Consider the following 173994-nt stretch of genomic DNA (forward strand, 5'->3'; position numbering starts at 1 on the left):
AACCAGCTCGGCGTCACCCGCGGCACGCTCCAACTCGCGTGACCGGCCGGTCACCGCGCCTTCTTCTTGGACTCGACCTCGAAGTAGTGGCCCACGTTCGCGAGGAGCAGCGCCACCATGTCGAGCTCGTTCGCGACCTCGCCGCCGAGCCACAGCCCGCCCATTTCGTCGGTGCTGCTCTCCCCGTTGAGCACCCGCTTCGGCGGGTCGTTCGGGTTCCGCGGGTTCGCCGCGGAGTTGTCGAACTTCCACACGGCCTTGAGCTTGGTCCCCTTCGGCAGGACCATCGGCTGCTTGTACAGGTAGGTGTCCTGCCAGTTGAAGTCCCAGTCGGCGATCCTGAGCAGCTTCACGTCCTTTCCGTTGGGCAACTCGGCCGTGAGCCGCACCTCCTTGCCGATTAGGTGCATGTGCGCCCACACGCTCGACACCTTCAGCGGCACCGGCAGCACGAACGTGTCGGAGCAGACGTAGTTGGGGTCGCCGGGCTTGATGTCGATGTCGAGCGCCCCGAGGAGCACGCCGAACATGTGCTTGGTCGGCTTCTCCTTGGTGAGGTACAGCCCCACCTCGGTGAGGTCGTCCTCGGGCTTGCCGGTCGGGTGGTAGTGCATCTGGAGGACCAGGTCCGCCCCCTTCTTGATGGTGATCGCGCTGCCGGGCTCGAAGAACCGCGGCGTGACCCCCGGGACGAACCCCGGCGTGAACCCGCCCGGGACGAACCCCGGGCCGCCGAAGCCGGCGTAGCCGCCGGTGGCGGGGTCGACCTTCTTGCGGGCCGCGCCGCTCCCGTCGAGCAGGCCGACGGCGTGGTGCGCCACCTTCAGGTTCCCCGGCCGCACCTCGACGCCCTTCACGTAGATCTCGGTCTTGATGTCGAGCGGGAAGACGAAGTGCATGTACACGTCCCGGCCCTCGGCCGGGACCGTGAACGCCTTGGGCATCTTCAGGACGATGTCGGGCTTGCCGAGCTGCCAGCCGTCCTTGAACGCGGGCAGTTTCGGCGCCTCCTTCGGGTCGCCCTCCGGCGCGCCGGCCGCGGCCCACGCCTTCAGCGTCGCGATCTGCGCCGCGGTCAGCGTGCGGCTGTCGAGGAACTCGCCGTGCCCGGCCTCGGGCTTCCAGGGCGGCATGGTGCGGTCGCCCGTGACGTCGGCAATGAGCTCGGCCCGCTTCTTCGCCTCGGCGTAGGTCGTGAGGGGGAACGGGCCGATCGCGCCCGGCCGGTGGCAGGTGACGCAGTTCTTGTACAGGATCGGGGCGACGTGCCGGGAAAAGGTCGGCGCGTCGGCGGCGTGAGCGCTCAGCAGCGCCACGAGTAGTGGGGTCACGGGTGCCTCGGGGTCAGGGACTATTTGTCGAACGGGATGTGGCACCCGACCGCGGCGGGCCAGGGCCGGGGGACTGCTTTCCCCGCCACTGCGGCGTCGAGCGCGGCGCGGAGGTCGTGGCTGGTCGGAACCTCGCGGCGCTTGCCGCCGGCCCTCGGGTAGCGGTCGTCGATGCGGCCGCGGTACAGAACCTCGCCGCGGGCGGACAGCACAACGGCCTCGGGGGTCACCGCGGCCCCGAGCCGCCTCGCGAGCGCCAGGTCGGAGTCGAGGACGGCCGGGCACTCGAAGCCGTACTCCCCGGCGTGCGCCCGCGCCTCCTTGGCGGAAAGGTCGGCGAGCGGGTACGCGACGGCGAACGCCACGCCCTTCCGACCGTACTCCTTGGCGATGCGTGCGACCTCGGGGGCGTAGGCGTTCGCGATCGGGCAGTCGCGGCCGATGAAGAGTACGCACGCCGCCGCGCCGGGTGCCGCGGCGGGCCAGGCGAACCTGCCCCCGTCGAGGGTCTCGCACGTGAACCCGCCCGCGGGGCGCGGGGGCGGGGCGGTTTCCGCGGACCACGCACCCGCGAACGCGGTCAGGCACGAGATCGTCACCACCGCCGCACGCATCGGTCGCCCTCCGGGTTCGCCAAGATTACCCCAATCCGGCCGCGGCAGTTTCAACCTTCTGGTGGTCCCCGGGGCACTTGCCGCCCCCCGACCGCCTGCTTAAACGATGGGGGTGACGACCCGCACGCCAGGGCGAGCGGTCCCATCCACGCCGAGGCGGTTCGGCCGTGCGGAGCCGGAGTTCCCATGATCGTCGTCAAAGACCTGACCAAGTTCTACGGCGAGTACCCGGCCGTCCGCGACGTCTCGTTCCACGTCGACAAGGGCCAGGTCGTCGGGTTCCTCGGGCCGAACGGGGCCGGCAAGTCGACCACGATGCGGATCCTCGCCGGGTTCCTCACCGCCACGTCCGGCCGGGCCACGATCGACGGCAAGGACGTGTTCTGGGACCCGATCGCGGCCCGCCGGCGGATCGGGTACATGCCCGAGAACTGCCCCATCTACGCCGACATGCGGGTGGACGAGTACCTGTGGTTCCGCGGCGGGCTCAAGGGGCTGGGCCGGAGCGAACGCAAGACCCGGGTCGGGTACGTCCTGGAGCGGTGCTGGCTCACGGACGTGCGGCGGCAGATCGTCGGCACGCTCTCGAAGGGCTACCGTCAGCGGGTCGGCCTCGCCGACGCGCTGCTCGCCGACCCGCCCGTGCTGATCCTCGACGAGCCGACCGCCGGGCTCGACCCCACGCAGATCCGCGAGACCCGCAAGCTGATCCGCGAACTCGGGGACCGGCACACGATGCTGCTCTCCACGCACATCCTCTCGGAGGTCGAGGCGACCTGCGACTCGGTGATCGTGATCTACCAGGGGCGGGTGGTCGAGGACGGGTCGCTCGCCGCGGTCCGCCAGCGGAACCGGAACCAGTCGCTCGAAGACATCTTCGTGAAGCTCACGGGCCGGGAGGGGATCTAGCCCCGCCCCCGCCCCCGGTCCCCGACACCCGTTCGCTGAAAACCCGACATGCACGCAACCACGAGCCTGTTCCGCCGCGAGTTCGCCGCCTACTTCACCGGCCCGGCCGGGTACGCGGCGATGTTCGGGTTCCTCGTGCTCACCGGGCTCCTGTTCAACTTGAACCTGAGCCTCCTGACGCACGAGGGGCCGGTCGGCGTCGAGTACCCGATGCAGGTGATGTTCGGCGGGGCCGAGTCGCCCGTGGTCGCGCTGGTCGCCGGGGTGCTGTTCTGGGGCCTGTTCCCGGCCGTCACCGGGATGCTCACGATGCGCCTCCTCGCGGAGGAGCGCGGCACCGGGAGCATCGAGCTGCTCCTGACGGCCCCGATCCGGGACTGGCAGGTGGTCGCCGCGAAGTTCGTCGCGTGCTTCGGGTTCTACCTGGTGCTGTGGCTGCCAACACTCCTCTACCTGCCCGTTCTGGCCGACCTGCGCGCCGAGTGGCGGCCCGCGTTCACCGTCTGGTCCGTCGCCATGTGCGTCGGGCTGCCGATGCTCGTCGCCGGGACGATCGCCTTTCTCCGCGACGGCCCCGGCTGGCTGGTCTACGGCGTGGGGCTCGCGGGGTTGGCGGCCGCGGGGGTCGGCGGGTACATGCACTACACGCGCGACGCGAACCACGTCCTGACGCTGACGGCCGGCATCGACCCGAACCCGGTCTGGACCTCGTACCTCGGCATCGCGCTCGCCGGCGCGATGTTCCTGGCCCTGGGCCTGTTCGTGTCGAGTCTGGTGAAGAGCCAGCTCGAAGCGTGGATGGTGTCGCTGCTCCTCGGGCTCGTCTTCGTCCTCCCGGGCCTGTTGCGGTGGGTGCTGGAGCCGGGGAGCGCGGGGTACGAGGCGATGTACTTCGTGAGCGTGCCCGAGCACTTCCGCCGGACGTTCACCCGCGGGCAACTCGACACCCGGCCGCTGGTCCTCTACGCGACCGTGACGCTGTTCTGCCTGTTCCTCACCGTCCGGAGCCTGGAGGCCCGGCGGCTCCGGTGACCGCCCGCGGCCGGCCGACCCGAACCATCACTCACCGCTTCACGACCATGGCAGACACGCGACACCAACTCACCCTGGGCATCCGGTTCCGGTTCCTCCTCCGCGTCGCGGGCGCAACGGGGGTGCTCGCCGTCGTGACGGGTGCCGCGCTCTTCGCGTCGGCGTTCCCCAGCCCGGCACAGTGGTCCGCCGACCAGTTGCGGGCCGCGGCCGGCGGGCACCACGGGGCGTTCGCGAGGGCGGCCGCGTGGACCTTCGCGGTCGGCCTGATCGCGGTCGCCGCGGCGCTCGCCGTCGAAGGCCTCGCGGGGCTCGCGTCGGTCGCGGGCCGGCGCTCGGCCGCCAGCACCTCCGCGACGGTCGGCGCGCTCGCGGCCCTGGCGCTGCTCGGCTTCGTGAATGCGTACTCGTTCACCCACCACGCGCGGTTCGACTTCACCCGGTCCCGCCAGTTCACCCTCCCGCCCGACCTGGCCGCGAGCCTGCGGGGCCTGCGGCCCGAGTCGCCGACGACCATCGTGGTGCTCCAGAAGCACCGCATCTTCGGCAGCCTCTCGGACGACCGTGACTCGTTCACCCGCGGGGCCGAGGAGAAGGTGGCCGAGAAGGTGAAGGACCTCGTGGACCTGTTCCGCGAGTTCGGCCCGCGGTTCAACGTCGAGGTGCTCGACACCGAGGCGTTCGGCTACCGCACCCGGGTGGCCGAGTTGACCGCGGCCGCACCCGAGTTGAAGGCCGCGATCGACTCCGCGCCCGAGAACAGCATCCTGTTCCACGCCAACAAGCGGGTGCAGCGGCTCGCGTTCAACGAGTTCCTGCAGCTCGACAAGACCGCCAGCGACGCCGCGAACGGCGGCCGCGGGAACCTCGTGCTGCTCCCGCAAGGGGTCGACAACTTCGCCCGCCGCGTCCTCGCGGTCCAGGAGCGGCGGCCGAAGGTCGCCGTGTGCGTCGTCCACGAGTGGCTGACGACGGCCGACACCGCGGGGCGGTCCGAGTACTCCCTCGCCGGCCTTAAGAAGTCGCTCACCGACAGCGGCTTCGAGGTCACCGACATCATCCTCAAGAAGAACTGGGAGAGCGGCCAAGAGCCCGACCCCGCGGCGTACACGATCCAGGAGAGCAAGCTGGAGCGGCTGGAGGCCGAACTCGACTCGGCCCGCGACCAGTACCGCGCCGCCCAGAACGACGTGAAGATCGTCGCGTCGCTCCGGAAGGCGTTCGACGACGTTCAGAGCGAACCGTTCCGCGAGCGCGGCGACTTCTACGTCAACCTGAGTCGCGCCGCCCAGATCCGCGGGTGGACCGAGGTGGTGCAGGCCTACCGCGCCTGGCTCGGCGAGGAGGGCCGGCCGATCAGCGAGGCGAACGAACACGAGCTGCGCCCCGTGCTGCTCGGGGGCATCACCCGGCAGGCCGCACGGGCCGAGCGAGACGCCAGGGACGCCGACAAGGCGCGGGCCGAGGCCGAGGAGCAGGTCCGGGCGGCGCACCAGGACGAGCGCACCGTTCAGGACCGCCGCATCGCCGACGTGAAGGCGAAGTTCTCGGCCCTACTCGCGGACGTTGACCTGCTCGTCATCCCGCGGCACACGGTCGTGAACGCCGTGATCGAGCGGCGGCTCCCGCCGGCGCTCCACACGCTCGGGATGGACCAACTCGCGGTCATCAAGGACTTCATGAAGGCCGGGAAGCCGGTCCTCGCCTGTCTCGGCTCGCTCTCGGTGGCGAACGGCCCGGCCCCCGACGGCACCGACGACCTCGAACGGCTCGTCGCCGAGCGCGGCATCGAGTTGGGCCGCGACACGGTCCTGTTCGACGCCGAGACCAAGGGGTTCGCGGCGATCAAGGCGGGCCGGCAACTCGGCGGCGGCCCGGCCGACATCCCGCCGCTCGTCGTGGTCGAGGCGGGGCCGGACGCGCAGACCGCCAGGCCCAACCCCGTCGGGGCGGCGCTGCGGCTCACGGGCCGCGCGGTCGACCAGAGGCTCGAACACCGCCTCGGCGCGCCGCGGCCCGTGTACCTTGCCCCGGGCTGGCAGGACCGGCTCCCGTACGCGGCCGAGTTCGTGTTCACCGCGCCCGACGCGTGGAACGAGGAGCGGCCGTTCATCCGCGGCGACGCCCGGGGCCGCCCGACGTACACGCCGCGGTATGAGCCGACGCTCGACACCGACCCGAAGTGGGGCACCCGCCAGGCCGAGCGGAAGGGGCCGTTCCCGGTCGGCGTCGCCATCGAGAGCCGCGTGCCGGCCGCGTGGTTCGACGACAGGTACGACACCGGGAGCGCCGCGGCCGGGGTGCTCCTGCCGCTCGACGGGGTGCTCGCCGCCGGGCTCACGGCCGCGGCGACGAAGCTCGAGCGGCCGACGCAGCGGCTGGTCGTGTTCGGCAGCGGGCACCTCTTCACCGGGGCGAAGCTGGAGCCGGCGCAGGAGAAGCTCCTCGTCCACTCCGTCAACTGGCTCACGGGCCGCACGGACCGGCTGCCGCGCGCCGATCAGCCGCCGTGGGAGTTCCCGCGCGTCGCGATGACGGACCGCGAGTTCCACCTGTGGCGGTATGGCACAGCGATCGGCCTCCCGCTGGTCGCCGCGTACCTCGGCCTGATGGCCACCATGCTCCGGCGGATGCGCTGACGGGTTACTTTCGGGACCGCACTGGGTGACCTGCCATGAACTGGAAATCGACCGTCGCGCTCCTGATCCTCGCGGGCGCCGCCGGGGCCTGGTTCTTCAAGGGCGACGCTTGGCTCCCGCGGCTCGGCACCGAGTCGGCGCGCCCCGGCCGGGCGTCGCCCGCCGCGCGTGCGCTCGACGCCCTCGCCCCGGACGACATCACCTCGGTCCGCGTCGCGTTCGCGTCGGGCGATCCCCTGGAGGTGCGGCGGGCCGGCGCCCGCGCGGCGTGGACGATGCCCGGGAACTGGCCGCCGCGTGTCCCGGAGGTCGAGGAGTTGGTCCGGACGCTCGGGACGCTCCGGGCGCGGTTCCACCCCGAGCCGCTCGGCGAGAATCCGGACCTGAAGCCGTACGGACTGGCGCCGGACCAGAAGCCGGTCGCCGTGACGGTCGAGTTTCAGAAGCCGGGCGCGGCCGGGACGGGTACGCTGAACCTCGTGTTCGGCGAGCCGCCGGCCACGGCCGGCGAGACCGCGTTCACCCGACCGGGGTACTTGCGCGTTGCCACTACCGACGAGAACGGCAAGGAGCACCTGGAGGTCGTGAAACTCGGGCCGGACGTGGTGCCCGTTGTGCGGCGCTCGGCCGATGCGTACCGCCGCCGGCAGTTGTTCCCGAGCACCGAGCGCGTCAAGCTCGTTACCTCGACGCCGCCAGCGAACCCGCTCGCTCCGCCCTCGGCGGACGCGCCGATCACGGTGACGCTCCCCGGCGAAGCGACCGAGAGCGTGACCGTTACGCAGACGGTGCCGGGCGTCCTCGGCTTCGACTTCTCGGCGCTCGGCACCTTCACGCTCGCGCGTTCGGGGGCGTTGCCCGAGCCCGGCGTGTCGGTGAAGGGCGGCGAGGCCGCGCTCCGGCCCGACCGCCTCGCGGACGTCTGGCGCCTCGTCTCGCCCGCCGCGGACAACGTCGAGCCGGAGCGCCTGCGGGCCGTGCTCGCCGCCGTCGCCGACCTGTGGGTCGAGGAGTTCGTTCACCCGGCCCCGGACGAGGCGAAGCTCGGCTTCGGAACCGCCCCGCGGTCGGTGACCGTGAAGCCCCGCGGCGGCGAGCCCGTGACCGTCCGGTTCGGGGCGGTCGCGAAGACGGTCGAGCGCGACGAGACCGTGACCGTCCCCGGCGGACCGCCCGGCGCGCCGCCGCGGCAGGTCACGCAGAAGGTGAAGACGGAGCACCGGTACGCCCGCGTCGATGGCAACCCGCAAGTGTTCACCGTCGCGGCCGACAAGCTGGGCGACGTCTTCGCCGCACCGGCCGGCATGGCCGATCCCCGCGTCGCTCGCTTCGATTCGGCCGAGGTGCAGCGGGTGGTCGTCACGCGGCCGGGGCAACCGCCGCTCACGCTGACCCGGAAGAAGGCCGACCCCAAGGCGGCCAGGCCCGAGGACCGCTCCGACCACTGGCTCATTGCGGCGCGGCCGAACGACCTGCCGGCCGATTCGACCGCGGTGAACGAGCTGATCGAACAGTTGTCGCGGCTCCGGGCCGACGGCCCCGACCGGCGCACCCACGGCGCCGTTCCCGAGGGCCGGTACGCGGCCACGGTGACGGCCCGCGAGGCACGGGCGGACGGCGAGCCCGACGCGCCGGAGCGGCAGTACGAGTTGCGGTTCGGCGCGCCCGACGCGCGGCGGTTGCTCCCGGTGTCGCTCGCCGGGCGGCCGGCCGTCACCCTCATCGACAACAAACTCGGCCCGGACGACCCGAGTTCCTGGATCGGGGCGCTCCTGTTCCCCGAGACGGTGGCGGGGCTGCTGGAGCGGCCGACCGTTGCGTTCCGCGACCGCAAGTTGTTCGACACGACCGGTGCCTCGCTCCTCGCGGTGGCGGTCACAAACGGCTTCACGCTGAAGCGCGACGCGCTTGGGTGGAAGCTCGTCGCGCCCGTCGCGTCCGAGGCGGACCCGGGGAAAGCGGTGCAACTCGCCCAGACCCTCACCGAGTTGCGGGCGACGGAGTACCTCGCCGAGAGCCCCACGGCCGAGCAACTCGCGGCGTTCGGGCTGGCGACGCCGACCCACACCATCGCTCTGAGTTTCGACACCGCCCGGAGCTACACGCTCGAAGTCGGCGGGCCGCGGCCCGGCAAGCCCGAGGTGTTCGCGCGGCTCGACGGCGGTGCGGTGTTCGGGCTGCCCGCGGCCGCCACAGGGCCGATCGCCACCGGCGCGATCGGCCTCCTCCCCCTCAAGGTCTGGGCGGCGGGGCCGGACCAGATCGCGTCGGTTCAGATCACGCGCCAGGGCGACTCTGCCGCGAACAGCTTCACGCTCACCCGCACGGGGGCGGAGTGGAAGCTCACCGGGCCGTTCACCGCTCCGGTTCCGCAGGAGGCCGCGCAACAACTCGTCGCGACGCTCGGAACCCTCACGGCCGAGAGGTACCAGTCGCTCGCCGCGACGAACCCGGCCGAGTTCGGCTTCGACAAGCCGCTGGTGTCGGTCAAGGTGTCGTACACCGAGAAGAAGGCCGGGGCCGCCGAAGAGGTGCCGGTGACGCACACGGTGCAGGTCGGGGGCACGACCCCGGACGGCGCGGGCCGGTACGCGCGGCTCGACGGTCCGAACGCCCCCGTGTTTGTCGTTCCCGCCGGGTTCGTTGCGGCGGCCCAGACCCCGCCCCTCGAACTCCCCAACAAGTTGCTCCTGGCGCTCGACCCCGGTCGGATCGCGAGCGTCCGCGTCGCGGCCGGCAAGCCCGAGGAGGCCGTCACGCTCACCAGGGACGCGGCCGGGAAGTGGGCCGCCGAGGGCGCGACGTTCGGGATCGACCCGGGGAGGCTGGCCGAGTTGACCGGGGCCGCCGCACGGCCGCGCGTGACCCGCCTCGCGGCGTACGGCGACGCGATCAAGTGGGCCGAGTTCGGCCTGGAGACGCCCGACACCCGCGTCACCGTGACGACCGCCGGCGAGAAGCCGGAGACGCACACGATCGCCCTCGGCAACCCGGACCCGTCCGGCGCGCGGTTCGCACGCATCGACGACACGCCGGCCGTCGCCGTGGTCCCGGCCGCGGTCGCCGAGACCCTCACCCGCAAGCGGTTCGACTACGCCGACCGCACCCTGCTGAAGTTCGACCCGACGACGCTCGTGGCCGTCACGCGGACCAGGGACAAGGAGGAACTCGAACTCGCCCCGAGCGCCGCCGCGGGGTGGGACGTCGTGAAGCCCGCGAAGCAGAAGGCCGACGCGCCGTTCGTCGACGAACTGGCCGAGGCGCTCGGGCGGCTCCGGGCCGAGCGCGTCGCGGCCTTCGGCAAGAAGGACGAGGTGTTCAAACAGTTCGGGCTGGAACCGGCCGCCGCGGTTCTCGCGCTGACCGTCGGCGACAAGGCCGAACAGAAGGTGCTCCGGATCGGGAACCCGGTGGACGCCTCGAAGCCCGACGGGGAGCGGTACGCCGCGGTCGAGTCGCCGGCCCCGGAGGCCCTCGTCGGCGTGCTCCCCGCGGCGCTCGCGAACAAGCTGCTCGCGCCGGCGCGGGCGTTCCGCGACCGCACGCTGGCGAACTTCGTGGACGCCGACCGGGTGGTCCTCGAGCGCGGCGACCGGAAGGTCACGTTCGCCAAGACCGGGGCGGTGTGGAAGGTCGTCGAGCCGGTCGCCGCCGATGCCGAGGCGGCCGCCTTGGCGGACCTGGTCACCGACCTGGGCGGGCTCCGCGCCGAGGCGTGGGTCGGCGACCGGGCCAAGGACGTGAAGCAGTTCGGCCTCGACAAGCCCGAGGCGAGCTGGACGGTATCGTTCGGCGACAGACCCGTCCTGGCGCTTCAAGTCGGGAAGCCGCAGGCCGACGGCCGCGTGCCCGTCGCGGTGGAGGGGAAGGATCTGATCGGCGTCGTGTCCCCCGCGATGGGAGCGCGCCTGCTCGCGGAGTACCGGCAGCGCCGGGTGTGGGCCGTGGACGCCGCACAGGCCGAGCGCGTCGAGGTCGCACTCGGCGACTCCCGGTTCGCGTTCGAGAAGGCCGGTCCGCTCTGGAGCGACCCCGCGAAGCCGGGCGAGGCGATCGACTTCCGGGTCGTGAACGAACTGGTCGGCACCCTCGGCGCGCTGCGGGCCGAGCGGTACGCCGCCGACAAGGACGCCGACCCGACGCTGTACGGGTTGGAGAAGCCCGAGGTCACGGTCACCGTGGTGCCGCGGGGCGCCGCGAGGGCCACCCTCGAAATCGGGGGCGCGGTCGGCGGCACCGACGGCAAGCAGCGGTACGCCCGCGTCGCCGGGCCGGGCCGCACCGTGGTGTTCGTCCTGTCGGCCGCCGACACCGCCCGGTTGACCCGCGACCGCGGTGCGTACACGATGAAGAAGTAGTGCCGCCGTTCCGCCACCCGGGGGTCGCAATGCCCGTTCTGTTTCTGACCGAGGCCGAGGTCGCGACCGTCCTCACGATGGACCTGGCCCTCGACGCGGTCGGGGCGGCGTTCCGCAAGCTCGCGCTCGACGAGGCGGTGAACGTCCCCCGGCAGCGGTGCCAGACCGACCTCGCGATGCTCCACGTCCTCCCGGCCGCGGCGAAGACGCTCGGCGTGCTCGGGTTCAAGGCGTACACCACGACCAAGGCCGGGGCCAAGTTCCACGTCACGCTCTACGACGGGAGGACCGGCGCGATGACCGCCATCGTCGAGGGCGACCTGATCGGCCAGTTCCGCACCGGCGCGGCCTCCGGCGTCGCCACGAAGAAGCTCGCGCGCCCGGGGGCCTCGACCGTCGGGTGCCTCGGCACCGGGAAACAGGCCCGCACGCAGGTGCTCGCCGTCTGCAAGGCGATCCCCGCGGCGCGCGTCGCGGTCTACGGGCGCGACCCGGCGCGGCGGGCCGAGTTCGCCGCCACACTGGCCCGCGAAACCGGGGTCGAGGTCGTGCCGGTCGAGGCCGCCGATGGCGCGGTCCGCGGGATGGACGTCGTCATCACCGCCACGGCGTCCCGCGACCCGGTCCTGCGCGGCGAGTGGGTCGAGCCGGGCCAGCACCTCAACCTGATCGGCTCGAACTTCTTGACCAAGGCCGAGGCCGACGCAGAGGTGTTCCGGAAGGCCGCCGTTGTGACGGTGGACAGCAAGGAGCAAGCGAAGATCGAAGCCGGCGACTTCGTCGCGGCCCTCAACGAGGGCGTCCTCCGCTGGTCCGACGTCCGCGAGGTCGCGGCGGTGCTCATCGGCCGCTCCCCGGGCCGCACCTCACCCGACGACGTGACCGTCTTCAAGTCGCTCGGGCTCGGCGTCGAGGACATCGCGCTCGCCGCACGGGTCGTCGATCTCGCCCGTCAGCAGGGGCTGGGCCGCGAGGTTCTGTGAGCCGATGTGCTCATTCGTGTAAGCGTGATTGGTTCCGGACGATCCGGGTACCCCACCTCCGGAACCATTTCATATGTACGGAAGAAATATCTTTTGAGCAAACTAAACCGTTGTTAGGTTGTTATTTGCAATGAATTCATGCGATACATGAGCACCGGAAAGACCGGACAAATACTCTCCGAGACGAATTTGGCTACAATTCCTGCGGAATGTGAACAGATTTATACGTAGATAGGAGTTATCGGTTGAGGTAGATCTGCGCTCTGGTGGGGCAGACATTCTTGTCTGCCTCGTGAGGCGTCTGGAGGCAGGCAAGAATGCCTGCCCCACCAGACAGAACTCAACCCAGGCGGTTCGGTATCACTCCCCCACGGCCTTGCCGTCGAGGCGCTTGTCGGCGACCCCGGTTCGCACGCCGGTCTTCGGGTCGATCGCGATGGAGTGGGCGTCGCCCTGGCGCGCCTCGACCACGGTGTGACCCATTTTCTTGAGCGCCGCGACCAGTTCGGGGTGCTGCTTCGCGCCCTCGAACCGGACCACGTCCGGGAGCCACTGGTGGTGCGTCCGCGGGGCGGCGACGGCGTCCTGAAGTGGCATGTCGAAGTCGATCACGTTGACCAGCACGCACAGGACCGTGTTCGTGATCGTCCGCCCGCCGGGGCTGCCGGTCACCAGCACCGCCTTGCCGTCCTTCAACACGACGACCGGCGTCTGCGAACTCAGCATCCGCTTGCCGGGCTCGATCCGGTTCGGCTTCGTGCCGATCTGGCCGGTCGAGGTCGTCCAGCCCGGCCGCGGGTTGAAGTCGGTCATCTCGTTGTTGAGGATGTAGCCCGCACCCGGGACGACGACGCGGTTCCCGTAGCTGTTCTCCAGCGTGTAGGTGTTGCTCACCGCCATCCCGTCCTTGTCGATCACCGAGAAGTGCGTGGTCGAGTCCGACTCCTTGTCGATGACCATGTCGGGGGCGACCGTGAGGCTCGGCGTGGCGCGCTTCGGGTCGATCAGGCCGGCGACCTTCTTCGCGTAGTCGCGGTCGCGGAACGTCGGCGGGATCTTCACGAAGTCCGGGTCGCCGAGGGAGCGGGCGCGGTCGGCGTAGGTGAACTTCATCGCCTCGATGATGACGTGGTTCGCCTCGGGGCTCCAGCGGCCGAGCTTCTTGAGGTCGTAGGTCTCCAGGACGCCGAACATCTGCGCCAGGCACAGGCCGCCGGCGCTCGGGGGCGGCGGGCCGTACACGTCGAACCCGCGGTAGGTGGTGCGGACCGGCTCGCGGTCGTGGGCCTTGTACGTCGCGAGGTCGGCCTTCGTGATGAGCCCGCCGTTGGCCTTCATCTCTTTCACCAGCAGGTCGGCCGGGTCGCCGGTGTAGAAGGCGTCCGGCCCCTTCTCGGCGATCGCGCGGAGCGTCTTCGCGAGGTCCGGGAGCGCCAGCTTCTCGCCCGCGGTCCACTCCTCCTTGTTCGGCTTCCCGTACACGCGGCGGAACTCGGCGTTCGTCGTCTTCGCGTCGGCGAGCACGTTGTTGAGCCCGCGGGCGAGGACCGCGTTCACGGCGAAGCCGTCCTCGGCGAGCTTCGCGGCCGGCAGCACGAGGTCGGCCCACGGGAGCTTGCCGTACTTCTGGTGCGCGAGCGCGAGGCCGCGGACCGTGCCCGGAACGCCGGCGGCCTTGTGGTCGAGCGGCGTGACGGTGCCGTCCGCGAACAGGTCGACCTTCGCGGCCCCGGGCGCGGTCTCGCGGTATTCGATGCAGCGAACGTCCTTGCCGGGCGGGGCGACCATCATGAACCCGCCGCCGCCGATGTTCCCGGCCTCGGGCCACGTCACCGCCATCGCGAACGCGACCGCGACCGCGGCGTCGACCGCGTTGCCGCCCTTCTTCAGGACCGCGAGCCCGACGTCGGCCGCCGGCGGCGACACGCACACCACGACCCCGCCCTTCGACTCCACCGCCTCCGCCTTCGGCGGCTGCGCGGCGGAGGGCAGGGCGAGGGAGGTCACCGTCAGGGCGAGGAGCAGGTGTCGCATGTGCGGGCCCTTCAGAGTAGGTCACTCGCTCCGCGAATGACACCGAACGCGGTCACGAGTTAACCGGGTGGCTCGGTTGCGCCGGGGTGCGACTCGCTCCGCGAGTCGCCTACTATGTCGGCCACTCGCTCCGCGGGTGACACTCCGCGCGTCCCGTGCCTTTGGGTTGACATCGTGGCGCCGGGGCGCGACTCGCTCCGCGAGTCGCCCACTTTGGGTCATGACGCCCGCAGCGCGGCGGAGTCGGCGACGCCCAGGTTCTGGTAGATCTGCCGCGTCGCGTCCGACTTGTTGAGCGTGTAGAAGTGGATGCCGCGGACGCCGTTGTGCAGCAGGTCGGCGCACTGCTCCGTGGCCCAGCTCGTCCCGACGCGGGCGACCGAGGCGTCGTCGGCGCACCGGCTCACCGCGCGCATCAGTTTCGCGGGGACGCGCGCCCCGAGCGCGAACTGCGCCATGCGGACCATGCCAGCCTTCGAGGCGATCGGCATGATGCCCGCGAGGATGGGCACCTTGATCCCGGCCAGCTCGCACCGCTCGCGGAAGTCGTAGAAGTCGCGGTTCTCGAAGAACAGTTGCGTGCAGATGTAGTCGGCCCCGGCGTCTACCTTCCGCTTGAGGTGGTCCATCTCCTGGAGCCGGTTGGGGCACCCGGGGTGCCCCTCGGGGAACCCGGCGACGCCGATGCCGAACCCGCGGGGGTCGGGCGCGTTGGTGCGGCTCCGGACGAACCGGACCAACTCGTCGGCGTACTTGAAGGCGTCCTTCGAGCGGTCGTAGTTCGGCATCGTCCGCGGCGGGTCGCCGGCGAGCGCGAGGATGTTCTTGATCCCGCTCGCCGCGTACCGGTCGAGGATCGCGGTCATCTCGCTCAGTTCGTGGCACACGCACGTGAGGTGCGACACGGCGACGAGGTCCGTCTCCTTCTGGATGCGGACGACCAGGTCGTGGGTGCGGTCGCGGGTCGAGCCGCCCGCGCCGTAGGTCACCGACACGAACGACGGCTGGAGTTCTTGGAGCGACGCGATGTTCCGGAACAGCTCCTCGCTCGCCGCGTCGGTGGCCGGCGGGAAGAACTCGAAGCTGAACGTCGTCCGGTGCCCGGCGAAGATGTCCTGGATGTGCATGTGCTACCCGTGGAACGCGAGAGTTTCCCGTGTTATACCGCGCCGCCGCGGCGCGCCCAAGCCGTGCCTTTCGCCGCCCCGAACACCGGGTACAATGCGGCGACCACCTTCCCACCGCCCGGAACCCGAGGTTCCCGTGTCCCGATTGCTCCTCACCCTGTCGGCGCTGGTTGTCGGCCCGGCGCTCGCCCTCGCGCAGCCCGCCAAACCCGCACTCCGGGCCGGTGCGTTCGCCCAGGACGTTACCCCCGTTAAGTTCCCGGTGTCAGTAAACGGGGGCTTCTCGGACCGAAAAGCTGCTTCGGCGCGAGACCCGCTCCACGCCCGGTGCCTCGTGCTCGACGACGGCACGACGAAGCTCGCCCTCGTGGTCGTCGATAGCTGCATGGTCCCCCGCGAACTGCTGGACGCCGCGAAGGCGCTGGCCGAGAAGAAGACCGGCATCCCCGCGGCCAACATCATGATTTCGGCGACGCACACCCACACGGCCCCGAGCGTCGCCGGCGTCTTCCAGAGCGACCCGGACCCGGCCTACGCTGCGTTCCTCACGGAGAAGATCGCCGCGGGAATCGACAAGGCCCATGCGAATCTTGTGCCCGCGAAGGCGGCGTGGGCCGTCGGGCACGAGCCGAACCACGTCTTCAACCGGCGGTGGAAATTGAAGGCCGGGGTGCAGAACCCCGACCCGTTCGGCGGCACGTCCGACCGCGTGAAGATGAACCCGCCGCGGCAGAGCCCGGACCTCGTCGAACCCGCCGGGCCGACCGACCCGGGCGTCACCGTGCTGGCAGTCCGCACCGCGGACGACAAGCCGCTCGCGCTGTTCGCGAACTACTCGCTGCACTACGTCGGCGACGTGCCGCCGCTGTCGGCCGACTACTTCGGCGCGTTCGCGGAGGTCGTGGCGCAGAAGCTCAAGGCGGGCGGCGACTTCGTTGGCGTGCTCTCGAACGGCACCAGCGGCGACGTGAACAACATCGACTTCAAGGAGGCCCCGCCGAAGCTCCAACCGGGCGAGCGGTCGCGGCTCGTGGCCGAGGCGGTCGCCGACGCGGCTCTGAAGGCGCTGGAGCGGGCCGAGTACCGGGCCGACGTGTCGCTCCGCACCGCGGGCACGGTGATCGAACTCCCGGTGCGCAAGCCGACCCGAGACGAGGTGACGCGAGCCGAGGGGATTCTCGACAGGGCCAAGGGCCGCGAGTTGAAGGGGGCCGAGGAGGTTTACGCCCGCGAGTCGGTGAAGATGGCGGCGTACCCGGACACCGTCTCGGTCCCGCTCAACGCCTACCGCATCGGCGACCTGGCGGTCGCGGCGGTCCCGTGCGAGGTGTTCACCGAGATCGGGCTCACCGTGAAGAAGAACAGCCCGTTCAAGCCGACGTGCGTGGTGTCGCTCGCCAACGGGTACTACGGCTACCTGCCCACGCCGGCGCACCACGCGATCGGCGGGTACGAGACGTGGCGCGCCCGGTCGAGCTTCCTGGGCGTGAAGGCGTCGGACGAGATCGAGGCCGCACTCGCCGCGCTGCTGAAGCAGGTGAAGTGACGGGAACGGTGTTGTCGAAGTCGTGGAGATCCGCTGGGGGTGGCTGGCGGGCCGCCACGGAGGGCGGCCCCTACAAACCAAAAGCCGATGCCTGGTAGGGGCCGCCCTCCGTGGCGGCCCGCCAACCGGCCACACATTTCTTGGAACCCCGCTAACTGATGTCCTGCTCGCGGAGGACGGCGGCGAGGTCGCGGTGGATGCGGCCGCGGATGAGGAACTCGTCGTCGTCGAGCCACCCGCGGACCGACGGCCCGAGGGCGAACTCGTCGGTCACCACGGACCGCACGACGGCGTCGATGAGCTGCAGCGGCCGCAGGGTGAAGTAACTGTTCGTGGAGCCCATCACGTCGATCGGGCCGAGCCGCTGGAAGATCTCTTCGAGCCTGCCGTGCGCGATGCGGGCCGGGGCGAACCCGAGCGCCTCGGCGTAGGCGACCGCGAGGGGCGTGCGGATGCTCGCGTCCGCGGTCGAGCCGAGGAACAGCCGCTCGCGGGCCTCGTCGAGGATGCGGTTCCCGGCGTCCTCGTGCCCGGCCGTGTACCACCCGCCGGCGAGCCCCACCCGGGCCGGGTCGCGCCGCACGCCGGACTGGCCCGGGTCGAGGAACCGCACGAGGGTCTCGGCGGTCCCCCCCAGGCCGCGCTGGCGGAGGACGCGGAACGCGTGCCCGCACGTCGCGAGGAGCGGCCCGCGGACCCGGTCGCCGCCCGCCACGAGCCGCCGCACGAGGTCCGTGACGAGCCCCGAGGCGCCCGGCTCGAGCAGCGCGGCCGCCGAGAACCCCGCGTTCAGCATCCGCGTCTGGTAGCGCACCAACCGGCCCGGCCGCTCGGCCTCGCCCCAGCGGCCCGACGCGAGCCACGCCTCGCACCAGTCCGTGGCGGCGGGGAGGAGCTCCAGCACGCGGGGCAGGGCGGTGCGGTCGAGCCACGGGGCCACGTCGAGGAGCGTGAACACCACCCGCGGGACGGTGGCCGTGGTGGGGCTGTCGGCGCAGAGCTGGAGCAGCTCGTTCGCCTCGTCCGCGAGCTGGTCGCGGTCCTGGCGGTTGGTGAGGACGAACAGCCGCTCGGCGAGTTCGTCGGTCCCCCAGAACGCCTTGAGGTCGAGCCCGCGGAACGCCCGGACCCGGTCCACGGGCTCCAGGATGCGGGAGTGCTCGCGGAGCCGGTCGACGGCGAACCGGGCCAGTTCGGGGAGCGCGTCGAGCCGGGCCTGCAGTTCGGGCGGCAGGGCCGGCTTGGCCGAGCGGCCCTCCTGCGCGTCGCGGACCCGCAGGAGGAACAGGTCGCCGAGGACCGCGTGCGCGGCCGCCTCGACGCCCGGCCCGGTGATGCGGGAGACGACCTTGCGGGCGCGGGCCGCCCAGTTCTTCGCCTTGGTCCGCTCGCCGAGGCACGCGAGCCCCCACGCGATCATGAACTGCGCGTAGGCGGCGGTGCAGTCCGTCTCGGCGTCGATCCCCGACCACTGGAGCTTCGCGGCCGGGGACCGCGCGGCCATCTTTCCGATCCACCCGATCGCGGGGCCGCGGACCCCCTCGACCCACTCGCGGGCGGCCTGGAACCGCTCGGCCGACGCGGTCCCGTGGAACCGCAGGAACGACGGCTCGTCGAGGTCCAGCCCCGGGCCGCGCGCGGCGAGCCGGGCCAGCACGCGGTCCCGCCACCGGGCGAGGCCGAGCGCGTCGCCGTCGCACACGCGGGCGGCCGCGTACCGCGCGAGCCACGCGGCCCGCACGGGGACGTCGTCGAAGTGCAGGTCGAGGAACGCGAGGAGCCGCGGGAGCGTGGCGACGAACTCCGGGGGCGGGCTCGGCGACAGGCCGATGGCCGCGGTGTACGCCGCCACCACCCGGCCGACGCCGGCCCGCCCGGGCTCGCTCAGCCACCGGTCGAGGCCGCCCACGGTGTCCGTCAGCTTCGCGGCCCGGCACTCGGCCAGGAGCCACTGTTCGAGCCAGTGGTCCGGCGGGGCCGCCACCTCCCACACCGCGTTCATCCAGCACACGGCCGCGTCGGGGGCGTTGCCGGTCGCGGCGTACACCCCGCCCAGTTCCGACCATCGCTCGGCGCGGCCGGTCGGCCCGAGCCCGGGGAGGTGGGTGAACAGGCCCGCCTCCAGGTTCTGGCGGCGGGCGGTCCAGTCGTGGCCGTGCAGGAGGGCGTCGGGCGAGGCCAGTTTCCGCACCACCCGCTCGCGGGCCGGGGTGGGCGGGTCCGGGATCTCCTCCGGGACCGGCGCGGGGGTCTCGTCCGGGGCGGCGCGGGGCTGCCGGACCTTGGCGAACAACTTGTCCAGCGACCGGCGGAGCCAGCTCGTCTCCTCCGGGGGCACCACCGCGACCAACGGGTCCTCGACCGGCGGCGGGGTGGGCTGGGCCTCGGGGAGCGGGAGCAGGTCGCTGGCGACGACGAACCGCCCCAGCGCGAACGGGTCCGTGCGCGGGACCGTCGCGAGCCGCTCGACCGCGGGGGCCTGGTACTCGATCAACTCGTGGACCGGCCGGAAGGCGGCTTCGGCGACGGTCTGCGGGGTCACGCTCCCGTCCGGGTTCGCTTCGACCCACACCACCCACCCGGGGCGCGTCCCGAGAACCCGGGCCAGTTCCCGCACCCGCAGCGCCGGCCGCAGGACGCGGTCCGTCGGGACGAACAGCCCGGGAACCGAGGGCTCGTGGTAGTACCCGGCGACCGGGAGGTGAACCGCGACCGGCGCCCGCTTCCCCTGGACCCGCACGGCCAGGCGGGTGCCCGCCCCGGACCCGACGACCGCCGCCTCCAGGCGAGAGGTCAGCGAGGCATCGGCCGACACGCAGAACGCCCAGAAGTCGGCGACACGGGGGGCGTCGAGGACCCAGAGCGCCTCGCGCTCCGGGGTCGCCCGCGCCGCGAGGGCGAGTTTCAGCACCACCTCGGGGGGGACCGGGGGCGGGCCGGGGCGGGGGGCCGGAACGGCTGCAAGCGGGTACTCGTCCGAGGCCGGGCGGGGCACGGGCCACGCGACCGCGGTCACGGACCGCGGCGGCCGCACGAGGAGGACGCACCCGTCGGGCACCGCGAGGAACTCGGGCACGGGGTGGCGGCGGCCGTGCCGCACCCAGACCCCCGGGGTCTGTTCGGTGAACGCCTCGAACGCACACACTGGTTCCGCGGCCTCGACGAGGAGTTCGGCGGGGGCCTGCGCGGCGGTCACCCACGCCGTTCCCGTTTCGTCGTGGTCCGGGAGCGTGATCCCGGTGCCCCCCCGCGACGACCGGCGGAGCTTGGCGAGGAACCGCGCGAGTTGCTTCTCGGGAACCAGGAACAGGGTCGGGCCGGCCTCGGCTTCCTCGTGGAGCAGTGGGAGGAGTTCGGCCCAGCAGGAGACCGGAGACGTGGGAACGCCCGCGTCGCCCAGTGCCTGGACGCCGACCCGGGCGAGGGACGCAAGTGATTCGCGGGGCAGGGATTCCGCGGTCTGGAGCCACAAGCGGCCGTGGCGGTCGAAGCCGGCGTCGGCGGGGAACTGGGTGATCTCAAGCGGGACGAGGCCGCTCGCGAGGGCGATGCGGAGCGCGTTCAGGTTTGGGAAGAACAGCGCGGGCATGCGTAATTGTAGTGCAAGATTGTGGCCGCGGGCTCAAAGCAGTTCAAAACGCCGGTTGCGTTGCGTTGTGCGTTGTTGGATACAAGGCACTTGGAAGTGGTGTTTTGGAGAGAGGTGCACCGAACGGTGCGGTCGGCAGGATGGAAAAAAGTGTCCCGCCGGAGGCTGTTGCGGCGTCGCCCATTCACCACAACTACCACCCGGCGGGACACTGAAATAATACGCTGCCTAGATTCGGAGAGCAACTCTTTGTGGCGGATTTTTCGTCTCCCCCTCACCCGGAATGTCTGGTTCTCGGACATTGTCCGCCGTGTTGTGTGAGGTGATTCGGCATAAGCTACTTTCCAGCAATCGTTTGCGCAACGTGTAACGGGGGTGCAGATTGCCAGCGAGGTGTCTTCACATCCTTCACACGCAATCCAAAAAATCCTGCGGTACAAAGAAGGGAGGTGAACGCGACCCGATACGTTTGGGGGTGAAACGTGTTCGACGCCCTGGTGATCTCAGACATCCACCTGGGCAGCGACAACTGCCAGGCGCGGTTCCTCACCCACTTCCTCGCGTCCGTCCGCCGCGGGTTCGTCCCCACGCGGCGACTCATCCTCAACGGCGACGTGTTCGACTCGATCGACTTCCGGCGGCTGAAGAAGCACCACTGGAAGATTCTCTCCGAGATCCGAAAGTTATCGGACGAGATCGAGGTCGTGTGGATCAACGGGAACCACGACGGCCCCGCGGAAATCGTCTCGCACCTGCTCGGCGTCGCGTGCGCCGACGAGATCGTGGTGGAGAGCGGCGGGCGGAAGGTGCTGTTCCTCCACGGGCACCGGTTCGATGAGTTCATCTCCCGCTACCCGCTGTTCACCTGGTTCGCGGACCGCCTGTACCACGCCCTCCAGAAGCTCGACAAGACGCACACGTTCGCGAAGTTCGCCAAGCGGAACAGCAAGACGTTCCTCCGGAGCACCCAGAAGATCGAGGCCGGCGCGCTGAAGTACGCGGCGAAGAAGGGGTGCCACGCCGTGTGCTGCGGGCACACCCACCACCCGATCGCGAACACGACCGGGCCGGTCCACTACTTCAACAGCGGGTGCTGGACCGAGAAGCCGTGCCACTACCTCACGCTCCGCGACGGCGTGATCGAACTGGCGCGCTACTCGGAAGAGGTGCCGGACGAGGTCTTCAACCCCCCGGCGTCACTCCAGGAAACCGTCGTGGAGACCCCGACCCTCGTGTGACGGCGACGCGGCTCGCGAGGACGTTTGGCAATCACGCAACAAACCCGGTCGTAGGGCCGGCTGTGCCGGCCGAAGTAGCGCAGAGGGCTCTCGATCCGGCCGGCCCAGCCGGCCCCACGACCGGGTTCTGTGCGGAAGTCCCAAGTCTCACGGCTCCTCGACGCCCTCTTCGCGCGTCTCGGGTGAGGGCGACGGCGGCAGGTCCTCGATCGGCTTCGTCGGGTCGATCAGCAGCCACGCCCCGACGCCCAGGAAGTACACGCACCCGTACATCGTGAAGCAGATCAAAATCCCCTTCTCCCCGGGGTACTTCTTCATGAGCAGCCCGGTGATGAGCAGCGTGGACACCGCCCCCACGAGGTTGCCGAACATGTTCATCGCGCCGGACACGGTCGCCGCGTAGTCCCGACCGATGTCCTGGCACACGGCCCACGCCGGGGCCATGATGAGGTCGTTCATGAACCCCATCAGGATGAGGAACCCGGCGAACAGGAACAGGTTGTCCGGGTCGGTGTACTTCACCCCGGCGGCCGCGAAGTAGCACAGCCCCGCCCCGCCGTACCCGACCATCCCGAACAGCCGCCGTCCCCACTTGCGGTCCCCCGTGCGGCGGATGTAGCGGTCCGAGAGCGTCCCCCCGAGCAGGCACCCGAACATGCCGATGAGCAGCGGCGAGCCCGCGAGCAGGGCGAGCATGATCTTCCCGCCCGGCGTGGAGTTCCACTCCGGGAACTGCCCCTTCATCTCGGAAGGGAGGAAGTACATCAGGAAGTACCAGCAGTAGTTCGTGACCACGTACATGAAGCAGATGGCCCAGAGGTTCCGCGAGCGGACCAGCTTCCCCCACGGGATGCGTACCGGGCCGTGCGACGCGACCCGGCCGGCGTCGATCTCCGCGACCTCGGCCGCGTTCACCCCCGGGTGCTCGGACGGGCGGTTGCGGAAGAAGAAGTAGAACGCCACGCACCAGACCCCCGCCACGGCGGAGAAGAGCCACAGCGCCTGGTGCCAGTCGGCCCCGCCGAGTTCGACGAGCAGCACCCACACGAGCGGCGTGAGCCCGCCCATGAACCGGGCCGACATCCAGATCACCGACTTCGCGAACCCGCGGTCCGCGGCCGGGAACCAGTTGTACAGCGCCTTGGCGATGTTCGGGAACGCCCCTGCCTCGCCGACGCCGAACATGAACTGGATGACGATGAGCGCCGAGAACCCGAGGTACACCCCGAGCAAACTGGTGCCCACGAACCCCGTCAGCGCGACGAAGAGGGTCCACCACACGACGACGCGGAGCAGCGTCGAGCGCGGCCCCCGGGTGTCGCCGAGCCACCCGGACGGGATCTCGAAGATCGCGTAGGCCAACTGGAACGCGATCAGCACCCAGAAGAAGTCGTCCTTGGTCAGCAGGTCCTTCTCGGCGACGGTTTCCCCTGCGGCGATCTTGTGCTGGCGCTGCTGGTCGTTCAGCTCCGCCATGATGGCGTCCTTCGCGCTGCCGTTGGCGGCCCGGTCCATGTAGGTGATCATGGCCAGGAGGCAGAGCATGAACAGGACGACGTATCGGATGCGCGTGGCGCTCTCGGAGGCGGGCAGTGGTGTCATTCCGGGCAACTGGAGAGTGGGAGAACGGTCGGGGAAGTGCCTAATCTAGCGGACCGAACTGCCGACTGGAACGAAAAACGCGGTCGCGACGGGCCGGAATCACTTCTTCGGCGGCACAACCTGACCGACCACGACCTTCCCGCCGGCCAGCCCGACCGAGTACGTCTGGTTCTCGTCCTTGCAGCCGAGGTTCCCCGACCACGTTGCCTGGTTCTGGTTCTGTTGGTCGAACACCTCGATCCGCTTCACCGTCGGTCCCGGAATGAACTCGCGGAGGGTTTCGCCCGCGAGGAGGACCGTCGGCTTGCCGCGCCGGACCTGGCCGTTGACGACGACCATTTCTTGAACAACGATCGCCTTCCCGGTGTCGTTCTTGATCGTGAACCAGTTCGCGGAAACGGTTCCGGTGCCGCAGAAGAAAACGGCGGAGGTGAGCAGCGCGTGGAGGAAGGATTGTGATGCGGCGAACATCGGAAATCCCGTCCTGGTTGGCACTTGTGAGCGGAACGCGCAGCCGCGGGCTGCGCGTAGAGTTCCGCCGATTGCCCTGGGACGCGGTTCCGGGCCGGACTTGCGCGAAGAAAACCGACTCGCTGAGAAAATGCCCGCGGGGGCAGTCACGCGGCCGTCTGGCGGTCGGTCTTCGCGCTGCGAACCGAGGTCTCGAACTCCTTGACCGCGTCCACCGCGAACGGGATCGCCGGCCCGGTCCAGTCGGTCATGTTCGCGGTGTACCCCGCCTTCACGCCGGCCTGGGTGACGTGCGCGAGCAACGCGCCACGCACGCAGAGCTTTTGCGCCGCGAGCTTTGCGTCGTACTCCTGCAACCGGCGGTGCAGCTCGTGCCCGTTCGACGGGAGGCTCGTCGCCGACTTCGGCCCCTCGACCTTCGCCGCCTCCTTCACAACGGGCTGGGGCTTCTCCTCAACCACGGGCACGGGCTCGGGCTTCGGCGGGCTGGTGACCTTGGGTGCCCTGGGCGGGGCGGCCACGGCCGCTTGCGGCTGCGCCTTCGCCCTGGGAAGCGCGAACGCCGGCAGTTGCGGAGGGTTGGAGAGTTGCTTCTTCACCGGGTCGTAATCGACCCACTGCGCCGGCAGGCGGTAGAGGTAGCGGCCGATGCCGAACTTCACCGCCGCACGCTTCAGCGCGTCCGACACGGCGGCCTTGACCCGGTCGCCGGAGTCGGGCTGTTCGCTCGGCGAGCCGACGTCCGTCTTGGTGATCCACCGGCCGCCGAGCTTGAGGCGGAGCCGACAGACGACGGAGCCGTCGGGGAGGAAGTCGTAGCTGTCCTGCCAGTTCTCGACGCCGAGAACGTCGTCGAGCCGGTCCTGGATCAGCCGCGCGTCGATGTAGCCCATCGCGAGGGCGCGGTTGTTCTTGACCATCTGGGGCTTGAACTTGACCTCTTTCGGCTCGAACGGTTCCGAAAGGGCGGCCGCGATGGCCTGGAGTTGCGGGTCGCGTTGAACGGTCACTTCGGGGCTCGTCACGGTACACCTCCATCGGGTAGTTGGTGATGGGTGCAGTGTACAGTTGTGTGCACTACGGGAACGATGTCGGTTGGGAGAAAAGCAGAGGGCCCGCCCGGTGTGCCGAGCGGGCCCTCGATCTCTGGTTTACTCGGTCGAACTCCAACGCCTCACGCGGGCCGCCACGGAGGGCGGGCCATACAGATCCGCTTGGTTTGTAGGGGCCGCCCTCCGTGGCGGCCCGCCAATTACCTCGAGCCGATCTTCGTCGGCTTCCGACCTCGCGTTAGCGGCTCAGCTTGTCGCCACCGGGCGGCGGCGTTTGACCGACGGTCGCCATCGCCAGCGACAGGAAGTCGGTCGCAATTTTCTGCACCTGGGCGTCAACGGCCGCACACGCCGCGTCCCACTCGGCCTGCGGGGTGCCCGGCTTCCACGGCTCGGAGGCGACCTCCATGTACGCCTTCGCCTTCGGCTCGGTCCCGCTCGGCCGCAGACAGACCTTGGCCGAGATGCCGCCGGTGCCGCCGAGCCGGAAGATCAGGAAGTTCCGGGCGGCCCTGTCGGTGTCGCCCTTGAACGGCCCCATGCGGCCCGCCTCGTCATGTAGGTCTTCGACGCTCGCGACCGGCAGCCCACCGATCGTCCTCGGCGGCGACTTCCGCATCGTGTCGAGCATCCGGGCCATGTTCACCTTGCCCTCCAGCCCGGTCATCACGATGTTCAGCAACTCGTTCCGGTAGTACCCGTACTTCCGGTTGAGGTCGTCGAGGTAGTCGACGAGCGTGCGGCCCTGGCGCTTTTCGAAGAGGGCCGCTTCTGCGAGCAGCAGCACCGCACACGCCGAGTCCTTGTCGCGGATGCCGGGGGTCGCCAGGACGCCGTGGCTCTCTTCGGTGCCGATGAGGAAGTCGGCGGCCGTCGCCTTGATCTCGCCGTACTGCCCGTTCGCTTCGAGCTGCGCGATCACGTCGGCGTGGTACTTGAACCCGACGAGCAGGTCGTTGACCACCTGGACGCCGAACGAGCGCCCGATCCGGGTGATTTGACCCGTCGTCACCTCGGTCGTGACGACCACCGGGGAAGGGGGGAGCGACCCGGCCCGTGCGAGCTGCGACACCTTGAAGTGCGTGAGCAGTGCGGCGATCTCGTTGCCGGTAATGAAGCGGTAGCTGCCCTTGCCGTCGACCTGCGTGTTCGCGAGCCCGCCGATGCGGTCCGCGTCCGGGTCGGTCGCGAGGACGAGGTCGGCCCCGCGGTCCCTCGCGAGCTTCTCGGCCCGGTCCATACAAGCGGGGAGTTCGGGGTTCGGGTACCCGGTCACGTTCGGGAACTGGCCGTCGGGCGTCGCCTGTTCGGGAACCGCGATCGGCCGGAACCCCTGGGCTTCGAGCACCTCGCCGGCGCAGAACCCGCCGCACCCGTGGAGCGGGGTGAACACGACGCGGATCTCGTCGTTCTTCGGCGGCGGAACGAGGCTCTCCTTGCGGCACAGCTCGATGTACGCCCGGTGCGGCGCGTCCGCGAGGAAGTGGACCTTCCCGCCGCGGACCGCCTCGGCGAATGCGACGTGCTTGATCGCCGTCACCTGGTCGACGAACTCGCTCATGAGCTGGTCCTCGGGCGGGACCGGCTGCGCACCGAGGTCGTTGTAAAACTTGGACCCGTTGTCGTCGGGCGGGTTGTGGCTGGCGGTCATGTTGAGCCCGCCGTGCGCCCGCAGGTAGCGGATCGAGAACGACAGCTCGGGCGTCGCGACGTACCGCTTGCTGTCGGGGGCGAGGATGTGCGAGTGGACGCCGTTCGCGGCGTACACCCCTGCGGCGTACTGGCAGAACTCGCGGCTGGAGAGGTGCAGCACCGGGTTCGGCAGGTCCGGGTTGTACACCTTCCGCTTGTCCTCGAACTGCCGCACGTCGAACGCGAGGACCACCTGGAGCGGGTTCACGCCGGGGAACCGCTGCTTGAGGTAGTCGCAGTGGCCCTGGACGCTCGCGCCGAGGGTCCACAGGTTCATCCGATTCGGCCCGATGCCCACCGCCCCGCGGCGGCCGCCGGTGCCGAACGGCATGATCTGGTAGAAGGAGTCGAGCAGCACCGACCACTTCGCGTTCGCGACCAGCCACTCGATCTGGGGCCGGTACGCGGCGAAGTCGGCGTGCGTGAGCCAGGTGCCGAGGTTCGCCAGCCCCTTCTCCTTGAGAGCGGCGTCGGCGTCGATGGCGGCGAACCCGGTGCGGGCGGCGGCGAGCAGATCCATGTGTGGTCTCCGAGAACCAGGGGCACGTGGGAGATGTCTTATCCACGAAGCCCCGCCCCCGTGAGGGTGGGCCGGCGGTATCATGGCCTGAAACGCGCGTTCGGAGAGGTGTGCCGTGCAGTTGACCTTCGAGTTCGATGTGGTCGTGGTGGGGGCCGGGCACGCCGGGACGGAAGCGGCGATGGCCGCCGCGCGCCTCGGCCTGAAGACGTGCCTGCTGACCATGAACGCCGACGCCGTCGCGCAGATGAGCTGCAACCCGGCGATCGGCGGGGTCGCCAAGGGCCAGATCGTCCGCGAGATTGACGCGCTCGGCGGCGTGATGGGGAAGTGTACCGACGCGAGCGGCATCCAGTTCCGGGTGCTCAACGCCTCGAAGGGGCCGGCGATGCACTCGCCGCGCGCCCAGTGCGACAAGAAGCTGTACCAGTTCACGATGAAGCGGTGGGTCGAGGAGCAACCGAACCTCACGCTCCGTCAGGAACTCGTCGAGGGGCTGCTGCTGGAAGAACGGGGATCGGGGATCGGGGATCGGGGATCGGAAGAAATGTCGGGCGGGCTTCCTGACCCCCGACCCCCGACACCCGACTCCCGACTCCGGGTCACCGGGGTCGTCGCCCGCGGCGACACGCTCTACCGGGCCGGGGTGGTCATCCTCACGACCGGGACGTTCCTCAAGGCCATCATGCACACCGGCGAGGCGAAGACCGTCGGCGGCCGCGCCGGCGACAACTCCGCCGAGGGGATGAGCGACAGCCTCGCGAGCGCCGGGTTCGAGCTGGCCCGGTTCAAGACCGGCACCCCGTGCCGGCTCAACGGCCGCACCATCGACTTCTCGAAGTGCGAGGTGCAGCCCGGCGACGTTCCCCCGCGGCCGTTCAGCTTCTCCACTGAGAAGGTCACGGTCCCGCAGGTCGTTTGCCACTCCACGACGACGACGCAGGCGGTTCACGACTTGATCCGGGCGAACCTGCACCGTGCGCCGATGTACTCGGGGCAGATCTGCGGCCGCGGCCCGCGGTACTGCCCCTCTATAGAGGACAAGGTCGTGCGGTTCGCGGACAAGGACTCGCACCTCGTCTTCCTCGAACCGGAGGGGCTGAACACGCGGGAGTACTACTGCAACGGCATCAGCACCAGCCTCCCGAAGGACGTGCAGGCCGCGATGCTGAAGCTGATGCCGGGGCTGGAGCACGCGGAGGTCATGCGCTGGGGGTACGCCGTCGAGTACGACTACGCGCCGCCGACGCAGTTGCACCCGACGCTGGAGACGAAGCCGGTCGCCGGCCTCTACTTCGCCGGGCAGATCAATGGGACCACCGGGTACGAAGAGGCCGCCGCACAGGGGCTGATGGCCGGGCTCAACGCCGCCCTCAAGCTGAAGGGCGAAGCGCCGCTCGTGATCGACCGCAGCCAGGCGTACATCGGCGTGCTCATCGACGACCTCGTCACCAAGGGCGTCGACGAACCGTACCGCATGTTCACGTCGCGGGCCGAGTACCGGCTGCTGCTGCGGCACGACAACGCGGACCGCCGGCTCACCGCGATCGGCCGCCGCGTCGGCTCCGTGTCCGACGCCGAGTGGGAGCGCTTCCAACAGAAGGAGCAGGGGATCGCCGCCCTCCAGCAGACCCTCAAGCAGACCCGGAGCGACGGCGACTCGCTCGAGACGTGGCTCCGGCGAACGAGTGTCGAGTGGGCCGCGCTGTGCGAGCGGCACCCGGCACTGCGGGCGTGGGACGCGCGGCCCGACGTCGTCGAGCAGGTGGTGATCGAGGCGAAGTACAGCGGGTACGTCGGCCGGCAGGCCGTCGAGGTCGAGCGCTTCAAGCGGATGGAGGACCGCCGCATCCCGCCGCAGTTCGACTACGCGGCGGTCCCGCAACTGCGGGTGGAGGCGCGGGAGAAGTTTAGCCGCGTTCGGCCCGCGAGCGTGGGTCAGGCGGGCCGCATCAGCGGCATCACCCCGGCGGACCTCGCAGTGCTGTTGTTTTATCTCGAATGAGTGGTTATGGGGGCTTCGCCCGCAGGGGAAAGCCGGGAAACCGGAGCAACCCTGGGGGCACGAGGGGCCGCCGCAAGGGCGTGCGGCCCCGCGAGCACGACGTCGCGGCCGGAAATTTCCCCCTCCGGCGGCGCGGCCGAGCGGCACGGCATCATCGGCGGCACGGTCCGCCGCAGGTTTCTCCGACCCGCCATTTGACCCGGCCTGGGAAAATGGCAAAATGGAGTAGCTTGCGTGGGCTGGGTAGCCGATGAATGGTGTGACCGAGTCGGCAACCTGGTCTCGGTGCGGAACCGGGACCGGTTGGAATGCTGTCAGCCCTACGAAGCGGGAGAGGCCACGGTTCGTCCGAAGCGGGGGTCGCGGGTGCGGGTGACACCGCAACAGCGGCCCGAGCGAGCGTCAGGAGACGGTGACGAGGCAAGCCTGGGAAGGGCTGCCGGTTGTGCGAAGGAACGCCAGTTCGGGAACCGGGCTCGACCCGGCAGAATGGACCCCTTTGCGTTGATCGGCCACCCGCCCCAGTTATGATTGAGGTGGGTGGGTTCTGCCCCCTCAGTCGGCCAACACCGCCCCCGCACCCGCTCACGCGAGGACGGGCACCACCTTCTCAACACCTGCGCCGCGGCCCGCGGCGGTAGGGTCCGTAGGCAGTCAGCGATTCACGGATGGATTCCGGTCCCGCCCCGGCTCGGTCGAACAGCCGCGCGCGGACCTCTTTCATGCGAGCCGGCCGCGCCGGCAAGGTAGACGAGCGTATGAAGACCGTGTTCACGACCGGCGAGGCCGCAAAGATTTGCAAGGTCTCGCAGCAGACGATCATTCGGTGCTTCGACAACGGGCAGCTCAAGGGCTTCCGCGTGCCCGGATCGAAGTTCCGGCGCATCCCCCGGGAGGCGCTGTACAAGTTCATGAAGGACAACGGCATCCCCACGGACGCCCTGGAGAGCGGCAAGCGGAAGGTGCTCCTCGTGGACGACGAGCCGGACCTGGTCGCGACCATGAACGAGGCGCTCCAGGCCGACGGCCGGTTCGAGGTGCGGATCGCGTCCAACGGGTTCGACGCCGGGATGATGGTCAAGGAGTACCGCCCGGACCTCATCATCCTCGACGTGATGCTGCCGGACATCAACGGCAAGGAAGTCTGCCACCGCGTCCGGGCCGACCAGACGATGGAAGACGTCCGGATCATCTGCATCTCGGGCATGATCGAGGACGACAAGGTGCAGGAGCTGAAGCTCGCCGGGGCCGACGACTTCCTGCCCAAGCCGTTCGACGTGGACGTGCTGATCGAGAAGATGTGCGCCCAGCTCGAGATCGAAACGGGTGTGTTGGCCTGAACCAGAATGTGGGGCGCGGACCTCGGACTGCGGGATCCCTCCGACGGGGTTCCGACGCTTGAGTTCCGCGCCCCGCAGTCCGCAATCGAAGGAGTTGCCCGTGCCACGGAAGGCAGTGGGCCGGGCCGCGGTGGAACTGCCGTGGCTGTGCCCGAACACCGACAGTCTGATCGCACTCGCCGACGCGCCGGCGACCGTGCCCGGCTTGTCGGCCGCCGACCCGGGACTGGCGCTCTTTCTGTTCCGCTTCGCGCAGTACGCGACCGACCCGGCCCCGTTCGACCTCGCCCCGGGCGCGGCCCTCGCCGCCTCGCTGCCCGACACCGCGGCCGCCTACCTGGCCGCGTGCCCCGGGGGGGTGATCCCCCCGACCTGTTCCGCTCAGGCCCGCGTCGCCCAGGTGGCCGACCGGGCGGCCCGGATCGCGGCCCGGCTCGCCCAGGTCACCCGGGTCGCGCCCGAATCGGCGGTCGCCGCGGCCGCCCGCCTCGCCCCGCTCGGGTGGTACGCGGTCTCGGCCGTCGACCCCTTTGACGCGGCCGAAGTGCTCCGCGACCCCGGGTTCGCCGAGCGCCCCGCCGAGGTCCAGGCCGACCTCTGGGGCCTCGACCACGCTTCGATCACCCGCCGCCTCGCCGCCCGCTGGCGGCTCCCTCTGTGGCTCGCCACCACGGTCGGGTGCCTGACGCTCCCGCTCCGGGTGGCCGCCCACCTCGTCTCGCACTGCGACGTGTTCGCCATCGTTCAACTCGCGGTCCTCGAGGCCGAGGGGCAGGGGGCCGGGCTCGGACTCACCCGCGGGGCCGACCGCACCGAACTGCTCGACCACCTGCGGCTCGACGACCACGTGCTCCGCCAGGTGCTGGCGACCCTGCCGGCCGCGCCGCCCGCGGTGCCGGCGTCCAACCTCCCGGCCGACCCGCACACCGTCCCGCTGCTCCCCAACCTGCTCAAGCTCGCGGCCGAGAGCCGCCGCCGGAACGGCCCCGCCCTCGTCGCCCGGCTCGAGGAGCGGGTCGATCACCTGCACGGCGTCGCGGCCGACCTCGGCGACCAGGTGGGCGACCGGCTCCGCGAGGCGAAGCTCGTGGCGCTCGCGGAACTCGCCGCCGGGGCCGGGCACGAGATCAACAACCCGCTCGCGATCATCTCGACCAACGCGCAGCGGCTGCTGCGGACCGAGCCGGACCCCGAGCGCGGCGACGTGCTCCGGTCGGTCGTCCGCCAGACGCAGCGCATCTCCGGCATCCTCCGGGACCTGATGCAGTTCGCGCGGCCGGGCCGGCCCGAGCGGCGGCCGGTCACGGTCGGGGAACTGTTCGACGGCGTCCGCGCGAACGTCGCGCCCCTCGCGGCCGAGCGGAACGTCCGCCTCGACGTCGACGCGCGGTCGGCCCAGGTTCAACTCGACGGCGACCCGGTCCAGTTGCGCCACGCCCTGACCGCCGTGGCCCGCAACGCCGTCGAAGCAGCCGGCGGCGGCTGGGTCCGGCTGGCGTGCGAAGCAGAGGAAGACGGCGCGTCCGCGCTCATCCGCGTCGAGGACAGCGGACCGGGCCTGACGCCCGAGGTCGCGGCGCACGCCTTCGACCCGTTCTTCTCGGGCCGCTCGGCCGGGCGCGGGTGCGGTCTCGGGCTCTCCACCGCCTGGCAGTTCCTCCGACAGAACGGGGGGGAACTGCGGCACGACACGCCGCCCAACGGCCCCACCCGGTTCACGCTCACGGTGCGCCGCGCCGACGAGCCCGACGTCCTCACCCTCCGCTCCGCGTAAACGTCACGCGAGCCTACCGACTCGCACAGAAGTGGTAAAGCGGGCAATCTGCAGCAGGTGGGCAATCGTCTCGCGGGTGATGGGGGCTACCGTTGGAAAAATCGCGAGCGTTCACTGCTTGTGGGCCCCGGCCGCCGCGGCTAGCCTCAGGGTGGTGATCGTCACAACGTCTCTCCGTGAGTGTGGTATGGTGGGTACGGGGCTCCGGGCACTGGCCCGTGGCGTTGTGGAACTCGTGTTCCCGAACCGGTGCGGCGTGTGCGAGACCGATCGAGCCGACGGCACGGGCGGTGAGTTCCGGCACAACCTGTGCGCCGCCTGCCACCGGGCCGTCACAACCGACCCGCACCCGGCGTGTCCGTTCTGTGCGATGACCGTGGGACCGCACACCGACACGAGTATCGGTTGTGCGGCGTGTCGCGGTTCTTCCTTCGGCTTCGACGCGGCCGTGCGGCTCGGCCCGTACGACGGGCGGTTGCGGGACGCGGTCCTGCGAATGAAGTCGATGGCGGGCGAGGGGCTCGCCGAGCAGATGGGCGGCGTCTTCTGGGAAGCGCAGCGCAGCAATCTGAGCAACCGGGGGTTCGACGTTGTCGTTCCGGTGCCGCTCCACTGGAGCCGGCGGTTCACGAGGGGGTACAACCAGGCCGAAGCGATCGGACGGGGGCTGGCGCTCGGGTTGGGCATAGCGTTTGCAAAGTCAGCGCTCGTGCGGGTCCGGAACACGCCCCAACGGGCACAACCGACCGCAACGGCACGCCGGGAGAATGTGAAGGGGGCGTTTCGCGTGAGGCGGGGCGCAAGCATCGCCGGGAAGGGTGTCCTGCTCGTGGACGACGTCATGACGACGGGCAGCACCGCGAGCGAGGCCGCGCGAACCTTAAAGTCCGCAGGGGCAGCGACCGTTGTGGTTGCCACCCTTGCCCGACGGTGAGGGTAGTGGGGACTGGTCCGGTCGTGCCTGACGGAACGGGACAGGGCCAAACGTTGTACAGGTGAACCGGGCGATTTGCTGATGTGGGGCGGTTGCGTCTGATACGAATGGGGTAATGCCGGTGCGGCGTTCGGGGGAACGAGGCACCGGCCGAGATACTGGGGGAACGTGGCGATGAAACACCTTGTGCTTGCAATTATTGTCCTTGCCGCCGGGGCCGCACCGGCCCTGGCCGGACCCACCGACCTGTTCACCGAGAAGGTCGCGGACTTCGGCGTGTCCCCGAAGGGCACCGTCCTGGTCCACTACTTCCGGTTCACGAACAACACCCAGCAGACCCTGACGCTCGGCAACCCGCGGGTGTCGTGCGGGTGCACCGCCGCGTCCGTGAGCAAGGCGACCGTGGCCCCGGGCGAGACCGCCGCGGTCATCGCCCACATGGACACCCGCCGCATCCCGGTCCCCAACGTCACCAAGTCGGTCCTCGTGTACGTCCCGTTCCTGTCCCCGACGCAGGAGGAAGTCGTTCTCCGCGTGCAGACCGTCACCCGCGACGACCTGATGATGTCGCCCGACGTGATCGCGTTCGGCAGCGTGAAGGCGGGCGCCGGTGCGAGGGCGTCCACGAAGGTCACGTTCATGAGCGACCCGAACTGGAAGGTCACCGCGGCGACCAGCACCGGCGGGTTCGTGAAGGCCGAGTTCAAGGAAGAGGGCCGCAACGGGAGCATGGTGACCTACGACGTGACCGCGGTCCTCGACCCGAACTGCCCGGCCGGGAACTGGGTCTCGGACATCCACCTGACGACCTCGAACGCCGCGGTCGGCAAGCTCCGCGTCCCGGTGACCGTCACCGTGGCGGCCCCGTCCGTCGCGGTCTCCCCGGAGACCGCCGCGTTCGGCAGCCTGCCCATGGGCGTCGAGACGGAGAAGAAGATCACCCTCAAGAGCGGCAAGCCGTTCAAGATCCTGGAGGTCAAGGGGGCCGACGAGCAGCTCAAGGTCACCGTCGAGAAGACCGGGGCCAGCGAGGTCCACACGATCGTCGTCGCGGCCAACCCGAAGGCGACCGGCGGGTTCACCCGGATGGTCGAGATCGTGACCGACGACAAGGACCAGCCGAAGCTCGTCATCCCGGTGACCGCGAAGGTCGTCGCGAAGTGACCCGGGGCCGCTGATCCCACTCCAAAGCCCGCCCGTTTCAACGGGTGGGCCTTTTCATTTCCATTCCGTATCACACCGGCGATCCCCCCACTGAAGGCACGCCGACCCATGCCGACCGAACCTCTCCCACGGTTCAAAAAGCTGCTCGTCGCCAACCGCAGCGAAATCGCCATCCGCGTGTTCCGCTCGGCCCACGAACTCGGCATCCGGACCGTCGCGATCTACTCGCACGAGGACCGGTTCGCGCTGCACCGGTTCAAGGCCGACGAGGCGTACCGCGTCGGCAACCCGGGCGAGCCGATCCGGGCCTACCTCGACGTGCCCGGGATCGTCGCGCTGGCGAAGTCGGTGGGCGTCGACGCGATCCACCCGGGCTACGGGTTCCTCTCCGAGAACGCGACGTTCGCACGCGCCTGTGCGGAGGCCGGCATCCAGTTCGTCGGCCCGCGGCCGGAGGTGCTGGAGCAACTCGGCGACAAGGTGACGGCACGCGCCATCGCCCAGAAGGCGAACGTGCCCGTGCTCTCCGGCGGCGACCGCCCCGTCGCGTCGATCGACGACGCCAGGGACCTCGCCGCGCGGCTCGGCTACCCGGTCATCATCAAGGCGTCGATGGGCGGCGGCGGCCGCGGGATGCGGGTCGTCCACGCGGCCGACAAGCTCGAGGAGAGCATCGACTCGGCCCGCCGCGAGGCCGGCACCGCGTTCGGCGTATCGGACGTGTTCCTGGAGAAGTTCGTCCAGCGGGCCAAGCACATCGAGGTGCAGCTCATCGGGGACCGGCACGGCGGGCTCGTCCACCTGTTCGAGCGGGACTGCTCGATCCAGCGGCGGCACCAGAAGGTCGTGGAACTCGCCCCGGCCCCGAACCTCCCCGACGACGTGCGCCGGGGCATCCTCGACGCGGCCCTGAGCGTCGGCCGCGCGTGCGGGATCGACAACGCCAGCACCGTCGAGTTCCTGTACGACACCGACGCGAAGCGGTTCTACTTCATCGAGGTGAACCCGCGGATCCAGGTCGAGCACACGGTGACGGAGCAGATCACCGGGTTCGACATCGTCCGCTCGCAGATCATGATCGCCGGGGGCTACCGCCTCGACGACCCGGACGTCGGCCTCCGGCAGTCCGACATCACGGCCCGCGGGTTCTCGATCCAGTGCCGCGTGACCACCGAGGACCCGGCGAACGGGTTCGTCCCCGACTACGGGCGGCTCAGCGCGTACCGGTCGAGCGGCGGCCCCGGCATCCGCCTCGACGCCGGCACCGCGAACCCCGGCGCGGTCATTACCCCCTTCTACGACTCGCTGCTCGTGAAGGTCAGCGCGTCGGGGCTGCGGTTCGAGGACGCGGCCCGGCGGATGGAGCGGTGCCTGCAAGAGTTCCGCGTCCGCGGCGTGAAGACGAACATCCCGTTCCTGCTGAACCTCATCAAGCACCCGCAGTTCCTGGCCGGCGACGTCACCACCCGGTTCCTCGACGAGACCCCGCAACTGTTCCAGTTCCAGGGCCGCCGCGACCGGGCCAGCAAGCTCCTCGCGTACATCGCCGACGTGGTCGTTAACGGGCACCCGGAGATCCGCGGGGGGGACAAGGAGACAAGGAGACAAGGAGACAGGACCGCTCGGATCGCCGCGGTCCCCGCAGTTCCCCACTCCTCGACGCCCCCGGCGGCGAAGCCGCGGGGCACCCGCGACACGTTCAAGGAACTCGGCGCGACCAGGTTCGCCGGCTGGGTCCGCGAGCAGAAGCGGCTGCTCATCACCGACACGACGATGCGCGACGCGCACCAGTCGCTGTTCGCGACGCGGATGCGGACGGCCGACATGCTCGCGATCGCGGACCGGTACGCGACCCACCACGCCGACCTGTTCTCCCTCGAAATGTGGGGCGGGGCGACGTTCGACACCGCCATGCGGTTCCTCAAGGAGTCGCCGTGGGACCGGCTCGCGAAGCTCCGCGAGCGCGTGCCGAACGTGCTGTTCCAGATGCTGGTGCGGGCCGCCAGCGCCGTCGGGTACACGAACTACCCGGACAACGTCGTGTACGAGTTCGTGCGGCTCTCGGCCGAGGCCGGCATGGACGTCTTCCGCATCTTCGACGCGAACAACTGGCTCCCGAACATCCGCCTCGGCATCGACGCCGTGCTGAAGACGAGCGCCATCTGCGAGGCCGCGATCTGCTACACCGGCGACATCCTCGACCCGAAGCGCGACAAGTACACGCTAACGTACTTCGTGAACCTCGCGAAGGAGCTGGAGCGGGCCGGCACGCACTTCCTCGCGATCAAGGACATGGCCGGGCTCCTGAAGCCGCTCGCCGCGAGGAAGCTCGTCAAGACGCTCCGCGAGGAGGTCGGCGTGCCGATCCACTTCCACACGCACGACAGCGCCGGCGGGCAACTCGCGTCGTACCTCATGGCGGCCGAGGAGGGGGTGAACATCGTGGACTGCGCGTTCGCGCCGCTCGCCGGCGTGACGGCCCAGCCGAGCCTCAACGCGCTCGCCGAGGCGCTGCGGTTCTCCGACCGCGACACCGGCCTCGCCTTCGACGCGCTCCAGGGCACCGCCAACTACTGGGACGGCGTGCGGAAGTACTACGCCCCGTTCGAGACGGGGCAGCTCGCCAGTTCGGCCGAGGTGTACCTGCACGAGATGCCCGGCGGCCAGTACGCGAACCTGTACCAGCAGGCGCAGTCGCTCGGCGTCGGCGACCGGTGGCCGGAAGTGGGCCGGATGTACGCCGCGGTCAACAAGCTGTTCGGCGACATCGTGAAGGTGACGCCCACGTCGAAGGTCGTCGGCGACATGACGCTGTTCATGATCGCCAACAACCTGACGCCGGAGCAGGTGCTCGACCCGAAGCGCGAGATCGCGTTCCCCGAGTCGGTAGTCGAGTTCTTCGAGGGCAAGCTCGGCCAGCCCCCGGGCGGGTTCCCCCCGGCGCTCCAGGCGAAGATCCTCCGCGGCCGCACGCCGCTCACCGACCGCCCCGGTGCGACGCTCCCGCCCGCCGACTTCGGCAAGGCGCGTGCCGACCTCGAAGCGAAGCTCGGCCGCCCGGTGAGCGAGCAGGAGGTGAACTCGTACCTGCTGTACCCGAAGGTGTTCGTCGAGTTCGCCGAGGCGCAGGCCAAGTTCTCCGACCTGAGCGTGCTGCCGACGCCGGTGTTCTTCTACGGGATGCAACCGGGCGAGGAGGTGAGCCTCGACATCGAGCCCGGGAAGACGCTCATCATCAAGTTCCTCACGGTGGGCGAGGCCCAGCCCGACGGCCGGCGGGTCGTGTACTTCGAGTTGAACGGCCAGCCCCGCGAGGTGTTCGTCACCGACCGCTCGCTCGACGCGACGGCGGTGAAGGCGCGGCCGAAGGCCGAGAGCGGGAACGCGAAGCACGTCGCCGCGCCGATGCCCGGGTCGATCGTGGGGGTGTCGGTGGCGGCCGGCGACGAGGTGACCGCGGGGCAGAAGCTCCTCGCGCTCGAAGCGATGAAGATGGAGACGACGCTGTACGCCGAGCGGGCCGGGAAGGTCGCCGAGGTGCTCGTGCGCCCCGGCACGCAGGTCGAGGGCGGCGACCTCGTGATCCGGCTCGAGTGACCGGGACCGGTCGAGCGTTACGAGCCACGGGTTCAACCCCGTGGCTCGGCAACAGCGAGTCTCACGGCTTGGGGACGGGCCTCAGAATCTTCAAGAAGTTCTCGGGCACGACCGCCATCTTCCCCGGCTCGAACCCGGCCGACTTGAACGGGTTCGCACCCGCCGCTCCGGCCTGGACCAGCCCCACTGCGACGCCCCCGACGAAGCCCGTCGCCAGTCCCGGCCCGCGAACCGCGGGGCCGGCGACCGCCACCGATTCCGGGCCGAACAGGTCCGGCTTGCCGCGGAGCGCCAGCCCCGGGCCGCCACCGTACAGCTCGCCCTTGACCGGCACGCCAATCGTCGTCGCGCCCAGCGAGTCGCCGGGGATGCCGACCCCGGCCTCGGGCGAGACGTAGGACCGGAACACGGCCCGCCCCTCGCCCGGCTTCGCGGAGAGCGTTTCGACGACGATCCGCGGGTTCACCTCGACGCTCCGCTTGAGCCCCGGCAGGAGGGCCTCGGGCTCGTACCCCTTGGCCACGACCAGCGCGTACCGGCCGGGCTCCTTGACCGTGAACTCCATGATCTGCTCGAAGACCACGTAGGTTCGGGTGAACAGGAGCGGGTACGGGCCGCCCGCCGAGCGCGCCTCCTCGGCCATCTCGTCGCTCGGGAGCTTCTCGCCCCTGGGGTCGAGTTGCCGGAACATCCGCAGCACGACCGGGTACGCCGGCCGGTCCACGCCCGGGAAGTTCGGGTCGGTCGGCTCGCGCCACTGCATCGTGACGCGGACCCTGGCCCCGGCCGGGAGGTCCGCGGCGGTCTCGCCGGTCGGCCCCTCGAAGCCGAGGAAGTTCATGTCGGCTGACCAGTTCATGGGCGGCAGCGGCTGCGCCGCCGGGGCGAACTCCATCGAGGCGTCGCTGTTCAGGTCCAGGAACGGGCCGCCCCACACGGTCCCGCCGGCGGCGCTCGCGGCCTGCACCCACACGATCGGCGGCAGGGGAGCGGCCCGCGGGTCGCCGGCGCGCCTCGCGATCTGCGGCGGCAGCGGAACCGCCATCTGCTCGAGCTCCCGGCTCAACTGGCTCAGCGCGTCGAGCGGGTACCCGCTCTCCCACTCCAGCGTGTTGACGATCACCCGCGTCCCGAGCAGCGCCGACAGGACGTTCTTCTGGAGCGCGTTGAACCGGTCGATCCGCTGCGTGAGCCGCACCTGGTCGGCGAGGACGGCGTCGAGCGCCGCCTTGGCCCGCACCCGGCGGGCCCTGGTCGGCTCGTCGTCGGCGAGGTCGTCGAACGCGAGCCGGTACTCGTTCAGAACGAGTTCCTTGCGGCGGGTCAACTCGACCGTCTTGTTCGAGATGTCCGCGAGCCGCGAGCGGAGCGCGTCGGAGTACGTCGCCTCCTTCCGGATGACCTTCAGGACGCCGAACAACTGGAAGATCGCGCCCGGGTCGATCCGCACCAGCACGAGTTCGGCGTCCGGCGCGGCCACGGCCAGCGCGACCGCGGCCGCGGTTCCCATTCCGGCCCGGTTCGGGTCCGCCGGCGAGGGCAGGATCTCGGGGTTCAGCTCGGCCGTCAGGTCGAGGACGCGGGTCTTCTTGGGGAGCCCGGTGCCGATGAGCTTCTCGGCCCCGGTGAAGTCCGACCCGACGACGACCACCTTGACCCCGCCGCCGGTGTACCCGAGCCGGTGCAGCCCCGCGACCCCGGACGCCTTCACGACGTCGGCGGCGCTCGCGGGCCTGCCGCCCGCAACGATCGGGGTGCTGGTCTCGCTCGCCTGCCGCGGGAGCCGCACCGAGAGCACGTCGGCCTCTTGTGCGAACCGCTCGACGTCGGCCGGCCGGTCGAACCGGATGCTGGCGAGGTTGCCCGCGGCCCCGTCGAGCGCGGCCCCCTCGGTCAGGAGCGGCAACCCGTCCGTGCCCTTTAGCTGGTTGCCGTCGGCGTCGCGCTTCACGGTCGGCGAGTACGCGCTCGCGAGCCGCCCCCGGAGCTGATCGAGCCGGTCGTCCACCGGCTCCGCGAACAGCACGATGACGCGGGTCGGGGTCTCCTTCAGTGCGGCATCGGCGAGGGCCGCCCGCAGGTCCGGGGTCATCTTGGCCCGTCCCGGCGGGGCGACCTCGGGCGCGAAAGGCGGCGGCAACTCCGCGGCCGGCATCACCTCGACCCACCGGACCGGGAGCCGGTCCGCGAACGGGCGCGGGAGCCGGTCCGGGGGCGTGTCGGTCACGAACCACCCGGCCGGCTCGGTCCGCAGGTCCTTGATGAGCCGGTCGAGGTACTTGAGCGGGATCGTGCCCTTGAGCTGCTTGTACCCCCGGGTGTCGTAGCCAAGTGCCTCGCGGAACCCGAGCTTTTCCAGTTGTTGGAGCACCTGGAGGTGCAGCACTTGCTGGACCGTCGGGATCAGGTCGCCGCGGAGGATCACTCGCACGGGCACGCCCTTGTTCCGGTCCTCGGGGTACGCGTACCCGGCCGGCGCGAAGAGGATCTGCTGGACGCGCGGGTCGTCGAGGAGCGACAGCACTTTGGCCGACGCGATGGTGCCGGTGAGCCGCTCCGCGTTCGGGTCGAGGACGTCGAGCTCGCGGTCCGGGTCGTCCTTCCGGGCGTCCTCGAACCCCAGGGCCGCGAGGTGCTTCTCCATCCCGCGGAACTGGCGCACCCGCTCGTCGCGGTCGGCCCGGATGCGGTACCGGATCTGGACGTCCAGCTTCTCCGGCCGCGGCGGCTCCTGGACCCGCGGCGCGTCGGCCGCCTGCGACCAGACGGGGCCGAGGGCGGCGGCCAGGAGTGCGGCGGCGAGGCGGGTGTGCGTCATGGGTGCGTCCGTGGACAGGCGCGGCTCGTCTCTTCATCGTCGCGCCGCGGCGCGGACTTTCCAAGTCGGGCGCGGGAAATATGTGCCGGCGGTCGGCGAGGGGCGGGTGGCGCGACCGGTGCCAAGAAGTGCGGTGGGACCGGTCGCAGCAGAAGGGTTACCGGCGCGTCCGGGGTCGCCGCAGTGGCTTCTCAGTTCATCGGCGCGACCGCGCCACCCCTCGCCGATGAACTCACACTTTCGCCGAATCAACCACATTCAGGCGGACAAATTTGTATTAGAATTCACAGCGCGTTACGGCGTAACGAGTTGCGTGAGGCGGTTCTTGCCTCGCGAAACCGCCGGAGTCCAGACAAATTGACGTGAGAATGACGTCCGTAACGCGATCGGATGTGGTCCGCCCGGACCGCATTGCCGTCCGGGCGAGTCGGAATCAGACCACCTGGCCCTCGACGCCCGCGACCTTCGCCCCGGGGCCGAACGCGACGGTAGTGAGCCGGTCGACGGGGTACTTGTCGAGGTACGCCCGGACGTCGTCGAGCGTGACCGCGTCGTAGTTGGCCAGTTCGGTGTCCACGTCGCGGTACTCGCCGGTGTACGCCCACATCGACGCGATGGCGTTCATCCGGCCCATCGGCCGCTCGCTCCCGCGGACCCAGCGGGAGGTGATCTTGCTCTTGGCGAGCTTCAACTCTTCGGCCGTCAGCCCGTTCTTCTGCACGTTCGCGAGCACCTTGCGGACGATCTCCATGTTCCGCTCGGCGTGCTCGAGTTCGCTCGTGAACGAGGCGTACACGACGCCGCTGCCGTCGTTCTCGTAGAAGCTGCAGTCGGCCGAGTCCGCGAGCCCCGGGTCGATGAGCGCCCAGTACAGGTGGCTCCCGGTGTCGTCGCCGACGGCGAGGGCCATCGTGTCGGCCGCGTACCGCATCTTCGAGTCGGCCGGCGGCCCGCCCGCCAGGAACAGGACGTACTCCTGTTGCACCTTCGGCCGCGTCAGCACATGCAGCCCGCCGACGCCGTTGCACTCGGTGCGGTGCGTGCGGCCCACCTCGGCCGTGTTCCACCCCGAGCACGCGGCCGCCGCCTGCGCGACCATCTGGTCCCAGTCGTAGTTCCCGGCGACGGACAGGATGATGTTGTTCGCCGCGTACCGCCGGGTGAAGTAGGCGTGCATCTGGTCGCGGGTCAGCGCCCCGACGCTGCCGAGCGTGCCCAGGACGCTGTTGCCGAGCGGGTGGCCGCCGTAGTAGATGCGGCGGGCGTTCTCGCCGGCCACCGACCCCGGCTGGTCGTCGTACATCTTGATCTCTTCGAGGATGACCTTCTTCTCTGTGTCGAAGTCGTCGTCCCGGAGGCTCGGCCGGAGGATGTCCGAGAGGATGTCGAGCATCTGGGGCAGGTACTCGGGGAGCCCGGCCGCGTAGTAGACGGTGTTCTCCTCGCTCGTGTACGCGTTCGGGCTGGACCCGATCCGGTCGAAGTCGAGGTTCACCTGCTCGGCGGTGCGCCGCGGGGTCCCCTTGAACATCATGTGTTCGAGGAAGTGCGACACCCCGGCCTCCTCGGGGGTCTCGTCGCGGGAGCCCGTGCGGACGAAGTACCCGAGGGCGACGGACCGGGCCGACGGGCTGGTTTCGCCGATGATGGTCAGCCCGTTGGGCAGGCGCGTGTGGTGGAACGGCATCGGTGCCTCGACTTCGAACGGATGATTGGGACGGTCGCTCGGAACCGGCGTCAGAACGGCCAGCGTGTCTGGAGACCCGTTGAGGTGGTTGCCCCTCACCCGCCGCTCGCAAAGCCGAGCGGCGACCTCGCCCCGTAGGAACGGGGCGAGGTGGGGTGATCGGTCCCTCTCCAGGGCTGATCCTACTCAATCGCTGGTGAGGAGCCCGGAGAGCCCCACCTCGCCCCGTTCCTACGGGGAGAGGTCGCCGCGCTTCGCGGCGGGTGAGGGGCTCCACGCTCACTCACTCACCAGACACGCAACCGCATTCCGCCACCGATTCGCAGGGTGCTTCCGCTGGGTTCTTGCTTCGGTATCAGGCGTAGCCGCGGAACCAGTACACCCACGCCAGGAGCGCGAAGAAGGTCGCGACGACGCCGGCGAGGTACACGAACACGAGCGGGGCGAGCCGCTCGTCCGGCTCGCGGGCGACCGAGCGCTTGAGGGTCGGCATGCGTCACTCCGGCATGGTGAGCGGGGCGGGGCCGATCGTCACGAGGGTGGTGCCGCGGACCGGGAACCGCGCGAGGTGGTCGACCACCATCCCGGCGGTGAGGCCGTCGATGGCGGCCTGCACCTCGTCGAACGACCGCACGCGGCCCAGGTGGTACCAGTCCGAGGCGATCGACCCGGCCCGGGACGAGGTCGATTCCTCCTGCATGATGAGCGACGACTTGAGCCCGGCCTTCACGCGCAGGATCTCGTCGTCGCTCACGCCGTCCTTGAGCTTGCGCAACTCGGCCATGGTCACGTCGAGCGTCTGCTGCGCGCGGTCGGCCCCGGTGCCGGCGTACCCGATGATGGTGCCGCGGTCCTTGAACGTCTCGTGGCGGACGCCGACCGAGTAGCACAGGCCGCGCTTCTCGCGGACCTCGGTGAACAGCCGGGCGCTCATGCCGCCGGAGAGCACGCCGTCGGCCGCCCGTGCGGCGTAGTAGTCCGGGTGCGTGACGGGGACACTCGGGTAGGCGATCGCGATGTGTGTCTGGGCCGTTTCCTTGGGAATGTGCCCCGACTCGGGGGTCCGCTCGGTGGGCGCGAGGTCCGGGTCGGCGCCCGGCTTCCAGTCGCCGAACAGCTCCTCGACTTGCGCCTTCAGCCGCTCCCACTCGACGTTCCCGGCGACCGAGAGGATCGTGCCGTTGGGCCGGAACAGCCGGGCGTGGTGCACCTTGACCGCTCCGATGGTCAGCGCCTCGACGTCCTCGATGGTCCCGCGGCGGTCCTTGTTCAGGGGCGGCGGGTAGTACCGCTTCCGCAGCTCGAGCATCACCTTGGCCTGCGGCGCGTCCTCGAGCGCCTCGATGTCCTGGACGGCGAGGGACTGGACCGGTTCCAGCTCATCGGCGGGCAGGTGCGGGCGGCGGAGCACGTCGGCGTAGATGGTGAGCGCGGCGGGGACGTTCCGGGCGAGGGTCGAGCCCCAGAACCGCATGTTGTAGACGCCGACGCTCTCGTCGCGGTCCACGCCGAGGCCGTCGAGGGCGAGCGAGAGTTCGCGGCTGTCGCGGTCGCCGGCCCCGCGGGTGATGAGGTCGGCGAGGACCGAGCCGACGCCGAACTGGCCGTCCGGGTCGTTCGCGCAGCCGGCGGGCACGAGGAAGTTGATGGCGGCCGAGCGGACGTGCTCCATGCGCTCGGCGAGCAGCACCAGGCCGTTCGACAGGGTGTGCTGGAAGACCTGTTGTCCCACGTCGCCCTCCGTGCAGTCCCACTGCGACTCGGCGAGTGGGCTCTGGGATTCTACGGACCGGCCGCGTTAAACCCCAACCCCGACGTGATCCGGCACCGGCGGCCGCACCGCGACCTCGCGGTAGATGGTCTTGTACGACCGGAACCCGAGGCGGCGGTACACGCGCACGGCGGGGGCGTTCGCGGCCGTGACCTCCAGGAACGCCCGCCCCACCCCGGCGGCCGCGAACCCCTCCAGGCACCTGAGCAGGAGCGCCCGGCCGAGCCCGGCCCCGCGCGCGTCGGCGACCACGCCGAGGTTCTGCACCCCGCCGTACCCGCTCTCGTCGAGGAGCCCCTGAACGGTCCCCACGGGGCAGTCCGGGGTCGCGACCAGCCACGTCGCCGCGGGGCAGAACCCGGGCCGGCCCGTGATCGCGGCCATCAGGTCGCGGCACCCCTGGAGGGTCGCGAGGCACGGGAACACCTCCGCGTCGGTCTCGCCCGCGAAGCACGCTGCGAGCACCCGCGCGTGCGCGTCGAGGAGCTGGGGGTTCCACGGCAGCCAGAAGTACCCGGGGGGCACCTCGGCCGGCGGCCGCGGGTGCCGCAGGTCGAGTTCCATCCGGTGCCGCTTGACGTACTTCACCTGTCGCATGGCCGGGACGCTTCCGACGGGGGATCAGAGACGACGCAACTGGCTGTACAGGGCGGCGAGCACGACCAGCACGGTCATTATCCCAAATCCCAGGAGCCAGGACGACCGCCCGGTGTCCGCGACCTCGGAAAGAGACAGCGCGTCCGGCGGCCCTGGCCCGGGGCGGTCCGCGGCTTCCCCGGAATCGTCGGTCCACAGTTCGGGGTGGGCCTCGGGCGAATCGACGGCCTCGATCGCGGTGTGCGCCGTCAGGTGGGCCAACCGCTTCGGGGGGAGCGCGAACGGGACGAGCAGCTCGCGCGCGGCGGCCCCGGTCGGGGGGCGGTCGGCGGGGTTCTTCGCCATCAGCCGCTCGACGACGCGGACGAACGCGGCGGGCACCTCGGGGTTCAGGTCCGTGATCGGCGTCGGCTTCATCGTGAGCTGCCGGCGGATCTTGTCCCTTGCCGTGCCGCCGGGGAAGGGAGGCGTGCCGGTCAGCGCGTAGTAGATCGAGCACCCGAGCGAGTACAGGTCGGAGGCGGGCCGGGCCGCGGTCGCGTCGCGGGCCTGCTCGGGCGAGATGAAGTTCATCGTGCCGACGATGTACCCCGCGCCGCCGACGATGGTCGGGTCGTCGGGGAGCGGCTCGCCGGGCCGGTACGCGAACCCCAGGTCGAGGAGCTTCGCGCGCCCGTCCTGCGTGAGGATGACGTTGCCGGGCTTCACGTCGCGGTGGACGAGGCCCGATTCGTGGACCCCCGCGAGGCCCGCGGCGACGTCGGCGAACCACCGGGCGGCGTCCCCCACCGAGAGCCGGCCGTCGCCCAGCACGATCTGCCCGACGGTCTTCCCGGGAACGTACTCCATCGCGAGGTAGTGGACCCCGTCGGCCTCGCCCCCCGTGAACGTGCGGACGACGTGCGGGTGGTTGACCCGCTGGCCGAGTTCGATCTCGCGGCGGAACCGGGCCAGCATCCGCGGCTCGGCCCGCGCGACCCTCGGCGGGAGCACCTTGAGCGCGACGAGCACCTCGTCCCCGAGTTCCTCGGCGAGCCGGGTGTCGCGGGCCAGGTACACGGTGCCCATGCCGCCGCGGCCGAGCGGGGCGAGGATGTGGTACGGCCCGAGCGCGAGCCCCTGCCAGTGCCCGTGGAGGAGCTTCTCGGCCTGGAAGTGGGTGAGGTCGCCGGTGCGGACGAGGGCGTCGGCGACCTCGCGGGCCGGCGCGGCGGGGGTGCGGGCCGCGGCCCTCCGCAGCGGCTCCGCGTCGATGAGTCGGCTCCGTGCCGCCAGTTCCAGGAACTTGTCCCGCGACACGTCTGCGGTCGTGGTCATGGTGAGATGATATCACCCGCCCGGGGGAACGCCTCCCGGCCGCACCGTGCGGGGCGGCCGGCCCCGGGGCGGGGCGAACCCCGCGAGGCGGTCGAGTTCGTACCGGGCCGCCGCGACCTGCTCGCGGCTCACCCGCATCCGCGGCCCGTACCCGCTGTGCCCGTCCGCGTCGCCGAGCGGCACGACTTCCGTGAACGACCCGTGGACCTGGTCGCAGCCCGTCGCGGCGAGCAGGTGCTCGACGTTCTCGGCCCGCACCTGCCCGCACGGGAGCACCTCGACCCGACCCGCGGCCCGGTCGCGCACGCGCTTGATCGCGCTCGCGCCCGCGGCGGCGGTGTCCTCGCGGCCGCTGGTGAGGACGCGGCGGAACCCCAGCTCGCTCACCGCCGCGAGCGCGTCCGAGAGCACCGGGGTGCGGTCGAACGCGCGGTGGAAGACTGCGGGCGTCGGGCCGCACAGGTCGAGGAGCTTGCGGCAGGCGTCGCGGTCGATGGTCCCGTCCGGGTGGAGCGCGCCGAACACGTACCCGGCCGGGTGGGTGCCGCGGCACAGCTCGACGTCGCGGGCCATCACCGCGACTTCGTCGGGCGCGTACACGAAGTCGCCGCCGCGGGGCCGGACCATCACCCAGATCGGGAGTTGAGTGGCCGCCTGCGCCGCGAGGAGGAGGCCGAGCGACGGCGTCAGGCCGCCGAGGTCGAGCGCCGAGCAGAGTTCGATCCGGTCGGCCCCGCCCGCTTCCGCCGAAACAACGTCCGACAGCGACTCGCAGCACACCTCGAGAACGAACCGCGGTTTGGGGTGCGGGCCGCTGTCGGCTTCGTCCGGCACCGGCGAGTGGCGGTTCATGTCCGTGGGTCCGTTGGCGGCGCGGTCCCGAATTGCGCAAGTTCGCTCGGGTTTGGGAGCTTCACTGTCGGACGGTCGCGGACCACTGTCAAGGACGTTCTACGGCCCGCTCGATCTTGCGGCCCGGCCCGGCACCAAAGTCGCGGCCACAGCCCACTGCTTTGGCCGCGACCTCCGGGGTACAATCGACGTGACGGGGCCGATCACCGACTTCTGGTGCCGGCCCGACACCGAGTTCCCAGGTGCCGCGTGCGTGGTCTCATCCTGCTGGCGAGTGGCGCGTTCCTGTTGTCCGCGTGCGACCGGGGCCGCGCGCCGTCCCTGCCCGACGTGAAGGTCGCGGCCCCGACGGACGATGCCGCGGCGCGCGCCTATCACGATCGGGTCGCGGCCTACCTCGAAGAGGCGCGGTCGGGGGCCAAGTTGCTCACGCTCTCGCCCGGCCCCGACGAGGTGCGGCGGCGGGCGGATCGGATCACGGAACTGCTGGCACAGGTCCCGCCCGCCCCCGCGGGCACCGACCCGGGCGGCGAGACCGCGGACCGGTTGCGGCGCATCCGCGCCGCGTTCGAGGACGGGCGGCTCCAGGTGGCCGCGACCGACACCAAGGACGCCGCCGCGGCCCGCCGGCTCTACCAGGACCGGCTCCCCGCACTCGCGGGCACCATCTCGGGCCTCGCGGGCGAGGTCGAAGCGAAAACCACTCGTAGCCCCAGCGCAAAGTGACGCACCGCTGTGTCCCGGCCGCTAGGCCCGGCCGTCCCTCCGCTGACGCTCGGCGTCGAGCAACTTCATCCAGTCTCCCATGTAGTGGCCGTGGTCGTGGAAGGTCCGGCCGCTGACCAGGTTCCGGTCCACGACGCACGCCGCGTCGACGTAGTGGCCCCCGCAGACCTCGAGGTCGAACTTGCACTTGGCGACGGTCGCCATGCGGCGGCCCTTCACGCACCCGGCGCGCGCCGGGATCTCGACCCCGTGGCACACGCTCGCGATCGGCCGGTCGTGCTCGAAGAAGTAGCGGGTGATGCGGATCAGGTCCTCGTCGTCCCGGATGTACTCGGGGGCGCGGCCGCCGGAGAAGAAGATGCCCAGGTACTCCTCGGGCCGCACGTCCTTGAACGCGATATCGGCCTCGATGGTGTACCCCTCCCACTCGCGGGTGATGTGCCACCCGGGTTTGACCTCGTGCATCACCATGTTGTAGCGCTTCTTCTCCGGCCCCGCGACGACCGGGGCCAGGCCCGCCTCCTGGAGCCGGTAGTACGGGTAGAGCGTGTCGACCGTCTCCGTCGCGTCGCCGACGATGATGAGCACCTTGTGCTGGGCCACGGCAACCTCGGGTCGAGGGGTGAGATGAGGGGAAGTGTACTCGCGACCGTGGGGCGGTGTCGCGGCACAATTCCCGAATTCCGAGCGCCGAAGTGCGACCGAGACCCCACCCGATTGCGGCCCGACGAGCAGTGACCGCCCAGCGGCTCGCGCCCCTCAAATCAGAAATGTGGAAAAGACGGGTGGCGGGTGTCTCTTGATGTGCAGAGGGACGGGTAACCGCATGAGCAACCGTTGGGAAGCCATCCTGAGGCAGATCCGCCGCCACGGCGAGGCGTACCGCGCCGAGGACGACGACGGCGTCCTGCTCGGCCGGTTCGCCTCGGCCGGCGACCCCGTGGCGTTCGAGGCCCTGCTCCGGCGGTACGGCTCCATGGTCTACCGCGCGTGCCGGCGCGCCCTCCCGTCCGAGCAGGACGCCGAGGACGCGTTCCAGGCCACGTTCATTGCGCTCGTGCGCCACGCCGGCACGATCCGCAGGCAGGGCGCGCTCGCCGGGTGGCTGCACAAGACGGCGGTCCGCGTGGCCTGGCGGCTCAAGGATCAGTCCCGCCGGCGCGTCCAACGGGAGCAGGCGTGCGCCCGGCACGAGGCCGCGCCCGCCACCCCCGCGGGCGACGACGTTCGCGCCGTCCTCGACGAGGAACTGGACCGGCTCCCCGAGAAGTACCGACAGCCGGTCGTCCTGTGCCGGCTCCTCGACCGGCCACTCGCGGACGCGGCGGCCGAACTCGGCCTGTCGGTGGCCACGATCTGGCGGCGCCTCCAGTACGCCGAGGAGCTGCTCCGCGACCGACTGACGCGGCGCGGGCTGTGCGTCCCGGCCGGGGCGGCGATCGCCGGTTGCGGGTCGGCAGCGCCCGCCGCCGCGGTCCCGCCGGCCGCGGCGGGCGAGTTGGTGCGGTTGGCGGTGGCGATCCGGGCCGGGCAACTTGCCGGCGTCCCCACCCGACTGCTCGCCCTGTCCGGCGGGCTGTACGGCCACCGGGCCGTGGTCGCGGTCGCGGTCGTACTACTGGGTGTCGGCGTCGGGCTCGCGCTCGTTCGCGACCCGGCCGGCCCGGAGCCGGTCCGGCCGGTGCCCGTGCAACCCGCCCCCGCGGTGGCGCGGGCGGACCTCCCCGCGGCCGGGTCCCCGTCGCTCGAGATCACCGGCCGCGTCGTGGACGCGGCCGATCGGGCCGTGCCCGGTGCCCAGGTGCGGGTGTTCGCCCGGCGGTGGGAGCGGTTCGGCGTCGGCGTCCGGGACGAACTGGTCGGTCGCGCCGCGGCCGGCGAGGACGGGAGCTTCCGCGTGGCGGTTCCGCCCACTAGTGCGGCCACGGTCCTGAGCCACACCGTCCGGGTCATGGCCGCCGACCGCGAGGGCAAGGCGCTGGGCGTGGCCCCGGCCGCGGGGGGGCACTCCATCGTTCGGGTCTCGGCCGGCGCGGCGCTGTCAGGTACGGTGGTCGACGCGGGCGGGGTCCCGGCCGCGGGCGCGGCCGTCCAGGTCTCCCGGTTCGGCGGCGTCTTCAACGACCCCGTTGGGGAACCGCTCCCCCCCGACGTGTGGCCGCGGGGGGCGGCAACGGCCGCGGACGGGTCCTTCACCCTGGCCGGGTTCGACCCCGCCGTCGGCGGGCGGTTGTGGGTCGTCCACCCGACGCGTGGCGTTCGAGCCGTGGACGTGCCGCCCGGGGCCCCCAGCGGAATGACCATCACCCTGTCGCCCGTGCGCCGCCTGTCGGGGCTCGTCCTCCGGGCCGACACCGGCGCGCCGGACCCGGGGGCCCAGGTTCTCGTGTCGGTCGTATCGGCGGCCGACCCGTTCCCGGTCGTGCGGTGCGTGGCCGCCGGTGCGGACGGGCGGTTCGAGGCGGCCGCCCCCACGGGGGGCCGCTGGACCGTCCGCGCGGTGCCCGCCGACGCGGAGGAGTACCTGTCGGTGGAATCGGACGTGCCGTCGTCCGGCGCGGGCGACCCGGTGGAGTTGCGGTTGCCGCGGGCCGCGCCGGTCCGCGGACAGGTCGTGGATGCGGCGGGGAAGCCCGCGCCCCGTGCGAAGGTCTGGTTCGTCCCCGGCCGGCCCCCGGAGCGCGCCGGCGTGCGGGTGGTGAGCGGGACGCGGGCCCACCGCGTGTGCGGCGAGGACGGCCGGTTCGCGCTCCCCGCGCCGGCGGTTGAGGGCACGCTGTTGGTGGCCGCTCAGGACCCGACGTTCGCCTCGGTCGAACTCGACGCCGGCCGGTTGGAAGGGGGGGCGCCCACGGGCCACCGCGTCTTCGCCCACGCCGCGGTCCCCGCCCGCGGGGGCGGGGAGGAACTCAGCGTGCGTCTGTACCCCGGAGTGACCATTGAGTGCCGGGCGGTCGGCCCCGACGGCAAGGCGGTCGGGGACGGGCGGGCGTTCGTGCGCCACCTCGTCGGTGCGCGGGACTTCCGCGTCCCCGTGTCGGTCAGGGGCGGGCAGTTCGCCGTTCACGGGTGCCAGCCCGGAAGGTGGTACGCGGTTCAGGTGATGGACGCCGAGGGAAAACTCGGTGCAGCCACCCGCCTCAGGCAACCGGACGGTCCCACTGCCGGGCCGGTGACCGTCCAACTCTCCGCTTGTGAAGGGGTCGAGGTGGAACTGACCGACCCCCTCGGCCGGCCGGTCGCGGGGTGCCGGGCCGAGGTGACGACCGTGCTCTGGCCGGCCGACGCGCCGGCCGGGGTCCCCGCGGTCGGCGAACTGACCTCGGCACGGTGGTGGGCGGACGACCCGGGCGAGCCGCAGGTGACCGGGGCCGACGGGCGCGTCGCGTTCGGGCGGCTGATCCCCGGGGTATCGTACCGGGCCAAGTTCACCGCCGGCGACGCGATTTGCTACGTCCTCATCCCGCCCGAGGCGCGGGCGAGGCCGGACCGCCTCAAGGCCGTCCTGCCCGTTTTTTCAACGGACTGATGCGGCCGGGGGGCCGCAACACCAACGCTCGTAGACCTCCTCTCCCGGGTCGGGGCTCGCCGCGCCGCGGCGCGTCGTCACACAGTTCTTCCCTGGAGAGTCTGGTCATGCGAGAGCCGAGTTCCCGCCGCGACCGCGCGTTTACACTGGTCGAACTGCTGGTCGTCGTCGCCATCATCGCCGTGCTGATCGCCCTGCTGCTCCCGGCCGTCCAAAAAGTGCGCGAGGCCGCGGCACGGCTGAAGTGCCAGAACAACCTCAAGCAGATCGCGCTTGCCCTGCACAACTACGAGTCCGCGCGGGGAACCTTTCCGCCCGGCAACGTGGTCGGTGCCGCGTACGTCAACACGGGGTCCACGGCCGACGCGACGTACTACGGAGCGTGGTCGATTTACCTGCTGCCCCACGTCGAGCAGGACGCGGTTCATTCCCAGTACAACTACGACGAACTAAACACCCGGAACTCGACGAGCGGCAGCCCACCGCGCAACAACTTCCAGGTGGTCCGACGCACCATTGAACTGTACTCGTGCCCTCTCGACGTGCTTAAGGGGACGACGGGCTTCCCGACCGCGGGTCCTGCCAAAACCCCCGCCTCCCCAGGCACGGCGTCCGCCGCGCTCGGGCGCGGCTCGTACCGAGGGATGAGCGGCCGCTCTTCGAACGACGGCAGCGCTTTCTTCGACGGCGCACGGAAGGACTTCTTGTCCCCTCTCGACGTGATGCCCGCCGACTACCGCGGGGCTCTGCACGTCACCGGGGCCACCACGAAACTGTCCCCGGAGCCGTTTTCGGCGATGTCCAACGGCACGTCGAACAGCATGGCGCTGGGGGAGTTTTACCTCCCGCCGGGCGGGGGGGGACTGGGGGCTGGCCGATCGACCCACTGGGGCTACGCGTACCCCGGCTACTCGCTCTCAGCGGCCAGCGGCCAGAGCCGCACGTTCCTGTACGGAGAGGGCGGCGCGGCTTGCACGAGCGTGACCGGTGCAGGCGGGAACCTGCCGTGCTACCGCGGCTGGGCGAGCGCGCACCCGCAGGGGTTCAACGCCGCGATGTGCGACGGGTCGGTACGGTACGTCAACCAGGGCATCTCCCAGACCGCGTTCCAGGCGATGGCCACCATCGCCGGGGGCGACATCTCGAACGAGGAGTAGTGATGCGCGGACCGATTCGCAGCCTCCTGCTCGCCGCCGCCGCGGCGTCCGCCGGGTGCGGCACCGAGAACTTCGCCCCGGTGACCGGCACGGTCACCCTCGACGGTCGACCGTTCGAAGGGGCCGTGGTCCAGTTCGAACCGGTCGCCAGCCACCGCGGCGCGCTCGGGTCGACCGCGGTGACTGACGCCCGGGGGCGGTACGAGCTCCGCGAGGTCGGGAGCGACCGCCCGGGCGCGGTCGTCGGCGTGCACCGGGTCCGCGTGTTCACCGCGCCGCCGGTGATGTTGCCGGACGACAACCTCCCGCCGAAGGTCAACGAGCGGATCCCGGATCGCTACCACGCCAAGTCCGACGTGACTTTCGAGGTTCCGGCCGCCGGGAACACGGCCGCCGATTTCGAGCTGACCACGAAATAACGCCGGGCACGCTCGCACTGCGGGGGAGGGCGGTCCTCAGACGCGAGTGCGGTCGAGGGGAGTCGCCCCAACAGCCCCGCTCGGAGAGGTGCGCCGTTGCCCTTGATCGGTCGGCCCGCCCGCGTTATTCGGACTCAACCCCAAGGTGTGTTGTCGTAGCCATCCGGAGAGAGTGCCGCGGGACGGACCCCGGTGCGGAGCGATGTCCCAGACCAGCCGGCTCATCCCGCTGCTGATCGCCGTCGCCGGGGCCGGGTGCGTCCGGTCCTCGGCTCCGGTCGGAGCGGACGCGCTCGCCGGGCGGGTCACCGCGTACGCGCCCGTGCCGGCCGATCCGCCGGTGTTGCCCGCGCCACCGAAGCCGGCCGAACCCCAGGGGCCGCCCGCACCCACCCTCCCCGGGCCGGAGCCGATCACGCTCGACGAGGCGAAGGCGCTCGCCGAGCGGGTCAACCCGCAACTGAACCGGGTCCGCGAGACGGTCAACCGGGCGGCCGCCGACGAGCGGATCGTGTTCGCCGAGTTCCTCCCGTCCCTCGGCTTCCGGCACGAGTTCGACGTCGTCACGTCCCGCACCGGGTTCACCGGCATCAAGCCGGGCCGCCGGTTCGCGCAGCTCCCGGTGCGGGGGTACGGGCCCGGGGCCCAGGACTTCGAGGTGCTGGACCTGGAGCTGCGGCACACCGTGTTCCAGTTCGGCAAGCGGCTGGCGCGGCACGACCAGTCGGTGCTGCGGTGGGACGTCGCCCGGCTCCAGACCGAGCGGGCGCGGCAGTCGGTCGTCTTCGACGTGAGCGCCCGGTACGCCGAGTTGCTCGAGACGTTCGCCGCCCGTGAGATCGCCGAGCGGACCGTGGGGCGGGCCGAGGCGGTTCTCAAGGACGCGGTGAACCTGGAGAAGCAGGGGGTGCTGACCCGCGAGGACGTGCTGCGCGCCGAAGTGCAGGTGGCCGACGCCCGCCAGGCACTGACCTCCGCCCGCAGCGCCGTGAGTGTCACCCACGCGGCGCTGAACCGGGCGATCGGGATCACTGTTGGCTACCCCACCCGCGTCACCGAGGACGCGCTGCCGATTGAACACCCGGGCTCGCCCGCGGCCGGGCGGCGGCCCCCGCCGGTGTTCGACCTCGAACTGGAACAGTGCCTCGACCTCGCCGTGCGGAACCGGCCCGAGTTCGTTGTGGTTCAGAAGGCGATCCAGGTCGCGTCCCGCGGGGTCGATGCCACCCGGGCCGACTACCTGCCGACGTTCGGCACGCGGGTGACCGGCTCGCTGGTCGAGGGGGTGGCCGTGCAGAACGCGACGGTGCTCAACGCGGGGATCTTCATGACGTGGGACCTGTTCGCGGGGGGCCGGCGGGTCGGGGCGGTGCTCGCCGCCGAGTCCGACGTGCGGGCCGCGGCGGCCGAGGCCCAGCAGGTGTGCGACACGATCGCGTTCGAGGTCCACGTCGCGTTCGCGAACATCGAGGACGCCCGGGAGCGGATCGCGCAGACCCGCAAGGCGGTCGAGCAGGCCCGCGAGACCCTGCGGCTGGTCCAGGCCCGGTACGCCCGCGGCGACGCCAAGCCGACCGACGTGGTGGACGCGCAGACCGCCCTCACCCGGGCCGAGCAGAACGCGAACGACGCGCGGTATGCGTACCTGATTGCACTCGCCCAAATGGAGTTTGCGACCGGGGTTCCGCTGTCCGCACTGCTGCGAACGGCCGACCCAGACGCGCTGCCCCCACCGCGGCCGGTGCTACCCCCGAAGGGGGCCGGGGGCGTCGGCGGGAAGGGGCCGTAGGAACAGGCTCAGCACCGCGCCCGCGCCCGCGATCACGGCGAACCACTGGATGACGGCCTGGGTCGCCCACACCCGCGCGTTCGCCCGCGCCCACCCGCTGACGACGGTGCCGGCCTGTTCGGGGAGGTCCGCGGGGATCGCGCTGTACGGCCCGATCTGCTGCTCGATCCGGGCCGTCACGTCCGCAATCGGGGGGCGGTTCGATTCGACCGTTTGCCGCTCGACATCGAGGATGGCGTCGGTCCGGGCGTCCATCGCGATCGCCAGCACCCCGACGCCCACCATGGTGGGCACCACGCGCATCACGTTCTTGATGCTCGCCGACGCCGCCACCTGCTTCGGGGTCAGCCCGTCGAAGTTCAGACAGATGACCGGCGACCCGGCCAGTCCGGCGCACCCGGCCCACACCGCGAGAACGCCCGCGAGCCACCACTTGTCCGTGAACAGGTCGATGCGGCCGAGTTGCCAGGTGCAGACCGCGAGCCCGAACATCCCGACCACGAGCCGCAACTTGCGGTTGTCGCGGGTGCCGACCCGGGCGGTCAGTGCGAGCGCGAGGAGCATCCCCGGGACGCACGGGAGCAGCACCATCCCGGCCGTCGCGCGCGGGTAGCCCCGGTCCCCCACCATGTACCGGGTGACCGCCAGGAGGACCGTGATGACGGTGGCGTCGGCCAGCGCCTTGATGACCACGGCGAGGGCGAACCGGTGGTTCCGCAGCAGCGCCAGGTCGAACAGCGGGTGCGCGGCGGTGAGCTGGCGGGCGAAGAACCCGACGAGTGCGATGGCCCCCACTGCGTACACCACGGCCGCATCATCGGACGTGTCCCACTCCCACAGGTGGAACCGGCTGAGGCCGATGAACAGGCACGTCACCCAGGCCACGAGCAGCGCCAGGCCCGGGAAGTCGAACGGGTCGCGGGTGCCCCGCGGGGCGTCGGCGTGGTGCGACTCGAACGCCCCGACCAGCACCAGCCCGGCGGCCGCCGCGGGCGCGGCCACCGCGCTCCGCCACGACGGCTCGTCGACCAGGGCCGCGCTCACGCTCGGCGCGACGATCCGGCCCAGGTACAGCCCCCCGACGTACAGCCCGATGGCCCAGTCGCGGCGGTCGGGGAACTCGGCCCACAGGATCGACAGGACGGTCGTGATCACCAGGCCGGTGCCGACCGCCGCGACCGCGGTGGTGGCCGCGAGGACCGTGTCCTCCCGGACCCACACCCCGGCCAGGCCGCCGGCGGCGTACAGCCACAGCCCGCCGAGGTAGCACTGCCACAGCCCGACCCGGGCGCGGAGCCAGGGCAGCACCGACATGCCCACGATCGAGCCGATGCTCGCCGCACCCGACACCCACTGGAACCGGTACCGGTCCGACCCGAGGTTCACGACCTCGAACGGCCCCGGCAGGTCGGGCAGCGTGCTGTGGACGCCGTAGAGCAGGGCGGCGGCGAACCCGCACGCGGCGGCCACCCGCTCCCGGGCGGTGAGCGGGGGCAGGGGGGCCGGGGTCACTTCGTGCCCTCCGGGACCGGCACGACCGGGCTCAGCCCCTCCGCGGCCAGCGCCCGCTGCGCGGCCGCCTCCTTCGCGGCCCACTCCGAGTCGCCGGGGGTGTGCGAGACCGCGACCGTGACCGAGAGGCCGGGCACGACGCGCGGCATCCGGTCGTCCGGGTCGAGCGCGATCCGCACCGGCACCCGCTGCGGCACCTTGGTGAACTCGCCGGTGCTCACGTCCCGCGGGATCAGCGCGAAGTTCGCCCCGGACGACTCCCCGACCCACACCACCCTGCCGCTGAACCGGCCGCTGAACCGGTCGATCCACAGGGTCGTGTGGTTGCCCGGCGCGATCCCCTCCAGCCGGTCCTCTTCCATGTGTGCGGTGACGTAGATGAGCCGCGGGTTGTACACGCTCACCACCGGCGAGCCGGCCGGGGCGTTGTCCCCGGGGCTGCGGTACCGCTTCGCCACGACGCAGTCGAACGGGGCGATCACCCGGCAGTACTGCAACTGGGTGAGCGCGGTCTGGACCGCCCGCCGGGCCTCCTCGAGTTCGGCCTTGCGGGTCGCGACCTGGACCTTCAGTTCGTCGATCTGGAGCCGGCCGAGCTTCGCCAGCTCGAGCGCCTGGACCACTTTCTCAACGGTCTGCTGGTTGGCGTCGACTTCGCGGTCGGCGATCCGGGTCTGGCCGAGCTCGGCCCGGGCCGTGTCGAGCCGGGCGAGTGTGGCCGCGTACTCGGCCTTCGCCGTCCCGAACGACCGCGCCGCGTCCTCGGCCCGGGTCTGCGGGACCGACTTCTCCTCGTACAGCTTCTGGTACCGGTCGTTGTCTTCCTTCGCCTTGACCAGCACGGCCTTCGCCGCGTCCACGTTCGCCTCGGCCTCCTTCACCCCCTTGTCGGTTCGCGTGCGGGTGACCTCCAGGCGGGTCCGGGCCTCGGACTGGAGCGACTTGGCGACGGCCAGGTCCTGCTCGGCCGAGGCCACCCGTCGCGGGTACTCCTGTTCCAACCGGTCCAGGGCGGCCTCGGCGTACCGCACGTTTTCCTCGGCGACAGCGACCTTCGACCGGGCCAGGTCGAGTTCACGCTGGCGCGGCGTCGGGTCGATCTCGGCGATCACCTGTCCCGCCGACACGCGGTCGTGCTCCTCGACGTGGACGCGCACGAGGAGGCCGGCCGTCTGCGGGGCGAGCTGGACGATGCGGCTCTCCACGAAGGCGTCGTTCGTCATCGAGGTGGTGAACCGGTAGCCCCAGTACGAGAACGGCAGGGCGAGGCCGACGGCGGCCGCCGCGAGGCCACTCGCCCACACGACGATGCGCGCCCACCCGCCGCGGCGCGAGCCGTCGGGCGGGGGCGGAGCCGGCGACGGCTGGGGGGCCGGGACGTCCGGACTGCCGGCGGTTCCGCTGGGGCTGCTCATGGGCTGTCACGTGGGTCGGTTGTCACGAGGCTCGCCGCTCGGCGACGGTGCCCGCGATGTCACGCGCGTCCGTTGGTCGCCATTCTAAGCACTTGGCCTGGGATGCGTAGAATGTTTCATGCTCCGCATCCGACTCACTGGTACTCAGCGTTCCGACCTTCGAACCCTTCGCGGCTCCGGTCTCCCCAGCGTCGCTCGTGACCGCCTGGAAATGGTGCCCCTGTCCGACGCTGGATGGTCAGCACCCAGGATCGCTGAGCACCTGGGCCGACACCCGCACACCGTTCGGTCGGCCCTCAGTGGGTTCGCCGACCCGGGCACCCAGGCGTTCTCCCCCGACTCTCCCGGTCCCGACCCGGACCACGACCGCCGAGCCACGGTCACCGGGAAGTTGTCTGAACGCCTCGGCCAGGAGCGGACCTGGACCATTCGCCAATCGGCCGAGGCACTCGGACCGGACGTCGGGATCGGTCCGCGCCGGACCCGGCGGTACCTCGCCCTGCTCAACGCGGGTTACCACCGCACCGCCCAAGCCGTCAGCCACAAGCACGACCCCGAGAAGGTCGCGCGCCCAAGCCGTCCTCGCCAACTTGAAAAACCCTGCGACGGGCCGGTTGAGGCTGTTCTACCTGGACGAGCGCGGGTCCGGCCCGTCGTTGCCGACCGGGTGCTCGTGGTGCCTGCCCAGGCAACGCAAGCGTGTGAAGTACGAGTACCCGCAGGGACGGCGAGTGAACGCCCTGGCGACCTACGGGCCGTCGGTCCGGTGTCTGGACGCGGTGCCCTTCGAGCGGACCCTCGCGTCCGACGACCTGCCCTGCCATTTGCGGGACCGGTTGCCGCCGGCGGGGGTGCCGCGTGTGGTGACGCTCGACAACGCCGGCATCCACACCAATAATTTGGTGAAGGCCGCCCGGCCGGGGTTGACGAAGCTCGGCATCTACCTGTACGACCTGCCGCCCTACTCACCGGAGTTGAACCGGATCGAGCCGGTGTTCAAGCAGGTCAAGCACCACGAGATGCCGACCCGTAGGTTCACCACCCGAACCGATCTCCGCAAGGCCGTCGAGGATGGGTTCGAGGCCTACCGACAAAGGCTACAGGCCAAATGTGACAACGAACTACGGCTGGCTGCTTAGTCGGCACGCGGCACAGCAGTCGAATCATCGCGGAGGCCAACGATGCCGGACCCCGACACGCGAGCGGCCGATGAGTTGCGGTTCCGCGCGAAGTCCCTGCGGTTCGGGTGCCTGGCCACCGCCGCGGCCTTCGTGACGTTCGTGACGCTCATCGTCGTCGTCTTCCCGGCGGTCGCGCGCACCCTCGGGCTGAGCACCCCGGCCGCCGACGAGTCACAGATCCGCGGCGTCCTCGACGCCCAGGTCGCGGCGTGGAACACGGGCGACCTCGACGGGTTCATGGCCGGGTACTGGCGGGACGAGCAGCTCTCGTTCATGTCCGGTGACCGGGTCACCAGGGGTTGGGAGGCGACCCGGGCCCGCTACCAGAAGAAGTATTTCGCCCCCGACAAGGACGGGAAGCTCGCCGAGCGCGGGGAACTGGCGTTCGAGGAGCTCCAAGTTGAAGAGATCCGTTCTGCGGCCGCCGTGGTGCGCGGTCGGTACGTCCTGAAGCTCGCCAGTGAGACGGCGACCGGCCGGTTCACACTGGTGTTCCGCAAGTTCCCCGAAGGGTGGCGGATCACGTCCGACCACACCTCGGCGGCCGACCCGCCCCCGCCCCCGAAGAAGTAGAATGCGTCTGGGGAACGGCCTGCTCCTGTCGGGAGAGAACGTCGTGCCGCGAGCGTCCACGATTGGGTTGCTCCTGCTCGGCTGGTGCGGGGCCCTCGCGGCGAGCGGGGTCGTGTTCTGGTTCGTGCTGAAGGACGACGCGGGCGGTCCGGACGTTCCGCCCGCGGTGCCGGTCCCGGAGGTCAAGCGACCGGCCGCGGCCGCGGTGGCTGTTCCGCGCCGCAGTCGGGCGGCGCTCGAAGCCGAGATCGCACAGTTGGAACTGGCACTCGATGCCCAGAAGCAACTCGCCGCAGTTCAGGAGACGCAGAAGGCCGCGCTCGCCGCGTCCGTCCGCGAGTACGCCGACCTGCTTGCGAACGGCGCGCCCGCCGACCAGGAACGCGAGTTCTTCCGCAAGAAAGGCGACGCCCTGGCTTCGAGTGTCGGCACGCGAAGGACCGAACTCGAGAGCCTCGGGGCGAAGCTCACCCAGATGCGCGCCTCCGCCGCCCTCACGAACGACGACCTCCAGGCCGTCCTCAAGAACAGCGCCCCCGACCACACGATGTTGGAGATCCTCAAGGCGGCGAGCGCCTTCAAATTCCAGATCGCGACGCTGGAGTGCCGGCTCGCGGCCGGGGCCGACGCCCTCGCGTGGGACGAGGCACAACTCGGCGCTCTGAAAGGGGCACTGACCGGGAAGGCCGAAGTCGTGCGGGCCGCGGCCGATTCACTCGCGAAGTGGCGCCCGCCGCACCAGGGAATCGCCGTTCTCGGTGCCCAAATTGCGGCACTGAAAGCCGAACGCGACTCGATCACCGGTCCGTGACGCCGTGAGTGGTGTTGAATGCGTGAGAGTAGAAATGGACAGTCGGGCCAGTTGTTTCAGGGGACGCTGCCAACCCCTGAACAACTGACCCGACTTAGTCGCTCCCACATTGAGAGGTGACGCTGCCAGACACCTCTCACACGATCCGATGCGCGCCGGCCCAAGGTTATTGTGCCGCGTGGCGGTTTTTTTGAGTTGCACGCGCAAGCCGAACTCCCATCATGGGATGAGTTCCAACCCTTTTTCGGAATCGCACGCATGACACCCCTCTCTCGCCGTGACTTTCTCGCCGCGTCTGGTGCCGCTGTTGCCGCGGCGACCGCCCCGCGTCTGTCGTTCGGGGCCGACGAGCCCGCCAAGTTCAAGCTCGGCCTGGTGACGTACAACGTCCCAGCGACGTGGGACCTCCCGACGATCCTCAAGGTGTGCAAGGAGGTCGGGATCGCCGCCGTCGAGTGCCGCACCACGCACAAGCACGGGGTCGAACCCTCGCTCAATGCCGAGCAGCGCGGCGCCGTGAAGAAGCAGTTCGCCGACTCGGGCGTGGTGTTCTGGAGCTGCGGGACCGTGTGCGAGTTCCACGCGGCCGACCCCGCCGTCGTCAAGAAGAACATCGAGGACTGCAAGCAGTTCATCGGGCTGGTGAAGGACCTGGGCGGGAAGGGGGTCAAGGTCCGCCCGAACGGCGTCCCGAAGGACGCCGACCCGCAGAAGACGTTCGCGCAGATCGGCGCCGCGCTGGACGAGTGCGGCAAGGCCGCGGCCGACGCGGGCGTCGAGGTCTGGGTCGAGGTCCACGGGGCCGTCACCCAGGTGCCCAAGAACATGAGGGCGATCATGGACGCCTGTCCGTCGAAGGCCGTCGGCGTGAACTGGAACTCGAACCCGACCGACGTCGAGGGCAAGTCAGTCAAGGCCGCGTTCGAGCTGCTCAAGGACCGGATCGTGGCGTGCCACATCAACGACCTGGAGAACGACGCCAAGGGCACGTACCCGTACCGCGAGCTGTTCGGGCTCCTCAAGGGCGTGAACTACGACCGGTACACCATGTGCGAGGTCGGCAAGACGTACCCGGTCGCCGAGGGCACCGAGTACCTCAAGAAGTACAAGGACCTGTGGACCAAGCTGGTCGCCGGGTGAAACGCGGATGTGCGGAAGACTTTTTTCTTGCACACCGCGATCGCGGGCACCTTAATGGGAGTGTCGACTGGCCCGTATCACACTCCGTCCTGTCCACTGAGGTGACCGATGCCGCGTTTCGCCCCGTGCCTCATGTTCGCCGCCCTCCTCGCCCTGTCCGGTGGGATCGCCGGTCAGGAGCCCAAGAAGGACGACCCGCCCGTTCGGGCCAAGGGCGTCCTCCCGCCGAATTGGAAGAAGATCGGGCTCACGGAGGACCAGGTCCAGAACATCTACAAGATCCAGGGGAAGTACAACGACGAGATCGACAAGCTGGAGGCGAAGATCAAGGATCTCAGGACGACGAAGGAGAAGGAGATGAGGGCCGTCCTCTCCGCGGACCAGAAGAAGAAGCTCGAAGAGATCCTGGTCGGCAAGGATAAGTAAGATGACCCGCGAGGCCCACCCGACACCGGGTGGGCCTCTTCACTGTGACCGACTCTGGTGACCACATGGGCCTCGACCGAACCGTCCGCTTCCCCACCGAAGTCACGCCCCCGTGGGGCGCGATCCGCACGCACCTCCAGCGGGTCGGCGAGTCCGGTCAGCTCCGCATGATCGACGGGCTCCCGGCGTTCCCCGACGAGGAACCCGCCGACGCCTGGTCGGAACTCCGGGTCGGGACCGCGGCCGGGATGGTCACCGTCCGCCGCCGCCCGGGGGCCCTGGTGTGCGTCACCTGGGGCAACTCCGATCCCGCCCTCAGCGCCGCCTGGGGGAAGGTGACCTGGGCGTGCGCCGCCGCGGGCGGCGGGGTGATCGACACGCCGACCGGCCCCGTCCCGGCCGCGGAGTTCGCGGCGGCCGAGGGGATCGCACCCGCCTGACCCCGTACGTGCTGTCCACAATTCTCGCAGTTTCCCTCTATTTCCGGGTACGGACCGCGGACGATACCTCCTCACGAGCCGGCGGTCGGGTGCGGTGTTGGTATTGCCCCGGTTACCGGCATTGGTTAACTTCCGCCACGCCCCAGGATGGGGGTTCAGCGGCACGCACGGAAGTGAGGGGCCCACCGTGACGATCACAGTCCGGCATTTGGCCGAGTGGGTGCGGGGCGAAGTCCTCGGCGACGGCGACCTGCCCATCTCGAGCGCCCGAACGCTCGCCGAGGCCCAGCCCGGCGACATCACGTTCGTCGAGCACGACAAGCACCTGAACGCCTGGCACAACAGCCGCGCGTCGGCGGCGCTCGTGCCCCTGTCGGTCCCGGTCAACGGCCGGCCCATCATCCGGGTCGCGGACCCGCTGATGGCGTTCGCGCAGATCGTGCAGCAGCTCCGCGGGTGGCCGCCGGAGAGCGCCCCCTCGATCCACCCGGCCGCCCACGTCCACCCCACGGCGCATCTCGCCCCGGGCGTGAGCGTCGGGCCGTTCGCGGTGGTCGGCGAGAACTGCGAGGTCGGGGCGAACACGACCCTCCACGCCGGGGCCGTCCTCGGGCGGTTCTGCAAGGTCGGGGAGGGGTGCGTGCTCCACCCGCACGCGGTCGTGTACGACGGCTGCACCCTGGGCCACCGGGTCGTCCTCCACTCGAACTCCGTGATCGGGGCGGACGGCTTCGGGTACCGGTTCCAGAACGGCCGGCACGTCAAGGTGCCGCAACTCGGGTCGGTCGAGATCGAGGACGACGTCGAGATCGGCGCGTGCACCACCATCGACCGCGGCACGTTCGGGGCCACCCGTATCGGGGCCGGGACGAAGATCGACAACCTGGTGATGGTCGGGCACAACTGCCACCTCGGGAAGCACAACATCCTGTGCAGCCAGGTCGGGATCGCGGGCTCGACGACGACCGGCGACTACGTGGTGATGGCCGGCCAGGTGGGCGTGGCCGATCACGTCACCATCGGCGACCGGGTGACGATCATGGCCAAGAGCGGCGTCTCGGGCAACGTCGCGTCCGGCTCGCAGGTGCTGGGCACCCCGGCCCTGCCGCACCGCGAACAGGCCCGCATCATGTCGAGCTGCGAGAAGCTCCCCGAGATGCGCAAGGACCTCAACCGGGTCAAGAAGCACCTCGGCCTGGAGGACTCCTGAAATGCTGAGCGTTCCCGGCTGGACCGGGCTTCGTGACGCCCGCCGCCGCGAAGCCGCCGGGCCGCCCGGGCCGCGCCCCGTGGGGCTGATCGCCTGCGCCGGCCGGTTCCCGATCGCCTTCGCCGAGAAGGCCCGGGAGTGCGGCGTGCCCGTCGTCTGCGTCGGCGTCGCGGGCATGGCCGACCCCGCCCTGAAGCGGATCTGCACCGAGTACCACACGCTGAACCGGGCGTCGCTCGGGTTCCTGCTCCGCACGTTCCGCCGGGGCGGCGTCGAGCGGTGGACGATGGCCGGCAAGTTCCACAAGCACCTCCTCTACCAGCCGTGGCGGCTGTTCCAGTTCGTGCCCGACTGGCGGATGGTCCGGTTCTACTTCTACCGGAAGCGCCGCGCCAACAACGACGACTCGCTCCTCCTGGGCCTGATCGACGAGTTCCGCGCGCACGGCCTCGAGTGCGCCTCCCCCCTCGACCTCGTTCCGGAGTTACTCGTGCGTGACGGCGTGCTGACCCGGCGGAAGCCGACCGCGGCCGAGCAGCGGGACATCTCCGTGGGGTGGGCGCTGGCCCGCGAGATGGGCCGCCTCGACATCGGCCAGAGCGTCATGGTCCGCGAGCGGGCCGTCCTCGCGGTCGAAGCGATCGAGGGCACGGACCGGGCCATCGAGCGGGCCGGCGAGTTGTGCTCCCGGTCCGGGTTCGTGGTCGTCAAGGTCGCGAAGCCGGGTCAGGACCGCCGGTTCGACGTCCCCACGGTGGGGACACAAACGATCGAAACGATGTACCGCTCGGGTGCCCGCGTACTTGCCATTGAAGCCGGTCAGACTATCCTTTTGGACGAGGCCCAAACCGTCGCGCTCGCCGACCGTTACGGCATCTCCATCGCCGCGTTCGAGGCCGCACCGGCGGTCTGACGCCGACCCCGTTCGGTGGAGAGGCAGCCTGACCATTGTGGTCCGGGTACAACTGCTGTATTCTTGTCTGTATCCAGGTCATTAACGCCGAGTCTGTCAGCTCATGGGGTCGATCTCGTTCCTGCTGCCGCACCCGATGCCCGCCCTCGCCCAGGCGACGCTGCGACGGGCCTCGTTCGCGCACGGGTTCGAGCAGACGATCGACGCCACCGCCGTTGAGGTCCGCGACGGCCGGATCATCCTCTCGAAGTCCCTGTCGGACAGCGGCTACCTCCTGATGCCCTGGCCGGTCGGCGGGTTCGGGACGCTCGTGGCCACGAGCCCGACCCTGCGGGAACGGGCCGAGCCGTACCGCCTGATGGTCGAGCTGGCCCGCGGCAAGCTCAACCAGGTCCGGACCCAGGCGTCCGACTGGCAGGCGATTGGGCTGGTCACCCCGCAGACGTTCGACCGCGGGCTCCTCGAAGCGACGAAGCTCTTCGGCCGCGCCGTGCAGGCCCCGCCGGCCGAGTCCGACAACCTCGCGGGCCGGGTGCTGGAACAGAGCTTCGCGCTCGCCGACGCCCTGACCCGGGAGTTCGCCGACCAACTGTTCGACACGCGGCACCAGGAGGAGGAGCTCCTCGACACGCGGCTCGCCGCCCGCACCATGCGGGGCTGGGGGAACCTCGCGGCCGAGTACGCCCGGACCTTCAACGCCGCACAGATCGCGCTCCGCTGGCGCGACGTCGAGCCGCAGGAGTCGGCCTACGACTGGTCGGACACCGACGCGGCCGTCGCCTCGGCCAAGGCCGCGAAGTTGCCGATCACCATCGGCCCGGTCATCGACCTCGCGCCGGGGATGCTGCCGATCTGGGCCGCCGGGTGGGAAGGGGACCTCCCCACGCTCGCCGCGTTCATGTGCGACTTCCTGGAGACCGCGATCCGCCGGTACAAGGGCGACGTGCAGCGGTGGGTCGTGTGCGCCGGCTTCAACCAGGCCGACTCGCTCGGGCTCGACGACGACGAGCGACTGCGGCTCGCGTTCCGCCTGTTCGAAGCGGCCAGCCAGATCGACCCGAACCTGGAACTCGTCCTCAGCCTGGCCCAGCCGTGGGGCGACTACCTGGTCAAGGAAGAGCACACGATCTCGCCGCTCACGTTCTCCGACGACCTGATCCGCACCGGGATGCGGGTGTCGGCGGTCGAACTCGAGGTCCGCATCGCGACCACCCCGCGGGGGAGCTTCCCGCGCGACCTGCTCGACACCGCCCGCCTCATCAACCTGTTCACCGTGCTGGGGCGGCCCCTGGAAGTGGTACTCAGCCTCCCGTCGTCTCCCCAGCCCGACGCGGTCGCGGCGCACCACGGCCAGTCGGTGTGGGCACCCAGTTCGCGGACCGGCCCGTCGCCCGAGGGGCAGGCCGAGTGGGGCGCGTCGTTCGCGACGCTGGCGCTCTGCACCCCGCACGTCCGGGCCGTGACCTGGGACCACTGGTCCGACGGCGACCCGCACCTCACGCCGTGCGGCGGCCTCATCGACGCGAGCGGCGTGCCCAAGCCGCTCCTCAGCCGGCTCCGCAACATCCGCACCGCGCACCTCCGCTGAACCTCCCGGCACGTGGCCCCTTCGGGCCGCACCCCCAATAATCTCATGAACCGCTCGGCCGCCCCACTCCGGGTGCGGGCGGCGCGGCGTGGGGCAGGGCATGACTGCTGGCGAGCAACCTCCTCAATCCCCCAAAGGGGCGCGGCTGTGTCTGGTGCTGGCGGCCGTACTGTGGAGCCTCGGCAGCGTCTTCATGCGGTTGCTCCGCGAGCCGCTCGGCCTCGGGCTCGAAGCGCCGCAACTTACGCCGCTGTTGATCGCGTTCTACCGCGGCCTCTTCGGCGGCCTGTTCATCCTCACGCTCGTGCGGCGCGACCAGGTCACCTTCACCCCGGTGATGGTGCCGATGGTGGTGCTGTTCACCGTGATGAGCGGGCTGTACCTGTCCGCCCTCGGCCTCGGGGCCGCGGCCAACGCGATCTTCCTCCAGAACACCGCGCCGGTGTGGGTCTACCTGTTCGCGGTCCTGATCCTGGGCGAGTCGGGGGACCGCCGCGGGTGGCAGTCGGTGCTCCTGGCGGCCGCGGGCGCGGCGGTGATCGTCGCCGGCGGCTGGCCCTCGGCGTCGTCGCCCGAGCAGGAGCGCAAGGAAATTGTGGTGCTGCTGATGGGGGTCGGGAGCGGGGTGGTGTACGCCGCGGTGGTGCTGTTCCTCCGCGTGCTGCGGGCGCACGCGGCGGCGTGGCTGGTAGCGCTCAACCTGATCGGAACGGCCGTGATGCTGGGCCTGTTCATTCTCGTTTCAGACGGCCCGGGCGCCTTCGCCGAATGGGCGGCGACGCCAACGCCCCCGCAGTTCGTGGTCCTCGCCGCGTGCGGCGTCTTGCAGATGGGCGTGCCGTACTGGCTGTTCACGCGGAGCCTGAGGGCCGTGTCGGCGCAGGAGGCCGCGATCATTACCCTCCTCGAACCGCTGCTGAACCCGGTCTGGGCGTACCTCCTCACGCCGCACACCGACACGCCGACGCCCGCCATGTTCCTCGGCGGCAGCCTCATTCTGCTCGCGCTCGTCTGGAAGTACGTCCCGTTCCGCCGCGGGGCGTCACGGGGAGGAGGCTGAGCGGGGCAGGGGGGTCACTGCTCGTACTCGTTTTTCGGCTCGCCCTTGCGCACGTCCGCGAGGTCGGCGACCATGATGACCGGGATGTGCGTCTCCGCCCCGGCCCGGCCCCCCGGCACCTTCACGAACTGGATCTGGCCCTTCACCTGGACCCAGTCGAAGTTGTTGATGTTGTTGATCGCCTGCGGCACGATGATCCGCACCTTTAGCGGCACCGTGTCGGCGGCACAGCACGTCATCTTCATGCGGAACAGGGTGAAGTCCTTGTCGGCGATCCGCTTGAACCGGCCCTCGAGGATCGCGGTCTGGCCCTCCAGGCTCTTCCGCTTCTCCTCGTCGAACGCCGCGTCGTTCAGGTCGTTGAACCGGAACTCGGTCCCCTCGGCGGTGATGAGGGCGTACCTCGGCTCGCCGGTAACGGGCACCGTTTCCCGCATGCGAAGCCCGGACGCCGTCTTGAGGGTCCGCACGGTCGTGCCGTCGGCCTGCTTCTCCTCCTTCTCGACGGTCGCGTCCTTGGCCTGGTCGCGGAGGGACGCAGAGGCGAGCGCCTCCTCGGGGGCACTGTTCCGCCCGGCGAGCTTGGCCTCGGCCCGGCCGGCGAGGGCCGCCATTGCGCTGCTCGGCATCCCGATGACGAACAGGGTGATCGGGATCACGAGGATGAGCATGGTGACGAACACCCACGACATGTCGTGGGAGTGCGCGTGGTCGCCGTGGTCGTGCGAGTGCCCCGGGTACGAGTGGGCGTGGTCGTGCTCGCAGTTCGCATCGTGGACGTGGTCCGGGCCGCACTCCGGTCCGTCGTAGGCGGGGGCCTGGAGCGCGCCGGCCTCGTTCCAGATCGCGATTGCCCTCAGGAAGACGATCACGGTGAGGATGGCGACGCCGCCGAGCAGCACCGGGAGGTGGAACTCCTTCGCGAGGATGAAGTTCAACATCCCGTTCGAGTACATCCGGACCGCGACGAACCCGAGGCCGCCGCACACGAGGATGCCGAGGAGCTGCTCGGTGAAGTAGTTCCGCAGGGACTCGCCCGGGTGCGGGTGCGTGTGAGCCATGAGTGCAACTCCCCTTGTTCGCGAGGCCGGCCTACAGGGTCCGCACGGGCACGCCCAACCAGCCCTGCCACTGGTACACGAGGTGGACCAGCATGCAGGAGGCGAACACCAGCACGACAACGCTGCCCGCGATGGTGACGATCAGGCGGCGGCGGAACACCCGCGTGTACATGAGCACCAACTTGATGTCGAGCATCGGCCCGAGTACCAGGAACGCGGTCTTTGCGGAAATGTGCATGTTCGTGAAGCTCGCGGCGACGAACGCATCGGCCTCGCTGCACAGGCACATCAGGAACGCGAGGCCCATCATCGCCGGGATGGCCAGGAACGGGTGGTCCCGCGACAGCGCCTCGACCTCGCTCGACGGGAGGAACAACTTGGCGGTCGCGGCCAGGACCGCCCCGAGCGTCAGGAACAGCGTGATGTCCACGAAGTCGTGCATGCTCGTCGCCGAGATGTTCGACAGCCGCTGCCCCATGGTTCGCCTGGCCGGGGCGGGGGCGCCCTCCGAGTCGTCGGCCGCGGGAGCGGCCTCCCGCGGCATCGCGACGCTCGTGAGCAGAGCGTTCCCGTACTTGAGGTACTGGACGTGAACGATCAACGCGGTCGTGCAGGCGACCAGGAACGCGAGGCCGACGCGGAGGCCGACCATCTCGTCCTCGATGTTGTGGTTCTTGAACGCGGCCCAGGTGCTGAAGATTACCACGACGTTGATGATCGGCCCGGCGAGCATGTACGCGATGCAGCACGACAGCGGCAGGCCCTTCCGCAGGAGCCGCCGCATGACGACGAGGATGCCGCACTCGCACATGGGGAACACGAGGCCGAGCAGCGCCCCGATCATGACCGCCGGCACGACCTGCTTGGGCAGGAACCGGGTGATCGCCTGCTGCGGCAGGAACTCCTCAAGGATCCCGGCCAGCACCGCACCGAGGACGATGAACGGCATCGCCTCCCAGAGGATGGCGAGGAACTTGATGAGGAACAGGGATACGGCTTCTTCGGGCGTGAGCTGCGACACTACGGTACCCGCTGGGGAGGTATTCAGTTGTGGATTATACGCCCCGCAGCGGGGTTGTGTTCGCCGTCACGGGCACTGACCGAGGCCGTGGTCGTCGGAACAGCTCGCGTCGTGGACGTGGCGGACGCCGCGGAGGGGCAGGGGGGCGAACCCGAGGACCGGGGCGAACCGGTTCCACACCGCCCCCAGCACCATCGTGCCGAAGAACACGCACACGGTGGTCACGACGATGACGCCGCTCGGCCCGAACAGGATCGGCTCCCCGCCCCCGACGCGGATCTCGATCGAGTTCCGGACCGCGAACCCGAACAGCCCCGAGCCCAGGCAGAACGCGAACGTGAGCCAGAACATCTGCCGCAGGTTCCGCGACAGGTTGGCCGCCGCCGCCCCCGGGACTACGAGCATCGCGTTAATGAGGAGCGCGCCGACGGCCTTGAGGGACAGGTTCACGACGAGCGCGAGGAGGATGATGAACAGGTAGTTGTTGAGGGTCAGGCTCAGCCCGCGGGTCCGGGCCAGGGTCGGGTTGAAGCTGTCGAACACGAGCTGGTTGTACCGCCACGCGAACACCGGCGTGACCGCCGCGGCGAGGACGAGCAGGAAGAACAGGTCCTCGTCCGGCATCAGCGCGAGGCTGCCGAAGAAGAACGACTCGGGGTTGAACCCGAACCGCACCGACAGCACCTGGTACAGCATCGCCCCGAAGCCGATCGCGAGCGCGAAGAACACACCGATCACGGTGTCGTGCGCGAGGCCGGTGTTGTCGCGGACGTAGACCATCCCCGCACCGACCGCGATCCCCACGGCCACCATCGCGAGCGGCACCACCCACGTCGCGAGCGCCCGGTCGCCGCCACTGAGGAGGACGCTCAGGTACCCGAGGGCGACGCCGGCGAACGCGCAGTGGGCCATCGTGTCGGAGAAGAACGCCATCCGGTTCCCGACGACCATCGAGCCGAGCATCCCGCACATCGAGCAGACGAGGACGACCGCCAGCACGCTCTTGAGGACCAGGTAATCGGTCCCCAAGGCGTCGGCGGTCGAGAAGAGCGCTTCGGTCAGCCAGTCGACGGACATTAGGACTCCCGGGGTCAGCCGACGGCGATCGCGTGCGGGGCGGTCGCGAGCCGGGCGGCGGCCTGCTTCATGATGGACACCGCCGCGGCCGCCTCCGCCTGGGTAATGACCAGCGGGGGGGAGACGCGAACCACCTTCTTCGAGAGCGGGCCGAGGAGGTGGACGCCGTCACCCGCGGCACCCTCGCCGGCGTAGCACGCCAACACGAAGGCGTTCGCCCACTCCGCGGCCGTCTTGCCGGCGTGGTCCTTCATCTCCACGCCCCACACCATGCCGCCCTGCTCGCCGCGGACGTGCGCCACGAACGGGAACTCCTTGAGGTCCACGAGCCCGGCCTCGATCAGGGCGGACACCGGCTTCATCGCGGCGACGACGTCGCGGCCCTCGAACTCGTCCAGCGTAGCCAGTACGGCGGCGCAGCACAGCGGGTTCGCGCTCCAGGTGTCGGACCCCTCGCCGTAGTCGAGCGCACCGAAGACGTCGGCCCGCCCGACGGCCGCGGCAACCGGCACCCCGTTGCCGAGCCCCTTCCCCAGAACGACGAGGTCGGGTTCGAGCCCGTAGGCCTCGAACGCGTAGAGCGCGCTGGTGCGGCCGTAATTGGCCTGGACCTCGTCGAGGATGAACAGGATGTCGTTGTCGCGGCAGAACCTCTGGAGCAACTGGAGGTACGCCTTGGGCGGGTGGTACGAGCCGCCGCCGCCGAGGTACGGCTCGGTGACGAGGGTGCCGATCTTGCGGCCGAACTGGTGGAGCAGGGCGTCGAGCTCCTTCTGATACGGGGCGGGGTCGAACGGCCCGCCGCGCAGCGCGACGTCGCGGCACTCGGCCATCGGGAACGAGACGAAGCGCACCCGCGGGTCGCGCTCGGAGTCGGTCTCGGAGCCGGTGACCGCGTTGGCGAGCCCCTTCTTGCCGTGGAACCCGAACCGGGTGGCGAGGATCATGGGCCGGGTCCGGTCGCGTGCGGCCGTCGCCCAGAGCGCCTTCTGGATCGCCTCGGACCCGGACGCGGCCCACATGACCTGTTCCATCCGACCGCCGCCGGGGCACCGGCGGAGCGACGCGAGGAGCCGGCCGCTGGCCTCGACCTCGACCGGGGTAACAGCGTTGTACGCGGTCATGGCGACGGCCGGGGTGTACTCCGGGCCGCCGCGGGCCACGAACCCGCCCGCGGGCCACCCCATGTACTGCGAGAACCGCTCCATCCACCGGGTCGGGTTGTGTCCCAGGTTCGAGACGAGCACGCCGGACGTGAAGTCGTAGAGGCGGCGGCCGTCCGCGGTCCAGTGGAACACCCCTGCACTGCGGCTGATGACCGCCTGAGTGGGGGTGAACGTGCGAAGGGACCTGGGCTCGACGAGGGCGAGCCGGTCGCGCGTTGTGTTCGCCGCCGGTTCGCCGGCGTGGTGGAGAGGGGGCATCGGTCAGGTCTCCGGGGTCATCACACGAAGGTACTGCGGCGGGACGTGGTCCACAAGCCAAACGCCGTTGGCGGAGCGGAAAAAGATGTGGCCCGCCGCCTGCAACCGTGCCGCATCAACGACCAGCACGACCGGCTTGCCGTGCCGCCCGCCGACCTTGAGGGCGGTGGCGACGTCGGCGGACAGGTGGACGTGGTGCCGGGCCATCTTCAGGAGCCCGTCGCGGAGGATGGTGTCGAGGTGCCGTGTCGCCGTGCCGTGGAACAGTTCGGGGGGCGGTTCGGTCGGTTCGAGTTGGAGGTCGACCTCGGCGGAGTGGCCCTGGTTGGCGCGGATCTTCGCTCCCGACTCGTCGAACGCGAACCGCTGCTTGTCGCTGGAACGGACGACCTCGTCGAGTTCCTCACGCGTGATCGTCACCCCGATTTTTATCGCGCCGGCGAGGAGGTCGGCGACCGGCACCCACCCGCCGGGTTCGAGCGTCAGCCCGGCGTCCTCGGGTGCGTGCCGGAGGATGCGGGACAGGAACTTGCTGACCGTGACCTTGCGCTTGTCGTTCATGGGAACCCGCTCGGTGGGGCGGGTCACACCCGCCCGGGGTAGAGGATCGTGGGGCTCGCGGCGCCGGGTTCGTAGAGCGCGAGGCCGCCTTCGGGGGCATTGACCTTTACGAGGCACCCGGGAACGCCCGCGGCCGCACGAGCGAGGATGGCCTCCATCGCCTGGACGATCGCGACGCAGTTGCGGTCCGCCGAGACGTCGTTGTAGGTCAGCGCCCGCATCTGCCGCAGCCGCTCCGGTCGCTCCCCGGCCGGCCCGCCGTACTCCACGAACGCCACCTCGCGGAAGAACCGCTCGATGACTTCGATGCCATACCCGCGCTGGGACCGTTCGCCCCACGGTTCGAGGAACGTGCCGTTGTAGTGATAGTTGGGGGTGTTCTTGAGTTCGCGCGGGGTGCGGTTTTCGACGGTCAGTTCGACGCCGCGCTTCCGCTGGTGGGCCGCCCACACGCCGTTGTCGAAGCGGAACTGGACCTCCTGTTCGACGTACCCGGGGAAGTTGTCGGGGGTGACCCAGCTCGTGTGGATGTCGAACGCCGCCTCGCGGGCGTCCGGGTGGCGGTACACGACCTGGAGCTGGACCGAGTCCCAGGTGGGTCCGTCGGCCGGACCAACGAGCCCCCGCTGCCCCGTCGCCGAGACGCGGTCGAGTGCCCAGTCGGGGCCGAACGTGAAGTCGATGAGCTTGAGGTAATGAACGGCCACATAGGTTCCGGGGTTCCGCCCGCGGATCCACTCGGAGAACTGCCCGCCGCTGATGGACTTCGGCTCCAGCAGCGAGCAGTAGCCGTTGTTGACGTGGTTGAGGACTGTATCGGTGACGAGGGTCCGGAGCTTCTTGTGGTCCGGATCGGCAAGTTTGTGGTAAACGACTTTGGCAAGTACTCCGTGCTGCGCGGCAAGGGCGGTCAGGTCGTCGAGGTGAGCCAGATCGAGAACGGACGGCTTCTCGATCAGGACGTGCTTGCCCGCAACGAGCGCCTCGCGGGCGGGCCCGTGGTGGCGGTCGTCGGGGGTTGCGATGCAGACGGCGTCGACAGCGGTGGCGAAGAGCTCACCCGCGGCGGTCGGGCCGGAGTGGCTGCGAAAGCCGCGCAGGGGCGCGGACGGGTCCGCGAGGTACCGCTCGACGCGCGACCCGGTGCGTGTCGCAACCGCCGCGAGACTGACGTCGACGGGACCGGTCTCGGAAGCGTACAACGGGACGCGCCGCACCGCTTCGAAGAAGGGGCGGTAGGTCTCGTCGAAGATCATGCCGAAGCCGACCATGCCAGCGGTCAGCACGGGAGGGGGGGACGGGTGGTTCGTCATGCGGAAATGATAAGGAGCCCCGACGCCTCGGCGAGCCACGAACCGGAACCACACGAGGGCATTTCCGCCACCAGAGGGTGCAAGATGAAACCGGGGGAGTTACAATACATAATACTGATTATCGGACTCGGTCTGCTTCGAGCCGCCATTCGCTGACCCAGTCCGTGATGCGTCGCAACGTCCGATAATGTATCTTATGTATTGCAATACAGTCCGAGACAGAACGTGCGGCCGGTCGGGCGCTGCTGCGGTCTCACCCAAGCAATCCCAGGGTGCGGACCTTCTGATACCGCTCGGCGAGCAGTTGGTCCTGCGAGAGGTGCATCAGTTCCCTCAGGTGGCGGGCTAGCGATTGCTTCAGAGTGTTCGCCATCTCACGCGGTGCGCGGTGGGCACCGCCGAGCGGCTCCGGAACGACGTGGTCGACGACCCCCAGTCGCAAGAGGTTTTGCGACGTCAGTCCGAGCGCTTCGGCCGCCCGAGGCTTCGTCTCCTCGGTCGCGACCTTCCACAGGATGCCCGCGCAGCCCTCGGGGCTGATGACCGAGTAGTACGCGTGCTGGAGGACCCCGACCCGGTCCCCGACCCCGATCCCCAGTGCCCCGCCGGACCCGCCCTCTCCGATTACCACGCACACGATCGGCGTCGGCAGGCGGGACATCTCGAGGATGCTGTCGGCGATGAGCTGGGCCTGGCCCCGCTCCTCGGCCCCGATGCCGGGGAACGCGCCCGGGGTGTCGATCAGGCAGATCACCGGCAGCCGGTACTTCGCCGCCAGTTTCATTTTCCCCATCGCCTTGCGGTACCCTTCGGGGTGCGCGCACCCGTAGTAGCACTGCTGCCGCTCCGCGAGCGTCTTCCCCTTCTGGTGCCCGATTAGAAGCACTTTTTCCCCGTCGAGTCGGGCGAACCCTGTGCGGATCGCGCGGTCGTCCCCGAACGCCTTGTCCCCGTGCAACTCGACGAACTCGTCGAACATCATGTCGACGTAGTCCATTGTTTGCGGGCGGGCCGGGTGCCGCGCCACCAGAACCGTCTCCCACGCCTTCAGGTTTGCGTACCGCTCACGCTTGAGGGCCGTCAACTCCCGCCGCATCCGCTTGATGGTTTCGGCCGCCCCGGGTGCCTCGGCCGCTGCCTCCAGGCGCGCCAGTTGCTCCTCCAGGTCGTGAATGTCTTGCTCGAACGGCAGGGGCTGTGCGACCGTCATCTGCTCCCAACTCCTCACAGGTGGTTCCGTCGGGTCGTTCCGCACAATCACTCGTCCCGCTTTTCCGCGACGGACTTGTAGATCTGCTTCACCTTCTTGAGCGCCATCAGCACCTCGTGGAAGTTGTTCGGCCGGTCCGTTTTCTTCTTGGACAGCAACTTCAACACGAACTGCGAGAACTCGTCGGTCAGGTCGGGGTTGTACGCCGTCAGCGGCGCCGGCTTCTCCTTGAAGTGCCGGCCGAGCAGATCGTTCGGGGTGTTCCCGCGGAACGGCGGCCGGCCCGTCGTCAGCTCGTACAGGGTGCACCCGTAGCTGTAGATGTCCATCCGCCCGTCGGGGAGCTCGTCGTTGATCTGCTCCGGGCTCATGAAGCTCGGCGTCCCCTGGGGCTTCCCCTTCCGGTAGAACCACCGCGCGACCCCCTTCGGGATCTTCTTCGTGATCGCGAAGTCGATGATCTTGGTCTCCCCGAGGGGGTTCACCAGGATGTTGTCCGGCTTCACGTCGCGGTGGACGTACCCCATCGCGTTCATGTACGCCAGCCCCGTCGCCGTTTCCTTGAAGATCCGCCGGGCGTGCTCCCTGACGAACGATCCGTCCTTCGCCTGGAGCCGCAGCCGCAGGCTCCCCGAGGGGAAGAACTCCATGATGAAGTGCGGCGTCGTCGGGCTCCGGTTCACCTTGAAGATCCGGATCACGTTGGCGTGCGTGAGCTTCTCCCCGACCTCCGCCTCGTTGAACAGGATGTTCCGGTGCTCGGACTTGTCCGCGACCTCCGGGAGCAGCAACTTCATCGCGAAGTGCCGGTTGCTGGTCGGCTCGACCACCTCGAACACCTGCGACGTCTGCCCTGACTGGAGCAGGTTCCGCAGGCGGTACCCGCCGATCATCTCCATGACGTCTGCCATCGCCGCACCTCACCAGTACTCTTCGAAGTGGATCGTGCCCTTGAACTTCGTCGCCGACACGTCGGCCTGGAAGCCCCGCGCCTCGAGCAGTTCGATCACGCCCGGCGGCTGCGGGTAGGTCACCGCGCCGGTCGCCTTGTCCCGGGTCGGCACGCCGATCATCTTCGGGTTCCCGCACAGGAACACGTGCGTCGTCTTCGGGTCGAGCGGCGCGCCGAGGTTCTCCTCCAACTCGCCGTGGGCGATCAGGTCCTGAATGTACACCTTCTTGGTGGCCCCCGCTTCGCGGGTCGTAAGGCCCAGGTACTTGTAGTTGGGGTAGCGGCCCATGAGCCGCTGGTGCGTCGCCGAGTACCCCAGGTCGCGGCCGTACCGGACGCAGCACGCCGACAGGATCTTCCCCGTGTGCCCGCGGCTGAGCAGGCTCCACAGCATGTAGTTGTGCGGGGCCTCGCCGGTGCCGGTGCTCAGCAGCACCACGTTGTCGCCGGGCTGGACCGGGGCGAGCGTGTAGTGCCCGGCGACCTTCTCGCCGATCTGGACGCGGTCCCCTTCCTTGAGCGCGAAGAGCCGCGGCGTCAGGGCGGGGACGCGGCCGTCCGAGTTCTCCCGCACCAGCACGATGTAGAACTCGAGCCAGTCGGACGCCGCCGGGTCGTAGAGCGTTCCGGGCTCGGCCTCCACCGAGCAACTGATCGAGTACGCCCGGCGGACCACCTTGGTGTGCTCGTCGGGCTTCAGGTCCTCGGCCTGGCACCCCTCGACGCGCGGCTCCCAGAACCCGAGCCCGAGCGTGCAGTACTGCCCGGGCTGGTGCGCCGGCCGCGGGAAGTCCGGCTTCACGCGCATGACCAACAGGTCCGAGTGGACCATCTTGAGGTACACGACCGTTGCGTTGTACCTCCGCGACCGGAGTTCGGCGACTTCGTCGGGACTCATGGGCGTGCGGCTCTCGTCGGGCACGGGAGAGGGTCGGGTGTACGTGTCGGAACACGCGGGCACCCCCGCGGATCGGGCCGCGGGGGTGCCGGGCGCCGCGGGGGGCAATTATACGAACCGGCACCGCGATCGGGTCAGCCCACGTCCTTGACCGTCTCGCGGACGTAGCCGACGCACTTCTTCATGTCCGGCGACGGGTCCGACGGGTTCGCCTCGTACTCGATCGCGACGGCCCCCGTGAACTTGACCTCGCGGAGCGCCTTGAACACCGCCGCCACGTCGAGCACGCCGCTCGGGTCGCCGAACATGACGTCCGTCTTCCGCTTGTTGTCGTGGTCCTTCAGGTGCATCCCGAAGTTGCGGTCGCCCATGATCTTGACCTGCTCCGCCGGGTCGATCTTCTCGCCCAGTTGCGCCATGCGAATCAGGTGGCCGGTGTCGAGGCACGAGCCGATGAGCTTGTGGTGGTCCTTGACGGCCTTCAGGATGACCTCGGCCGACCACCACTTGTCGCGGCTGTCCTTCCCCGTGGGGCCGTGCGGGTGGATCGCGATGGCGATCTTGTACTCCTCGCACAGCTTGTCGAGGCTGTCGAAGGAGTCGAGCGACGGGCTCGCGCTGAGGTACTTCACCCCGACCGCCTTGCCGAACTCGAACACCTTCTTGTTCTTGTCGTGGTCCTTCGTGAACTGCGACACGCCGAAGCCGACCGGCGCGACGCCGTACTCCTTGCACAGGTCGAGGATGCCCTTGAGCTTCTCGGGGTTCGCGTCGGGCGGGAGGTGCTTCGAGTAGAACTCTGCGCTCTTGAGGCCCAGTTCCTTCATCCGCTTCAGGGCCTGTTCGAGGTCGAAGTTGCGGAACGTGTAGCTCTGGACGCCGAGGCTGATCCCGCCCTTCTCCTCCGCGGCGGCAACCTTCGGGAGAGCGAGCACGCCAACGGCGGCGGCCGAGGACGCGAGGAACGAGCGGCGGTCGAGGGGACGGTTCACGGGGGAGGCTCCGGGGAATGAACGCGACAAGCCCGCCGGGCGGACCCGGCGGGCTTGCGAGTGTAGCCGAGGAGCGCCCCGGAAGCGATTACTTCTTGGCGAACAGCGCGGCGATCTCGGCGTCGTCGAGCTTCTCCCTGCCGTCGTTCTCGTCGATCACCAGGGCGGTCCCGTTCGGGCCGACCCACACGACGAAGTTCCCGAGGCGGAACACGTCCTTCATCTCCGGGCGCAGCTCCAGGATGCGGAAGTACGCCTCGCTCTGAGCCTTCACGGTCACCGCCTTCATCTCGGCCTTGTACCCGTCGTCGATCCACACCCCGCCGACCTCCAGTACGTTGCGGCCCTGCACCTGCCGGTTCGCGGTCAGGCTCACCCGCTGCTGGTTCCGGAGGGTATTCGACGCGCACGCGAGGTCCACGCCGAGCTGGCCGCTCTGGTACCCGTCCTTGCGGCCCTTGAACGCGGCGTTCGAGCGGTCCCAGGTCTCCTTCTGCTGCTGGTACCGGCGCACCTCCTCGGTCAACTTCGCGCGGACGGCTGGGTCCTTCTCCTCGCGGAGTTGCTCCGCTGCGTCGCGCACCTGCTGCTCGGCCGCGGCCCCGCGGTTGGTCGCGAGCGCCTTGCCGTCGTTCTTGGCCTGGTCCTTGGCGAACTCCTCCACCCGCAGCGGCTTGCCGCCCGGGGCGGCCGCGATCCCCGGGGGCGGGCCGAACCCGCCGGCCAGGGGCACCCCGAGGGCCGGAGCGGGCTTGGCCGGGAACTTCCCGCCGTGGACCGGGAACGGCGTCGGCGGCACCACCGGCATCACCGAGTCGGGCACCACGAGGTAGCTCGTGTACGGGGTCGCGATGCCGTACTTCTTCGCCAGCGCCACGACCTCGTCGATCAGCTCCTTCTTCTCGCCGTTGGCCCGGATCTGGTCGAGGATGAACCCGACCTTCCGCCGCGCCCACAGCGGCTCGACGAACTCCTTCCCCGTGTCCGACGCGGTCTTCTCGGGGAACGTCACGTCGTACACGAACTCCTTCTTCTGCGCCCCGACCATCCCGGACAGCTTCACCGCGACGTGCCCGAACCCGGTGTACCGGCCGATCACGACGAGTTGCGAGTTGTGGAAGATGTCTGGCAGCTTCGGCGGGTAGATCTCGTGGAGCCGGATGGCCTCGCCGCACGTCAGCTTGACGTCGGTCAGGACCGGGTTGCTGATCTTGCCGTAGAGGCTCGCGACCTTCGTCTCGATGTCCTCGGACGGGCGGACGTAGGTGCTGACGGCCCGCGTCGCGTCGGCGAGCTGGTCGAGCATCGCGGCGTTCACGTCGTCGCCCACGCCGAACGTGAAGATGCGGGTCTGGCTGGAGTTCTTGCCGCCGATCTTCTTCACGATCTTGTCCGTGTCGGTCTCGTCCACCGTCGGGAGCCCGTCGGTGAAGAACACGACGTTGAACGGCCGGCCGACCTCGTCGGCCCGCATCCCGAGCGCCTCGTCGAGCGCCGGCAGGATGGCGGTGCCCCCCTGCTGCTTCAGACCGTCCACCCACTTCACCGCCGCTTCGAGGTAGTCCTTGTTCGCCGGGACGAGCTTGTCGCGGAACGGGGTCACGCTCGTCGAGAACTTGATGACGTTGAACCGGTCCTCGGCCTGGAGCTGGCCGAGGCAGTACTTCAGCGCCTTCTTCGCCTGCGCCATCTTCAGGTCACTCATGCTGCTCGAAACGTCGAGCACGAGGACGAGGTCGCGCGGCATGCGCTTCATCTCGGCCTCGACCTGCGGGGTGACGAGGAACATGAAGTACCCGTCCTCCGCCCCGATCGGCTTGAACATGAGCGGGGTCAGCCCGATGTCCTTGTCGCCGAACCCGTAGAAGAGCTGGAAGTCCTTGTCGAGGACCGCCTGGTTCTTTTCGAACTCGACGACGGCTTCCTTGTCGCCCTTGCGGACGGTGATGACCGCGTGCGTCGGGCTGTAGATGTTGTGGATCGGGTGCTGCGACTTCAGCGTGATCTTGACCGAGAACTCTTCGAGGGTGCGGGTGCTCTTCCCGTCGGTCTTGAGCGGGTAGATGTACTCGACGAGGCCCCCCTCCTTCTGCGCGATCGACTTGAAGCTGATCTTCACCTTCTGGTCGCCCTTGGGCGGGATCGGGAACACCCGCAGCCGCATCATGCTGTTGCCCAGGTACTCCAGCAGGCCCGGGTCCTGCGTCCGGCGGACGATGTCCGTGTAGACCTTGTGGGCGTGCTTGGCGTCGAGGAGTTCCCCGCCCTGCTCCTTGCCGTCGACCCACATCGTGAACTTGTCCACGCTCGCGCCCTTGGGCACCGGGAACAGGTACGTCGCTTCGAGGTTGCGGTCGGTGTGGTTGCGGAACGTTTGCTCCAGGGTCGTCACGGCGACCTGTTCGTCGATGGTCGCGGTGACCTTGTGGTTGACCATCGCGAGCGGCGGGAGCTTCTCGTCGTCCGGAATCAGCAGCCCGGCGGCCCGGGCGCTGCCCGTGAAGGCCACGATCAGGGCGAGGGCCGGGAGTGCGAAGCGAAGGGACCGCATGATTCACCTCCAATGGGCGGGGAGCGGCGCGACTGGCGGGACGCCACGCATACTAGACGAACCCGCCGCCACCCGCGATGGGGCCGCGCACCGGCCGTTACGACGGGGTTACCCAACCAGGAGTTGCGGAGCGTCGAAGTGGGGCCCAGCAGCAAATGAACAACCCCGGGTGGGCGACCCGGGGTTGAGGCGTGACTGTCGTGTGGGTAGGTCTCAACCGTTGCCGGTGCGGATCACGATCATCACCGGGACCATACCGGCCTTGCGTTCGCCACGCTTCGCGGCGAACTGCTTGAGTTCGGCCGAGTTCGCCTGACCGATGGGGCGTCCCGGCAGGGTGTTCCAGCTCAGCAGTACGGCCGACTTCTCGACCGGCTTCCCCTGCCCCGTCAGAACCGACTTCACGATCTGGTCGGCCGTGCCGGAACTGAGCGGCTTGCTAGGGTCGGTCGCCCGGTCGGTCTTCTCGACCGCGGGCCGCTTGAACAGCCCCGGATCGAACCCGAGCGTCGAGCGCAGGTCGCTGACATCAATCTGTGACACCGCGGTCGCGTGGAGACTGTCGAAGGCGTGGGGCGACACCTTGGCGTCCTCGGCACTGAGTTTGGCGAAGAGCGTCGCAAGCTCCTGAGCCGTCAGTGATTCCGTGTAGACCACTGTGGCGTTCACGGTCCGCTTCTGGAGAGCAGCGATGGTGTTGCCGTCGACGTACAGGTTCACGCCGGCGGCCTTCGAGGCGTCGCGGAGCAACTCGACGGCTCGGAGTGGGTTCCGGGAGAAGAGGTCGATGCGATACGCCGGGTCGCGGGACAGTTCCTTGGTCAGTTGTTCCTGGGCCTCCTCACCGGCGAACGCGGCGAGCGGCTTGAGGAACGGCACCCGAACTTCGACCATGTCGAACCGCGTTTCCGGGAGGAACCCGCCGCCGAGCAGGTCGGGCCGAACCGAACGGGGCTCGGGAGCCAGAGCCACCAGGTCGCTTGCCGGCACGACCGGGAGGGTGTTCTTCGCGACGTAAGTCTCGGGCAGGGCGGGTTGCTCGCGCGGCACCGGGGCGGAGGGCCGCTGGGCGGTCTCGGCCGGGAGCCACTTCGCCCACTCCGGGTCCCCTGCCCCCTTGTGCGTGCCGGGCGGCGGGCGATTGACGTTGCGGGCCGAGGCGGTGCGGTTCTGCTGGCTGAAGAACAGGAACGACCCCGAGGTCACGCACAGGAGCAGGCTCGCGGCGACGGCAACCGGCACCCAGTTCGACACCTTGCGGCGGCGTGGGACGATCACCGGCCGGGCCACTTCGACCGGTTGCGTGGTGCGGGGGCGCGGTTGGAGTTTCGCGAGGCGGGTCGGGATCGGCGTGAGCGACGCGATCCGGGCCATCACGTTGGCCTGGAGGTCGGCCGGCGGGGCGACGCGCGGCAGGGCGCTGAGCCGCTTGCTGTCGCCGAGGAGCCCGGCGTGGACGGCACGGGCCTCCGCCGAGGTGTTCAGCAGGCGGCTCAGGCGACGGCTCTCGAGAGCGGTCAGTTCGCCGTCCACGCCGGCCGTGATCAGTTGTAGGAGGTCGTCGGTCATCATCGGCTTAGGGCTCCCGCACGCGGTCGGGCGACGTCAAGACGCCCGGTCGGGTGAGAGTTAACTGTGCTCCTCGTCTTCACTCGGTTGCAACAACTCGCGGAGTTCCAGGCGGGCGCGGTGCAGGCGGCTCCGGATCGTCCCGATCGGCACCTTGAGGATCTCCGCGATCTCCTCGTACCGCATCCCTTCGATGTCCTTCAGGACGAGCACCTCGCGGTGCTCGTGCGACAACCGCACCATCGCCTCTTGCAGTTGCCGTTCGTCTTCGCTCCGCTCCAGGGCCAGGCCCGGCTTCACGTACTCCGACGGGTCGTCGGGGTCGATTCCGCCGTCCGGCCCGGCCGCATCGAGGCTGATCGCCGCCCGCCGCTTCCGCTTCAAACTGATTGCGGTGTTAAACGCAATCCGGTAGATCCAGGTGAAGAATTCCGCGTCACCTTTGAAGCTGTGCAGCGACTGATATGCGTTCAGGAACGCATCTTGGACGACGTCGGCCGCGTCTTCAGGGCTGTCCACCAGTCGGATCGCGGCGTTATAAAGCCTTGCCTGGTAGCGGGATACGAGTTCACCGAAGGCATCCCGCTGGCCGCCCAGACATTCCGCGATGAGCTGGCGATCGTCGTCGCTCACAACGCTCTACCGGGTTGGACGCAGGCGGGGCGGGCGGAGTTCCCGGAACTGACCGGAAACTAGCCGCCGAGGTGGGTTCGAGGTGATCTCCGAAAGTTATAACACGGCGGGGGCGGGGGTTGGAAGCGCTCGCGGCGAGATTGTGAAAACCGCCTCACACTTTTCCACTTCAACCGAACCCGGTCTGGGGGCGGCGGTTCGTTGGCTCCCGGGCCTCACAAAGCGCCTATACTAATCATCTGTACCCTTCGGGCGGCCCGGTTCAGGAGGAGCGGGGGTTCATGGACTCACAGACCATTGTCGTCCGCGGGGCGCGCGAGCACAACCTCCGGGGGGTCGACCTCGAACTCCCCCGCAACAAGCTGATCTGCTTCACCGGCGTCAGCGGCTCGGGCAAGAGTTCGCTGGCGTTCGACACGATCTACGCCGAGGGGCAGCGGCGGTACGTCGAGTCGCTCTCCAGCTACGCCCGGCAGTTCCTCGGCCAGCTCCCGAAGCCCGACGTCGATTACATCGGCGGCCTGTCCCCGTCCGTCAGCATCCAGCAGAAGACCGCCGGCCGGAACCCGCGGTCCACCGTCGGCACCATCACCGAGGTGTCGGACTTCCTCCGCGTCATGTACGCGCGGCTCGGCCAGGGCCACTGCCCCAGGTGCCGTCGGCCGATCACCGCCCAGACCCGCGAGCAGATCGTCGGCCGGGTCCTGGCGCTGCCCGAGGGGACGCGGTTCCTCGTCCTCGCGCCGGTGATCCGCGGGCAGAAGGGCGAGTTCAAGGACTTCTTCGCCGACATGGTGAAGCGCGGGTACGTCCGCGCCCGCGTGGACGGCAGGGCCGTCAAGCTGACCGACGACCTGAAGCTCGACAAGCGGATCAAGCACACCATCGAGATCGTCGTCGACCGGCTCCAGAAGCGCGCCGCGAAGGGGCCGGAGGACGGCACGTTCCGCAGCCGCGTGGCCGAAGCCGTCGAGCAGGCGCTCAACCTCGCCGAGGGGAACCTGATCCTCTCCATTGAGCGCGAGGCGAGCCGGGAGCCCGAGCGCCCGGAGGAAGGTGCCGCTGAGGCCCCCGGCTCGCCAGAGACCGAAGACGTTCTCCTCTCGGCCCACTACGCCTGCACGCACTGCAACATCAGTTACGAGCCGCCGACGCCGCAGCTCTTCAGCTTCAACAGCCCGCACGGGATGTGCCCCGAGTGCGACGGGCTCGGCAACAAGTTCACGTTCGACGCCGCCCTGCTGATCCCCGACCCGACCGCGAGCTTCTACGACGGCGCGGTCCCGCTCGTCGGCCCGCTCAAGGGGATGGGGCGGTGGCGCAAGCACATCTTCGAGGGGGTCGGCAAGTCGCTCGGCATCGACCTGAAGAAGCCGTGGAACAAGCTCCCCACCGAGCACCAGGACCTGCTCCTCAACGGCAGCGGCGACTCGCACATCGTCTGGGAGTGGAAACAACGGGGCGGGAAGGTGTGGAAGCACGGCGGCAAGTGGGAGGGGATCGTCCCGCAGATGCTGTCGCAGTTCAAGAAGACGGCGGCCGGCCCGCGGCGGATGCAGCTCGAAAAGTACATGCGCGTGGTGCGGTGCCCGGCGTGCCACGGCGAGCGGCTCAACCCCCAGGCGCGAGCGGTGCGGGTCGGCGACCGCACGCTCGTCGAACTCGGCCACACGAGCATCGGCGAACTCGTCCCGTGGTTCGACACCTACGAGAAGACGCTGACGCCGACCGCGAAGGTGATCGCCGGCGAGCTGCTCAAGGAGATCCGCGGGCGGCTCGGGTTCCTGCTGAACGTCGGCCTGCACTACCTCTCGCTCGACCGCCCCGCCCCGTCGCTCTCGGGCGGCGAGGCGCAGCGCATCCGGCTCGCGGGGCAGATCGGCAGCGGGCTCGTCGGCGTGCTGTACGTCCTCGACGAGCCGAGCATCGGCCTGCACCCCCGCGACAACGCGCAACTGCTGGCGAGCCTCGAACGGCTCCGCGACATGGGCAACACCGTCCTCGTCGTCGAGCACGACGAGGAGACGATGCGGGCCGCCGACTACCTCGTGGACTTCGGCCCGGGGCCGGGCGTCCGCGGGGGGCACGTCGTCGCCGCCGGCACGCCCGCGGAGGTGCTCGGCAACCCGAACAGCCTCACGGGCCAGTACCTCACCGGCGCGAAGGAGATCGCCGTCCCCAAGGAGCGCCGGGCGGGGAACGGTCACGCATTGCGGGTGGTCGGCGCGACGCACCACAACCTCAAGAACGAGACGGCCGAGATCCCGCTCGGGAAGCTCGTGTGCGTCACGGGCGTGAGCGGCTCGGGGAAGAGTTCGCTCGTCAACGACGTGCTCCGCGGCGGGCTCGCAACCGCCCTGGCGAGCGCCGGGCGTAGGCCCAGCGAGCCGGAGCCCGAAGCCGACAGCGAGGAAGACGCCGGTCAAGTCGCGTCGGACGCCCGGTTCGAGCGGATCGACGGCACCGAGCACATCGACAAGGTCATCGACATCGACCAGACGCCGATCGGCCGCACCCCGCGGTCGAACCCGGCGACGTACATCAAGCTGTGGGACGAGGTCCGCTCGCTGTACGCTCAGATGCCCGACGCCAAAGTGCGGGGCTACCAGCCCGGCCGGTTCAGCTTCAACAAGCCCGGCGGCCGGTGCGAGGCGTGCGAGGGCAACGGGTCGAACAAGCTCGAAATGGACTTCCTCGCCGACGTGTGGGTGACGTGCCCGGTGTGCGAGGGCAAGCGGTTCAGCCGCGAGACGCTCCAGGTCCGCTACCGCGGCAAGTCGATCCACGACGTGCTGGAGATGGAGGTGGCCCAGGCGCTGGAGCACTTCGAGCACGTCCCGAAGATCCGCCCGATGCTCCAGACGCTCCACGACGTCGGCCTCGACTACATCAAGCTCGGCCAGCCGTCGCCGACGCTGTCGGGTGGCGAGGCGCAGCGCATCAAGCTCGCCAAGGAACTCGTCCGCAAGGGGACGGGCAGGACGCTCTACATCCTCGACGAGCCGACGACCGGCCTGCACTTCGACGACACGCGGAAGCTGCTCGAAGTGCTCCACGGGTTCGCGGACCAGGGGAACACGGTCCTGGTGATCGAGCACAGTCTGGACGTCGTGAAGACGGCCGACTGGGTGATCGACATGGGTCCGGAGGGCGGTTCGGGCGGCGGCCGGGTCGTGGTCGCGGGCACGCCCGAGGTGGTGGCGAAGTGCGAAGAGTCGCACACCGGCCGGGCGCTCGCGCCGCTTCTGTTCCCCAAGAAACGCCCCCGGACCGCGGGCCGGGGGCTTGCGGGCAAGCGCGCCACCCAGCCCACCAAGTACATCACGCACCTGTGCGTCGAGGGGGCGTGCCAGCACAACCTCAAGAACGTGTCGGCCCGGCTCCCGCGGGAGAAGATGAGCGTGTTCTGCGGGCCGTCGGGCTCGGGGAAGTCGTCGCTCGCGCTCGATACGATCTACGCGGAGGGTCAGCGGCGGTACGTCGAGTCGCTCTCCAGCTACGCCCGCCAGTTCCTCGGTCAGGTGCAGAAGCCCCGCGTCGAGCAGATCACCGGCCTGTCGCCGGCCATCAGCATTGAGCAGAAGACGACGAGCAAGAGCCCGCGGTCCACCGTGGGCACCGTCACCGAAGTCTACGACTACCTCCGCATCCTCTTCGCCCGGCTCGGCGAGCGGCACTGCCCCAAGTGCGACCGCGTCGTCGGCACGCAGACCTCCGACGAGATCGTCGACAAGGTGCTGTCGCAGCCCGAGGGGACGAAGCTCTACGTCCTGGCCCCGCTCGAGCGCTCGGGTCAGGAGAAGTACGACACGCTCTGGGAGGAGATCCGCCGGGCCGGGTACTCGCGGATGCGGGTGGACGGCAAGAGCTTCGGCCTCGACGAGCCGCCGCAGATCGACCACCGCCGCAAGCACACCGTCGAGGTCGTGGTCGATCGGAACGTCGTGAAGCCCGGCACCCGCACAAGGCTCGCGGAGGCGGTGGAGCAGGCGCTCGACCTCGGCCGCGGGGTCATGCACATCGCCTACGTCGAGGCCGACAAGGACGAGGCGAAGTGGCGGGTCGAGCGGTTCTCGCAGCACCTCGCGTGCGAGCACTGCAACCTGAGCTTCGAGCCGCTGAACCCGCACAACTACTCGTTCAACAGCCCGCTCGGGTGGTGCCCGACGTGCGAGGGGCTCGGGTTCCAGCGCGGCGCGAACCAGAACCTGCTCATCGGCGACACCGCGCTGTCACTCCGCCAGGGGGCCGTCGCCGCGTGGCCGCCGCTCGCCGCGGGGTCGGCGTGGCTCCCGTTCGCGCAGGCGCTCGCCGACCACGCCGGGTTCGACCTCGACACGCCGTTCGAGAAGCTCAGTCCCGAGCACCAGCGCGTCGTCACGCAGGGAACGGGCGAAGCCTGGATCGGTCTGGCGAGCGGGGGGCGTGAGCCCCCCGAGTCTGGGAAACGGAAAAAGAGCCCCAAGCCCTCGGGGGGCTCACGCCCCCCGCTCGCCAGGTTCCAGTACAAGGGCCTGTTCCCCGCGATCGACGAGGCGTCGCGGGTGTCGTGGGTGTACCGGAACCGACTCGACCACCTCGTGGACCAGGTCCCCTGCTCCGCGTGCCGCGGCGCGCGGGTCCGGCCCGACGCGGCCGCGACGCGGTTCGCGAACCTGCGGCTCGGCCAACTGTGCGACAAGCCGCTCGGCGACACACTCGCACTGTTCCAGACCCTGCCGCCGTCCAAGGAGACCCAGCAGGTCGCCGGCGAGGTGATCCGCGAGATCACGAACCGCATCAAGTTCCTGGTCGACGTCGGGCTCGACTACCTCTCGCTCTCGCGGCCCGGCCCGACGCTCTCCGGCGGCGAGGCGCAGCGGATCCGGCTCGCGTCGCAGATCGGCAGCGGCCTCACGGGCGTGCTGTACGTCCTCGACGAGCCGACCATCGGCCTGCACCCGCGGGACAACGAGCGGCTCCTCGAAGCGCTCAAGCGGCTCCGCGACCTCGGCAACACCCTGGTGCTGGTCGAGCACGACCGCGAGGTGATCGCGGCCGCGGACTACCTGCTCGACTTCGGCCCCGGGGCCGGCGACCGCGGCGGCGAGATCACCTCGGCCGGGACGCCGAAGCAGGTGCAGAAGGACGCGAACTCGCTCACCGGGAAGTACCTGAGCGGGAAGCTCGCGATCCCGGTGCCGACGAACCGCCGCCGCGGGTTCGCGAACCAGATCGGCATCGTCGGCGCGCGGCAGCACAACCTCAAGAACGTGGACGTCGAGATCCCGCTCGGGGGGTTCGTCGCCGTCACCGGCGTGAGCGGCTCGGGGAAGTCGTCGCTCGTCAACGAGGTGCTCTACAACACGCTCGCCCGCAAGCTGAACCGAGCGCAAACGCCGGGCGCGGCGCACGACGACATCCGCGGGCTGGACCACCTCGACAAGATCATCGCCGTCGACCAGGACCCGCTCGGCAACTCGCCGTCGAGCAACCCGGCGACGTACACTGGCGTGTTCGACCTGATCCGCGAGGTGTTCGCGCGATTACCCGAGTCGAAGGTGCGCGGGTACCACCCAAGGCGCTTCAGCTTCAACCAGAAGGGCGGCCGGTGCGACGCCTGCGAGGGGATGGGCCAGAAGAAGATCGAGATGCACTTCCTGCCCGACGTGTGGGTCGAGTGCGACACGTGCCGCGGCACCCGGTACAACCCCGAGACGCTCGCGGTCCGGTACCACGGCAAGAGCATCGCCGACGTGCTCACCATGCGTGTCAGCGAGGCGCTCGAGCTGTTCGGCAACATCCCGAAGATCCGCCAGATCCTCCAGACGCTCGACGACGTCGGCCTCGGGTACATGGCGCTCGGGCAGCCGGCCCCGACCATGTCGGGCGGCGAGGCGCAGCGCGTCAAGCTCGCGGCGGAACTCGCCCGGCCCAGCACGGGCAAGACGCTGTACCTGCTCGACGAGCCGACGACCGGCCTGCACTTCGACGACATTCGGAAGCTGCTGGTCGTGCTCCACCGGCTCGCGGACCTCGGCAACACGGTCGTCGTCGTCGAGCACAACCTCGACGTCATCAAGACGGCCGACTGGGTCATCGACCTGGGGCCGGACGCGGGCATCCGCGGCGGTCGCGTCGTGGCGGCCGGCACGCCCGAGGAGGTGGTGCGGCAGTTCGACGCGGGGGCCCTCACCCACACCGGCCGCATCCTCAAGGGGGTCCTCGCGGCCGGCCCGCACGAGGAGCGGGTGCGGTTCGACCCGGCCGCCGCGCTCCAGGCCCGGCTCGGCGACATGGACATCGCCGAGGTCGGCAAGAACCAGAAGCTCCCGTGGGAGGCCGACGGGCCCAAGTGGCACACCCGCGACCGCGTCACCACGACCGGCAAGCCGATCAAGTGGGACGGCGACGCGCTCTCCTTCGCCATCGACGAGATCCAGAAGCTCGGCGCGTTCTCGGAGACGAACTGGAACCACCGCAGCATCGTCGAGGTGCCGCTCGCGAAGAAGTCGGACGGCTGGTTCCTCCACGCGATGACCGGGCACGAGGCGTACTTCAAGCTCGTGTTCCGGCTCCCCGGCCGCCCGTTCAAGGAGGACCAACTCGCCGCGAAACTCGCGCTCCCGCCGCTCAGCGACACGCCCGGCCTGGAGGGGTACTCCCGCGACGGCAACCGCGTCGAGGTCGGCAACCACGCCGCGGGTCAGCAGGTCGTCGTCGTCGTCCACAAGAAGTCCGAGGTCGAGGCACCCGCGTTCCGCGAGTTCCTCGCACGCGCCGTGGGCGTGGTGCAGGGCCGCGACGCGACCGCGAGCGCCGGCGTCGAGGGCAACATGCCCTGGAAGAAGGACGGCGAGAAGTGGCACCTCGGCGAGAAGGGGTTCCCGCTGGGCAAGGGCGCGAAGTGGGACCGCGCCCTGCTCCCCCGGTTGCTCAAGCTGCTCCGTGAGGTCGACTCCACCCTGGAATTCAAGTGGGACGTGCGGGACGCCGTGACCGTGCGGCCGCTCGGCGCGTCGCGGTTCTGGTGCCGGATCAAGACGAAGGAGTCGGCGGCACTCGAAGTGTGGCTCGTCGGCCGCCGCGGTCAGGCGAACCTGGGGCGACTCGAAGGGGCCGGCCGCGAGTCCGCGATCGAGGGCGACCGCGAGGACGGCAGCGAGGTGCTCAAGCTCTGGTTCGTGACCGGCGACAACCTCCCCGCGAACAAGCTCAAGCCGGTGCTGACCGAACACCTCCGCGCGTTCAAGGCGGCGTTCGGCACCGGGGGCGAGAAGGAAGCGGGGTGAGGGGCGACGCACAGCGGTCAGCGGTGACGCGAGCCCACCCGAAGCAGGTTGAGCGCGCTGCCCCTCACCCGCGACCCGCAGTGCCGGGTCGCGACCTCTCCCCGTAGGAACGGGGCGAGGTGGGGCTCGCTGGGTTCCTCTTGAACTGATCCGACCACAGCGCTGGTGAGAAGCACCACGTGCCCCACCTCGCCCCGTTCCGACGGGGAGAGGTCGCCGCGCTTCGCGGCGGGTGAGGGGCAGCCACGCAAGAAAGTGACCGGTGACCGAGGAGGTCCACAGCACGACTGGTGGTTCCTCGTCCACCTCGCGTCACGGGATCGCGTCGAACTCCAGGCGCTGGAGGAACAGCATGCGGCGGTCGCCGCGGTCGCGGTAGTCGCGCAGCAGCACGTCGATGTCGGGCTCCAGTACCTTCGGCCGCCACCCGCGGGCCGCCGAGCCGTTGATGTTCACCCCGACCGGCTTCGTCCAGTCGATCATCTCCTGCCCGAGCCACACCGACAGCTTGGTGATGCCGCGGGAGTGCAGGTTGATGATGTTGTTTCCGCCGATGTCGCCGTCGAGGTCGGCCGGGACCATCGTGCCGCCCTTGTAGTTGTCGATCAGGTTGCGGTCGGCGATCTTCTCGGCCCCGAGCCAGTAGAACCGGTTGTCGGTGGCCCGCATCGTGGTCCACCGGAACCGGGCCTCGGTCGCCAGCTTCAGCACCGCGGCGCCGCTCACCCGCTGCTTGCGGTTCATCCAGTCGAACATGACGGGCGGCTCGGCCGCGAACCACTCGATCCCGCGGCCCTTGTACACGGCCATGAGCCCGGAGAACCCGTACCGGGTCCACGGCTCGAAGATGCGGCGGAGGTTCAGGACCGACTGGCCCGACATCTCCCCGGTGACGACGTAGAACGGGAGCTTCTGCGCGTTCCGCCAGTACCCCTCGAACATGGCCTGCCACTTCGGGGTCGGGCCGATCGCGACGACCCCGGCGAACAGGTCCGGGTGCGACGCGCCGACGTCCATGGCCATGTTCGCGCCCTCGACCGCGCCCACCAGGAACACGCGGTCGTTGTCCACACAGAAGTGCCGGACCGCGTCGCGGAGGACGGCCGTGACGTACTCGTGGTCCTCGCCCTTCCACTCCCACGCCTGCTTGCCGCCGAACTGCCCGCCGCCCCACTCGGGGGCCACCACGATGTACCCGTGGCGGTCCGCCTCGGCGGCGATGGACGCCATGAGCTGCCGCGGGTCGGCGCGGGTGTCGGTCAACGCGATCACGACCGGGTACGGCCGCCCGTGGTGGTACTCGGGCGGGAGCTTGACGTAGTACGGGATGCCGGCCGCGTCGAGCGCCGTCGGGCCGGTCTTCCGCTTGTACACGCTCGTCGGGGTGCCGTCCTTGTTGAGCACCCGCTCGCCCGTGCGGAACAGCAGGTTCTCGGGCGCGGCCGGCGGGAGCAGCGAGATCACCTGGGCCAGCTCGTCGATCTTGATCGGCTTCCCCTTCTTGTACCCCGCGAGGATCGCGGCCTGGTCGTTGAGCAGCTCGGCGCGCTGGAAGCGCAGCACGGTCTCGCGGGCGGCCCACAGCCGCAGTGCGGTCTCGGGGTCGGAGGTCGCGCCGTTCTTCCCCTTCACCCACCCGCTGACCGCGGTGGCGAGCAACTCGTCGGGCCGCTTGCTCGGGTCGCGGCCCTGCTTGGTCTCGCGCTCGACCTGGCCGGCAAGGTTCACGAAGAACTCGAGCCGGGCGGCCGAGTCCGGGTGCAACTCGGCGTACACGTCCTCGCCGGCGGCGACGAGGGTCGCGAGTGGGGTCGCCAGCTCCTTCGCGGGGAACGCCGCGATCGTCGCGCCGCCGCCGGCCGCCAGGAACGGGGCCGCCCGCCCCTTCCCCGTGACCGCGTCGAGCAGGGCGCGGAGAAGTTGGCGGCCGGTGTCGTACCGCTCGCGGGCCGACTTCAGGTCGGCCATGAGCCGGGTCGCGTCGTCGACCTGCCGCGGCTCCGCGGTCTTCTCCGGGAACACGCCGAGGAGGTCGCCGGCGTACCGGTACCGGCCCGAGTTCAGCGCCAGCTCGGCCTCCTTGACCACGAGGCCGGCCGCGGCCGCGTCGACCTCCTTCGAGAGCTTGTCGAACAGCTCCTGCGCCGGCTTCGGGAGCCCGGCGGCGAAGGTCTTCTTGACCCGGTCCAGGTCGTCGCGGGCGTACTGCACCCAGCCCGCGTCGAGCATGAACTTGGCGACCGCGAGTTGCTTCTCGGGCTCGGGCTTGCCGGGCTCCTCGGTCAGTTCGGGGTGCGTGGAGAGGAGCTTGCGGATCATCGCCGGGTCCATCTCGGCCGTCCGGTACGCGAGCCGCCAGAGGTGCGTCGGCGACCACAGGTAGCAGAAGTACGGGTCGAGGTAGGTGATCTGCTGCTCGATCTTGTCGAACCCGAGCGGCACGTTGACGGTGATGGTGCGCCGCCACTTGGCGTTGAACTCGGCGGCCTCGCGGTCGCGGGGGGTCATCACCGGCGGGAGCGGGTCGTTCCGCTTCCGCGGGCCGCCCGCGATCGTGTACGCCTTGTACTCGGGCCGCAGCTTCGTGTCCTTGCCGATCTCGCCGAGTTGCTTGGCGTGGGTGCTGAAGATCCACACCTTCGGCCCCTCGTCGAGCATGTCGAGGCCGGTGTCCTTGGCGATCGGGAACGTCTTGCCCGTGGCCGGGTCGTTGATCGACGTGACCTCCTTGCGGACGTTCCCCTGGACCACGAACCCGTCCTTCATGATGACCGTGTCGGCGGCCGGGGCGGCGAGGGCGAGAGCCAGGCCGGTGAGGACGCCGGCGGCGGTGGTTCGGCCGGGCGAGAACCGGACCCGGGAGAGCGTCGTCATGTGGTGCGTCTCGGTGGGGAGCGACACGTCCATTCTTCCCGGTCGCGGGGGCGCGATCAAGCGCGGGTCGCGCACGGAGCCGTATACCCGTACCCAACACCGGTGCTTGCGAAGCGTTTGTTGAAGACGAGCGAACCCGGTCAGGCCGGAACGAGCACCTCGCCGCGGCCGCCGGTGAGCAGGTCGCCCCGGAAGCAGCGGGCCGGGTGCGTCGGGAAGCGGAGCGCCGAGCCGAGGCGGGCGATCTCGCCGTTGAGGAGGTGCAAGACGCTCGGGCGGTACTCGCACGCGAACCGGAACGACGCCGGCAGGTCGGGCTCGCGGGCGGCGAGGATCGTGCCGCGCTTCATCCCCGCCCCGAGCCGCGGGCCGGTGCCGCCGAACACCGCGATCGTGCCGGCGATCATCGACGCACCCGCGAACTCGCCGCAGTCGCGCTGCACGACGATCACCCCGCGGCGCATCAGCAGGCCGAGTTCGTCGCCGGCGGAACTGCGGAGCAGGATCGACCCGCCGCACATCCCGCGGCGCGACCCGCGGTACGCGGCCCCGACCTGGTTCCCCGCGTTCCCGCGGACCTCGATCGCCCCGCCCCGCATCTCGGCCCCGAGCCAGTCCCCGGCCCCGCCGTCGATCACGAGCGTGCCGCCGGTCATTCGCGCGCCGGCGTGCATCCCAACGCTGCTCTCGACGTACACGAAGCCCGCGGACATCCCGGCCCCGATTCCCTTCACGGTGCGCGTGTCGCCGGCGAACTGGAGGTCGGCCTTCGGGTGGGTGCGGGGGCCGACGGTGAAGAACTCGCCGAGCGGTTCTGTGCGGTTGCCGTGTTGAACGGGGAGCTTCGCGACCTCAATCGCCGACAGACCCGCGACCCGCTCGGGCGTGACGCCGTCGAGTTCGAGCGGGATCGCCGACGGCGTGCGGAGGGTGAGTTTGAACATGCTGGGATCGCAACCCGGATCACGGGAAGAACGGGATCGTCTTGCGCTCGTTGGTTCGCTTCATGGGGTCGAATGTCGCGAGCTTCGTGAGCTTCATGAGCCCGTCGGGCTGGCGGGCGAACGTCGCCCGGAGGTACAGCGGGGCCTGATGCCCGTTGGCCTCGCCCTTCGCCAGGAACCCGATCTCGATCGTGTTCGCGTCGATCTCGCGGACGTCGTCGCGGGCGAAGTCCCACGCGGCGACGCGGACGTCGAGCTGTCGAAGGACGTTCCAGAACCCGCCGCCGCGAACCTGCTCGCGGGTCACCGTCACGGGAGCACTCTCGCCGTGGTACTCGAGCGTGTCGGCGATGTTGGCGACGAAGGCGTTCGCGTCGCGGGCGTTCGCGGCCCGCAGCATGGTCTGCACGGCCCGGACCGACTCCTCGCGGGGGCTCTCGAAGAGCTTGTCGAGCAGAAACAGCACCGCGAGTACCCCCGCGATGCTCCCGAAGGCGGCGAGCGCCCGCCGGTTGTCGCGGCGGTTGAACCACACCGCCCCGGAGACGAGCACCGCCGCGAAGAGGAGCAGGTACGCGGTCTGCGGCGGGTCGCTGAGGAACGTCGGCATGGGGAACGGCTCCCGGAGAGTCCCGGGGTTCGCACCCCGGGCTACGCACTGTCGTCCCTCCGGGACTCAACGGTCGTGAGCCCTCGGAGGGGGCCGGAGAGCGGAAGCACAGGGTTGCTTGGAATCACTTCCGCATCTCTGCCCCATAGACGGCGGCCGCGCCGAGCTGTTCCTCGATTCGCAGGAGCTGGTTGTACTTCGCGATGCGGTCGGTGCGGCTGGCGCTGCCGGTCTTGATCTGCCCGCAGTTGGTCGCGACGGCCAGGTCGGCGATCGTCACGTCCTCGGTCTCGCCGCTGCGGTGGCTGAGGATCGCGGTGAACTTGCTGCGCATCGCCAGGCCGACCGCGTCGAGGGTCTCGGTCAGCGTGCCGATCTGGTTCACCTTCACGAGGATGCTGTTGCCGCACCCCTCGGCGATGCCGCGCTTGAGCCGCTCGGTGTTGGTCACGAACAGGTCGTCGCCGACGAGTTGCAGCTTGCTCCCGAGCTTGGTGGTGAGCTTCTTCCACCCGGCCCAGTCGTCCTCGGAGAGCCCGTCCTCGATGGACAGGATCGGGTACTTGTCGGCGAGCTTGGCCCACAGGTCGATCATCTCGTCGGACGTGATGACCTTGTCCGGGGCGCTCTTGAAGAAGCAGTACCCCTCCTTGCCCTTGTGCTTGGCCTCCTCGTACAGCTCGGTGCAGGCGGCGTCCATCGCGAACGCGACCTGGTCGCCGAGCTTGTACCCGGCCTTCTCGATGGCCGTCGAGATGGTGGCCAGCGCGTCGTCGGCCGACGGGATGTTCGGGGCGAACCCGCCCTCGTCGCCGACCGCGGTGTTCAGCCCCTTGTCGTGGAGCACCTGCTTGAGGCTGTGGAAGATTTCCGCGCCCATGCGGAGCCCCTCGCGGAAGGTCTTGGCCCCCACGGGCATGATCATGAACTCCTGGAAGTCCACGGTGCTGTCGGCGTGCTTGCCGCCGTTGATGATGTTCATCATCGGCACCGGGAGCACGCGGGCGTTGGTGCCGCCGACGTACCGGTACAGGGGCAGGCCGAGCGAGTTGGCGGCCGCGTGGGCGGCGGCCATCGAGACGCCGAGCAGCGCGTTGGCCCCGAGGCGGCCCTTGTTCGCGGTGCCGTCGAGGTGGATCATCTTCGCGTCGAGCGCGGCCTGGTCGTATACGTCCATCCCGGCGACGGCCGGCGCGATCCCGTCGACCACGTTGCGGACCGCGGTCAGCGTGCCCTTCCCGAGGTACCGCTTCTTGTCCCCGTCGCGCAGCTCGACGGCCTCGTGCGCCCCGGTGCTGGCCCCGCTCGGGACCGCCGCGCGGCCGACGGTGCCGCACGCCAGAACGACCTCGACCTCGACGGTCGGGTTGCCTCGGCTGTCGAGGATCTCGCGGGCCTTCAGCGTGCGGATCGTGGCGTTGCTCATCGTGTGTGCGTGGGGGTTGGCCGCGGGGACCGCGGTTCGGTACGGGACGGGTGACGGAGAGTGATGATGGGATATGGGCGGGCGGGGTGCGGTCAAGGCGCGCCCGAAATGTGCTCGAAGGGCCGACCGGCTCCGGGGTACTCGGGGTCACTCGGGGTCGCCGCGCGGGCCTCGTGCCCGACGGTGAGGCGACCGGTTGTCTATCGTTCCGGAGCCGGCCGGGTTCGCGGGCCGAAGGGACCGGGGAGTCCCTCCGCCCCGGGGAAGTCCGGGACCGAGCGGCGTCGGGGGCCGCGCGCCCGATCGACCGGTGCCGGCCGGGCGGGGGTCGACGGCAACGGGGTGTTGCCGGATCGCTCCCGCCCGACCGCTTCCCACCAACCGGTCCCGCCGGCCGACCCGCACACATCGGGTGGGACCGGCGGAGCCGCCGCCCCGGGCCGGCTTCGGCGGCGGGGCGGGTGACACACCTAAGATCGGCGGCCGGGCGGCGGCGCTTGAAACGCTTCGTGAAAATCACGCGCAGACGGGCGCGGCGCGGCTGGGCTACCATTCCCGTGCGGAACGCTGAAGAATGTGGGCAGTGGGACCGCGTGCCGGAGGGAGCGATGCGGAAGTGGTGGGTCTGGTTCCTGGTCGCCGCCGTCGCGGGCGGCCTGCTGGTCGCGTACCTCCCGGGGCTCCTCGCCCCGCGGCCGGTGGCGCGGCCGCGCCCGGTGCCGGCCGGGGACCGCGAGGTCGCCTGGCTCCACAACCCGACCGCGTTCGACGCCTGGGAGAACTTCGTCTGGGGCGTGAAGCGGGCGGAGATGGCCGGCGACGGCGGCCCGGACGGCCTGGAGGTCGACGACTCGCACGCGTTCCCCGACAAGACCACGTCGGTCCCCGAGGTGGTCCTCCGCCGCAAGGGGTGCGCCGGGGCCGTCCGGGTCCGGTGGTACAAGCTCACCAACACGAGCACGCAGGAGGACTGGGTCACCGCGCTGGCCGCCGCGGACCCGCCGCCGCTCGCGGTCCTGGGCGGGTGGTCGAGCGACCGGGCGCGGGTGCTGGCCGACGCGATGCGGGACGCGAAGTGGCGCGCCGCCCGCCCGCTCCTGTTCCTCGCGACCGCCACCGCGGACCGCGTCGACCCCGACGACGACGCGGGCGGCGCGCGGGGGCCGAACCTGATCTCGATCTACGACCGCTCGTTCCGGTTCTGCTTCACCAACCGGCAGATGGCAACGTCGGTCACCGACTTCGTCCTCTCGGACCCGACCCTCCGGCCCGGCGCGATCGCGCTGCCGGGCGTTCGGGCGCTCGGGGCCGCGGCGCACCTCCTGTGGCCGACGCTCCCGGCCCTGGCCTTCGACACGCTGCCCCCCGAGGAGCCGCTCCCGGCGCACGCGATCGAGTGGCGCGACGACCCGTACTCGACGGACCTGTGCTTCAAGTTCCGCGAGGCGCTCCAGCAGCGCGCGACCGGCGACTGCGACCTGCCGCGGCTGGCGGTCACGACGCACTCGGTCCCGTTCAGCACGGGCCGCCTGAACCGCCCGAACCCGGCCGAGGCCCAGGTCGCCGAGCACGTCCTCGCGAACCTGCCGCCCCCGGGGTTCCGGTCCGTGCTGGTGATCCCGACCGTGTCGGCCCCGGCCCGCCGCACCCTCCGCGCGCTCGTCCAGGGGGACCCGGGCGTCGGCCGGCAACTCGTCGCGATCACCGGCGACGGGATGGGGGTGAACACGTTCTTCCGCGACCGCGAGTTCGCGTGGCCGACGCGGTCGATCTCCATTCCCCTGGTGCTGTTCACCCACGCCGACCCGTTCGGGTGGGACGCGCCCGGCGGGGCCGCGCCGCCCGCGGGTTACGAACTCACGGCCCCCCGGCCCGGGGCCGTGCGGTCGAGCACCGAGGACATTCGGCTCTACACGCGGCTCACGCGGGTGGTCGCGGCCGCCGCGTTCCCCGACGGCGAGGCCGACCTCGTCGCGACCCCGGACCGGCTCGACGAGCGGCTCCGGGCGCAGCGCCCGGCGTTCTTCGACCGGTCGGGGGACCGGCTCAGCGGCACCGGCGAGCACGTCGTCGTCCTGCGGCCGACGTTCGCGGCGGAGTCCGCACGCGGGAAGCAGCCGGACGGGGTCCTCGAAGTGTACAGCCGGCAGCCCGGTCGCGGGGAGTGGGTCCGCGTCCACGCCCGCCCGCTGTCGCGGCCGGAAGGGGGACCGCAGGAATGACGCCCGCCGCCCCTGCCGCGCCCGGCCTGCCCGACGCGCCCCCCCTGCCCTTCTGGCCGTACTTCCTCCGGCTGCTCCCGCTCATCGTCCTGTGGACCGTGATGGCGGCGCTGCTCGCGTGGCTCCTCTACGCGCGCGCGTGGTGGAGCGAGGAGTCGGACCGGGCCGACATGCGGGAGTGGGTGGACAACACCCGCATCTTCCGCAAGACGCTCGCGGAACTCGCCCGCGAGCACGTGGACCTGCTCCTCGACGACGCCCCGGGACCGGACCACGCGAACCGGCTGAAGAACAAGCGCGACGAGATCGCCGAGCAGGTCCGCGCGATGACCGAGCCCCCGCGCGTGTACTCGGCCCAGCTCCCGCTGTTCCCGGAGATCTACAAGCTCGAGGTGGACTTCTCCGGGGTGCCCGCCCCGCCCGGCCGCGACACGTCGCCGGTCCGCTGGGAGTCGCCCAAGCCCAAGCCCGGGGGCCACGCCCGCGCGCAGCTCCACACCCTGAGCTTCGAGCCGGCGCTCAACCGCCCCGGGGCCGCGGCCGCGATCCGCCTGGAGTACCGGCTGCACACCTACCACCAGATGCAGAAGCAGCAGGACGACTTCCGGTTCTGGCAGACGGTGACCGCGTCGGTGCTGCTGCCGACGACGGTGTTCGTGGGCTGGCTCGTGCTCCGGTACCTCCGCCGCGAGCGCGCCCGCGAGGTGACCCGGTTCCAGAACGCGCACGCGCACGAGCTGCGCGCGCGGGAGCTGCTCCAGGCCCAGGTCGCCCACCAGCTCGCCGAGCAGGAGCTGCTCGAAGCGCAGGTGAAGCAGCAGCAGGCCGAGCACGCCACCGAGGAACTCACCCGCCGGGTGCTGGAGCAGCAGCTCGACACGGCCCGGCTGGAGAGCCGCGCCGCGGAGGCCGAGAAGGCCGCGCTCGAACTCAAGTCGCAGCTCTACGCGAGCATCGGCATCATGGCCGGGAGCTACGCGCACAACATCAAGAACCTGCTCGTCCGCCCCAACGACCTGCTCAGCCGGTGCATCGACGCGAGCGGCACCACCCGCGAGCAGCAGGGCATGTTGCAGGAGGTCCGGAACACCCTGGGCACCGTCACCGAGCGGCTCCAGCAGATCCTCCACACGGTGCGGCGCGACCCGGCGAAGGCCGAGGCGGTCACCCGCGTGGACCTCGCGGCGCTGGTCCGCGAGTCGCAGGGCACCTGGGCCGAGATGGGCCGCGACAAGTGGAAGCTCGCCATCTCCGCCGCGGTCCCGGACGGACCGGAGTGGGTGACCGGCGACCTGTCGCACCTCCAGCAGGCCATCGAGAACCTCGTGTTCAACGCCCGCGACGCGACGTTCGAGATGCGGAACCACCTCCGCGACGAGGCGAAGCGCGAGCCGGACCCGGCCCGGCGGCGGCACCGGCTCCTCGACGCCGCGGCGTGGAAGGGCGAGGTGGCGCTCGCGGTGCGGCGCGACGGGGCCGGGGTGGTGCTGGAGGTCCGCGACAACGGGATCGGGATGACCCCGGACGTCCGCGAGAACTGCCTGAAGACGCACTTCACGACGAAGCGCGACAACGCGCTCTACGAGGGGTACAGCGCCGGCATGGGGCTCGGGCTGTCGTTCGTCGCGGTGGTGCTCGAGCACCACGGGGCGAAGCTGGAGATCGACTCGGCCCCGCACCAGGGGACCACGTTCCGGATGCGGTTCCCGGCGGCCGCGGACCGCGCGTGAACACGCCCACCCGTTGCGGCGGGTGGGCGTGTGTGGGGGACCCTTCGGGGGCGCGTGCGCCCCGTGGGTCACTTCGCCTTGGGGGCCGTGGTGTACGGCGCGTCGTCCGTGCGGAACGGCGTCGCGGGCAGCCCGTCCTTGTTGAACAGGTTCAGCGTCGGGTTCGCGAAGTTCACCCACCCGTACCGCACCGCGGCCACCTTCTCGACCTTGTCGCTGGTGACGGCGACGGTGTCGCCCTTGATGGTCGCCTTCGCGGGGTGGAACACGCCGTCGGCCGCGGCCGCGGTGAACCCGGCGAGGTCACCGTCCTTGGCCACGAGCCCGCCCCCGACGTGGTCGAACGTGAGCGTGGCGGCCGAGCCCTCGAACTTCGCCTCCTTGAACACCGGGCCGCTGAACCCGATCTTCTTGCCGTACTCGATCCCGAGCGCCGCCAGCGCGAGCCGCTCGCCGACCGGCTGCTTCGGCTTCGGGTGGATGTCCTTCTCGTTGCCGACGTCGGTGATGACGGCCAGCCCGACCTTCGGGAGCTTCTTCGTGGTGTAGAGCTGCGCGTCGCGGAGCTCGGCGTAGGTCACCGCGCTCGGGTTCCCGTTCCCGAACGGGGCGAGCTGGACGACCATGAACGGCAGGTCGCACCCGAACCGCTTCCGCCAGTCCTCGATCATCGCCGGGAACAGGGTCCGGTACTCGAACGCGCGGCCGGTGTTCGACTCGCCCTGGTACCAGATCGCGCCCTTGACCTTGAACGCCAGCAGCGGGTGGATCATCGCGTTGTAGAGGACGCCCGGGGTGCCGGGGCCGAGGTCCGGGGCCTTCGCGCCGGGCTTCGCGGGCTCCTTCGGGGCCGGCTTGCCGTCGGCCTTGGCCTTCGCCGCGTCGGCCTTCCACTTCTCGTGCGCCGTCTCGTAGGCGGCCAGCGCCGCCTTCTGGTCGTAGGCCGCGTGCTGCTTCGCGGCGGCCCGGCCGGCGTCGGCGTAGTGCTTCAGCGCCGGGTCCGCGTCGAGCGCCTCGGTGCTGGCCCACGCCTGGGCCGGGGTGCCGCCCCACGAGCTGTGGATCAGGCCGACCGGGACGCCGAGTTCCTTCTGGAGCTTCTGGCCGAAGTGGTACCCGACGGCCGAGAACCCGCCGACGGTCCCGGGGCCGGACTCGGTCCAGGTCGTGAAGTGGCCCAGGTCGTCCTGGCCGGCGATGGGCTGCGGGGCGGTCCGCTGCTTGACCGTGAACAGCCGCAGGTGCGGGTTCTTCGCCCCCTCCTTCACCTTGTCCGGCGTCTCGCTCATGTCCACCGGCCACCACATGTTGGACTGGCCGGAGCACACCCACACCTCGCCCACGGCGACGTTCTTGAACGCGACCGTGTTCTTCCCCTTCAGCTCCAGGGCGTACTCGGTGCCGGCCTTCTGGGCCGGGAGCTTGACGAGCCAGTTGCCGTCCTTGTCGGCGGTCGCGGTGGCGGCCGCGGCCGCGGCCTCCCCGGCGGCCTTGCGCTCAAGCTTGACGGCGACCTCCTCGCCCGGCGCGGCGGTGCCGTACACGGCGAGTTCCACGCCCTGCTGGAGGACCATGTTGTCGGAGAACAGCGGGTGCGGCTTGACGTCGGCGCGGGCGGCACCGGCGGACAGCCCGCCGACGAGCGCGGCGAGCGCGAGAACCTTCAGCGAACGCATGTGTGAAACTCCGGGGAGGTGCGTGAGGGGCACGCGAGGTAGGCGAGCGACAGGTTAATCGGTTCGCGCGGGAATAGCAACGACCCGCCGGCGGATTGCCGGCGCCGGGCCGTTCAGTTGTCGGGGTCGAGGCCGAGCTCCTCGGCCCGCGGCCGGTCGCGGAGCGCCCCCGGGGGCGACAGTTCGGTCAGGACGCGGAACAGTGCGACCGTCAGGGTCGTCCGGGCGGCCGCGAGGAGCCGCAGGTTCTCGGGGCTCCGCCGGGCCGCGAGGGCCGCCGCCTCGCGGTGCGCCGCGGCCGCGACGTGGAGTTGCTCGACGGCCGTGCCCGTGAACCGCAGCACGTTCGCCAGTTGCGCCAGGGCCAGGACCGCCGTGCGGCGGTACTTCTCGGTCGGGTGCTTGCGGGCCACGGGGCCGATCACCGCGACGGCCTCGCGGTACGCCCCCTCGGCCCCGGCGAGCTTGTTGTGGTTGAACAGCGCGTTCCCCTCGTTCACCAGCGAGTCGGTGAGCTTCCACCGCGGCTCGGGGTCGCTCGGGGACGCGTCGGCCCACTTGCGGGCGGCGTCGGCCGCGGCCCGGTACTCGGCCGCGGACTGCGGGTGGTTGTCGTTCAGGTACTCGAGGAACCCGAGCCAGTGGGACACGTCGGCGAGGTCGTTGAGCCACTCGATCGAGCCGCCGGACTGCGACCCGACCTCGTCGCGGAACTGTCGGACGGACGCGATCAGCTTGTTCCGGTACTCGCGGAACTCCGGCCCCTCGAACCGGGTGTCGCGGGAGAACTCGTAGAGGGTCGTGCGGATCACCTGCCGGGCGATCTGGAGGTTCTCCTCGGCGTGCCCCCGGGCGGCCTCGGCCCGGGCCCGCTCGGTCTCGGCCGCCGCCTTCTGCGTCTGCGCCGCGGCGAACGACGCGGTGAGCTGGTCGCGGGCCTCCTCGGCGGCGGTCCGGAGCGCGTCGGCGTCGGCGCGGGCGCGCTCCGCGTCGCCGCGGGCCGCCTGCTCGACCGACACGGACCGGGCCAGTGCGACGGCCAGGCCGCTGGTGACCGCGCACCCGCACGCGGACATGCCCAGGAACAGCGCCGGGATCGGGTTCCGCCGGACCCACCGGCACGACCGCTCGAACGCGCCGATGGGCCGGGCCTCGATCGGGAGCCCGGCGAGGAAGCGGCTCAACTCGTCGAGCAGGTCCCGCATCGTCAGGTAGCGGCGGGCGGGGTCCTTCTCCAGGCACTTGGCCACGATCACGCCGAGGTCCCGCGGGAGGGCCGGCACGGCCTTGCGGATCGACGGCGGGTCCACCCGGAGGATCTTGTCCATCACCTCGGCCGCGTCCGAGCCGACGAACGGCGGGCGACCGGTCAGCAGCTCGTAGAGCACCGCACCGAGGCCGTACACGTCGACCCCGGGCCCGACCCGGCGGCTCCCGCGGACCTGCTCGGGGGCCATGTAGTTCGGGGTCCCGCACGCCATCCCCGGGACGGTCAGGTCGAGCCCGCCCTCCATCGCCTTCGCGAGCCCGAAGTCCGTGACCTTGGGGACGAGCACGACCGGGGCGACCCCGTCCGCGGCCACCGGGCCCTCCTCCGTGGGGTCCGGCTCCGCCCCGGCGAGGCTCTCCTCGGTCCCGAGGAGGATGTTCGCGGGCTTGAGGTCGCGGTGGACGATGCCGTTTTCGTGCGCGTGGAGGATGCCGCGGCCGATGGCGACGGCGAGCTGGACCGCGAGCCGCGGGGCGACGGGCTTCTCGCCCTGCCACCGGCGGAGCGTCCCGCCCTCGACCAGTTCGAGGGCCATGTAGGCGAACCCGCCGTGCTCGCCCACGTCGTGGACCTGGACGATGTTCGGGTGCCGGAGCCGCGCCCCGGCCTCGGCCTCGAGCCGGAACCGGGCCTTGTCCTCGGTGCTGGCGTGCGGCCCGGCGATGATGACCTTGAGCGCGACGAGGCGGTTCAGGTTCCGCTGGCGGGCGCGGTACACGACGCCCATGCCGCCCCGGCCCAGCTCGCCGAGGATCTCGTACCCCGGGAAGTTGACCGGCGTCGGGTGGGCCGTGTGGATGACGATGGGGCCGCTGGGCAGGGTGTGGAACAGGTCCGACGACGCCCCGTTGTGCGGCTCGGTGAGGGGCGCGAGCGGGTCGACCTGGCTGCCGGGGTCAGGTGTCGCGTCCGGGGCGGGCGGGACGCGGAGGATTCGCGTTGAGTCGCTCATGCCCTGGGCCCGGGCGGTGTGGCAACGACGGAGGTCGCATTCTACCCCCGCCGCGGCCGGAATGCGACGCCGGTTCGGGGTTTCACCCGACCGAACCCCGGTGCTGCTTCGGGTCCTTCCAGTACAGCGGCCGCGTCTTCCAGTCGTACCGCACCGCGAGCAGGCGCATCGCGATCCCCGCCGCGGCACCGGCCGCCGCCGCGAGCGGCTCGTACCCGTCGACGCACGCGGTGAGGCCCACGAACACCCCGGCCGCCACGACCGCCGCCATGCCGTAGTACTGCCCCGGCTTGAACAGGACCGGCTCCTCGCGGGTCAACACGTCCCGCAGCACGCCGCCCCCGACCGCGTTCACCACGCCGACGAGGACCGCCCCGAGGTGGCCCAGGCCCGCCGCCTGCGACCGGTCCGCCCCGACGACCGCGTACACCCCCAGGCCCACCGCGTCGAACACGAGCACGAACAGCGTCAGCCGGCGGCCGAGTTGGTTGATCGCCGCGCCGACCAGTGTGGCCGCGAGCACGGCCAGAATGATGCGGCTGTCGCGGACCACGGCCGCGGGGCCGGTCTGGAGGAAGATGCCGTCGCGGAGCAGCGCCCCGCCGAGGCCGGTCACGAACGCGAGCGCGAACACCCCCACGTAGTCGTACCCGCGGCGGACGGCGACGAGCGCCCCGGCCACCGCGGACACGAACGTCGCGAGCACGTCGAACTCGATCGGGAGCTGGATACAGGGGTCGGGCATACCCGCCATGATAGGCCGGCCGGGGCGGCTCACGTCACGGCCGGGCTCAACTGGGACGTGTCGCCGGTCGCCAGGTTCGTCGCGGTGGCGGTGACGAACCTCATCGCGGGCGGGAGGGCGGCGAACCGGAGTTCGAACGGCGGCGCGTTGCCGCCCGCGTCGGTGGTCGCGGTCACCGCCCCGAGGAACTTCCGCGCCGAGCCGGCCGCGCCGCTCGCGAAGGACTCGATGCGGAACGTCGTGTTCGGGACGCTGTTCAGCGTGCCGCGGGCGGTCCGGGTGCCGTCCCCGTTCGCGACCGGGGCGAGGAGCACCGGGAAGTTCTGGAGCCGGTTCGGGCCGGCGTCGGGGTCGCCGGCGTCGTTCGGGGTCGGCGCGCCGGTCGAGGCGAAGTCGATCGCGATGCCGGCGTTGCCGGAGACGGCGTTCCGCGTGAACGTGTTCCCGGCCGTCGTCGCGGCGGGGTCGATGTCCACGCTGATCGCGGAATCGAGGTTGAACGCGATCGTGTTCGCGCGCACCGTGTTGCCGGTCGGGCCGACCGCCCCGTCGAACTGGCCGAGGAAGATGCCGTCGGCGAACGACGCGACCGTGCCGTTCCCGAGCCGGTCGCCCCTCGCGTTGGTCCCGATGAAGTTCCCCTCGATGGTGTTGCTGTTCGAGTCGCCGTACAGGAACACGCCGTTAAACCCGTTCGCGCCGAGGACGTTCGCCGCGCCCGCCCCCGCACCGCCGATCAGGTTGAAGCTCGCGTTCTCGACGTACACCCCGTCGGCCCCGTTCCCCAGCGCCGCCCGGCCACCGGCCTTGACGCCGATGAAGTTCCCGAGCACCTGGTTCCCGACCGACTGGTCGCGGATGTCGATGCCGTCGTCGAAGTTCCCGGACAGTACGTTTCGTTGGGCCGCGGTGGTGCCGCCGACGACGTTGAACCCGCCCCCCTCGATGCGAATGCCGTCGCCGTCGGCCAGGACCGAGCCGTTGGGGATCGCGGTGCCGCCGGTGACGCTGGTACCGACGAGGTTGCCGACGACCGTGGTGCCGACCGCGTCGGTGAGGCGGAGCCCCTGCACCGTGTTCCCGGAGATCACGTTCCGCTGCTTCGGGAGCGTGCCGCCGACCGTGTTGGCGCTGCTCCCGGTGAAGACGATGCCGGTGCCGTTCGGCCGCGCCTGCGACCCGCTCGGGTCGGTGCCGACGAAGTCGCCGACGAGCCGGTGCCCGCCGCCCCAAGTGAGGACGATGCCGGTGCCCGCGAACCGGTTCACCGCGAGCCCGCGAACGGTGCTCCCGACGTGGTCGGTCAGCGCCAGGCCGTCGGCCCCGGCCCCGGCACTCGTGCCGTTCAGTTCGATCACCGGCCGCGGGTTGCCGGGGAGGCCGGGCTGCGACCAGCCGTCGATCAAGACGGTGTTGGTTATTGCGGGGAGCGGGGCGGTGGGCGCGATCGACCAGTAGTCGCCGGGGTCGAACCCGCCGTTCTGGTTCGCGTCGGCGAACCCGGGGTCGCTCACCGGGATCGCGAAGGCGATGGTGTCCGCTCCCGGCGAGGCGTTCGCCCGGGTGATCGCGTCGCGGAGGGAGCCCGCCCCGCTGTCGGCGGTGGTGGTGACGGTGAACGTGGCCGGCGTCTCGCGGGGTTCCAGGCACTCGGCCGCGAGGCGGTGGGGCTTCGGCGTCATTTGCGGGGCTCGGTGCGGTACGGGTGAGGTACGGCCGTTGTACGGAGGCCCGCGGCACTCACCAGAGTTCCGGCGCCGGCACCTCGTGGTACTCCAGCGCCCACTCCCGCATGAACCGCACCCGCTCGGGCTTGATCCGGTAGACGATGAGAGACGGGTTGTCGATGGTGCCGAGGTGGTGCCGGAGCAGCGGGTTCGCGTCCCAGATCTCCTGGAGCAGCGGGCGGTCGGTCACCACCTCCGCGACGCCGCTGAGCCGCACCTGGTCGTGCTTGTTGTCGAGGTAGCACAGCTCGACCTTGGGGTTCGCCGCGATCTCGGTCGTCTTGTGGTACATCTTCAGGTTCGCGACGTAGACCGTGAACCGGTCGGTGCGGACCGGCGACACGGGGCGGACCCGCGGCTGGTCCCCGTCCGTGGTGGACAGGTACGGGAACCGGTCCGCGGCGATCACGGCCAGGGCGAGATCGGGGACACTGAGCGGGTCGATAGGTTCGGGGGAGGGCTTTGCCATCGCAAGACCTGCCAACGGGGAGAGTGGGCGAGATCACGGCCCCCCTGCGTGTGGTGCCGGCCGGGACGGCGTGAGGGCCGCACGCGCTCCGCTGATCGGGGACCGGAGCGGGCGCTCGGTCGGCCGGCGCCGGGAGGGACTGTGTCTACCGTGGTGGGAAGATCTTACCCGAGAATCGCCGCGCGACAAACGCCGTTTTTCAACACCCGTTGCGCTCGCCGCCGCGCCCCGGGGCCGGTCGCCTCAGGTACCAACACCTGCTACGTGTTGCGGTTCCGTGGCTCGCAACCGCCGCCGACACTTTCTGACGCCGCTCGGGCACTCCGGCGCGAGCAGCACGCCGCCAGGGGCGCTGCGGAAGTTCGGTCTCACCCGACCTTGGTGTCGCCGCACGGGAGCTCGAGCCGGCAGCACCCGAGGTTGAGCGCCTCGCGGGGGACCCCCGCGGCCTCGGCCTCTTCGAGCATCCCGGGCTTCAGCGCGTAGTGGACGAACCGGCCCCGCTTCGTCCCACGGATCAGCCCCGCGTGCTTCAACACGGTCAGGTGGTGCGACACGTTGACCGGCGCGACCGCGAGCATCTCGGCGATCTCGGTCACGTTGTGCGGGCCGTCCGCGAGGAACCGCACGATCTTCAGCCGCTCGGGCGCGGCCAGCGCGCCGAGGAGCAGTGCGCACCGCTTCGGGTCCAGAGGGTCTTTCGCCACGATCGCTCCTGTACAACGCGGCCCCGGGCGCGCCGGGGCCAGAACTCATGCTGAATCGCGGCGGACCGTTTCCGTTCTGTAGCCGGCCTCTGTGAGGCCGGACCTGCGGGACGCGCACAGGCCCGGCCTCACAGAGGCCGGCTACAATCAGCGCTCGACCCGGCTCCAGGAGGTTCGCGTCTCGTGTGCCGAACGCATCGGGCTTCCCACTTTGAACCTTGAAGTCGAACCTCGAAACTCCCGGTCTCGGGCTCACCCGCCGCAGCCGGTCGGCCCCTTCTCCCCGTCCCCGCCGACGGCCTCGGCCATCACGCCGAGTTGCACCACGCTGCGGGCCTGCTCCTTCTCCAGGTACGCCCGGCCCTTCTTCACGTTCACGTGGTCCCACGGGAGCCGCTCGCTCACCGGGCGCTGCCGGGTGCGGTAGAAGTCCACGTCGATGTTCAGGTCGCGGAACGCGTCCCACCACAGTTGCGGGTTGAAGCACTCCCGCCACCCGTCGAACCGCGCGCCGCGCTTCCACGCCTCGTACAGCCCCGGGCTCACCCGGCGGTCGCCGCGGGTCAGGATGCCCTCGAGCAGGCTCGTCTCGACGTCGTGCTGCTTGATCTTCACCGCCTTCACCCGCTTGCGGCGGTGCAGGTGCTCCCCGGCCCAGCGGAAGTACTCGCGGGTCTGCATCCCGTTCCACTGGTACGGCGTGTGCGGCTTCGGGATGAAGTTCGAGACCGAGGCGATCACCTCCTTGTCGCGGCCGCCGAACTCGCGGCCCACGCGGCTGATCGTCTCGGCCAGGTCCACGATCCCGTCGAGGTCCACGGTCCGCTCGCCGGGGAGCCCGCACAGGAAGTACAGCTTGACGTGCGACATCCCCTCCTTGAACGCGGCCCGGCACCCCTCGATGAGGTCGTCGTTCTTGATCGGCTTGCGGATCTGCGTCCGCATGTCGTCGCGGGCCACCTCGGGGGCGAGCGTCATCCCGGCCCGCCGCCACCCGGACGTGAGCTTCGGCACGCTGCGGAGCTGGTGGTTCACCCGCAGGCTCGGGAGCGAGACGTTCACCCCGAGCGGGCCGAACACCTCGTGCATCCGCCGCACCAGCTCCTCGAAGTGCGGGTAGTCGCTGCTCGACAGCGACAGCAGGCTGATCTCGTTCATCCCCGTGTTGCGGTAGCTCTCGAGTGCCGCCTGCACGATGGTCTCGACGCTCCGCACCCGCAGGGGCCGCTTGATGACCGTCGACTGGCAGAACCGGCACTGCCACGGGCACCCCCGCATGATCTCGATGGCGATGCGGTCGTGGGGCGTCTGCACGAACGACACGACCGGCTTCGTCGGCAGCGGGATGGCGTCGAGGTCCTGGTCGATCGTGCAGCTCTCGATCTGCATCGGCACGTCGGCCCGCGTGCGGTTCACGGCCGCGATGGTGCCGTCGCCGTGGTAGTCGAACTCGTAGAAGACCGGCGCGTAGGCCCACGCGGTGCTGCCCACCAACTCGGCGAGCATTTCGAGCCGCCGCTCGGGGCTCGTGTCGCCCTCGCGGACCGCGACCTCCTTGAGCGCCATCCACTTTTCCATGACCCACGGCAGCGACTCCTCGCCGTCGCCGATCACGAACAGGTCGACGAACGGCGCGAGGAGCTCCGGGTTCTGCGCGCCGGGGCCGCCGGCGACGATCAGCGGGTCGGTGACCCGGCGGTCGCGCGAGAAGTGCGGGATGCCCCCGAGGTCGATCATCGTGAGCAGGTTCGTGTAGCACACCTCGTACTGGAGGCTGAACCCGACGAGGTCGAACTCGCGGAGCGGGGTGAACGTCTCCAGGCTGTAGAGCGGGAGGCGGTTCCGGCGGAGTTCGGCCTCGAAGTCGAGCCACGGGGCGAACGCCCGCTCGCACGCCCACTGCGGGTCGTTGTTCATGATCGTGTAGAGCACCTGGAGGCCGTGGTGGCTCATGCCGATCGTGTACGCGTCCGGGAAGCACATGCAGAGCTTGCCGCGGACCTGGCGGTGGTCCTTGGGCGTGGAGTTGAGTTCGCCGCCGGTGTACTGGGCGGGGGTCTTCACCCGCGGCAGCACCCGCATGACGGCGTCTCGAAGTGCGGTGTTCAGCATCGGAACCGGCCCCGGAATTCGGCACAACTGGAACGGCGTCATTGTAGCAGGTGGACGAGCGGTCCGCTTCGCGCCATCGGCCGCTCCCCGTCTCATTCGGACCGAAGTTTGTCCGGGCGGAGCGTGGCGAAGCGGAATTGAGCCGCATCGGCTCAAGTTATACGCCCGAAACGACTTGCTATAATCTGATACAAAATTGTCCGCAAGAATTAGGTTGATTTGGCGAAAATGGAGTTCATCGGCGACGGGTGGCGCACCCGCGCCGAATCAATGAGAACGCCCCCGGTGGGGTCACTTCCGGGCGTACAGTTTGCGGTCGTTGAGGTACTCCTCGACCGCCCGCGGGACCAGGTACCGGACGCTCAGCCCGTCGGCGACCGCCCGGCGCAACTCGCGGCTGGCGATCTCGATCATCGGGCACGCGACGAACCGCATCCGCACCGCCGCGACGGGCACCCCGAGGGCGGTCGCGAGCCGCTCGGCGGTCCAGAGCATGACGCCGGGCCGCGGGACGACCACGAGCCCGGCGCGCTCGATCACGCGGTGCGGCTCGTACCAGCCCGGGAGGTCCGGGAGCCCGTCGGACCCCATGAGCAGGAAGAACTCGTCGCTCGGCTGGCGGCGGGCGAGTTCGGCGAGCGTCTCGGCCGTGTAGCTCGGCGGCGCGAGCTGCTGCTCGATCCGCTCGACCCGGAACGAGGGGTGGCCCGCGATCGCCAGTTCGATCATGTCGCACCGCTGGTCGAACCGCGTGACCCCCTGCCCCGCCTTGTGCGGCGGGTGCGCGCTGGGCACGAACCACACCTGGTCGAACCCGGCCTGGGTCCGGCACTGCTCGGCGATGATGAGGTGGCCCAGGTGGACCGGGTCGAACGTGCCGCCGAAGATGCCGATTCGCATGGGTCGCCCCGTCGCAGAGTGCCGAAAGCGTCAGCCTACCGGCCGTTGATCGGGCGGCAACACTCCGCGGAGTTCGGCCGCCGCGTGCTCGGGCGACACGGTGGTGATGAAGCACCCGTACCCCCACTCCAGCCCGGCGGGCCGCGCCGTGCGGGGGAGCACCTCGATGTGCCAGTGGTAGTGCGGCAGTTCGGGGGACCGCAGCGGGGCCGTGTGGAGGAACCAGTTGTACGCCGGCTCGGCCCGCACCCCGTCGAGTGCGACCAGGACGCGCCGGATAAGGCCCGCGAGTTCGGACGCGAGCGCGTCGGTGATCGCTTCATAACGGGCGGAGTGCGCCAGGGGCAGCACCCAAAACTCGTAGGCGTACCGCGGGGCGAACGCGGTGACGGCGAGGAAGTTTTCGGACCGGGCGACGACCCGCTCGCCGGCGGCGAGTTCGCGGGCCGCGAGGTCGCAGAACACGCACCGCCCGGTGCGCGCGTGGAACGCTTCGGCCCCCAGGAGCTCGGCCTCGATCGCGTCGGGGACGATCGGCAGCGCGATGATTTGCGAGTGGGTGTGGCCCAGCGACGCGCCGGCCTCGGCCCCGACGTTCTTGAACACCGCGGCGTAGGCGAGTCGGGAGTCGTCCGCGAGCGCGACCAGGCGCGCGCGGTACGCGCGGAACACGTCGGTGAGTTGTTGCGGGGACAGGGCCGTTGGGTCGGCGAGGTGCTCGGCGCACTCGATGACGACCTCGGCGCGGCCGAACCCGGGCGTGGTGAGGAACACCATGCCCCCGACGGCGCAGAACGCGCCGCCGACGTCGGGCCGCACCGCGGGGAACTTGTTCGGCACGACGCGGAGGTGCCACCCGGGACCGTCCGGGGGAGAGCCCGGGTCGCGGTACGCGAGCACCTCGTCCGGGGTGTCGTGCTCCTGCCCGGGGCAGAACGGGCACGGGCGGCGCTCGCCGTTGCGGCGGTGCCGCGGCTCGACGCCCTCAAGGGTGATGGGCCGGTGCGACCGCTCCGGGGCGACGACCGCCCACCGGCCGCACACCGGGTCGCGGCGGAATTCGGGTTCGGGACTCATGCGGGTAGGGTAGTGCGCGTCACCGCGGCGTGCCGGTCCCGTCGGCCGTCACCACCCCGCCGCCCGGGGCAACGGACGGCACAATGCCGCCGGCGTTGACGACGCTCGCGTGCACGGCCCCCGACTGGTACTGGGTCTGTTGAACCTCACCCGCTGCCGGAGTCAGCGCCGCGGCCGACGTGGTGAGTCCGCCGTCACTCAGCCACGAACCGGTGCGCTTGCGGTACGCGATCCGCCACTCCGTGACCTCGTGCGTCCCCTCGGCCACCGGCGTGCGGGGGTCCGTTGCGGTCGACGGGGTAATGCGGTTCGGGCTCCGGACGAACTCCGTCTCGGCCTGGAGGTTCCGGCGGTTCGGCACCTGGGTGGCGACCGGCCGCTCCTCGACGATGTCGTAGTTCGGGCCGACGTGCTTCTCGATGAGCGACAGCGCCTCGGACCGGCTGAACGACGGGAACGTGTCGGTGTTCTCGGGAATGGCGATGACGCCGGAGTCGGCGGTCCGCTCGACGTACCTTGCCTGGGTCGCACAGCCCGACAGTCCGGCAACCCCCGCCGCGACCAGCAGCACGAGACGAGTCATCAGCATTTCCCCCGACGGCGCGCAGCCTTCCCCCGAAGCCTGCCACGCCGGTCTCATAGCGTCGCGCCGAGAGCGTGTCGAGGTGAAAGTCGCTTGCGAGCGCGAGAGGTGCGGAGTACGCTGGCACCGTTCCCGTGGTGGTTTAGCTCGTCGCCCTGCGACGGGACGATGTTGCGTCGTCCGAGTACATGGCTTGTCGTGCGCCCCGGGGAGGGCTGTTCCAGCACCGCTATCGGCCGAACGTCTCCGTGGCCAAGAACGGTCTGGAGCAACCCCGCCGGTCGTGGTTCCGTTCTTGGCCACGGAGACGTTCGGCCGGCGGTGCCGCGAGCCCTCCGCGGGCCAGGTCGGGAAGTAGACGCGCGGGAACGAAGCGGCCCGAGGGACTCCTCGGACCGCTTTCTCGTTCACACCGCCCCGCTCCGTCACCCGACGAGTTCGCGGATCGGCTTCGCGTCGACGAGGAACTGCGGGCGACCGGTCGGGTCGGTCAGTTGCGCCGTGGTCACGTCGATGCCGAGGTTGTGGTACAGCGTCGCGAGCACCTCCTGGAAGTCGATCGGCCGGTCCTTGGCGCTCTCGGCGTACCGCGTCGTGCTCCCGATCACCTGGCCGACCTTCATGCCGCCGCCGGCGAGGATCGCGCAGTTCACCTCGGGCCAGTGGTCGCGGCCCGCGTCCTTGTTGATCTTCGGCGTGCGCCCGAACTCGCCCCACGCGATGACCGTCACGTCGTCGAGCATGCCCCGGGCGTCGAGGTCTTCCACCAGCGCCGTGAGCGCCTGGTCGAGCTTCGGCCCGTGGTCCCGCATGAAGTGGAAGTTGTCCAGGTGCGAGTCCCAGCGGCCGTAGGGGACCGTGACCACGCGGACGCCGGCCTCGACGAGCCGCCGGGCCAGCAAGAACATCTCGTTCGCGGTCGGCGAGCCGTCGAGGATGTGCCTGCCGTAGGGCTTCCCGTCCCCGTACCGCTGGCGGACCTTCTCGGGCTCCTTGGAGAGGTCGAGCGCCTCGACCAGCCGGGACGACGTGATGACCTCGAACGCCCGCTTCTCGAACTCGTCCATCGCTCCCATCGCCCCCGACCGGTCGGCGTCGCGGCGGGCCGTGTCGAACGCCGCGAGGAGCCGCCTGCGGTCCGCGAGGTGGTCGGCCGTCGTGCCCTTCAGTCGCATGTCGCTGAGGGCCGGCCCCTGTGGGAGGAACGGCCCGTGCGCCGGCCCGAGGAAGCCGCCGTGCCCCGCCCGCCGCCACGTCCCGATGTTGTTGAGGCCCACCACGGTCGGGGCGGACCCGGGCACCGGCCCGAGGAGCTTCCCCGCCGCGGCCCCGAGGCACGGCCGCCCCCCGAGGCTGCCCAGCTCATCGAGCTTCCAGCCGGTGAGGCACTGGAACGTGTCGTGCCGTGCTTCGGCCCCCACGATGGAGCGCAGAACCGCGAACTTGTCGGCGAGCCCCGCGATCTTCGGGAACACTTCACAGATGTCCAGGCCCGGCACGGCGGTTCGGATCGGCTTGAACTCGCCGCGGATTTCGGCCGGCGCGCCGGGCTTCAGGTCGAACGTGTCCTGGTGCGGCGGGCCGCCGCCGAGCGTGATGTGGATGACCGCCTTGTGCCGGGACCGGGAGCCGGCCCGCTCCTCGGCCCGCAACAGGTCCGCGAGGGACAGCGAGAGCCCCGGAACGGCCAGCGCCCCCGCACGGAGGAACGTCCGGCGGGTCGCGCCGTCGCACAGGCGGGTCGCGCCGACGGGGATCGACAACATGGTGGGCTCCGAGTGGTTCGAGCTGCGTGCGGCGGGAGGTGTAAGAAAGATTAGATTCGCAAGACTATAGCACGCTTCACGTGATCGCGTGAGGCGTGACACTTTTGGCCGCGAGTAGGGTGTGGGGAGGTGGGAAGAGTACGCGAACAACATCCCACCGAGTCTCATCTTCTCGTTCCCGAGGTCATCATGTCATCGTCCGTGTTGAGCCGGGTTCCGGTCCGAGCAGTGCAGCGGCGCGACCGCCTGGGCGGGTTCACGCTCATCGAGCTGCTCGTGGTGATCGCGATCATCGCGATCCTGATCGGGTTGCTCCTCCCCGCCGTGCAGAAGGTCCGCGAGGCGGCGTCGCGGATGAAGTGCCAGAACAACCTCAAGCAGTGGGGGCTGGCGATGCACGGCCACCACGACGCGGCGCAAACGTTCCCGATCGGGGCAACGAACAGCGGCGGCCGCAAAACCTGGATCGTGTACCTGTGGCCGTACGTTGAGCAGTCGGCCCTCGCGGGGCAGTACGGCAACACGGACGCCGGCAACTTCCACGACGCCGGCCGCATCAACACGAACGCGACGACAGGAGTGTGCGCGCAGACCCCGGGCATCTACTACTGCCCGAGCGACCGGGTCGGGGCGATCTGGAAGGGCGACCCGTACTACCGGGCGCGGAGCAACTACATGGTGAACTGGGGCAACGTCGTCTCCAACGGCACCTCGGCCACGTCCCGTGCCCCCTTCGGGTGGACCAACGGTGCGGCCGGGAGCCCGTTCAAGACCAGGATGACCGACGTCACCGACGGCACGTCGAACACGGTCCTGATGGCGGAGATCATCCTGGCGAAGACCGACACGGACGGGAACGACGCCCGCGGCGACGTGTTCAACGACGACGCCTCGTACACCGGGTTCATGGTGATGACCATCAACACCCCGAACTCGACGTCGCCCGACACGGGGCGGTGCTCGCCGAACACGGACCCGCTGCTGCCGTGCGCCGCGGCCGGGGCCGCCGGGCAGAACGCCGCCCGCAGCCGGCACACCGGCGGGGCGAACGCGGTCCGGTGCGACGGGAGCGTGCAGTTCGTCCGCAACGCCGTCACCGGCACGACCTGGGCGAACATGGGGTCGATCAACGACGGGAACGTGGTCAGCGACGAGTAGCGCCCGAGCCGGCCGCGACACACTCGCACCCATCGGGCCGGCGGCCACCGCGCAGACGGGCCCGCCCGACCCCCCGGCCCCCCCCCCCCCCCCCCGGAACGCAGGGGCGGTACGGCCCCCCACGCCGGATACTGGTGGCATGCTCCGCAGCGCCGTTCTTGCCCTGGCGGCCGTGCTCGTGGCCGTTCCGCCCGCGGGCGCCGCACAGCCGACCGCCCTCGACACCCTGGCCAAGTGGGTCAGCCCGGACTTCCGCGCACTCGACGAGCGGCGCCGCGAGTTGCGGGCCGGCACCCCCGCCCCCCGCGCCCCGCTCGCGGCCTGCCCGGCCCTCGGCTACCACAGCCGGGCCGCGCACACCTCGACCAGCGCCCGGTGGGTTCAAATCGACCTGTACGACCGCCACGCCATCGACACCGTCGTGATCGTCCCGGCCGTCGGCCCGACCGGCGAGGCCGGCCCCGGGTACCTGTTCCCGCGGAAAGTGCGGGTCGAACTCGCCGACAAGGAGGACCTATCGGACGCCTTCCTGGTGGCCGAGATCGGCGTCACTTCCGGCGACCGGCCGGTGATCGTGCCGGCGAACCAGCGGCCCGCCCGGTACGTCCGGGTCACCGCGACCGTCCTCACCACCCGCGGTGCGCTGTACTTCTTCGCGCTCGGCGAGGTGATGGTCCTCTCGGGGAATCGGAATGTCGCCGCGGGGTGCGCCGTCGTCGGGTCCGACCCGCTCGAGAACGGTCCCGTCTGGAGCCTGCGGAACCTCGTCGACGGTCAGGGGATCATCGGCCCCCCGCTCGCCCCCGAACTCAGCCCCGCCAACGGCTACCACTCGGACATCAGCCCCGCCCCCGACGCGGAGAAGTGGGTGCAAGTGGACCTGGGAGAGGACCGCGAGCTCCAGGAGGTCCGGCTCGTCCCCGCCCGGCCGAGCGACTTCGCGGAGCGGAGCGGGTTCGGGTTCCCGCTCCGGTTCCGGGTCGAGGTCGCCTCGGACGCCGCGTTCGCCTCCCGGCGGGTCCTCCTGGACGCGACCGCGGCCGACTACCCGAACCCCGGCGACGGGCTCGTGGTCGTACCGGCTGACGGGTTCCGGGGCCGGTACGTGCGGGTGACGGCGACCCGGCTCTGGGAGCGGACCCAGGACTACGTGTTCGCGCTCGCGGAACTCCAGGTCTACAGCGGCGGCACGAACGTCACCCTCGGGCGGCCCGTGGCCGCGCGCGATACCATCGAGCGGGGGCTGTGGGGCACCCGGCACCTCGTGGACGGGTACGCGAGCCAGCACCGCCTCGCCGAGTGGCCGGAGTGGGCGGCGGTGGAAGCGAAGACGAACCAGTGGCACGCCGCGTGGCGGGCGGTCGAGGCGGCCCTCGACGAGACCCGGGCCAACGCCTACGCCCGGCTCGTCACCCTCGCAGGGTGGCTCGCGGTCGCCGCGGCCGTCCTCGTCGGCGCGGTCGTCTGGCGCGGGCGGGTCGCCCGCCGCCGCGAGGCCGAGCGGCTCCGCGATCGGATCTCCCGCGACCTGCACGACGAGGTCGGCAGCAACCTCGGCGGCATCCTGCTCCTGGCCCAGGCCGGGGACGCGGACGACCTGCCCGAGATCGCCCGCGTCGCGCAGCGCACGGCGGACTCGCTCCGCGACCTCGTGTGGCTCATGGGCCGCGGCCCGGACACTAGCGGCGACCTGCTGGCCAAGCTCCGGGAATCGGCCGCGACCCTGCTCGTCGGGGTCACGTTCACCTTCGACGCCCCCGACGGCTGCCTGCCCGCCCGCGTCTCGCTCGAGTTCAAGCGGCAGCTCTTCCTCGCGTTCAAGGAAATCCTCCACAACGTCGCCCGCCACGCCCGCGCGCGGAACGTCACCGTGAGGTGCGGCCGCGTGGCCGACGCCTTCCTCGTGACCGTGGCCGACGACGGGGTCGGGTTCGACCCGGGCAAGGTGACCGCCGGGACCGGGCTCCGGGGGGTCCGGTTCCGCGCGACCGCCCTGGGCGGCGAGGTGACCGTTCGGACGGTGCCCGGCGGGGGCACGACCCTGACCCTTAACGTCCCGATCAGGTGACCCCATGGTGAGCGCAGCGCAACCGGCCCGCGTGTGGACGATCGAGGACAACGACTCGTACCGGCGGGCCATCATGCGGGTGGTCGACGCGGCCCCGGGGCTGGCGTGCCCGGCGGCCTTCGCGAACTGCGAGGACGCGCTCGCGGCGCTGGCGACCAGCCGCGAGCCCCCGGGCGTGATCCTGCTCGACATCGGCCTGCCGGGCATGAGCGGGCTCGACGGCATCCCGCGGCTCGTCGCGGCCGCCCCGGGCGTGCGGGTCATCGTCCTGACGGTCTTCGAGGACGAGGACAAGATCTTCCGCGCGATCTGCGCCGGGGCCACGGGCTACCTGCTCAAGATGTCCCCGGTGGGGGAGATCACCGCGGCGATCCGCGACGTGCTGGCCGGCGGGTCGCCGATGAACGGCCGGATCGCGCGCCGCGTCCTCGAGATGTTCGCGCGGCTCTCGCCCCCGCCGGCGGACTACGGACTCACCGAGCGCGAGCGCGGGGTGCTCGACCTCATGGTGCAGGGGCTCATCAAGAAGGAGATCGCCTCGGAACTCGACCTGAGCGTCCACACCGTCGACACGCACATCCGCAACATCTACGAGAAGTTGCACGTCCACACGCGATCCGGGGCCGTGGCCAAGGCGCTGAAAGAGAAACTGGTATAAACCCCGCCCGTCCCGTGATTGCGGGATGAGTGGGCGCTGGCCCGTGGGGTACTATTTCTTCTATCCCGCCTGTTCGCTCCTTCCCGCGAGTCGATCGATGCTCCGTCTCCCAACCCTCCCGCTCGCCGTCGCCGTTCTCGCCGCCGCCGCGTCGGTCCTGCTGCTCCGGCTCCCGCTTGCGCAGGAGGCCCGCGGGGTGCCGGCCGCCGACCCGAGGCCGGTCGAGTTCGATCGGGACGTGAAGCCGGTCCTCGCCAAGCACTGTTTCTCGTGCCACGGCCCGGACAAGCAGCGCGGCGACCTCCGGCTCGACCGGCGGGCCGACGCACTCAAGGGCGGCGAGTCGGGCAAGCCGTTCGTCGCGGGGAAAGCAACCGAGAGCCTTCTGATCCACCGCGTCGTCGCGACCGACGACACGAAGATGCCGCCCAAGGGGGAGCGGCTCACGGCCGCCGAGGTCGCGACCCTCAATGCGTGGGTGGAACAAGGTGCGGTGTGGCCCGACGACGGGCAAGCGGTCAACCCCGCCGACTGGTGGAGCCTCAAGGCGATCGCGAAATCGGCCGTGCCCGCCGGGGCGAACCCGATCGACGGGTTCGTGGCCGCCAAGCTCGCCGAGAAGGGGCTCGCGCCGTCCGCCGAGGCGGGCCGGGTGACCCTGATCCGCCGCCTGTACTTCGACTTGATCGGCCTGCCCCCGTCGCCGGAAGAAGTGGAAGCGTTCGCCAGGGACCCGGCCCCGGGCGCCTACGAGCGGCTGGTCGAGAAGCTGCTCGCCTTGCCGCAGTACGGCGAGCGGTGGGCGCGGTACTGGCTCGACGTCGTCCACTTCGGCGAGACGCACGGGTACGACAAGGACCAGCCGCGGCCGCACGCCTGGCCGTACCGCGACTACGTCATCCGCTCGCTCAACGAGGACAAGCCTTACGGCCGGTTCGTGAAGGAGCAGGTCGCGGGCGACGTGCTGTTCCCGGGGACGGTGGACGGCATCGAGGCGCTCGGGTTCCTCGCCGCCGGGCCGTGGGACCTGATCGGCCACATCGAGGTGCCCGAGTCAAAGATCGACGGCAAGGTCGCCCGGCACCTGGACCGGGACGACATGGTCGCCAACACCATCGGCACCTTCATGGGCCTGACGGTGAGCTGCGCCCAGTGCCACAACCACAAGTTCGACCCGATCCCGCAGGAGGACTACTACCGCCTCCAGGCCGTGTTCGCGGCCGTCGATCGCGTCGATCGCCCGTACGACTCGGACCCGAAGGTCGCGGCCCGGCGGGCCGAACTCCAGGCGAAGCGGGCGGCCGCCGCCCAGCACGCGGCGGCCCTCACCGCGGCCGCCCGCAAGGCGGCCGGGCCGGAGCTGGAGGGCCTGGAGCAGCAGATCGCCGACGGGAGCAAGCCGCGGGGGGCCGCGCAGGCACCCGAGTACGGGTACCACTCGGCCATCTCGACCAAGCGGGACGAGGTGAAGTGGGTGCAGGTCGACCTCGGCGGGCCGGTGGCGGTCGATCGGGTCGTCCTGCGGCCGTGCCTGGACGACTTCAACCAGATCGGCCCGGGGTTCGGGTTCCCGGTCCGGTTCAAGCTCGAGCTGTCGAACGACCCGCAGTTCAAGACCGGGGTCGTCCTGGTCGACCAGACGGGGAGCGACCTGCCGAACCCGGGGACGGACGCGTTCACGGCCTACGCCGCGAAGGGCGAGAAGCCCGGCCGGTACGTGCGGCTGACCGCGACCAGGCTGGCGGCGCGGCTCCCGGACGACTTCATCCTCGCCCTGGCCGAGCTGGAGGTGTACGACGCCGCCGGCAAGAACCGGGCCACGGGCAAGGCGGTGACGGCGCACGACGAGACGGAGGTCGTCCCCCGGTGGCGGACCTCCAACGTCACCGACGGAATCTACCCCCCCGGCCCCGCCCGCACCCCCGCGGAACTGGCGGGCCTGAAGGACAAGCGGGACGGCCTCTTGAAGCGCGCCCTCGGGGGCGACAACGCGGCCGACCTGGCGGCGACCGAGGCGCAGGTCCGCGCCCTCGACGCGGAGGTGGCGAAGCTCGCCGGCTCCCGCCGGGTGACGTACGTTTCGACCGTACACTCCGGGGCCGGCAACTTCATCGGGACGGGCACGAAGGGCGGCACCCCGCGGCCGATCTTCGTCCTGTCGCGGGGCGACGTCACGCGACCGGGCAAGGAAGTCGTTCCGGGTGCGATCCGTGCGATCCCCGGCCTGAACGGCACCTTCGACCTCCCGGCCAACCACACCGAGGGCGAGCGGCGCGCAGCGCTGGCGAACTGGATCGCGTCGCCCGACAACCCGCTCACCTGGCGGGTCATGGCGAACCGGGTGTGGCAGTACCACTTCGGCCGCGGCATCGTTGACACGCCGAGCGACTTCGGCAAGATGGGCCAACTGCCGACGCACCCCGAACTGCTCGACTTCCTCGCCGCGGACCTGCGGGAGCACCAGTCGCTCAAGAAGCTCCACCGGCTGATCGTGACCAGCAAGACGTACAAGCAGGCGTCGGCCGCGAACGAGGCGAACACCAGGCTGGACAGCGACAACCGCTACCTGTGGCGGCAGAACCGCCGCAAGCTGGAGGCCGAGGCGGTCCGCGACTCGATCCTGTCGGTCGCCGGTAAGCTCGACCTGACGATGGGCGGCCCGAGCTTCAAGGACTTCGTCGTCGAGCACCCCGAGCACTCGCCGCACTACCAGTACCACCTCCACGACCCGGAGGACGCGAAGGCCCACCGGCGGGCGGTGTACCGGTTCGTGGTGCGGTCGAAGCAGCAGCCGTTCATGGTCGCCCTCGACTGTGCCGACCCGTCGCTGGCGGTCGAGAAGCGGAACCAGACGCTGACCCCGCAGCAGGCGCTCGCGCTGCTGAACAACAAGCTCGCGGTCGCGATGGCGAAGCACTTCGCCGAGCGGGTGGAGAAGCTCGCGGCCGACGACGCGGGCCGGATCACAGCGGCGGTCCGCCTCGCGTTCGGCCGCACCCCGACCCCGAAGGAGTTGGAGTCCCTCACCGCCTACGCGAAGGAACACGGGCTCGCCAACGCCTGTCGCGTGATCCTCAACTTGAACGAGTTCGTGTTCGTGGACTGAGCCGCTCGCGGTTCGCGTGGCACCCTTGTACCGAGACACCTGACGGGATGCGAACATGACCGTGCATCGTGGTTCTTCACTCCGCACTCCGCACTCCGCACTCCGCACTTCCCGAAGAGACTTTCTCTTCAACTCGGGCGGCGGGCTCGGGGGCATCGCCCTCGCCGCCCTGCTCGGCTCCGACCGGCTGCTCGCCGACGCCCCGAAGCGGCCCGACGGCGGCGTCCACCACAAGCCGCGGGCCAAGCGCGTCGTCCAGTTGTTCATGGCCGGCGGGGCCAGCCACGTCGACCTGTTCGACTACAAGCCCGAGCTGGTCCGGCAGCACGGCAAGCCCGCCAACTTCGGCGAGCACGTCGAGGCGTTCCAGAACGGCCTCGGCCCGTGGCTCAAGCCCGTGTGGGACTTCAAGCCATACGGCAAGAGCGGGAAGATGCTGTCCGAGACGGTCGCGCCGCTGGGCGCCGTCGTCGACGAGATGGCGTTCGTCCACAACGTGATCGGCAAGACCGGGGTCCACAGTCAGGGCACCCTGCTCCAGACGACCGGGTTCAACCGCCCCGGGTTCCCGGCGATGGGGTGCTGGGCGAGCTACGGGCTCGGGAGCGGGAACCAGAACCTCCCGACGTTCGTGGTGCTGCCCGACCACCGCGGGCTCGCGTCGAACGGCACGAAGAACTGGGACAGCGCGTTCCTGCCCGCACAGTACCAGGGCAGCGCGATCTACCCCGGGAGCAAGACCCCGGTTGAGGACCTGTTCCCGGACGAGCGGGCGAAGTTCATCACCAAGCAGAGCGACCGGGCCGGGATCGACCTGCTCTCGCAACTGAACCGCGAGCACTCCGCCGGCCGGCCCGGCGACGAGCGACTCGACGCGCGGATCCAGAGCTACGAGCTGGCCGCGAAGATGCAACTCGCGGCCCCCGAGGCGCTCGACATCTCCCGCGAGCCGGCCAGCGTGTTGAAGCTGTACGGGCTCGACCACGGGAAGTCGGCGTTCGACAAGGAGATCAACCCGGTCGAGGAGACGGACTACTTCGGCCGCAAGTGCCTCGTCGCCCGCCGGCTGTTGGAGCGGGGCGTGCGGTTCGTTCAGATCTGGAGCGGGAACGACAACGGGTTCCCGCGACGGAACTGGGACTCGCACGAGGACATCCACCGCGACCACGGCCCGCTCGCGTTCGGCATGGCCCGCGGCGCGGCGGCGCTGATCGCCGACCTGAAGCGGCTCGGGCTGCTCGAGGACACCATCATCCTGTGGACCTCCGAGTTCGGGCGGATGCCGAGTTCGCAGGGTGGCAAGGGCCGCGACCACAACCCGTACTGCTTCACGAACTGGCTCGCCGGCGGCGGCATCAAGGGCGGCACGACGCACGGGCTCAGCGACGACTTCGGGTACAAGCCGGCCGACCGCAAGCACCCGACCGAGGTGTACGACGTCCACGCGACAATCTTGCACCTGCTCGGCATCGACCATACGAAGCTCACGGTGCGGCACAACGGCATCGACCGGCGACTCACCGACGTTCACGGGCACGTCATCCCGGAATTGATCTCGTAGTCCGCGACCCGAGACCCGGCCATGAACCCGCTCGCCCTCGCGCTGCTCTGCGTCCTCGCCCCTGCGGGAGCGAGCGCCCCGCTCACGGAAGCCCCGTTCCCGCGGGAAGCGACCGCGAGGGCCCTTGCCCCCGCCCCGCGGCTCGTCACACTTCGGGTGACCGCACCCCCGCCCGGGTTCAACGCCAAGTACACGAAGTACGTGAGCGCACGGGGGTTCCCCGTACTCGGCTCGGCGAAGGTCAACGACCACGCGCTCCTCGAAGCGGCGTACCTCATCAACCAGATGCTGGACCCGCGGCCGGACGTGCGCCAGGCGCTCATCGAGAGCGGGTGCCGGTTCGCGGTGATGGCGGCCGACGAGTTCACCACCGACGTCCCCGAGCACAGCGACCTGACGCCGAAGGCGTACTACGACCGCCGCGCCCGCGGCCTCGGCCCCACCCGCGCCCGCCCGGCCGTATCGTGCGGCGAGGAGAACCTCCTCGGCCTGCCGGGCGACCCGTACCGCCAGGAGAACATCCTGGTTCACGAGTTCGCCCACGCGATGCACCTGATGGGGCTGAAGACCGCGGACAAGGAGTTCGACGCGCGGCTCAAGAAGACCTACGACAGGGCCGTCGGCGACGGGCTGTGGAAGGACAAGTACGCCGGGAAGAACAAGGAGGAGTACTGGGCCGAGGTGGTGCAGTCGTACTTCGACACCAACCGGCTTCCGGACCACGACCACAACCACGTCCGCACCCGCGGCGAACTCGAGAAGTACGACCCGCGGGCGTTCGCGCTGGTGGACGAGGTGTTCCGCGGGAGCGAGTGGCGGTACGTCCGCCCGGCCGACCGCACGGAGCCCGGCCACCTCGCCGGGTTCGACCCCAAAGCGGTGAAGCCCTTCCGCTGGCCGGCCGAGCCGAAGGACCCACCGAAGAAGTGACGGCTGCTCGACGGGCGCGTGGCCGGCTGCGTACAACAGGTCAAACCGACCTCCCCTGTTGGCGCTGCCACGCCGCCCGAACCATGAACCCACCGACCACGTCCCGCGGCCGCTACCTCACCCTCGTTGCCGCCCTCATGGGTTGGATGTTCGACGGCATGGAGATGGGCCTCTTCCCGCTCGTCGGCCGCAACGCCCTGGAGGAGTGGCTCCGCGACCCCAGCGACCCGGCGCGGCCCGACAAGGGGAGCGTCGATAAGTGGTTCGGCATCGTCATGGCGTGCTTCCTCGTCGGTGCGGCGACCGGCGGGGTCGTGTTCGGGTGGCTCGGCGACAAGATCGGCCGGGTCCGGGCGATGACCGCCAGCGTGCTGATGTACTCGCTCTGTAGCGGGCTCTCGGCCGCGTCCGGGTCGCCCGAGGTGCTCGCGGCCCTGCGGTTCCTGGGCGCGCTCGGGATGGGCGGCGAGTGGGCGCTCGGCGTCGCACTCGTGATGGAGGTGTGGCCGAACGCCTCGCGGGCCTGGCTGGCGGGCCTGATCGGCGCGTTCGGGAACTTCGGGTACACCGTCTGCGGGTTCATCAAACTCGGCCTCAACCGCGTCGGCGAAGAGGTGCCCGTCTGGCTCACAACCGTGGGAATCCCGCAGGACGTGGCCGCGAAGCTCACCTCGCACGGCGACTGGCGGCTGCTGATGCTCATGGGCGCGCTCCCGGCCCTGCTCACGCTCCTGATCCGGCTGTTCGTCCCCGAGTCCGAGAAGTGGGAGAAGGAAAAGGCCTCCGGCGCGGCGTCGCACTGGTCGAGCCGCGACCTGCTCGGGGTGCTGATCGGAGCGGGGGCGGCCGTCGGCATCATCGCCGTGTGGTCCACACCCGGCCTGAGTTTGCTCGCACGGGTCTCGATCTCGGTCGTCGCGCTCGTGGTGGTGATCGTCGGCTACCTCACCCCGGCCCGCGGCTACCTCTCGCGGTCGCCGCTCTCGCCCGAGGCAAGGCGCGAGACGCTCCTGCGGATGCTCCTCGCGGCGGGGCTGAGCGGCGTTCCGCTACTGGCGACGTGGGCCGGGCTCATGTGGGTGTACATGTTCGTCGGCACCCTGCCCGGGGGCACGTCGCCCGACGCCCGGCCGTGGGTGCAGGTGTCGTCGTCGATCGGGGCGGCGATCGGGTGCGTCGGAGCGGCGCTCCTCGGCGGCGGGCTCGGCCGCCGGCCGGTCTATGCCGCGCTGTGCGTCCTGTCGATGGTCACGATGGTCGGGTTCTACAAGCTGAACTCCGTGTACGGCCTCGCGTTCGTGCTGTCGGCCGGGCTGCTCGGCATGATCTCGGCGTCGTTCTACGGCTGGCTCCCGCTGTACCTCCCGGAACTGTTCCGCACCTCGGTCCGGGCCACCGGCCAGGGGTTCGGGTTCAACTTCGGGCGGATCATCGCCGCCGTCGGCCAACTCCAGATGCTGAACCTCCTCGATGCGTTCGACCGCAACTACGCCAACGCCTGCGCCGTCGTTGCGGTCGTCTACCTGTTCGGGCTGGTGCTGATCGCGTTCGCCCCCGAGACCAAGGGCAAACCGCTGCCCGAGTAGGTACCAGAGCGGGGGCAACAGCTACCACTTCCCGGTCGGGATGAGCGCTTGCGGGAAGCCGGCGGAGGAGACGCCGAGGAACACGAAGCACATCTCGTCGGTCGTCTGCTCGCCGAGCCGCACCACCTTCGGCGGCGAACTCGGGTTGTTCGGGTTCTCGGCCGAGTTGTCGAACGTCGCCCGCACCCGCAGGACCGTCCCCTGCGGGAGCTTCAGCGGCTCCTTCAGGTCGTACTGCTCCTGCCAGTTGTAGTCCCACACCGGGATGCGGATGAGGCTCCGCTCCTTCTCGCCGGGGAGGGTCGCGAACAGCTCGATGTCCTTCCCGAGCAGGTGCATGTGCGGGATCAGGCGGTACACGGTCGCGTCCTCGGTCGTGCGCCACGACCGGTCCACGACGTACTCCTTCTGGCCCGCCGGGATCGCCCAGAACAGTCCGGCCACCGGCAGCGACGAGAACCGCTCCTTCGCAGGCCTCTTGGCGAAGTACAGCCCGACCCGGGTGCGGTCCGTCTCCTCCTTGCCGGTGCGGTGGTAGTGGATCTGGATGGCGATGTCGGAGCCCTTCGGGAGCCGGATCGCGACGCCGTCGGGCAGCAGTTTCGGGAGCATCCCCGGTGCCCAGCCGCCGAGGATGCCGGAGCGGTCCGGGACGAACCCGAACCCCATCTTCACCGCGTAGCCCGGTCCGCGGTCCGCGTCCGTGGGGTCCGCCTTCGCGGCGGCCTGGCCCTGGAGCTTGCGAGCCGTCCCGGTGCGGTCGATCAGGTTCACCGTGTGGTGGACGACCTTCGGGTTCCCGGGCCGGATCTCGACGGCGACCACGTCCTTGTCCTCGGTCAGGTTCGTCGGGAACACGAGGACGCGGAAGTGGTCCGGCCCCTTCGCCGCGACGGTCACGTCGGAACTGGCTTCGAGGACCATGTCCGGCTCGCCGAGCGTCCAGGTGTCGTCGAACTTCAGCGGGGCGGGGGCGTCCTTCGGGTCGCCCTCGGGCATCCCCTGCGCGACCCACTGCTCCAGCACCTTCGCGGCCGCGGGCGGCAGGCTCCGCTCGCCGGCCAGCAGCGCGTTCGGGGCCGGCTTCCACGGCGGCATCCTCTTCGCGGCGACCTCCTCGACGCACAGGTCGGCCCACTTCGCCGCCTGCTTGTACGTCAGGAGCGGGAACGGTCCGGCCTGGCCCGGCCGGTGGCACGACTGGCAGTGCGACTGGAGCACCGGCAGCACGTCCTTGTGGAAGGTGACGGCCCCCGCTGCCGCGGCCGGCTTCACCTCGGCGACGCTGATCGGGCACCCGAGCGCCTTCGTCTCGGGCTCGCTCACGGCCTTCCCCGCCAAGAGTTCGTCGAGCGCCAAGGCGAGGTCGTGCCGGGTGACCACGGCCCGCGGCTTGAGCCGGGCGGCGAACCCGTCGTCGATCCGCCCGCGGTACCGCACCACCTGCTTCTCGTCGAGGACGACGGCTTCGGGGGTGACCTTGGGTGCGAGCGCCGCGACCGACACCTGCTCGCGGTCGGCGAATACCGGGAACGGAACCTTGTACTCCTTCGCGTGCGCCGTCGCCTGTGCCGCGGTCGCGTCCGGGTCCGGGAACACGCCGACGACCGCGACGCCCTTGTCGGCGTACTTGGTCGCGACCTCGCCCAGCACCGGGAGGTACCCGTTCGACATCGGGCACTCGAGCGCGAGGAACGCGACGACCGTGAACTTCGCCTTCTGATCGGCGACCGCCCACTTCTTCCCGCCGGCGTCGGTCAGCGAGAACGCGGCGACGGGCTTCGCGGCGGCGGGGCGCGCGGCGCCCGATGGGACCAGCGCGAGAGCGGCGACGAGTGCCGGGACGATGAAGCGGAGCGGCATGAGTGGAATCTCCTGTTGGCAGCAGTCAAAATAGCTCAAAAGTGGCGACTCGCTCCGCGAGTCGCACCCCGGCGCACGGAGCCGGCCGGGTCGCTCGGAAGGCCGCGGGTGTCACGCGCGGAGCGTGTGACCGACCGTATGCGGCTCCCCCGCTACAGACCGTTTACGATCACGTCCCCGAGGTTTAGGAGCAGCACGCGGCGGCGCAGGACCGGGCGCGAGGCGTCGTAGACGGGCTGGCCCGGATCGACGTGCCCCTCGGCGGTGTAGATTGCCGGGTCGCGCTCGGCCGAGTCGGCGAGCGTGAACGAAAGCGTCAGCGGGCCGATGGCCAGTTGCCGGCGGAGCGCGAGCGAGCGGACGACGCGGGTCTCCTTCTCGACGACGAGTTCCGCCGAGTGGATCTGGCCCGGGAGCGGAGCGCCGCGGCGGGTGGCGCGCACGGCCTGCGTCGGGGCACCGCGGTCGGGCGGCTCGGCCCACGCGAGGTCGAAGTCCTTGAGCACCTCGTCCAGGAGCGGGCCGACTTCGAGGCCGCGGACCTTGACCGCGTCGAGCACGGCCGGCGGGAGCTCGGCGGGGGTGAACCGCGCCGCGGCGTCGCGGGTCGGAGCGATCCACACCCGCCCGTCCGCGTCGCGGCCCCACGCCCCGCGGCCGCCGAGCCCCGGGGTCACAGCGAACCGGTCCCCGCGGGTGCAAACGGTCACGGCCCGCCCGCTCTCGAGCAGCAGGCTCATCGGGGCGGGCAGGTTGGGCGGGAGTTGCACGGTCTGCGTGTAGGAGCGGTCCGCGTCGGGGCGGTACGCGGCCCGTGCAGACTCAACCACCTGGGCCGGTGTCGCCGCGGCGTCCCGGGACGGGGTCAGCACGAACGCGGCGACGAGGAGGGCCGCTACCGTCGCGAACCCGGCGGCGACGCGAACCCACCGGCGGGTCGGTCGGGTGGCCGGTGCGGCGTCGGCGTGCAACTGACCCGCGAGGCGGTCCCACATGCGGCCCGCATCGACGCGCCCGGCCTCGGCGTCGAGTTGCGCGCGGACGAGCGCGTCGAGCCCGGGTTCCGGCGGCGGGAACGGGTCGTTTGGTGGGGTCATGGGAGCGCCTTAAACAGCAGCGACCGCCGGCGAGGGGCGGAGGAACACCGGGACAACCCCGCGGGCTCCGACCCGTTACACGGATTCTTCCGCCCCGGCCTCACCCAGCACGGACCGCAGGTCGGCGGCGAGCTGCTTGCGGCCGCGGAACACCAGGACGCCCGCGTTGGTGGGGCTCACGCCCAGCGCCTCGGCGATGTCCTCCTTCGACATCCCGAGCGCCCGCAATTCGACCGCCGCCCGCTGCACCGGCGGGAGCTTCTGGAGCGCGTCGCGGACCCGCTGCTCGAGTTCGTGGTGCTGGGCGATCTGGTCGGGGCGCGGGACGGACGGGTCGGCCACATCGAACGAGCGGTCGTCGTCGCCGGTCGCGGACCCGAGCCCAACGAGTTCGCGCTCGCGGGTCGCCTGGTTGATGCATAGGTTCGAGATGGCGCGGAACAGCAGCTTCGCGCCGTCGCGTTCTAGGTCGTAGTCGCCGGCCCGGCGGAGGAGGCGGAACAGGCACTCCTGGACGACGTCCTCGGCCCGGTCCGGGTCGCGGGTGAGCGACCGCGCGTAGGCGACCGCCCGGGGTGCGACCGCCCGCACCCACACGCCGAGCCGCTCCCGTTGGTCGTCGCTGAGCATGGCCCGTCCTGACGTGCGCCCCAACCGTTCCCACATTCTAGGACGGTGTACCCTCGTGCCCGGCGAACGGTGTCGCACGGGTAGCGTCTGGCGGTCGCCGGAGCGTGCGGTATGATGACTACTCCCCCGACGGGCTCCCCCACCACCCGACCCTCTCCGAACACCGCCATGCGCTTCAACCGCTTTGTCGCCCTCGCTGCGCTGTTATTCGCACTCACCGCGGCCGCGGCCGTCGAGCCCGCACCGGCCCCGCGCCCGGCCGACCTCCCCGAGCCGGTCACCGAACCAGCCCTGCCCGACGGCACCGACGCGGCCCGCAAGCAGATCCCGACGTTCCGCGCCCCGGCCAGCGTGAAGGTCGAGTTGTTCGCCGCGGAGCCGATGCTCGCGAGCCCCGTCGCCATTGGGCTCGACGAGAGGAACCGCGTGTTCGTCGCCGAGGAGTACCGGTTCAACCAGGGCACCGAGGAGAACCGCTCCCGCGGGTTCCTCCTCGACGACGACCTCCAGGTGAACACCCTCGGCGACCGCCTCGCGATGTTCAAGAAGCACGCGAAGCAGTTCGACGGCGGGATGAAGTGGTTCAGCAAGCACGCCGACCAGATCCGGCTCCTCGAAGACACTAAGGGCACGGGCGTCGCCGACAAGAGCACGGTGTTCGCCGGCGGGTTCAACGCCCCGCTCGACGGCCTCGCCGCCGGCGTGATGGCGACCAACGGCGAGGTGTACTTCACCTGCATCCCGAACCTGTGGAAGCTCAAGGACACCGACGGCGACGGCCGGGCCGACACCCGCGAGGCGCTCCTGACGGGCTTCGGCGTGAACTGCGCGTTCCTCGGCCACGACCTGCACGGGCTCGCGTGGGGGCCGGACGGCAAGCTGTACTTCAGCGTCGGCGACCGCGGGTTCGACGTGACCAGCAAGGAGGGCAAGCAGTTCAGCGGGCCGCGGACCGGGGCGGTGTTCCGGTGCAACCCGGACGGCACCGAGTTCGAGGTCGTCCACCGCGGGCTGCGGAACCCGCAGGAGCTCGCGTTCGACCAGTACGGCAACCTGTTCGCCGACGACAACAACTGCGACAAGGGGGACCACGCCCGCCTCGTGTACGTCGTGGAGGGCGGCGACACCGGCTGGAACATGCCGTACCAGACGATCCCGAGCCCGTACGCGGCCGGCCCGTGGTTCGCCGAGCGGCTGTGGCACCTCCCGCACCCCGGTCAGCCGGCGTACATCGTCCCGGCGGTCGGCAAGATCGGCACCGGGCCGAGCGGGTTCCTGTTCACCAGCGGCACCAGCCTCCCGGACCGGTACAAGAACAGCTTCATCATGTGCAACTACACCAGTGGCCCGGGTGCGGGGCTGGAGGCGTTCCGGGTGAAGCCGAAGGGGGCCGGGTTCGAGATCGAGGACTACCACGACTTCCTCAAGCCGATCAAGGCGACGGACGCCGAGTTCGGCTACGACGGCAAGCTGTACGTCGCCGACTTCGTGAACCTCGACTGGGGCGGCAAGAGCCTCGGCGGCCGAATCTACACCGCGTTCGACCCGGCCAAGCTCGAAGACCCGGTCGTGAAGGAAACGAAGAAGCTGTTCGCGGAGGGGTTCGGGAAGCTCGCGGGTGGGGAACTGCTGCGGTTGCTCGGCCACGCCGACCAGCGCGTGCGACTGCGGGCGCAGTTCACTCTCGTGGACCGAGCCGCTGAGCGGGAAAAGGCGACCGAGGTAGTTCCGTCGCTGGCGGGAGCCGCGACCAAGAACGACAGCCAACTCGCCCGCATCCACGCACTCTGGGCACTCGGACAGCTCGCCCGCAAGCACCCATCGGCGGTCGCCGCGGTCACCCCTCGGCTCACCGACACCGACGACGAGGTCCGCGCGCAAGCCGCGAAGCTCACCGGCGACACGGGCACCGTCGGGGCCGCGGCCGCGCTCGTCGAGCGGCTCACCGACTCCAGCGCCCGCGTGCGGTTCTTCGCGGCGCAGTCGCTCGGCAAGCTGAAGTACAAGCCGGCCGTCGGCCCCCTGTTCGACGCGCTCAAGGCGAACAAGGACGAAGACCCGTTCCTGCGGCACGCCTGCGTCGCGGCACTGGCCCGGATCGGCGACGCCGACGCGGTCGCGGCCCGCACGACCGACGCGAGCCCCGCGGTGCGCATGGCCGTCGTTCTGGTGCAGCGGCGGCTCAGCGACCGGCGGCTCGCCGCGTTCCTCGACGACGCCGACCCGCTCGTCCGCACCGAGGCCGCACGCGCGATCCACGACCTCCCGCTCGACGACCTGCTCCCGCAACTCGCGGCGCAGCTCGCGAAGCTCGTCGCGTCGCCGATCCCGGACTCGGACCCGCTCGCCCGCCGGGCGATCAATGCGAACTACCGGCTCGGCGGGGCCGACAACGCCAGGGCGGTTCTCGCGGCCGTGACCAGTCCGGTCCTCTCGACCGCGGTGCGGTCCGAGGCGCTCGGCGCACTGCGGGACTGGTCGAACCCGCCGCCGCGGGACCGCGTCACCGGCTTCTGGCGCACCGAGAAGCCCCGCGAGCCGCTCGTCGTCCGCGGTGTAGTCGAGGACGGACTCGAAACGCTCCTCTCGGGCACGACCGGCAAGCTCCAGACCGATGCCGTAGGGCTGATAGTGGCGGTCGGCGCGAGGGCCGACGAGGCGCGGTTCGTCGCGCTCGCCGACGACGCGAAGGCCGACCCGAACCTGCGGGTCGCGGCAATGCGGTTCCTCGCGGGCCGGAAGTCGAAGCAGGCCGAGACGGTTCTGACGGCGGCGCTCAAGAGCACGTCGCCGCTGGTCCGCGCCGAGGCCCGCGACCTGATCGCGAAGGCCGACCCGGCCCGCGGCGTTCCGCTGCTCGACGAGGTGCTCGCCGACGACAAGGCCGCGCCCCGCGAGCGGCAGCGGGCCATCGCAGCGGTCGCCGCGACGAAGTCCCCCGCCGCCGGACGGGTCCTCGACGCGTGGACGTACCGCCTCGCCGCCGGCGAGGTGCCGGTCGACCTCCAGGTGGACGTGCTCGAAGCGCTCAAGGCGGCGCCCTCCCCCGTTCGCGACCGGCTGCGGCTGAAGTTCGAGGACGCGCTGCCCAAGGACCCCGTTGGCAAGTTCCAGGTGAGCCTCACCGGCGGCGACGCCGACGCGGGCCGGGAGGTGTTCTTCAACCACACCGCGGCGCAGTGCGTGCGGTGCCACACCGTGAAGGGCATCGGCGGCACCGCCGGCCCGGACCTGTCGCAGGTCGTCACCCGCAACCCGACCAAGACCCGCGAGCACGTTCTAGAATCGCTCGTCCTGCCCAGCGCGAAGATCGCCGCCGGGTTCGGCACGGTCACGCTCACGCTCGTGGACGGCCGCGTCCTCGGCGGCACGCTCGTCTCCGAGGACAAGGGCGTGCTGGTCGTGCAGACCCCCGACGCCAAGAAGCACACCGTGCCGGCCGACGAGATCGAGCGGCGCTCGGCGGCACTGTCCCCGATGCCCGCGGTCGACCGCACGCTCACGCCGCGCGAGATGCGCGACCTGATCGAGTACCTGATGACGCTGAAGTGACCGACCCGACACTCACCCCCTAATCGAAGAGGCACCCGTGCGAATCGCTGCTACACTCGGCCTCCTGGCCCTACTCGGAACCGCGGCCGCCGCGGACGACAAGATTGACCTGAAAAAGATCGTCGGCAAATGGGAGCACCAGGAAAAGAGCCCTGGCGGTGCGGTTTGGGTGACCGAGTTCACCGACAAGGGGAAGCTCGTGGTCCACGTGAGTCCCACGACCAAACTCGACGGCACCTACAAGATCCTTGAAGGCGGGAAGGTCGAGACGAAGTTGTCGCTCGAAAGCGCGGTGGAGCAGCTGACGTGGAGCGTCAAGAAACTCACCGACGACGAGTTGGTTCTGGAGAGCGACCTGGTCAAGCCGAGATCGTACAAGCGGAAGAAGTGAAGCACCTTTAGCACCCGGAGATGTCCCATGCGGACGCTGACACAGTTTGCTTTGGCGGTCGCGCTGCTGACCGCCGCGGCCCCGGCTCGGGCCGAGGACGCCACCAAGGACGTCGAGAAGGCCATCGCCGCGCTCAACGACGCCTTCAAGGCCGGCGACGGCGCGCTGGTCAAGGCGCTGGAGACCGACGACCACCTGTCGGTCACCACCTGGGGCGGCACGCAGACCCGTGACGAATCGATCAAGACGCTCCCCGACCTCAAGCTGACCGCGTACACGCCCGCGAAGTTGAAGATCACCGTCCTCGGGCCGGACGCGGCGCTAGTCACCTACGCACTGGAGTTGAAGGGCACCTTCAAGGGCAAGGACGTGCCGGCCAAGAACTTCGCATCGGCCGTGTGGGTGCGGAAGGGCGGCAAGTGGCTGGAGGCGTACTACCAGGAGACGCCAGTCGAGAAGTGAACGGGTTTCGGGAACCCGCTCGATGCCAGTTTCGTCGCAAGGACAGAACGTTACACCCGCACCGGAGCGCCGCCCGTTCTGGTGCGGGTGTAACGCCGCCAGAAATGTTGTTGACCACTGACACCGCCCGTGAGACAGTTCTAACTGACCCGCCTGCGGCCGACCGCCCCTGCCCCTGCTCCCAACACCCCGTCGCCACCATGACGCCCGCACTCCTGCCGACGCCCCGCGCGCTGTCCCGCCGCACGTTCCTCCGCGGCACCGGGGTCGCGATGGCGCTGCCGCTGCTCGACGCGATGCGGCCGGCGTTCGCCGCTGACAAGGTCGAGCCCCCGCGGCGCATGATCGGCATCGAAACGAACATGGGCATCCTGCCGCAGTTCTTCTTCCCCGAGAAGGCCGGCAGGGACTACGTCGCGACGCCGTACCTGGAGCGGCTCGCCGCGTTCCGCGACCATTTCACCGTGTTCTCGGGCGTGAGCCACCCGGGCGTCACCGGCGGCCACGCGGCCGAGAAGTGCTTCCTCACCGGCACCCCGCACCCCGAGCGCGGCGGGTTCCGCAACTGGGTGTCGGTCGACCAGCTCGCGGCCGAACACCTCGGGCCGAAGACCCGCTACCCGTCGCTCGTCCTCGGCTGCGGGAACGAGGGGCAGACGCTCAGCTACACCCGCAGCGGCGCACCGATCCCGATCGAGCGGAGCCCGCGGAAGCTGTTCGAGAAGCTGTTCGTTCAGGGCAAGCCGTCCGAGGTGGCCGCGCAGGTCGAGGCGCTCCGCCAGGGCCGCAGCACGCTCGACTTCGTCGGCGACCAGGCCCGGCGGCTCAACGGCTCGCTGACCCCGGCCGACAAGCAGCGGCTCGACCAGTACTTCAGCTCGGTCCGCGACCTGGAGCAGCGGCTCGCCGCGTCCGAGGCGTGGGAACACAAGGACAAGCCGAAGGTGTCGGCCAAGCCGCCCGAGGACGAGAAGGACGGCCGCGAGTTCGCCCGCCAGATGCAGATCATGTTCGACACGGTGCGGCTCGCCATCGAGACCGACTCGACGCGGCTCGTGACGATCTTCGTGGACACGACCGTGATCCACAACATCACGCACCACGGGAACCGGCCCGAGGTGCTCGCCGAGTTGAAGGCCAAGGAGCAGGGGCAGTTCGACTCACTCGCCGGGCTGCTCAAGTCGTTGTCGGGCGTCAAGGAACAGGACAACACGCTCCTCGATCGCACGATGGTGCTGTACGGCACCTGCATGGGCAGCGCGAACTCGCACTCGAACAACAACCTGCCGGTGCTGCTCGCCGGGGGCGGGTTCAAGCACGGCCGGCACCTCGCGTTCGACACGAACAACAACTACCCGCTCACGAACCTGTTCGTGTCGATGCTCCAGCGGCTCGGCATGGAGGTCCGCGAGTTCTCCACCGGCAAGGGGACGATGCGCGGCCTGGAGATGGTGTGAGGGGGGGACACAGACCCAGAGTTCGCACCCTGGGCTACGCACTGTCGTCCCTCCGGGACTCCAGGACCTGGACGGTTTTTAGCCCCCGAAGGGGGCGTACGTCTGTAGCCCAGGGTGTGAACCCTGGGTCAGTCCAGAAGAACACACATGCGCTACGCAGATGCCGCCCGCACGGTCCTCCTCGCCGCTTGTGCGGCCGTCGCGCTCCCCGCAGCGGGGCTCGCCGCGCCGCCGGCGAAGTTCTTCGAGGCGCACTGCATGTCGTGCCACGACACCGACACCAAGCAGGGCGGGCTCGACCTCACGTCGCTCAAGTTCACCCCGACCGACGCCGAGAACGTCGCGAAGTGGGTCACGGTCCACGACCGGGTTGCGAGCGGGGAGATGCCGCCCAGGAAGAAGCCGCGGCCAGCCGCCGCCGACCTCGCTGCCGCGGTCAAGGCGGTCCGCGACGACCTCATCGCCGCCGAGAAGTCGGTGACCAACCGCGACGGCCGCCCGCAACTCCGCCGGCTCACCCGCGTCGAGTACGAGAACACGATCCGAGACCTGTTCGACCTCCCCGGGCTCCCGCTCCAGATCGACCTGCCGGCCGATGGCCAGGTCCACGGGTTCGACAAGAACGGCGACGCACTCGACCTGTCGCACGTCAACCTCGCCAAGTACTTCGAGGCGGCCGACCGCGCCCTCGACACGACCGTTGCCACGCGGCCGACCGCGCCGAAGCCGACCAAGCAGCGGATCTCGCTGGCGAACCCGTCCGGGTTCGTCGCCCACGTGCTCATGAACGGCGACGGCGTGCTGCTCAAGGACAAGAAGCCCGACCCGGACTTCCCACCGGCCGGCGAGCAGGGGCACATCGACCAGGGCGCGCACGAGCGCATGGGCTCGTTCCGCAACGGGGCCAGCGTCGGCCTGTTCCGCCACGAGGACGAGTCGTTCCACCCGTACTTCAACGAGTTCGTCGCCATCTACCCCGGCCGGTACAAGCTGACCACGTCGCTGTGGAGCTTCCAGTGGGACAAGGGCACGGTGCTGCCGGCCCGCGGCACGGAGGCGGCCCGCCTGTCGGTCGTGCAGATGACCGGCGACGGCCGCGGCGGCGGGCACCCCAGTACCGTGCTGACGTACCTCGACGCGCCGTCGATGGCCGAGCAGAGGCACGAGGTCGTGACGTGGCTGAACCCGCGTGAGACGATCGGGTACAACGCCGCGTCGCTGGCGCCGGCCGCGAACTACTTCAAGAAGAAGCGGGCGATGGAGTTCACCGGCCCCGGCATCGCCTGCGACTTCCTCGACGTTGAAGGGCCGATCCACGACGCGTGGCCGCCGCTCGGGCACCGCCGCCTGTTCGGCGACCTGCCGATCAAGGAGTTCGACCCGAGGACGAACCCGGGCGTTCGGCCGCCGCTGCGCACGCCCGACCGGCAGCAACTGTACATGGGGCGCAACAAGCCGGACCCGGTCCCCGGCATCTGGACCGTCCACTCCGAGAAGCCGCTCGAAGACGCCGACAAGCTCCTCGCCGACTTCCTGCCCCGTGCGTTCCGCCGGCCCGTGGGCGCCGACGTCCGCAAGCAGTACGTCGATCGCGTAGCCGACCGGCTCAAGGCCGGCGACTGCTTCGAGCTGGCGATGCGGTGGGCGTACCGGGCGGCCCTCTGCTCGCCGGACTTCCTGTACCACGTCGAGCCCGCGGGCGAACTCGACGACCACGGCCTAGCCGACCGCCTGTCGTACTTCCTGTGGAACTCGACCCCCGACGACGCGCTGCTGAAGCTCGCCGCCGCGGGCACGCTCCGCAAGCCGGACGTGCTGCGGGCCGAGATCGAAAGGCTTCTGGCCGACCCCAAGGCGAACCGGTTCGTCGAGGACTTCCTGGGCCAGTGGCTCAAGCTCCGGCAGATCGCCGCCAACGACCCGGACCGCAAGCTGTACCCCGAGTTCAACAAGTACCTGGAAGACTCGATGCTCGCCGAGTCGCGGGCGTACTTCCGCGAGATGATCGACAAGAACCTCACCGCCGACCACCTCGTGAAGTCGGACTTCGCGATGCTCAACGGGCGGCTCGCGGCGCACTACGGGCTCCCCGCCGTGAGCGGCGCCCAGGTGCGGCGCGTCGCCCTGCCGCCGGGCTCGCACCGGGGCGGGTTCCTCACGCAGGCCGCCGTGCTGAAGGTGACGGCCAACGGCACCACCACGTCGCCGGTGCCCCGCGGGGCGTTCGTGCTCGGCCGCTTCCTCGGCAAGCCGCCGGCCCCACCGCCGCCAAACATCCCGGCCGTCGAGCCGGACGTCCGCGGGGCGACGACGATCCGCGAGCTGCTCGACAAGCACCGGAACAACGCGGCGTGCGCGGCGTGCCACGCGAAGATCGACCCGCCGGGGTTCGCGCTGGAGGAGTTCGACGTGATCGGCGGGCACCGGTCGCGGTACCGGTCGCTCGGCACCGGCGACGCGGCCCCGCGGGGGACCATCGACCCGTTCATCGGGATCGGGTTCAAACTCGGGCCGAGGGTCGATTCGAGCGGCGCGCTGCCCGACGGCCGCGCGTTCTCCGGCCTCGAAGAGTTCCAGACCCTCCTCGCCGCCGACCGCGACGCGCTGCTGACCAACCTCGCCCGGCAGTTCGCCGTGTACGCGACGGCCCGCGGCGCGGCGTTCGGGGACCGCGACGACGTCGCCGCGGTCGTGGCCGCCGCGAACAAGAACGGCGGCGGCACCCGCACCCTGATCCACGAACTGGTGCAGAGCCGGTTGTTCCGCACGCGCTGACCGCACACCCGAACTCACCGAGCCAATCCGATGATGCCCTCACACCGGTTCGCGACCGTCGCTTGCGCCGCCCTGCTTTTCATCACAGCGGCCGCCGCGCAGGACAACGGCAAGAAGGCCGAGCCAAAGGACGAGCAGTTCACCTACCGCGTGTACGGGCTGTTCATCGTGGACCGCGAGAAGGACCTCCGCGAGACGTTCCAGGAGATCGCCGACGTCAAGCTCGTCTCGGTGAGCTTCGACGCCGCGGAGGTCACGGTCGAGTTCGTCCCTTCGAAGGTGTTCCCGGGGGCGAAGCCCGAGCAGCTCGTCGAGCGGCTCGACCAGAAGGTGCGGGCCGAGTCGCGGGGCACGTTCGCGGTCGGCCCGCGGCTGGCCGGCCCCCGCGACACGTTCGAGCGGGTGGTGATCGCCGTCGCCGGGCTCGACTGTCGGGCGTGCGAACTCGGCGCGTACGAGAGCGTCGCGCGCCTGGAGGGCGTGGCCCAGGCCACGGCGAGCTTCAGGGACGGCAAGGTGACGGCGCTGATCGACCCGTTGAAGACCGACCGCGGGAAGCTGGAGGACGCGCTCCGCAAGCGCGGCGTGCAAATCCCGAAGCGGTGACGGCGGGCGCGGCCGGAATGGCCGGCCGCGGGTGCGGCTTTCGGGTACATTGGGAAGCGACCCGGTGCCCCTGCGCGCCGCCCCCACGCCCGACGGTCCCCATGCCCGAGTCCGACGACGCCGCCCCCCGGCTCCCGGCAGACGTTCTCAGGCGCGTCGCCCGCTACCAGCGGTGGGTGATCGCGTGCGTCCTGTCCCAGCTCACGATGTGGCTCGGGCTCCTCGTTCTGGGCATCCTGAACGGGGAGTGGGTGGACGTCGAGGTGCCCCTGTTCCTCACGTTCGTCCTGGACCTCGCCGGGGCAGCGTTCTCGTTCCTCATCTACTGGACCGTGCGGGACCCGTTCTGGGCCGTGGTGATGGGCCTGGCCGCGGTCCCGCCGATCATGGGGCTGCTCACGATGACGGCGGTCAACGGCACCGCGACCGCGACCCTCACCCGCAACGGGGTCCGGGTCGGGTTCTTCGGGGCCGAACTCAACGAGATCGAGGGGGACTGGTTCGGGGCGTACGACGACGAGGAGGACGCGGGCTGGTGACGCGGCGTCACTCGGCCGCGCGGCCCATGAGGTACGCCCGGAGTTCGACGAACACCTCGGTGCACCGCTGCCGCCAGGTCTTGTCGAGCAGCAGCCGGGGGTGCGACGGCCGGAACAGGACGTGGACCGTGAGCCGGTTCTCCTGGTCCGGGTAGGCGTGGTACAGGTGGATCTCGCAGTCCACGGGGCCGGACGCGCGGCGGCCGATCCCGAGCCACGAGAGCGGGCCGCCGACCGGGGTCTTCCGCCCGCCGATCCGCACCTTGATGAGCCCCGGGAGGCTCTCGACCACCTCGCCGCCGGCGTCGTGGACGAACCCCCGCAGCTTCATGATCGCGATCCGCTCGGGCATCCACGCTTCCATGTTGAACGGGAGCGCGGACTGCTCCCGCTGCGGGACCCCGGACTGGACGGCCGTTTGCGTGGCGTGGGGCGGGGGCGGCTCGTGGTCCGCGGGGACGGGGTTGAGCGGCGGGGTGAGCCCCTGGGCGTGTCCGGGGGAGCGGCCCAGGAGCGACGGGGCCGGGTTGGCGACCTTGGCGTTGCGGGCCGCCATCGCCCGCTCGAGGGCCGTGTCGTACCGCTCGGCCAGCTCGCGGGCCTGCTGCGGGCGGTCGTCGGGGTGCTTGGCCAGGCAGTCGAACACGAGCTGCTCGACCTCCTCGGGCACCCACCCGGACATGCCCAGTTCGGCGAACGTCGGCGGGAACTCGGTGGCGTGGGCGAGCAGGATGTCCATGCTCGTCGCGCCGGTGAACGGGAGCCGGCCGCTGAGCAGCTCGTACATCATCACGCCGACCGAGTACAGGTCGCCGCGGTGGTCCATTTCCTCGCCGCGGACCTGCTCGGGGCAGATGTACCCCGGGGTGCCGACGGCGAAGTCCACGTTCGTGTCGGTGACCTTCCGGCCGGTGTCGCTCTCGACGAGCTTGGCGAGGCCGAAGTCCATGACCTTGATCCGCTCCCGGGGCGAGTCCGGGTCGATGACCATCAGGTTCGCGGGCTTCAGATCGCGGTGGATGATCCCCTCGTCGTGGGCCGCCTGGAGCACCTCGCACAGCTCGCGGATGACCCGGCCCACGCGGGGGGCCGACATCTTCCCGTTCTTCGCGAGCATGGCCTCGAGGTTGACCCCCTTGATGTACTCCATCACGATGCACGGGCCGAGCGGGTCGTCGAGGCTGGCGGCGATGAGGGACACGGCCCCGGGGTGCTGGAACCGCCCCATGAGGACGGTCTCGCGCTGGAACCGGTCGCGGAACTTGGCGTCCGTCGCGATGTGGTCGTGCATCACCTTGACGACGACGTCGCGGCCGGCGTCGAGCTGGCGCGCGAGGTACACGCGGCCCATCCCGCCTTCCCCGATGAGGCGTCGGGTTTCGTACCGACCGAGGAAGACGCGGCCGATCATTCTGAAGTATCTCCGGCATCCGACCCGGACGGAAGCGTTGCGTTGCAAGCCTAGATCGCAAACCGGCCGCGGGCCACTCCACTTACTCGCTGAATTCACTTCCATTGCGGCCGCCACAGAAAAGTGTGCCGCGGCCGTAAGATCTGCCAGCCGTTACCGGGATAACTACTTGTGCGTACGAGCCGTGTGCAGATTTAAGGCTTCTTCTCGGGCTGCTTCTTCGGGTCGGGGATCGGCTCGGGCCTGGTCGGCCCCTTCCAGCCGAGGAGCACGACCGCGGGCTCGTCCGCCTTCATCTCGACCGGGATCTCCAGCTCGTTCGTGTCGGGGAGCTTTTTGAGGTTCTTCTGCTCTTCGAGGAACTCGGTCGCGGGGAGGAGGTCGTCGTAGCCGGGGACGCCGTAGTGCATGGGGAGAACGAACAGCCGGGGCTTGATCTGCTCGACGATCTTCTTCGCCTGCTCCCCGTTGAGCGTGTAGATGCCGCCGACCGGGACCATGAGCACGTCCACCTTCCCGATCGCCTTGACCTGCGCCTCGGTGAGTTCGTGGCCGAGGTCGCCGAGGTGGGCGAACGTGAGGCCGTCGGTCTCGACGACCCACACGCTGTTCTTGCCGCGCTGCATCCCGTTCGTCGCGTCGTGGAACGTGCCGACGGTGCGGACGCGGACCGCGCCGACCTTCTCGTCCGCAGTGACCCACTCGGTCCGGGTCCCCTTCCCCGCCCTCACGCCCTCGAACACCCGGCCCTTTTCCTTGAGCGCCTCGAGCTGGTTGTGGTCGCTGTGCGGGTGGCTGATGAGCGTGACGTCGGCGTTGAGCCGCGGCGGGCTGAACGTGGGGATCATCTGGGGGTCGAACACGACCAGCTTGCCGCCGGCGGTCTCGAGTTGGAACATCGACTGGCCGAACCAGCGGAGCTTGACCTTCTTCGCGTCGTCCTGGGCGGGGGCCGGGGCCGCGAGTGCCGCGAGTGCCGCGAGTGTGAACAGCAGCCGATTCATGCGTGGTCTCCGTGTGTCCGCGGGGGGTGCGGCGCAACAAGACGATCTAGCGGGTCAGGAACCACTTCATGAGGTGCCAGCCGGGGTCGAAGCTCAGGCCGGTCGAGGCGGCCGCAACCTCGTCGTAGGTCGCCGCCGCGTCCGGGAGGATCCCCGCACCAGCCGCCGCGAACGCGACCGCCCCGTAGGCGTGGGCGCGGGTCTTGATCGTGGTGCGGTGGTCCGGTTCGACGAGAATGCGGTAGTCGCCGTGCCGCGGGAGGGCGTCGAGCAGCGGGCCGACGATGTGCTCGTCGATCTGCTCCAGCGACCGCACCTTCTCGTGCGCCTTCCCCTCGTGCGACGCCTCGTCCGGCGCTTCGACGTGGACGCACACGAGGTCGAACGCAGAGAGCGCCTCGACCGCGTACTTCCCTTTATTAGCGTAGTTCGTGTCCAGGTACCCGGTCGCGCCGGGGACGTCGATGCGGCGCCACCCGATGAGCACGCCGACCCCGCGGACGAGGTCGACCGCCGAGATGATCGCGCCGGCCTTGCCGTAGGTCTCGCGGAACGGCTCGACCTGCGGGGCCTTCCCCTGCCCCCACAACCACACCTGCGTCGCCGGCTTCTTCCCCTCGGCGACGCGGCGCTGGTTCACGGGGTGCTTCGCGAGGACCGCCTTACTCGCTTCCATGATCGGGTTGAGCACGTCGCCGCCCGGCCCGCTCGGCAGGTAGTCGGCGACGGCCCGGTCGGGGATGTCGTGCGGGGCCTGTGTCTTCATCCCGACGAACGGCGACGCGGCCGACTTGCCGCGCCACACGAGGATGTTGCGGTACTGCACGCCGGGGTGGAACTCCAGCACGCCGCCCGCGACCTCCTTGCCGCCGAGTTCCGCCTGCATCGCGCGGATCAGCGGGCCGCCGTCCTCGCTGGAGATGTGCCCCGCGGTGAAGTCCCGCATGTGGCCGTCGGGGACGTGGACGAGGTTGCACCGGATGGCCCAGTCGTTCGGGCCGAGGTGGATGCCCATCGCGGCGGTTTCGAGCGGCGCGCGGCCGGTGTAGACCTTGAGCGGGTCGTACCCGAACAGCGACAGCGTGGCGACGTCGGACGCCGGGGTGAGCGACGGCGGGACGTTGTTGGAAAGCCCGACGACGCCGGCCCTGGCGACGCGATCCATGTTCGGGAGGCGGGCGGCCTGGAGCGGGGTGAGCCCGCCCAGCTCGGCAACGGGCTCGTCGGCGCACCCGTCCGGAATGACGATGACGTACTTCATGCCCGAGATTGTACCCGAACCGCCGGCCGCGTCGAGAACCCGCCGTAACGAGGGCAGGGCGCATGGTCAGCGGCGGACAGTGAGGCCCTCTCACAAGAAGGACCGACCTTACCTCCGGCCGCCTGTTTTTGAGACGTGGGGGGAAACCGCTGACATCCCATCCGTCTCTCGCGGAATCGATTGTCGGATCGCGGCGAGCGCCCGGTAGGCAGCGGTCGAATCGAATGCGAGCGCGTTACCCTTACCAGCTTCCGCAACCGCGGTCAGCTTCGACTGAGCGGCTCCGGCGAGCGGTCCGTAAGCACCCAATTCGTCAATTGCCGAAATGCGAACATATAGTGAGTCGCTGTGAACAAGCCCGATCAGCGCCGGGATCGCGGTGCCGCCGTTGGGGTCGATGTGGATCAACCGCGGTTTGTAATGGGTGATGACGCTCTCTCGGCCGATGTACGCGAGGACGTCCTGTATGAACACCTTCCCCCTCTCCCCAATCACAGGGAGGGCGGCGAAAAAGTCGCGCGCCAGCTTCGCAAACTTGTCGTGACTTGCCAGCGCATTGCGGACGGCGGCTGTGATTATCTTCCCGTGTGTTTCGAGGTGATCGGTCAAGCGGGACATGATCCAACTCGCCTCGGAGTTGCCCGAGAACTTCCCTTCCATCAGCTTGATTAGGGCCGGGATGAAGGGATCGCGGTCGGTCGTGGGGAGGTTGAGAATCACCGAGAGCGCCGTACTCGCCATTGCGAAGTTTCGGCTCGCCAGCTTCGCCCGGCACCTCGTCACGATCTCGGTGGGAAGTGGATGGGGATAGATCTCGGCGAGGGCGGACATCGCGTTGAGGGTGTCCGGATCGTGATCGGTGGACTTCCGCAAAACGAGCGGCGTCAGAACCTCCAACACCACCGCCCTCTCCGTTCGGGAGATTGTCTTGTTTTCCAGCCTTTGTTTGATCGGTGCGCACCACGTCGAATCGTAGTCGTCGTCGCGCCGGAGCAACGCGGCCATCCGCCGCATCGTTTGCGGGTCGGGGCACTCTGCCAGCGCGTATAACGCCCCGCGGCTGATGAGGAGGGCACGGTTTCGAGCTTCCTCCGAGTCCTCGTCTTCGCATGCGTAATGGTAATTCGCGAGCAAGACCTCCAGTGGGTAGGTCTTGCTGACGGCGATGGCTTCCGCGAGGTCCATACTCCCGGTGATTCGTTTCTGCTTCGCCATTCTACCTCCAAACCAGGTTCAACAGGTCACAAGATACGGCGCATCCCAGCCACAACTGGAGCAGGATTGACCAGCGCCCCGGATTCAAGTGCTGTCCTGAACGCAAACATCAGGGGGTGGAGGGAGGAGTTGCTTCGCTGTCAAGCTGTCATGACGCCCACGACCGGCCCGAATCGTGTCTCCGCACAGAGTGAGCGCCGTCTGTTCGCGGGTTGCGGTACACTCGATCCGAGAAAACTCGCGAAATTGCGGACCCGGTTCCGGCTCGCGGGGCATTACTCGGTGCCGGTGGGAGGATGCGATGGCAGCAACGGGACTGGCGGGCTCCCTCGGGGCCGTCTTCGAGCAGGTTCGCGACGCGGTCGGCGGGGCCGACGGGGAGTTGCTCGCGCGGTACCGGACCCTGCGGGACGAGGACGCCTTCGGCTCGCTCGTTCGGCGGCACGGGCCGATGGTGCTGGGCGTGTGCCGGCGGGTGCTCCGCGACGCGCACGCGGCCGACGACGCATTCCAGGTCACGTTCCTCGTCCTCGCCCGCAAGGCCGACGCCGTTCGCCCGCCGGACCGGCTCGCGCCGTGGCTGTACGGGGTCGCCTACCGCACCGCTCTCAAGGCCCGCGGTCGTGCGGCCCGACGGCAGCAGGTCGAAGGCGAGTACGCGTCACAGTCACCGACGACCGCCACACAGACCGGCGAGGCAACGGACCTGCCGGCCGTTCTGGACGAGCAGGTGAACGCCCTCCCCGAGAAGTACCGCGTGCCGCTCGTACTGTGCGGGGTCCAGGGACTCAACAAGGCCGAGGCCGCCACACGGCTCGGGGTCCCGGAAGGCACTGTGTCGAGCCGTCTCGCTCGCGCCCGCGACATGCTCCGCGACCGGCTCTCGCGCCGCGGGGTGGTGGTGCCGGCGGCGGGCGGGTTCGCGGTCCTCGCGGCCGAGGAGTTGAGCGCCGCCGTCCCGCCGACGCTGACATCGACCACGATCCAACTTGCCGTGCGGGGGGGTGCGATTCCCCCCGCGATCCAGACACTTTCTCACGAGGTGATTCGTTCCATGAGCACTCTGAAACTCAACGTTCTCGGTCCCATCGCGCTCGGCGTCACGCTGGTCGGGGGCGGCTTCGGCCTCCTCGCAACCCAGGCCGACGAGAAGAAGCCCGCCGCACCCGACGCGGTGAAGCAGGCCGCGAAGCCGGACGGCGAGAAGCCCGCCGCCCCGAAAGACGGGCAGAAGCCGGCCGGCCCGAAGGACGGCGACAAGCCCGAGGACGACAAGCCCGCGGCCCCGAAGGACGGCGATAAGCCGAAGAAGACGCCGAAGTTCGCGGGGAAGGTGTCGGCCGTCGATGCCTCCGCGAAGACCATCACGCTCGTGACGAAGGGCGAGGCCGGTAACGAGATCGTCGTGAAGTTGACCGACTACGCGAAGGTGACCATCGACGGCAAGGACGCGAAGGTCGGCGACATCGCCAAGGGCGCGACGGCGACGTTCACGCTCGTCGCCGCGAAGGACGGCCAGCCGCGGACCGCGAACGAAGTGGTGGTGAGCGGCCTCAGTTTCGGTGGGTCGATCAAGCGCATCGACGGCGACGGCGTGACGGTCGGCAACGAGAAGTTCGACCGCGTCCTGAAGCTCGCCGCCGGCGGCAAGGTCCTCGTGGACGGCAAGGACGCGAAGCTCGCGGACCTCAAGGTCGGCGACCGCGTGACGGTGACGCTGACCGCCGACGACTCGGCCGCGGTGCTGATCGCGGTCGGAGGTCAGAAGCGAGACGGCGACAAGCCCAGGCCCGAGAAGGCCAAGCCGGAAGGCGACAAGTGACCGCACCGCGGACCGAATCGGTGTTGCGGGGCTCGGGCGGGTCGGGTGAACTGAGTTGAGACCGAGACCCCTTTCAGCGCCTTTCGGGCGTCCCACCACGGCACCGAGTCGCCCCCGATGAACCCCCACGACGAGTTCGACGACCGCGAGCCGCCCCGCCCGCGTCGCAACCGGCACGACGCGTACGGAGACGACCGCTCGCGTCGCGGCTGGGAACCTGAGCCGCCGGCGCAAACGAGCGTCGTCGGCATCATCGGACTGGTCGCCGGCACCGCCGGGCTCACGATCAGTTTCATCCCGTGCATCGGCGTCGTCGGCATGGTCGGCGGCGGCATCGGACTCGGCCTCGCGCTCCTCGGGGTGCTGGAAAGTCGCAACTCGGCCGGTCGCGTCTCGATGGGCGTGCCCATCGCCGGGGCGGCGGTCAGCACGGCGGCCCTGCTCGTCGGCGGTTTCTGGCTCGCCCTGATGACCGGCGCGTTCCGCGACAACCAGCGCCAGCAAGCGGACCCGCCCCCCATCCCTCCCGGCGACACGCCCATCGTCGTTCCCGCCGCGGACCTCGATCGCGAGTACGACGCGAACGAATTCGACGCCGACCGCAAGTACCGCGACAAGCAGGTCGAGATCACCGGCCGCGTCAAGCGCGTCGCCGACGACGTCACCCCAGGGCGGGTCACTCTGGTCCTCAACGGCCTGCCGGCCACGTCGGTGAACTGCGTCTTCCCCCTCACCGAGAAGCCGAACCTCGCTGTGCTGGAACCGGGCGACGAGGTCGTGATTCGCGGCCGGTGCAAGGGGAAGCTCAAGAACTCCGTGACGCTGGAGGACTGCAGGCGCGTTCTCAACGACCGCGAGCAGGAGGCCCGCGACGCGCCGCCGACGATCATCCTCGCCGACGTTCTGGTCAGCGAGTACGCTGACGTAGCCGCGGCCGACCGGAAGTACAAGGGCCGGGCGCTCGTGGTCACGGGCCACCTCGGGCCGATCATCCGCAGGGCGGGTACCGCGACCGTCTCGCTTCAAGACGACGACGGTAACGACCTGCTCAAGTGCGAGTTCGCGGCCGAGGAAGCGAAGCACCTCACGAGGCTGAAGGCCGGGCAGCGCGTGACGCTCCGCGGCCGCTGCCGCGGCAAGATCGACGACACGCTGACGCTTACCCAGTGTTCCGTCGCGAAGTGAGGCCGAACTTGGGAGGCTGAACCCATGCAACCACAGCGATTCGACACCATTCCCGGCCTCCTCGTGTACCCGAACTACTTCTCCCCGGAGTGGTGCGGCGCAGTCCTTCGAGATTCACTCGCGCTGCACGAGCGGCTCGAAACGTTCGCCGCGGCTGCCGGTCGGGTGGAGAAGGCGCACATCCCGCAGCCCGAGTTCGTCCGCAGTTCCAAGCACAACCTGGCGAGCGAAGAGTTCTACACGCGGGTCGTACTCCCCGAGGCGAACGAGCGCAACCTGAGCTGCGAGTTCTTTCCGAAGTACGGCGAGGACGGCCACGCACTGTGTTACTTCCGAGGCAACGCGAACCTTCCCGATTTCGTCCGCGACAGCCTGCTCGAACCGATCCGCCGGACGATGGAAGCCGCCGGCCTTGTTCGTCCCGACCAGGAGTTGGCCTGGAAGCTGACGATGAACTTCTACAAGAACGTTGGCGGGACAATCGCGGGGTTCCCGTTCCACGTTGACATCCCCGCCAACGGCGTCGTCACGATGATTCTCAACGTCCAGCGCGAGGCCTTGTTCCAGATCGCCAAGGGCGACCTCCTCACCGACGTCACCTTGGCAGTCGGCGCGCTCCTCGTCCTGAGCGGCGAGAGCCGGTACGAGTGGAAGCACCGGGTCGTGCCGATGGCAGCACCCGCTCAATCCTCGGGTGGCGTCGAGCGCGTGTCCCTGGTTCTGGGGTATCAGTGATGGGTCGGTGTCGTCCGCAAGAACGTTCCACTTGAACAAACTCCCCTCGACAACCGGGGCTCCGACCTCCTACACTTCCCATCCAGACGTTCGGTCCGAATCGGGAAAGGACTCCCGTGCGACTCGTCCACCTGACATCGAGCACGTTCTTCGGCGGCCCCGAGCGGCAGATGCTCGGCCTCGCCCAGGCCCTGCCGGCCGATGTCCGCACCACATTCGCCAGCTTCTCCGAGGGCGGCCGCAGCGCCGGCTTCCTCGACGAGATCCGCCGCAACGGCTTCCCGACGGTCCCACTCGCGGCCGACTTCCCGCACGCACTCGCCGCCGTTCGCGAGACAACCGCCTTGCTCCGCGACACGCAGTGCGACGCGCTCATCTGCCACGGGTACAAGGCGCACATCCTCGGTCGCGCCGCGGCGCGGCGGGCCGGCATCCCCGCGGTCGCTGTTTCCCGCGGCTGGACCGGCGAGACGCGCAAGGTGAAGGTTTACGAGTGGCTCGACCGCCGGCACCTGCGGTTCATGGACCACGTCGTGTGCGTCTCCGACGGGCAGGCCGCGAAGGTCCGCCGGTGGTGCCGCGTCCCGGCGGCGCGCATGAGCGTCATCCGAAACAGCGCCCGGCTCGCCGCGTTCGAGTCGCAAGACCCCGCTGCGCGCCAGCGGCTCCTCGGGTTCCTGCCGAGTGACAGCGGGGTGTCACAGGTCGTTCTGGCGGCCGGGCGGTTGAGCCCCGAGAAGGGGTTCGGCGTGCTCGTCGAGGCCGCCGCGACCGTCTGCCGTGAGAACCCGGCCGCGGGCGTCGTCCTGTTCGGCGAGGGCGTGCTGCGGCCCGAACTCGAAGCGCGTGTCCGCGACCACGGGCTCGCCAACCGGTTCGTCATACCCGGCTTCCGCACCGACCTCGACTCGCTCATCGGAGCGGCCGACGTCGTCGTGCTGCCGTCGTTCACCGAGGGGCTCCCGAACGTCGCGCTAGAGGCGAGCGCCGCGGGGGTGCCGGTCGTGGCAACGGCCGTCGGCGGCACGCCGGAGGCCATCGCCGACGGCGAAACGGGCTTCCTCGTTCCGCCGGGTCAACCGGCCCGCATCGCCGCGAAGGTCGGCGAGTTGCTCCGCGATCCCGAGCTGCGGGCGCGGTTCGGGGCCGCCGGCAAGCACCGGATGCGGACCACGTTCACGTTCGCCGCGCAGGCCGCCGCCTACCTGAAGTTGTTGCAGCAGTTGACGTCGCCGACCCGCGGCGCCGCGATGGATCGCGGCCCGCACTCCGCCACCGCACCCGCGCCCCGGCGCGGTTACGCGGTCGGCGGGTGACCCCATCTTGAGGAACATGGATGTCCGCACTCCTCGCGCCCCGTCGCCCGTCCGTCATTGCGCCCCCTGCACCGGTCGCCGAACCGGTCAAGGTCTGCTTCATGATCGACCGGCTGAGCCGGGCCGGAACGGAGTCGCAGCTCCTCGCCCTCCTGCGGGAACTCGACCGCATGCGCGTTCAACCGTCGCTCGTCCTCCTCGACGGCGAGGACGACCTCTCGCGCGCCCTCGAACCGGCCGACTGCCCGGTGATCCGCCTCGGCGTCCGCAAGTTGCTAAGCGTCTCGGCGACGCGGGCCGCGGCCCGGCTCCGGTCGTTCTGGCGCGAGCACCGGCCCGACGTGCTGCAAACGTACTTCCTCGACGCCGCGTACTTCGGCGCGCCGCTCGCCAAGGCGTGCGGCATCCGGCGCGTCGTCCGCGTGCAGAACAACCTTGGGTACTGGCTGAACGGCAAGCACCGCGTCCTCGGCCGGTGCGTGCGGCCGTTCGTTGACGCAATGCTCACCAACACCGACGCCGGCAAGCAGGCACTCGTCGAGCGCGAGCGGCACCGCGGCGACCGCGTCGTCGTGCTGGAGAACGGCGTCGACACGGCGCGGTTCAACCGGTTCATGTTCCCGGACACGTCGAAGCCGCGGGTGCGGGTCGGGTGCGTCGCGAACCTGCGGCCGGTGAAGAACATCGACGGGCTGATGCGGACCGCGAAGGCGGCGCTGGAGCGGTTCCCGCGGCTCACGTTCGATGTCGCCGGCGACGGCGAGCAGCGGCCCGAGTTGGAACGCCTGCACGCGGAACTCGGCCTCGGTGACCGGTTCAAGCTCCGCGGCTCGATCACCGACGTGGCCGGGTTCCTCCGCACCGTGGACGTCGCCGTGCTGCCGTCGCACTCCGAGGGGATGTCGAACGCACTGCTGGAGTACATGTCGGCCGGGCGGGCGGTCATCGCCACGGACGTCGGCGCGAACGCCCAGGTGCTCCGCCACGGGAAGGACGGGCTGATCGTGCCGGCGGGGGACAGCGAGGCGCTCGTCGGGGCGCTCGGCCAGATGCTGGAGAACCCGATGCGGGCCGCGGCGTTCGGGTCGTCGGCCCGCCGCCGGGTCGAGGCCGAGTACAGCCGCGACGCGATGTGCCGCCGCTTCGAGGCGTTCTACCGCACGATCACGTCCAACTGACCAGACTCACCCTGTGGCGGTCGAATCTGCGGCCGCCACGCGCAACTCGGCAAACACCTTCACGAGGTCGCCGGCCTGGTAGTGGGCGTTCAGCCCGCTGGGGTTCGGGAGCACCCACACGCGGGTCGGGCCGACCGGGTCGGCCTGCAACCCGGGCTTTGCTTTGGGCTGTGCGAACGCGACGCGGTACGCCCCGATGCCGAGTATGGCGAGGAACCGCGGGGCGTACTTCAGCACGGTGCGGCGCAGGCGCTTGCCGCCGGTAACCATCTCGTCGGCCGTGAGTTCGTCGGCCGCGGCCGTGGCACGGGCGACGACGTTCGTGATGCCGTACCCGAGCGGGATCAGTTGCTGCTCCTCGGACGGGTCGAACAGGCGCGGCGTAAACCCCGCGGCGTGGAGCGTCGGCCAGAAGCGGTTCCCGGGGCGGCCGAAGTGGTGTCCGATGGCGGCGGTGTAGAGCCCCGGGTTGATCCCGCAGAACAGCACCGACAGCGCCGGCGCGATCACGTCGGGGAGGGTCTTGTCCTGGGCCGCGAGGAGTTCGGCCCGAGTCGGGCGGTGCGGAGCGGGTTGCTTCATGTCGTGCCTGTCCGGGCGACGGCGGTCAGTTGATCCCCTTCACGCGCGGGCCGAGCCCGCCGTACATCGCGTCCCACCGCTTCGGCGAGCCCGGGAGCATCAGCCCCGGGGCCGAGAGGTCGCACTGCCTCGCGAGCCGCACGACCGCGTTCGGGTACTCGGGCCACTTCCCCTCGAGCGCTTCGAGCGCCTTGCGGTCGCCGGGCGGGAGCGCCGGGATCAGCTCACGCGTCACGAAGTGCCGCAGCGGTTCCTTGAACTCGGCGGGCCGGGCCGGGCCGAGCACGGGGGGCGGGATCTTGTCGCCCTTCTCCGATGTGGCGTAGGCGTTGACGGCGAGAGCGAAGTCCGGCCACTTGCCGACGTGGTTCTGGGTCGCGCTGCGGCCCCTGCCCTTCTCGAAGAACCGCTCGACGCGCGGCCCGAGTTGCTCGTACCGCGTGACCGGCTCGCCGGTCGCGGGCTCGGGCAGCAGGAACCGCTCGTACTTCTTCGCCGCGGCGTACACGTTGCGGCCGTAGGCGTACCACGGCATCCACCCGCCCTGCTCGGTCGCCAGCGCGAGGCTCGCGGCGTACCGCACCCGCTCGCCGTCTTCGAGCCGCCGCAACTTCTCGTCGTCGAGGCGGAACGCGGTCCGCACGAACTCGGCGACCTCCTTCTGCCGGGACGAGCTGTCGAACGGCCACGGGGTCTTGTTCGCGATGACGTCGTCGGCGTAGGTGCGGTAGAACGCCCACTCCTCGCGGTGCGCCTGCTCCTCCTCGCGCCACTGGCGGATCAGGTCGGCCTGGCCCGACGCGGGGAGGCCGTTGAGCTTGGCCCGCTGCGACGCGGTGAGGGCGTCGAGCCACTGCTGGTTGCGGAGCTTGCGGACCTCGTCGAGCCGGCGGCGGGCCGTGTCCGCGGCGAGCACCTGCTTCCGCTCGGGCTCCGGGAGCCTGTCGAGCCAGATCGTGTACGCTTCGAGGACGCGGTACCGCTGGTCGCGGGTCGGGCCGTCGAGCCCGCGGAGCTGCCGGTCGAGGTCGCGGATCGCCTGCTGGCGGGCGGCCGGGAGCGCCCGGAACGTGGTCGCGAGCCGGGCGAACGCCGCGCCGGACGGCTTGTCCGGTTCGACCGCGGGCGGCTTGGTGGCGAGGTCGACCAGCACCGCCGGTTCGTCGCCGAAGAACTCGCCCTTCGCGAGTTCGTTGACGAAGTCGAGGTCGTCGGCCCCGGCGTAGAGCGGGAGCCGCTCGACGATCGCGTGGTCGGCGACGTCGAGTTCCTGCGAGGTACCGTCGCGCTGGGCGTACCCCGGGTGGAGGTGGGCGTGGAGCGCGCCCGACGCGAAGTACCCGGCGGCCCCGCACGCGCACACGGCGGCGACCAGCCCGGCCGCCCACCGGCCCCACGAACTCGGCGGCGGGGCCAGGAACTGCGACCCGGACCCGGACAGGGCCGGCGTGACGACCCCGGACGTCGCACCCGACGGGGAGGGGGCGGCGACGGGCGTGGGTTGCGAACCGGAGCGGGTGGCGGGCGGCGGAACGACCGGGAGCCGCTCGAGCGTGCGGGTGGCGAACGTCGGCGACGGCTCGGTCCGCGGGAGGTAGTCGAGGAGGCCGAACGTCTCCTTGAGCGCCGCGGCCCTGCCGCGCGCGTCGGGGTCCGCGGCGAGCCGCGCCTCGATCTTGCGAGCGGCCTCGGCGTCGAGTTCGCCGTCCAGGTACGCGACCAGTTCGGCCTCGAACGGGTCGATTTCGTGGTCCTCGCCGTCGTCCGGCGGTGTCGATTCGCTACTCATACCGCGACCCCCACGGGGACAGACCGGACCGCTTATTCCGCCTCGTCGCCGCCGGCCGCGGGGTCCGGCGGGGGCTCGGCGTCCATGTAGATGTAACCCTGCAGCGCCTCGCGGAGCTTCGCCCGGGCGCGGCTCAGGAGCGACTTCACGCCCTTGCTCGTGAGTCCCATGACCTCGGCGATGTCGGTGTAGTTCATGTCCTCGAACTTGTTGAGGACGATGGCGACCCGCTGCCGCTCGTTGAGCCCGTCGAGCGCCCGGCGGATCACCACGGCGAGCTCCTGCTGCTGGAGCTGGTGCGCCGGCGGGGCGTCGCGGGTGGCCGCGGGGGCGTCGGTCGGGCGCGACCCGACGGCCCCGCTCTCGCTGACCTCCAGGGGCACCACCTGCCGCCGCTTGCGGTCCCGCAGCGCGTTGAGCGCGAGGTTGTTGGCGATGGTGAACAGCCAGGTCGAGAGCTTGGCCTTCGGCGTGTACTTCTTGCGGTTCCGGTACACCCGGAGGAACACCTCCTGGGCCAGGTCCTCGGCCTCGTCAGCGTTCCCGACGAGGTGGTGCATGACCCCGACGAGGCGGTGCTGGAACCGCTCGACCAGTTCCCCGAAGGCCGCGGAATCATCGTCCCGGACCCGGAGCATGAGCCGGATGTCCGGGTCGCGGAGGGCCATCTGGGCGCTGGTGTGACCGATCGGCACGGTTGGAGTCCGAACCCGGAGAAAGACCAAGGCTAACCACAGAGACACAGAGGCACAGAGAGAGGCGGGAGATAAGTTGTTGTCAAATCGGCTCCTCCGCCTTTCTCTGTGCCTCTGTGTCTCTGTGGTTAGCCTCTGCTTCGACTTTTCGCCGCAGTTGGCCGCACGCGGCGTCGATCTCGGTGCCCTTGCGCTTGCGGATCTTCACGCTCACCCCGCTCTGGCGGAGCGTGTCGACGAACCCCTGGAGGTCGCCCTCGTCCGGGCGGCGGTACACGAGCCCCTCCACGTCGTTCCACGGGATGAGGTTCACGTGCGCCTTGCGGCCGGCGAGGAGCCGGGCCAACTCCTTCGCGTGCGTCGGGCCGTCGTTGAGCCCGCCGAGGACGACGTACTCGTACGTCACCTGCCGGCCGGTCGTGGCGTAGAAGTCGTCGGCCGCTTCGAGGATCGCCGGGATGCCGGTCTTGTCGTTGGTCGGCACGATCTGCGTGCGGAGCGCGTCGTTCGGGGCGTGGAGCGAAACGGCCAGGTGGTACTGCTTCCCGGCCGCGGCCAGTTGTCGGATCTTCGCGGGCAGCCCGACCGTCGAGATGGTGACGTGCCGCTGGCCGATGCACAGGCCGTTCTTGTCGCCGGCGACCGCGAGCGCCTCCAGCAGGCGGTCGAGGTTCGCGAGCGGCTCGCCCATGCCCATCACGACGATGTGCGTGAGCCGCGGGGCGCGGTCCGGGTTCGTGGTGGTCGGGTCGGTGAGGTTGCGGAGCCGGACGAGCTGCTCGACGATCTCGCCGACGGTGAGGTTCCGCACGACCCCGTTCAGGCCGCTGGCGCAGAACACGCACCCCATGCCGCACCCGACCTGGGTGCTGACGCACGCGGTCGCCCGGCCGCCGTCCTGGATCAGGACGCACTCGATCATGCGGTCGTCGGCGAGCCGCAGCACGAGTTTGTGCGTGTCGTCGGACTGCGCGAACAGGTGCCGCTCGACCCGCGTCGAGAAGACCGAGAACGCCGCGGCCAGATCGGCCCGCAAGGTCTTCGGCAGGTCGGACATGGCCTCGAACGACTCGGCCCGGTTCGCGAGGACCTGGCGGCGGATCTGGGCGACGCGCATGGGCGGCTGCCGCCGCTCGGCGAGCCAGGCGCGCAGCTCCTCGGCCGGCACGTCGAGGATGCCGGGCAGCGGCGCGGGGGTCGGTTCGTTCAGGAGTGGCAGTGTGGCAGACATAGCTGACATTCTACGGCCGCGGTGGGGGGCGGGGAAGCTACCGCCCGATCGACTTCACCCGGCCGAGTCCCGCTGCCACACGGCGGTGAGTTGCCGCAGCTTCCCGGTCAGCCGCTCCGCGATGCCGACCCCCGCGACGCCCACGCCGATCAGCCCCCCGACCAGGAGCCGGAACCCGAGCGTCATGACGCCGTCGGTGAGTGCGATCAGCAGCACGGCCCCGGTCAGCGGCACGGCCGATGCGAGCAGCACGAACGGGCCGAACGCCACCGTCACCGGGCGCACCTCCGCCCACATGCCCGCCGGGGTGTACGTGTCCGGGTTCCCCAGGTTCGGGAGCAGCGCGCGGAGCACCACGGCCTGGATCGCGAGGTAGCTGAACACGACGGCGATGAGCCCGGCCAGCGTGAACGACACGATGTAGTGCGCGTACAGCTTCCAGTCGAAGTTGCCGGCGGCGAGGTCGATGACCAGCGGGAACACGATGCCGCCCGAGAACCACCCGAACGCGCCGAGGCCGACCGCCCACCAGCCGAGCCGCAGCACCCGGGCGCGGAGTTCGTCCACCGCAGGCCCGGGGGCCAGCACCAGGCCCACGAGCCCCTGCTTGATCCGCCAGATGAGGTACGCGGCCGTGCCGGCGCAAACCGAGTACGCGAACAGGTTGTACCCGATAATGAGCATCAAGAAGACGCCCTGCTGCTCCGCGTTCAGTTTGATCTCGACCGCGTTGTACCCGATGTTCACGGCCGTCGCGGGGACGTGCGGGAGGATGGCCGCGAGCGTGAGCCCGGCGATCGGGTGGGCGGTCACCCAGCGGGCGATGCGGACCGGCGGGGGGAGCGCGCGGCGGGCCGCGAGGAGGTGCCACGCGGCGTCGAGGGCGCGGGCCAGGTCGGTGCCGGTCTGGTAGCGGTTGGCGGGGAGCGAGTCGAGGCACCGGCGGATCACGGCGGCCAGCTCCCGCGGCACCCCGACCAGAACGGGGATCGGTTCGTCCGCGCCCTCGGTCCGCGCGGGCGGGAGCCGCCGGCCGGTCGCGAGTTCGTGCAGCACGAGGCCGAGGGAGTAGATGTCGGACCGCTCGTCCACGCGGCCGGTCGGCTGGCCGTACACCGCGGCCCGGTGCTCCGGGGCCATGTACGCGATCGTGCCGCCGACCCCGCCCCCCGCGGGGTCGAGCCGCCGCCGGTCGAACGCGACGTTGAAGTCCGCGAGCATCGGCCGCCCGTACTGGGTCAGCAGGATGTTCCCGGGCTTGATGTCGCAGTGCAGGACGCCGCGGGCGTGCGCGAACGCCAGCGCCTCGGCCAGCCGCGCCCCGATCCGGCAGACGGCCTGCGGGAACGAGTCGCCCGCGAGCGCCTCGCGGTCGCGGAGGGCGGCCGGGTCGAAGTCGGCGACGCCCCGGCGGGTCGCGTCGAGGGCCGAGAGGATCGCGGTGCCCGACTCGGGCGGCCGGCCCCCGGCGTGGACCTTGCGGACGATGGCGTTGAGGTCGGCCCCGGGGACGTACTGGAGGCACAGGCCCCGGGCCCCGCTCTGGTGGTCGTGGAACTCCGAGTACACTTTGACGATGTGGTCGTGCTCCAGGCCCGCGAGGAGCTTCCCCTCGTTCTTCGTCCGCGCGTCGGACCTGGCGGTCTCGGGGCCGATGGTGCCCGACGACGTGTCGTCCTTCTCGCCCGTCCCCAGGCGCGTCACCTTGAGAGCGACCTCGCGGCCGAGCGAGTTCTGCCGCGCCAGGTAGACCTGCCCGAACGCGCCCTCCCCGAGCTTGGTAATGATGGCGAAGTCCCCGATCTGTGTGACCGGCGGCGCGGGCGGGGGCGGCGTGACGGCCTCGCCGCGGATCATCTCCGGCGGGGACGTTTGCGCCAGCGTCGGTTCGTGACTGGAGGACTGGGCCATGAGGCTCCCCGGGGCACGTTCGCATTTTACCGGGGAGACGGCCTTCAGGCAGGGACGGCTTCCACTAACCCGAACGGCCCCTCGGTCGGGACCACCCGCGTGAGGCGGAACCCCGCGCCCGAAAGGAGCGTGCGGTACTCGGCCTCGGTTCGCTCCTTTCCGTCGCAGATGACCATCATCTCGAGGTCGAGGACGTGCGACATGTGCGGCGCGAACCCCGGCGGGACGACCAGTTCCACGAGCAGGAGCGTCCCGGTCGGGGCGAGCGCCGCCCGGCACGCCTTCAGGATGCCCGTGGCCCTTTCGTCGTTCCAGTCGTGGATGATGTTCTTCATCAGGATCAAGTCGCCGGTCGGCACGGCGGTGAAGAAGTCGCCGCCCTCGGCGCGGCACCGGTCGCCCAACCCCGCGGCCTTGATCGCCTCCGTCGCGCCAACCGCCACCGACGGCGCGTCGAACACGACGCCCTTGACCGCCGGGTTCGCCTTCAGGATCGCCGTCAACAGAGCGCCGTGCCCACCGCCGACGTCCACGACCGTGCCGAACTTCGAGAAGTCGTAGGCCTTCAGCACCGCGGCCGCCGCTTGCTGCGAGAACCCGGTCATGCCCTCGTTGAACGTGGCGGCCTCGTCCGGGTGCTTGGCGAAGTAGTCGAACACGCCCTCGCCGAACATCCGGTCGAACACCGGTTGCCCGCTCTTCACCGCGCCGGCCAGGTCGCCCCACGGCTTCCAGCTCCACGGGTCGCAGACGTAGGTGGCGATCGGCCGGACCGAGCCCGGCACGTCGGTGCGGAGCAGGTTCCCCATCGGGGTGAGCGAGAACCGGGCCGCCTCGTCGCCCGCGAACACGCCCATCCCCGCGAGCGCCCGCAAGACGCGGTACAGGTGGCCGGCGTGTAGGCCCGTGGCGGTGGCGAGTTCGGCGGCGGTCTTCGGGCCGTCCACGAGTTGATCGGCGATCTTGAACCGGGCCGCGACGGAGAGCGCCTGCGTGACGGCCTTGCCGAAGGCCATCTGCATCAACAGCACTTCGGGCGGCGGTGCTGGTGGCGTGGGGGACATGCTGAATCCTTTCAGTTGTGCGGCGGGCGAGCGGTTAGATTATGCGCCGCTCACACCACCGGCAGCGGGCCGCTCGTCGGGGCGCGCGGCCCCGGCGGCTTCGCGGGCTCCACGGCACCGAGGACGCCGTCGAGGATGTGCAGGCACGTCTCGACTTGCCCGGCGGTGACGCACAGCGGCGGGCAGAAGCGGAGTGCTGTCTCGCCGCAGCCGAGGAGCAGCAGCCCGCGGTGGAACGCCGCCTGGATCACCGTTTCCTTGTGCGCCGCGGTCGGCAGGTCGGCGGCGGTCATCAGCCCCAGGCCGCGGACGCCCGAGACTTCCGGGTGCCGTGCGGCGAGGTCGCGGAGCCCGGCCCGCAGTTGCTCGCCGCGGGCGGTCGCGTTTTTCATGTACTCGCCCTCGAGGAGATCGATCGTGGCCAGCGACGCCCGGCACGCGACGGGGTTCCCGCCGAACGTGCTCGCGTGGCTCCCGGGCGGCCAGTCCATCACGTGGGCCTTCGAGATGATCGCGCCGAGCGGCATCCCGCTCGCGATCCCCTTCGCGGAGCAGATGATGTCGGGCTCGACGCCGTAGTGCTCGACCGCGAACATCTTCCCCGTGCGGCCTATGCCCGACTGCACCTCATCGACCACGAGCAGGATGCCGTGCTTGTCGCACAGTTCCCGCAGCCCCGTCAGGCACCCCTTCGGGATCGGGTGGTAGCCCCCTTCCCCCTGGATCGGCTCGACGAAGACCGCCGCGACCTCTTCCGGCGGACAGGTGCGGTGGAAGATGGTGTCTTCGATTTCTTGAACGAGTCGGCACTTATTGCGGCACGGTCCTCCCTCGGGACACGCCCGCGGGAAGTTGACGTGGTGGATGTCGGGCACGAGCGGCGAGAACCCGCGGCGGTGGATCAGCTTCGAGCCGCTGAGCGACATCGCGCCGTAGGTGCGGCCGTGGAACGCGCCGAAGAACGCGACCACGCGGTTCCGCTTCGTGTGCCACCGGGCGAGCTTGAGGGCCCCTTCGAGCGCCTCGGCCCCGCTGTTGCAAAAGAACACCTTCTTCGGCGTCGGCCCCGGCGCGACCCGGGCGAGCCGCTCGGCGAGGTCGATCTGCGGGCGGTAGTAGAAGTCGGTGCCGCTCATGTGGAGCAGCTTCTCGGACTGGTCCTTGATCGCGGCGACGACCTCCGGGTGGCAGTGGCCGGTGTTCGTGACGGCGATCCCAGCGGTGAAGTCGAGGAACAGGTTGCCGTCCACGTCCTCGATGACGGCCCCGCTGCCGCGCTCGACGAACAGCGGGTACACCGGCGTGTACGACGGCGACACGTAGAGCTTGTCGCGGGTGAGCATCTCCGCACCGTTCGGCCCCGGGAGAGCGGTGCGAACGTCGGGAACCGTTCGGTCGTCGAAGAGCCACATGGGAGAGTCCTCACGAGATGCTTGTTGGTCGATCTCCATTCACGCGGCGCAGGTGATTCTGCACAGTTTCGATTAACTGTCGGTGGAACACGGATTGGCTGTCGCACCACTGCGGGATATCCGCTGAGTTCGAAAACAAAACAGCGTGGTGAGCGCAGTCCATCGAGGTCATTCTGAATGCCTCCCAGCCGATGGCACTCACTTGGTACACCGCCTCACCGACATTTCCGGAGACGAATTCCAGATATCCACCGTCATGAAGGTACTCGGCCAACCTCATGTCGAGTGAGAACACGTCACGGCACAATTGTTCAAGCCGTGCCAACTGCTCCTGCGTGATAGGTTGGTGAATGACCCGCGGACGAAAAGCGACCTCAAGTGGATCGAAGTAGCCGATACAGACGCGGCAGATCATTGACATACTTGACTCCAGCAACGACTCACGCCGGGCCGCCGTCGATCGCGGTCGTTAGCCCCTGGGCCATCTTGATGTCGGTGCCGTGGTTCACGGTCCAAGCGGTGCGGTGCGTCACGGCTTCCACCAGCGCCGCGGCCGACGGGTGGCCGTTGCCGCTCTTCTTCACGCCGCCGAACGGGAGGTGGACCTCCGCACCGATGCACGGCAGGTTGACGTACCCCATGCCGTAGTCGCACTCGTCGCGGAAGAACCGCATCCGCCGGTAGCTCTCGGTGATGACCGCCATCGACAGGCCGTACTCGGTGTCGTTGGCGATGCGAGCGGCGTCATCGTCGGTGCGAAACGGGACCAGCGCGACGTGCGGCCCGAACACCTCCTCGCGGATGACACGCATCCCCGGTCGAGGTTCGGTGCGGTACACGAACGGCGAGAGGTAGCAGCCCTTCGCACCCGCCGGGGCGGTCTCGCCCTCGTCGAGTAGGACCGTCGCGCCCTCTTCCCTCGCGAGCGCGTTGTAGCGCAGGATCTTCTCGACCGACTCGCGGTGGATGACCGGCCCCGCGAAGTTCTTCGGGTCGAGCGGATCGCCGAACCGCAGGCGCTTCGCGGTCTCGACGAACGCCGTTTGGTAGCGGTCGATCAGCGACTCGTGGACGAGGACGCGGCTGGCCGACACGCACCGCTGCCCGGTCGTCTTGAACGCGCTCAGGATGCCGGCGGTGACGGCGAGGTCGAGAAGTGCGTCCTCGCACACGATCACCGCGTTCTTCCCACCCATCTCGGCCGCGACGGTGCGGTCGTGCATCCCCGCCGACACCTCCTGAATGTGTCGGCCGACGTCGTAGCTGCCGGTGAAGCAGACCACGTTCACGCCGGGGTTCCGCACGAGCGCCTCGCCCGTCTCCCCGGCCCCGTGAACGAGGTTCAGCGTGCCCCCGGGGAACCCGGCCTCGGCGAACAACTCCACGAGCCGCTGCCCGACCGCGGGCGTGTCCTCGCTCGGCTTGAACACGCAGGTGTTGCCTTCGAGCAGCGACGGCCCAAGCATCCACAGCGGCACCGCGAACGGGAAGTTCCACGGGGTGATGACGGCGACGACCCCCCACGGCTTCCGCCGCACGAGCACGTCCTTCTCGGCGATCTCACTGGCGAGCACCTCGCCGTAGGGCATGCGGCCGGTGCCGAAGACGTACTGCACCATGTGCAGCCCCTCGACCACCTCGGCGCGGCACTCGGTGACGTTCTTGCCGCACTCGCGGGCCATCAGTTCCGCGAGCGCGTCGGTGTCGCGCTTGATGAGCTGCGCGAGCCGGTCGAAGCACTCGGCCCGCACGACGCGGCTCGTTCGCCGCCATCCCGGGAACGCGGCGCGTGCGGCACCGACCGCCGCGTTCACCTCCGCCGTGGTCGCGACCGGGAACGCGCCGACGACCTGCGAGAGGTCCGCGGGGCTGAGGCTCTGGAAGTCGTCGCGGGGCGGGGACCACTCACCGGCGATCGCGAGCCGGCCCCGGACCGGGGGGAGAAGAAGGGCCATGTGACACCTGGGAGCGGGCGCAGGGGACGTGCGGCGTCTGCCGCATTCTACGCCCGCCCGGTGTCACATTGGAAGGGCTCAGGCGGCCGGCGGTGCGAGCGGCTCGGCGGGCACCCCGCTCTTCACGGCCAGCCCGAACGAGATGAGCCGCAGCCCGTCGAGGAGCAGGTCGATCGACACGAGCGTGCCGATGACCCATACGGCGGTGTACGGCCACTCGACGAGGATCATCAGGCCGAGCAACAGCGAGATGATGCCGTGGAACACGAACCAGCCGGCGTAGGGGTTCCTGAGCGCGACGCCCGCCCCGAGCCGGAAGATCCCGCCGACGAGGAACATCACCCCGACGACAGCGGTGAGCACCGACGCGCCCTCCGCGGGGTGGAGGATGATGAACACGCCGGCGATCCCGGTGACGAGGCCCGCGAGGAGGTCGAGCACGAACCCGGACCACCCCTTGCGGAACACGGCGTGCAGCACGCCGGCGAACCCCGCGACGGCGAAGATCCACCCGACGAAGATCACCGTCACGAGCGTCGCGAGGCCGGCATAAACGAGCCCCGCGACGCCGAGCAGCGCGAACAGCACGCCCATCGCGACGAACGTGCCCCACCCGCGGCGGAGCATCTCGCGCTCCTCGGCTCCCAGCATCGACAGGTTCAGCAGCATACTCATGGGGCCTTCTCGGGGTACGGAGGGTGGGCGAACGGGGTGGGCCGGGAGCGCGACCGGAGTCAACTCGCGACGCCGCGTCACGCCTTCCAGGTCGCGACCTGGCCGGTGCGGAGCGACTGGTTCGCCAGGTGCGCGGCGCTCGCGGAGCCGACGCCGGCCTCGACCGGGCAGTTCACCTTCTTCGACCGGTCGCGGACGCACTCGACCCAGTTCAGCAGGTGCAGCAACTCGCCGTCCGGCTTGTCGTAGAAGTCGAGCCCCTTGCGCTGGTCCGTCCCCAGGATGAGGGCACTCGGTTCGGGCTTCTTCTTGTCGCGGTCCGGCATGATCTCGTACCGCCCGCGGTCGACGTACAGCGTGCCCTCGGTGCCCATGAACTCGAGCATCGACCCGTTGCGGTTGTTGCTGAACGTCCCCTCGAAGTACACCTGCACGTCCTTGTCCGGGTAGCGGAGGAGCGTCTGCACCGTGTCGGGGGTCTCCCACACGTCCTTCGCGGAGTAGAAGTCGCCGATGCTGTGCGCCGTCGCCGGGTGGTCGAGGTCGAGGAACCAGTGGACGACGTCGATCCAGTGGACCATGAGGTCGGTGAAGATGCCGCCGCCGAAGTCCCAGAACCACCGCCACTGCCGGAACCGGTACGGGTCGAAGTCTTGGGCCTTCGCGGTTCCGAGGAACCGCTTCCAGTCCACCGTCTTCGGGTCGATCCCGTCCTTGAACCGCCCGGCCCGTGCGGCGTTGCGGTTCCAGGTGCAGTGGACCTTGTGAACCTTCCCGATCGAGCCGGCCTTCAGCAACTCGTACACCTTGAGAATGTGCGTCATGCTCCGCTGCTGGGTGCCGACCTGCACGACGCGCTTCGTCTCGTTCTGCGCCGCGATGACGGCCTTGCCCTCGCTCAGGTCGTGCGTCAGCGGCTTCTCGACGTACACGTCCTTCCCGGCCCGGCACGCGTCGATCGTGAGCGGAACGTGCCAGTGGTCGGGCGAGCCGATGAGGACCGCGTCCACGTCCTTGCGGGCGAGCAGTTCCTCGTACTGCTTGGTCGCGAACGCCTTCGGGTCGGCGACCTTCTGCCCCTCGGCGAGGTTCTGGTCCCAGACGTCGCACACGGCGGTGATTTTCACGTTCGGGAGCCCGGCGAACGACTTCACGAGCTGCCGGCAGCGGCCGCCGGTGCCGATGAGGCCGACCTGCAACACGTCGTTGGCGGCGAACCCGCGGCTCGTTTCGGTGAGCAGGCCGGCGGTGGCGAGGGCGGACGAGGCGAGAAAGGTGCGGCGGTCGGTGGGCACGGGGTGGTCTCCCGGGGAAAGGTGTGGTGGCCCCAGGATACGCAAGAAACCCGCGGATTGCCATCCGCGGGTTTCTTGAAGGGCAAGCGTAGTTGAACCCCCGCGGCGGGACCACCGCTGGGGGCCGGATGAAGGCGAACCATCCGTAGACTTGTACAGGGCCGCGGTGGGCACACGGGACCCGCGCCGCGCTCCTCGCGAGAGCGGACGGTAAACGCAATCCACCTTGCGCTGGTGCTCAGGGATGGCGGCGAATTATTGATCGGTCGGGGCGCTTCGGGGCGGGGCGGTCAGGCGAGAGGGCGTTCGGGCGGGCTACACAATGAGTAGGACATTTCGCGGCGCGAGGCGGACACGTGCGGCGAATTTTTGCAAAGTTCTGCTGTGACGCGAATGCCCGTCAACGCACGCGGCGAGGTTACCCCCGCCGCGTGCGTGCGCGTGAACGGTTCGGATCAGAGGCCGAGTACCTTGTCCATCTGGGCCGAGATCTTCTTGAGGTGCTCCTCGCCGCCACCACCGACCTCGGCCGTGGCCCAGCCGGTGTAGCCGACCTCGGCGAGCGCCTTGAGCACCTCAGGCCAGTCCTCGTCGCCCTCGCCGATGGCCACCCACTGCCTCGCCTTGCTGAACCCCTTGAAGTCGATCTTCAGGAGCCGCTTGGTGCCGAGCTTGCGGATCCACTCCGCGGGCGGCACGCCGTACTTGATCATGTTCGAGATGTCGAAGTACGCCCCGACCCATTCGCTCTTGAAGCTGTCGACGTACTCGACGAGCTGCTCGGGCTTGGTGATGAAGTTGTTCCAGACCACCTCGATGGCGATCTTCACGCCGAGCTTCTCGGCGGTCGGCAGCGCCTTCGCCACCTCTGCCCGCGACCGCTCCCAGCACTGCTCGTAGGACACGTCCTTGTTCACGACGCCGGGGACGAGCAGGACCGTGTCGGCCCCGACGGTCTTGGCGTCCTTGAGCGCGCCGATGAGCGCGTCGAGCCCCTTGGCCCGCACCTTCTCGTCCGGCGAGGAGAGCGTGTCGCGCCAGTGGACCGAGTCGACCACCCCGTGGACCGCGACGCCGGTGTCCTTGCTGGCCTTCGCCAGCTCGTCGAGGTTCGCGGTGCCGGGGCTGTCGATCTCGACGCCGAGAAACCCGCATTTCTTGGCGAGTTCGAGCCGCTCCTGGTGCGTGCCCTTGAGGCCGATCATCCCGTACTTCACGGCCTTCTTGAGCTTGGGCTTCTTGTCGTCGGCGGCGAACAGGGGCGCGCCGGTCATGGCGGCGGCGGTGACCGCGGCGGTGGTGCGGAGGAAGTCGCGGCGGCCGATGGGTCCGTTCATGGGGTCACCTCACAGGAGAATGCGGAGTGCGAAGTGCGGAGCGCGGAACCAGAGAGGGGAGCCCGGGCCGGGCCTCATTCCGCACTCCGCATTTCGCACTGCGCGTTGCGATCAGGCGATCTTGTAGGTTCCCGGGGTCGGGGTCGCCTGCACCGGGTTGGCGACCCAGGCGTACTCCTTCGGGGCGAGCGACTTCTCGGAGTTGATGAACTGCTTCCAGGTGATCCGCTGGCCCGAGTACGCGGCCTCGCGGGCGAAGATCGCCATCGCGGAGCTGTGGGCCGCGGACTCGCCGTCGTTGATCGGCTTGCCGGCCCGGATGCTCGCGAACAGCTCGTCGTGCTCGACCTGGTACATGTCCTTGGCGTTGCCGGCGAACTCCCACGCCTCGCCGCCCGTCGGCGACACGGTGTGCTTCATCAACTGCGCCTGACCCTTCGTGCCCATGACGTGGTCGTTCACGTCGCTGCTGCACCCGGGCATCTGGCGGCACGCGCTGAACAGCTTGACCCCGCCCGGGAACTCCAGGGTGCAGGCGAAGTGGTCGTAAATGTTCCCGAACCGCGGGGCGGTGCGGATCTGTCGCCCGCCGACGCCGGTCGCCGAGATCGGCACCGCTCCCTTGAGCACCCAGTTCGCCTTGTCGAAGTTGTGGCAGTGCTGCTCGACGATGAAGTCGCCGGAGAGCCACGAGAAGTAGTACCAGTTCCGCATCTGGTACTCCATCGAGTCGAACTTGTCCGGCCCGCCGCGGTCCCAGAGCGGGCCGGTGTGGTAGGTGATGTTCATCGCGACCACGTCGCCGATCGCGCCGTCGTGGACCCGCTTCACCGTTTCCCGCTTGGCCGCGTCGTACCGGAAGCAGTACCCCGAGCACAGCCCGGTGCCCTTCTGCTTCGCGAGCTTGGCGCTCTCGATCACCGACCGCACGCCCGGCGCGTCGACGGCGACCGGCTTCTCGCAGAACACGTGCTTCCCGGCCTCGACGGCGGCCCGCAGGTGCAGCGGCCGGAACCCCGGGGGCGTGGTCAGCAGCACGACGTCGACGTGTTCGAGGAGCTTCTTGTACCCGTCGAACCCGTCGAAGCAGCGGTCCGGGGCGACGTCGATCTTGGCGGCGATGTCCTTGATCTTCTTGAGGTTCCCGAGGCTCTCCTGGAGCCGGTCGGCGAAGGCGTCGCACATGGCGACGAGCTTGACGTTCGGGTCGGCCCGGAGCGCCTCGCGGGCGGCCCCGGTGCCGCGGCCGCCGCACCCGACGAGGCCGATGCGGAGGGGAGCTTCGTTACCCGCGGCGAACGCCCCGGGGAGGACCATGCCGGCGGCGACGGTGGAGGCCGCGGACGTCTGGAGGAACGCCCGACGTGAGGTGGGGTGGGTCATGAGGAGTGTCCTGGGTGGCAGCGGTACGGCCGTGCGAGAGTGGGCCGGACCTGTATTCTGCGCGGCCGCGAATCGGGTGTCATGGTTATTTCGCGGGATGTCCCCGAAATTGGACACCGCGAATCAGTAATACACCTGGCACCGCAGCCAGAAGAGGTCGAGGCTGGTGGCGTACTTGCCCTTGGACTCGTTGACGAGCACCGGCGAGCCGAACGAGGCGTGCTGCCAGTCGAACGTCCACTTGATGTACCGGTTCCAGTACCAGTTCACGCCCAGGTCGGTGACGCCGGCGTTGCGGGTCCACTTGTCCGGGTCCGCGAACCCGTTCGTGAACACCTTCCGGCTGTAGTCCAGTTCGCTGTACCGCACGAACGGCTCGAACGCGCCGGGGCCGGTGCCGCGGCGGGCGGTGAACGGTCGCCGAGGGTCCACCGGGCCGCGGCCGAGCACCTCCTCGCCGGTCAGGAAGTACCCCACTGTGACGTTGTACCCGGTCACCGGGATGAGCGCCGAGACGCCCGTCTCCGGCCGCGTGACCCCGAACTGACCGAGGTACGCCTCCGACTCCACCGAGAACCCCAACCCGTACCACCCGGCGTGGAGTGCCCCCTGCCGTCTGGCTCCGGACGCGACAACGCCCTCGTTGTAATCGAGAAACACACTCGACGCCGAACTCGCGGCCTCGTCGTTCTCCGAGGTCTGGATCGACGTCCGCACCGGCAGCAATTCGGCCTCATAAGCCTGCGTGCCGAGCCCGATCGAGCCGCCGAAGTACAGCCCCCGCAGGGCGGGCACCGACGCGCTCTTGAGGAACGGGCGGACGTTGAGGTAGCCGACGGCGTCGCGGCTGTTGTTCACGTCGGCCAGGCCCGCGAGTTGACCGGTGAACCCGCCCACGGCGTACCGCACCCGCTCGTCCCACACCTCGCCCCACGCCATGATCCCGGACTGCCGCGAGAGGCCCAGGTTGAGCGCGAACAGGCCGCGCTCGGGCGCGATGAAGTACTGTTCGAGGTGGTCGTACCAGTCGTAGCTGTACGGCACGAGCCCGCGGCCGAACCGGACCTGGAACTGCTTGGCGAACCGCACGTTGACGTTCGCATCAAGAACGTCGAACGCCCCCTCGACGCTCCGCTGGACCGACAGTTCGTACTGGAACGGGTCGGTGAGCTGGCCCTCGAAGTAGACCCGGAACCGCGGGATGTACATGCCGCTGCGGGCCGGTTGCTGGTCGGTCGGGGTGAACAGCTTCGCGTCGTTCTGGGCGAGTAGCCGGAGCCGCAGCTCGAACTGGTCGTCGAGCGAGGTGAGCGCGAACCCGTCGTTGAACCGCACCTTGACCGGCCACCCATCGGACGCCTCGCGGAGCCGCTCCGCGGCCTCCCGACCGGGCGGTTCACTGGGGGAAGGTTCTGCGTTCGCGGAAGGCTCCTCTGCCTTCGCGGGCGGGTCGGAGCGCTCCTGCGCGCGAACACCGCTGCTGGCGAGCAGCGCGACCGCTACGCACGCGATGAGGTGGTTCCGCACGACAGTCCCCGGGTCCGAGAAGCGGCGGGATAGTCAGAACGTGCGAGCGGCTCAAGTCCAACCGCTGCGTGAGTGGGTCCGCAGGTCCGTGTCGCTCGTGGACGTGGGGAAAGTAGGCGACTCGCTCCGCGAGTCGCGCCCCGGCGCATCGACGTCGCGCCCGGTGTCACTCGCGGAGCGAGTGACACCGAATCTCATGTATTCGTTTCGATCTGGTGGGGCAGGCATTCTTGCCTGCCTCCAGTCGCGTCCGGAGGCAGGCAAGAATGCCTGCCCCACCAAAGGCAACTGATCCACGCGATTCGGTATGACCTACCTTCTCGGAGCAACCAACCCACGACCCGTTGCGTAACAGCCAACTCACGGGGCCGTTGTCACGCGCGGACGCGGGGGGTAGCATCGTCGCATCTCCCGGCCCGCGTTCGTCCCAGGGGTACGACCCATGTCCCGCCTCCTTCCCGCCCTCGCCCTGGGACTGGCCCTCGTCGGGTGCTCCCGGTCCGGTGAAACCGCCCCACCGAAGCCGCCCGCCGACGCGAAGCAGAACGGCACGGGCTCCGACGGCGGAACGACCACGCCCGACCTCGACCCGGCCGAGGCCGCGGCTCAGGACAAGGCGGTCGCGTTCGTCGCGGGGATGAAAGGGAAGGTCAAGCGCGGCGACGGGAACGCGGTCACCGAGGTCGACCTGAGCTTCAAGCCCGTCGCCGACGCCGAGTTGAAGGAACTGGCCGGGCTCAAGCGGCTCGCGGTGCTGAACCTCGCCTACACCCAGGTCACCGACGCGGGGGTCAAGGAGCTGGTCCCCCTCAAGAACCTCACCACGCTGTCGCTCCGGGGTACGAAGGTCACCGGGTCCGGGTTCCGCGCCCTGGCCCCGCTCAAGAGCCTCACGACGATGGACCTGCGCGCCACGCACGTTTCGGACGCCGGGCTGCGAGAACTCGGCGCCGTGAAGAGCCTCACGTCACTCGACCTGATCGCCATCATGGGCACCGTCGAAGGGGTGAACGGCCTTCAGCGGGCGCTCCCGAAGTGCAAGATCGAGAAGATCCAGTAGCGGGCGCCGGGTGGCCACTCGCGGGCAACTGCTGACCACGCCCCCCACCGGTGGTCACGCGAACGCCGGGCCGGCCCCATATCATGGCCCCGGCACCTGAATTGCATTGCGCCGCGACCAAACACTCACCTGCGTGGGGACTCGCATGATTCGGTTCTGTGGGGCGGTTGGCCTCCTCGTCGCCGCTGTCGGGATCTCGGTCGCTCAGGACGCCTCGCCGCTCGACAAGATCGACCCCGCAAAGCTGCCCCCCGCGATTCGGCCGCCCAAGGGAACGCCCCCGGAGGCGATCGTCAACCTGTCGCAGAAGGTCGACCGCGTCGATTGCTTCGCGTTCCGCGGCGACGGCAAGTTCCTCGCGATCTCCGGGCCGGACCAGATCATCCGCGTGTGGGCGACCGAGGGGCCGAAGCTCAACTGGAGCTTCAAGCAGCCCGACTCGGTCGTGTGCCTCGCGTTCCCGCCCGAGGGGAAGTTGCTCCTCGCCGGCGACGCGAGCGGGAACGTGCGCGTCTTCGACAAGGCGGACACGAAGGTACTCGTGGTGAAGGCGGCGTTCTCGGCACACAAGGACGGCCCGGTGTGGGCGCTGGCGGCGCACCCGGACGGCAAAAAGATCGCCACCGGCGGCCGCGACAAGTTGCTGAAGGTCTGGGACATCAGCAAGGCGAAGCCGGCGCTCCTCGCGAGCGTCCCCGACCACAAGGACGAGGTCCGCGGCGTGGCGTACTCCCCCGACGGGACGGTGCTCGTCTCCGTCAGCGCCGAGGAGAAGCAGTTCCGGGTGTGGGACGCGACGAGCGACAAGCCCAAGGCGGGTGAGGTCGTGAAGTTGCCGGCCCCGGCGATCGGCGTGAACTTCTCGCCCGACGGCAAGTCAATCGTGCTGGCCGGGTCGCGCGGCACCGGGGCCGTGTGGACCCTCAAGGACGGCAAGTTCGACGACCCCGTGGACCTGGAGACCGACAAGCGCGTCATCCTGGGGGCGAACTTCTCGGCCGACGGGTCGATGATCGCCGGGGTGCTCGCCCACTCGCGGACCGAGGACCGGGTGGCGGTCTGGACGCGGGACGGGAAGAAGAAGCACGAGTTCAAGTACGACGCGCACGTCCCGGCGGCCGGGTTCGCCCCCGACAACCGCCACCTCGCCGCGGTCACCGACGCCGGCGTGTTCGTGATCCGCCTGCCGAAGTGAGCCCCCCGGCTCGAACGCTCGGCGCTACCCCGGGTCGGTCCTCGCCGCCTTCTCGAGTTCGGGGCGGCGCTTGAGTTGCTTGTCGCGGTTGCCGCGGGTCAGGTCGTAAACGCCCGGTTCTTCCAGCTTCTCGCCGGGCGCGAGGCGGCACGCGGCCCGCTTCGCGAGCGCGCCCCGGTACAATGTCGGGAGGCACCCCTCGCAGCACAGGGAGTACGTCTTGAGTTCGTGGGTCAGCCCGTCGGTCCACCGGGCGGCGATCTTGTACGCCGCGGGGCTCGGGCACCCGGGCCGGTAGCACATCACCGTGTAGGGCGGCATTGCCATGACGGCGGTGGGTGGGGTGCGGGTCATCCGACGGGGTACGGGAGCGGGTCGCCGTTGATGTCGGCCAGGGCGTTGATGGCGGCCTTGAGTTCGGCGTCCTTCTTGGTGCGGCCCCACGCGGCCGGGAACCGGTGCTCGCCGACCTGCGCGGCCACCTTGAAGCACTTGTCGTGGTCCGGCCCCTGCTCGTCGAGGACGTAGTACCGCGGGGTGTCGCCGTACTCCCGCTGCACCACCTGCTGGAGCTGCGACTTCGAGTTGGCGTTCACCGCGTCGCGGCCGACGAGTTCCAGCTCGGGGGTGATGAACCGGAGGATGAACGCCTTGGCCTCGTCCCACCCGCCGTCGAGGAAGATGGCCGCGATGAGCGACTCGAAGACGTCCGCCAACATGTTTGAGGGGATCTCGCCGTAGTGGCTGACCCCCTTGCCCAGGAACAGGAACTCGCCGAGGCCGATCTCCTGGCTAAACTTGGCGCACGTCTTGCGGCTGACCACCACCGACTTCACCTTGGTGAGGTCGCCCTCCTGGTAGTCCGGGAACTGGTGGAACAGTTGCTCGCAGGCTACCAGGCCGAGGACGCTGTCGCCCAGGAACTCGAGCCGCTCGTTCGACGCGGCCCGGGTGTTAGCCCCGGACGTGTGCGTCAGGGCCGCCCGCAACAGCTCGGGCCGGCGAAAGCGGTACCCGATTGCCTGCTGGCACTGGTCGAGGATGGCGCGTTCGCGGGACACCGGCAGAGTATCTTGGGGGGGAGACATATTGGGTTCGGTCCGCCTCGCGGGGCGACGGTGTTTCATAACCTAGCATTTGAACGTGGCCGCGTCAACGCACCGTAATTCTGCGCCGCCCCGCACGGACCCCGGAACACTCCGACACTCACGATGAATCCACTCCCCGCACCGACCCCGCCCCCCGCCCCGGCCGGCCTCCGCATGCCCGCGGAGTTCGAGCCGCACGCCGCGACCTGGCTCGCCTGGCCGCACCGCGAGTCCGACTGGCCCGGCAAGTTCGCCGTCGTCCCGTGGGTGTACGCCGAGATCGTCCGCACCCTGAGCCGGCACGAGGAGGTGAACCTGGTCGTGCCGGCCGGCGCGCGCGACGCCGTCGCCAAGACGCTGACCGACGCGCACGCGGACCCGTCGCGGGTCGTGCTCCACGAGCTCCCGACCGACCGGTCGTGGGTCCGCGACTCGGGGCCGATCTTCGTCAAGAACCCGGCCGGCGACCGCGGCGTCCTCGACTGGCACTTCAACGCCTGGGCGAAGTACCCGGACTGGACCCTCGACGACCGGCTCCCCGGGTTCGTGGCGGGCCTGCGTGCCCTCCCCCGCTGGCAGCCGCACCACGGCGGGCACCGGATCGTGCTGGAGGGCGGGAGCATCGACGTGAACGGGGCCGGTACGATCCTCACGACCGAGGAGTGCCTGCTGAGCACGACGCAGCAGCGGAACCCGCCGATGGCGCGGGCCGACTACGAGCGGGCGTTCGCCGAGTACCTCGGGGTGAAGAACACCGTCTGGCTCGACCGCGGCATCGTTGGCGACGACACGCACGGGCACGTCGACGACCTCGCCCGGTTCGTGAACCCGGGGACCGTCGTCACCGTGGTCGAGCGCAACAGCGGGGACGAGAACTACGAGCTGCTCCAGGTGAACCTCGACCGGCTCCGGTCGGCGACGGACGCCCGGGGCCGGAAGCTGGAAGTCGTCCCGCTCCCGATGCCGCGGCCGGTCGTGTTCGACGGGGTGCGGCTCCCGGCGAGTTACGCGAACTTCTACATCGCCAACGGCGTGGTGATCGTCCCCACGTTCAACGACCCGGCCGACCGCGTGGCGCTGGGCACCCTCGCCGAACTGTTCCCGGGCCGCGAGGTGGTCGGCATCCACTGCGTCGACCTGGTCTGGGGGCTCGGCACCCTGCACTGCATGACGCAGCAGGAGCCCGCGGCCGGGTAGCGGGGCGGCCGAATGCGTTTCTACCGCGGCCCCGGATCGGGTATCCTGCCGGGGCCGCGCAAGGACTCCGGCCGGCGCGGTTCGTAACATGACCCACCCACCTGGCACGGAGGCGGCGTGACGGACGGCGAGCACACTCCTCTGATGGGCGAGCAGGACCGCTCGGCCTCGCGCGACCTGAGCCTCCGGGGCGCGCGCCCGCCCGCGAAGGTCCCGGGGTACGAGCAGGAGCAGTACCTCGGCAGCGGGGCGTACGGCGAGGTGTGGGTCGCGGTCAACCGGAACAGCGGGCGGAAGGTCGCGATCAAGTTCTACACCCGGCGGGGCGGCCTCGACTGGGCGTCCCTGGCCCGCGAGGTCGAGAAGCTCCGGTACCTGTTCTCCGACCGGTACGTGGTGCAACTGTTCGAGGTCGGGTGGGAGTCGGACCCGCCGTACTACGTCATGGAGTTCATGGAGCACGGGTCGCTCGAGGACCTGCTCCGCGACGGGCCCGTCTCGGTCCACGACGCGGTCACGTACTTCCGCGAGGTCGCGATCGCCCTCGTCCACGCGCACGACAAGGGCATCCTCCACTGCGACCTGAAGCCGGCGAACATCCTCCTCGACCAGGACCGGCGGCCCCGGCTCGCGGACTTCGGCCAGTCCCGGCTCACGAACGAGATGTCGCCGGCCCTCGGGACGCTGTTCTACATGGCCCCCGAGCAGGCCGACCTGTCGGCCGCGCCGGACGCCCGGTGGGACGTGTACGCCCTCGGGGCGGTGGTGTACCGGATGCTGACTGGCCAGCCGCCCCACTACCAGAGCAAGCCGCTGTCGAACGGGAACCTGGAGGCGCAGCTCACCGCGTACCGGAAGCTGATCCTCCACGCGCCGAAGCCGCAGGGCCACCGCAAGGTGCCCGGGGTGAACGCCGAACTCGCGGGGATCATCGACCGGTGCCTGGAGACGAGCCCGGCGAAGCGGTTCCACAACCCCCAGGAGGTCGTCTCCGCACTCGACGCCTGGCAACTGCGGCGGGTCCGCCAGCCGATCCTCCTGTTCTCCGGCGTCGGCTTCCTGCTCCTCATGCTGATGCTGACCGCGATGGGGTGGTACGTGTTCCACATGGCGGTCAGCACCGCCCGCAACGGGGTCATCGGGCGGGCGCTGGAGGGGAACCAGTTCGCGGCCCGGACCGAGGCCCGGCAGCTCGGGATGCAGGTCCAGTTCCGGTGGGCGCAGCTCGAAGCGGCCGGCCGCGACCCGGTGATCCGCGAGCTGCTGGCCCGCGGCGACCGGCTCGGGGCCGACCCGAAGGCGAGCGCCGAACTCGACGCGGCCCTCGCGGCCCGGCGGGCCCGGTCCGACCGGCAGTTCGACGAGGCGAACCGGTCCGCGGTCTGGTTCGCGACCGACTTCCTCGGGTTCCAGCGGGGCTCCGACCCGCCCTACGGACCGGGGCGGAACGTGTACCGCGGGTACCGCGACTACTACCACGGCCAGGGCCGCGAACTGGACGAGAAGGACGGGCCGGCCCGGGCGATCATCACCGCCCCGCACCGCTCGATGGTGTACCAGCGGAGCCGCGAGGGGAGCGGGCCGATCTGGTCGGTCGCGTACAGCGTCCCGGTGTGGGACGACCCGGCGGCCGGCGGCCGCCGGCCGGTCGGCGTGGTCGGGATCGCCACCGACCTGCGGGGCCGCACCCAGGTGGCCGGGTCGCGGGAGCGGTTCGCGGTGCTCATCGACACCCGGCCCGACGCGACCGGGCGGCGGGGCCTGATCGTTCGGCACCCGTACCTCCAGGACCTCCCCGAAGGGGCCGCGCTGCGGCCGGTGTACTGCGACGCCGTGGTCCGCTGGGCCGACTCGGGGGCCGCCGAGTTCCCCGAGGACGACGAGTACCGCGACCCGGTCGGCGGCGCCTTCGGCGGCACCTGGCTCGCGTCGGTCGAGCACGTCCTCGTGCGGCCCGAGGACGGGCACCCGGTCGACACCGGGTGGGTGATCCTCGTTCAGGAGCGGAAGGACGAGGTGCTGCAGCCGGTCACGGCGCTACAGTGGCACCTGCGCCGCGGCGGGGCCGTGGCGGCCGCGTTCCTGCTCCTCATTATCGTCCTGATGTGGGCCGGGACGGTCTCGGTGCTGGACGCGTCGCCGAAGTCGCGGATGACGCGGCTGCTCCGGCGGTGGGCCGGGCTCCCGACGGGCACCGGGACCGGCGTGGGGGGCGGCACGCAAACGGTCGGGTCGTCGCGCTCGAGCGTGAACCCGAGCGGCCCGACCCCGGACCGCGACCCCGGCGCGACCCTGGCCTCACCGCCCAAGCCGGAGTGACCGCGGCATGATCCTCATCGCACAGGGCCCGAACTCGACCGAGTCGTGGCGGCGGCCGCTGCCGGGCGCCGGCACCGTCGTCATCGGCCGCGAGGCGGGCGCGTGGGCGGTGCCGTGGGAGCCGTTCCTCGGCCGCCGGCACGTCGAGGTGTTCCTCGACGGCGAGCGGCTCAAGGGCCGGCGCGTCGCGGCCGCGGCGAACCCCGTGTTCCGCGGCGGCAAGCCGGTGGAGGCGTTCGAGCTGGAGCCGGGCGAGGCGTTCGTCATCGGCCGCACCGTGTTCACGCTCGCGAACCCCTCGACCCGGACGTTCTCGCCCACGGGCAGCGGGTACGGGGACCGGGTCCTGGTCGAGTCCCGAACCGTGATGCACCACGAACTCGACGGGATGGCGTTCCGCGACGCCCCGCACCGCCTCGACGTGCTCAGCAAGCTCCCGGACGTCATCTCCAGCGCCACCGACGACACCGACCTGTTCGCGCGGCTCACCGACATGCTCCTCGCCGGGGTCCGCCGCGCCGACGCGGTGGCGCTCGTGACCGCACGGGCCGGCGGCGCGGCCGGGGATCCGCCGGTGCCCGCGTCGGCCGCGACCGTGAAGGTGCTGCACTGGGACCGCCGGTTCGTCGCCGAGGGTGCGTTCGAGCCGAGCCGCCGCCTGATCGTGGAGGCGTGCGACCGCCAGAAGCAGACGGTCCTGCACGTCTGGAGCCGCCAGCAGGAGGCCCCGCGCGCGGCCGAGCCGTTCACCATGCGGGGCGGGATCGACTGGGCGTTCTGCACCCCGGTCCACGGCGAGGGGTGCCCCGGGTGGGGGATCTACGTCGCGGGCGGGTTCGACGGGGTCGACGCGCAGACGCTGCTGGCCCCGTGGGACGGGAACGAGCTCCGGGACGACCTGAAGTTCGCCGAACTCGTCGCGGACATTCTCGGCGCGCTCCGCCAGGTGCAGGTGTTCCGCGAGCGGCAGGGCGTGTTCCGCCGGTTCTTCTCCCCGGGCGTGATGAGCCTGCTCTCGGGGCACGAGGGGCCGCGGGCCCTGGAGCCGCGGGAGACCGACATCACCGTGCTGTTCTGCGACCTCCGCGGGTTCTCGAGGACCGTCGAGGAGGCCGACGACCTGCTCGCCGTTCTGAACCGCGTCAGCACCGCCCTCGGGGTGATGACCCAGAACATCCTCCAGTACCGCGGGGCGATCGCCGACTTCCTCGGCGACGCGGCCCTGGGGTTCTGGGGCTGGCCGCTGTCGCACCCCGGCAAGGCCGAGGACGCGTGCCGGGCGGCGCTGGGCATCCGGGCCGCGTTCGAGGGGATCGCCCGCGACCCGAAGCACCCGCTCTCGGGGTTCCGCGTGGGCATCGGCATCGCGTCGGGCCGGGCGGTGGCCGGCGGCATCGGGCCGCCCGAGCAGGTGAAGATCACCGTGTTCGGCCCGGTGGTCAACCTCGCGTCGCGGCTCCAGGACATGACCAAGTTGCTGCGGGTGCCGATCCTGATCGACGAGGCGACGGCCGCGGCCGTTCGGGCGCACACGTCCCCGGACGTGGCCCGGGTGCGGCGGCTGGCGAAGGTGAAGCCGTACGGGCTCGAAACGCCGATCGAGGTGGCCGAACTGATCCCGCCCGCCGGCCCGGAACAGGTGCTTTCCAACGAGGACGTCGCGGCCTACGAGACGGCGCTGGACGCCTTCCTCTCGGAGGACTGGAACGAGGCGTACAAGCTGCTGCACCAGGTGCCGCCCGACGACCGCGGCAAGGACATGCTCACCGAGTTCATCCTCAAGTACAACCGCACCCCGCCGACGGACTGGAACGGCGTCATCCCGCTCGGGAGCAAGGGGTAAGCGGGCGCTACTCCCACGAAATAGTCCCGCGGGTGCGAGTTCTTCTGGCCTACGCGGCTGTTTCG

General features: G+C 70.3%; 126 protein-coding genes and 1 pseudogene (1 of these 127 cut by a window edge). 57 read left to right on the forward strand and 70 right to left on the reverse strand.

The window, feature by feature from the left end; translation table 11 throughout:
- A protein-coding gene (locus tag ACTIGN_RS00170) for a DUF3656 domain-containing U32 family peptidase (protein WP_439620281.1) crosses the window boundary here: on the forward strand, positions 1–42 show its 3' end. It extends 2478 nt beyond the left edge of the window; 42 of the gene's 2520 nt are visible here — the last part of the coding sequence; its start codon lies off the left edge, out of view; the stop codon is at positions 40–42.
- An 8-nt stretch (positions 43–50) separates the two neighbouring features.
- Here the strand turns inward: ACTIGN_RS00170 and ACTIGN_RS00175 are convergent, their stop codons facing one another.
- Together ACTIGN_RS00175 and ACTIGN_RS00180 are read right to left on the reverse strand one after the other, a co-directional pair.
- On the reverse strand, positions 51–1331 hold the full coding sequence (locus ACTIGN_RS00175; RefSeq protein WP_439620283.1) for a c-type cytochrome: 1281 nt from the start codon (positions 1329–1331) through the stop codon (positions 51–53).
- Between the two features lie 20 nt (positions 1332–1351).
- Positions 1352–1945 carry a redoxin family protein gene (locus ACTIGN_RS00180; RefSeq protein ID WP_439620285.1) on the reverse strand — a complete coding sequence of 198 codons (594 nt, stop codon included), beginning with the start codon at positions 1943–1945 and terminating at the stop codon, positions 1352–1354.
- A gap of 186 nt (positions 1946–2131) precedes the next feature.
- Between ACTIGN_RS00180 and ACTIGN_RS00185 the strand changes: the two genes are divergently transcribed.
- The 5 genes from ACTIGN_RS00185 to ACTIGN_RS00205 are packed head-to-tail and all read left to right on the forward strand — an operon-like array spanning position 2132 to position 11866.
- The gene (locus tag ACTIGN_RS00185) at positions 2132–2854 is read left to right on the forward strand and encodes an ABC transporter ATP-binding protein (RefSeq protein WP_439620287.1); all 723 of its coding nucleotides are present in this window, start codon (positions 2132–2134) and stop codon (positions 2852–2854) included.
- Positions 2855–2902: 48 nt separating this feature from the next.
- Positions 2903–3886 (forward strand): ABC transporter permease, encoded by a 984-nt coding sequence (locus ACTIGN_RS00190; RefSeq protein WP_439620289.1) that lies wholly within the window; start codon positions 2903–2905, stop codon positions 3884–3886.
- A 47-nt stretch (positions 3887–3933) separates the two neighbouring features.
- Positions 3934–6525 carry a hypothetical protein gene (locus ACTIGN_RS00195; RefSeq protein WP_439620290.1) on the forward strand — a complete coding sequence of 864 codons (2592 nt, stop codon included), beginning with the start codon at positions 3934–3936 and terminating at the stop codon, positions 6523–6525.
- Positions 6526–6560: 35 nt separating this feature from the next.
- Entirely contained in the window at positions 6561–10883 is a 4323-nt protein-coding gene (locus ACTIGN_RS00200; protein ID WP_439620292.1) for a DUF4340 domain-containing protein, read from the forward strand.
- Between the two features lie 29 nt (positions 10884–10912).
- The gene (locus tag ACTIGN_RS00205; protein ID WP_439620294.1) at positions 10913–11866 is read left to right on the forward strand and encodes an ornithine cyclodeaminase family protein; all 954 of its coding nucleotides are present in this window, start codon (positions 10913–10915) and stop codon (positions 11864–11866) included.
- Between the two features lie 360 nt (positions 11867–12226).
- Here ACTIGN_RS00205 and ggt read toward each other — a convergent pair whose 3' ends face one another.
- Both ggt and metF read right to left on the reverse strand, forming a co-directional pair.
- Positions 12227–13900 (reverse strand): gamma-glutamyltransferase, encoded by a 1674-nt coding sequence (ggt, locus tag ACTIGN_RS00210; RefSeq protein WP_439620295.1) that lies wholly within the window; start codon positions 13898–13900, stop codon positions 12227–12229.
- Between the two features lie 218 nt (positions 13901–14118).
- Positions 14119–15027 (reverse strand): methylenetetrahydrofolate reductase [NAD(P)H], encoded by a 909-nt coding sequence (gene metF / locus ACTIGN_RS00215; protein WP_439620296.1) that lies wholly within the window; start codon positions 15025–15027, stop codon positions 14119–14121.
- Between the two features lie 136 nt (positions 15028–15163).
- Here metF and ACTIGN_RS00220 point away from each other — a divergent pair, with 136 nt between their 5' ends.
- Entirely contained in the window at positions 15164–16573 is a 1410-nt protein-coding gene (locus ACTIGN_RS00220; RefSeq protein WP_439620298.1) for a hypothetical protein, read from the forward strand.
- Positions 16574–16724: 151 nt separating this feature from the next.
- On the opposite strand, the gene ACTIGN_RS00225 is transcribed toward ACTIGN_RS00220, so the two are convergent.
- Complete coding sequence (locus ACTIGN_RS00225) at positions 16725–20162, reverse strand: hypothetical protein (protein WP_439620300.1); 3438 nt, start codon at positions 20160–20162, stop codon at positions 16725–16727.
- A gap of 482 nt (positions 20163–20644) precedes the next feature.
- On the opposite strand from ACTIGN_RS00225, the gene ACTIGN_RS00230 reads away from it, so the two are divergent.
- On the forward strand, positions 20645–21400 hold the full coding sequence (locus tag ACTIGN_RS00230) for a UDP-2,3-diacylglucosamine diphosphatase (RefSeq protein WP_439620301.1): 756 nt from the start codon (positions 20645–20647) through the stop codon (positions 21398–21400).
- Positions 21401–21547: 147 nt separating this feature from the next.
- On the opposite strand, the gene ACTIGN_RS00235 is transcribed toward ACTIGN_RS00230, so the two are convergent.
- From ACTIGN_RS00235 to ACTIGN_RS00250, 4 genes are all read right to left on the reverse strand, one after another.
- On the reverse strand, positions 21548–23002 hold the full coding sequence (locus tag ACTIGN_RS00235) for an MFS transporter (RefSeq protein ID WP_439620303.1): 1455 nt from the start codon (positions 23000–23002) through the stop codon (positions 21548–21550).
- Positions 23003–23101: 99 nt separating this feature from the next.
- Entirely contained in the window at positions 23102–23473 is a 372-nt protein-coding gene (locus tag ACTIGN_RS00240) for a hypothetical protein (RefSeq protein ID WP_439620304.1), read from the reverse strand.
- A 146-nt stretch (positions 23474–23619) separates the two neighbouring features.
- Entirely contained in the window at positions 23620–24498 is an 879-nt protein-coding gene (locus ACTIGN_RS00245) for a Rad52/Rad22 family DNA repair protein (RefSeq protein ID WP_439620306.1), read from the reverse strand.
- A gap of 265 nt (positions 24499–24763) precedes the next feature.
- On the reverse strand, positions 24764–26737 hold the full coding sequence (locus tag ACTIGN_RS00250) for a phospho-sugar mutase (protein ID WP_439620308.1): 1974 nt from the start codon (positions 26735–26737) through the stop codon (positions 24764–24766).
- A gap of 115 nt (positions 26738–26852) precedes the next feature.
- Between ACTIGN_RS00250 and mnmG the strand changes: the two genes are divergently transcribed.
- The 6 genes from mnmG to ACTIGN_RS00280 all read left to right on the forward strand — a co-directional run bounded on the left by mnmG (position 26853) and on the right by ACTIGN_RS00280 (position 37551).
- Positions 26853–28742 carry a tRNA uridine-5-carboxymethylaminomethyl(34) synthesis enzyme MnmG gene (gene mnmG / locus ACTIGN_RS00255; RefSeq protein ID WP_439620310.1) on the forward strand — a complete coding sequence of 630 codons (1890 nt, stop codon included), beginning with the start codon at positions 26853–26855 and terminating at the stop codon, positions 28740–28742.
- A 758-nt stretch (positions 28743–29500) separates the two neighbouring features.
- Positions 29501–30082, forward strand: a complete 582-nt coding sequence (locus ACTIGN_RS00260; protein WP_144951885.1) for a response regulator — start codon at positions 29501–29503, stop codon at positions 30080–30082.
- Positions 30083–30182: 100 nt separating this feature from the next.
- Positions 30183–31856, forward strand: coding sequence for a sensor histidine kinase (locus ACTIGN_RS00265; protein WP_439620311.1), 1674 nt, complete (start codon positions 30183–30185; stop codon positions 31854–31856).
- A gap of 31 nt (positions 31857–31887) precedes the next feature.
- Positions 31888–32790 carry a ComF family protein gene (locus ACTIGN_RS00270; protein ID WP_439620313.1) on the forward strand — a complete coding sequence of 301 codons (903 nt, stop codon included), beginning with the start codon at positions 31888–31890 and terminating at the stop codon, positions 32788–32790.
- 174 nt (positions 32791–32964) lie between these two features.
- The gene (locus ACTIGN_RS00275) at positions 32965–33954 is read left to right on the forward strand and encodes a DUF1573 domain-containing protein (protein WP_439620314.1); all 990 of its coding nucleotides are present in this window, start codon (positions 32965–32967) and stop codon (positions 33952–33954) included.
- A 108-nt stretch (positions 33955–34062) separates the two neighbouring features.
- Positions 34063–37551 (forward strand): pyruvate carboxylase, encoded by a 3489-nt coding sequence (locus ACTIGN_RS00280; protein WP_439620316.1) that lies wholly within the window; start codon positions 34063–34065, stop codon positions 37549–37551.
- 61 nt (positions 37552–37612) lie between these two features.
- On the opposite strand, the gene ACTIGN_RS00285 is transcribed toward ACTIGN_RS00280, so the two are convergent.
- The 7 genes from ACTIGN_RS00285 to ACTIGN_RS00315 form a co-directional block, all read right to left on the reverse strand.
- On the reverse strand, positions 37613–40369 hold the full coding sequence (locus ACTIGN_RS00285; RefSeq protein WP_439620318.1) for a hypothetical protein: 2757 nt from the start codon (positions 40367–40369) through the stop codon (positions 37613–37615).
- 433 nt (positions 40370–40802) lie between these two features.
- Entirely contained in the window at positions 40803–42056 is a 1254-nt protein-coding gene (locus ACTIGN_RS00290; protein WP_439620319.1) for a M16 family metallopeptidase, read from the reverse strand.
- Between the two features lie 355 nt (positions 42057–42411).
- Positions 42412–42549, reverse strand: a complete 138-nt coding sequence (locus ACTIGN_RS00295; protein WP_439620321.1) for a hypothetical protein — start codon at positions 42547–42549, stop codon at positions 42412–42414.
- Between the two features lie 3 nt (positions 42550–42552).
- On the reverse strand, positions 42553–43788 hold the full coding sequence (locus ACTIGN_RS00300; protein ID WP_439620323.1) for a M16 family metallopeptidase: 1236 nt from the start codon (positions 43786–43788) through the stop codon (positions 42553–42555).
- Between the two features lie 66 nt (positions 43789–43854).
- Positions 43855–44424: a GNAT family N-acetyltransferase gene (locus tag ACTIGN_RS00305; protein ID WP_439620325.1), complete on the reverse strand. Its 570-nt coding sequence runs from the start codon at positions 44422–44424 to the stop codon at positions 43855–43857.
- A gap of 24 nt (positions 44425–44448) precedes the next feature.
- Positions 44449–45741 carry a serine/threonine-protein kinase gene (locus ACTIGN_RS00310; RefSeq protein ID WP_439620327.1) on the reverse strand — a complete coding sequence of 431 codons (1293 nt, stop codon included), beginning with the start codon at positions 45739–45741 and terminating at the stop codon, positions 44449–44451.
- A gap of 12 nt (positions 45742–45753) precedes the next feature.
- Positions 45754–46593, reverse strand: coding sequence for a copper homeostasis protein CutC (locus tag ACTIGN_RS00315; protein WP_439620328.1), 840 nt, complete (start codon positions 46591–46593; stop codon positions 45754–45756).
- Between the two features lie 249 nt (positions 46594–46842).
- Here ACTIGN_RS00315 and ACTIGN_RS00320 point away from each other — a divergent pair, with 249 nt between their 5' ends.
- Positions 46843–47319, forward strand: coding sequence for a hypothetical protein (locus ACTIGN_RS00320; RefSeq protein ID WP_439620330.1), 477 nt, complete (start codon positions 46843–46845; stop codon positions 47317–47319).
- Positions 47320–47340: 21 nt separating this feature from the next.
- On the opposite strand, the gene ACTIGN_RS00325 is transcribed toward ACTIGN_RS00320, so the two are convergent.
- Positions 47341–47922 carry a DJ-1/PfpI family protein gene (locus ACTIGN_RS00325; RefSeq protein WP_439620331.1) on the reverse strand — a complete coding sequence of 194 codons (582 nt, stop codon included), beginning with the start codon at positions 47920–47922 and terminating at the stop codon, positions 47341–47343.
- Between the two features lie 223 nt (positions 47923–48145).
- On the opposite strand from ACTIGN_RS00325, the gene ACTIGN_RS00330 reads away from it, so the two are divergent.
- The 4 genes from ACTIGN_RS00330 to ACTIGN_RS00345 all read left to right on the forward strand — a co-directional run bounded on the left by ACTIGN_RS00330 (position 48146) and on the right by ACTIGN_RS00345 (position 54213).
- Positions 48146–50848: a sigma-70 family RNA polymerase sigma factor gene (locus tag ACTIGN_RS00330; protein ID WP_439620332.1), complete on the forward strand. Its 2703-nt coding sequence runs from the start codon at positions 48146–48148 to the stop codon at positions 50846–50848.
- A gap of 107 nt (positions 50849–50955) precedes the next feature.
- A complete protein-coding gene (locus ACTIGN_RS00335; RefSeq protein WP_439620334.1) occupies positions 50956–52005 on the forward strand; it encodes a DUF1559 family PulG-like putative transporter in 1050 nt (349 codons plus the stop codon).
- A 2-nt stretch (positions 52006–52007) separates the two neighbouring features.
- Positions 52008–52424 carry a hypothetical protein gene (locus ACTIGN_RS00340; protein WP_439620335.1) on the forward strand — a complete coding sequence of 139 codons (417 nt, stop codon included), beginning with the start codon at positions 52008–52010 and terminating at the stop codon, positions 52422–52424.
- Between the two features lie 202 nt (positions 52425–52626).
- Positions 52627–54213 carry a TolC family protein gene (locus ACTIGN_RS00345; protein WP_439620336.1) on the forward strand — a complete coding sequence of 529 codons (1587 nt, stop codon included), beginning with the start codon at positions 52627–52629 and terminating at the stop codon, positions 54211–54213.
- Here the strand turns inward: ACTIGN_RS00345 and ACTIGN_RS00350 are convergent.
- Together ACTIGN_RS00350 and ACTIGN_RS00355 are read right to left on the reverse strand one after the other, a co-directional pair.
- Complete coding sequence (locus ACTIGN_RS00350; RefSeq protein WP_439620337.1) at positions 54169–55725, reverse strand: MFS transporter; 1557 nt, start codon at positions 55723–55725, stop codon at positions 54169–54171. The genes ACTIGN_RS00345 and ACTIGN_RS00350 overlap by 45 nt on opposite strands.
- A complete protein-coding gene (locus ACTIGN_RS00355) occupies positions 55722–57140 on the reverse strand; it encodes an HlyD family secretion protein (RefSeq protein WP_439620339.1) in 1419 nt (472 codons plus the stop codon). Before ACTIGN_RS00355 ends, ACTIGN_RS00350 begins: the two co-directional genes overlap by 4 nt.
- Positions 57141–57258: 118 nt before the next feature.
- On the opposite strand from ACTIGN_RS00355, the pseudogene ACTIGN_RS00360 reads away from it, so the two are divergent.
- The 11 genes and pseudogenes from ACTIGN_RS00360 to ACTIGN_RS00410 form a co-directional block, all read left to right on the forward strand.
- Positions 57259–57438: pseudogene (locus ACTIGN_RS00360) on the forward strand (helix-turn-helix domain-containing protein); the annotation flags it as partial.
- A 1-nt stretch (position 57439) separates the two neighbouring features.
- Positions 57440–58279 (forward strand): transposase, encoded by an 840-nt coding sequence (locus tag ACTIGN_RS00365; protein WP_439620340.1) that lies wholly within the window; start codon positions 57440–57442, stop codon positions 58277–58279.
- A 42-nt stretch (positions 58280–58321) separates the two neighbouring features.
- The gene (locus ACTIGN_RS00370) at positions 58322–58894 is read left to right on the forward strand and encodes a YybH family protein (protein ID WP_439620342.1); all 573 of its coding nucleotides are present in this window, start codon (positions 58322–58324) and stop codon (positions 58892–58894) included.
- Position 58895: 1 nt separating this feature from the next.
- A complete protein-coding gene (locus tag ACTIGN_RS00375; protein ID WP_439620343.1) occupies positions 58896–59705 on the forward strand; it encodes a hypothetical protein in 810 nt (269 codons plus the stop codon).
- Between the two features lie 258 nt (positions 59706–59963).
- Positions 59964–60845: a sugar phosphate isomerase/epimerase family protein gene (locus ACTIGN_RS00380; protein ID WP_439620344.1), complete on the forward strand. Its 882-nt coding sequence runs from the start codon at positions 59964–59966 to the stop codon at positions 60843–60845.
- Between the two features lie 108 nt (positions 60846–60953).
- A complete protein-coding gene (locus ACTIGN_RS00385; RefSeq protein ID WP_439620345.1) occupies positions 60954–61271 on the forward strand; it encodes a hypothetical protein in 318 nt (105 codons plus the stop codon).
- 65 nt (positions 61272–61336) lie between these two features.
- On the forward strand, positions 61337–61711 hold the full coding sequence (locus tag ACTIGN_RS00390; protein WP_439620346.1) for a hypothetical protein: 375 nt from the start codon (positions 61337–61339) through the stop codon (positions 61709–61711).
- 187 nt (positions 61712–61898) lie between these two features.
- Complete coding sequence (lpxD, locus tag ACTIGN_RS00395; protein ID WP_439620347.1) at positions 61899–62921, forward strand: UDP-3-O-(3-hydroxymyristoyl)glucosamine N-acyltransferase; 1023 nt, start codon at positions 61899–61901, stop codon at positions 62919–62921.
- Between the two features lies 1 nt (position 62922).
- On the forward strand, positions 62923–63834 hold the full coding sequence (locus tag ACTIGN_RS00400; protein WP_439620348.1) for an LpxI family protein: 912 nt from the start codon (positions 62923–62925) through the stop codon (positions 63832–63834).
- 103 nt (positions 63835–63937) lie between these two features.
- Positions 63938–65422: a hypothetical protein gene (locus tag ACTIGN_RS00405; protein WP_439620350.1), complete on the forward strand. Its 1485-nt coding sequence runs from the start codon at positions 63938–63940 to the stop codon at positions 65420–65422.
- Positions 65423–65522: 100 nt separating this feature from the next.
- Positions 65523–66482 carry a DMT family transporter gene (locus tag ACTIGN_RS00410; RefSeq protein ID WP_439620351.1) on the forward strand — a complete coding sequence of 320 codons (960 nt, stop codon included), beginning with the start codon at positions 65523–65525 and terminating at the stop codon, positions 66480–66482.
- 14 nt (positions 66483–66496) lie between these two features.
- Here the strand turns inward: ACTIGN_RS00410 and ACTIGN_RS00415 are convergent, their stop codons facing one another.
- The 13 genes from ACTIGN_RS00415 to ACTIGN_RS00475 form a co-directional block, all read right to left on the reverse strand.
- Positions 66497–67543 carry a TIGR03943 family putative permease subunit gene (locus ACTIGN_RS00415; RefSeq protein WP_439620352.1) on the reverse strand — a complete coding sequence of 349 codons (1047 nt, stop codon included), beginning with the start codon at positions 67541–67543 and terminating at the stop codon, positions 66497–66499.
- 31 nt (positions 67544–67574) lie between these two features.
- Positions 67575–68564 (reverse strand): permease, encoded by a 990-nt coding sequence (locus ACTIGN_RS00420; protein WP_439620354.1) that lies wholly within the window; start codon positions 68562–68564, stop codon positions 67575–67577.
- A gap of 66 nt (positions 68565–68630) precedes the next feature.
- On the reverse strand, positions 68631–69641 hold the full coding sequence (locus ACTIGN_RS00425) for a metal ABC transporter permease (RefSeq protein ID WP_439620356.1): 1011 nt from the start codon (positions 69639–69641) through the stop codon (positions 68631–68633).
- A 14-nt stretch (positions 69642–69655) separates the two neighbouring features.
- Positions 69656–71065 carry an aminotransferase class III-fold pyridoxal phosphate-dependent enzyme gene (locus tag ACTIGN_RS00430; protein ID WP_439620358.1) on the reverse strand — a complete coding sequence of 470 codons (1410 nt, stop codon included), beginning with the start codon at positions 71063–71065 and terminating at the stop codon, positions 69656–69658.
- 3 nt (positions 71066–71068) lie between these two features.
- Positions 71069–71626: an RNA 2'-phosphotransferase gene (locus ACTIGN_RS00435; protein WP_439620360.1), complete on the reverse strand. Its 558-nt coding sequence runs from the start codon at positions 71624–71626 to the stop codon at positions 71069–71071.
- A gap of 23 nt (positions 71627–71649) precedes the next feature.
- Entirely contained in the window at positions 71650–72939 is a 1290-nt protein-coding gene (locus ACTIGN_RS00440; RefSeq protein WP_439620362.1) for a Gfo/Idh/MocA family protein, read from the reverse strand.
- Between the two features lie 253 nt (positions 72940–73192).
- Positions 73193–74149: an acetyl-CoA carboxylase carboxyltransferase subunit alpha gene (locus ACTIGN_RS00445; RefSeq protein WP_439620364.1), complete on the reverse strand. Its 957-nt coding sequence runs from the start codon at positions 74147–74149 to the stop codon at positions 73193–73195.
- Positions 74150–74196: 47 nt separating this feature from the next.
- A complete protein-coding gene (locus tag ACTIGN_RS00450) occupies positions 74197–75060 on the reverse strand; it encodes a serine/threonine protein kinase (protein WP_439620366.1) in 864 nt (287 codons plus the stop codon).
- 9 nt (positions 75061–75069) lie between these two features.
- Positions 75070–75999 (reverse strand): ferredoxin--NADP reductase, encoded by a 930-nt coding sequence (locus ACTIGN_RS00455; protein WP_439620368.1) that lies wholly within the window; start codon positions 75997–75999, stop codon positions 75070–75072.
- Positions 76000–76133: 134 nt separating this feature from the next.
- Positions 76134–76991, reverse strand: coding sequence for a sugar phosphate isomerase/epimerase family protein (locus tag ACTIGN_RS00460; protein WP_439620370.1), 858 nt, complete (start codon positions 76989–76991; stop codon positions 76134–76136).
- 88 nt (positions 76992–77079) lie between these two features.
- Positions 77080–79542, reverse strand: a complete 2463-nt coding sequence (locus ACTIGN_RS00465; protein ID WP_439620372.1) for a VIT and vWA domain-containing protein — start codon at positions 79540–79542, stop codon at positions 77080–77082.
- A gap of 213 nt (positions 79543–79755) precedes the next feature.
- Positions 79756–81114: an anti-sigma factor family protein gene (locus tag ACTIGN_RS00470; protein WP_439620374.1), complete on the reverse strand. Its 1359-nt coding sequence runs from the start codon at positions 81112–81114 to the stop codon at positions 79756–79758.
- Between the two features lie 57 nt (positions 81115–81171).
- The gene (locus ACTIGN_RS00475; RefSeq protein WP_439620376.1) at positions 81172–81744 is read right to left on the reverse strand and encodes a sigma-70 family RNA polymerase sigma factor; all 573 of its coding nucleotides are present in this window, start codon (positions 81742–81744) and stop codon (positions 81172–81174) included.
- A 281-nt stretch (positions 81745–82025) separates the two neighbouring features.
- On the opposite strand from ACTIGN_RS00475, the gene uvrA reads away from it, so the two are divergent.
- On the forward strand, positions 82026–89015 hold the full coding sequence (gene uvrA, locus ACTIGN_RS00480; RefSeq protein ID WP_439620378.1) for an excinuclease ABC subunit UvrA: 6990 nt from the start codon (positions 82026–82028) through the stop codon (positions 89013–89015).
- Positions 89016–89327: 312 nt separating this feature from the next.
- On the opposite strand, the gene ACTIGN_RS00485 is transcribed toward uvrA, so the two are convergent.
- The 4 genes from ACTIGN_RS00485 to eno all read right to left on the reverse strand — a co-directional run bounded on the left by ACTIGN_RS00485 (position 89328) and on the right by eno (position 94869).
- Positions 89328–91916 carry a prolyl oligopeptidase family serine peptidase gene (locus ACTIGN_RS00485; protein WP_439620380.1) on the reverse strand — a complete coding sequence of 863 codons (2589 nt, stop codon included), beginning with the start codon at positions 91914–91916 and terminating at the stop codon, positions 89328–89330.
- 113 nt (positions 91917–92029) lie between these two features.
- Positions 92030–92833: a formylmethanofuran dehydrogenase subunit C gene (locus tag ACTIGN_RS00490; protein WP_439620381.1), complete on the reverse strand. Its 804-nt coding sequence runs from the start codon at positions 92831–92833 to the stop codon at positions 92030–92032.
- Between the two features lie 19 nt (positions 92834–92852).
- The gene (locus tag ACTIGN_RS00495) at positions 92853–93443 is read right to left on the reverse strand and encodes a hypothetical protein (RefSeq protein WP_439620383.1); all 591 of its coding nucleotides are present in this window, start codon (positions 93441–93443) and stop codon (positions 92853–92855) included.
- A gap of 124 nt (positions 93444–93567) precedes the next feature.
- The gene (gene eno, locus ACTIGN_RS00500) at positions 93568–94869 is read right to left on the reverse strand and encodes a phosphopyruvate hydratase (protein ID WP_439620384.1); all 1302 of its coding nucleotides are present in this window, start codon (positions 94867–94869) and stop codon (positions 93568–93570) included.
- Positions 94870–95477: 608 nt separating this feature from the next.
- Between eno and ACTIGN_RS00505 the strand changes: the two genes are divergently transcribed.
- Together ACTIGN_RS00505 and ACTIGN_RS00510 are read left to right on the forward strand one after the other, a co-directional pair.
- Positions 95478–97091: a hypothetical protein gene (locus ACTIGN_RS00505; RefSeq protein WP_439620386.1), complete on the forward strand. Its 1614-nt coding sequence runs from the start codon at positions 95478–95480 to the stop codon at positions 97089–97091.
- A complete protein-coding gene (locus ACTIGN_RS00510; protein WP_439620387.1) occupies positions 97088–98821 on the forward strand; it encodes a sensor histidine kinase in 1734 nt (577 codons plus the stop codon). Before ACTIGN_RS00505 ends, ACTIGN_RS00510 begins: the two co-directional genes overlap by 4 nt.
- A 68-nt stretch (positions 98822–98889) precedes the next feature.
- On the opposite strand, the gene ACTIGN_RS00515 is transcribed toward ACTIGN_RS00510, so the two are convergent.
- From ACTIGN_RS00515 to ACTIGN_RS00565, 11 genes are all read right to left on the reverse strand, one after another.
- Positions 98890–100497 carry a sialate O-acetylesterase gene (locus ACTIGN_RS00515; protein ID WP_439620388.1) on the reverse strand — a complete coding sequence of 536 codons (1608 nt, stop codon included), beginning with the start codon at positions 100495–100497 and terminating at the stop codon, positions 98890–98892.
- A 113-nt stretch (positions 100498–100610) separates the two neighbouring features.
- Positions 100611–102719 carry a serine/threonine-protein kinase gene (locus ACTIGN_RS00520; protein ID WP_439620390.1) on the reverse strand — a complete coding sequence of 703 codons (2109 nt, stop codon included), beginning with the start codon at positions 102717–102719 and terminating at the stop codon, positions 100611–100613.
- 82 nt (positions 102720–102801) lie between these two features.
- On the reverse strand, positions 102802–103464 hold the full coding sequence (locus ACTIGN_RS00525) for a trimeric intracellular cation channel family protein (RefSeq protein WP_439620392.1): 663 nt from the start codon (positions 103462–103464) through the stop codon (positions 102802–102804).
- A gap of 29 nt (positions 103465–103493) precedes the next feature.
- Positions 103494–105146: a hypothetical protein gene (locus ACTIGN_RS00530; RefSeq protein ID WP_439620393.1), complete on the reverse strand. Its 1653-nt coding sequence runs from the start codon at positions 105144–105146 to the stop codon at positions 103494–103496.
- 58 nt (positions 105147–105204) lie between these two features.
- A complete protein-coding gene (locus ACTIGN_RS00535) occupies positions 105205–105660 on the reverse strand; it encodes a pyridoxamine 5'-phosphate oxidase family protein (RefSeq protein WP_439620395.1) in 456 nt (151 codons plus the stop codon).
- A gap of 368 nt (positions 105661–106028) precedes the next feature.
- Positions 106029–106367: an ArsR/SmtB family transcription factor gene (locus ACTIGN_RS00540; protein ID WP_439620397.1), complete on the reverse strand. Its 339-nt coding sequence runs from the start codon at positions 106365–106367 to the stop codon at positions 106029–106031.
- 252 nt (positions 106368–106619) lie between these two features.
- Entirely contained in the window at positions 106620–108479 is a 1860-nt protein-coding gene (locus ACTIGN_RS00545; protein ID WP_439620399.1) for a TIGR03960 family B12-binding radical SAM protein, read from the reverse strand.
- Between the two features lie 291 nt (positions 108480–108770).
- Positions 108771–109379 (reverse strand): nicotinate-nucleotide adenylyltransferase, encoded by a 609-nt coding sequence (gene nadD / locus ACTIGN_RS00550; RefSeq protein WP_439620401.1) that lies wholly within the window; start codon positions 109377–109379, stop codon positions 108771–108773.
- Between the two features lie 30 nt (positions 109380–109409).
- A complete protein-coding gene (locus ACTIGN_RS00555) occupies positions 109410–110456 on the reverse strand; it encodes a galactose-1-phosphate uridylyltransferase (RefSeq protein ID WP_439620402.1) in 1047 nt (348 codons plus the stop codon).
- A gap of 19 nt (positions 110457–110475) precedes the next feature.
- Positions 110476–111039: a hypothetical protein gene (locus tag ACTIGN_RS00560; protein ID WP_439620404.1), complete on the reverse strand. Its 564-nt coding sequence runs from the start codon at positions 111037–111039 to the stop codon at positions 110476–110478.
- A gap of 425 nt (positions 111040–111464) precedes the next feature.
- Positions 111465–112805, reverse strand: coding sequence for a DUF1501 domain-containing protein (locus ACTIGN_RS00565; RefSeq protein ID WP_439620406.1), 1341 nt, complete (start codon positions 112803–112805; stop codon positions 111465–111467).
- Positions 112806–112994: 189 nt separating this feature from the next.
- Here ACTIGN_RS00565 and ACTIGN_RS00570 point away from each other — a divergent pair, with 189 nt between their 5' ends.
- The 7 genes from ACTIGN_RS00570 (at position 112995) to ACTIGN_RS00600 (ending at position 123872) form a co-directional block, all read left to right on the forward strand.
- Positions 112995–113963 carry a DUF1559 domain-containing protein gene (locus tag ACTIGN_RS00570; RefSeq protein WP_439620407.1) on the forward strand — a complete coding sequence of 323 codons (969 nt, stop codon included), beginning with the start codon at positions 112995–112997 and terminating at the stop codon, positions 113961–113963.
- A gap of 139 nt (positions 113964–114102) precedes the next feature.
- Complete coding sequence (locus tag ACTIGN_RS00575) at positions 114103–116031, forward strand: ATP-binding protein (RefSeq protein WP_439620408.1); 1929 nt, start codon at positions 114103–114105, stop codon at positions 116029–116031.
- 4 nt (positions 116032–116035) lie between these two features.
- Entirely contained in the window at positions 116036–116689 is a 654-nt protein-coding gene (locus tag ACTIGN_RS00580; protein ID WP_439620409.1) for a response regulator, read from the forward strand.
- 97 nt (positions 116690–116786) lie between these two features.
- Positions 116787–119795, forward strand: a complete 3009-nt coding sequence (locus ACTIGN_RS00585; RefSeq protein WP_439620410.1) for a DUF1553 domain-containing protein — start codon at positions 116787–116789, stop codon at positions 119793–119795.
- Between the two features lie 55 nt (positions 119796–119850).
- Complete coding sequence (locus ACTIGN_RS00590; RefSeq protein WP_439620411.1) at positions 119851–121356, forward strand: DUF1501 domain-containing protein; 1506 nt, start codon at positions 119851–119853, stop codon at positions 121354–121356.
- A 21-nt stretch (positions 121357–121377) separates the two neighbouring features.
- On the forward strand, positions 121378–122286 hold the full coding sequence (locus ACTIGN_RS00595) for a hypothetical protein (protein WP_439620412.1): 909 nt from the start codon (positions 121378–121380) through the stop codon (positions 122284–122286).
- Positions 122287–122369: 83 nt separating this feature from the next.
- Positions 122370–123872 (forward strand): MFS transporter, encoded by a 1503-nt coding sequence (locus ACTIGN_RS00600; protein ID WP_439620413.1) that lies wholly within the window; start codon positions 122370–122372, stop codon positions 123870–123872.
- Between the two features lie 21 nt (positions 123873–123893).
- On the opposite strand, the gene ACTIGN_RS00605 is transcribed toward ACTIGN_RS00600, so the two are convergent.
- From ACTIGN_RS00605 to ACTIGN_RS00615, 3 genes are all read right to left on the reverse strand, one after another.
- The gene (locus tag ACTIGN_RS00605) at positions 123894–125735 is read right to left on the reverse strand and encodes a redoxin domain-containing protein (protein ID WP_439620414.1); all 1842 of its coding nucleotides are present in this window, start codon (positions 125733–125735) and stop codon (positions 123894–123896) included.
- 152 nt (positions 125736–125887) lie between these two features.
- A complete protein-coding gene (locus tag ACTIGN_RS00610) occupies positions 125888–126832 on the reverse strand; it encodes a hypothetical protein (RefSeq protein ID WP_439620416.1) in 945 nt (314 codons plus the stop codon).
- A 75-nt stretch (positions 126833–126907) separates the two neighbouring features.
- Entirely contained in the window at positions 126908–127462 is a 555-nt protein-coding gene (locus ACTIGN_RS00615) for an RNA polymerase sigma factor (RefSeq protein WP_439620417.1), read from the reverse strand.
- A 168-nt stretch (positions 127463–127630) separates the two neighbouring features.
- Between ACTIGN_RS00615 and ACTIGN_RS00620 the strand changes: the two genes are divergently transcribed.
- From ACTIGN_RS00620 to ACTIGN_RS00650, 7 genes are all read left to right on the forward strand, one after another.
- The gene (locus ACTIGN_RS00620; RefSeq protein WP_439620419.1) at positions 127631–131014 is read left to right on the forward strand and encodes a PVC-type heme-binding CxxCH protein; all 3384 of its coding nucleotides are present in this window, start codon (positions 127631–127633) and stop codon (positions 131012–131014) included.
- A 37-nt stretch (positions 131015–131051) separates the two neighbouring features.
- On the forward strand, positions 131052–131405 hold the full coding sequence (locus ACTIGN_RS00625; RefSeq protein WP_439620420.1) for a hypothetical protein: 354 nt from the start codon (positions 131052–131054) through the stop codon (positions 131403–131405).
- A gap of 27 nt (positions 131406–131432) precedes the next feature.
- The gene (locus tag ACTIGN_RS00630) at positions 131433–131867 is read left to right on the forward strand and encodes a nuclear transport factor 2 family protein (RefSeq protein WP_439620421.1); all 435 of its coding nucleotides are present in this window, start codon (positions 131433–131435) and stop codon (positions 131865–131867) included.
- A gap of 200 nt (positions 131868–132067) precedes the next feature.
- Entirely contained in the window at positions 132068–133324 is a 1257-nt protein-coding gene (locus ACTIGN_RS00635; protein ID WP_439620423.1) for a DUF1552 domain-containing protein, read from the forward strand.
- Positions 133325–133471: 147 nt separating this feature from the next.
- Positions 133472–136099, forward strand: a complete 2628-nt coding sequence (locus ACTIGN_RS00640) for a DUF1592 domain-containing protein (RefSeq protein ID WP_439620424.1) — start codon at positions 133472–133474, stop codon at positions 136097–136099.
- 30 nt (positions 136100–136129) lie between these two features.
- Positions 136130–136705, forward strand: coding sequence for a heavy-metal-associated domain-containing protein (locus tag ACTIGN_RS00645; protein ID WP_439620426.1), 576 nt, complete (start codon positions 136130–136132; stop codon positions 136703–136705).
- Positions 136706–136806: 101 nt separating this feature from the next.
- The gene (locus ACTIGN_RS00650) at positions 136807–137244 is read left to right on the forward strand and encodes a hypothetical protein (RefSeq protein WP_439620427.1); all 438 of its coding nucleotides are present in this window, start codon (positions 136807–136809) and stop codon (positions 137242–137244) included.
- Positions 137245–137251: 7 nt separating this feature from the next.
- Here ACTIGN_RS00650 and ACTIGN_RS00655 read toward each other — a convergent pair whose 3' ends face one another.
- From ACTIGN_RS00655 to ACTIGN_RS00670, 4 genes are all read right to left on the reverse strand, one after another.
- Positions 137252–138655 (reverse strand): serine/threonine protein kinase, encoded by a 1404-nt coding sequence (locus ACTIGN_RS00655; RefSeq protein ID WP_439620428.1) that lies wholly within the window; start codon positions 138653–138655, stop codon positions 137252–137254.
- A gap of 194 nt (positions 138656–138849) precedes the next feature.
- Positions 138850–139659: an MBL fold metallo-hydrolase gene (locus ACTIGN_RS00660; RefSeq protein WP_439620429.1), complete on the reverse strand. Its 810-nt coding sequence runs from the start codon at positions 139657–139659 to the stop codon at positions 138850–138852.
- 46 nt (positions 139660–139705) lie between these two features.
- A complete protein-coding gene (locus ACTIGN_RS00665) occupies positions 139706–140920 on the reverse strand; it encodes a cofactor-independent phosphoglycerate mutase (protein ID WP_439620430.1) in 1215 nt (404 codons plus the stop codon).
- Between the two features lie 108 nt (positions 140921–141028).
- Positions 141029–142135, reverse strand: a complete 1107-nt coding sequence (locus ACTIGN_RS00670; protein ID WP_439620431.1) for a hypothetical protein — start codon at positions 142133–142135, stop codon at positions 141029–141031.
- Positions 142136–142436: 301 nt separating this feature from the next.
- Between ACTIGN_RS00670 and ACTIGN_RS00675 the strand changes: the two genes are divergently transcribed.
- The 5 genes from ACTIGN_RS00675 (at position 142437) to ACTIGN_RS00695 (ending at position 148371) form a co-directional block, all read left to right on the forward strand.
- A complete protein-coding gene (locus ACTIGN_RS00675) occupies positions 142437–143957 on the forward strand; it encodes a sigma-70 family RNA polymerase sigma factor (protein ID WP_439620433.1) in 1521 nt (506 codons plus the stop codon).
- A 117-nt stretch (positions 143958–144074) separates the two neighbouring features.
- On the forward strand, positions 144075–145142 hold the full coding sequence (locus tag ACTIGN_RS00680) for an OB-fold protein (RefSeq protein WP_439620434.1): 1068 nt from the start codon (positions 144075–144077) through the stop codon (positions 145140–145142).
- 24 nt (positions 145143–145166) lie between these two features.
- On the forward strand, positions 145167–145877 hold the full coding sequence (locus ACTIGN_RS00685; protein WP_439620435.1) for a hypothetical protein: 711 nt from the start codon (positions 145167–145169) through the stop codon (positions 145875–145877).
- A gap of 116 nt (positions 145878–145993) precedes the next feature.
- A complete protein-coding gene (locus tag ACTIGN_RS00690) occupies positions 145994–147193 on the forward strand; it encodes a glycosyltransferase (RefSeq protein ID WP_439620437.1) in 1200 nt (399 codons plus the stop codon).
- Between the two features lie 20 nt (positions 147194–147213).
- The gene (locus ACTIGN_RS00695; protein WP_439620439.1) at positions 147214–148371 is read left to right on the forward strand and encodes a glycosyltransferase; all 1158 of its coding nucleotides are present in this window, start codon (positions 147214–147216) and stop codon (positions 148369–148371) included.
- A gap of 6 nt (positions 148372–148377) precedes the next feature.
- Here the strand turns inward: ACTIGN_RS00695 and mug are convergent, their stop codons facing one another.
- The 14 genes from mug to ACTIGN_RS00765 form a co-directional block, all read right to left on the reverse strand.
- Complete coding sequence (gene mug, locus ACTIGN_RS00700) at positions 148378–148953, reverse strand: G/U mismatch-specific DNA glycosylase (protein WP_439620441.1); 576 nt, start codon at positions 148951–148953, stop codon at positions 148378–148380.
- 25 nt (positions 148954–148978) lie between these two features.
- Positions 148979–150742, reverse strand: coding sequence for an anti-sigma factor family protein (locus ACTIGN_RS00705; protein ID WP_439620442.1), 1764 nt, complete (start codon positions 150740–150742; stop codon positions 148979–148981).
- A 32-nt stretch (positions 150743–150774) separates the two neighbouring features.
- The gene (locus ACTIGN_RS00710; RefSeq protein ID WP_439620444.1) at positions 150775–151437 is read right to left on the reverse strand and encodes an RNA polymerase sigma factor; all 663 of its coding nucleotides are present in this window, start codon (positions 151435–151437) and stop codon (positions 150775–150777) included.
- A gap of 82 nt (positions 151438–151519) precedes the next feature.
- Positions 151520–152668, reverse strand: a complete 1149-nt coding sequence (rlmN, locus tag ACTIGN_RS00715) for a 23S rRNA (adenine(2503)-C(2))-methyltransferase RlmN (protein ID WP_439620446.1) — start codon at positions 152666–152668, stop codon at positions 151520–151522.
- A gap of 54 nt (positions 152669–152722) precedes the next feature.
- A complete protein-coding gene (locus ACTIGN_RS00720; protein WP_439620448.1) occupies positions 152723–154579 on the reverse strand; it encodes a protein kinase domain-containing protein in 1857 nt (618 codons plus the stop codon).
- A 44-nt stretch (positions 154580–154623) separates the two neighbouring features.
- On the reverse strand, positions 154624–155643 hold the full coding sequence (locus ACTIGN_RS00725; protein ID WP_439620450.1) for a methyltransferase: 1020 nt from the start codon (positions 155641–155643) through the stop codon (positions 154624–154626).
- Positions 155644–155693: 50 nt separating this feature from the next.
- On the reverse strand, positions 155694–157055 hold the full coding sequence (locus ACTIGN_RS00730) for an acetyl ornithine aminotransferase family protein (protein WP_439620451.1): 1362 nt from the start codon (positions 157053–157055) through the stop codon (positions 155694–155696).
- 10 nt (positions 157056–157065) lie between these two features.
- Positions 157066–157476 carry a hypothetical protein gene (locus ACTIGN_RS00735; RefSeq protein ID WP_439620453.1) on the reverse strand — a complete coding sequence of 137 codons (411 nt, stop codon included), beginning with the start codon at positions 157474–157476 and terminating at the stop codon, positions 157066–157068.
- Positions 157477–157495: 19 nt separating this feature from the next.
- Positions 157496–159010 carry an aldehyde dehydrogenase family protein gene (locus ACTIGN_RS00740; protein ID WP_439620454.1) on the reverse strand — a complete coding sequence of 505 codons (1515 nt, stop codon included), beginning with the start codon at positions 159008–159010 and terminating at the stop codon, positions 157496–157498.
- Positions 159011–159088: 78 nt separating this feature from the next.
- Entirely contained in the window at positions 159089–159685 is a 597-nt protein-coding gene (locus ACTIGN_RS00745) for an HdeD family acid-resistance protein (RefSeq protein WP_439620455.1), read from the reverse strand.
- Positions 159686–159762: 77 nt separating this feature from the next.
- Positions 159763–160980, reverse strand: a complete 1218-nt coding sequence (locus tag ACTIGN_RS00750; RefSeq protein WP_439620457.1) for a Gfo/Idh/MocA family protein — start codon at positions 160978–160980, stop codon at positions 159763–159765.
- 455 nt (positions 160981–161435) lie between these two features.
- Positions 161436–162317, reverse strand: a complete 882-nt coding sequence (locus ACTIGN_RS00755) for a sugar phosphate isomerase/epimerase family protein (protein ID WP_439620458.1) — start codon at positions 162315–162317, stop codon at positions 161436–161438.
- Between the two features lie 111 nt (positions 162318–162428).
- Positions 162429–163700 (reverse strand): Gfo/Idh/MocA family protein, encoded by a 1272-nt coding sequence (locus ACTIGN_RS00760; RefSeq protein ID WP_439620460.1) that lies wholly within the window; start codon positions 163698–163700, stop codon positions 162429–162431.
- Between the two features lie 123 nt (positions 163701–163823).
- Positions 163824–165227, reverse strand: coding sequence for an OprO/OprP family phosphate-selective porin (locus ACTIGN_RS00765; protein WP_439620462.1), 1404 nt, complete (start codon positions 165225–165227; stop codon positions 163824–163826).
- Between the two features lie 442 nt (positions 165228–165669).
- Here ACTIGN_RS00765 and ACTIGN_RS00770 point away from each other — a divergent pair, with 442 nt between their 5' ends.
- A complete protein-coding gene (locus ACTIGN_RS00770) occupies positions 165670–166287 on the forward strand; it encodes a leucine-rich repeat domain-containing protein (protein WP_439620464.1) in 618 nt (205 codons plus the stop codon).
- A 145-nt stretch (positions 166288–166432) separates the two neighbouring features.
- Complete coding sequence (locus ACTIGN_RS00775; protein ID WP_439620465.1) at positions 166433–167482, forward strand: WD40 repeat domain-containing protein; 1050 nt, start codon at positions 166433–166435, stop codon at positions 167480–167482.
- A 24-nt stretch (positions 167483–167506) separates the two neighbouring features.
- On the opposite strand, the gene ACTIGN_RS00780 is transcribed toward ACTIGN_RS00775, so the two are convergent.
- Together ACTIGN_RS00780 and rnc are read right to left on the reverse strand one after the other, a co-directional pair.
- Complete coding sequence (locus ACTIGN_RS00780) at positions 167507–167836, reverse strand: hypothetical protein (RefSeq protein ID WP_439620467.1); 330 nt, start codon at positions 167834–167836, stop codon at positions 167507–167509.
- Positions 167833–168543 carry a ribonuclease III gene (gene rnc / locus ACTIGN_RS00785; RefSeq protein ID WP_439620469.1) on the reverse strand — a complete coding sequence of 237 codons (711 nt, stop codon included), beginning with the start codon at positions 168541–168543 and terminating at the stop codon, positions 167833–167835. The genes ACTIGN_RS00780 and rnc overlap by 4 nt, the downstream gene beginning before the upstream one ends.
- Positions 168544–168693: 150 nt before the next feature.
- Between rnc and ACTIGN_RS00790 the strand changes: the two genes are divergently transcribed.
- From ACTIGN_RS00790 to ACTIGN_RS00800, 3 genes are all read left to right on the forward strand, one after another.
- Positions 168694–169767: an agmatine deiminase family protein gene (locus ACTIGN_RS00790; RefSeq protein WP_439620471.1), complete on the forward strand. Its 1074-nt coding sequence runs from the start codon at positions 168694–168696 to the stop codon at positions 169765–169767.
- Positions 169768–169884: 117 nt separating this feature from the next.
- Positions 169885–172086, forward strand: a complete 2202-nt coding sequence (locus ACTIGN_RS00795) for a serine/threonine-protein kinase (RefSeq protein WP_439620473.1) — start codon at positions 169885–169887, stop codon at positions 172084–172086.
- A 7-nt stretch (positions 172087–172093) separates the two neighbouring features.
- Positions 172094–173929 (forward strand): adenylate/guanylate cyclase domain-containing protein, encoded by a 1836-nt coding sequence (locus ACTIGN_RS00800; protein ID WP_439620474.1) that lies wholly within the window; start codon positions 172094–172096, stop codon positions 173927–173929.
- Positions 173930–173994: the final 65 nt, after the last annotated feature.

This window comes from Gemmata sp. (genome assembly GCF_051859125.1).
In the GTDB taxonomy this organism is placed as follows: domain Bacteria; phylum Planctomycetota; class Planctomycetia; order Gemmatales; family Gemmataceae; genus Gemmata.

Coding starts and splice junctions, on each gene's coding strand:
- ACTIGN_RS00685 (WP_439620435.1), top strand. CDS start 145,167: ATGCAACCACAGCGATTCGACACCATTCCCGGCCTCCTCGTGTACCCG.
- ACTIGN_RS00390 (WP_439620346.1), top strand. CDS start 61,337: ATGGGCCTCGACCGAACCGTCCGCTTCCCCACCGAAGTCACGCCCCCG.
- ACTIGN_RS00385 (WP_439620345.1), top strand. CDS start 60,954: ATGCCGCGTTTCGCCCCGTGCCTCATGTTCGCCGCCCTCCTCGCCCTG.
- ACTIGN_RS00610 (WP_439620416.1), bottom strand. CDS start 126,832: ATGACCCCACCAAACGACCCGTTCCCGCCGCCGGAACCCGGGCTCGAC.
- ACTIGN_RS00520 (WP_439620390.1), bottom strand. CDS start 102,719: ATGAGCGACTCAACGCGAATCCTCCGCGTCCCGCCCGCCCCGGACGCG.
- ACTIGN_RS00655 (WP_439620428.1), bottom strand. CDS start 138,655: ATGATCGGCCGCGTCTTCCTCGGTCGGTACGAAACCCGACGCCTCATC.
- ACTIGN_RS00590 (WP_439620411.1), top strand. CDS start 119,851: ATGACCGTGCATCGTGGTTCTTCACTCCGCACTCCGCACTCCGCACTC.
- ACTIGN_RS00355 (WP_439620339.1), bottom strand. CDS start 57,140: ATGAGCAGCCCCAGCGGAACCGCCGGCAGTCCGGACGTCCCGGCCCCC.
- ggt (WP_439620295.1), bottom strand. CDS start 13,900: ATGCGACACCTGCTCCTCGCCCTGACGGTGACCTCCCTCGCCCTGCCC.
- ACTIGN_RS00195 (WP_439620290.1), top strand. CDS start 3,934: ATGGCAGACACGCGACACCAACTCACCCTGGGCATCCGGTTCCGGTTC.
- ACTIGN_RS00720 (WP_439620448.1), bottom strand. CDS start 154,579: ATGGCCCAGTCCTCCAGTCACGAACCGACGCTGGCGCAAACGTCCCCG.
- ACTIGN_RS00635 (WP_439620423.1), top strand. CDS start 132,068: ATGACGCCCGCACTCCTGCCGACGCCCCGCGCGCTGTCCCGCCGCACG.
- ACTIGN_RS00575 (WP_439620408.1), top strand. CDS start 114,103: ATGCTCCGCAGCGCCGTTCTTGCCCTGGCGGCCGTGCTCGTGGCCGTT.
- ACTIGN_RS00340 (WP_439620335.1), top strand. CDS start 52,008: ATGCGCGGACCGATTCGCAGCCTCCTGCTCGCCGCCGCCGCGGCGTCC.
- ACTIGN_RS00280 (WP_439620316.1), top strand. CDS start 34,063: ATGCCGACCGAACCTCTCCCACGGTTCAAAAAGCTGCTCGTCGCCAAC.
- nadD (WP_439620401.1), bottom strand. CDS start 109,379: ATGCGAATCGGCATCTTCGGCGGCACGTTCGACCCGGTCCACCTGGGC.
- ACTIGN_RS00680 (WP_439620434.1), top strand. CDS start 144,075: ATGAACCCCCACGACGAGTTCGACGACCGCGAGCCGCCCCGCCCGCGT.
- ACTIGN_RS00525 (WP_439620392.1), bottom strand. CDS start 103,464: ATGCCCGACCCCTGTATCCAGCTCCCGATCGAGTTCGACGTGCTCGCG.
- ACTIGN_RS00530 (WP_439620393.1), bottom strand. CDS start 105,146: ATGACGCCGAAGCCCCACCGCCTCGCGGCCGAGTGCCTGGAACCCCGC.
- ACTIGN_RS00600 (WP_439620413.1), top strand. CDS start 122,370: ATGAACCCACCGACCACGTCCCGCGGCCGCTACCTCACCCTCGTTGCC.
- ACTIGN_RS00260 (WP_144951885.1), top strand. CDS start 29,501: ATGAAGACCGTGTTCACGACCGGCGAGGCCGCAAAGATTTGCAAGGTC.
- ACTIGN_RS00640 (WP_439620424.1), top strand. CDS start 133,472: ATGCGCTACGCAGATGCCGCCCGCACGGTCCTCCTCGCCGCTTGTGCG.
- ACTIGN_RS00570 (WP_439620407.1), top strand. CDS start 112,995: ATGTCATCGTCCGTGTTGAGCCGGGTTCCGGTCCGAGCAGTGCAGCGG.
- ACTIGN_RS00760 (WP_439620460.1), bottom strand. CDS start 163,700: ATGACCCACCCCACCTCACGTCGGGCGTTCCTCCAGACGTCCGCGGCC.
- ACTIGN_RS00735 (WP_439620453.1), bottom strand. CDS start 157,476: ATGTCAATGATCTGCCGCGTCTGTATCGGCTACTTCGATCCACTTGAG.
- ACTIGN_RS00535 (WP_439620395.1), bottom strand. CDS start 105,660: ATGGCAAAGCCCTCCCCCGAACCTATCGACCCGCTCAGTGTCCCCGAT.
- ACTIGN_RS00400 (WP_439620348.1), top strand. CDS start 62,923: ATGCTGAGCGTTCCCGGCTGGACCGGGCTTCGTGACGCCCGCCGCCGC.
- ACTIGN_RS00705 (WP_439620442.1), bottom strand. CDS start 150,742: ATGAGTAGCGAATCGACACCGCCGGACGACGGCGAGGACCACGAAATC.
- ACTIGN_RS00405 (WP_439620350.1), top strand. CDS start 63,938: ATGGGGTCGATCTCGTTCCTGCTGCCGCACCCGATGCCCGCCCTCGCC.
- ACTIGN_RS00630 (WP_439620421.1), top strand. CDS start 131,433: ATGCGGACGCTGACACAGTTTGCTTTGGCGGTCGCGCTGCTGACCGCC.
- ACTIGN_RS00790 (WP_439620471.1), top strand. CDS start 168,694: ATGAATCCACTCCCCGCACCGACCCCGCCCCCCGCCCCGGCCGGCCTC.
- ACTIGN_RS00435 (WP_439620360.1), bottom strand. CDS start 71,626: ATGAACGACAAGCGCAAGGTCACGGTCAGCAAGTTCCTGTCCCGCATC.
- metF (WP_439620296.1), bottom strand. CDS start 15,027: ATGCACATCCAGGACATCTTCGCCGGGCACCGGACGACGTTCAGCTTC.
- ACTIGN_RS00305 (WP_439620325.1), bottom strand. CDS start 44,424: ATGCGACAGGTGAAGTACGTCAAGCGGCACCGGATGGAACTCGACCTG.
- ACTIGN_RS00455 (WP_439620368.1), bottom strand. CDS start 75,999: ATGAGTCCCGACGAAGTCGCCGAACTCCGGTCGCGGAGGTACAACGCA.
- ACTIGN_RS00315 (WP_439620328.1), bottom strand. CDS start 46,593: ATGAACCGCCACTCGCCGGTGCCGGACGAAGCCGACAGCGGCCCGCAC.
- ACTIGN_RS00185 (WP_439620287.1), top strand. CDS start 2,132: ATGATCGTCGTCAAAGACCTGACCAAGTTCTACGGCGAGTACCCGGCC.
- ACTIGN_RS00545 (WP_439620399.1), bottom strand. CDS start 108,479: ATGCTGAACACCGCACTTCGAGACGCCGTCATGCGGGTGCTGCCGCGG.
- ACTIGN_RS00755 (WP_439620458.1), bottom strand. CDS start 162,317: ATGAACGGACCCATCGGCCGCCGCGACTTCCTCCGCACCACCGCCGCG.
- ACTIGN_RS00330 (WP_439620332.1), top strand. CDS start 48,146: ATGAGCAACCGTTGGGAAGCCATCCTGAGGCAGATCCGCCGCCACGGC.
- mug (WP_439620441.1), bottom strand. CDS start 148,953: ATGAAGCAACCCGCTCCGCACCGCCCGACTCGGGCCGAACTCCTCGCG.
- ACTIGN_RS00440 (WP_439620362.1), bottom strand. CDS start 72,939: ATGACGAACCACCCGTCCCCCCCTCCCGTGCTGACCGCTGGCATGGTC.
- ACTIGN_RS00560 (WP_439620404.1), bottom strand. CDS start 111,039: ATGACTCGTCTCGTGCTGCTGGTCGCGGCGGGGGTTGCCGGACTGTCG.
- ACTIGN_RS00585 (WP_439620410.1), top strand. CDS start 116,787: ATGCTCCGTCTCCCAACCCTCCCGCTCGCCGTCGCCGTTCTCGCCGCC.
- ACTIGN_RS00740 (WP_439620454.1), bottom strand. CDS start 159,010: ATGGCCCTTCTTCTCCCCCCGGTCCGGGGCCGGCTCGCGATCGCCGGT.
- ACTIGN_RS00275 (WP_439620314.1), top strand. CDS start 32,965: ATGAAACACCTTGTGCTTGCAATTATTGTCCTTGCCGCCGGGGCCGCA.
- ACTIGN_RS00595 (WP_439620412.1), top strand. CDS start 121,378: ATGAACCCGCTCGCCCTCGCGCTGCTCTGCGTCCTCGCCCCTGCGGGA.
- ACTIGN_RS00780 (WP_439620467.1), bottom strand. CDS start 167,836: ATGACCCGCACCCCACCCACCGCCGTCATGGCAATGCCGCCCTACACG.
- ACTIGN_RS00605 (WP_439620414.1), bottom strand. CDS start 125,735: ATGCCGCTCCGCTTCATCGTCCCGGCACTCGTCGCCGCTCTCGCGCTG.
- ACTIGN_RS00730 (WP_439620451.1), bottom strand. CDS start 157,055: ATGTGGCTCTTCGACGACCGAACGGTTCCCGACGTTCGCACCGCTCTC.
- ACTIGN_RS00235 (WP_439620303.1), bottom strand. CDS start 23,002: ATGACACCACTGCCCGCCTCCGAGAGCGCCACGCGCATCCGATACGTC.
- ACTIGN_RS00290 (WP_439620319.1), bottom strand. CDS start 42,056: ATGCCGTTCCACCACACGCGCCTGCCCAACGGGCTGACCATCATCGGC.
- ACTIGN_RS00425 (WP_439620356.1), bottom strand. CDS start 69,641: ATGTCCGTCGACTGGCTGACCGAAGCGCTCTTCTCGACCGCCGACGCC.
- ACTIGN_RS00295 (WP_439620321.1), bottom strand. CDS start 42,549: ATGCCGACCCTCAAGCGCTCGGTCGCCCGCGAGCCGGACGAGCGGCTC.
- ACTIGN_RS00345 (WP_439620336.1), top strand. CDS start 52,627: ATGTCCCAGACCAGCCGGCTCATCCCGCTGCTGATCGCCGTCGCCGGG.
- ACTIGN_RS00665 (WP_439620430.1), bottom strand. CDS start 140,920: ATGAAGTACGTCATCGTCATTCCGGACGGGTGCGCCGACGAGCCCGTT.
- ACTIGN_RS00580 (WP_439620409.1), top strand. CDS start 116,036: ATGGTGAGCGCAGCGCAACCGGCCCGCGTGTGGACGATCGAGGACAAC.
- ACTIGN_RS00380 (WP_439620344.1), top strand. CDS start 59,964: ATGACACCCCTCTCTCGCCGTGACTTTCTCGCCGCGTCTGGTGCCGCT.
- ACTIGN_RS00375 (WP_439620343.1), top strand. CDS start 58,896: ATGCGTCTGGGGAACGGCCTGCTCCTGTCGGGAGAGAACGTCGTGCCG.
- ACTIGN_RS00180 (WP_439620285.1), bottom strand. CDS start 1,945: ATGCGTGCGGCGGTGGTGACGATCTCGTGCCTGACCGCGTTCGCGGGT.
- ACTIGN_RS00205 (WP_439620294.1), top strand. CDS start 10,913: ATGCCCGTTCTGTTTCTGACCGAGGCCGAGGTCGCGACCGTCCTCACG.
- ACTIGN_RS00510 (WP_439620387.1), top strand. CDS start 97,088: ATGACGCCCGCCGCCCCTGCCGCGCCCGGCCTGCCCGACGCGCCCCCC.
- ACTIGN_RS00370 (WP_439620342.1), top strand. CDS start 58,322: ATGCCGGACCCCGACACGCGAGCGGCCGATGAGTTGCGGTTCCGCGCG.
- ACTIGN_RS00620 (WP_439620419.1), top strand. CDS start 127,631: ATGCGCTTCAACCGCTTTGTCGCCCTCGCTGCGCTGTTATTCGCACTC.
- ACTIGN_RS00490 (WP_439620381.1), bottom strand. CDS start 92,833: ATGTTCAAACTCACCCTCCGCACGCCGTCGGCGATCCCGCTCGAACTC.
- ACTIGN_RS00250 (WP_439620308.1), bottom strand. CDS start 26,737: ATGGATCTGCTCGCCGCCGCCCGCACCGGGTTCGCCGCCATCGACGCC.
- ACTIGN_RS00190 (WP_439620289.1), top strand. CDS start 2,903: ATGCACGCAACCACGAGCCTGTTCCGCCGCGAGTTCGCCGCCTACTTC.
- ACTIGN_RS00800 (WP_439620474.1), top strand. CDS start 172,094: ATGATCCTCATCGCACAGGGCCCGAACTCGACCGAGTCGTGGCGGCGG.
- eno (WP_439620384.1), bottom strand. CDS start 94,869: ATGAGCAACGCCACGATCCGCACGCTGAAGGCCCGCGAGATCCTCGAC.
- ACTIGN_RS00450 (WP_439620366.1), bottom strand. CDS start 75,060: ATGGCAGACGTCATGGAGATGATCGGCGGGTACCGCCTGCGGAACCTG.
- ACTIGN_RS00240 (WP_439620304.1), bottom strand. CDS start 23,473: ATGTTCGCCGCATCACAATCCTTCCTCCACGCGCTGCTCACCTCCGCC.
- ACTIGN_RS00310 (WP_439620327.1), bottom strand. CDS start 45,741: ATGACCACGACCGCAGACGTGTCGCGGGACAAGTTCCTGGAACTGGCG.
- ACTIGN_RS00555 (WP_439620402.1), bottom strand. CDS start 110,456: ATGAGTCCCGAACCCGAATTCCGCCGCGACCCGGTGTGCGGCCGGTGG.
- ACTIGN_RS00645 (WP_439620426.1), top strand. CDS start 136,130: ATGATGCCCTCACACCGGTTCGCGACCGTCGCTTGCGCCGCCCTGCTT.
- ACTIGN_RS00415 (WP_439620352.1), bottom strand. CDS start 67,543: ATGGCTCACACGCACCCGCACCCGGGCGAGTCCCTGCGGAACTACTTC.
- ACTIGN_RS00745 (WP_439620455.1), bottom strand. CDS start 159,685: ATGAGTATGCTGCTGAACCTGTCGATGCTGGGAGCCGAGGAGCGCGAG.
- ACTIGN_RS00445 (WP_439620364.1), bottom strand. CDS start 74,149: ATGACGGTCGCACAGCCCCTGCCGTTCGAGCAAGACATTCACGACCTG.
- ACTIGN_RS00770 (WP_439620464.1), top strand. CDS start 165,670: ATGTCCCGCCTCCTTCCCGCCCTCGCCCTGGGACTGGCCCTCGTCGGG.
- ACTIGN_RS00335 (WP_439620334.1), top strand. CDS start 50,956: ATGCGAGAGCCGAGTTCCCGCCGCGACCGCGCGTTTACACTGGTCGAA.
- ACTIGN_RS00775 (WP_439620465.1), top strand. CDS start 166,433: ATGATTCGGTTCTGTGGGGCGGTTGGCCTCCTCGTCGCCGCTGTCGGG.
- ACTIGN_RS00430 (WP_439620358.1), bottom strand. CDS start 71,065: ATGCCCCCTCTCCACCACGCCGGCGAACCGGCGGCGAACACAACGCGC.
- ACTIGN_RS00695 (WP_439620439.1), top strand. CDS start 147,214: ATGTCCGCACTCCTCGCGCCCCGTCGCCCGTCCGTCATTGCGCCCCCT.
- ACTIGN_RS00675 (WP_439620433.1), top strand. CDS start 142,437: ATGGCAGCAACGGGACTGGCGGGCTCCCTCGGGGCCGTCTTCGAGCAG.
- ACTIGN_RS00465 (WP_439620372.1), bottom strand. CDS start 79,542: ATGCGGTCCCTTCGCTTCGCACTCCCGGCCCTCGCCCTGATCGTGGCC.
- ACTIGN_RS00650 (WP_439620427.1), top strand. CDS start 136,807: ATGCCCGAGTCCGACGACGCCGCCCCCCGGCTCCCGGCAGACGTTCTC.
- ACTIGN_RS00495 (WP_439620383.1), bottom strand. CDS start 93,443: ATGCCGACGTTCCTCAGCGACCCGCCGCAGACCGCGTACCTGCTCCTC.
- ACTIGN_RS00515 (WP_439620388.1), bottom strand. CDS start 100,497: ATGCGTTCGCTGAAGGTTCTCGCGCTCGCCGCGCTCGTCGGCGGGCTG.
- ACTIGN_RS00565 (WP_439620406.1), bottom strand. CDS start 112,805: ATGTTGTCGATCCCCGTCGGCGCGACCCGCCTGTGCGACGGCGCGACC.
- ACTIGN_RS00285 (WP_439620318.1), bottom strand. CDS start 40,369: ATGACGCACACCCGCCTCGCCGCCGCACTCCTGGCCGCCGCCCTCGGC.
- ACTIGN_RS00410 (WP_439620351.1), top strand. CDS start 65,523: ATGACTGCTGGCGAGCAACCTCCTCAATCCCCCAAAGGGGCGCGGCTG.
- rlmN (WP_439620446.1), bottom strand. CDS start 152,668: ATGTCTGCCACACTGCCACTCCTGAACGAACCGACCCCCGCGCCGCTG.
- ACTIGN_RS00200 (WP_439620292.1), top strand. CDS start 6,561: ATGAACTGGAAATCGACCGTCGCGCTCCTGATCCTCGCGGGCGCCGCC.
- ACTIGN_RS00725 (WP_439620450.1), bottom strand. CDS start 155,643: ATGTCCCCCACGCCACCAGCACCGCCGCCCGAAGTGCTGTTGATGCAG.
- ACTIGN_RS00660 (WP_439620429.1), bottom strand. CDS start 139,659: ATGAATCGGCTGCTGTTCACACTCGCGGCACTCGCGGCACTCGCGGCC.
- uvrA (WP_439620378.1), top strand. CDS start 82,026: ATGGACTCACAGACCATTGTCGTCCGCGGGGCGCGCGAGCACAACCTC.
- ACTIGN_RS00670 (WP_439620431.1), bottom strand. CDS start 142,135: ATGGCGAAGCAGAAACGAATCACCGGGAGTATGGACCTCGCGGAAGCC.
- ACTIGN_RS00615 (WP_439620417.1), bottom strand. CDS start 127,462: ATGCTCAGCGACGACCAACGGGAGCGGCTCGGCGTGTGGGTGCGGGCG.
- ACTIGN_RS00225 (WP_439620300.1), bottom strand. CDS start 20,162: ATGCCCGCGCTGTTCTTCCCAAACCTGAACGCGCTCCGCATCGCCCTC.
- ACTIGN_RS00505 (WP_439620386.1), top strand. CDS start 95,478: ATGCGGAAGTGGTGGGTCTGGTTCCTGGTCGCCGCCGTCGCGGGCGGC.
- ACTIGN_RS00470 (WP_439620374.1), bottom strand. CDS start 81,114: ATGATGACCGACGACCTCCTACAACTGATCACGGCCGGCGTGGACGGC.